This is a genomic window from Bradyrhizobium sp. LTSP885, from assembly GCF_000938305.1.
Taxonomy (GTDB): Bacteria; Pseudomonadota; Alphaproteobacteria; order Rhizobiales; family Xanthobacteraceae; genus Bradyrhizobium.
Genome location: NZ_JYMT01000021.1, coordinates 246,858 through 472,733, shown reverse-complemented (window position 1 = coordinate 472,733; position 225,876 = coordinate 246,858). Strand labels below are relative to the sequence as shown.

212 protein-coding genes, 3 tRNA genes and 1 pseudogene (1 of these 216 cut by a window edge) are annotated in these 225,876 nt (G+C 63.5%); 101 read left to right on the top strand and 115 right to left on the bottom strand.

Translation table 11 applies throughout. The features are described 5' to 3' along the window. The 3 genes from UP09_RS16145 to chpT form a co-directional block, all read right to left on the bottom strand. Window positions 1-453 (bottom strand): chemotaxis protein CheW (locus UP09_RS16145; protein WP_044539230.1); only part of this gene is annotated, 453 nt, incomplete at its 3' end. Window positions 454-465: 12 nt separating this feature from the next. Beyond that, window positions 466-3,198 (bottom strand): hybrid sensor histidine kinase/response regulator, encoded by a 2,733-nt coding sequence (locus UP09_RS16140; protein ID WP_044539145.1) that lies wholly within the window; start codon window positions 3,196-3,198, stop codon window positions 466-468. Between the two features lie 189 nt (window positions 3,199-3,387). Then, window positions 3,388-4,035, bottom strand: coding sequence for a histidine phosphotransferase ChpT (gene chpT / locus UP09_RS16135; protein WP_044539144.1), 648 nt, complete (start codon window positions 4,033-4,035; stop codon window positions 3,388-3,390). Window positions 4,036-4,275: 240 nt separating this feature from the next. On the opposite strand from chpT, the gene cysQ reads away from it, so the two are divergent. Beyond that, window positions 4,276-5,103 (top strand): 3'(2'),5'-bisphosphate nucleotidase CysQ, encoded by an 828-nt coding sequence (gene cysQ / locus UP09_RS16130; RefSeq protein WP_044539143.1) that lies wholly within the window; start codon window positions 4,276-4,278, stop codon window positions 5,101-5,103. An 11-nt stretch (window positions 5,104-5,114) separates the two neighbouring features. Here the strand turns inward: cysQ and UP09_RS16125 are convergent, their stop codons facing one another. Beyond that, window positions 5,115-5,579, bottom strand: a complete 465-nt coding sequence (locus UP09_RS16125; protein ID WP_044539142.1) for a YHS domain-containing (seleno)protein — start codon at window positions 5,577-5,579, stop codon at window positions 5,115-5,117. Between the two features lie 153 nt (window positions 5,580-5,732). On the opposite strand from UP09_RS16125, the gene UP09_RS16120 reads away from it, so the two are divergent. From UP09_RS16120 to UP09_RS16090, 7 genes are all read left to right on the top strand, one after another. Continuing rightward, window positions 5,733-6,338 (top strand): DUF1134 domain-containing protein, encoded by a 606-nt coding sequence (locus UP09_RS16120; protein ID WP_044539141.1) that lies wholly within the window; start codon window positions 5,733-5,735, stop codon window positions 6,336-6,338. 140 nt (window positions 6,339-6,478) lie between these two features. Then, window positions 6,479-7,762, top strand: a complete 1,284-nt coding sequence (locus UP09_RS16115) for a coiled-coil domain-containing protein (protein WP_044539140.1) — start codon at window positions 6,479-6,481, stop codon at window positions 7,760-7,762. Between the two features lie 112 nt (window positions 7,763-7,874). Then, window positions 7,875-7,949, top strand: a tRNA-Val gene (locus tag UP09_RS16110). A 231-nt stretch (window positions 7,950-8,180) separates the two neighbouring features. Then, complete coding sequence (locus tag UP09_RS38135; protein ID WP_044539139.1) at window positions 8,181-9,290, top strand: ABC transporter ATP-binding protein; 1,110 nt, start codon at window positions 8,181-8,183, stop codon at window positions 9,288-9,290. 87 nt (window positions 9,291-9,377) lie between these two features. Then, window positions 9,378-10,424, top strand: a complete 1,047-nt coding sequence (locus tag UP09_RS38130) for an ABC transporter substrate-binding protein (RefSeq protein WP_044539138.1) — start codon at window positions 9,378-9,380, stop codon at window positions 10,422-10,424. A 19-nt stretch (window positions 10,425-10,443) separates the two neighbouring features. Continuing rightward, the gene (locus UP09_RS16095) at window positions 10,444-11,706 is read left to right on the top strand and encodes an ABC transporter permease (protein WP_044539137.1); all 1,263 of its coding nucleotides are present in this window, start codon (window positions 10,444-10,446) and stop codon (window positions 11,704-11,706) included. A gap of 71 nt (window positions 11,707-11,777) precedes the next feature. Then, a complete protein-coding gene (locus UP09_RS16090; protein ID WP_156164634.1) occupies window positions 11,778-12,533 on the top strand; it encodes an ABC transporter permease in 756 nt (251 codons plus the stop codon). Between the two features lie 9 nt (window positions 12,534-12,542). Here the strand turns inward: UP09_RS16090 and UP09_RS16085 are convergent, their stop codons facing one another. Both UP09_RS16085 and UP09_RS16080 read right to left on the bottom strand, forming a co-directional pair. Continuing rightward, the gene (locus UP09_RS16085; RefSeq protein ID WP_044539135.1) at window positions 12,543-14,111 is read right to left on the bottom strand and encodes a GMC family oxidoreductase; all 1,569 of its coding nucleotides are present in this window, start codon (window positions 14,109-14,111) and stop codon (window positions 12,543-12,545) included. Between the two features lie 151 nt (window positions 14,112-14,262). Next, window positions 14,263-14,652: a hypothetical protein gene (locus UP09_RS16080; protein ID WP_044539134.1), complete on the bottom strand. Its 390-nt coding sequence runs from the start codon at window positions 14,650-14,652 to the stop codon at window positions 14,263-14,265. 189 nt (window positions 14,653-14,841) lie between these two features. On the opposite strand from UP09_RS16080, the gene UP09_RS16075 reads away from it, so the two are divergent. Beyond that, window positions 14,842-15,213, top strand: coding sequence for a DUF4118 domain-containing protein (locus tag UP09_RS16075; protein ID WP_044539133.1), 372 nt, complete (start codon window positions 14,842-14,844; stop codon window positions 15,211-15,213). A gap of 62 nt (window positions 15,214-15,275) precedes the next feature. Here the strand turns inward: UP09_RS16075 and UP09_RS37665 are convergent, their stop codons facing one another. Continuing rightward, a complete protein-coding gene (locus tag UP09_RS37665; protein WP_156164624.1) occupies window positions 15,276-15,416 on the bottom strand; it encodes a hypothetical protein in 141 nt (46 codons plus the stop codon). A gap of 169 nt (window positions 15,417-15,585) precedes the next feature. Here UP09_RS37665 and UP09_RS16070 point away from each other — a divergent pair, with 169 nt between their 5' ends. Beyond that, on the top strand, window positions 15,586-15,786 hold the full coding sequence (locus UP09_RS16070; RefSeq protein ID WP_044539132.1) for a hypothetical protein: 201 nt from the start codon (window positions 15,586-15,588) through the stop codon (window positions 15,784-15,786). Between the two features lie 300 nt (window positions 15,787-16,086). Here the strand turns inward: UP09_RS16070 and UP09_RS16065 are convergent, their stop codons facing one another. Next, on the bottom strand, window positions 16,087-16,623 hold the full coding sequence (locus UP09_RS16065; protein ID WP_044539131.1) for a hypothetical protein: 537 nt from the start codon (window positions 16,621-16,623) through the stop codon (window positions 16,087-16,089). Window positions 16,624-16,749: 126 nt separating this feature from the next. Further along, on the bottom strand, window positions 16,750-18,294 hold the full coding sequence (locus UP09_RS16060; RefSeq protein WP_044539130.1) for an acetolactate synthase large subunit: 1,545 nt from the start codon (window positions 18,292-18,294) through the stop codon (window positions 16,750-16,752). A gap of 224 nt (window positions 18,295-18,518) precedes the next feature. Here UP09_RS16060 and UP09_RS16055 point away from each other — a divergent pair, with 224 nt between their 5' ends. Both UP09_RS16055 and UP09_RS16050 read left to right on the top strand, forming a co-directional pair. After that, entirely contained in the window at window positions 18,519-19,091 is a 573-nt protein-coding gene (locus UP09_RS16055) for a L,D-transpeptidase (protein ID WP_044539129.1), read from the top strand. Between the two features lie 81 nt (window positions 19,092-19,172). Then, complete coding sequence (locus UP09_RS16050; RefSeq protein WP_082070148.1) at window positions 19,173-19,985, top strand: DUF2927 domain-containing protein; 813 nt, start codon at window positions 19,173-19,175, stop codon at window positions 19,983-19,985. Between the two features lie 267 nt (window positions 19,986-20,252). On the opposite strand, the gene UP09_RS16045 is transcribed toward UP09_RS16050, so the two are convergent. Beyond that, complete coding sequence (locus UP09_RS16045; protein ID WP_044539127.1) at window positions 20,253-20,447, bottom strand: hypothetical protein; 195 nt, start codon at window positions 20,445-20,447, stop codon at window positions 20,253-20,255. A 230-nt stretch (window positions 20,448-20,677) separates the two neighbouring features. On the opposite strand from UP09_RS16045, the gene UP09_RS16040 reads away from it, so the two are divergent. From UP09_RS16040 to UP09_RS38545, 3 genes are all read left to right on the top strand, one after another. Continuing rightward, window positions 20,678-20,872, top strand: a complete 195-nt coding sequence (locus tag UP09_RS16040) for a hypothetical protein (protein WP_044539229.1) — start codon at window positions 20,678-20,680, stop codon at window positions 20,870-20,872. 420 nt (window positions 20,873-21,292) lie between these two features. Then, the gene (locus UP09_RS16035; RefSeq protein ID WP_044539126.1) at window positions 21,293-21,979 is read left to right on the top strand and encodes a Crp/Fnr family transcriptional regulator; all 687 of its coding nucleotides are present in this window, start codon (window positions 21,293-21,295) and stop codon (window positions 21,977-21,979) included. 44 nt (window positions 21,980-22,023) lie between these two features. After that, a complete protein-coding gene (locus UP09_RS38545) occupies window positions 22,024-22,620 on the top strand; it encodes a hypothetical protein (RefSeq protein ID WP_245301982.1) in 597 nt (198 codons plus the stop codon). Between the two features lie 8 nt (window positions 22,621-22,628). Here the strand turns inward: UP09_RS38545 and UP09_RS16030 are convergent, their stop codons facing one another. Continuing rightward, window positions 22,629-22,865, bottom strand: a complete 237-nt coding sequence (locus tag UP09_RS16030; RefSeq protein ID WP_044539125.1) for a DUF6894 family protein — start codon at window positions 22,863-22,865, stop codon at window positions 22,629-22,631. Window positions 22,866-22,936: 71 nt separating this feature from the next. Here UP09_RS16030 and UP09_RS16025 point away from each other — a divergent pair, with 71 nt between their 5' ends. Next, a complete protein-coding gene (locus UP09_RS16025) occupies window positions 22,937-23,317 on the top strand; it encodes a VOC family protein (RefSeq protein WP_044539124.1) in 381 nt (126 codons plus the stop codon). A gap of 49 nt (window positions 23,318-23,366) precedes the next feature. Here UP09_RS16025 and UP09_RS16020 read toward each other — a convergent pair whose 3' ends face one another. Next, window positions 23,367-24,203 (bottom strand): PhzF family phenazine biosynthesis protein, encoded by an 837-nt coding sequence (locus tag UP09_RS16020; protein WP_044539123.1) that lies wholly within the window; start codon window positions 24,201-24,203, stop codon window positions 23,367-23,369. 201 nt (window positions 24,204-24,404) lie between these two features. Between UP09_RS16020 and UP09_RS16015 the strand changes: the two genes are divergently transcribed. The 3 genes from UP09_RS16015 (at window position 24,405) to UP09_RS16005 (ending at window position 27,506) form a co-directional block, all read left to right on the top strand. After that, window positions 24,405-25,433 carry a MerR family transcriptional regulator gene (locus UP09_RS16015; RefSeq protein ID WP_044539122.1) on the top strand — a complete coding sequence of 343 codons (1,029 nt, stop codon included), beginning with the start codon at window positions 24,405-24,407 and terminating at the stop codon, window positions 25,431-25,433. A gap of 93 nt (window positions 25,434-25,526) precedes the next feature. Beyond that, a complete protein-coding gene (locus UP09_RS16010; protein WP_044539121.1) occupies window positions 25,527-26,522 on the top strand; it encodes a LysR family transcriptional regulator in 996 nt (331 codons plus the stop codon). A 288-nt stretch (window positions 26,523-26,810) separates the two neighbouring features. Continuing rightward, complete coding sequence (locus tag UP09_RS16005) at window positions 26,811-27,506, top strand: Crp/Fnr family transcriptional regulator (protein WP_044539228.1); 696 nt, start codon at window positions 26,811-26,813, stop codon at window positions 27,504-27,506. A 51-nt stretch (window positions 27,507-27,557) separates the two neighbouring features. Here the strand turns inward: UP09_RS16005 and UP09_RS37660 are convergent, their stop codons facing one another. Beyond that, window positions 27,558-27,842 carry a DUF6894 family protein gene (locus UP09_RS37660; protein ID WP_156164623.1) on the bottom strand — a complete coding sequence of 95 codons (285 nt, stop codon included), beginning with the start codon at window positions 27,840-27,842 and terminating at the stop codon, window positions 27,558-27,560. Between the two features lie 249 nt (window positions 27,843-28,091). Between UP09_RS37660 and UP09_RS16000 the strand changes: the two genes are divergently transcribed. Further along, entirely contained in the window at window positions 28,092-28,448 is a 357-nt protein-coding gene (locus UP09_RS16000) for a DUF6665 family protein (RefSeq protein WP_044539120.1), read from the top strand. A 116-nt stretch (window positions 28,449-28,564) separates the two neighbouring features. On the opposite strand, the gene rpsU is transcribed toward UP09_RS16000, so the two are convergent. Then, window positions 28,565-28,855, bottom strand: coding sequence for a 30S ribosomal protein S21 (gene rpsU / locus UP09_RS15995; protein WP_044539119.1), 291 nt, complete (start codon window positions 28,853-28,855; stop codon window positions 28,565-28,567). Window positions 28,856-29,213: 358 nt separating this feature from the next. Between rpsU and UP09_RS15990 the strand changes: the two genes are divergently transcribed. Beyond that, entirely contained in the window at window positions 29,214-29,441 is a 228-nt protein-coding gene (locus UP09_RS15990) for a DUF6894 family protein (protein WP_044539118.1), read from the top strand. A gap of 15 nt (window positions 29,442-29,456) precedes the next feature. Here UP09_RS15990 and UP09_RS15985 read toward each other — a convergent pair whose 3' ends face one another. Then, window positions 29,457-29,933 (bottom strand): MarR family winged helix-turn-helix transcriptional regulator, encoded by a 477-nt coding sequence (locus UP09_RS15985; protein ID WP_044539117.1) that lies wholly within the window; start codon window positions 29,931-29,933, stop codon window positions 29,457-29,459. 96 nt (window positions 29,934-30,029) lie between these two features. On the opposite strand from UP09_RS15985, the gene UP09_RS15980 reads away from it, so the two are divergent. Then, a complete protein-coding gene (locus UP09_RS15980; protein ID WP_044539116.1) occupies window positions 30,030-30,398 on the top strand; it encodes an antibiotic biosynthesis monooxygenase family protein in 369 nt (122 codons plus the stop codon). Between the two features lie 66 nt (window positions 30,399-30,464). Here the strand turns inward: UP09_RS15980 and UP09_RS15975 are convergent, their stop codons facing one another. The 3 genes from UP09_RS15975 to UP09_RS15965 all read right to left on the bottom strand — a co-directional run bounded on the left by UP09_RS15975 (window position 30,465) and on the right by UP09_RS15965 (window position 34,148). Continuing rightward, entirely contained in the window at window positions 30,465-31,577 is a 1,113-nt protein-coding gene (locus UP09_RS15975; RefSeq protein WP_044539115.1) for a M48 family metallopeptidase, read from the bottom strand. A 3-nt stretch (window positions 31,578-31,580) separates the two neighbouring features. Further along, window positions 31,581-32,726: a DUF898 family protein gene (locus UP09_RS15970; RefSeq protein ID WP_156164633.1), complete on the bottom strand. Its 1,146-nt coding sequence runs from the start codon at window positions 32,724-32,726 to the stop codon at window positions 31,581-31,583. A 246-nt stretch (window positions 32,727-32,972) separates the two neighbouring features. Next, window positions 32,973-34,148 (bottom strand): DUF898 family protein, encoded by a 1,176-nt coding sequence (locus UP09_RS15965; RefSeq protein WP_245301996.1) that lies wholly within the window; start codon window positions 34,146-34,148, stop codon window positions 32,973-32,975. Window positions 34,149-34,599: 451 nt separating this feature from the next. Here UP09_RS15965 and UP09_RS15960 point away from each other — a divergent pair, with 451 nt between their 5' ends. The 3 genes from UP09_RS15960 (at window position 34,600) to UP09_RS15950 (ending at window position 37,538) form a co-directional block, all read left to right on the top strand. Next, window positions 34,600-35,871, top strand: a complete 1,272-nt coding sequence (locus tag UP09_RS15960) for a cytochrome P450 (RefSeq protein ID WP_044539113.1) — start codon at window positions 34,600-34,602, stop codon at window positions 35,869-35,871. Between the two features lie 70 nt (window positions 35,872-35,941). After that, window positions 35,942-37,216 carry a cytochrome P450 gene (locus tag UP09_RS15955; RefSeq protein WP_044539112.1) on the top strand — a complete coding sequence of 425 codons (1,275 nt, stop codon included), beginning with the start codon at window positions 35,942-35,944 and terminating at the stop codon, window positions 37,214-37,216. An 88-nt stretch (window positions 37,217-37,304) separates the two neighbouring features. After that, on the top strand, window positions 37,305-37,538 hold the full coding sequence (locus UP09_RS15950; RefSeq protein ID WP_044539110.1) for a DUF768 domain-containing protein: 234 nt from the start codon (window positions 37,305-37,307) through the stop codon (window positions 37,536-37,538). A 115-nt stretch (window positions 37,539-37,653) separates the two neighbouring features. Here UP09_RS15950 and UP09_RS15945 read toward each other — a convergent pair whose 3' ends face one another. Then, complete coding sequence (locus tag UP09_RS15945; protein WP_349643911.1) at window positions 37,654-38,763, bottom strand: aldo/keto reductase; 1,110 nt, start codon at window positions 38,761-38,763, stop codon at window positions 37,654-37,656. Between the two features lie 94 nt (window positions 38,764-38,857). Between UP09_RS15945 and UP09_RS15940 the strand changes: the two genes are divergently transcribed. Beyond that, window positions 38,858-39,418: a thiamine pyrophosphate-binding protein gene (locus UP09_RS15940; protein ID WP_156164622.1), complete on the top strand. Its 561-nt coding sequence runs from the start codon at window positions 38,858-38,860 to the stop codon at window positions 39,416-39,418. Then, window positions 39,418-40,011, top strand: coding sequence for a thiamine pyrophosphate-dependent enzyme (locus tag UP09_RS15935; RefSeq protein ID WP_044539108.1), 594 nt, complete (start codon window positions 39,418-39,420; stop codon window positions 40,009-40,011). Before UP09_RS15940 ends, UP09_RS15935 begins: the two co-directional genes overlap by 1 nt. 13 nt (window positions 40,012-40,024) lie before the next feature. Here the strand turns inward: UP09_RS15935 and UP09_RS15930 are convergent, their stop codons facing one another. Further along, window positions 40,025-40,948, bottom strand: a complete 924-nt coding sequence (locus tag UP09_RS15930; protein WP_044539107.1) for a LysR substrate-binding domain-containing protein — start codon at window positions 40,946-40,948, stop codon at window positions 40,025-40,027. Window positions 40,949-41,133: 185 nt separating this feature from the next. Here UP09_RS15930 and UP09_RS15925 point away from each other — a divergent pair, with 185 nt between their 5' ends. From UP09_RS15925 to mdlC, 4 genes are all read left to right on the top strand, one after another. Continuing rightward, entirely contained in the window at window positions 41,134-42,303 is a 1,170-nt protein-coding gene (locus UP09_RS15925) for an acyl-CoA dehydrogenase family protein (protein ID WP_044539106.1), read from the top strand. A 10-nt stretch (window positions 42,304-42,313) separates the two neighbouring features. Beyond that, window positions 42,314-43,414, top strand: coding sequence for a CaiB/BaiF CoA transferase family protein (locus UP09_RS15920; RefSeq protein ID WP_044539105.1), 1,101 nt, complete (start codon window positions 42,314-42,316; stop codon window positions 43,412-43,414). Between the two features lie 25 nt (window positions 43,415-43,439). Further along, on the top strand, window positions 43,440-44,294 hold the full coding sequence (locus UP09_RS15915) for an HTD2 family dehydratase (protein ID WP_044539104.1): 855 nt from the start codon (window positions 43,440-43,442) through the stop codon (window positions 44,292-44,294). Window positions 44,295-44,437: 143 nt separating this feature from the next. Then, window positions 44,438-46,063 carry a benzoylformate decarboxylase gene (mdlC, locus tag UP09_RS15910; protein WP_044539103.1) on the top strand — a complete coding sequence of 542 codons (1,626 nt, stop codon included), beginning with the start codon at window positions 44,438-44,440 and terminating at the stop codon, window positions 46,061-46,063. 123 nt (window positions 46,064-46,186) lie between these two features. Here mdlC and UP09_RS15905 read toward each other — a convergent pair whose 3' ends face one another. Continuing rightward, entirely contained in the window at window positions 46,187-46,981 is a 795-nt protein-coding gene (locus UP09_RS15905) for an SDR family oxidoreductase (protein ID WP_044539225.1), read from the bottom strand. Between the two features lie 61 nt (window positions 46,982-47,042). Continuing rightward, complete coding sequence (trhA, locus tag UP09_RS15900; protein WP_044539102.1) at window positions 47,043-47,738, bottom strand: PAQR family membrane homeostasis protein TrhA; 696 nt, start codon at window positions 47,736-47,738, stop codon at window positions 47,043-47,045. Window positions 47,739-47,940: 202 nt separating this feature from the next. Between trhA and UP09_RS15895 the strand changes: the two genes are divergently transcribed. Both UP09_RS15895 and UP09_RS15890 read left to right on the top strand, forming a co-directional pair. Beyond that, the gene (locus UP09_RS15895; protein WP_044539101.1) at window positions 47,941-49,404 is read left to right on the top strand and encodes a YcjX family GTP-binding protein; all 1,464 of its coding nucleotides are present in this window, start codon (window positions 47,941-47,943) and stop codon (window positions 49,402-49,404) included. Continuing rightward, on the top strand, window positions 49,401-50,432 hold the full coding sequence (locus tag UP09_RS15890) for a YcjF family protein (protein WP_044539100.1): 1,032 nt from the start codon (window positions 49,401-49,403) through the stop codon (window positions 50,430-50,432). The genes UP09_RS15895 and UP09_RS15890 overlap by 4 nt, the downstream gene beginning before the upstream one ends. Window positions 50,433-50,749: 317 nt before the next feature. Here the strand turns inward: UP09_RS15890 and UP09_RS15885 are convergent, their stop codons facing one another. Next, window positions 50,750-52,309, bottom strand: a complete 1,560-nt coding sequence (locus UP09_RS15885) for a glycosyltransferase family 39 protein (protein WP_044539224.1) — start codon at window positions 52,307-52,309, stop codon at window positions 50,750-50,752. 215 nt (window positions 52,310-52,524) lie between these two features. On the opposite strand from UP09_RS15885, the gene UP09_RS15880 reads away from it, so the two are divergent. From UP09_RS15880 to UP09_RS15870, 3 genes are all read left to right on the top strand, one after another. Continuing rightward, window positions 52,525-54,261, top strand: a complete 1,737-nt coding sequence (locus UP09_RS15880; RefSeq protein ID WP_044539223.1) for an adenylate/guanylate cyclase domain-containing protein — start codon at window positions 52,525-52,527, stop codon at window positions 54,259-54,261. Between the two features lie 103 nt (window positions 54,262-54,364). Then, window positions 54,365-54,673 carry a hypothetical protein gene (locus UP09_RS15875; RefSeq protein WP_502689055.1) on the top strand — a complete coding sequence of 103 codons (309 nt, stop codon included), beginning with the start codon at window positions 54,365-54,367 and terminating at the stop codon, window positions 54,671-54,673. A 306-nt stretch (window positions 54,674-54,979) separates the two neighbouring features. After that, window positions 54,980-55,180: a cold-shock protein gene (locus UP09_RS15870; protein ID WP_044539099.1), complete on the top strand. Its 201-nt coding sequence runs from the start codon at window positions 54,980-54,982 to the stop codon at window positions 55,178-55,180. Between the two features lie 164 nt (window positions 55,181-55,344). On the opposite strand, the gene UP09_RS15865 is transcribed toward UP09_RS15870, so the two are convergent. The 3 genes from UP09_RS15865 to UP09_RS15855 form a co-directional block, all read right to left on the bottom strand. Beyond that, window positions 55,345-57,438 (bottom strand): tetratricopeptide repeat protein, encoded by a 2,094-nt coding sequence (locus UP09_RS15865; protein ID WP_044539098.1) that lies wholly within the window; start codon window positions 57,436-57,438, stop codon window positions 55,345-55,347. 98 nt (window positions 57,439-57,536) lie between these two features. Continuing rightward, the gene (locus tag UP09_RS15860; protein ID WP_044539097.1) at window positions 57,537-58,187 is read right to left on the bottom strand and encodes a hypothetical protein; all 651 of its coding nucleotides are present in this window, start codon (window positions 58,185-58,187) and stop codon (window positions 57,537-57,539) included. A gap of 91 nt (window positions 58,188-58,278) precedes the next feature. After that, window positions 58,279-58,743 (bottom strand): Lrp/AsnC ligand binding domain-containing protein, encoded by a 465-nt coding sequence (locus tag UP09_RS15855; protein WP_044539096.1) that lies wholly within the window; start codon window positions 58,741-58,743, stop codon window positions 58,279-58,281. Between the two features lie 115 nt (window positions 58,744-58,858). On the opposite strand from UP09_RS15855, the gene putA reads away from it, so the two are divergent. Beyond that, window positions 58,859-61,867, top strand: coding sequence for a bifunctional proline dehydrogenase/L-glutamate gamma-semialdehyde dehydrogenase PutA (gene putA / locus UP09_RS15850; protein WP_044539095.1), 3,009 nt, complete (start codon window positions 58,859-58,861; stop codon window positions 61,865-61,867). Window positions 61,868-62,072: 205 nt separating this feature from the next. Further along, on the top strand, window positions 62,073-63,278 hold the full coding sequence (locus UP09_RS15845; protein WP_044539094.1) for a CaiB/BaiF CoA transferase family protein: 1,206 nt from the start codon (window positions 62,073-62,075) through the stop codon (window positions 63,276-63,278). A gap of 171 nt (window positions 63,279-63,449) precedes the next feature. Here UP09_RS15845 and UP09_RS38125 read toward each other — a convergent pair whose 3' ends face one another. The 3 genes from UP09_RS38125 to UP09_RS15835 all read right to left on the bottom strand — a co-directional run bounded on the left by UP09_RS38125 (window position 63,450) and on the right by UP09_RS15835 (window position 66,324). After that, entirely contained in the window at window positions 63,450-63,614 is a 165-nt protein-coding gene (locus UP09_RS38125; RefSeq protein WP_197082677.1) for a hypothetical protein, read from the bottom strand. Between the two features lie 84 nt (window positions 63,615-63,698). After that, a complete protein-coding gene (locus UP09_RS15840; protein ID WP_044539093.1) occupies window positions 63,699-65,243 on the bottom strand; it encodes a hypothetical protein in 1,545 nt (514 codons plus the stop codon). 91 nt (window positions 65,244-65,334) lie between these two features. Further along, complete coding sequence (locus tag UP09_RS15835) at window positions 65,335-66,324, bottom strand: hypothetical protein (RefSeq protein ID WP_044539092.1); 990 nt, start codon at window positions 66,322-66,324, stop codon at window positions 65,335-65,337. A gap of 215 nt (window positions 66,325-66,539) precedes the next feature. On the opposite strand from UP09_RS15835, the gene UP09_RS15830 reads away from it, so the two are divergent. The 4 genes from UP09_RS15830 to UP09_RS15815 all read left to right on the top strand — a co-directional run bounded on the left by UP09_RS15830 (window position 66,540) and on the right by UP09_RS15815 (window position 69,831). After that, complete coding sequence (locus UP09_RS15830; RefSeq protein ID WP_044539091.1) at window positions 66,540-66,914, top strand: Crp/Fnr family transcriptional regulator; 375 nt, start codon at window positions 66,540-66,542, stop codon at window positions 66,912-66,914. Beyond that, entirely contained in the window at window positions 66,911-67,720 is an 810-nt protein-coding gene (locus UP09_RS15825) for an MBL fold metallo-hydrolase (protein WP_044539090.1), read from the top strand. The genes UP09_RS15830 and UP09_RS15825 overlap by 4 nt, the downstream gene beginning before the upstream one ends. Before the next feature lie 79 nt (window positions 67,721-67,799). Then, entirely contained in the window at window positions 67,800-68,414 is a 615-nt protein-coding gene (locus UP09_RS15820) for a glutathione S-transferase family protein (protein WP_044539089.1), read from the top strand. An 82-nt stretch (window positions 68,415-68,496) separates the two neighbouring features. Next, a complete protein-coding gene (locus tag UP09_RS15815) occupies window positions 68,497-69,831 on the top strand; it encodes an MFS transporter (RefSeq protein WP_044539088.1) in 1,335 nt (444 codons plus the stop codon). A 33-nt stretch (window positions 69,832-69,864) separates the two neighbouring features. Here the strand turns inward: UP09_RS15815 and UP09_RS15810 are convergent, their stop codons facing one another. From UP09_RS15810 to UP09_RS15800, 3 genes are read right to left on the bottom strand one after another with little or no spacing between them, the layout of a single operon-like run. After that, window positions 69,865-70,362 (bottom strand): TPM domain-containing protein, encoded by a 498-nt coding sequence (locus tag UP09_RS15810; RefSeq protein WP_044539087.1) that lies wholly within the window; start codon window positions 70,360-70,362, stop codon window positions 69,865-69,867. Between the two features lie 2 nt (window positions 70,363-70,364). Next, window positions 70,365-71,255: a TPM domain-containing protein gene (locus UP09_RS15805; RefSeq protein WP_044539221.1), complete on the bottom strand. Its 891-nt coding sequence runs from the start codon at window positions 71,253-71,255 to the stop codon at window positions 70,365-70,367. 20 nt (window positions 71,256-71,275) lie between these two features. After that, a complete protein-coding gene (locus UP09_RS15800) occupies window positions 71,276-71,884 on the bottom strand; it encodes a LemA family protein (protein WP_044539086.1) in 609 nt (202 codons plus the stop codon). Between the two features lie 157 nt (window positions 71,885-72,041). Between UP09_RS15800 and UP09_RS15795 the strand changes: the two genes are divergently transcribed. The 3 genes from UP09_RS15795 to UP09_RS15785 are packed head-to-tail and all read left to right on the top strand — an operon-like array spanning window position 72,042 to window position 75,260. Beyond that, window positions 72,042-72,899: an enoyl-CoA hydratase gene (locus tag UP09_RS15795; RefSeq protein WP_044539085.1), complete on the top strand. Its 858-nt coding sequence runs from the start codon at window positions 72,042-72,044 to the stop codon at window positions 72,897-72,899. 5 nt (window positions 72,900-72,904) lie between these two features. Further along, window positions 72,905-74,050 carry an acyl-CoA dehydrogenase family protein gene (locus UP09_RS15790; RefSeq protein WP_044539084.1) on the top strand — a complete coding sequence of 382 codons (1,146 nt, stop codon included), beginning with the start codon at window positions 72,905-72,907 and terminating at the stop codon, window positions 74,048-74,050. A gap of 13 nt (window positions 74,051-74,063) precedes the next feature. Further along, window positions 74,064-75,260, top strand: coding sequence for an acyl-CoA dehydrogenase family protein (locus UP09_RS15785; protein WP_044539083.1), 1,197 nt, complete (start codon window positions 74,064-74,066; stop codon window positions 75,258-75,260). Window positions 75,261-75,393: 133 nt separating this feature from the next. On the opposite strand, the gene UP09_RS15780 is transcribed toward UP09_RS15785, so the two are convergent. From UP09_RS15780 to UP09_RS15760, 5 genes are all read right to left on the bottom strand, one after another. Then, window positions 75,394-77,721 (bottom strand): xanthine dehydrogenase family protein molybdopterin-binding subunit, encoded by a 2,328-nt coding sequence (locus UP09_RS15780; RefSeq protein WP_044539082.1) that lies wholly within the window; start codon window positions 77,719-77,721, stop codon window positions 75,394-75,396. Window positions 77,722-77,901: 180 nt separating this feature from the next. Then, entirely contained in the window at window positions 77,902-78,777 is an 876-nt protein-coding gene (locus UP09_RS15775; protein ID WP_044539081.1) for a dihydrodipicolinate synthase family protein, read from the bottom strand. 131 nt (window positions 78,778-78,908) lie between these two features. Further along, complete coding sequence (gene pgm / locus UP09_RS15770) at window positions 78,909-80,549, bottom strand: phosphoglucomutase (alpha-D-glucose-1,6-bisphosphate-dependent) (RefSeq protein WP_044539080.1); 1,641 nt, start codon at window positions 80,547-80,549, stop codon at window positions 78,909-78,911. A gap of 138 nt (window positions 80,550-80,687) precedes the next feature. Further along, window positions 80,688-82,340 carry an acetolactate synthase large subunit gene (locus tag UP09_RS15765; protein ID WP_044539079.1) on the bottom strand — a complete coding sequence of 551 codons (1,653 nt, stop codon included), beginning with the start codon at window positions 82,338-82,340 and terminating at the stop codon, window positions 80,688-80,690. A 78-nt stretch (window positions 82,341-82,418) separates the two neighbouring features. Further along, window positions 82,419-85,085 (bottom strand): M1 family metallopeptidase, encoded by a 2,667-nt coding sequence (locus UP09_RS15760; protein ID WP_044539078.1) that lies wholly within the window; start codon window positions 85,083-85,085, stop codon window positions 82,419-82,421. Between the two features lie 206 nt (window positions 85,086-85,291). Between UP09_RS15760 and UP09_RS15755 the strand changes: the two genes are divergently transcribed. Both UP09_RS15755 and UP09_RS15750 read left to right on the top strand, forming a co-directional pair. Beyond that, window positions 85,292-86,293, top strand: a complete 1,002-nt coding sequence (locus UP09_RS15755) for a glycoside hydrolase family 16 protein (protein WP_044539077.1) — start codon at window positions 85,292-85,294, stop codon at window positions 86,291-86,293. Then, the gene (locus UP09_RS15750) at window positions 86,283-87,737 is read left to right on the top strand and encodes a GH1 family beta-glucosidase (RefSeq protein WP_044539076.1); all 1,455 of its coding nucleotides are present in this window, start codon (window positions 86,283-86,285) and stop codon (window positions 87,735-87,737) included. Before UP09_RS15755 ends, UP09_RS15750 begins: the two co-directional genes overlap by 11 nt. A 12-nt stretch (window positions 87,738-87,749) precedes the next feature. Here UP09_RS15750 and UP09_RS15745 read toward each other — a convergent pair whose 3' ends face one another. Further along, window positions 87,750-88,817, bottom strand: a complete 1,068-nt coding sequence (locus UP09_RS15745) for a maleylacetate reductase (protein ID WP_044539075.1) — start codon at window positions 88,815-88,817, stop codon at window positions 87,750-87,752. Between the two features lie 20 nt (window positions 88,818-88,837). Then, window positions 88,838-89,815, bottom strand: coding sequence for a helix-turn-helix domain-containing protein (locus UP09_RS15740; protein WP_044539074.1), 978 nt, complete (start codon window positions 89,813-89,815; stop codon window positions 88,838-88,840). Between the two features lie 145 nt (window positions 89,816-89,960). Between UP09_RS15740 and UP09_RS15735 the strand changes: the two genes are divergently transcribed. Further along, window positions 89,961-90,686: an alpha/beta hydrolase gene (locus tag UP09_RS15735; RefSeq protein ID WP_044539073.1), complete on the top strand. Its 726-nt coding sequence runs from the start codon at window positions 89,961-89,963 to the stop codon at window positions 90,684-90,686. A 15-nt stretch (window positions 90,687-90,701) separates the two neighbouring features. Here UP09_RS15735 and UP09_RS15730 read toward each other — a convergent pair whose 3' ends face one another. Both UP09_RS15730 and UP09_RS15725 read right to left on the bottom strand, forming a co-directional pair. Beyond that, window positions 90,702-92,195, bottom strand: coding sequence for a flavin-containing monooxygenase (locus tag UP09_RS15730; RefSeq protein WP_044539072.1), 1,494 nt, complete (start codon window positions 92,193-92,195; stop codon window positions 90,702-90,704). A 122-nt stretch (window positions 92,196-92,317) separates the two neighbouring features. Beyond that, on the bottom strand, window positions 92,318-92,767 hold the full coding sequence (locus UP09_RS15725) for a cupin domain-containing protein (protein ID WP_044539071.1): 450 nt from the start codon (window positions 92,765-92,767) through the stop codon (window positions 92,318-92,320). Window positions 92,768-93,034: 267 nt separating this feature from the next. Between UP09_RS15725 and UP09_RS15720 the strand changes: the two genes are divergently transcribed. Continuing rightward, window positions 93,035-94,045 carry an AraC family transcriptional regulator gene (locus UP09_RS15720; RefSeq protein ID WP_044539070.1) on the top strand — a complete coding sequence of 337 codons (1,011 nt, stop codon included), beginning with the start codon at window positions 93,035-93,037 and terminating at the stop codon, window positions 94,043-94,045. A gap of 19 nt (window positions 94,046-94,064) precedes the next feature. Here the strand turns inward: UP09_RS15720 and UP09_RS15715 are convergent, their stop codons facing one another. The 4 genes from UP09_RS15715 to UP09_RS15700 form a co-directional block, all read right to left on the bottom strand. Next, the gene (locus UP09_RS15715; protein WP_044539069.1) at window positions 94,065-94,820 is read right to left on the bottom strand and encodes an enoyl-CoA hydratase-related protein; all 756 of its coding nucleotides are present in this window, start codon (window positions 94,818-94,820) and stop codon (window positions 94,065-94,067) included. 172 nt (window positions 94,821-94,992) lie between these two features. Next, on the bottom strand, window positions 94,993-96,318 hold the full coding sequence (locus UP09_RS15710; RefSeq protein WP_082070158.1) for a TolC family outer membrane protein: 1,326 nt from the start codon (window positions 96,316-96,318) through the stop codon (window positions 94,993-94,995). Between the two features lie 112 nt (window positions 96,319-96,430). Further along, the gene (locus UP09_RS15705; RefSeq protein ID WP_044539068.1) at window positions 96,431-99,589 is read right to left on the bottom strand and encodes an efflux RND transporter permease subunit; all 3,159 of its coding nucleotides are present in this window, start codon (window positions 99,587-99,589) and stop codon (window positions 96,431-96,433) included. A gap of 35 nt (window positions 99,590-99,624) precedes the next feature. Continuing rightward, window positions 99,625-100,854, bottom strand: coding sequence for an efflux RND transporter periplasmic adaptor subunit (locus UP09_RS15700; protein WP_156164620.1), 1,230 nt, complete (start codon window positions 100,852-100,854; stop codon window positions 99,625-99,627). Between the two features lie 503 nt (window positions 100,855-101,357). On the opposite strand from UP09_RS15700, the gene UP09_RS15695 reads away from it, so the two are divergent. From UP09_RS15695 to UP09_RS15675, 5 genes are all read left to right on the top strand, one after another. Then, complete coding sequence (locus UP09_RS15695) at window positions 101,358-101,963, top strand: hypothetical protein (RefSeq protein WP_044539067.1); 606 nt, start codon at window positions 101,358-101,360, stop codon at window positions 101,961-101,963. 315 nt (window positions 101,964-102,278) lie between these two features. Beyond that, window positions 102,279-103,895 carry a DUF4118 domain-containing protein gene (locus tag UP09_RS15690; RefSeq protein ID WP_082070144.1) on the top strand — a complete coding sequence of 539 codons (1,617 nt, stop codon included), beginning with the start codon at window positions 102,279-102,281 and terminating at the stop codon, window positions 103,893-103,895. Further along, entirely contained in the window at window positions 103,888-104,601 is a 714-nt protein-coding gene (locus tag UP09_RS15685) for a response regulator (RefSeq protein ID WP_044539065.1), read from the top strand. Before UP09_RS15690 ends, UP09_RS15685 begins: the two co-directional genes overlap by 8 nt. Before the next feature lie 337 nt (window positions 104,602-104,938). Further along, window positions 104,939-105,805: a S1C family serine protease gene (locus UP09_RS15680; RefSeq protein WP_044539064.1), complete on the top strand. Its 867-nt coding sequence runs from the start codon at window positions 104,939-104,941 to the stop codon at window positions 105,803-105,805. Then, window positions 105,802-106,179 (top strand): response regulator transcription factor, encoded by a 378-nt coding sequence (locus tag UP09_RS15675; RefSeq protein WP_044539063.1) that lies wholly within the window; start codon window positions 105,802-105,804, stop codon window positions 106,177-106,179. Before UP09_RS15680 ends, UP09_RS15675 begins: the two co-directional genes overlap by 4 nt. Before the next feature lie 670 nt (window positions 106,180-106,849). Here UP09_RS15675 and UP09_RS15670 read toward each other — a convergent pair. The 7 genes from UP09_RS15670 to UP09_RS15640 form a co-directional block, all read right to left on the bottom strand. Continuing rightward, window positions 106,850-107,668, bottom strand: coding sequence for a DsbA family protein (locus UP09_RS15670; RefSeq protein WP_052833118.1), 819 nt, complete (start codon window positions 107,666-107,668; stop codon window positions 106,850-106,852). Between the two features lie 41 nt (window positions 107,669-107,709). After that, window positions 107,710-110,304, bottom strand: a complete 2,595-nt coding sequence (locus UP09_RS36360; protein WP_156164619.1) for an SMP-30/gluconolactonase/LRE family protein — start codon at window positions 110,302-110,304, stop codon at window positions 107,710-107,712. A gap of 90 nt (window positions 110,305-110,394) precedes the next feature. After that, window positions 110,395-111,417, bottom strand: coding sequence for a hypothetical protein (locus tag UP09_RS15660; RefSeq protein WP_156164618.1), 1,023 nt, complete (start codon window positions 111,415-111,417; stop codon window positions 110,395-110,397). Window positions 111,418-111,768: 351 nt separating this feature from the next. Beyond that, window positions 111,769-112,497, bottom strand: a complete 729-nt coding sequence (locus tag UP09_RS15655; protein ID WP_044539061.1) for an SDR family oxidoreductase — start codon at window positions 112,495-112,497, stop codon at window positions 111,769-111,771. Window positions 112,498-112,609: 112 nt separating this feature from the next. Next, window positions 112,610-113,404: a COG4705 family protein gene (locus UP09_RS15650; protein WP_044539060.1), complete on the bottom strand. Its 795-nt coding sequence runs from the start codon at window positions 113,402-113,404 to the stop codon at window positions 112,610-112,612. 41 nt (window positions 113,405-113,445) lie between these two features. Beyond that, window positions 113,446-113,850, bottom strand: a complete 405-nt coding sequence (locus UP09_RS15645; protein WP_197082676.1) for a hypothetical protein — start codon at window positions 113,848-113,850, stop codon at window positions 113,446-113,448. Window positions 113,851-113,920: 70 nt separating this feature from the next. Beyond that, complete coding sequence (locus UP09_RS15640) at window positions 113,921-114,670, bottom strand: COG4705 family protein (protein WP_044539058.1); 750 nt, start codon at window positions 114,668-114,670, stop codon at window positions 113,921-113,923. A 196-nt stretch (window positions 114,671-114,866) separates the two neighbouring features. Here UP09_RS15640 and UP09_RS15635 point away from each other — a divergent pair, with 196 nt between their 5' ends. The 3 genes from UP09_RS15635 (at window position 114,867) to UP09_RS15625 (ending at window position 117,632) form a co-directional block, all read left to right on the top strand. Then, window positions 114,867-115,529, top strand: a complete 663-nt coding sequence (locus UP09_RS15635) for a response regulator transcription factor (protein ID WP_044539057.1) — start codon at window positions 114,867-114,869, stop codon at window positions 115,527-115,529. Next, complete coding sequence (locus UP09_RS15630; protein ID WP_044539056.1) at window positions 115,526-116,863, top strand: ATP-binding protein; 1,338 nt, start codon at window positions 115,526-115,528, stop codon at window positions 116,861-116,863. The genes UP09_RS15635 and UP09_RS15630 overlap by 4 nt, the downstream gene beginning before the upstream one ends. Before the next feature lie 109 nt (window positions 116,864-116,972). Then, window positions 116,973-117,632 carry a hypothetical protein gene (locus UP09_RS15625; protein WP_245301974.1) on the top strand — a complete coding sequence of 220 codons (660 nt, stop codon included), beginning with the start codon at window positions 116,973-116,975 and terminating at the stop codon, window positions 117,630-117,632. A gap of 1 nt (window position 117,633) precedes the next feature. Here UP09_RS15625 and UP09_RS15620 read toward each other — a convergent pair whose 3' ends face one another. The 6 genes from UP09_RS15620 to UP09_RS15595 all read right to left on the bottom strand — a co-directional run bounded on the left by UP09_RS15620 (window position 117,634) and on the right by UP09_RS15595 (window position 124,754). Beyond that, window positions 117,634-119,001: a sensor histidine kinase gene (locus tag UP09_RS15620; RefSeq protein WP_044539055.1), complete on the bottom strand. Its 1,368-nt coding sequence runs from the start codon at window positions 118,999-119,001 to the stop codon at window positions 117,634-117,636. Next, the gene (locus UP09_RS15615) at window positions 118,988-119,680 is read right to left on the bottom strand and encodes a response regulator transcription factor (protein ID WP_082070155.1); all 693 of its coding nucleotides are present in this window, start codon (window positions 119,678-119,680) and stop codon (window positions 118,988-118,990) included. Before UP09_RS15615 ends, UP09_RS15620 begins: the two co-directional genes overlap by 14 nt. Before the next feature lie 99 nt (window positions 119,681-119,779). Next, window positions 119,780-120,238 (bottom strand): hypothetical protein, encoded by a 459-nt coding sequence (locus UP09_RS36995; protein ID WP_082070154.1) that lies wholly within the window; start codon window positions 120,236-120,238, stop codon window positions 119,780-119,782. Window positions 120,239-120,384: 146 nt separating this feature from the next. Continuing rightward, window positions 120,385-122,715 carry a Tex family protein gene (locus tag UP09_RS15605; RefSeq protein WP_044539053.1) on the bottom strand — a complete coding sequence of 777 codons (2,331 nt, stop codon included), beginning with the start codon at window positions 122,713-122,715 and terminating at the stop codon, window positions 120,385-120,387. 120 nt (window positions 122,716-122,835) lie between these two features. Beyond that, complete coding sequence (locus UP09_RS15600) at window positions 122,836-123,708, bottom strand: amidohydrolase family protein (protein WP_245301972.1); 873 nt, start codon at window positions 123,706-123,708, stop codon at window positions 122,836-122,838. Continuing rightward, window positions 123,708-124,754, bottom strand: coding sequence for an aldo/keto reductase (locus UP09_RS15595; RefSeq protein WP_044539051.1), 1,047 nt, complete (start codon window positions 124,752-124,754; stop codon window positions 123,708-123,710). The genes UP09_RS15600 and UP09_RS15595 overlap by 1 nt, the downstream gene beginning before the upstream one ends. 229 nt (window positions 124,755-124,983) lie before the next feature. On the opposite strand from UP09_RS15595, the gene UP09_RS15590 reads away from it, so the two are divergent. After that, entirely contained in the window at window positions 124,984-125,865 is an 882-nt protein-coding gene (locus UP09_RS15590) for an NAD(P)-dependent oxidoreductase (protein ID WP_044539049.1), read from the top strand. 29 nt (window positions 125,866-125,894) lie between these two features. Here the strand turns inward: UP09_RS15590 and UP09_RS15585 are convergent, their stop codons facing one another. Next, window positions 125,895-126,386 (bottom strand): MarR family winged helix-turn-helix transcriptional regulator, encoded by a 492-nt coding sequence (locus UP09_RS15585; RefSeq protein WP_197082675.1) that lies wholly within the window; start codon window positions 126,384-126,386, stop codon window positions 125,895-125,897. 148 nt (window positions 126,387-126,534) lie between these two features. Between UP09_RS15585 and UP09_RS36990 the strand changes: the two genes are divergently transcribed. Further along, window positions 126,535-127,089: a cupin domain-containing protein gene (locus UP09_RS36990; RefSeq protein WP_082070143.1), complete on the top strand. Its 555-nt coding sequence runs from the start codon at window positions 126,535-126,537 to the stop codon at window positions 127,087-127,089. Window positions 127,090-127,106: 17 nt separating this feature from the next. On the opposite strand, the gene UP09_RS15575 is transcribed toward UP09_RS36990, so the two are convergent. The 9 genes from UP09_RS15575 to UP09_RS15535 form a co-directional block, all read right to left on the bottom strand. Then, window positions 127,107-127,946: a class I SAM-dependent methyltransferase gene (locus UP09_RS15575; protein WP_044539047.1), complete on the bottom strand. Its 840-nt coding sequence runs from the start codon at window positions 127,944-127,946 to the stop codon at window positions 127,107-127,109. A gap of 32 nt (window positions 127,947-127,978) precedes the next feature. Then, a complete protein-coding gene (locus tag UP09_RS15570; RefSeq protein ID WP_156164616.1) occupies window positions 127,979-129,016 on the bottom strand; it encodes a hypothetical protein in 1,038 nt (345 codons plus the stop codon). Between the two features lie 43 nt (window positions 129,017-129,059). Further along, on the bottom strand, window positions 129,060-130,070 hold the full coding sequence (locus UP09_RS15565) for an OmpA family protein (protein ID WP_197082674.1): 1,011 nt from the start codon (window positions 130,068-130,070) through the stop codon (window positions 129,060-129,062). A 180-nt stretch (window positions 130,071-130,250) separates the two neighbouring features. Further along, window positions 130,251-131,369 carry a branched-chain amino acid ABC transporter substrate-binding protein gene (locus UP09_RS15560; RefSeq protein ID WP_044539044.1) on the bottom strand — a complete coding sequence of 373 codons (1,119 nt, stop codon included), beginning with the start codon at window positions 131,367-131,369 and terminating at the stop codon, window positions 130,251-130,253. A gap of 188 nt (window positions 131,370-131,557) precedes the next feature. Next, the gene (locus UP09_RS15555) at window positions 131,558-132,067 is read right to left on the bottom strand and encodes a hypothetical protein (RefSeq protein WP_156164615.1); all 510 of its coding nucleotides are present in this window, start codon (window positions 132,065-132,067) and stop codon (window positions 131,558-131,560) included. A 15-nt stretch (window positions 132,068-132,082) separates the two neighbouring features. Further along, window positions 132,083-133,096 (bottom strand): DUF4424 domain-containing protein, encoded by a 1,014-nt coding sequence (locus tag UP09_RS15550; RefSeq protein WP_044539042.1) that lies wholly within the window; start codon window positions 133,094-133,096, stop codon window positions 132,083-132,085. A 186-nt stretch (window positions 133,097-133,282) separates the two neighbouring features. Continuing rightward, a complete protein-coding gene (locus UP09_RS38120) occupies window positions 133,283-133,891 on the bottom strand; it encodes a class I SAM-dependent methyltransferase (protein ID WP_210166769.1) in 609 nt (202 codons plus the stop codon). 273 nt (window positions 133,892-134,164) lie between these two features. After that, complete coding sequence (locus UP09_RS15540; protein ID WP_044539040.1) at window positions 134,165-135,160, bottom strand: AraC family transcriptional regulator; 996 nt, start codon at window positions 135,158-135,160, stop codon at window positions 134,165-134,167. Between the two features lie 302 nt (window positions 135,161-135,462). Continuing rightward, entirely contained in the window at window positions 135,463-137,784 is a 2,322-nt protein-coding gene (locus tag UP09_RS15535) for a molybdopterin guanine dinucleotide-containing S/N-oxide reductase (RefSeq protein WP_044539039.1), read from the bottom strand. Between the two features lie 382 nt (window positions 137,785-138,166). Here UP09_RS15535 and UP09_RS15530 point away from each other — a divergent pair, with 382 nt between their 5' ends. From UP09_RS15530 to UP09_RS15520, 3 genes are all read left to right on the top strand, one after another. Then, on the top strand, window positions 138,167-138,841 hold the full coding sequence (locus UP09_RS15530; RefSeq protein WP_044539212.1) for a hypothetical protein: 675 nt from the start codon (window positions 138,167-138,169) through the stop codon (window positions 138,839-138,841). Continuing rightward, window positions 138,838-139,104: an HGGxSTG domain-containing protein gene (locus tag UP09_RS15525; protein ID WP_245301971.1), complete on the top strand. Its 267-nt coding sequence runs from the start codon at window positions 138,838-138,840 to the stop codon at window positions 139,102-139,104. Before UP09_RS15530 ends, UP09_RS15525 begins: the two co-directional genes overlap by 4 nt. Window positions 139,105-139,721: 617 nt before the next feature. Beyond that, entirely contained in the window at window positions 139,722-140,369 is a 648-nt protein-coding gene (locus tag UP09_RS15520; protein WP_044539038.1) for a hypothetical protein, read from the top strand. Between the two features lie 35 nt (window positions 140,370-140,404). Here UP09_RS15520 and UP09_RS15515 read toward each other — a convergent pair whose 3' ends face one another. From UP09_RS15515 to UP09_RS38115, 3 genes are all read right to left on the bottom strand, one after another. Then, a complete protein-coding gene (locus UP09_RS15515) occupies window positions 140,405-140,911 on the bottom strand; it encodes a hypothetical protein (RefSeq protein ID WP_044539037.1) in 507 nt (168 codons plus the stop codon). A 254-nt stretch (window positions 140,912-141,165) separates the two neighbouring features. Next, a complete protein-coding gene (locus UP09_RS15510) occupies window positions 141,166-141,882 on the bottom strand; it encodes a hypothetical protein (protein ID WP_052833108.1) in 717 nt (238 codons plus the stop codon). Window positions 141,883-142,093: 211 nt separating this feature from the next. After that, window positions 142,094-142,354 (bottom strand): hypothetical protein, encoded by a 261-nt coding sequence (locus UP09_RS38115; RefSeq protein ID WP_044539036.1) that lies wholly within the window; start codon window positions 142,352-142,354, stop codon window positions 142,094-142,096. Between the two features lie 322 nt (window positions 142,355-142,676). Here UP09_RS38115 and UP09_RS15500 point away from each other — a divergent pair, with 322 nt between their 5' ends. Both UP09_RS15500 and UP09_RS15495 read left to right on the top strand, forming a co-directional pair. After that, window positions 142,677-142,862: a hypothetical protein gene (locus UP09_RS15500; RefSeq protein ID WP_245301970.1), complete on the top strand. Its 186-nt coding sequence runs from the start codon at window positions 142,677-142,679 to the stop codon at window positions 142,860-142,862. Next, on the top strand, window positions 142,852-143,583 hold the full coding sequence (locus UP09_RS15495; protein WP_044539209.1) for a Fic/DOC family protein: 732 nt from the start codon (window positions 142,852-142,854) through the stop codon (window positions 143,581-143,583). Before UP09_RS15500 ends, UP09_RS15495 begins: the two co-directional genes overlap by 11 nt. Window positions 143,584-143,704: 121 nt before the next feature. On the opposite strand, the gene UP09_RS37640 is transcribed toward UP09_RS15495, so the two are convergent. Both UP09_RS37640 and UP09_RS15490 read right to left on the bottom strand, forming a co-directional pair. Next, window positions 143,705-143,941: a hypothetical protein gene (locus UP09_RS37640; RefSeq protein ID WP_156164614.1), complete on the bottom strand. Its 237-nt coding sequence runs from the start codon at window positions 143,939-143,941 to the stop codon at window positions 143,705-143,707. Window positions 143,942-144,404: 463 nt separating this feature from the next. Continuing rightward, window positions 144,405-144,848, bottom strand: a complete 444-nt coding sequence (locus UP09_RS15490; RefSeq protein WP_156164613.1) for a hypothetical protein — start codon at window positions 144,846-144,848, stop codon at window positions 144,405-144,407. A gap of 273 nt (window positions 144,849-145,121) precedes the next feature. On the opposite strand from UP09_RS15490, the gene UP09_RS15485 reads away from it, so the two are divergent. Further along, on the top strand, window positions 145,122-145,397 hold the full coding sequence (locus UP09_RS15485; protein WP_044539207.1) for a type II toxin-antitoxin system RelE/ParE family toxin: 276 nt from the start codon (window positions 145,122-145,124) through the stop codon (window positions 145,395-145,397). Window positions 145,398-145,444: 47 nt separating this feature from the next. Then, window positions 145,445-145,741 (top strand): HigA family addiction module antitoxin, encoded by a 297-nt coding sequence (locus UP09_RS15480; RefSeq protein WP_044539033.1) that lies wholly within the window; start codon window positions 145,445-145,447, stop codon window positions 145,739-145,741. Between the two features lie 182 nt (window positions 145,742-145,923). Here UP09_RS15480 and UP09_RS15475 read toward each other — a convergent pair whose 3' ends face one another. The 3 genes from UP09_RS15475 to UP09_RS15465 form a co-directional block, all read right to left on the bottom strand. Continuing rightward, on the bottom strand, window positions 145,924-147,063 hold the full coding sequence (locus tag UP09_RS15475) for an alpha/beta hydrolase family protein (protein WP_052833106.1): 1,140 nt from the start codon (window positions 147,061-147,063) through the stop codon (window positions 145,924-145,926). A gap of 611 nt (window positions 147,064-147,674) precedes the next feature. Beyond that, window positions 147,675-148,268 carry a MarR family winged helix-turn-helix transcriptional regulator gene (locus tag UP09_RS15470; protein ID WP_044539032.1) on the bottom strand — a complete coding sequence of 198 codons (594 nt, stop codon included), beginning with the start codon at window positions 148,266-148,268 and terminating at the stop codon, window positions 147,675-147,677. A gap of 343 nt (window positions 148,269-148,611) precedes the next feature. Continuing rightward, window positions 148,612-150,168: a porin gene (locus UP09_RS15465; protein WP_044539031.1), complete on the bottom strand. Its 1,557-nt coding sequence runs from the start codon at window positions 150,166-150,168 to the stop codon at window positions 148,612-148,614. 315 nt (window positions 150,169-150,483) lie between these two features. On the opposite strand from UP09_RS15465, the gene UP09_RS15460 reads away from it, so the two are divergent. Further along, entirely contained in the window at window positions 150,484-150,975 is a 492-nt protein-coding gene (locus UP09_RS15460; RefSeq protein WP_044539030.1) for a MarR family winged helix-turn-helix transcriptional regulator, read from the top strand. A 16-nt stretch (window positions 150,976-150,991) separates the two neighbouring features. Here UP09_RS15460 and UP09_RS15455 read toward each other — a convergent pair whose 3' ends face one another. Continuing rightward, on the bottom strand, window positions 150,992-151,585 hold the full coding sequence (locus UP09_RS15455; RefSeq protein ID WP_044539029.1) for a TetR/AcrR family transcriptional regulator: 594 nt from the start codon (window positions 151,583-151,585) through the stop codon (window positions 150,992-150,994). 90 nt (window positions 151,586-151,675) lie between these two features. Here UP09_RS15455 and UP09_RS15450 point away from each other — a divergent pair, with 90 nt between their 5' ends. Further along, the gene (locus tag UP09_RS15450) at window positions 151,676-152,986 is read left to right on the top strand and encodes an MFS transporter (RefSeq protein ID WP_044539028.1); all 1,311 of its coding nucleotides are present in this window, start codon (window positions 151,676-151,678) and stop codon (window positions 152,984-152,986) included. Between the two features lie 13 nt (window positions 152,987-152,999). On the opposite strand, the pseudogene UP09_RS38540 reads toward UP09_RS15450, so the two are convergent. Together UP09_RS38540 and UP09_RS38535 are read right to left on the bottom strand one after the other, a co-directional pair. After that, a pseudogene (locus UP09_RS38540) lies at window positions 153,000-153,332 on the bottom strand (NAD(P)-dependent oxidoreductase); the annotation flags it as partial. Beyond that, the gene (locus UP09_RS38535) at window positions 153,275-153,640 is read right to left on the bottom strand and encodes a hypothetical protein (RefSeq protein ID WP_245301999.1); all 366 of its coding nucleotides are present in this window, start codon (window positions 153,638-153,640) and stop codon (window positions 153,275-153,277) included. The gene UP09_RS38535 and the pseudogene UP09_RS38540, both read right to left, overlap by 58 nt. On the opposite strand from UP09_RS38535, the gene UP09_RS15435 reads away from it, so the two are divergent. The 7 genes from UP09_RS15435 (at window position 153,639) to UP09_RS15410 (ending at window position 163,263) form a co-directional block, all read left to right on the top strand. Further along, window positions 153,639-155,561, top strand: coding sequence for a VWD domain-containing protein (locus UP09_RS15435; RefSeq protein ID WP_044539025.1), 1,923 nt, complete (start codon window positions 153,639-153,641; stop codon window positions 155,559-155,561). The two genes, UP09_RS38535 and UP09_RS15435, sit on opposite strands and share 2 nt — an antisense overlap. Before the next feature lie 173 nt (window positions 155,562-155,734). Further along, window positions 155,735-155,881, top strand: a complete 147-nt coding sequence (locus UP09_RS37635) for a hypothetical protein (protein ID WP_156164612.1) — start codon at window positions 155,735-155,737, stop codon at window positions 155,879-155,881. Between the two features lie 91 nt (window positions 155,882-155,972). Continuing rightward, on the top strand, window positions 155,973-156,974 hold the full coding sequence (locus tag UP09_RS15430) for a 4-hydroxyproline epimerase (RefSeq protein ID WP_044539205.1): 1,002 nt from the start codon (window positions 155,973-155,975) through the stop codon (window positions 156,972-156,974). Window positions 156,975-157,076: 102 nt separating this feature from the next. Then, on the top strand, window positions 157,077-157,934 hold the full coding sequence (locus UP09_RS15425; protein ID WP_044539204.1) for an urea carboxylase-associated family protein: 858 nt from the start codon (window positions 157,077-157,079) through the stop codon (window positions 157,932-157,934). Between the two features lie 176 nt (window positions 157,935-158,110). Then, the gene (locus UP09_RS15420; protein ID WP_044539024.1) at window positions 158,111-159,121 is read left to right on the top strand and encodes a hypothetical protein; all 1,011 of its coding nucleotides are present in this window, start codon (window positions 158,111-158,113) and stop codon (window positions 159,119-159,121) included. Between the two features lie 486 nt (window positions 159,122-159,607). Continuing rightward, the gene (locus tag UP09_RS15415; RefSeq protein WP_052833105.1) at window positions 159,608-162,283 is read left to right on the top strand and encodes a bifunctional diguanylate cyclase/phosphodiesterase; all 2,676 of its coding nucleotides are present in this window, start codon (window positions 159,608-159,610) and stop codon (window positions 162,281-162,283) included. 53 nt (window positions 162,284-162,336) lie between these two features. Beyond that, complete coding sequence (locus UP09_RS15410) at window positions 162,337-163,263, top strand: amino acid ABC transporter substrate-binding protein (protein ID WP_082070138.1); 927 nt, start codon at window positions 162,337-162,339, stop codon at window positions 163,261-163,263. A 161-nt stretch (window positions 163,264-163,424) separates the two neighbouring features. Here UP09_RS15410 and UP09_RS15405 read toward each other — a convergent pair. After that, window positions 163,425-163,499 (bottom strand) — tRNA-Glu (locus UP09_RS15405). 512 nt (window positions 163,500-164,011) lie between these two features. Between UP09_RS15405 and UP09_RS15400 the strand changes: the two genes are divergently transcribed. From UP09_RS15400 to UP09_RS15390, 3 genes are read left to right on the top strand one after another with little or no spacing between them, the layout of a single operon-like run. Next, window positions 164,012-164,464 carry a (2Fe-2S)-binding protein gene (locus UP09_RS15400; RefSeq protein ID WP_044539023.1) on the top strand — a complete coding sequence of 151 codons (453 nt, stop codon included), beginning with the start codon at window positions 164,012-164,014 and terminating at the stop codon, window positions 164,462-164,464. 1 nt (window position 164,465) lies between these two features. Further along, window positions 164,466-166,793, top strand: a complete 2,328-nt coding sequence (locus tag UP09_RS15395; RefSeq protein ID WP_044539022.1) for a xanthine dehydrogenase family protein molybdopterin-binding subunit — start codon at window positions 164,466-164,468, stop codon at window positions 166,791-166,793. Between the two features lie 55 nt (window positions 166,794-166,848). Continuing rightward, complete coding sequence (locus tag UP09_RS15390; protein WP_044539021.1) at window positions 166,849-167,121, top strand: hypothetical protein; 273 nt, start codon at window positions 166,849-166,851, stop codon at window positions 167,119-167,121. Between the two features lie 60 nt (window positions 167,122-167,181). On the opposite strand, the gene UP09_RS15385 is transcribed toward UP09_RS15390, so the two are convergent. The 3 genes from UP09_RS15385 to UP09_RS15375 form a co-directional block, all read right to left on the bottom strand. Next, a complete protein-coding gene (locus UP09_RS15385; RefSeq protein ID WP_044539020.1) occupies window positions 167,182-168,912 on the bottom strand; it encodes a methanol/ethanol family PQQ-dependent dehydrogenase in 1,731 nt (576 codons plus the stop codon). A gap of 65 nt (window positions 168,913-168,977) precedes the next feature. Next, window positions 168,978-169,628: a QcrA and Rieske domain-containing protein gene (locus UP09_RS15380; protein WP_044539019.1), complete on the bottom strand. Its 651-nt coding sequence runs from the start codon at window positions 169,626-169,628 to the stop codon at window positions 168,978-168,980. Between the two features lie 127 nt (window positions 169,629-169,755). Beyond that, on the bottom strand, window positions 169,756-170,091 hold the full coding sequence (locus UP09_RS15375) for a hypothetical protein (protein ID WP_044539018.1): 336 nt from the start codon (window positions 170,089-170,091) through the stop codon (window positions 169,756-169,758). A gap of 47 nt (window positions 170,092-170,138) precedes the next feature. Between UP09_RS15375 and UP09_RS15370 the strand changes: the two genes are divergently transcribed. Then, a complete protein-coding gene (locus UP09_RS15370) occupies window positions 170,139-171,119 on the top strand; it encodes an RluA family pseudouridine synthase (RefSeq protein WP_044539201.1) in 981 nt (326 codons plus the stop codon). Between the two features lie 216 nt (window positions 171,120-171,335). After that, window positions 171,336-172,232, top strand: coding sequence for an RNA polymerase sigma factor RpoH (gene rpoH, locus UP09_RS15365; RefSeq protein ID WP_044539017.1), 897 nt, complete (start codon window positions 171,336-171,338; stop codon window positions 172,230-172,232). A 155-nt stretch (window positions 172,233-172,387) separates the two neighbouring features. Here the strand turns inward: rpoH and UP09_RS15360 are convergent, their stop codons facing one another. Then, the gene (locus UP09_RS15360; RefSeq protein ID WP_044539016.1) at window positions 172,388-173,248 is read right to left on the bottom strand and encodes a L,D-transpeptidase; all 861 of its coding nucleotides are present in this window, start codon (window positions 173,246-173,248) and stop codon (window positions 172,388-172,390) included. Window positions 173,249-173,643: 395 nt separating this feature from the next. Between UP09_RS15360 and UP09_RS36345 the strand changes: the two genes are divergently transcribed. Both UP09_RS36345 and UP09_RS15350 read left to right on the top strand, forming a co-directional pair. Continuing rightward, a complete protein-coding gene (locus UP09_RS36345; protein ID WP_052833104.1) occupies window positions 173,644-174,732 on the top strand; it encodes a helix-turn-helix domain-containing protein in 1,089 nt (362 codons plus the stop codon). 33 nt (window positions 174,733-174,765) lie between these two features. Continuing rightward, complete coding sequence (locus tag UP09_RS15350; RefSeq protein ID WP_082070136.1) at window positions 174,766-175,911, top strand: acyltransferase family protein; 1,146 nt, start codon at window positions 174,766-174,768, stop codon at window positions 175,909-175,911. A 99-nt stretch (window positions 175,912-176,010) separates the two neighbouring features. On the opposite strand, the gene UP09_RS15345 is transcribed toward UP09_RS15350, so the two are convergent. The 5 genes from UP09_RS15345 to UP09_RS15325 all read right to left on the bottom strand — a co-directional run bounded on the left by UP09_RS15345 (window position 176,011) and on the right by UP09_RS15325 (window position 180,578). After that, window positions 176,011-176,631, bottom strand: coding sequence for a peptidoglycan recognition protein family protein (locus UP09_RS15345; RefSeq protein ID WP_044539014.1), 621 nt, complete (start codon window positions 176,629-176,631; stop codon window positions 176,011-176,013). Window positions 176,632-176,726: 95 nt separating this feature from the next. Then, the gene (locus UP09_RS15340) at window positions 176,727-177,938 is read right to left on the bottom strand and encodes a GGDEF domain-containing protein (protein WP_044539013.1); all 1,212 of its coding nucleotides are present in this window, start codon (window positions 177,936-177,938) and stop codon (window positions 176,727-176,729) included. 630 nt (window positions 177,939-178,568) lie between these two features. Beyond that, window positions 178,569-179,180: a LysE family translocator gene (locus UP09_RS15335; RefSeq protein ID WP_044539012.1), complete on the bottom strand. Its 612-nt coding sequence runs from the start codon at window positions 179,178-179,180 to the stop codon at window positions 178,569-178,571. A gap of 20 nt (window positions 179,181-179,200) precedes the next feature. Then, window positions 179,201-180,094, bottom strand: a complete 894-nt coding sequence (locus UP09_RS15330; protein WP_044539011.1) for a dienelactone hydrolase family protein — start codon at window positions 180,092-180,094, stop codon at window positions 179,201-179,203. Window positions 180,095-180,173: 79 nt separating this feature from the next. Continuing rightward, window positions 180,174-180,578: a response regulator gene (locus UP09_RS15325; protein WP_044539010.1), complete on the bottom strand. Its 405-nt coding sequence runs from the start codon at window positions 180,576-180,578 to the stop codon at window positions 180,174-180,176. 170 nt (window positions 180,579-180,748) lie between these two features. Between UP09_RS15325 and UP09_RS15320 the strand changes: the two genes are divergently transcribed. After that, window positions 180,749-181,609 (top strand): SDR family NAD(P)-dependent oxidoreductase, encoded by an 861-nt coding sequence (locus UP09_RS15320; protein ID WP_044539009.1) that lies wholly within the window; start codon window positions 180,749-180,751, stop codon window positions 181,607-181,609. A 184-nt stretch (window positions 181,610-181,793) separates the two neighbouring features. Here the strand turns inward: UP09_RS15320 and UP09_RS15315 are convergent, their stop codons facing one another. The 4 genes from UP09_RS15315 to UP09_RS15300 all read right to left on the bottom strand — a co-directional run bounded on the left by UP09_RS15315 (window position 181,794) and on the right by UP09_RS15300 (window position 185,139). Continuing rightward, complete coding sequence (locus UP09_RS15315) at window positions 181,794-182,642, bottom strand: FRG domain-containing protein (protein WP_044539008.1); 849 nt, start codon at window positions 182,640-182,642, stop codon at window positions 181,794-181,796. A gap of 192 nt (window positions 182,643-182,834) precedes the next feature. Then, window positions 182,835-183,641 carry a lytic murein transglycosylase gene (locus UP09_RS15310; RefSeq protein WP_044539199.1) on the bottom strand — a complete coding sequence of 269 codons (807 nt, stop codon included), beginning with the start codon at window positions 183,639-183,641 and terminating at the stop codon, window positions 182,835-182,837. Between the two features lie 54 nt (window positions 183,642-183,695). Continuing rightward, window positions 183,696-184,670: a DUF817 domain-containing protein gene (locus UP09_RS15305; protein ID WP_245301967.1), complete on the bottom strand. Its 975-nt coding sequence runs from the start codon at window positions 184,668-184,670 to the stop codon at window positions 183,696-183,698. A 58-nt stretch (window positions 184,671-184,728) separates the two neighbouring features. Then, complete coding sequence (locus tag UP09_RS15300) at window positions 184,729-185,139, bottom strand: ester cyclase (RefSeq protein ID WP_052833103.1); 411 nt, start codon at window positions 185,137-185,139, stop codon at window positions 184,729-184,731. A gap of 395 nt (window positions 185,140-185,534) precedes the next feature. Here UP09_RS15300 and UP09_RS15295 point away from each other — a divergent pair, with 395 nt between their 5' ends. Then, window positions 185,535-185,771: a hypothetical protein gene (locus UP09_RS15295; protein WP_044539007.1), complete on the top strand. Its 237-nt coding sequence runs from the start codon at window positions 185,535-185,537 to the stop codon at window positions 185,769-185,771. 258 nt (window positions 185,772-186,029) lie between these two features. Here the strand turns inward: UP09_RS15295 and rpoD are convergent, their stop codons facing one another. Together rpoD and dnaG are read right to left on the bottom strand one after the other, a co-directional pair. After that, on the bottom strand, window positions 186,030-188,162 hold the full coding sequence (rpoD, locus tag UP09_RS15290) for an RNA polymerase sigma factor RpoD (protein ID WP_044539006.1): 2,133 nt from the start codon (window positions 188,160-188,162) through the stop codon (window positions 186,030-186,032). A gap of 250 nt (window positions 188,163-188,412) precedes the next feature. After that, complete coding sequence (gene dnaG / locus UP09_RS15285; protein WP_044539005.1) at window positions 188,413-190,440, bottom strand: DNA primase; 2,028 nt, start codon at window positions 190,438-190,440, stop codon at window positions 188,413-188,415. Window positions 190,441-190,716: 276 nt separating this feature from the next. Here dnaG and UP09_RS15280 point away from each other — a divergent pair, with 276 nt between their 5' ends. Continuing rightward, entirely contained in the window at window positions 190,717-191,271 is a 555-nt protein-coding gene (locus UP09_RS15280) for a chlorite dismutase family protein (RefSeq protein ID WP_044539004.1), read from the top strand. On the opposite strand, the gene UP09_RS15275 is transcribed toward UP09_RS15280, so the two are convergent. From UP09_RS15275 to UP09_RS15265, 3 genes are read right to left on the bottom strand one after another with little or no spacing between them, the layout of a single operon-like run. After that, window positions 191,268-191,666, bottom strand: coding sequence for a gamma-glutamylcyclotransferase family protein (locus tag UP09_RS15275; protein ID WP_044539003.1), 399 nt, complete (start codon window positions 191,664-191,666; stop codon window positions 191,268-191,270). The two genes, UP09_RS15280 and UP09_RS15275, sit on opposite strands and share 4 nt — an antisense overlap. Window positions 191,667-191,676: 10 nt before the next feature. After that, window positions 191,677-192,489 (bottom strand): transglutaminase-like domain-containing protein, encoded by an 813-nt coding sequence (locus tag UP09_RS15270; protein WP_044539002.1) that lies wholly within the window; start codon window positions 192,487-192,489, stop codon window positions 191,677-191,679. 2 nt (window positions 192,490-192,491) lie between these two features. Beyond that, on the bottom strand, window positions 192,492-193,391 hold the full coding sequence (locus UP09_RS15265; RefSeq protein WP_044539001.1) for a transglutaminase family protein: 900 nt from the start codon (window positions 193,389-193,391) through the stop codon (window positions 192,492-192,494). 103 nt (window positions 193,392-193,494) lie between these two features. On the opposite strand from UP09_RS15265, the gene UP09_RS15260 reads away from it, so the two are divergent. Then, on the top strand, window positions 193,495-194,292 hold the full coding sequence (locus UP09_RS15260) for an N-formylglutamate amidohydrolase (protein WP_044539000.1): 798 nt from the start codon (window positions 193,495-193,497) through the stop codon (window positions 194,290-194,292). Window positions 194,293-194,347: 55 nt separating this feature from the next. Here UP09_RS15260 and UP09_RS15255 read toward each other — a convergent pair whose 3' ends face one another. Together UP09_RS15255 and UP09_RS15250 are read right to left on the bottom strand one after the other, a co-directional pair. Beyond that, on the bottom strand, window positions 194,348-194,719 hold the full coding sequence (locus UP09_RS15255) for a Crp/Fnr family transcriptional regulator (RefSeq protein WP_044538999.1): 372 nt from the start codon (window positions 194,717-194,719) through the stop codon (window positions 194,348-194,350). A 163-nt stretch (window positions 194,720-194,882) separates the two neighbouring features. Continuing rightward, complete coding sequence (locus UP09_RS15250) at window positions 194,883-196,505, bottom strand: inorganic phosphate transporter (protein WP_044538998.1); 1,623 nt, start codon at window positions 196,503-196,505, stop codon at window positions 194,883-194,885. 1,140 nt (window positions 196,506-197,645) lie between these two features. Here UP09_RS15250 and UP09_RS15240 point away from each other — a divergent pair. Further along, on the top strand, window positions 197,646-199,208 hold the full coding sequence (locus UP09_RS15240) for a glycoside hydrolase family 17 protein (RefSeq protein ID WP_082070135.1): 1,563 nt from the start codon (window positions 197,646-197,648) through the stop codon (window positions 199,206-199,208). Between the two features lie 317 nt (window positions 199,209-199,525). Here the strand turns inward: UP09_RS15240 and UP09_RS15230 are convergent, their stop codons facing one another. From UP09_RS15230 to UP09_RS15190, 9 genes are all read right to left on the bottom strand, one after another. After that, window positions 199,526-199,759 (bottom strand): DUF6894 family protein, encoded by a 234-nt coding sequence (locus tag UP09_RS15230; RefSeq protein WP_044538994.1) that lies wholly within the window; start codon window positions 199,757-199,759, stop codon window positions 199,526-199,528. A 159-nt stretch (window positions 199,760-199,918) separates the two neighbouring features. Beyond that, the gene (locus UP09_RS15225; RefSeq protein WP_044538993.1) at window positions 199,919-201,121 is read right to left on the bottom strand and encodes an amidohydrolase family protein; all 1,203 of its coding nucleotides are present in this window, start codon (window positions 201,119-201,121) and stop codon (window positions 199,919-199,921) included. A 198-nt stretch (window positions 201,122-201,319) separates the two neighbouring features. After that, window positions 201,320-202,228, bottom strand: a complete 909-nt coding sequence (locus tag UP09_RS15220) for a branched-chain amino acid--2-keto-4-methylthiobutyrate aminotransferase (protein ID WP_044538992.1) — start codon at window positions 202,226-202,228, stop codon at window positions 201,320-201,322. Between the two features lie 151 nt (window positions 202,229-202,379). After that, window positions 202,380-202,973, bottom strand: coding sequence for a DUF1349 domain-containing protein (locus UP09_RS15215; RefSeq protein ID WP_044538991.1), 594 nt, complete (start codon window positions 202,971-202,973; stop codon window positions 202,380-202,382). A gap of 100 nt (window positions 202,974-203,073) precedes the next feature. Continuing rightward, complete coding sequence (locus UP09_RS15210; protein WP_052833102.1) at window positions 203,074-204,057, bottom strand: DUF3592 domain-containing protein; 984 nt, start codon at window positions 204,055-204,057, stop codon at window positions 203,074-203,076. 85 nt (window positions 204,058-204,142) lie between these two features. Beyond that, window positions 204,143-204,655: a cupin domain-containing protein gene (locus UP09_RS15205; protein WP_044538989.1), complete on the bottom strand. Its 513-nt coding sequence runs from the start codon at window positions 204,653-204,655 to the stop codon at window positions 204,143-204,145. 50 nt (window positions 204,656-204,705) lie between these two features. After that, entirely contained in the window at window positions 204,706-205,323 is a 618-nt protein-coding gene (locus tag UP09_RS15200; protein ID WP_044538988.1) for a LysE family translocator, read from the bottom strand. Window positions 205,324-205,539: 216 nt separating this feature from the next. Then, a complete protein-coding gene (locus tag UP09_RS15195) occupies window positions 205,540-206,118 on the bottom strand; it encodes a hypothetical protein (protein ID WP_245301965.1) in 579 nt (192 codons plus the stop codon). Next, window positions 206,087-207,526: an LVIVD repeat-containing protein gene (locus UP09_RS15190; RefSeq protein WP_044538987.1), complete on the bottom strand. Its 1,440-nt coding sequence runs from the start codon at window positions 207,524-207,526 to the stop codon at window positions 206,087-206,089. Before UP09_RS15190 ends, UP09_RS15195 begins: the two co-directional genes overlap by 32 nt. 188 nt (window positions 207,527-207,714) lie before the next feature. Here UP09_RS15190 and UP09_RS15185 point away from each other — a divergent pair, with 188 nt between their 5' ends. Next, window positions 207,715-207,915, top strand: a complete 201-nt coding sequence (locus tag UP09_RS15185) for a hypothetical protein (protein WP_156164611.1) — start codon at window positions 207,715-207,717, stop codon at window positions 207,913-207,915. 10 nt (window positions 207,916-207,925) lie between these two features. Next, on the top strand, window positions 207,926-208,501 hold the full coding sequence (locus UP09_RS15180; protein WP_044538985.1) for a Fic/DOC family protein: 576 nt from the start codon (window positions 207,926-207,928) through the stop codon (window positions 208,499-208,501). Window position 208,502: 1 nt separating this feature from the next. Here UP09_RS15180 and UP09_RS15175 read toward each other — a convergent pair whose 3' ends face one another. Next, the gene (locus UP09_RS15175; RefSeq protein WP_044538984.1) at window positions 208,503-210,113 is read right to left on the bottom strand and encodes an acyl-CoA synthetase; all 1,611 of its coding nucleotides are present in this window, start codon (window positions 210,111-210,113) and stop codon (window positions 208,503-208,505) included. 151 nt (window positions 210,114-210,264) lie between these two features. Between UP09_RS15175 and UP09_RS15170 the strand changes: the two genes are divergently transcribed. After that, on the top strand, window positions 210,265-211,209 hold the full coding sequence (locus tag UP09_RS15170) for an MBL fold metallo-hydrolase (RefSeq protein ID WP_044538982.1): 945 nt from the start codon (window positions 210,265-210,267) through the stop codon (window positions 211,207-211,209). Between the two features lie 167 nt (window positions 211,210-211,376). Here UP09_RS15170 and UP09_RS15165 read toward each other — a convergent pair whose 3' ends face one another. Further along, on the bottom strand, window positions 211,377-211,832 hold the full coding sequence (locus UP09_RS15165; protein ID WP_044538981.1) for a GatB/YqeY domain-containing protein: 456 nt from the start codon (window positions 211,830-211,832) through the stop codon (window positions 211,377-211,379). A gap of 59 nt (window positions 211,833-211,891) precedes the next feature. After that, window positions 211,892-212,593 (bottom strand): alpha/beta fold hydrolase, encoded by a 702-nt coding sequence (locus UP09_RS15160; protein WP_044538980.1) that lies wholly within the window; start codon window positions 212,591-212,593, stop codon window positions 211,892-211,894. Between the two features lie 161 nt (window positions 212,594-212,754). Here UP09_RS15160 and carA point away from each other — a divergent pair, with 161 nt between their 5' ends. From carA to UP09_RS15140, 4 genes are all read left to right on the top strand, one after another. Next, window positions 212,755-213,948 (top strand): glutamine-hydrolyzing carbamoyl-phosphate synthase small subunit, encoded by a 1,194-nt coding sequence (gene carA / locus UP09_RS15155; protein ID WP_044538979.1) that lies wholly within the window; start codon window positions 212,755-212,757, stop codon window positions 213,946-213,948. A gap of 139 nt (window positions 213,949-214,087) precedes the next feature. Continuing rightward, window positions 214,088-214,576 carry a PaaI family thioesterase gene (locus UP09_RS15150; protein WP_044538978.1) on the top strand — a complete coding sequence of 163 codons (489 nt, stop codon included), beginning with the start codon at window positions 214,088-214,090 and terminating at the stop codon, window positions 214,574-214,576. Window positions 214,577-214,703: 127 nt separating this feature from the next. Beyond that, a complete protein-coding gene (locus UP09_RS15145) occupies window positions 214,704-215,798 on the top strand; it encodes a mandelate racemase/muconate lactonizing enzyme family protein (protein ID WP_052833101.1) in 1,095 nt (364 codons plus the stop codon). Window positions 215,799-215,863: 65 nt separating this feature from the next. Beyond that, on the top strand, window positions 215,864-216,388 hold the full coding sequence (locus UP09_RS15140) for a cupin domain-containing protein (protein WP_044538977.1): 525 nt from the start codon (window positions 215,864-215,866) through the stop codon (window positions 216,386-216,388). 152 nt (window positions 216,389-216,540) lie between these two features. Here the strand turns inward: UP09_RS15140 and UP09_RS15135 are convergent, their stop codons facing one another. Then, complete coding sequence (locus UP09_RS15135; RefSeq protein ID WP_044539194.1) at window positions 216,541-217,080, bottom strand: Dps family protein; 540 nt, start codon at window positions 217,078-217,080, stop codon at window positions 216,541-216,543. A gap of 125 nt (window positions 217,081-217,205) precedes the next feature. Here UP09_RS15135 and UP09_RS15130 point away from each other — a divergent pair, with 125 nt between their 5' ends. Next, window positions 217,206-217,895: a class I SAM-dependent methyltransferase gene (locus tag UP09_RS15130; protein WP_044538975.1), complete on the top strand. Its 690-nt coding sequence runs from the start codon at window positions 217,206-217,208 to the stop codon at window positions 217,893-217,895. A 76-nt stretch (window positions 217,896-217,971) separates the two neighbouring features. Next, window positions 217,972-218,047 (top strand) — tRNA-Ala (locus UP09_RS37630). A 117-nt stretch (window positions 218,048-218,164) separates the two neighbouring features. Here the strand turns inward: UP09_RS37630 and UP09_RS15125 are convergent. Next, window positions 218,165-218,536: an ArsR/SmtB family transcription factor gene (locus UP09_RS15125; RefSeq protein WP_044538974.1), complete on the bottom strand. Its 372-nt coding sequence runs from the start codon at window positions 218,534-218,536 to the stop codon at window positions 218,165-218,167. A gap of 114 nt (window positions 218,537-218,650) precedes the next feature. Between UP09_RS15125 and UP09_RS15120 the strand changes: the two genes are divergently transcribed. The 4 genes from UP09_RS15120 (at window position 218,651) to UP09_RS15105 (ending at window position 224,842) form a co-directional block, all read left to right on the top strand. Next, window positions 218,651-219,823: an MFS transporter gene (locus UP09_RS15120; protein ID WP_044538973.1), complete on the top strand. Its 1,173-nt coding sequence runs from the start codon at window positions 218,651-218,653 to the stop codon at window positions 219,821-219,823. A gap of 160 nt (window positions 219,824-219,983) precedes the next feature. Continuing rightward, window positions 219,984-223,448, top strand: coding sequence for a carbamoyl-phosphate synthase large subunit (gene carB, locus UP09_RS15115; protein ID WP_044538972.1), 3,465 nt, complete (start codon window positions 219,984-219,986; stop codon window positions 223,446-223,448). Between the two features lie 202 nt (window positions 223,449-223,650). Beyond that, window positions 223,651-224,127: a transcription elongation factor GreA gene (greA, locus tag UP09_RS15110; protein ID WP_044539193.1), complete on the top strand. Its 477-nt coding sequence runs from the start codon at window positions 223,651-223,653 to the stop codon at window positions 224,125-224,127. 319 nt (window positions 224,128-224,446) lie between these two features. After that, entirely contained in the window at window positions 224,447-224,842 is a 396-nt protein-coding gene (locus UP09_RS15105) for a DoxX family protein (protein WP_044538971.1), read from the top strand. Window positions 224,843-224,911: 69 nt separating this feature from the next. Here the strand turns inward: UP09_RS15105 and UP09_RS15100 are convergent, their stop codons facing one another. Next, window positions 224,912-225,391 carry an Lrp/AsnC family transcriptional regulator gene (locus UP09_RS15100; RefSeq protein WP_044538970.1) on the bottom strand — a complete coding sequence of 160 codons (480 nt, stop codon included), beginning with the start codon at window positions 225,389-225,391 and terminating at the stop codon, window positions 224,912-224,914. A gap of 279 nt (window positions 225,392-225,670) precedes the next feature. Here UP09_RS15100 and trxB point away from each other — a divergent pair, with 279 nt between their 5' ends. Then, window positions 225,671-225,876: the 5' end (the start) of a thioredoxin-disulfide reductase gene (gene trxB / locus UP09_RS15095; RefSeq protein ID WP_044538969.1), read on the top strand. The gene runs 760 nt beyond the window's last position; only the first 206 of its 966 coding nucleotides appear in the window; it begins with the start codon at window positions 225,671-225,673; its stop codon lies off the right edge, out of view.

Sequence of the window (225,876 nt, the reverse complement as noted above, 5' to 3'; positions counted from 1 at the left end):
GGGCATCAATTCGAGTACGCGATCGACGTCGAGGACGACCATGAGCTGGCCATCGAGGCGGTGGACCCCGCCGGCGAGCTTGGCCATGCGGGGATCGAGGTTGACGGGGTTTTCCTCGCAGCCGTCGTCGGGCAGCCGCAGCACCTCGCCGATCTGGTCGATCAGGAGGCCATAGGATTCCCCGCGCAGGTCGACACCGACCGCCATCGGCGGCTTGCCGTCATCGGCCTTCGGCAGCCCCAGGCGAGCGCGCATGTCGACCACGGTGACGATGCGGCCGCGCAGATTGAGCACACCGGCGATCTCCGCTGACGACAGCGGCACCCGCGTCAGCCGCTCCGGCATGAACACGTCCTGCACCCGCGAGATCGGCAGCCCGAACAGCTGCCCGCCGATCACGGCGGTGACGTATTCGACCATGGCGCCTTCGCTTGTCTCGGTCTTGCTGGTCATCATGACAGTTCCTTAAGCCGCCCGGCGCAGTTCGGCGGTCTGTTCCTTCAGCGCCGCGATCAGGCCGGGACGGTCGAACTTGGCGACATAATCGTGGAAGCCGGCCTGCCGGCCGCGCTCGATCGCCGCCGGCGACACCATCGCCGACAGTGCGATGATCGGCAGCCCGGTCAGATTGTTGTCGGAACGAATGCTCTCGGCGAACTCGAAGCCGTTCATCTCGGGCATCTCGATGTCGGTCAGCACGACGTCGAAGGCCTGCCCCGAACGCAACACGGCAAGCCCCTCCTGCGCGTTCGGCGCGGTCCGCACCTTGTAACCGGCAGCCTTCAGCACCGGCGCCAGCATGTTGCGGAAGAAGGCACTGTCATCGACCAGCAGCACGGATTGCGAGCTTGCCGAGGGGCGCATCTCCTTGCGCGAGAACCAGTCGGCAAACGCCATCGGCAGGAAGTGGCCGACGTCGATCACCTCGGTGGCCTGGCCCTTGATCACGGCCGAGCCGAGGATGCCCTCCTGCGAGCCGGCGACCTCGATGTTGAGCCGCTCCTCGACGATGTCGATGATCTCGTCGACCACCAGCCCCATCGAGCGGCCGTCGTCGGCGAACACCAGGATCGGCTGGGCGCCTTGCGTCTGCACATTGACGCCGGCCATCTGCACCAGCGGCATCAGCTGCTCGCGGTACTGCACCATGTAGCGGCCGTTCGAGAGCTCGATCTTGTCGGTTGCGATCTCCTCCAGCCGGGTGACGAGGCCGAGCGGCACCGCCTTGGGCTGGCTGGAGCCGGCACGGAACACCAGCAGCGAGGTCAGTTGCTCGCCGGACGAGGCATGGGCCGAAGCACTGTCGTCGGCCATGTCATGGGCCGAGGAGCCGGAGGCGCCGAGCGCCTTGGCGATGCCGTTGGGGTCGATGATCATGATCACGGCGCCATCGCCCAGGATGGTGTTGCCGGAGAACATGTCGATGTGGCGCAGCTTCGTGGACATCGGCTTGACCACGATCTCCTCGGTGTGGAACACGCCGTCGACCACGATGCCAAAGGTCTGGCTGCCGACCTGCGTCACCACGATGAAGCCGTTCTCGGGATCGGAGGTCGCGCCGTCGTCGATCTTCAAGAGCTTCTTGAGGTGGATCAGCGGCAACAGCTTGTTGCGCAGCCGCAGGACCGCCGTGTCCTTGATCCGCTCGATGCGGTGCTCGGAGTTGGCCCGCGCCCGCACCAGCTCGACCACGGCCAATTGGGGGATCGCAAAGCGATCACCGCCGGCTTCCACGATCAGGGCCGAGACGATCGCCAGCGTCAGCGGGATCTTGATGGTGACGGAGGCGCCCTCGCCGGCCACGCTCTTGATGTCGATGGTGCCGCCGATCTGGTCGATATTGGTGCGCACCACGTCCATGCCGACGCCGCGGCCGGAGACCGAGGTGATGGCGGCTGCGGTCGAGAAGCCCGGCGCGAAGATGAACTTGTGGATCTGCGCTTCGGTCATCTTGTCCAGTTCAGCCTCGGTGACGAGACCGTTCTGGACTGCCTTGGCCTTGATCCGCTCGGTGTTGAGCCCGCGGCCATTGTCGGCGATGCAGATGATGATGTGGCCGCCCTCGTGATAGGCAGAGAGCCTGATGGTGCCCTGCTCGCCCTTGCCGGCGGCGACCCGCTCGGCCGTGGTCTCCAGGCCATGGTCGGCGGAGTTGCGCACCATGTGCGTCAACGGATCCTTGATCAGGTCGAGCACCTGGCGGTCGAGCTCGGTGTCGGCGCCGTGCATCTCCAGCTCGATCTGCTTGCCGAGTTCGCCGGAGAGATCGCGGACGATGCGGGGCAGCTTCTGCCAGGCGTTACCAATCGGCTGCATCCGCGTCTTCATGACGCCCTCCTGCAGCTCGGCGGTGACGTTCGACAGCCGCTGCAGCGGCACCTTGAACTCGGTGTCCTCGTTGCGCCTTGATATCTCCAGCAGCTGGTTGCGGGTCAGGACCAGCTCGGAGACCATGGTCATGAGGTGCTCGAGGGTGTCGACGTTGACCCGGATCGACTGGTTGGCGATCTTGTCGCCTTCCGGGACGTCGCCCTCGGCGGCAGCCGCCTTGCGGGCCGGCTTCTTCGCGACCTCGGCGGGCTCCGCTGCGGCAACCGCAGCAACCACGGGCGCTGCGGGTTTGGCAACAGGCGCGGGCGCGACCACTTCGGGCGCGGTCTCGCGGAAGGCGCGTTCGAGTTCGTCGAGCGAGACCTCGCCGGGGCGCAACGGGCGCTCCAGGGTCTGCACCACCAGCGTGCCTTCGGGCATCGCCGGTTGCACCGGAGGTGCGGCGACAACAGGAGTTTCTTCAGCAGCTGCAGCAGCAGCCATAGCGGCCATGCCGCGCTCAACCATGGCTTCCAATTGATCGATCAGATCGCGGTCGTCGCCTTCAGGCTCGGCCTCGGTGGCCTCGAGCCCTGCCAAAATCTCCTTGATGCGGTCGATCGAGGACAGGATCAGCGTCACGGCCTCAGCCTTGACCGGCATGCCGTCGCGGAATTTGCCCATCAGGGTCTCGCCGGCATGCGCCAGCGCTTCCAGCCGCGGCAGGCCGAGGAAGCCGCAGGTCCCCTTGATGGTGTGGACCAGGCGGAAGATATTATCGAGAATCTTCGCGTTGTTGGGGTCCTGCTCGAACCGAACCAACTGGTTGTCGACCGTGTCGAGGCTCTCGCCGGTTTCGGTCAAGAACTCCCGCAACAAATCATCCATGAAACTGGCCTCGAACGCGGTGGCGCGCGATATCGCAGCGCCTGACGGAACCGCGCCAGCTTCTCCGCAAACCGTTTAATATTGGTTGAGCAAATGGAAAAGAACGGGATCAACAAAGAGATAAGGCCGCGCGATCGGATCGCGCGGCCTGTGGTAACCGTTGATTAACGATGTTGCCCGCCGCCGCGTTCAGGCCGCGGCGATGATCACCTTGTCGCCCTCGAGCGTGAGCGTCACCTTGAGGCCGCAGGCTTCCGCCAACAGCCGCGTGTAATGCGGCTGCACCGCATGCGCATCGACTGAATTGGACGAAGTCGCGCTGAGCAGGTCGACGATGTTCTGCGGCACGCGGGCATTCAGACCAGCGGCCGTGATGCGGAAATTGATGGCCTCGCCCTCGCCGACCGGATCGATGATGAGCGTGCCGCCACGCGGGATCGTCTGCTGCGCGATGACCAGCATGTTCAGCAGCAGCTTGACGCGATTCTTGGGCAGCAGGAGCCGCGGCAAATTCCAGGTCAGCGTAACCTTGCCGTCCTCGATATGCCCCTTCGCCATGTTCTGCGCGTCGCCAAGATCGATCTGCGCGCCGGCGGAACCAGCCGCGCCGAATGCCAGGCGGCAGAACTGCAGCCGCGCCGAGGCGGTTTTGGCGCTCTTGCGGATCAGGTCGAGGGCGAACTCGCGGTCATCAGGCTTGGGATTGTCGTCAAGGACCTCAAGCCCATTGACGATTGCACCCACCGGGCTGATGAGATCGTGACAGACCCGCGAGCACAACAGCGCCGCAAGTTCGAGCGCATCGGGAGCGGGACCGGGAGACGAAGTGCCAGACATAAATTGTTCCTGGAAAGCCGCACGCCGCGGGAGGGGTGCGAATCACGCATGCCTGTTGGCTTGATACACCGCGCAGACGCATGCTGCCAGCTTGCGGCGGGACTGATAAAGCATGATCCGGAAAAGTGGAAACTGGTTTTTCGAAAAGATCATGCTCAAACAAGGACATGAGATCATGATGCGATGCCTTGTCATCGCATCATGATCTCAGGGAGAGACGAACAGGATATGAGACCGCTCATGAATGAGGCACAATCGCCCACCATCGACTGCGATGCCGCCGCCACGCTGCTCGAACCGCTGACCGAACTGGTGATTCGGGCCGGCGAGGCAATCCTCGCGGTCGACCGTTCCGCGATGAAAGTCGGCGGCAAGGGCGACGGCTCGCCGGTGACGGAGGCCGATCTGGCCGCCGACCACATCATCGTCGAAGGCCTCGCGCGGCTGGCGCCGCGGATATCGCTTTTATCCGAGGAGCGCGTCCATCTGGCAAAGCCGCCCTACAAGGACAGTTTTTTCCTGATCGATCCGCTCGACGGCACCAAGGAGTTCGTCGCCGGACGCGATGAGTTCACGGTCAATGTGGCGCTGGTCACGCATGGCGCACCGCTGCTCGGCATCGTCGCTGCACCCGCGCTCGGTCTGATCTGGCGCGGCATCGTCGGCCAGGGCGCCGAGCGGCTGAGGCTGCGTGACGGCGTGGTCGCAGAGGCGACACCGATCAAGACTCGCCCGTGTCCGCCGCGCGGCGCGCCATGGATGGTTGCGGTCAGCCGCTCGCACGGCGACGAGCGCACCGAAGCCTTCATTGCCGGCCGCGGCGGCGCGATCCGCTCGATGCTGGGTTCTGCGGTCAAATTCGGCCGGGTCGCCGAGGGACAGGTCGATATCTATCCCCGCCTCTCGCCGACCTCCGAATGGGACGTTGCCGCCGGTCATGCGGTCGTCGTCGCGGCCGGCGGCAAGGTGACGGACTCACGCGGCCGTCAGCTGCATTTCGGGCTGGGCCGTGAGGACTTTCTGGTGCCGGAGTTTATCGCCTGGGGCGACCCGGCCGCCGCGTCATGATTTGTTGCGATTTATTGCGCGAGATTCGCCGCGAGTTCCGGCCAGCGCGCCACCGCTTCCTTCAGGAAGCGCGCCGGGTCGGCGGCAAAGGCGTCGCGGCTCTTTTCGCGATTGAAGAGATAGAGCCTGTTGCCGGCAACCACCCAGAACCGCGGATTGCCCGCGCAGGTCACCCCACGCACCAGGTCGGTCGGATCGTAGCCGCCGAACTGCGGACCATAGATATCCGGATGGGAAACGAACGAGGCGCGGTTGCCCTCGTTGCGGAACCGCCAGACCACGCCGCTTTCAGCGGCCTCGAATTCCGGTCGTCCCAGGGAGGCCGCGGCGTCCGTGAAATAGGCGACAGGATCGAACCCCTCGATCGCGAGGCCGGAATATCGGTTCGTCACCACCCGCTCGGTTGTAGAGGCCTGGACCGAGAGAGGCGGCCAGCTAGCCGCCAAAATGCCCGCCAAGAGGCCGAAAAAGGCCATTCCGCGGCACCAACCGTATCTTTCCTGCCGCTCTGCCGTCATAGTTGGTGCCGATAACATCCGAGTCGAGGGGACACTGGGCGCAACCTAGAGCCGTGCGTGTTGGCATCAGGTTAAAGGGCAGCGCCCGGATTTCGATAGCAGGGGTTCTTTATGACTTTCGCATCACGCCTTGCCGCGGTCGCGTTCGCCGCGCTGATGTGCTGGACCGCACAGGCGTCCGCACAGCAGCCCGCGCCGCCGCAGTACCCGCCGCCCCAGCGTGAACCGAGTCCGAGCACATACGGGCCCGAGGAACTGGTCGGCGCCGGACACAAGTTCTTCGGCAACGTCTCGCGCGGATTGGCCTCGGTCATCGAGCGCGCGGTCAGCCAATGGGGCCTGCCCAACGGCTATGTGCTGGGCGAGGAAGGCTCCGGCGCCTTTGTCGCCGGCCTGCGCTACGGCGAAGGCACGCTCTATACCAAGAACGCCGGCGACCTCAGGGTCTACTGGCAGGGACCCTCGGTCGGCTTCGACTGGGGCGGCGACGGCGCGCGCACCATGACGCTGGTCTACAATTTGCCTTCCACAAACGCGATCTATCAGCGCTTCGTCGGCATCGACGGCTCTGCCTATATCGTCGGCGGGTTCGGCATGACCGCTCTGACCGCCAACAACATTGTGCTAGTGCCGATCCGCTCCGGTATCGGCTTGCGGCTCGGCGCCAATGTCGGCTATCTCAAATACACCCCCCGCGCGACCTGGAATCCGTTCTAATCCTCGTCTTTGCGAGTGATCTGCTTCGGCCGACACAGCGCGATCAGCGATTCAGGTTAACGCTGCAATGGGCTGGCCTTGGGCCGGCCCGCCGTGGCATTGTGATTAACAAATTCCTTCTTCCGGTGGAGTAACCCTTCATGATCGAACCGATCATGTACGCGGCGATCGGTTTCCTGATCTCGATGCTGTGCGGCCTGATGATCGTGCCGCTGGTGCATAACCGCGCCGTACGGCTGACGACGCGTCGCATGGAAGCGGCGACCCCGCTCTCGATGGCCGAGATCCAGGCCGACAAGGACCAGCTCCGCGCCGAGTTCGCCATGTCGGCGCGACGGCTCGAGATGAACGTCGACCAGCTCAAGAACAAGACCACGAGCCAGCTCGCCGAGCTCGGCAAGAAGACCGATGCGATCAACCGCATGAAGATCGAGCTTGGCGAGAAGAACGCCGCGATCTTCGCGCTGGAGGCGCGCGAGAAGGCGATCAAGGAGCAGCTTCGCGCCACCGAGGAAGAGTTCGCCGCCAAGACCGGGCTGTTGCGCACCGCCGAGCAGGCGCTGGCCGACAAGCGGACCGAGCTTGGCAAGATCAACGCCGAACTCAACGACCGCTCCATGACGGCCGACAGCCGCCAGGTCGAGCTCGTCGCGGTGCGGACCCAGATCGAGGAGCTGAAGGGCCGCGTCGGCGATGCCGAGAAGGAATTCACGGCGACCCAGGCCCGCCTCGCCCAGGAGCGCAGCCAGTCGGAAACCGCGACGCGCGACCTGACCGATGCGCGTGGCCGGGTCGAAAATCTGAGCCAGCGCGTCACCGATCTCGACCGCCAGCTCATCGTCCAGGTCAAGGAAGCCGAGATGCTCGGCAACCGCGTCAACGACCTCGAAGCGCGGCTTGCCACCCAGGGCAAGCTGCTGGCCGAGCGTGAATACGAGAACAACCAGCTCAGGCAGGCCAACGACACCGCCGAGCGAGCCGCGAAGGAGCTGCGCGAGGAGATCGCCGCGACGAGCGGTGGTAAATCGCCTGCGCTCGAGAAGCTGCGCCAAGAGAAGGCCGCCGCCGAAGAGCAGCTCGGCATCATCAGCGACGAGCGCGCCAAGCTGCAGCGTGACATCAACGCGATCCAGCAGCAGGCCGAAAGCTCCTGGGCGACCGAGCGCATGGAAAACGCGCTGCTGCGCGAGCGCATCAATGATATCGCCGCCGAAGTGGCCAAACTCGCGATCCAGCTCGAGGGGCCGAATTCGGCGATCGAGGCCATGCTGGCGGCTGAACCGACCGTGCCGGCCAAGATCGCCGCCAAGCCCGCCAATGGCGCAGCTGCGGCGACCAGCCCGCCCGAGGGTGGCGGCACCCTGGCCGAGCGGATCCGGGCGCTGCAATCCCACGCCTCCCGCGCCCGACAGCAGGGGGCCTGATATCGGCGCTCGTGACTTGACACCCCACCCCGCCACTTCGTAAATCGCGGGCTCTGACGAAGCGCCTTCTTCGACCGGCCGCCGACCAGCGGCCCTTGGCACGTCAAATCCCGGACGCATAGCTCAGCGGGAGAGCGTTCCCTTCACACGGGAGAGGTCCAAGGTTCGATCCCTTGTGCGTCCACCATTAATACCAATCAAATCAATAGCTTCTTTCGCACGCCGCTTTTGTGGCGACCGGAAATCAAACACCTCAGGCCGAACGCAGCACGAATTGGCGTGCGGTTCCGTGCAAAGTCCAAGGTGCAACGCTGGACGTAGCGCTCGTGCACCGTCATAAAGTCGAAGCCGCATCTTCTGGAAATCCTCGCTGATGCTAATCCCGACCTTGAGCTCATCGACGGGACAGGAGCAAGCCATGGACGGCGGCATGGTCACATCAGCGCCGGCTTTGGTGCGCTTTGCCGGTATTCAGAAGACCTACGACGGCGAACACCTCGTGGTGAAGAACCTCGACCTCGACATCCGAAAGGGCGAGTTCGTCACCCTGCTGGGCCCTTCGGGCTCGGGCAAGACGACCACGCTGATGATGCTTGCTGGCTTTGAGGTTCCGACCCATGGCGAGATCTACCTCGCTGACCGGCCGATCAAGAACACGCCGCCGCACAAGCGCGACATCGGCATGGTGTTCCAGAACTACGCCCTGTTTCCGCACCTGACGATCGAGGAGAACGTCGCCTTCCCGCTGTCCGTCCGCAAGGTCAACAAGGCGGAAGCGCAGGAGCGCGTGCGGACGGCGCTACGCATGATCAAGCTGGAAAACCTGGCACACCGGCGGCCCGGGCAGCTCTCCGGCGGCCAGCAGCAGCGCGTGGCGCTGGCGCGCGCGCTCGTGTTCAACCCGCAGCTCGTGCTGATGGATGAGCCGCTCGGCGCCCTGGACAAGCGCCTGCGGGAGCAAATGCAACTCGAGATCAAGCAACTGCACGAGACAATGGGCATCACCGTCGTCTACGTGACCCACGACCAGAGTGAGGCGCTCACCATGTCGGACCGCATTGCCGTGTTCAACGACGGCATCGTGCAGCAGATCGACAAGCCCAACACACTGTACGAGCACCCGGTGAACAGCTTCGTCGCCAACTTCGTCGGCGAGAACAACGTGCTGGCCGGCACCGTCGAAAACATCGAACAGGGATATTGCCGCGTCGCGCTCGCCTCCGGCGGCTTCGTGATGGCGCAGGCGGTCAACGTGACAGGCGCAGGCGCCGCCACGTCGCTGTCGGTGCGGCCGGAGCGGGTCTCCCTCCTGACGGACGACGAGGCCAGCGACGGGCCGAACCGCCTGCGGGCCACGGTGCATAACACCATCTATCTCGGCGACCACGCACTGGCCGTGCTCGCGGTCGCCGGCAACGAGGAGTTCATGGTCAAGCTTCAGCCGGGCGCGCATGGCGGCCTGAGCCATGGCCAAAGCGTGTCCATCACCTTCCGTCCCGAAGACTGTCTGGCCCTTGATCCCGTATGATCGAACGCTGCAATCGGCCCCCCGAGCGATCGGGCCGGGACGCATCCGCCTCCAAGATGCAACTCGCATGAAGAAGGAACGAAGACGATGCCGAAGCTGAAGATAGCGCTGGGATTCGCCGCGACGTTCACCGCCGGCATTGCGCTGGCCACGGCCGCGCAAGCGCGTGACCTGACCGTCGTGTCGTGGGGCGGTGCATACCAGGATGCCCAGAAGAAGGTTTATTTCGAGCCGTTCAGGAAGGCCGGCAGCCCGATGAACGACGAGTCCTGGGACGGCGGCATCGGCGTGCTGCGCGCCAAGGTGCAGGGCGGAGCCGCGACCTGGGACGTGGTCCAGGTCGAGAGCGACGAACTGGCGGTTGGCTGCGAGGAAGGCCTGTTCGAGAAGATCGATTATTCGAAGATCGGCAGCGAGGCCGCCTATCTGCCGCCGGCAGTCGACCCCTGCGGCATCGGCGCCATCGTGTACGATTTCGTGCTCGGCTACGACAAGGACAAGCTGAAGGACGCGCCGACGAGCTGGGCCGACTTCTTCGACACCAAGAAGTATCCGGGCAAGCGCAGCCTGCGCCAGGGTCCGAAGACCACGCTGGAGATTGCCCTCATCGCCGACGGCGTCGCGCCGAAGGACGTCTACAAGGTGCTGGCCACCGACGAGGGCATCGAGCGCGCCTTCAAGAAGCTGGACACCATCAAGAACGACATTGTCTGGTGGAAGGCTGGTGCCCAGCCGCCGCAGCTGCTCGCGTCCGGCGAAGTGGCGATGACGTCGGTCTACAACGGCCGCATCGATGCCGCCAACAAGAGCGAGAAGAAGAACTTCGGCATGGTGTGGAACGGGGCGCTCTACACCATCGACAGCTGGGTCATCCTGAAGGGCAGCCCGAACAAGGACGCCGCCTACAAGTTCCTGGACTTCGTCGGCAAGGCCGAGAACCAGGCCAAGCTGTCGGAGAACATTGCCTACGGTACCTCAAACAAGGATGCCGCAGCTCACCTGCAGCCGGCCGTTCTGAAGGACCTGCCGACCGCACCTGATAACATCAAGAACGCGGTGGAGATTAACGTCATATTCTGGCTTGAAAACATCGACCGCCTGACCGAGCGCTTCAACAAGTGGGCAGCGAAATAGCGCGCGCAGGGCTCAACCGATGGCGGAAGCGTTCCTGACTGGCACCGATGCGCCGACCGGGGTGCCGCTCAAGCGGCGCCTGAGACGGGCGGAGCGGGCGCGCCAGTTCAAGGCGTTGGCGCTGATCCTGCCGCTGCTTCTGTTCCTGCTGTTCACCTTCCTGGGTCCGATCGCCGGCATGCTCTGGCGCTCGGTCGACGACTGGGAGGTGGGCAAGGTCCTGCCCCACACCGTGGCGGCGCTGGCCGACTGGGACGGCAAGGACGTGCCGGACGAAAAGGCCTACGCGGCGCTGGCTGATGACATCCAGGCCGCGCGTGCCGCCGGCACCATCGCCATCGCATCCAAGCGGCTGAACTACGCGCTGAATGGCTTCCGCACCATCCTGGCCAGCACCGCGCGCAACCTGAAGGCCGCGCCGGAGCCGGGCACGGCCAAGGAGACGCTGGGCAAGATCAATCCGGCGTGGGGCGAACGCGCCACCTGGACGGCGATCAAGGGCGCCAGTGGCCCGATAACCAGCTTCTACCTGCTGGCGGCGCTCGATTTGACCAGGAACGTGGACGGCGCGATCGTCGCGGCCCCGCCGGATCAGGCGATCTACCGCGACCTGTTCGCCCGCACCTTCACCATCAGCTTCGGTGTGACCGTGCTCTGCCTGATCCTGGGCTTCCCGGTCGCCTACCTGCTCGCGGCACTGCCGCCCGGCCGGTCGAACCTGCTGATGATCTTCGTCTTGCTGCCGTTCTGGACGTCGCTGTTGGTCCGGACCTGCGCCTGGATCGTGCTGTTGCAGAAAGAGGGGGTCGTGAACGACAGCTTGCGCTGGCTCGGCATCATCGACGAGCCGTTGCGCCTGATCTACAACCGTTTCGGCGTGGTTGTGGCGATGACCCACGTTCTGCTGCCCTTCATGATCCTGCCGCTGTACAGCAGCATGAAGGCGATCTCGCCGGCTTACATGCGTGCCGCCGCGTCGCTCGGTGCGTCGCCCGTCACCGCCTTCCTGCGGATCTACCTGCCGCAGACGCTGCCGGGCATCGGGGCGGGATGCTTGCTCGTCTTCATCCTGGCGCTCGGCTACTACATCACGCCGGCGCTGGTCGGCGGCGCCCCCGATCAAATGATCAGCTACTTCATCGCCCTCTACACAACCGAAACGGTCAATTGGGGCTTGGCCTCGGCGCTGGGTGCGGTGCTGCTGTTCGCCACCCTGCTGCTGGCCGCCGTCTACGGAAAACTGGTCTCCGGCCAGCAAGTCACGGGAGGCATGAAGAATTGAACGGCGCCCCTTCCCTCCGCACGCCCAGCCAGCGCATCGCATGGACCACGACGATCGTTGCCTCCACGCTGGTGTTCTTCTTCCTGATGGCGCCAATCCTGGCGATCATGCCGTTGTCCTTCAGCTCCGGCTCCTACCTGACCTATCCGCTGCCGGGCCTCTCGTTACGCTGGTACGAGGACTTCATCGGCTCCCCGCGCTGGATGATGTCGCTGAAGAACAGCATGATCATCGGCGTCGCCGCGACCGTGCTCTCCATGGTGCTCGGCACGCTGGCCGCGCTGGGCCTGGCGCAGTGGAAGAGCAAGTTCAAGCCGCTGGTGCTCGCGGTCGTGCTGTCGCCGGTGGTCGTGCCTGGTGTCATCACCGCGGTCGGCTTGTACTTCTTCTTCGCCCCGATCGGGTTGACCGGCAGCTATTTGGGTCTGATCCTGGCCCACACCGCGCTGGCGACGCCCTTTGTGGTGATCCCGGTCAGCGCGACGCTGCAAAGCTTCGACATGAACCTGGCGCGCGCCGCAGCCTCGCTCGGCGCCTCGCCGCTCTACGCCTTCCGCCGGGTGATCCTGCCGCTGATCCTGCCTGGCCTGGCGTCGGGCGCGCTGTTCGCCTTTGCGACCAGCTTCGATGAGGTGATCATCGTGCTGTTCATGGCCGGACCGGAGCAGCGCACCCTGCCCCGCGAAATGTTCAGCGGCATGCGCGAGAACATCAGCCCGACCATCACGGCGGCGGCGGTGATCCTGACCACGGTGTCAGTCATCCTGCTCGCCACCCTGGAAGGCTTGCGCCGGCGTAACGAACGGCTGAAGGGCAACAGCGCCTGATCGGCGTCCTTACCTCGCGCCCTTCAACCGATCCGCCATGCGCTCGGCGATGGCGACCGTGGTCAAATGGGTGTTGGCGCGCGGGACCTCCGGCATGATCGAGGCGTCGATCACGCGCAGCCCCGTGCATCCGATCACCCGGCATTCAGGATCGACGACCGAGCGCGCGTCGTCCGGCGCGCCCATGCGGCAGGTCCCGCTCGCGTGCTGCGCGTCGCTGCACTCGGCAAACAGCCAGTCATCCAGCTCCGCATCGCTGAACGGCTCGTCCATCGAGCGGCCGCTGGCGCCGTAATCGACGCGGTGAGCGATATCGGTCACGGCAGGCTGCAGGCAGATATCGCGGACGCGGCGGACGCCGTCGCGCAGGCGTACCAGATCGCTGGGATCAGACAGCATACGCTCCTCGACATCAGGATCGACCTCGGGGTTGACGGTGGTGATGCGGACGTGGCCTTGGCTGAAGGCCTGATAGACCGAGACCGCGATGCGCCCCAGCGTGACATCAGACATCGATTGCGGCGAGCGGGCGAGATTGCCGGCGATCATGATCATGTCGTTGTCGCCGGCGCCCGCGAGGCCGGACGAGTAGCGCAGGCAGCAATTGGTGTGCCGGTGCATCAGCGTGCTCACCTGGCTGCCGTCGCGCAAATGCAGCAGTGCGCTCACGATCGGATGATCGAGCAGGTTCTCGCCCACCGGCAAGTCCGCGCGAACCGGGATACCGAGCCCCTCCAGCAGGCCTGTGGGCCCGATGCCGGAGCGTTGCAGGATGGCCGGCGAATGGATGGCGCCGGCGCAGAGGATCACCTCCTGCGTCGCGCGGGGCGTATAGGATTGGCCTTTGACGCGGACCCGGACGCCGCTGGCGTGCAGCCGGTTGCCCTCGAAGGCGATGGTGTCGACCAGGGCATGACCGACGATGTGAAGGTTGGCGCGGCCGCGCGCCGGCTCCAGATAGCCGTCATTGGTGGAGATCCGCAGTCCGGCCTCGCTGTTGATGGCGTAGGGCGAGACGCCGGTGCCGGTCGGCGCGTTGTGATCCTCACACCAGCCATAACCGAGGGCGAGCGCGGACGCGCGCAAGGCACGGTCGACATCGCCCCAATCCGGGATCGGCGCGCGATACACCGGGATCGGACCGCGATCGCCGTGATAAAGCGCGTCGGAGAAATTCTTGTCGGTCTCGAGCTTGCAGAAATAGGGCAAAAGCTCGTCCCACGACCATCCCGTGCAGCCCGCTTCCACCCAGCGGTCGATGTCGTCGGGCACGGCGCGGATCGCGATCTGGCCGTTGATTGTCGAGCTGCCGCCCATGGCGCGGCCGCGCCAGAGCAGCAGCGGCTGCTGCCGCTCGGTGCGTCGCGCCAGCAGCTTCGGCCAACGGAAGTCGTCATCACCGATGGCGCGCATCGGGTTCGGGATGCGGATGTGTTCCGGCGTCGTCGCGGTGCGCAGATCTTGCCCGGCCTCGAGCAGCAGCACGCGATGCGCCGGGTCTTCGCTCAATCGCGCCGCCAGCGTCGCTCCGGCGGAACCTCCGCCGATGATGATCGTGTCGTATTCCTGTTCAATCACGTCGGGTCACTTCCACTGCCTGCGCTCGTTCCAAGGAGAAGGTCGTAATGTAGCAAGGTCAGCCAAGGCACCTACGAGCCAATTTGGCCGCAAATACCTGAGATAACATGACTTTTCCGACGACACTATCGCTTGATGAGGTGAGCCAGGCCTACGGATTGTGGTTCACACGGGAGAGGTGATGATGCTGTGTCACTGACGGCGCGGATGGGCGCCGGTTGAGTTCGCCGAGCAGGCCGCGGACGGCGCCGTCGAATTCATCGGGCTTGGCTTTCTGATCGGCCTGCTGCCTGCCGTGCGGCTGCTGCCGGCGTCGGCCGGACAAGTCGTCATTCGCGGCGACGAGAAGGCGCTCGAGATTGATGGCGTCAGTGCGCTCCGCACCGGCAACCAATGGCGCGGGCTCACGCGGTTGCGACGGGGCTGGCGGAAGATCGCCGCGCGCGATCCTGCGCCGGCGGCGCGAGATCATCTCGCGCCAGCCATATCCCGTACCGACCCCGATACCGAAGACGATGACAATGATCAGAAGTCCCAGCATTGTTTTGTCCCACACTCACCCTGCCGCATTGCAATAAGCCGACAATGAAGGCGGAGAGTTGACCGTCGACGCCCGTTTTTGCAGCGCGGTGACCGTGTTGGATCCGCGCCCACCCGCGGAGTCCTACGGTCTTTTATTTGAGGTCCTCCTCGGCTACCTTCCAGGAACTCGGGGGGCCGGGGGAACTGAATGCGCAAGAGCAATGACTACATTTTGAGGTTGCAGCCGTGGTCGTTGTCCACGTTCGTTGCGGCGCTGCTGATAGTGATATTGACCACCGCGATGCAGGAGGTGTTTGCGACCTTCGGCATGCAGCTTTATTTCGCAGGCTTCGTGCCCGCGATCCTGATTGCGGGCCTGCTCGGCGGCGCGCCTGCCGGGGCTTTCGCCACCATCATCACGATCCCGATCGTGATCTGGGCATTCATGCCGCCCTACTTTGAATTCTCCTGGCCGACCGCAGCCGATTACGACAGCATCTCGACCTTCCTGCTGTCGAGCGCGCTCGTGATCTCTTTCTCGCAGCTCTATCGCGAAGCGATCATTATTCTGCGGAAGTGAACCCGCCGACGGGAAGCCGACCCGCCGCCAAGGGCACGGGGACGCTCCAGAGGCGAGTTGCCTCAGATCCCGAACATCCAGACCGCAACGATGGTGGCGAGTGTCGCCACCCCGCTGATGGTCCATCCGGCGGCGTAGAAGGCGTCGTCGGGAGCGGTGTCGAGCATCGCGTCGGTCGTTTCCGTCATCGATCGCCAGCGCATGGCGCGTCTCCTCGGAAATCCTGCCCATCTGCACAACGCCGATCGAAGTTCCCGGTTCCACGCGTTCTGACGACGACCCGCTGATCACGGACACCTGATCAGTGAAAGCGGAACCTGCGACATTCTGTCCCGTTGAGGCGCGCCGGAAAGAAAATGGGAGAACCATCCGATGCGAACACTGATCCTCGCCGTCACTGCCCTCGCCTTTGTGTCGTCCAGCGCATTCGCGCAGGACAAGGCCGCAGCACCCGCTGCACCAAGCAGTGACACGGCAGCCAAGAGCGATACGACCAAGATGGCGCCGAAGAAGGCGAAGAAAGCGGCCAAGAAGTCGAGCACGAAATCCGGCGACGAGGCGACCAAGCAATAAAGAAGAGCCGTCGAACGTTCGACGATCACGCGACAGGCCGCCCGCTGGGCGGCCTCTTTCGGTTCTGGCCCGCGACGTCGCCGGCGAGCGCCGGGCCGTTGAAAAACAGGCTCTTGCATTGAAGTGCGGAAGGGGGAGCGAAAGAGAAGCGGAACCGGTGATCTCACCGCTATTCGATCGTTCTGAAAAATGACCACCAGCCCCTTTAATTGCTCCCCCTGCCGCGCCTTCAGTTGTGGCGCGGAGGCGACGGCGGCGCATGATCCAAACGGGCTATCACGGCAGACGCGCGCATTATCCTTAATGCTGAGCGCCATCGTCCCGCGTCTCCATCAATCCGCTGACGCGCAGCCGCTCGGCAAACCAGAGCGAGGCCGGTCGCGCGATGCCGCCGCCGACATAAACCTCGGATGAGCTCACCTTGTTGCGTCCCAGCGTCACCAGCACGCCGGTGGCGAAGGCGAACCAGACATGCGGGTCGGTCAGCGCCTGTAGCTTGTGTTGATCGTGCTCGACCGGCTGGTGGTTGCTGTCCTTGCGGACTTCGATGGCGAGCAGATTGTTGGGAATATCGCGCTGGTGCACCACGATGTCGGGATAAACAGACTTGCCGAGATGGTCGTCGGTCGAGACAACAGATCCGTGCGGCAGCCGCAACGTGCGTTCGCCGAGCCGGTCGTAGTTGCAATCGACCTGCCAGCCCGAAAACTGCCGCTCGACATAGACCGCGAGACGGTGGGTGAGTGTCCGCTCGCCCAGATCGCGTTCCAGCAGGAAACCCTCCTGCGCGTAGAACTCCTGCAGCGCGGCGATCACCTTGTTCAGTTCGGTCTGCATGACATCTCCGACTGACAGCGCCGCCGCCGCGGCCGTTTTTAGTTGAGCATGATCTCAGCGCAAACGCTTCGCGTTTGTCGCAGGGGAAAACCGGCTTCCACCTTTCCGGATCATGCTCTGAAAATCCTACATCTGCACTTCGATCAGCCGCGGCCCCGGCTCGGCGATGGCGTCCGCCAGCGCCTTGTTGAACTCGTCGGCGGTCGTCACTGCGCGGGCCGGCACGCCCATGCCCTTGGCGAGCGCGACGAAGTCCAGCGTCGGGCGATCGATCTTCAGCATGTCCTGCGCGCGCTTGCCCGGCTCGCCGGCGCCGACGCCATCGAACTCGCCGCGCAGGATCTGATAGATCCGGTTGGCGAACACGATGGTGAGGACGTTGAGCCCTTCGCGCGCCTGCGTCCACAACGACTGGATCGTGTACATCGCACTGCCGTCGCCGACCATGCAGATCACCTTGCGGTCCGGACAGGCCACCGCCGCGCCGGTCGCGACCGGAGTCGAGTAGCCGATCGAGCCGCCCAGATTCTGAATCCAGTCGTGCGGGGCGGCGCCCGCCATCACCGGAAAGAAGCCGCGCCCGGTCGTGATGGATTCGTCGACCAGGATCGCGTTGTCGGGAATCGCCACGGCGATCGCCTGTGCGATCGACGCATGGTTCAAGGCACCGGTCGGCTTGACCAGCTCGACCGCCGCCTGCGGCTTCACATCGGAAGGCTTTGCGCCGAGCGCCGAGGCCAGCGCCTCCAGCGCCGCCACCGAGTTCTCCCCGCTCACGGTCATGCGATGGATATCGCAACCTTCCGGCTTCAGCAGGCTCGGCTTGTTCGGATAGGCGAAGAACGCCACGGGCTCGTTGGCTTCGAGCAGAACGATGTGCCGAAAACCTTTCAGCGCCGCCTGCGCCAGCTCAATCACGTAAGGCACCCGGTCGATCGAAAACCGCCCGCGTCCGCGCGCCATCCTCGGGCTGGCCAGCGGACCCATCACCTTGCAGCCGGTCTTGCCGGCGATCTGCGCCGCCAGCGCCAGCCCCTGCTCGGTCACCGCGCTGCCGGTCATCAGCAGCAATGTCGGTTCGCCGCTGCGCAGCAGCTTTGCGGTATTCTCGACGGCCTGCGGAGAATAGCTCTCACGCTGGGAGTCCACCGGCACCTGCGCCACGCCGTCGGCCTCGTTCCACGCGGTGTCGGCGGGCAGGATCAAGGTCGCAATCTGCGGCGGCGAACCGCTGGCGGCGGCGATCGCGGCGGCGCCGTCCCTGGCGACCGATTTCGCATCCGGCGAGGTGCGCACCCAGGCCGACATCGGCCGTGCCAGGCCCTCGATATCGGAGGTCAGCGGCGCGTTGTATTCGATGTGATAGGTCGCGTGCTGGCCGACGATGTTGACGACGCCGGAATTGGCCTTCTTGGCGTTGTGCAGATTGGCGAGACCATTGGCGAGGCCGGGCCCGAGATGCAGCAGCGTCGAAGCCGGCGTGCCCTTCATGCGGAAATAACCGTCGGCCGCCCCCGTCACCACGCCCTCGAACAGGCCGAGCACGCAACGCATGCCCGGGACCTTGTCCAGCGCGGCGACGAAATGCATCTCCGAGGTGCCCGGATTGGTGAAGCAGACATCGACGCCGCCTGCGACCAACGTCCGCACCAGGCTTTCCGCACCATTCATGCTCTCGCTCCCTTCAGAGATGTTCTTGAGATCGGGCTCAGATCAACCATTGTTCGTCCACTTCGTCAAAGGTTTAGCCGGGCAATGCTGGTATCGCTTACGGTCTGTTGCCTTTTAAACCGTGTTGTCTGAAAGTGCCTGATGTCACGGCTTCGTCGCTTGCGAAAGGCCGGCGATTGTGGCCTCTCTGGTAGATACTTGATGGTTCGCCGAGGACGATAACGATGCGACCGATTGCCCTGATGTTTACCGCGCTCACCTTGCTGGCAGGCGCCGGCCAGGTTCAGGCCGAAGGTTTTGGCGACACCCGCGACATCATGGGCGGTGGACCGAACTTCTTCGGCAGCGGCGCGAGCACGATCCCACGCACCACGGTCAACTACGCGACCGAATATGCCCCCGGCACCATCGTGGTGAACACCGCCGAACGCCGGCTCTATCTGGTGCTGCCGGGCGGCCAGGCGCTGCGCTACGGCATCGGCGTCGGCCGCGACGGTTTCCGCTGGGGCGGAACCCACCGCATCACCGCCAAGAAGGAATGGCCGTCGTGGACGCCGCCGTCGGATATGCTGCGCCGCCGGCCCGATCTGCCGCGCCACATGGCCGGCGGCATCGAGAACCCGCTCGGTGCGCGCGCGATGTATCTCGGCTCGACGCTGTATCGCATCCACGGCTCGAACGAGCCCGAGACGATTGGCCAGGCGGTCTCGTCGGGCTGCTTCCGCATGACCAATGACGACGTCAAGGACCTCTACGATCGCGTCTCGGTCGGCGCCACCGTCGTCGTGAAGAACTGATCGCGTCGATCTCGAGGGGGCGCCAGCGCGACGGCTGATATGGCCTTGCGCTGCTGCAAGCCTTGCGGCAGCGTCGTTCGAATGCGCCGACACCGATCTCAGATCCTGCCTCGTCTCGCCGTGGCGCTTGCTGCTACGCTTGTTGCGACCTTTGTGGATGCCATCGCACCCGCGGTCGCAGCCGAGATTCCGGCGATCGCCGCGCGCCAGCGCACCGAGAAGAAGGTCTTCACCGACAGCGAGATCGTCGACGGCTTCCTGAAGACCGCGTTCGGCGCCGAATATCATCTCGCCGGTCGCGTCGACCGCATCCGCAAATACGACAGCCCGGTGCGCGTATTCGCCGACGGCAACCGCGCCGACCGCAAGGCCCAGCTCGCGAAGGTCGTCGCCGACATCGGCACCAGGATCAAGCATCTCGATATCGCGATGACCGAGGACAGCGAAGCCGCCAATGTGCGGGTCAAGATGGTGCGCGACCACGACCTCAACCGCACCATCGCGACCTTCTACGGCCGCGAGCGCGCCGGGGAGATCCGCTCTTCGCTCGACCCGCAATGCCTGTCCGGCTTCCGCAAGAACGACAGCTACGAGATCGAGCATTCCGACGTGATCCTCACCGTCGACAATGGCGATTTCGTCTTTCTCGACTGCGCCTATGAAGAGCTGCTGCAGTCGCTCGGCCCGATCAACGACACCGCGAGCGTGCCGTGGACCATGTTCAACGACAGCGTCTCGATGGGCTTTTTCGACGTCTACGATCAGTATCTGCTCAATTTGCTCTACGACCCCCGCATCAAGGCCGGCATGACCGTGCAGGAGGTCAAGGCCGTGCTGCCTGATGTGCTCACGGATGTGCGGGCCTGGGTGAAGCAGGTGAATCATCTGGAGTGAGGTGGGTTGTTGGTTTGGGCGTGTCGCGTGCCACCAATTCCACGTCGTCCCGGCCTAGTGCGCAATTGCGCACGGGGGGCCGGGACGACGCTGAATTTGTTGCGCGCTCCAACGTCAAATGCCGTCATTGCGAGGAGCGATAGCGACGAAGCAATCCATCGGCCCGCATACGCCGCACGGCCCGCAGACGCGGGCGATTTCGGTTCGTCTCAGCATGAAAAGGCCCGGCAACGAGCCGGGCCTTCTTCTTATTCCGGGCCTTCTTATTTACTTCTGCTGTTGGCTCTTGGCGTGGGCCTGATCACTTTGCTTGCCTGCGCTCTGAGAATGTTGCTGAGCACTCTTCGACTGCTCCACGCCCTTGGAGTGGTCGCCCTTGCTGTGCTGATCAGCGGCGGCGCGGTGCGACTTTGCCGCAGTTTCGTGAAGTTCGGCGGCCTTGTTGTGTTCGCTATTCGCCATTTTAGGTTCCTTAAGTCCAGCTCCCAGCACGCGACAATACCCCAGACTCCAGGCCGTTCCCGGATGTCACGGAATGGTGTGGGCGGATGCTGGTTGTTCCATTTGAACCGCGAGCCGCTGCCTGTTTTGAACAAGCCTGGTCACCATATGAAACACATCACCGCCCGGCCCTCGGCATCATTCGGTGACAGAGAGTTTTGCGCTCCCGCCTCTTCAAAGGGATCAGCGACATGTCGCAATATCGCGCGCATATCTTCGACTCGGATGGCAGGTTTCAAAGCTCAGTTCCGCTCGAATGCCCGGATGACAAAACAGCCCTTAAGCAGGCAAAGCGAATGGTCGACGGCTATCATGTCGAGCTTTGGCAACAAATCCGAAAGATAACTACGTTCGACCACAAGCCGCAGCGCATATTCCTGGCATGACCGAATTCGTGGAATGGCGGACGGGAACGCACGAATGCGGTTGCGGGGCCAAATACAAAGTCACCGTGACCGAACGACCCACTGGTAGCGTAACCTGTGAGAAGTGCGGTACCCTGATGGATAGTCGAGCCAATCAAAGCTTTTTTGCTTACGCGCGCATGCCGAGGGACGAATAACCCGCCTCAGGCGCAGCTAGCAATGTCGCCAGTCGGCCCGAAGCGGACCGACCGGGCCACTCTAACGATGTCCATTGATTGGGCACACCGGAGGTAGCGGGCGAGGCGTCAAACCGACGTGAATGCCCGGAAGTCGGCGACGAAATCTCACATCCAGACACAGAACGGGTGTATAAGTCGGGAACCGGACATATCGGGGTGCAGCGGCGGTCCCCTTTGCGGTCCCGGTCCGGCTGGAGCACTTATGAAAGAGCCGAAGCACCCTGCCTCCGGTTTCGAGACGTACTTTGCGACACCGGGCGCAGGGAAAGCGACCGTTGGCTTTAAGAAGAACGCCGTCATTTATTCGCAAGGCGACCCGGCGGAATCGATTTTCTATGTTCAGAAGGGGCGAGCCAAGCTCCACGTCGTATCCGAGCACGGCAAAGAAGCCGTCGTGGCTATCATGGAAGCTGGCCAATTTTTCGGCGAGGGATGCCTCAATGGCGATACGGCTCGCGTTGCGACCGCAATATCGCTGGGAGACAGCTCAATAGTCTCGATATCGAAGGATGCCATGCGTGAAGCGCTCAAGAATGAGCCGAGCTTCGCGCAACTTTTCGTCACCTATCTCTTAACTCGGAATAGTCGCGTGGAAGAGGATTTGATCGATCAGTTGTTCAATTCCAGCGAGCGACGGCTTGCGCGTCTTCTGTTGCTTCTCGCCCATTTCGGCAAGGAGGGCGTTCCGCAACCCATCGATATTGAACTCAGTCAGGAAACGTTGGCGGAGATGATCGGGACAACCCGCTCTCGCGTCAGCTTTTTCATGAACAAGTTTCGAAAATTGGGCTTCATCAGCTACAACGGCAAGATTCACGTCCACATGTCGCTATTGAACGCCGTTCTGCACGATAAACCGGCGCTGAGAACCGACGATCCTGTATCTTGACTGAGAGTTCTGCAACGCTCCCGCCCGATTCAAGGCGAAGCATCATGACCACTGACATCCGCACATTCGAATGTCCTGCTTGCGATCACGTCCAGCAGCGCGTGGTCGAGCTTACCGATCAGATTTTAAGGAAAGTGAGCAAAACAGGACAGCGCTGCCGTGCCGGACGTGATCCGTTCGCATCCGAACATCGCGGGCCGCCCCCGCGATGTTTCCCCCAGATGGCCCCGGCGCTGACTTCCCCCCGCCGGGGCCGTTTTGTGCTCGTTGTCCGATCTGAAATTGAAATCATTAACTTTTCAAAAGTGAGCAGAACGGAACAGCATCCGGAACTTCAAAGTTCCATGCTTGCTCCATCACCGGCCCGCTCCGGCACCTACCCGGTGACTGAGAGTTCTGCAGCACTCCCGCCTGTTCCAGGGCGAAGCACCATGTTCCCAAGTTCACGACCACCATGTGCAAAGTGCGAAACAAGGATGATGTTGGCCCGGATTACGCCCGGCCCATCTGGATTTGATATCCGGACGTTCGAATGCCCGGCTTGCGATCACGTCCATCAGATGACGGTCGGGCTGGTCGATCCGATGAAATCCCTCAAGGCGAACGGGTGGCTGCACGGTCAATTGCAAGCGCCGACGTAGTGCCCCCCTTATTGGGCCGGGTTTTCGTATGAGGGCTTGGAATACACGGGGACGTTGCCAATCTCGCGTCCGTCCTCGTTGATGATCGCGATGCGGCGCTCAGGGTCGTCTTCGGGCTTGTCGAGTGAAACGCCTATGGCGAGCACCGCGGCCCTGATGATTGCGTCGGTATCGCCGTCGCAAACAAAGCCTGTTGGATCAAAAAGCCTGTGGCCGTCTTCAACATTGAAAAAGTAGCGGGGCATTGGCAAACCTCCAGTTTGCCAAGTTCCTCCGGCCGGCAATGTTCCGAACGGCCCCACGACAGGAGAGCTAGATGATTGACCACACCGGCATTGGAGTCGCGGACGTCGGACGTTCGGCCGCCTTCTACGACGCCGCCTTGGGGGCGCTGGGCATGCACCGCGTGACACAGATGCCCGATGGTTTGGGAACTGACGGCGTCGGCTACGGCATCGACTATCCGGTTTTTTGGATCGATAGATACCACGCACACTCCGTCAGAAATCATACCGCCTTTGCGGCCAAAACCAGAGCCGAGGTCGATGCATTCCACGCCGCGGCCATCAAGGCAGGCGGAACCGAAAACGGGGCGCCCGGTCTGCGCAAGCCGAGCTACTACGCTGCATTTGTGCTCGATCCGGATGGCAACAACATCGAGGCAGTATTCCGCGGCCTCGATGTTATCGTGAATTGAACAGGCTCGCTGCTGCGGGCGCGAGTTCGTTGTTGGCCCGAACGAGACGTCATGCGTCGTTCATGAGGCGCGCCGTCCCTGATACCCTGATTGAACTGCCCGCAATCCCGCTGATCTCCGCACGGATCAGCGATCGCATTCCCATGTCTTCGCCTTGAACAATATTGATGACGCCCCCGTGCGGCCAACCGATATCGCGCAAGTAGCCGGCAAACGCAGCGGCGGCTGCACCTGTTGCCGGGTCCTCCGATACGCCTCCGACTGCAAACGCATTGCGGACATGGAACAATTGCGGGTTGTCTGCCGTAACAAGCGCGATCGTAATTAGTCCGGCTTTCTCCATGAGATCTCGGCCGCGCTTGAGGTCATAGCTCATGCGAGCAAGCGCGTTGCGCGTTTTCAGGGCCAGGACGACGTGGTCGGCTCCGCCGTGAATCCTTGCGGGCGGAATATTCAAGTCGAGATCGTCGATGGAATAATCGAGAAGTTGCAGCAAATCCGCCTGCAGCAGGGGATCGATGGGTGCGCTACGTGTCGGCGGTGATTGAAGCGCGGCTGCAATTGTTTGGCCGTCGCGGCGGCCGGCGACCGAGATATCCGCGCTATTCAGCCTCAGTTCAAAAGTTTGGTCGCCGCGTTGAAGTGCAAGAGCTGCCCCCAGAGCGATGGTGGCGTGTCCACAAAACGGCACTTCACATAGCGGCGAGAAATACCGAACGCGCCAAGCGCCATCCGCGGGAGCCGCGAAGGCCGTTTCCGAAAACCCGACGTCCGCTGCGATCGCTTGCATCTCCGCGGCAGGCGGCAAATCCTCTCCGATCCAAACCCCGGCAGGATTACCCCCTTGATTGCCGTCCGAAAATGCGGCGATTCGAAGAACCGTCATGCTCGTGATCCTGTTTTCCTGTTCACCTGCTGCCTCAAAATCCTGGCACGAAACGGACCACGTGAGCCAGTCCGACGATGTCCGTTGTTCGCGCTTTCGGACATGGAATCCGTTGTGCGCACGAAAGCGGGCGGAGCGGCTTGACCTGGCCCCTGGGGCCGCCTCCATAGAGGGAGCGGTCAGACGATGCGAGGTGATTCGATGAATGCTGCCGCAAGATTCTTGAGCCCGTCCGAAGCTGCGAGGCAGCTCGGCATATCAGCGAAAGCGCTGCGTCTCTACGAAGAGCGCGGCCTGATCGCACCGGTCCGCACGCCGGCGGGATGGCGCGCTTATGGTTCGGCCGAGATGGCCCGCGGCGCCGAGATCGTCGAGCTGCGCGCGCTCGGCCTCAGCCTCGGTGAAGTGGCGCGGATCCTTCGCGGCGATGCGGACATCCTCGCCCGCGTGCTGGCCGCGCATGAGAGCGCGCTCGAAGAACGCATCCGTCAGTCCGGCGACAGCATCGCAAAAATCCGCCGCCTGCGCGCCGACCTCGGCCGCGGTAAGTTGCCCGCGACGCGCGACATCATCGGCGCAGTCAGGACGCGGCCGGCCGTCAGCGTCGCATTCGATCTGCCGTGGCCTTGGGGCGGCGAGCGCTTCGAGCTGCGCGACATCAGGTTGCTGACTTACATCGTCGGGCCGCTCGGCAGCGGCAAGACGCGGCTCGCGCAGCGTCTCGCGGCAACCCTGCCCGATGCCGCCTTCGTCGGATTGGAGCGCGCTGCAAACGGCGGTGCGGCCGCTCGCGCGCGCCTCGATGCCGAGCCGGCCTTGAAGGCCCGGGTCGACGAGAGCCTGGCCGCGCTCATGGCCGACGGCGCCGCAGAATCACCGGCGCTGATCGCGCTGCTCGCGGCGCTGGAGGCGGATGGCCCCGCGATCCTTGTGGTCGACATGCTGGAACAGGAGCTTGATACGGCGACCCAGGAGGCCCTGATCGCTAGCCTGCGCCGTCGCGGGCCGCGTGCGCGGCCGCTGTTCTTCCTCACCCGCTCCAGCGCAATCCTCGACCTCGATGCTGTCGGTGATGACGAGGCGGTCATCCTGTGTCCCGCCAATCACAGCCCGCCGATCTCCGTCACGCCGGTCCCCGGCGCGCCCGGCTATGAGGCGGTTGCAACGTGCCTCGCCTCGCCGGAGGTTCGCGCACGCACCGAAGGCGTTATCGCGTGGCGGCCGGGTTGACGACAACTGCGGGCTTCGCCCGCTCCAGACCGCGACTTTAACGCACGGTTCCGGACAGATGCGCGGATCGGAAGTGTGTTATAAGCCCGCCTAATGAGCGATCTCCCCCGAACCCAAGCCCTGCGTTGTTTCATCACGGTCGCCCGCGAAGGCACCGTATCGCGCGCCGCATCGGTGCTGAAGCTGACGCAGCCGGCCGTCAGCCTGCAATTGAAGGGACTCGAGGAGAGCACCGGCCTGTTGCTCTTCAACCGCACCCCTGGTGGATTCACGCTCACCGAAGCCGGCGCCACACTGCTGCCGCTGGCGCACAGAGCGGTGGCGGCGGCATCGGATTTCAAGGCGACTGCGGAAGCGCTGAAGGAGGCGCAGCGCGGCACGCTGCGCGTCGGCACCATCCTCGATCCGGAATTCACCAGGCTCGGACCATTCGTGCGCAGCCTCGCCACATCGGCGCAGCGGACCGAGGTGTTCCTGCGCCATGGCGTCAGCGACGACGTGCTCGCGCAGATCGGCAGAGGTGAGCTCGATGTCGGCTATTATGTCGATGCGACGCCGCCGGACCAGCTCGTGCACCGCAGCTTCGCCGAGCGCAGCATCGAGGATGGCTGCTATCAGCTGGCGCCGCTGTTGAGCTACGACTACCGCGTCATCGCGCCGATCGACTGGAGCAATCGGGTGATCGGCAAGGGTTGGGCCGAGCTCGCCCATCTGCCCTGGCTCGCGACACCGGTGCATTCCGGGCACCGGCGGCTGCTCGACGACATCTTCCGACCGCTCGGCCCCTTGCCCAAGCGCATTGCCTATACCGATCAGGAAGAAGCGATGATCGACTTCGTCGAGTCCGGCATCTGCCTCAGCCTCGCGCGCGACATCGTGCTCGCGCCGCGGCTGTCGCGTCCGCATAATTTCGTGGTCGCTGACAAGGTGAAGATCAGTTGCGACCTCAGCTTCGCCTGTCTCGCGACGCGGCGCTACGAGCCTGCGATCGCACAAGCGTTCGCTGCCGCGCGGGCGGTGTGGAATCTCAAGCCGGCGGTTGCGGGAGCCGGGCCGGCGCGATCGCGGAAAGTGGCAAAGAACCCGTAGTCGAGCGGGTGCGTGCTCACACATCTGCAGTGCTGATCGAGGCGCGGTCGCATGTTCGCCTGCGCGACATGCTGCGTTGCGCACCAGTGCAGGATATGCACGCAAGATGGAAGACAACGCAAAAGGTCGCCAGCGATCTGACTCTGGCGCTTTTGCCAAAGCGGACAGAACGAAATAAAGACTCGCAATGTACGGTAGGGCTCTTACTGTGCCGGAATTATCGGATATCCGCTAGGGCACCGATAGCTGAGAGTTCTCCGCGCTCCCGCCTGTCACCGGGAACGCATGATGAAGAACCTTCTGCTGAAGCAGGTCGGCCGAGCCGACTTCGAACGCCTTGAACCCCATTTAAAAACAGCGGCCTTTGCGCAGCATTCGGTGCTGTTCGAGACCGATCAGAAGATCAAGAACGTCTACTTCCCGATCGGTGCGGTTGTGTCACTGGTGGTGACGCTTTCGACCGGTGAAATGGTCGAGGCTGCCATGGTCGGCTCGGATGGCGTTGTCGGGGCATCCGCGGCACTTGACGGCAACATATCGCTCTGCCGCGGAATCGTTCAGCTGGATGGCGACATCATCGTTTGCGATATCGACGCGTTGAAGTCTGCTGCCCTGCAAAGTCCGAACCTGCTTTCGCTGCTGATTCGTCATGAGCAGGCCGTGTATGCCCAGGCTCAACAATCCGCGGCATGCTTCGCCACGCATATGGTCGAGGCCAGGCTGTGCCGTTGGCTTCTGCGCGCCCGGGACCTGTCGGAAGGCGACACACTGAATTTCACGCAAGAATACCTCGCCGAGATGCTGGGCGTCCGGCGCACCAGCGTGACCGTCGTGGCGCACACGCTACAAGCCGCCGGCCTGATCAAATATGCCCGCGGCAAGATTCAGATTCTCGACGCCGACGGTCTGCGGGAGAGCGCGTGCGAATGCTACGGCACGGTCAAGCTGCATTACGAGCGGCTGCTCAACGGACGCCGCGATTAACATCATCGCCTTTGGTTCGCGCTGAGCCGTTCGCCAACTGAAGCGGCCGCCTCAAGCCGGCATCTCCGCCTTGAACGAAAACAGACTGATTACTTTGCCGGTGCCGTCGGTGACTTCAAAGCGCCAGTCCAGACCTGGCTCTATTCGTCCGTACATGTTGCGGATCATGTCGCACGCCGACATTGCGGCTTCATGCCAGAGTTCTTCCGGATCGTTGCTGGCAACGGTTTCCGCCCGGTGCGTTTCGACCCCATTGGCCAAAATTCGAAACCGATACGGAGCAGCGGTAGGATTGGAACCGTGCATTCCTGCCATCACCAGCCAGCGCGGGAGCACAACGCCCCTCAATCACCGGTCGACGCGGTGAGGGGCCGCAATGGTTCACATGTTATCTTATCTCGGATATTCAACACAACCTAAAATGGACCAGATGATTCAATTCAAAGCGGAGACTGAGCACCGAATGCCAAGCTTTGGACAAGCGTCAAGCTTTGGACAGGCGTCAAGACAGGATCCATTGACAACCCGCTGACGAAGCCAGGACAATGGCCGATATCGTAGCGCATGCGACCCAACTGAACTCAGATGTCCCGCGATTTCCGCTTTCATCACACTCCCGTCGACGTTCTCAACTATGAGATCGCCCAGGAGACGGCCTCAGCACTCGGACGGATGGGACGAGCACTGGAAAAGGCACTCGCTGCGCTGCAGGAGTTCGATACCGCTCATCAGCGTTCCGGCGCACCGGCCTCAGTGCAGCAGGCACGACGCGCCCTGGTGATGCAGGCCGGCCACGCGCTCTGGATGTTCGTGGTACAGCGCGAGGCGTGTGGCCTGCGCGACAGCCGCGCCATCATGCGCACCTATCACGTGCCGGGCGAGGTGCAGCAGTGCATGGGGGTGCTTCCCGCCACATCAATGCGGACCGCGAATAACGCCTGAGCTTCGGGCCCGGACGGCGTTCTTCAGCAGCGTCGTCCTAACGGACTTCCGATCGGTGCGCGGATGGCTGGAGACGAGGGACGCCGCGCTGCCTAACGGCAGACGGCGCCCTGAAATCAGACTGACCTGGCCGGGCGTTCGCTGCCGGGGACCGCAGGCAACGGCTGCTTGCGCGCCGGAAGCTCCTTTTTCGGAGGCGCCGGGATCAAGCCTTCCCTGATGGCCTGCTTGCGGGCCAGCTTGCGGGCGCGACGCACCGCTTCGGCTTTCTCGCGCGTCTTCTTTTCCGACGGCTTTTCGTAGGCGCTGCGGCGCTTCATTTCGCGGAAGACGCCCTCGCGCTGCATCTTCTTCTTCAGAACGCGGAGCGCCTGGTCGATATTGTTGTCGCGGACAAGTACCTGCAATCGTTTGCTCCGAGCGGTTGACATAAGGCGAAGTGTTACGCGCTGCCACCGCGCGAGCGCACGACTTCGCTGTTTTTAGTCCGACAATGTCTTTGAAAAAGGGTCGCTACGACCGATCTACAAGGCTCAAGGCCAATCGAACTCCGCCAAGCTATATACTTATTTCGCAGACGCAAGGTGAGTTTCCGCGACCGCACACCATATCTGCGGCCCAGGCCGGTTCAGGACGCCCAAGTTCGGACAAGTTCGGTCTTGAACCGAGCGAGGATATCGGAGTTGATAGGCATCATCGGCTGCGGTTCCACAGGCGTCGGTGGCTGAGAGACAGTGCGCTCCCGCCTGCGACGGTGAGGCTGTCATGACGCGCTACTATTTCGACATCAGAAGCGGGCCAGACCTCTACCCGGATGAACAGGGACTCGAGCTGTCCGATCAGAGCGCGGCCGAGATCGAAGCCGCGCAGTCGCTGGTCGGCCTCGCCAAGGACCTGCCGCCGCTCGACGAGCGGCAGGATGTTGCCATCGAGGTTCGCAACGAGACCGAGGCGCTGTTCAAGGCCGCATTCATCTTTGAGAACAAGCGCTAGGGCCGCGCCAAGCCTTCATGCCGGCTCCTCGCTGTCGTCGTCGCCCTCCAGCTTGGTCCGCAGCGCCACGATCACCCGATGGACCGTTTCCAGGTCCTTGACCGCGAGCCCCTCCGAGAGACCGTTGACCCAGGGGACCTGCAAGGCCATCGCGGCGTCGAGGGCCCGGCCTCCCGTCTCGGTGAGAACCACCAGTTGCGCCCGCCGGTGATGCGGGTTGGTCTCGAAGGCCACCAATCCTTCCCTGTGCAGGTCATTGACGATCCGCTGCACATTCTGGCGGTTGGCGCCGAGATCGCGGGCCAGCCACGCCACCGGCTGCGGGCGTTCCGCCTCCACGATGGCGCCGAGGACCTGCCAGCGGGCGCTGGTCAGCCCGAGCCCGGCCACCAGGCGGTCGCCCGCGGTCAGGAGCCGGCTGTTGAGCCGGAACAGGTCGAGCACGAGGCCGGTCAGGGTGTCGCCGGCCGGCGTTCGTCGGGTCCTGGACATATGTCACCATTATTGAAATTGACATCATGGTGTCAATTATATATGCATAAGCATACCACATTGACATCATACAGCCAAACTGAACGGAGCCCTGTCATGCCGCAGTTGCGCCCCCTCGACCCCGCCTTCCCGATCGAACGCCAGATCGGGATCGAGACCGGCCCTGTCGTGCTGGTGAACCTCTTCACGCTCGAGGCGGCCGACGAGCAGGCCTTCCTGAAAGTCTGGCAGGACGACGCCGCCTTCATGAAGCAGCAACCGGGCTTCATCTCGACCCAATTGCACCGCGCGATCGGCGACAATCCGACCTATCTGAATTATGCGGTCTGGCAGAGCACCGCCGACTTCCGGGCGGCGTTCACGCACCCGGAATTCAGGGCGAAAATCTCCAGCTATCCCGCGTCTGCGGTGGCGTCCCCGCATCTGTTCGAGAAGATCGCGGTGCCCGGCATCTGTGTTGCGTAACAGAGCGTTTTCGAGCGAAGTGGATCCCGGTTCGCGCTGGGAAAACGCGTCAAACAAAGCGCGCGATCAGATCTTCCCGGATCCGCAGATCCCCTTCAGCGCCTGCCATTCGGCAGGCGACAGCAGCGGCGCCCCGGTGATTGCGCCGTCGGCCTTGCTCATGCGCGCGAGGCGGTCCTCGGTCAGCGGATGACTGGAGACGATCGAGAGCCCGTGGCCGCCCTCCTTGCCGGTGACGCGGAATATCAGGTCGCCCATCGGCTTCGCCGGCCGGCCGAGCCTGTGCATGGTCTCGATCGCGAACGTATCGGCATTGGTCTCGGCGTCGCGCGAATAGGACGACGTCACCAGTGTGCGCGAGGTGAAGACCAGCGCGCCGGAACCGGTGATGTCGCCGAACAGCAGTCCAATCAGGAATGAGGTGCCGCCATTGTGGATCAGCTCGCGCATGCTGTCGCGGTGGCGAAGATGGCCGAGCTCGTGGGCCAACACGCCGGCGATCTCGTCGGGGTTTTCGGCCTTCGCCAGCAGTCCGTCGAACAGATAGACCTTGCCGCCGGGCAGCGCGAAGGCATTCGGGATCGGCGTCGCCAGCACGCCCGACTGCACCGAATTGTCGAGCCCGGCGGATTCCCTGAGCGCGCCGACCAGCTTCTCGAACGCGGCTTGTCCCGCGGCATCGTCGCAGCGTTTGGCGTTGAAGATCACCTTGACCTGCGCGTCGGCGACGTCGCCAAGCCGCCGCTCGAAGCTGTCTGGCACCAGCGGCGTCAGCCGGTCGGCGGCGAGCGGCACGCCGAACAGCACCACCAGTACGATCGACACGGCTGCCGCGAGCGACCAGCCGACGATCGCGGCGACGCCGCGGCGGTTCGGAAGATTCTCCTCCAGCTGGCCACAGCGCGCGACGATGTCGGAGCCAAGCTGCGGATCGCGGACCTCGAGCCGCGCCAGCGCCGGCGCAGTCAGGCAGCTCAGCCGCAACAAGCCTGGCGGACTGTCGGCGCGGCGGATGTCGGCATAGGCCCAGCCTGCGAGCATCTCGCCGTCTTCAATGATCTGAAGCGTGTCCGACAGCGTGAGCGCGACGACGCGCCGCTTACTCGACATGCCGTCAAAATAGACGCCTCGCGGCGGAGACGGCGCGGCAGAGGTCGCTTCGCTGGGATCGGTCTCCATGCCCTAGAAGCCCGCGACGTCGAGGCCGTCGGCAAAGCCTTCGCCGAGCGCATTGGCAAGCTCGCCGCGCGCCGTCACGTTGGCCGCCGCCTCGATGTTGTGCACGATCGTCGACGACAGCACCCGGACCCAGAGATCGCGCATCAAATAGACCCGCATCACGACGTTCATCGACAGGGCAAAGGCGAGATAACCGATGCCGGCGAGGACCAGCAACGGAATGCTCTTGGCAAACGCCTCGGTCTTGAAGAACTCCGCGATCGGGGTGGCATCCATGCTCGCCACCAGGAACACGCACAGCGCGAGATAGGCGAGGAACGCGAGGCCGAGCAGCGCGATCCAGCCGATCACCTTCCAATAGAGTCCGATCAGCGCGCTGCGCCGCAGCGTCGATTCCAGCCGCACCTCGCCGAAGCGGATGCCCGACACCCACCAGCGCCATTCGATCGCCTTGTACGCGCCATAGACGAACGGCGCGCCGATCGTCAGATACAGCGCGAACGGCGCCAGCAGCCACAGCCACCAGCCGCGCTTGAAGAACTCCCAGCCGGTTCCTTCGAAAGAGCCCTGCAGATCGCCATAATAGGAATGCCGCATCTTGTAGCGTTCGAGCGCAGCCTCGCGCCACGGCAGCGCGAGGCCGAGCGTGACGCCGACCAGGAGGCCCCACAGCGCGGACTGCAGCGCGTAGATCCAGCCCGAGCCGCTCATCCAGAACCGGACCCCGCGCCACACCGTGCGCGTCAGCCGATAGCGCCGCGCGCGGTAGATCGCAAACTGCCCGAACACATAGAAGAAGGCGACCAGTGGCGTCGACGCGAACGCCTGGCCCTCCTCCGCCTTGAGGCCGGCGAGGAAGTAAGCGAGATAGACCGGCACCAATATCGCGAGCGCGATCAGGAAGCCGATCAGGAGCTCCTTGGCGCGACCGGTATATTCGGCGCCATCGCCGTCGACCAACGTATTCGACCAGAGGTGGCGGCGGATGTCGGTGGCGAGCCAGAACCGGTAGAAGCCGACGGTGACGAGCTCGAGCCCGGCACCGCGGACGATCAGGCGGAAGAACTCGTTGCGATTCCCGGAGAATGCCACCGGCATCGGCGGCGGCTCTGGCGGCGGTTGCGACGGCCCCAACGGGGTCCAGCTCATGTCATTCACGGATCAGCTCCCAAGGGCTGCAATCTCTGGGCTGCAACAATCTCTTCGGATCAAAAGCACAGATTAGTCGCCGCGAGTGTGATCCAGGTTTCACAGAACGTCGAGGCTCCCGGCCCGGCTTTCAGGAGGCTGCCAGGGCTTTGCATTAACGGGGGCTTGCCGGGAATGGGCAAATGAGGGGGGCGGTGGGTCGTTAGAGCAGCTGCGCGCTGGCACTCGTGCCCTGATCACAGGCTGCTAGAATCCGACCACGTCGAGACTGTCGGCGAAGCCTTCGCCGAGTGCGCTTGCAAGATCGCCGCGTGAGGCGACGTTGTCGGCGGCGGCGATGTTGTGAATGCGGGTCGATGCGGCGATCCGTGCCCACAGGTCGCGCATCAAGTAAATTCGCAGCACCACGTTCATCGCAAGGATGAACATCAAATAGCCGGTCGCCGCCACCAGGATCATCGCAACATTTCCCCTGAGGCCGCCACTGACCAGGCTGGCCATGGACAACTTGCCGATGGTTGCGATCGACCAAGCGCCCACGAAAAGGTAAGCGGCAAACATCATGCCTGACAGCAGGAGCCAGCCGATGACCTTCCAGTACAGGCCTGCCAGCGCGCCATATTGCAGCGTCGACGTGAAGCGCACCTGCCCGAAATGAAGTCCCGCGATCCACCAGCGCCACTCGATCGATTTGAAGACCGCGTAGATGAACGGGACGGCCAGCGAGACAACGATGTAGTAGAAGGGAATGGCGTCAATGACGGACTTCGGTAAAGGCGGCCTGTCCGCCAAACGCAGAATATCGTTGAATGATGGAGGACCAAACAAGAGGCACCCCACCAGCAGCCACAACCACCAGCCGCGCTTGAAGAACTCCCAGCCGCGGCCGTCGAAGCCGCCTTGCAATTCGCCATAGTGGCAGTGGCGCATCTTGTAGCGCTCGAGCGCCGCGGCGCGCCACGGCAAGGTCAGTCCGAGCGTGAGGATCGTCAGCACCGTCCACAGCGAGGACCGCGCCGCATAGGCCCAGCCGGAACCGTCCATCCAGAACCGGACGCCGCGCCACACCGTGCGTGTCAGGCGATAGCGTCGCGCCCGGTAGATCGCAAACTGTCCGAACACATAGAAAAAGACGAACAGCGTAATGCTGGCCAGCGCCTTGAGGCGCTCGACCTCGATGCCGATGAGAAAATAGCCGACATAGATCGGCACCATGATCGCGAGCGCGAACAGGAATCCGACCAGCAGCTCCTTGCCACGGCCGGTGTATTCCGCGGCGTCGCCATCCACCTGGGTATTGGTCCAGAGATGCCGCCTGATGTCGGTGGCGAGCCAGAAGCGGTAGAAGCCGACGGTGATGAGTTCAAGCGCGGCGCCACGGGCAACCAGCCCAAGGAAATCGCGGCGCTGGCCGGAGAACATCAGGCCTGGCGCCGTCGGTGATTCAAGAGGCGCGTCGATCGGCGCCCACCACTTTTCGACAGCCGGCGGCTGCGGCCCGTCTGGAATTGGAGGCGGCGAGCCGACCGACACCCACCACTCATTCACGGCAATCAACCCCAGGGCGAAGCTTGGCAATAAAGCCTGAGCGAGCGACATAGCCTAGCGGCTCGCGCCTCTCAAGATGCAGCCGGTGATTGAGCCCGTCTTTTGGCCAAATTAAACGCTGTTTCAAACAGACTTACTCTCGATCCCCGGCCTGTCACTGGGAAACCGTCCGGAACCGGCCCTTCCCCGCGCCACAATGATGCGGTCAAATGCGTGCTGAGGACCCTTTGAGGACCCTTGCGCAAAGCCGCGAATGGGAATGTAATTCGATAAAACATCACCGCGCCGGCCATGCCCCGGCCGAGGGACTATTGAGGAGCCGCCCATGCACGGGACCATCGATCTCGTCAAAGACACCAATCAGGACGCGGCGCGCGAGCGCGCCAATGCGATCCCGCTGTCGGATTACGATCCCGGCCACCCTGAATTGTTCAAGACCGATTCCTTCTGGCCGTATTTCGACCGGCTGCGCCGCGAAGACCCGGTGCACTACTGCAAGGACTCGATGTTCGGGCCGTACTGGTCGATCACCAAATACAACGACATCATGGAAATCGAGACCAACCATTCGGTGTTCTCGTCGGCCGCCTCGCTCGGCGGCATCACCATCCGCGACGTCCCGACCGATCTGCGCCGCGAGAGCTTTATCGCGATGGATCAGCCGCGCCATTCGGCGCAGCGCAAGACCGTGGCGCCGATGTTCACGCCGACACACCTTGACCAACTTGCACTTAATATCCGCACGCGCTCGACCGAATGCCTCGACAATCTGCCGCGCGGTGACGTGTTCGACTGGGTCGACAAGGTCTCGATCGAACTAACCACGCAAATGCTCGCGGTGCTGTTCGACTTTCCCTGGGAAGACCGCCGCAAGCTGACGCGCTGGTCCGACGTCGCGACCACCCTGCCCGGCGTCGGCGGGCTCGTGGCCACGGAGGATGAGCGGCAGGCCGAGCTGATGGAATGCGCCAGCTATTTCGCGCGGCTGTGGAAAGACCGCATCAACCAGCCGCCGAAGAGCGACCTGCTGTCAATGATGGCGCATAGCGACGCCACCCGCGACATGGACCCGAAGAATTTCCTCGGCAATCTGATCCTCTTGATCGTCGGCGGCAACGACACCACGCGCAACACGCTGTCCGGCAGCATCTATGCGCTCGCCAAGCATCCGGACCAGTACCGCAAGCTGAGAGAGAACCCGGCGCTGATCGACAGCTTCGTGCCCGAGGTGATCCGCTGGCAGACGCCGCTCGCCCATATGCGGCGCACGGCATTGGCTGATTTCGAATTCCGCGGCCGCCAGATCAAGAAGGGCGACAAGGTCGTGATGTGGTACGTCTCGGGCAACCGCGACGAGGAGGCGATCGAGCGGCCCTACGAGTTCGACATCGAACGCGCGCGGCCGCGCACCCACATCTCGTTCGGCTTCGGCATCCACCGTTGCGTCGGCTTGCGGCTCGCCGAGCTGCAGCTCAAGATCATCTGGGAAGAGATCCTCAAGCGCTTCGACACCATCGAGGTGGTGAGCGAGCCCGAACGGGTGTATTCCAGCTTCATCAAGGGCTACGAGACGCTGCCGGTGCGCATTGCCGCGTGAGGCGCAAAACTTATCTTCCTCTCCCGCAAGCGGGAGAGGAAGGCCAGAACATTCGCCGGAGCAAAGTTAAATGAACGTCCAGACCGCAATCCGCGCCGACAGGGCCGAGCAGCTACGTCAGGCGCGCGAGGAAGCCTATGCGACGCCGCTCAGGGATTTCCATCCCGGCGCGCCAAAACTATTTCAGAACGACACGCTGTGGCCGTGGTTCGAGCGGCTGCGCAAGGAAGAGCCGGTGCATTACTGCACCAACTCGCCGATCGAACCCTATTGGTCGGTCGTGAAGTACAACGACATCATGCATGTCGACACCAGCCACGGCGTCTTCTCCTCCGACTCGACGCTGGGCGGCATCTCGATCCGCGACGTGCCGCCGGGCTATGACTATCCGAGCTTCATCGCGATGGACCAGCCCAAGCACGCGCATCAGCGCAAGACCGTGTCGCCGATGTTCACGCCTGATCATCTCGACGAACTCGCAAAACTGATCCGGCAACGCTCGGCGAGCGTGCTCGACAATCTGCCGCGCAACGAGACCTTCAACTTCGTCGAGCGCGTCTCGATCGAATTGACCACGCAGATGCTGGCGACGCTGTTCGACTTCCCCTGGGAGGAACGAGGCAAGCTGACACGCTGGTCCGACGTCTCGACCGCGCTACCGAAGAGCGGCATCGTGGACTCACCGGAGCAGCGCCGGCAGGAGATGGACGAGTGCAACGCCACCTTCTCCCGGCTCTGGAACGAGCGCGTCAACGCGCCGCCGAAGAACGATCTGCTGTCGATGATGGCGCATAGCGACGCCACCAGGCACATGGACCCCGACAATCTGATGGGCAACATCATCCTGCTCATCGTCGGCGGCAACGATACCACCCGCAACACCATGAGCGGCTCGGTGCTGGCGCTGCATGAGCATCCCGACCAGTTCGCCAAGCTGAAAGAGAACCCTGCGCTGATCGACACCATGGTGCCCGAGGTGATCCGCTGGCAGACCCCGCTTGCGCATATGCGGCGCACCGCGCTGGTCGATACCGAGGTCGGCGGCAAGACCATCAAGAAGGGCGATCGCGTCGTGATGTGGTACGTCTCGGGTAATCGCGACGACGAGGTGATCGAGCGGCCCGACGAATTCATCATCGACCGCGCCCGCCCGCGCATCCATCTGTCGTTCGGCTTCGGCATCCACCGCTGCGTCGGCATGCGGCTCGCCGAATTGCAGCTCAAGATCGTCTGGCAGGAGATGCTGAAGCGCTTCGACCGCATCGAAGTGGTCGGCGAGCCGAAGCGGGTTTATTCCAGTTTTGTGCGGGGAATCGAATCCTTGCCGGTGCGGATCCCGGGCTGAGTCCCTAAGGCTATCATTGCGAGCCGACGGGGCGCGCGAACGCGCGCCCGATAACAGAGCAGATCAAGCAAGGCTGGGAGTTGACCGGATGAGCGAACGAGTCATCGCGTTTGTAGAGCAATGGGTAACGAATAACGTTCACGCCGGGGCCCCAGCAGAGGGTGAGGATATTCAGGCAAAATCGCTGGCTCAACAATGCCGTGCAGAGGCGCTGGCGGCCGGCATTCCCGCGGCCGAAATTGACGACGAATTCGACGACCTGACGGCCTTCATGTCGGCCCAGATTCAAGAAGCGAATGAACGCGAAGAAGGCCGCAGCTAGAAGGTGGGCTAAAGATCAGGGTTCGATCGCAAAGCCCTGATCGATGCCGGCGCTTTTATCGACCGCACCGCGCAACCATCTGTCGTTCGGCTTCGGCGTCCGCCGAAGCGCACCTTCATTCCAAATCGTCGAAGTCTTCCGGCGCAAGCTTGAGGGCGGCCGCACGCACATTATCCTCCAGGTGATCGATGGATCGCGTGCCGGGGATTGGCAGCATGACAGGTGATTTGGCGAGCAGCCACGCAAGCGATAAGGCTGCGTGCGTGAGACCGCGACGCGAGGCGACCTGCTTGATCTTGAGCGCCTTCAGGCCGCGTTTGCCGCCCAGAGGATACCAGGGCAGAAAAGCAATTCCAAGACGCTCGCACGCGGCGAGTACGTCTTCGCTGGTTCGGTTTCGCAGATTGTACGGGTTCTGAACCGACACGATCGGTGTGATGGAGCGCGCCACTTCGAGCTGCGCAACGGTGACGTTCGAAAGGCCGATTTGGTGGATTTTGCCCGAGCGCCGCAGATCAGCCAGCGCTCCAACCGACTCAGCAAATGGCACATTGGGGTCAGGCGCATGGAGTTGATACAGATCGATGCGCTCCAGCCGCAAGCGCTGCAGGCTGCCTTCAATCGCGCGCCGCAAATGGTCGGGGCGGCCGTTCTCGACCCAGGATCGGCGGTTTGGCCGCACTAGGCCACCTTTCGTGGCAATGACCAAACCCGGAGGGTAGGGATACAACGCCTGCGAGATCATTGTCTCATTCGCCTCGGGGCCGTAGCTATCCGCGGTGTCGATGAAATTCACGCCGAGCTCGACCGCTCGATGCAGAACCCGATTGGTGTGCTCCCGATCCCTTGGTCTTCCCCAGGCCGAATCTCCGCATAGACGCATTGCGCCGAAGCCCAACCGGTTAACTGTCAAGTCGCCAAGGTCAATTGTTCCAGCAAGCGCCGCGCCTTTATATGGAGCCTGATTCACCCGCAACTCCATCTTGTCGAAACCGCAACACTCATGCGCTGCATTCTCGGGAAAAGGTCCGCCTTGGCACTTTTCGAAAGTGTCAGCCTCGGTGCGTAAACTCTTGCGGGCGACGTTGATCGTCAAGCGAGAGACAAGCATAACCGGTGAGCCTTGGGCGGCCTTTACGGTCACATGCGCCGCATCTACACTGGCTGAAATTGCAATTTCTCGCGTGCCTTCGCTCGCAATGACGGGGTTATAAAATTCCGGCATAGCTGCGCGAGCCAGATGCGAAGGGAATAATACGCTCGCCTGGCCTAAGCCCTCGGCATGAGGCCGCGCCAATGCGCGTCCCATCCCCGAGGCCATGATGGACCAGATTGCCGCTCACCAGGACAACGCGACCAGCACCGACTGGCCGGTTGCAATCTACCGCACGCTGAAGGATTTTCGCGTGGCGCAAGTGTCGTATGTCCCTGACGCCGGGCATTCCACGCTGATCAAGCTGTCGCACGCGGATGCCGATATCAAGACCACGGTCCTGACCACCGAGGAGGAAGGCGTCGCGTTGTCCGCGGGCGCCTGGCTCGGCGGCGATCGCGCGGTGCTCTTGATGCAATCGAGCGGCGTCGGCAATTGCGTCAACATGCTGTCGCTAATGGCGAGCTGCCGCTTCCCGTTGCTAACGCTGGTGACAATGCGCGGCGAATGGGCCGAGTTCAATCCCTGGCAGATCCCGATGGGCAAAGCGACGCCGAAGGCGTTCGAAATCATGGGCGCCACCGTGCTGCGGCTGGAGGACCCTGATGATACCGAGGAGGTGATCTCGGCCGCCGCCTCGCTCGCCTATGACGGCGACCAGCAGGTCGCGGTGCTGATCGCGCAGCGGATGATCGGGCGCAAGAAGTGGACGAAGGAGACGCACTGATGTCAGCCCCAACAGGAACTCTCGATCGCCGCGCCACGGTGAAGGCGCTGCTCGCTGAGCGCGGCAACCTGCTCGCGATCTCCGGGCTCGGCTCCTCGACCTACGATCTGTTCGATGCCGGCGATCATGCCGGGAACTTCTATCTCTGGGGCGCGATGGGGGGAGCAGCGATGATCGGGCTTGGCCTGGCGCTGGCGCAACCGAAACGCCCGGTGCTTGTTATCACCGGTGATGGCGAGCAATTGATGGGGATCGGCAGCCTGCTGACGATCGCGACCAAGCAACCCGGCAATCTCTCGATCGCGGTGCTCGACAACGGCCATTTCGGCGAGACCGGGATGCAGCTCAGCCATTCCGGCCTCGGCGCCAAGCTCGAGGTGATCGCGAGTGGCGCGGGCATCGGCTCGGTCAGCGATATCGCGGACATGGCCGGGATCGAAACCTTTCGCAGAGGGTTGCGGGATGTCCATGGTGGCACACAGCTGGCGCGGATCCGCATCGCGTCCGGCGAGGTCGAGCGCGCGCTGCCGCCGCGTGACGGCGTATATCTGAAGAACCGCTTCCGCGGCCATCTCGGCTTCGCGGTGACGTGATGCGCAGACGCGCTCAGGCGAGCTGGATGTCCCAGAGTCCCTCGGCGCGCAGCGCGGCGACCTCGTCGCGCAACAGCTTCGCGATCAGCGTCATCGCGTTGGAGCCGGCATGCTCGACCGGCGAGGCCAGCGTCAGCTCGCGGCGCGGCGCGGGCCGTGCGATCGGCGCGGTCTCGAGCCGGCCGTCCGCGACCTCGGCACGCACCGAGGATGGCGGCAGCAGGGTGTATCCGAGCCCCTCCTCGACCAGGCTGGTCAACACCCGGAACGAATCCGCTTCGAGCTTGACGTCGAGATTGATCTTCTTCTTCGCCGCGGCATGTTCGAGCAGCGCACGGAGACCGTGCGAATGACTGGGCAGCACCAGGCGCTGGCGCATCAGCCAGCCGAACTCGACCTGCTTCTTCTGCTTCAGCCCGCTGCCGCGCGGGCCGACCGCGACGATGCTATCGCGGCCGAGGGTCTGCACCGCCAGATGCAGATCGACCGACGGCCCGTAGATCACGGCCAAATCCATCTCACCGCGATGCAGCCACTCGATCAAATGCCCGCTGTAGCTTTCGACGATGCAGAGCGAGATGCCGGGAAACTGTTCCACCGTGCGCCGCGCCAGCCGCGCCGACAGCACGCAACTCACGGTCGGCACCAGCCCGAGCACCACACGGCCCGACGGCGCGCCGCCGGCGGACTGGATGTCGTCCCTGATCTGGTCGATCTGCCGTACGATACCACTGGTGCGCGCGAGCAAGAGACGGCCGGCATCGGTCAGCACCATGCCGCGACCGTTGCGCGTGAACAGATCGGTGCGCAGCTCGTGCTCGAGCAGCTTGATCTGGCGGCTCAGCGCCGGCTGCGCCACCCGCAACGTATCGGAAGCTTTGCTCAAGCTTCCGAGTTCCGCTACGCAGGCAAACGTCCTAAGCTGGCGGAAATCCATACTTGCCAATCCTGGAAGGCAGGTTCATACGCTATAACAAACGAGCATAGGGGGTTTACCGGGGCCCCACAATGGCGGGCGCTTCGCCCGCCATTAGGGCCTTTATTTGACGCGTTTTCTTCACGCGAACCGGTACCCACTTCGCTCGAAAACGCTCTGGTGCAACCTCTCGACAAGAAGCAACAATGACCGCACACGACCCGCAACAGGACGAGCATTCCGACATCCGCGACGCCGTCGCAAAACTCTGCGCCCAGTTTCCCGGCGAATACTGGCGCAAGCTCGATCGCCAGATGGCCTATCCGAAGGAATTCGTCGATGCGCTGACGGAGGCCGGCTATCTCTCGGTGCTGATCCCCGAGGAATATGGCGGCGCGGGCCTGAAGCTGTCTGCCGCCGCGGCAATCCTGGAAGAGATCCAGCGCGCCGGCTGCAACGGCGGCGGCTGCCACGCCCAGATGTACACAATGGGCACCGTGCTCCGGCACGGCAACGACGCGCAGAAAGCAAAGTATTTGCCGAAGGTCGCGACCGGCGAGTTGCGGCTGCAGGCGTTCGGCGTCACCGAGCCGACCAGCGGCACCGATACGTCATCGCTGAAGACCTTCGCGCGCCGCGACGGCGACCATTACGTCGTCAACGGCCAGAAGATCTGGACCAGCCGCGCCGAATATTCCGACCTGATGATCCTGCTCGCGCGCACCACGCCGAAGGATCAGGCCAAGAAGCGCACGGATGGGCTTTCGGTATTCATCGTCGACATGCGCGAGGCGAAGGGCCACGGGCTGGAGATCCGCCCGATCAGGACTATGATGAACCACGCGACGACCGAAGTGTTCTTCACCGACATGAAGGTGCCGGCGGAGAATCTGATCGGCGAGGAAGGCAAGGGTTTTCGCTACATCCTCTCCGGCATGAATGCCGAACGCATCCTGATCGCCGCCGAATGCATCGGCGATGCCAAATGGTTCATTGCGAAAGCGACCAACTACGCCAAGGAGCGCAGCGTGTTCGGCCGGCCGATCGGCCAGAATCAAGGCATCCAGTTCCCGATTGCAAAAGCCTACGCCGCGATGCGGGCGGCCGAGCTGATGGTGAAGGAAGCCACCCGCAAATATGAAGCCGGACTCGACTGCGGCGCCGAGGCCAACATGGCCAAGATGCTGGCGGCCGATGCGTCCTGGGAAGCGGCCAATGCCTGCGTGCAAACGCATGGCGGGTTCGGCTTCGCGGAGGAGTATGATGTCGAGCGAAAATTCCGCGAGACGCGGCTCTACCAGGTGGCGCCGATCTCGACCAATCTGATTTTGTCGTTCGTGGCCGAGCATGTGCTCGGCATGCCCCGCTCCTACTGAGTTCGCGCCCATGTTGCCGCTTGAGGGATTGATCGTCATCGCCGTCGAACAGGCGGTTGCCGCGCCGTTCTGCTCGTCACGCCTGGCCGATGCCGGCGCCCATGTCATCAAGATCGAGCGCCCCGAGGGCGATTTCGCCCGTGGCTACGACGCCGCGGCGAAGGGACAGAGCAGCTATTTCGTCTGGCTCAACCGCGGCAAGGATTCGGTGGTGATCGATCTGTCCACCAAGGGTGGCCGCGCCACGCTGGAAGAATTGATCGCCAGCGCCGACGTGCTGCTGCAGAACCTCAAGCCCGGCTCGATGGACAAGCTCGGCTTCGCGCGCGAGCGGCTGCGCAAGGACTATCCGAAGCTGATCATGTGCACCATCACCGGCTATGGCGATACCGGACCCTATGCCGACCGCAAGGCCTATGACCTGTTGATCCAGGCCGAGAGCGGCCTTGCCTCGCTCACCGGCGGTCCCGAGGGCGCCTCGCGGGTCGGCATGTCGATCGTCGACGTCGCGACCGGCGCAACCGCGCATGCATCGATCCTCGAAGCGTTGATCGGACGCGGCCGCACCGGGGACGGCGCCGACATCCGGATCTCGATGTTCGACGTGATGGCCGACTGGCTCACCGTGCCGCTGCTCAACGCCGAGGATGGCAAGCCGCCGCAACGCATCGGCCTCGCCCATCCCTCGATCGCACCCTATGGCGTGTTCCGCTCCAAGGATGGCAAGGAGATCCTGATTTCGATCCAGAGCGAGCGCGAGTGGAAGATACTTTGCGCCAAGGTGCTGGGACAGCCGGATTTGCCGAACGATCCGCGTTTCGCCAACATGGTCGAGCGCGTGCGCAACCGCGCCAAGACCGACCAGATCGTCAGCGACAGTTTTGGCAGGCTGACGCGCGACGACTTGCTGGCGAAGCTTGCCGAGGCCGACATCGCGTTTGCCGAGGTCAACACCATGGCCGACCTCGCGATGCATCCGCATCTTCGTCGGATCGAGGTCGACACGCCGAGGGGCAAGGTCAGCTATCCGGCACCGGCCGCGATTGTCATAGGCGAAGACAGACATTACGGCGCGGTGCCTGCCATCGACGAACGCACGAAACGTTCTTAAAGAAACTCCTGCCCGGGTCATTCACATGAGCGACACACTCGACCTCGATCATCTCCGCCAGTGGATCGGCCGCAGCACTGACGCAACCGACGTCGTCACCGCGCATCTGGTGATGGGCCTGCGTGCGACGCTGTTCCAGGAGATCGGCGAGCCGAAGCCGGGCGATGCCGCGCCGTGGACCACGCATTGGTGCCTGGGTCAGCCGGTGTTTCCGATGTCGCAACTCGGCCCTGACGGCCACCCGACCCGCGGCGGCTTCCTGCCGCCGGTGCCGCTGCCGCGCCGGATGTGGGCTGGCGGCGAGTTGGAATTCTTCGATGCCTTGCGTGTCGGCGACGCGCCGAAGCGGACCTCGCGCATATCAGACGTCACCGTGAAGACGGGCTCGACCGGCACGCTGTGCTTCGTCTCGGTCAATCACGAGGTGACGACATCGCGCGGGCTGGCGATTCGCGAGCGGCAGGACATCGTCTATCGCGAGATCACGACCACGCCGTCGGTAGCGCCCACCAAGGCGCCTTCTCCCCCGCCCGTCGCCAAGCATCGCGAGAGCCACATGGCCGATCCGGTGCTGCTGTTTCGCTACTCGGCGCTGACCTTCAACGGCCACCGCATCCATTACGATCGCGATTACGTCACCAAGGTCGAGGGCTATCCGGGCCTGATCTTCCACGGCCCGCTGCAGGCCGCGTTGATCGTCGAATTCGCCGCCAAGCTGCATGGCGGCCAGCCGCCGAAGAGGTTCGTCTACCGCGGCCTGCAGCCACTGTTCGAGGGCAGCGAGTTCTCGGTCAATGCCAGCGACAAGGACGGCGGCCTGGAGCTGTGGACCGCGAACTCCGAGGGACAACCGACCATGAAGGGCACGGCGAGCTGGTGAGACAGTGAGGTCTGAGTAACCGCCTCCGGACGCACGAACGCAAACTTGACTTCACGAAGCAATCCATCAACAGGTGGATTGCTTCGTCGTTTCTGCTGCACGCAATGACGGAGTACCAAGAAACCACCAATGGGAGCCGCCCGATGTCATCCCGCAAGCCCGCCGCCGCCAGCAAATCCGTCACCGTCAAGGACGCCACCTTCGGCCTGTTGCGCGCGTTCGGCATCAAAAAGGTATTCGGCAATCCCGGCTCGACTGAACTGCCGTTCCTGAGCGACTGGCCCGACGACATCGACTATGTGCTCGGCCTGCAGGAGGCCTCCGTCGTTGGCATGGCCGACGGCTATGCGCAGGCCACCCGCAATGCCGGTTTCGTCAATCTGCATTCCGGGGCGGGCGTCGGCAACGCGCTCGGCAATATCTACACCGCGCACCGCAACCAGACGCCGCTCGTCATCACCGCCGGACAGCAGGCGCGCAGCATCCTGCCGCTGCAGGCCTTCCTCTACGCCGAGCGGGCATCGGAGTTTCCGAGACCTTATGTGAAATACAGCGTCGAGCCGGCGCGCGCCGAAGACGTGCCGGCCGCGATCGCGCGTGCCTATTACGTCGCGATGCAGCCGCCCTGCGGCCCGACCTTCGTCTCGGTGCCGATCGATGACTGGAGCCAAGCGACGCAGCCGATCGAGGCGCGCCAGGTCAGCCGCGAGCTCGGTCCGGATACGTCAGCGATGAAGACGCTGGTGGCCGCGCTTGCCGACAGCAAGCATCCGGCCCTCGTCGTCGGTCCCGGTGTCGATCGTGCGGAGGCCGTCGACCTCATGGTCAAGGTGGCCGAGCGGTCGAAAGCGGCAGTCTGGGTCAGCCCGTTCTCGGCGCGCTGCTCATTCCCGGAACGCCACCCGCAATTCGCAGGCTTCCTGCACGCCTCGCCCGGCCAGCTCTCGGACGCGCTGCGCGAGCACGATGTTGTGGTCGTGATCGGCGCGCCGGTGTTCACATTCCATGTCGAGGGTCACGCCGCGATCTTCGACGGCGCGACAGCGATCTTCCAGATCACCGACGATCCGACCGCGGCCGCCGTGACGCCTGCAGGCCACAGCATCGTCGCGACCATGAAGCCGGCACTAACGATGCTGCTCGATCTGCTGCCGGACACGGCGCGCGTGGCACCTGCCGGCCGCACGCTTCCAGCGGCGCCTTCGGCCGCCGATCCAATCCCGGTCGAATACGTTCTGCACGCGCTCGCAACGGCGATGGGGCCGCAGGATGTGCTGGTGGAAGAAGCCCCGTCACACCGGCCCGCGATGCAGAAATTCATGCCGATGCGCGGCCAGGACAGTTTCTACACCATGGCGAGCGGCGGCCTCGGCTACAGCCTGCCCGCATCGGTCGGCATGGCGCTGGGGCGCCGCGAGGGCCGCATTGTCTGCCTGATCGGCGACGGCTCGGCGATGTATTCGATCCAGGCGCTGTGGACCGCTGCCCAGCGCAAGCTGCCGCTGACGGTCGTCATCCTGAACAATTCCGGCTACGGCGCGATGCGCTCGTTCAGCCAGGTGATGCAGGTGCGCAATGTGCCGGGCCTCGACCTGCCCGGCATCGATTTCGTCAAGCTCGCCGAGGGCATGGGCTGCGATGCCACGCGGGTGACGACATCGGCCGAGCTGGCGAGCGCCTACAAGCGCGGCCTGTCGCATCAGGGCGCGAGCCTGATCGAGGTGATGGTGGATTCGGCGGTGCCGCTGCTCTACGCGCCGAAGGGGTGAGGGACAAAGAGCCTTCGTCATTCCGGGATGGTCCGAAGGACCAGACCCGGAATCTCGAGATTCTCAGGCGCGCAATTGCGCGCCATAGTTCGATGCTTTGCATCGCCCCGGAATGACCTGCGGTCACTTCCCGTACGTTTCCCGCATCTTCGCCTGTATCTTGGCCATGCCGCCGATCCAGCGGTCGTAATTCTCGGTCTTGTTGCGCATGTAGCCGAGCACCTGCGGGTGCGGCAGGATCAGGAAAGTCTCCTCGTCGAGACCCTTCAGCACGTCCTGTGCGACCTGCTCCGGGGCAAGGTCGCCGTCGCCGGATTGCGGGCCTTTGGGAATTCCGCGCAGCATGTTGGTGTCGACGCCCTGCGGGCAGAGGATCGAGACCTTGATGTTGTCGGCGCGGTGCGAGATCGCGAGGTTTTCCGCAAAGCCGACCGCCGCATGCTTGGTCGTCGAATAAGCGGGACTGCCGACCTGCGACAACAGGCCCGCGGCCGAGATCGTGTTGAGAAAATAGCCGCCGCCGCGCACCTTCATGCGCGGCACCAGATGCCGCGCCGCATAGACATGCGCCATGACGTGGATCGCCCAGCTCCGCGACCACGGTTCGTCCGAGCTGCCGCCGGCATTCACCGACAGCGGATCGAAGCCGCCGCCGATGCCGGCATTGGAGCAGAACAGCGCGATCGGGCCGAACATGCGCTCGGTCTCGTCGATCACATGCAGGATGTTCTTTTCCTGCCCGACATCGCATTTGAACGCCGCGCCGCCGACCGACGCTGCAACCTTCTCGGCCGCAGCATGATCGAGGTCGACGACCACGACCTTGGACGCGCCGGCGGCGTGGAACGCCTCGCACATGGCCTTGCCGATGCCATTGCCACCGCCGGTGACCACCACGACTTTACCTGCCACCTGCATGGCCATCCTCCCGACATCTTGATCGTTTCGGGAGCATGATATCGTTCGCGTCGTGTGGACGCTAGCTCGCCAGCACGACGTCGAACACGGCCATGTAGTGGCAGGCGGCGCCAAGCAGGACAAAGCTGTGCCAGATCGCGTTCTGGAAGCGCAGCCGTCGCCAGGCATGGAAGATCACACCGAGGCTGTAGAGCACGCCGCCGGCGAGCACGAAGCCGAGCGCCATGGCCGGCAGCACCTTGACCACGGCGTCATAGAGCATGATGCCGCTCCAGCCCATCGCCAGATAAAGCCCGACCGACAGCCGGTCGAACCGGCCAGGATAGACCAGCTTCAGCCAGATGCCGACGATCGCCACGCACCAGACGCCTGCGAGCAGCGCGATGGCGAACCAGCTGTCCTTCACTTCCATGATCAGGGGCGTGTAGGTCGCGGCGATCAACAGATAGATCGCCGAGTGGTCGAAGCGGCGCAGCACCCATTTGGCGCGCGACACCGGCCAGAGATTATAGGTCGCCGACAGCACCAGCATGGCGAGCAGGCCCGCGACATAGACCGACACCACGGCAACGTCGAGCGGGCTGGCATAGACCGCGGTCAGCACGATCAGCGCGGTGGCTGCAATCAGCCCGAAACAGACGCCGACAATGTGCACGACGCCGTCGGCGATCACTTCGGCGCGGTCGTAGTTCCAGAACACGGCGCCGGCCGCATGGATCGAGGTCGAGGCAAACTGCTTCAGGCGGAAGACCGTCATACCGGGGGCTTTCCTCAGTGCCGATAGAACATGGGTATCGCAGGTGCGGCGGTGAGTTCAATCCCGTTGCAATCCCCTTGCAATCCTCTCGCCTGCAAAGGCGCCAGAAGTGTGAAGCTTGATTTTGGCGCGATAATCGCCACCTTGCGGGTGATCGCCTGCCCATTTTTTGGCCCTCCCGCCGGTTTTCCCTCAACGCGCCATGGCCCTCAGCTTTCTAGATATTGTCGAGGAGGCGCGTCTCTCGGCACGCGCGCTGCTCGACTATGGCGAGGGCTTTTTCAACCCGACCGTGCGGCTCGGCGTCACCGGCCTGTCACGCGCCGGCAAGACGGTGTTCATCACGGCACTCATCCACGGGCTGACGCGGGGCGGCCGCTTCCCGGTGTTCGAAGCCTATGCCTCCGGGCGGATCGCCCGCGCGCGCCTGGAGCCGCAGCCCGACGATGCGGTGCCGCGTTTCGCCTATGAAAATCACGTCCGCACCCTGATCGAGGAGCGGCGCTGGCCGAACTCGACCACCGACATCTCCGAGCTCCGGCTCGTGATCGACTACCAGCGACAAAACGGCGCGGACCGCACGCTTACGCTCGACATCGTCGACTATCCCGGCGAGTGGCTGCTCGACCTGCCATTGCTGAACAAGAGCTTTGAGCAATGGTCGGCCGAGAGCCTTGCGCTGTCGCGCGAGCCACTGCGCGCCAAACTCGCCGCGCCCTGGCACGACTATCTCAAGACGTTGCAGCCGGAGGGGCGCGAGAACGAGCAGGCCGCGCTGACCGAGGCAAGGCTGTTCACCGACTATTTGCGTGCCTGCCGCGACGACCGCTTTGCGATGAGCCTGCTGCCGCCCGGCCGCTTCCTGATGCCGGGCAATCTCGCCGATACGCCGGCGCTGACCTTTGCGCCGCTTGACGTGCCGGTGGACGGCAGCGCACCCGAGGGCTCATTGTGGGCGATGATGCGGCGGCGTTACGAGGCCTACAAGGATGTCGTGGTCCGCCCATTCTTCCGCGACCATTTCGCCCGGCTCGATCGCCAGATCGTGCTGGCGGATGCGCTCGCCGCGTTCAATTCGGGACCGGAGGCGCTGCACGATCTCGAGGCCGCGCTGGCCGGCATCCTCGACTGCTTCCGGATCGGCCGCAGCACGATCCTCAACGCGCTGTTCCGGCCGCGCATCGACCGCATCTTGTTCGCGGCAACCAAGGCGGATCACCTGCATCATCAAAGCCACGACCGGCTCGAAGCGGTGCTGCGTCGGATCGTGGCCAAGGCCGCCGAGCGCGCCGAATATGCCGGCGCCGCGATCGACGTGGCCGCGCTCGCCGCCGTGCGCGCCACCCGCGAGGCGCAGGTTGCGCGCGGCCGCGACAGACTGCCGTCGATCCTGGGCACGCCGGCGCCGGGCGAGATCGCCAATGGCGAAACGCTGGACGGCGAGACGGAGGTCGCGACCTTTCCGGGCGATTTGCCCGACAATCCCGAGGAGCTGTTCAGGGGCGAATTCCGCGGCCTCTCCAGCGCCGGCGCCGAGGCGGCCGATTACCGCTTCCTTCGCTTCCGCCCTCCGAAACTGGAACGAAACGGCGATGCCGAGCCGGTGCTGCCTCACATCCGCCTTGACCGCGCCCTCCAGTTCCTGATCGGAGACAAACTGCAATGAACGAGAAGACGCCCCCGCGGCGGCCGGCGACGTTCAAGCTCGGCGATCCCGGCGTGGTCGTGATGGATACCGAGGACACCGGCCGCCTCGCCCGCGGCACGATCCAGATTGTGCCCGAAGCGGAGCCCGCACAACTGCCCGTGCCAGTCGATGTGCCGCTCGTGCCCGTGCGCCGCGGCTTCCGCTGGGGCGCACTGTTCTGGAGCTCGGTCGCAGGCCTCGTGCTGCTCGGCACCGGGCTCGGCGTCATCAATTTGATCGAGGATCTGTTCGCACGCAACGAAGGCCTCGGTGTCCTCGGGCTGGCGTTCGCCGTGATCGCGGCGGTGGCGCTGCTGGTCGTGATCACGCGCGAAGCGGTCGGCCTGGCGCGGCTTGCGACCATCGAGAAGCTGCATCTGCGTGCGGCCGAGGTGCTCGTCAGCGACGACCGCGCGGCGAGCCGGGTGATCGTGGCCGAACTCATGAAGCTCGCGCACCAGACCCCGCGGCTCGCCCGCGCCCGCAGCGCGCTGCAGAGCCACACCGATGACATCATCGATGGCGCCGACATGATCCGCCTCGCCGAGCGCGAATTGATGGCGCCGCTGGATGAGGAAGCGCGGCGGCTGGTGTCGTCGGCGGCGCAGCGCGTCTCCGTCGTCACTGCGGTGAGCCCGCGCGCGATGATCGACGTGCTGTTCGTGTTCGTGGCCTCGTTGCGGATGATCCGGCAATTGGCGCGGCTCTATGGCGGACGGCCCGGCGCGCTCGGCATGGTCAGCCTGATGCGCCACGTGATCGCGCATCTGGCGATCACCGGCGGCATGGCGGCGAGCGACAGCCTGATCCAGCAGATGCTCGGCCACGGCATTGCCGCCAAACTCTCGCAGCGGCTCGGCGAAGGCATTCTCAACGGCCTGTTGACCGCAAGGCTCGGCCTCGCCGCGATCGACGTGACCCGCCCACTGCCGTTCAACGCACTGCCCCGGCCCGCGCTAGCCGATCTCGCGAAGGATCTTTTGCGCAAGCGCGAGGATGAGGACTAGATCTCGGCGGCCGAGCAGGGCCGGAATTATAATTAACGCTTCGTCTATATCCTGCTGATCGTCGCGGAACGGTTTCGCGTACCGCGACCATTGGTGATTTATGCAGATTATCGAAATTACTGATCCAATAGAGGCCCGCCGTTGTCGCTACGCCCAATACCGGGGCGAAAAGGCGCGTTTGACGTTAAATGGGTTGCCGGTCACAGGGATGGTTCGTTCAGTCAAGGAAGACAGGTCCAGCATTCCGATGCGCTGGATCGTCTCGGTCGTACCTAAGGGCGTCGCGGCCTAGCTAGCCGATCAATCCGGAGCCATTGTTACCCTGACGACATCGCGCGCCACGGTCCGGACTTGTCTGAGCCTGATGGCATTCCCACAAGGGGAGAAGGAAGCAGCATCGCCAGCACACGCCAGCGGAAGAACGTCGTGTCCGGCGGCGGCGACAGGTTCGGGGTCCAGCCGCTGATCTTCTCCAGCGAATAGATATCCATCACCATGCCGCGCCAGCTGCGCTCGACGCGTTCGAGCGGCTGGCGTACAGCTGTCGTCTCATTCCACAGCGGCAGAGTGTTCTCCGGCTCACGCCCGACATAAAGGCCGATATGATCCTTGATCATGCTCATGCCGGGATCGGCAAAGCCCTGGAAGCGACCGCGCTCGTTGATTTCGACGACTGGCACACGGCCCTTCAGGAGCCAGCGCAGCATCGCATAGGTGCGATAATCCGTGGTCGCGACCCAGGTCGCGCCGGTGGCCTGCAATTGTGCTTCCACGCGCGCGGCAACCACATCATAGCCGGCCTCGATGCCAACAGGATCGGTGCGGCCGATCAGATTCCACGGCGCCACCGCGGAATAGAGGAAGACGCAGACGACGAACACGATGCCTGATGTCACCGCGGTCCGCGCCCAGAACACGGTGGATTTGACCAACCGGATCGACCAGCCCTCGAACGGCATCCGCGTGACGTTGATCGCAACGGCCGCCAAGCCCGCGGGCCACAGGAACATCGGCCAGGTGTCGCCGACCCGCAAGGTCAGCGACTTCCAGAGAAAGTAGGCGAACGGTACAATCACCGCGGTCGACAGCAGGATCGCGACCGGCTCGCGACCGCGATAGCCGCGCCACGCCATCAGCACCGTGGCGAACAGCGTCACCGGCAACAATACGAAGCCGACCAGGCCAAACTGGATGCCGATGAACTCTCCGACAGTTCGCAGCAGGAAGCCGTGATCGGCGATGGCGCGCACCGCCTGGAAGCGGAACGAGGCCCAATCGTGCTGCGCATTCCAGATCAACACCGGGGAGAATACGGCGATCGCGATCAGAGCGGCGAGATAAGGGTATGGGCTGCGCAGCCAGCGCCACCGCCAGTCCGGCACCAGCGCAAAGGCTGCTACCGCCGGTATCAGCATGATCGCGGTGAATTTCGACAATAGCGACAGCCCGGCAAACAGGCCAGCGGCGAGCCACCAGCGTCCGTCATTGCTTTGCGCTGTCAGCACCAGCGACCACAGCATCGCCACCGCGAACGGGATCAGCGCGGTGTCGGGGGCGACCTTGGCCATCAACAGCCCGTAATAGAGCGCGGCTTCCGGCAGCAGCAGCGCCAGGATGACGGCGCGGACATTATTGCGTGTGACGCGCCGGACGATGTCGGCGAGCAGGAGCTGGGTAACTAGCATGCCCACGACGCCGCTGAAGCGGACACCGAGATTGGTGTCGCCGAAGATCGCGGTGCCGAACCGGATGAACCAGGCGATCATGGGAGGATGGTCGAGGAAAGACAGCACGCTCTCCTTCGACCAGGTCCAGTAATAGGCCTCGTCGGTGCGCAGATCGAGCACGGAGGCATAGACCAGCCGCATCGCGGTCATCGCCGCGATCACAGCCACCACGCCAGCCCAATTGGGCCCGCGCGAACGGGCCGGCTTGACGTTGATGTTATCGGCTGGGGCTATCGTCACGGGGCGCTTTCTGTTCGACTCTTGAGGGGGTGTCAACGTGTGCCGGCACCCGCTATCACCCCGGCACGGTCCGGTGGTGGTGTTCACCGCGGGAATTAATCACTAGATTGCCGATCATGAATCACATGACCTCCCCCTCGCGCGAGCATTTTCAGGAGATGGTCCGCGGCGTCGGCCTGCGGCAGGTGCGCCTGGTCTCGGGCACGATCATATTCGCCTATCTCGTCAGCCACTTCCTCAACCATGCGTTGGGCAACATCTCGACCGAGGCGCTGGCGACCGGTGTCCACTATCACACGATGTTCTGGCGGTTCCTGCCAGTCACGATCCTGTTCTACGGCGCCTGCCTGGTGCACACCGCGCTCGGCATCTATGCGTTGTACCAGCGCCGCGAATTCCGCTGGAAGGCGATCGAGCCGCTGCAGCTCGTGCTCGGCCTGAGCATCCCGATGCTGATCATCTTCCACATCGTCGGAGTGCGGCTCGGCTATTCGCTTTACGGGCATCAAAAGCTCTACCCGCAGGAGCTCTACAATTTCTTCATCGCGTCACCGAACCGGCTGTGGCAGACGCTCGCGGTGATGGTAATCGCCTGGGTGCACGGCTGCATCGGGCTGTACTTCTGGCTGCGGCTGCGTCCGTTCTTCACGCGTGCCGCGCCATGGCTGCTCGCTGCCGCGGTGCTGATCCCGACGCTGGCGATGCTTGGCATCTACCAGGGCGGCCGCGCCATGATCTCCGACTATGACGATCCCGATTGGCGCAAGCAGGAGCTGTCGGTCGAGAAGCTCGGCACGGCGGCCCAAGGCAACATGCTCGAGCGCATCACCGGCGGTCTCACGTTCGGCTATCTCGGCCTGCTCGGCTTCGTCGTTATCGCGCGCGGCGCGCGCGCCTTGCTCGAGCGCCGCGGCGGCATGATCGCACTGTCCTACGGCAACGGACGCACCGTCCGGGTGCCGAAGGGATTGAGCGTGCTGGAGGCGAGCCTGCGCAACAACGTGCCGCATGCCAGCGTCTGCGGCGGCCGCGCGCGCTGCTCGACCTGCCGCATTCGCATCATCGGTGACGCCGCCTCGCTGCCCGAACCCTCGCCGCGCGAGGCCTTCGTGCTGCACCGGGTCGGCAGCGACGATCCATCGATCCGGCTGGCCTGCCAGCTGCGGCCGAATTCCGACCTCTCCTTCTTCCAGCTTTTCCTGCCGCACACGATGTCGGCGGATGGGCATGCCGGAAACCCGACACGGATCGGCCAGGAGCGCTATCTCGTCAGCATGTTCGTCGACATGCGCGGCTCGACGCAACTCGCCGAGAAACGGCTGCCGTTCGATACCGTGTTCATCGTCAACCGTTTCCTTGGCGCGGTGTCGCAGGCGGTGCTGGAATCCGGCGGACGGCCGAACCAGTTCATCGGCGACGGCATGCTGGCGCTGTTCGGGCTGGCTACGGGCCGACAGCAGGCCTGCCGCCAGGCGCTGCGCGCGGCGGCGCTGATCGCAGCCCATGTCGACGAGCTGAACCAGTTCCTCAGCCACGATTTGCATGAGCCGATCCGCTTCGGCATCGGCATCCATGGCGGCGAGGTGATCGTCGGCGACATCGGCTACCGCGACCACATGGTGTTCACCGCGCTCGGCGATGCGGTCAACGTCGCGGCACGGCTGCAGGACATGACCAAGAGCCTGGCCTGCGAAGCCGTGATCTCGGACGAAGTGCGCGTCACCGCGGGACTTGCCGACCACGCATTGCCTGCGCAGGAGGTCGCAATCCGCGGCCGCGATGAACCGATGACCGTGCGCACGGTGAAACAGACACACGTCTTGTCGGCGCTCGTCAGCGACGAGCGTGCAGTTGCGGCCTGACAGGTTCGGCGCCGCTGCCACCGACTGTGATCTGCCGCACACCTGAATGGGCGTTCAGCAACTGAGCTCGAACCCGCGCTCGCGAGGGGGCGACTGACGGACGATGGGTAACACTGCAACCCGCGCCGCGACAGAGCTCAACGCGCATTTGAAGGAGACCACCATGTTCCGCAAAGTCACTCTCGCTCTCGCCACTGCCGCCACCCTCGCCGCCGTCGCACTTACACCGACTGCTGCCTCCGCCAAGCCGTTCGGCTGGGGCGGCGGCTGGGGCGGCGGCGGTTGGCATCATCACTGGGGCCCGGGCTTCGGCGTTGGCGTCGGCTTCGTCGATACCGGCTGCTACGTCACCCGCCTGGTGCCGACGCCCTACGGCTATCGCTATCGCACCGTGAATGTCTGCGCGTACTGATCGAACCTTCCGGCTCGATCGAAACGCCCCGGTCGCCGACGCGGCCGGGGCTTTTCGTTGTTACGCAAGAGCGACCTTCGGAGCCACTTGGCGCCGGAAACCGTCCGATTTTGCGACGCATCAATTGACCACGAAACAGGCAGGTCGGCACCGGAGTCCCGCAAAGCCGGGGGTTTCCGGGCAAAAACACACCATCGTTTGATCTACCCAGCTTTTTGCAAACTGCTATCCTGCTCAGTACGGACAAGCCGGTTTGTGCGGGGATCGGCGGGTCTGATTTCGATTGATTCCGCGGAGACGACTGGAATGCCCAAAGGTACAGTGAAGTGGTTCAACCCGACCAAGGGTTATGGTTTCATCCAGCCCGCATCGGGCGGCAAAGACATTTTCGTGCATATTTCAGCAGTTCAGAAGGCTGGCCTTCAGTCGCTCAATGAAGGCCAGACGGTCGAGTACGACGAGGTTGCAAATCGCGGCAAGAGTTCAGCCGAAAACCTGAAGGTCTAGCGCGTCAGCGCCAGACCCAACGGCGCACTCTCGGACGCCATCCGGGGGTGGGGCCGATCCACCAAACCAGAGAGGGTGACGTTCGGCGGGGCGGGCACAGCGCCTGCGCGCCGTGACGTTGAGTTTTGACGGCCGCACGGAGACGCGCGCGACGTCTGTGAACGTCAGAGGCAGGTACCGCCCTGGCCGGAGCCGCACGGCACTTTCTTCGACAATTCCTGGATCTTGCGCTTGGACTCCGCCTGCGCCAGCACGTCGAACACGCTCGACGGCGCAAGCAGCGTCGCCTTGCGGAAATCGTCGGTCGCCTTGCCGGGGTGGTTAAGCGCCTCGTGCGCCTTGGCACGGGCGAACAGGCTCTCCACGGTTTCCTTCTGCGCGATCGAGCGGTCGAGATCCTCGACCGCCTTGGCGTAGTCGCGCTGCGCCGACCAGGCGATGCCGCGCAGCGTCAACGCGTCGTGATAATCCGGCCGGCTCGCCAGGACGAAATTCAGATCCTTCATGGCGTCGTCGGTCTTCTTCAGACCGAGATAGGCCCGCGCCCGCAGCACGTGCGCGAAAGGATCGGCGGGCACCTTGTCGATAATCTGGCCGAACGCCGCCACGGCGCGGTCGTACTGGGCCGAGGTCAACATCGCAAGCGCCCGGCCGAGCTGCGCCGTCGGGTCGGTGGGGATACGTTCCAGCACGCCGTTGATGTCGACCAGCCCCTCGTCGGTGCGGCCCTTCAACATCAGCGCCAGTCCGCGCCAGGATTTCGCCAGCAGGTTGGTCGGTGAGAGTGCCAGCGCCTGGTCAAAATCCAGCATCGCCTTGTCGGTCTGGTTGAGGCTGACATAGGCGAGTCCACGCTCGGTGAAGGCCAGCGAATCCTTGGCGTTGAGCGCGATCGAATGATCGTAGTCGGCAAGCGCATCCTGCGCCTTGCCGGTGCCTGCCTTGGCCATGCCGCGGCCGAGATAAGCCATCGCATTGTTTGGATCCAGCGCAATGGCGCGCGCCGCGTCGGCCATCGCGTCGTCGAACTGCCGAAGTCCCACCGCGATGATCGCGCGAAAAGCGATCAACGGCGCGTCGTTCGGCTTGAGCTTGAGCAGGTCGTTGATGTCGTTGCGCGCTTCCGCGCGCCGGCCGAGCCCGGTATAGGCCACGACTCGCAGCCGCAGCGCCGGCTCGTTGCGAGGATCGCCTGCCAGCACCTGGCTGAGGGGAACGATAGCGTTCGCATAATTGTGCTGCGCAAGGAACTGCTTGGCCTGGTCGATCTGCTGGTTGGTCGACGCCGTGACCGGCGCGGTCGGCGGGGCTATCGGAGCGGCAGGTGCCGCCTGAACCGGTGCGGCCGGTGACGGCGCGGGCGTGGTCGTGGTGCCGGCCTTGGCCAGTTCGGCCTGCATGGCCACCGCCTGCTGGCGCTGCTGCTGGACCTCCTTGTTGTCGGGAATGAACGACAGCAATTTGTCGAAGTCGGCAATGGCCCGCACGTAATCTCCCTTGGCGCTGTAGAGCTGGGCACGCGCGAAATAGGCGTTGCGCTCGGTCTGCGGCGCCTGCGCGACCGCGCGCGAAAAATCCTCGATCGCGTGATCGACGTCGCCTTTGCGGCGATAGGCCTGACCGCGCCAGTAGAATGCGTTCTGGGTGTTCGGATTGATCGCGAGCGCCGTATTGACGTCGGACAGCGCTGCATCGAGCTGCGCGGCTTCGACATGCGCTCGCGCCCGCCCGACATAGGCAGCAGGGATATCCTGGCGCAACGCGATCGCCTGGTCGAAATCCGCAAGTGCCTCCGTCCAGGCGCGCTGGTCGTTGCGCAGATTGCCGCGCGCCAGGAAGGCGATCGCGTTCTTCGGCTCGAGCTCGATAGCGCGGTCGAAATCGGCACGGGCCTGATCGAGGGTGCCCTTGCGCTGCCGCGCGTAGCCCCGCGCGAGCAACCCCGGCACGAATTGCGGATTCAGTTGCAGCGCGGCCTCGGCATCACCAAGTGCCTGATCGGCTTTCCCGCGGCCGACATAGAAGCGCGAGCGGCCAGCGAGGGCCTTGGTCCGGTCCTCCGCGGAGCGCGCGGCATCGTCGATGATGGTCGAACAGGCCGCCTCGACCTTGTCCTGCGCCGGCCCATTGCAATCCTCGAGGTCGCCGGCGTGCGCCGGCATCGATACCGTGGACAACAGCAGCAGCACGCCAGCCAGAAACAGATGGAGATAAGCGCCGCGCGTCGCGGTATCAAAACAGCTCACGTGTGACTGCATGTCCCGGCCCCGGCACCGATTGAGCGCTTTTTGTATCCCTACAATCAATGCGGGTGCAACGCCACGGCGCGGGCGGCGCGGCAGCGGAATTCAGCAGTTCAATCTTCCGTCACCCATTGGGCGACGGTCATGACGTCAGGCGGCTGCAGATAGCCGCGCGGCCAGAGGTCGACCGCCCATTCCACCTTGGTCGCGCGCTCGACCAGGACAGCGGTGTTGTGCGGCGTCTGCATCAGGTGAAATCCGCGATAATGGGGATCACCGACATCATGAAACCTGAACAGGTTCCACGCCTGCATCACCAGCATCAGGCTGGTGGTGTTGCGGGTGGTGTCCCAGCAATCGTAATTGTGCTTGTCGTCGTTGGCGCGGAAGTCCGCTTTCTCCACGCGCTTGTCGGTGCCGAGGATCGGTCCCATGTGGCGGTCGAGCCAGATCACCGCCTTCTGCACCGCGGCGCGCTCGGCCGCGGCGTTGGCGCGGCCGCCAGCCATGATCCTGCTCAGCGCCGCCTTGTCGCCAGCGGTGAAGTTGAGCATCTCGCGGCGCCGGCAAACGAAGCCGTAGCAGACCGTCATCGTCGTTGCCGATGGTGGATAGATCGTGACCGAGGAATAAAGCTGCGCCTGACCGGCGCTGAGCTCGGCTGCGGCGGCAGTCGTGACCAATGGCAACGACAGAACGATGGCAGCAACTGCGCCAGCGAATGCGGCCCGCCCCGCTCTTATCGGCTGATCGGCGTCTTTCATTGTCACTGCCCCAACTGGCAGCAGAATTAGCGCGGGCGGATCGAGATGCCAATACGCCCGACGCATGGCTGTAGATCACATCACGACGATCTCAGCCGACCGGCAGCGGCGCGTCGCGCTTGACTTCTTCCATCACGGCGTAGGTTCGCGTCTCGCGCACGCCCGGCAACGCCAGCAGGGTTTCGCCGAGGAACCGGCGATAGGCCGTCATGTTGGCGACCCGCGCCTTGACCAGATAGTCGAAGCCGCCGGCCACCATGTGGCACTCCAGCACTTCCGGTGCGGTCTGGACCGCCTTTGCGAACCGCTCGAACACGTCGGGCGTGGTCTTGTCGAGCAACACTTCGACGAACACCAGCAAGCCCAGCCCGAGCAAATGCGGATTGAGCCGTGCGCCATAGCCCTCGACAAAGCCGTCGCGCTGCAGCCGCTTCAGCCGCTCGCCGACCGAAGTGGGCGACAATCCGATGCGCTCCGCCAGCTCGACATTGGCGATCCGGCCATCTCCTTGCAAAATAGAGAGGATTTTGCGGTCTATCTTGTCAATATCTGTCATATATCCGGAATATCTCGAGTTTATCCTTATCTTCTAAGGCAAACCTGCTAATTTGTCTATCGAACTACGGTTCATGAGCGCGTAGGTGTTCCCGTGATTGCAGAAGGAACCGCCAATGCCAGACGCCGATCGCCTCCCGCCCCTGTTCAGCCCACCCTACGCGCCCAATGATGCCGCTATCGCCGCCCGCCTGCTGCAGGATGCCGGGCTAGACGCGGACCGGGAGGTACGGATCGATCGCACCGCGACGCGGCTGATCGAAGCGATCAGGGCCAATGACGATCGGTTCGGCGGGGTCGAGGACATGCTGCGCGAGTTCGCGCTCTCGACCAAGGAGGGGCTGGCGCTGATGGTGCTGGCGGAGGCCCTGCTGCGGGTGCCTGATGCCCGCACCGCCGACCAATTCATCGAGGACAAGCTCGGCCAGGGCGACTTCGTCCATCATGAGACCAAGTCGAGCGCGTTCCTGGTCAACGCATCGGCCTGGGCGCTCGGGATGTCGGCGCGGGTGATCCAGCCTGGCGAGACGCCGCAGGGCACGATCGGACGATTGACCAAGCGGCTCGGCGCGCCGGCGGTGCGCGCAGCGACCCGGCAGGCGATGCGGCTGATGGGCAGCCATTTCGTGCTCGGCGAGACCATCGCGGCGGCATTGGCGCGCGCGCAATCGCGTTCGGACCGCGCCCCGCGCTATTCCTTCGACATGCTCGGCGAGGGCGCCCGCACCGCCGACGACGCCCAGCGCTATTTCGAATCCTACGCCCGCGCGATCGAGGCGATCGGTCACGCGGCCGGCTCGCGTCCCCTGCCCGAACGTCCCGGCATCTCCGTCAAGCTGTCCGCACTGCATCCACGCTTCGAGGCGGTGAGCCGCGCGCGGGTGATGACCGAGTTGGTGCCGCGCCTGGTCGATCTGGCGCGTCGCGCCAAGGCATTCGACCTCAACTTCACCGTCGATGCCGAGGAGGCCGACCGGCTGGAACTGTCGCTCGACGTGCTCGCTGCCGCCTTCGCCGAGCCGTCGCTCGCCGGCTGGAACGGCTTTGGCCTCGCAATCCAGGCCTATCAGAAGCGCGCCGCTGAGGTGATCGATTACGTCGATGCGCTGGCGCGTGGCCTCAACCGGAAAATGATGGTGCGCCTGGTCAAGGGCGCCTATTGGGACACCGAGATCAAGCGCGCGCAGGAGCGCGGCCTCGACGGCTATCCGGTCTTCACCCGCAAGGCGATGACCGATCTGAACTACGTCGCCTGCGCGCGAAAACTGCTCGCGCTGCGGCCGCGGCTGTTTCCGCAATTCGCCACCCACAACGCGCTGACGGTCGCGACCATCCTCGAACTAGCCGACGATGCCACGAGCTTCGAATTCCAGCGCCTGCACGGCATGGGCGAAGCGCTCTATGCGCAACTCAGCGACGACAGGCCGGAGATCGCCTATCGCACCTATGCGCCGGTCGGCAGCCATCGCGACCTGCTCGCCTATCTGGTGCGGCGGCTGCTGGAGAACGGCGCCAACTCCTCCTTCGTCGCGCTCGCAGCCGACGACAAGGTGCCGATCGTAAGCCTCTTGCGCCGCCCCGCCGAGATCATCGGCACTGACGGCAACGCCGGTCATCCCGAGATTCCGCTGCCGGCCGATCTCTATCGGCCGCAGCGCGAGAATTCGCGCGGTATCGAGTTCGGCGACCGCGCCGCGCTCGAGAGGGTTACATCGGCGATTGCCGCCGAGACGGTAACGCCTCACACGGTCACCGCATTCACACTGGACCAGGCCAATGCAGCCGTCGCCGAAGCACGCCGCGGCTTCAAGGCCTGGAACGCAATGCCGGCCGGACGCCGCGCCGACATCCTGGACAAGGCCGCGGACCTGCTGGAGCAGCGTCGCGCGCATTTCATTGCGCTGTTGCAGAGCGAGGGCGGCAAGACGCTCGACGACGCGCTCTCGGAAGTGCGCGAGGCGACTGATTTCTGCCGCTACTACGCGGCACTCGGGCGGAAACTGTTCGGCGCCGGCGATACGATGCCTGGCCCGACGGGCGAGAACAACGTCCTGACGTTGCGCGGTCGCGGCGCTTTCGTCGCGATCTCGCCGTGGAATTTCCCGCTGGCGATCTTTTTGGGCCAGGTCACTGCCGCGCTGATGTCCGGCAACCCGGTGATCGCAAAGCCGGCCGAGCAGACGCCGCTGGTCGCGCTCGAGGCTATCCGGCTACTGCATGAGGCCGGCGTGCCGGCGTCAGCGCTGCACCTCGTCCAGGGCGATGGTGCGATCGGCGCGGCGCTGGTCGCACACAAGCAGGTCTCCGGCGTCGTCTTCACCGGCTCGACGGAGGTTGCGCGCGCGATCAACCGGACGCTGGCGGCCAAGGACGGCCCGATTGTGCCGCTGATCGCGGAGACCGGCGGCATCAATGCGATGATCGTCGACGCGACCGCGCTGCCGGAACAGGTCGCCGACGACGTCGTGATGTCGGCTTTCCGTTCGGCAGGCCAGCGCTGCTCGGCGCTGCGGCTGCTGTTCGTGCAGGACGACGTCGCCGACCGCATGATCGAGATGATCGCGGGTGCGGCGCGCGAATTGAAGCTCGGCGATCCCTCGGATCCGTCCACGCATGTTGGGCCGGTGATCGATGTCGAGGCAAAGCAGCGTCTGGACGCGCATATCGCGCGGATGAAAAAGCAGGCGCGCGTGCATTTCGCCGGCGAGGCGCCGGCCGGAAATTTCGTCGCGCCGCATATCTTCGAACTGTCTGACGCCGCCCAACTCACGGAAGAAGTGTTCGGTCCGATCCTCCATGTGGTGCGCTACCGGGCCGACAAACTCGGCGAGGTTCTGACGGCGATCGAGGCGACCGGATTTGGGCTGACGCTTGGCATCCACTCCCGCATCGACGACACGGTCGAGGACGTGATCGACCGCTTGCAGGTCGGTAACATCTACGTCAACCGCAACATGATCGGCGCCGTGGTCGGCGTGCAGCCGTTCGGCGGCAGCGGCCTCTCCGGCACCGGCCCGAAGGCCGGCGGCCCGCATTACCTCGCGCGCTTCGCCACCGAACAGACGGTGACGATCAATACCGCCGCCGCGGGCGGCAATGCGGCGCTGATGGCGGGGATGGAGTAACGATATCCACCGTCATTCCGGGATGGTGCGCGAGCACCAGACCCGGAATCTCGAGATTCCGGGTTCGATGCTTCGCATCGCCCCGGAATGACGCCGTTGCGCCACACCCCTGACATAGGTCAAATAGCGGCTCGATCGGGATCATCGCACGCGGTAATTCCAGCCACCGGAAAAAGACCAACAAGCGCACGGGAGCGACGGCACGATGGAAAAAGGCATTTTTGACGGGCTCAAGGTCCTGGACTGCGCGAGCTTCATCGCAGCGCCCGCGGCTGCCACCGTGCTGTCCGACTTCGGCGCCGACGTCATCAAGATCGAACCGCCGGGCGCTGGCGATCCCTACCGGAATCTGCCTAACCTGCCGGGTTATCCGGCAAGCGAACACAATTTCGCGTGGATGCTGGAGGCGCGCAACAAGAAGAGCCTGGCGCTCGACCTCACCAAGCCGGATGCGCAACAAGTGCTCTACAAGCTCGTCGCGGAGGCCGACGTCTTCATCACCAACATGCCGCCGCAGGTGCGCGCGAAGCTCGGCATCACCTACGACCATCTCGCCCATCTCAACGACCGGCTGGTCTACGCGTCCTTCACCGGCTACGGCGAAAAGGGCGAAGAGGCCAACAAGCCCGGCTTCGACTCCAACGCCTATTGGGCGCGTTCCGGCCTGATGGACCTGGTGCGTGCCGACGAGGACACCACCCCGGCCCGTTCCGTTGCCGGCATGGGCGATCACCCCTGCGCGATGGCGTTCTATGGCGCGATCGTCACCGCGCTGTTCCAGCGCGAGAAGACCGGCAAGGGCTCGCACGTCTCGACCAATCTGATGGCCAACGGCGTCTGGGCCAATGGCGTGCTGGCGCAGGCCAAGCTGGTTGGCGCCAAGTTCAAGAAACGCAAGCCGCGCCAAGAGGCGCTGAACGCCGTGACCAACCACTACAAGTGCCGGGATGGCCGCTGGGTCATCCTGTCGCTGCTCAACGAGGAGCGGCAATGGCCGACGCTGGCGCGCTGCATGGGCCGCGAGGACCTCGTCACCGATCAACGTTTTGCCACCAAGGCGGACCGCCATGCGCGCTCGATCGAGCTGATCAATATCTTCGACGAGGTGTTTGCAAGCAAGGACCTCGCCGAATGGCGCAAGATCCTCGACGGCAATGGCCTGGTGTTCGGCGTCGTCGGCATCCTCGACGACATCCCGACCGACAAGCAGATGATCGAGAACGAGGTGCTGGTGCGCTTCGAGAACGACACCATGCTGACCGTCAACAGCCCGATCTTCATCGACGGCGCCAAAAAGGTGCAGCCGCGCAAGCCGCCCGAACTCGGCGAGCACTCCGACGAGATTTTGCGGCAGGCCGGCTACGACGAGGCCACGATCCAGAAGCTGCGCGCCTCGGGCGCGGTGGCGTAGTCACGTCAAGCTAATGCTGCCTGTTCTCCCTCGCCCCGCCCTTGCGGGGAGAGGATTGGGGTGAGGGGCTCTCCTCCGCGAGCAATATGCTTCGATAGACCTGTACCCCTCACCCGGATTGCGTCTGCGATGCAATCCGACCTCTCCCCGCAAGCGTGGCGAGGTAAGCGTTCAGCGCTTCAGCCAGGCCCAGACGATGGCGACAACGATGACGCCGATGATGACCGCGACCGCTATCGCCCAGCTACTGACGCGCACGGCGCTCACGGCCTGCCGATCGGCCTCGTTCTCCGCGATCTTACGGTTGCGCTGCTTGTCCTGGTCGGGAGCACTCATCGGCCGGTCTCCGCTCAAGGGCTGTTCAAGTCCTGGTCGCGGCCGGCAGTGTAGCATCAAATGATGACGCCAGAAGCCAACTTGCTACCGGCTTTTGATGAAGCACATGCCCATGCGCGAGGTTTGGCCAGCGACCTGGCAGGCCAGCCCCTCGGCGCAACCCCAGCCGCGAAAGCTGCGGTCGGTCTCGGTTGGCTTTGCGCCCGGCAGGTAACAATGCGCACCCCAGCCGTCGCTATATTCGGTACCGGCGAGCTCGGCGCTGCCGCGCAATTGCGGGCGATTGGAGAAGCCGCGTGAAAAATCCGGCGGCTTGCCGTCGCGGAAGCTTGCGAGGACATCGCGGCGACGGATCTGGTCGGCGAAGAAATGCGGCGAAGCCGGCACCACGGTGGAATTCGACGGCTTTGCCGCCATCCAGTCGACGCCAGGGAAATGAAAGCCGCCGATGCCGCGGGTCTGGTGGCAGCCCGCGCAGGTGACGTCGTTGAGACGCCGCTCGAAGCCGGCGAGCGACTGGATGTTCTGCAGCCGCGTTCCATCGGCTGCGGCCTTTTTCAGTGCCCCGACGACGTCATTCTCCGAGAACACCGCCTTGTCCGTGCCCTTGCCCTGCACCAATCCGAACTCGGGCTGCAGGTCGCTGACGTCGAAGCCGACCGGGGTCGGCGCGACGGCGCTATTGGCGAGGAATTTCTCCGGGATCAAGAGCGTGCCGCGATCGAACTCGGCAAAATGCGCGGGATCGAGCAACCACGCCTTGAAATCGCGCCTCAGCCCCTCATCCGCCAGGATGCGATCGCGATCGATCTGGTTCTCCATCGGGGCTTCAGCGAAGCGCTTCGCCGCGCGGTCATAGTTGAACACCTTCAAAAGATAATCGGTGCGGAAATCGCGCACCGCCGATTTCGGCGCGTGTGCGATCTGCAGATTGGTCTCGATCCGATCGATATTGGCGGGACCGATCAGCTCGAGCGGGCCGTCCTTGCCGAACAGTTTCCCCACCATCGGCGGAGAGTTGCCCGCCGCGAGCCAGCGCCGCGCAATCTCGCGACAGGTGACCGACGCATCGTCGGCATCGCCCCTCGCCTTCAGCACCAGGTTCAGCGTCATCGGCAAGCGCTGCGACACCGCGTTCTCGCCGATCGGCGGCATGTCAGTGCGCGTCAGCCGATAGATCAACCGGATCTCGCCGCAACTTGCCGGCGCCACATAGGCGCGGTCCATCCGGTTGACGATGCCCGACAGCACGAAGCGGACGTCGGGGGACTCGAACAGGCCGCGATCGAACAGCTGGAACGCGTAGCCATCGCCGACACCGATGCTCTCGTTCGGCAGGCTGGCCTTGCGCCTCCCGACATAGCGGTCGAACTCGCGCTCCAGCGCCTCGCGCACCGGAAGCATCGACGGCAATCCGAACAGCTCGCTGTTGGGCAGCGGAAGGCTGACTGAGCGTTCCGGCCACAGCATGCGGCCGAGGTCGAGGCGGCCCTGATCGAGCTCGCGCAGGATCGCGGGATCGATAATCGCCGCTCCGCGTTCGAGCGCACGATCATTGCCGGCGCGTGCGGGCACGGCGCCGCAGATCAGGAGAGACAGGACAAAAAGACATCTCAGCACGCGGTTCATGCCTGCACTAACACCGCGTGGCGAAGCCTATTCAAGAAAAAAGGCGCTTCACACCGCAGTGAAGCGCCTTGGTATTGTCGCGTTTCAGCGATCAGCGCGAAACGATCAGGCCCTTGCTGGTGACGACCACCCAGCGTCCATCCTGCTTGCGGATGGCGTCGACGCGGCCGAGACCGGGGATGGGATCGCCGGCATAGACCTCATAGATGCCGCCGCGGCCCTCGATCAGCGCGCCACCATTGCCGACGTCGCGGAGCGCCCAGCCATCGACCACCGGCAGGCGGGCGACCTCGACTTTGGGTGCACCGGCCGCTGTGGTCGCAGACGGCGTGACCGTGCCTGTGACGTCCCTGGCAGCAGCGGGTGTCAGCGCGGCAACCGGCGCTGCCGGCGGCGTGGCACGGAGCTTGTCGACGGCTTCGCTGAGCTTGGCGAGCCTGGCCATCGGCTCGGCCTGCGACTTCTCGACCTTTTCGAGGCGATCACTGGTCTTGTTGAACTGAACCGTGCCGGCCCTGGCGGTCTGGTCGACACTGGACTTCAGGGCAAGGATTTCGGCATCGATCCGGGCGATCGAGGCGTTGACAGCATCCTTCGTGGTGTCCTGCGCGGCCGCAACGGCCGGAGTGGTGGCGTGACCGAAACCCCCGGTCGCCAGCGCACCGCCGATCGCGCCAGCCACTGTTGCCAGCGCCACCATTGCGGCCATCGCCGCGACACGGCGCATGCCGGATGGCTTGGCGGCCTCCTCGGCGGCCGGCTTCGAAGCGGTCCCCTCATGCTCCCAGGCGCGGTCGCCCGGCGCCATGATCATCAGCTTGCCCGGGGAGCGCGGCTCGTCCTGCTTGCCGGCCTCGACCTCGGGCACGTCCATCTTCGGCAGCTCGACCTTCGGCGCTTCCATTTTGGACGCATCGATTTTGGGGGCGTCCGCCTTCGGCGACGTCTCTTCCTGGTCTGGCGCCAGCCTGACAGCCTCGACATCGGCCGCGGCCGCGGCCGTCAGCGGGTGGTTTTGCGCCGCGATTTCGGCGCCGGTCTCACCGCTGACCGGCTCGCTCTGCTGCTCACTCACGTTCAAAATCTCCAGACTGGGTTGACTTTTTGGTAACTTTTATTGCTTGCGAAATCGTTACTGCACCTGCGACCGGGCTTGGGCTTACCGAAATTTTAGGAACTTTTCCGGGCGGGATTTAGGCAGATGCTGCCCTGCGGCAATCCGCACCGCCTTAGTTTGCGCGCGGCGTTTTCCCGACTAACATGGGCCGACCAACCAGCCAGAAGGCAGGGGCGGCCATGACGATCGAAAAGTGCATCAATGAATTTGATGTCGATGACGTCATTTTTGAGGAGGGCTCGACCGGGCGCGAGCTTTTTGTCGTGCTCGACGGCCAGGTCGACATCGCCAAAATCAATGGCGGAAACAAGACGGTCATCGTCAGCCTCGGCAAGGGCGAATTCTTCGGCGAGATGGCGGTCATCGACGGCTCGTCGCGCTCCGCTACCGCCATCGCCGCCGCGCCTCACACCAGGGTGATGCGGATCAACCACGCCCGCTTCGTCTATCTCGTCAGCCAGCAGCCGGCGTTCGCGCTGATGATCATGGACGCGCTGTCGAAGCGCCTGCGCGCTTCCAACGCCGTCGTCTACCGGGCGGCGGCCAACCCATGAGCGAGCGCCGGCCGAGCCCGTTCAAGACGCTGTTCGACACCGACGTCGCGACGCTGATCCAGGCGGCCGAGGACGTCTACCAGATCCGCTTCAAGAACCGCGCCGCGAACGCCTATCTGGTGCGCGGCAGCAGGCGAACGATCATGATCGACGTCGGCCTGTCGAGCAATTATCCGCACCTCACCGCCTGCCTCGATCATGTCGGGGTGACACCCGACATGATCGACATGGTGGTGCTGAGCCACGAGCATCTCGATCATATCGGGGCCGCCTATCATTTCCACGGCCGCTCCTTTATCGCCGCGCACCGGCTCGCCGCCAACAAGATCATGCTGCGCGACGACTTCTCGATGCTGCGCAAGATGTTCAACGAGCCGAACGTGCCTGTTGATATCGACATCTGGCTCGAGGAAGGCAACCTGATCGACCTCGGCAATTTCCGCCTCAACGTGATGTACACGCCCGGCCACACCTCGGCCTGTATCACGCTGTTCGAGCAGGACCGGGGACTGCTGTTCGCCGCCGACACACTGATGCCCGGCGGCGTGATGGGCGGCGTGTTCGGCTCCGGCTCGATCGCCGACTATATCCAGTCGCTGGAGCGGCTGAAGGGACTGAACGCGAAGATCCTGCTGTCAGGCCACGGCCGGCTGTCCGACACGCCGCAGGACGACGTGCGGATCGCATTGCAGCGCTCGCACGCGCTGCTCGACGACACCGCGCAACTGTTCGACGCGCTCGACGCGCGCTCGAATTTCGAGCCGATCATGCAGTCGGTACGGGACCTCAACAAGCTCGACGATTGACGTTCGTTCTCCATTTGACAAATCCGCGCGCGGCCTGTTCAACAGCATCAACAACACCAAGAAACAGGGAGCGAGGACCATGAAGCTTTACGACTCGATCGGGCCGAACCCGCGCATCGTGCGGATGTTCATGGCGGAAAAGAGCATCGAGATTCCCACGCAAGCCGTCGATCTTCGCAAGGGCGAAAACCGCGAGGAGGCGCATCTGCAGCGCAACCCGCACGGCCAGATGCCGGCGCTCGAGCTCGACGACGGCGGCTATCTCTCCGAGATCACGGCGATCTGCGAATATCTCGAGGAGAAGCACCCTTCGCCCGCGATGATCGGCGCGACGCCGGAAGAGCGCGCCGCGTGCCGGATGTGGACCCGCCGTGTCGACCTCAACATCGCCGAGCCGCTTGCCAATGGCTACCGCTTCGGCGAGGCGCTGAAGTTCTTCGAGAAGCGCATTCCAGTTGCGCCCGAGGCCTCGCCGGGGCTGAAGATGATCGCGGCCAACCGCATCAAATGGCTCAATGACCAGATGGCCGATGGCCGTCAGTATATCTGCGGCCAGCGCTTCACCCTCGCAGACATGCTGCTCTATTGCTGGCTCGATTTCGGCAATCAGGTCGGCCAGCCGCTGGACCAGTCCAACACCAATATCGTAGCGTGGTTCAACCGCGTCGGCGAACGGCCGTCGGTCAAGGCGTAGACGTCTGATCGCCCGACCTTACCACGCCAGGTAACAAGCCCCGGGGCGGAGCCAGCCGTCACCGATAGAGAAGGACAAACGGATGCAAGCCGAAGCCGTGAAAGCTGAAGCTCTGGCGCAGATGCGCCGCCGCGTCGTGATCTCCTCGACGATCGGCAATGCGCTGGAGTGGTTCGACTTCACGGTGTTCGGCCTGTTCGCGGGCATCCTGAGCAAGCTGTTCTTTCCGGCGGATAATCCGAACTCGTCGCTGCTGCTGACCTTCGCCACCTTCGGCATCGCCTTCGCGGCGCGGCCCTTGGGCGGCCTGGTGTTCGGGCTCTACGCCGACAAGCACGGCCGCAAGAAAGCGCTGGTCGTGATGATCTCGCTGATGGCTGTCGGCACCGGTCTGCTCGGCCTGCTGCCGACCTATGGCGCGATCGGCATCGCGGCGCCGCTGCTGTTGCTGCTGGCGCGCCTGATCCAGGGCTTTTCCGCCGGCGGAGAATTCGGCAGCGCCAGCGCCATGCTGATCGAATTCGCGCCGCCCGGCCGGCGCGGCTTTTACGGCGCATTCCAGATGGTCTCGCAAAACCTCGCATTCGCCATCGGTGCTGCCATGGCGATCAGCCTGAATTTCAGTCTCTCCCCGGACGCCTTTGCGAGTTGGGGTTGGCGCGTGCCGTTCATCCTCGGCATCCTGATCGGGCCGACCGGATGGTACCTGCGCCAGCGCTGTGACGAATCTCCCGAATTCCAGGCCTATCTCGCCGAAAAGGCGGCATCCGCGCAGCCGGCGAGGAAGACCACCCTCGGCCAATTGTTCTCCGAATACCCGCGTGAATTGATCGCGTCGTTCTGCCTGATCGCTGCCGGCACGGCGATCAACTACGTCAATGCGATCTTTCTGCCGACCTATGCGGTCGCCGAGCTGAAATTGCCGATACTTAACGCGCAGATGGGGCTGCTATTCCTAAGCCTCGGCAATGCCGCGATCGCGATGGCCTCCGGTGCCCTCTCCGACCGGATCGGCCGCCGCGCGGTGCTCATTCCGTCGCTGATCATCTACGCCGTGTTGTTCTATGTGATGTTGCAGCGGCTTGTCGCCGAGCCGACGACCACGAACCTCTGGCAAATGCAGATCGTGGCCGTGTTCCTTGGCACGTTGGCGGGGCCGATGCCGGCATTCATGACCGAAATCTTCCCGGTCGGCGTGCGCTCCACCGGTGCGTCACTGATGTACAATCTCGCGGTGATGTTGTTCGGCGGGCTTGCACCCTTCATCAACACCTGGCTGGTGCAAACGACCGGCGACAAGGCTGCCCCCGTCTACTACATCTTCTTCGCTGCTGCGGTGGGCCTCGTCGGCTTGTCTGCCTACCGGGCGCGAACATCCGGGGCCGGAACCGCGCCTGCGCCCGCGCTATCGCCGTGAAAAGCAAAAGCGTCCTTCGGGACGCGCATGCAACTAGATCACCACCGGCTTGTCCGGAAGTTCGTTCGAGCCGCCGGCGACGTGCGGGAAGTATTTTGCCAGCTTCCGTGACGCAGCTGCGATGCCCTTGATCACACCTTGCTCGAACTGGCCTGATCTAAAATCCGCTTCCATCGCGCGGCAGATCGCTTCCCAGCCCGCAGCGCCGACCTTCGCGTCGATGCCGCGGTCGGCGACGATCTCGACGTCGCGATCGGCGAGCAGCAGATAGATCAGGACACCGTTGTTGTGATGGGTGTCCCAAATGCGCAAATGCGAGAACACGTCGACGGCCCGCTCCCGCGCCGGCTGGTCGCGGAACAGTGCCGCGCCGTCGAGCGCGCCCTCGACGACGAAACGGATCTGACCGGAATGGGTGGCCTCACCCGCCTTGATCGCCTGCTCGATCGCATCGAGCACGCGTGGCGGAAAATCACGCCGCACCCGCCAACGGTGTTCGAGCAGATGCTTGCCGATACGCTTGATGCCCATATCTACCAGCTCCCCGAAGCGCCGCCGCCACCGAAGCTACCGCCTCCGCCGCTGAAGCCGCCGCGGCTGCTTGAACTGCCGCCGGACCAGGAACCGCCGCTGTAACCACCGCCTGACCAGCCGCCTCCCCTGCCGCGACCGCCCGACGACGGCGCGGTGGCGGCGTCACTGAACATCACGAACACCGATGCGACCAGTCCCGCGAGGATCGCCACGATGGGTGAGCCGATCATGACCCAGGCAATCAGCGTGACCAGACCGCCTGATACGGCCGAGCCGAGCAGCCGGCCCAGCATCCGTCGTATCAGGCCGCCGAACAGCAAAACCGGGATGAGGAGAAACGGATTGAAGATGTCGGACGGATCGAAGGACGCCGACGGCTTCCAATGCGGCGGCTCCGGCACCGGCAGTTGCTCGCCATTGATCAGGCGGATCATCCGGTCGACGCCGGCTGATATGCCGCCGGCGAAATCGCCCTCCTTGAACTTCGGCGCGATATCCTCGCTGATGATGCGGTGGGTGACGACGTCGCTCAGCACGCCCTCAAGGCCGTAGCCGACCTCGATGCGCAGATGGCGGTCATTCTTGCCGACGACGAGCAGCGCGCCGTCGTCGACCTTCTTGCGCCCGATCTTCCAGGCTTCGGCAACGCGAATCGAGAACTGCTCGATGGCCTCATCGCCCGTGGTCGGCACGATCAGCACCGCGACCTGGGCACCCTTGCGCGTCTCCAGATCCTTCAGCTTCCCGTCGAGCGAGGCGATATCGCTCGCGGACAGCGTCCCGGTCTGGTCGACGACGCGGCCGGTCAACTGTGGTACCGCGACCTGGGCCAGCGTCGGGCAAACCAAGCCCAGCAGGAAGGCAAACAGGACGACGCGGACGGCGGTCATCGCAGGCGGACGCACCACCGCTACTTCGACGGCGCCGGCGCCGGATTGAAATCGACCTTCGGCGCAGTCGAAATCTCCTTCTCATTGTCGACCGTGAAGTTGGCCTTCTCCTTGTAGCCGAACACCATCGCGGTCAGATTGTTCGGGAAGGTGCGGATACCGACATTGTAGTCCTGCACCGCCTTGATGTAGCGGTTCCGCGCGACCGTGATGCGGTTCTCGGTGCCTTCGAGCTGCGCCATCAGGTCGTGGAACAACGCGTCCGATTTGAGCTGCGGATAATTTTCGGTCACGACCAGCAACCGCGACAGCGCGCTGGAAAGCTCTCCCTGCGCCTGGGTGAATTTCTGAAACGTGGCCGGGTCGTTGACCAACTCAGGCGTGGCCTGGATGCTGCCGACTTTGGCGCGCGCATTGGTGACGCCGAGCAGCACGTCCTTCTCCTGCTGCGCAAAGCCCTTCACCGAGTTGACCAGGTTGGGCACGAGGTCGGCCCGCCGCTGGTACTGGTTCACCACCTCCGACCAGCTCGACTTGACCTGTTCGTCGTTGGTCTGGATCGCGTTGTAGCCGCAATTGGTCAGGCTCAACGTCGCCAGCGCTGCCAGCACGGTCCAAAGCTTGCGCATGAAAGTCCTCCCGGTGGAATTCTGCGGCACCGTATCAGATCGTCTTCGCCGGGTAATCCCGTGTGGCGGTTTACGCCCGCATTTTTGGCGGCGATAGCCCTTGCTTATCTCTCTTCCCCCCGTTCATCATGCCGAAAAATCGATCCCGGGAGGATCCATGACCTCAGAGCAATTCGAGACTGTTGTTGTCGAGCGGCCGGAGCCTGCGATCGCGCGGATCGTGATGAACCGCCCCGAGGCGCGCAACGCCCAGAACCTGCAGATGACCTATGATCTCAACACCGCCTTCGACCGGGCGGTGCAGGACGACACAGTCAAGGTCATCATCCTCGCCGGCAACGGCCCGCATTTCTCCGCCGGCCACGATCTGCGGCCCGCTGGGAAGAACCAGGCGGGTGTCGATTTCCCGCCTGTCGGAAATTGGGGCGGCTTCGCCGAGCCGAACGCGCATGGCCGCTTCGCGCGCGAGCAGGAGATTTATCTGCAGATCACACGGCACTGGCGCAATCTCGCCAAGCCGACGATCGCGGAGGTGCACGGCAAATGCATCGCCGGCGGGCTGATGCTGGCCTGGGCCTGCGATCTCATCGTTGCCAGCAGTGACGCCGAGTTCTGCGATCCCGTGGTCACGATGGGGGTCTGCGGCGTCGAGTGGTTCGTGCATCCCTGGGAGTTGGGTGCACGCAAGGCCAAGGAGATGTTGTTCACCGCAGACAGCTGGAGCGCCGACGAGGCGCATCGGCTCGGCATGGTCAATCACGTGGTGCCGCGCGGCGACCTCTCCTCCTTCACGCTGGCGCTGGCGCGCAAGATCGCGACCAAGCCCGCCTTCGCGCTGAAGCTGAGCAAGGAAGCGGTCAATCGCACGGTCGACATCATGGGGCAGCCCGCCGCGATCGATCAGGCCTTCGCGTTGCATCAGCTCTGCCATGCACACAATCTTCAGGAATTCGGAATGGTGGTCGACCCCGCCGGTCTGCATCCCTCTGTCAGAAAAAACGCCAACGTAAAGTAGACCAGATGGACCTCACTCCCAGCGACGAGCAGCGCCTGCTGCGCGAAAGTGCCGACCGCTTCGTGGCGGAAACCTTTACAGGCGAGTATCGCAGGAAGGCGGTCAGCGATCCGCTCGGTTTCTCGCCCGCGATCTGGAAGCAGTTCGCCGACCTCGGTTGGCTCGCGCTGCCGATCGGCGAAGCCTATGGCGGGCTCGGCGGTGGCGCGATCGAGATCGGAATTTTGATGGAAGCGTTCGGACGAGGACTGGTGTCCGAACCTTATCTCGCCACCGTCGTGATCGGCGCCGCGCTGGTCGGCCAATGCGGCAGCGAAGCGCAGAAGCAGTCGATCCTGCCCAAGGTAGCAGAAGGCAAGGTCTATCTCGCCTTCGCGCATTCGGAACGCGCAGCACGGTTCGATCTCTCACATGTCGAGACGACGGCCACGAAGACCGCCCACGGCTGGCGATTGAACGGCCACAAGACCGCGGTGCTCGACGGCGTAGCGGCCAACCAGATCATCGTCTCCGCCCGCATCGTCAACGCCAACGGCGTATCAGGCAAGCTCTGCCTGTTCCTGGTGCCCATTGATACGGCCGGTCTCACCTTGCGCGACTACGCGCGGCTCGGCGGCGGGCGCGGCTGCAGCCTCGATCTCAACGACGTGCAGCTTCCGGCCGACGCCCTGCTCGGCGACGGCAGCGATGCGCTGCCTGCGATCGAGGCCGTGGTCGACCGCGCGATGGCCGCGCTCGGCGCCGAAGCCGTCGGCATCATGCAGACGCTGCTCGACACCACGCTCGAATATACCAAGATCCGAAAACAGTTCGGCCGGCCGCTGTCGGCCAACCAGGTGATCCGCCATCGCCTCGCTGACATGGCGATGCAGTGCGACGAGGCGCGCTCGATGGCATTGCGTGCCGCGTTGATGGCCGATGCCGAGCCTGTGGCACGCAGCCGTGCGGCGTCGGGCGCGAAAGCCAAGATCGGCAAATGCGCCCGCTTCATCGCCGAGCAGTCGGTGCAACTGCACGGCGCCATGGGCGTCACCGAGGAGCTCGACATCGGCGCCTATTTCAAGCGGCTGCTCGCGTTCGACACGCTGTTCGGCGGCAGCGCCCATCATTATCGCCGCCACGCCGCCTTGAGCGGCCGTGCGCAGACGTAACGGAGAGCGCCACATGGATCTCACCTTCAACGCCGAGGAACGCGCCTTCGAGCAGGACGTCCGCGACTTCATCGCCGCCAATCTGACGCCGGAGATGAAACGCGCCACCGCGCTCACGCCGTCAGTCTTCTCCGACCCCGATATCGGCATGGCCTGGCAACGTGCGCTGCACAGGAAAGGCTGGGGCGCGCCGGGCTGGCCGGCAGACCATGGTGGTCCGGACTGGACGTCGGCGCAGCGCTGGATCTTCGAAGCCGAATCCGCCCGCGCCGGCGTGCCCAATGTCAACGTGATGGGCGTGAAGATGGTCGGCCCCGTCATCATCGGCTTCGGCTCGCCCGAGCAGAAGAATTTTTATCTGCCGCGAATCCTCTCCGGCGAGGACTATTGGTGCCAGGGTTATTCCGAGCCGGGCTCGGGCTCCGATCTGTCGTCGCTGAAGACCCGCGCGGTGCGCGACGGCGACGACTACATCATCAACGGCACAAAAATCTGGACCACGCATGCGCATCACGCCAACCGCATGTTCGCGCTGGTGCGGACCAATGAGGGCGAACGGCAGCAGGACGGCATCAGCTTTATTCTGATCGACATGAAGAGTCCGGGCATCACCACGCGCCCGATCCTGACCATCGGCGGCGATCACGAGGTGAACCAGGTGTTCTTCGACGACGTCCGCGTTCCCGTGGCCAACCGCGTCGGCGAAGAGGGAAAGGGCTGGACTTACGGTAAATACCTGCTCGAATTCGAGCGCGGCTCCGGCATCGCGTCGGCAAAACTGCGCGACGCGCTGAAGACGATCGCAGACCTTGCGGCATCAGATGTCACCGGCCGCGCCATCGACGATCCCGATATCGCGCTGCGGATGTCGGAGGTCGAGGTCGATATCGATGCGCTTGAGATGACCGAGCTGCGGGTGCTGTCGGCGCTGCAGACCGGGCAGAACCCTGGCGCGGTGTCGTCGCTGATCAAACTGCGGGTCAGCGAAATCCGCCAGGCGGTGACGCGGCTTGGCGTCGACGTGATCGGCAATGACGGACTCGCGGTCGAGCCGTCGCGGCCGTTTTATAGACTGAACCACGAGCCGGTGATCCCTGAGGAATTGCTGCCGGTGGTGCCGGAATATCTCAACGGGCGGGCGTATACGATCTTCGGCGGATCGTCGGAGATCCAGCGCGATATCATCGCGAAGATGGTGTTAGGGCTATAGCTCTCTCCGTCATTCCGGGGCGCGACGAAGTCGCGAGCCCGGAATCCATTTCACCCCGGAACATGCGGCCCGATGGATTCCGGGCTCATCGCTGCGCGATGCCCCGGAATGACGAGTGGAGAGAGCGGAAGCGCTACGCCGCCTGCGCCTTCGCCTCACGGATCGCCTGCCAGATCTTTGACGGCGTCAGCGGCGTGTTCAACTGCGTGATTCCGAGTTCGCTCAGCGCATCCATCACGCCGTTGGTGATGCAGGGTGGGCCGCCGATCGCGCCCGACTCGCCGCAACCCTTTGCGCCGAGTGGATTGGTCTTGCACGGCGCAGAATCATCGAGCGTCACAGTGATCGGCGGGATGTCGTCGGCACGCGGGATGCAATAGTCCTGATAGCTCGCGGTCAGAAGCTGGCCTTCCTCGCTATAGGCTACGCCTTCGTACAGCGCCTGACCGATGCCCTGGGCAACGCCGCCATGCACTTGGCCTGTCACCAGCAGCGGATTGACGGCGACGCCGACGTCGTCGACCGTGGTGTAGCGCACCACCTTGGTGACGCCGGTCTCGGGATCGATCTCGACCTCACAGATGTGAGTGCCGTTCGGCCAGCTCGGCCCGTCGACCTCGCCCTCGCTGTCAACCGAGAGTTTGGCGCCGTCTTCCTTCTTCGCGATCTCGAACAGGCTGATCCGTCGGTCGGTACCGACCACGGTGAGGAAGCCGTCGCGGTACTCGATGTCCTGGACGGACGCTTCCAGCAGGTTGGAGGCCTTGTCGCGCGCCTTGTTGATCATGTCGTTAGAGGAGACCGCGACCGCGGTGCCGCCGACGAACAGCGAGCGCGAGCCGACGCTGCCGAAGCCGGTGGCCAGATCCGTGTCGCCCTGGATCACGTCGATCCGGTCCATCGGAATGCCGAGCGTATCAGAGACCATCTGGGTGTAGGTGGTCGCCAGTCCCTGCCCCATCGCCATGGTGCCGGAATGCAGCACGACGCGGCCTTCGGCGGTGGCGTGCAGCGAGACCTTCTCGGTGTGGGCGCGGCCGCCGGTCCATTCGATGTAGCTGGTGAGGCCGCGGCCATAGAGCAGGCCCTTCTTCTTCGCCGCCTTCTTGCGCGCGGCAAAACCGTTCCAGTCGGCGAGGTCGGAGGCGCGCTCCAGCATGTGCGCGAAGGCGCCGGAATCGTACACCTGGCCGACCGCATTGGTGTAGGGCAGCTGCGCCGGCTTGATGTAGTTCACCTTGCGGAGGGCGCGCGGATCCATCCCGATTTGGCGCGCGGCCGCGTCGAACAAACGCTCGACGATGAAGACCGCTTCAGGCCGCCCCGCGCCGCGATAGGCGCCGACCGGGGCGGTGTTGGTCATCACCGACTTCACCTCGAAATGCACCAACGGCAGGTCGTAGACGCCGGTCTGCACGAACGGCCCAAGCACCAAGGGGATGATGTTCGCCGTGCCGGACGAATAGGCCCCGGTGCCGCCGATCGAGCGCACGCGATAGGCCAGCACGCGGCCCTTGGCGTCGAGCGCGAGTTCGCCGGTTGAGGTGAGATCGCGGCCATGGGTGCCGCCGACGAACTCGTCGGTGCGGTCGCCGCGCCAGCGGATCTTCTTGTTCAGTTTGGTCGCGGCATAGGCGACGATGCCGTCTTCGGGATAGAGGCTGGTCTTTTGGCCGAAGCCGCCGCCGATATCGCCGACCAGCACCCTCACGCTCTCTTTCGGCCGCTTCAGGATGGATTCCGCGAGCAGGTCGCGGGTCGATCCGGGCGTCTGCGACTGCACATGCAGGATCAGCCGCCCGGTTGTCTTCTCGATCTCCGCGATCGTCGAGCGCGGCTCCATCGCCGACGGCACCAGCCGCTGGCTGACCAGGTCGAGCGACACCCTATGGGCGGCGTTGGAGAAGGCCTCCTCGACCTTGGCGGCGTCGCCATAGCTCATCGCGGCCACGATGTTGTCGGGCGCCTCCGGCCAGACCACGGGCGCGCCTGATTTGATCGCCTCGACGGGGTCGACCACCGAGGGCAGCATCTCATAGTCGATCTCGATCGCTTCGGCCGCCGTCTGTGCCAGCACGCGCGACGTCGCGACCACGGCCACCACCCCCTCGCCGGCATAGCGCACCACCTCATGCGCCAGCAGGCGACGCGGCGGCACGCTCATCGGCTTGCCGTCGGGCCGCTTGAAGATCGCGAGCGTCGGCAGCGTGCCGATATCGTCCTTGACTAGGTCGGCACCGGTATAGATCGCCTCGACGCCGGGCATCTCCAGCGCCGCTTTGGCATCGATCGATGTGATGTTGGCGTGGGCATGCGGCGAGCGCAGCACGTGCAGCCAGAGCGCGCCGTCCTCCGGCTTGTCGTCGATGAAATGGCCCTTCCCGGTGAGCAGCCGCTGGTCTTCCAGACGCTTGACCGGCTGGCCCGCACCAAAACGCATATTGCCGGGAAGAATGTTCATCAGTGGGTCCTTGAGATTGCGAGATTTGGCGGGTTTTAGCGGATTTTCGGGGCGTGACAACGCATAGCCGTCATTCCGGGGCGATGCGTTGCATCGAACCCGGAATCTCGAGATTCCGGGTTCGATGCGCGCCCCGGAATGACGAGACTGTGAGCGCCCCATGCAACGCGCAAGCCAACCCTAGCTGAGGTCGCTCAGCGCCGCCTCGACCACCTTGCGCTGCTCGGCCGAGAGCGGCGCCTGCGGCGGCACGGGGTCGCCGACGTCGTAGCCCTGGATCGACAGCCCGGCCTTGATGCAGGCGGCGAGATTGAAGCGGGCAAAGGCCTCGTTGATGCGCCAGAGTTTTCGTTGCAAGACCATCGCCTCATCCCAGCGGGCACGGCGGGCGAGATTGTAGAGCTCGACGCTCTGCCGCGGGATGATGCAGGCCGGGCCTGCCATCCAGCCATGGCCGCCGATCAGCATCACGGCGGCCGGAATATGGGCTGAGGCCGAGAATACTTTGATGCTGTCGCCGCAGCGGTTCATGATCGACAGCAGCCGCCCGGTGTTGGTCGAGGCGTCCTTGATGTAGCCAATGCGCGGATGGGCGGCGAGCCGCGCGATGACGTCGAGCGTGAGGTCGGAGCGCTGGAAATTCGGATTGGTGTAGATCACGACGGGAATGTCGACCGCATCGGCAATGGCGCGGAAATAGGATTCCACCTGTTCATCGCCGACCGGGAAATACGCCTCCATGATCGCGAGGATGCCGTTGGCGCCGCGCTTCTGATAGGCCTTCGCCTGCGCCACGGCATCGGCCGTCGAGGTCGAGGCGACGCCGGCGACCACGGGCACGCGGCCCTGCGCGGCCTCGATCGTCGCCTGCACCACCGTCGCGCGCTGGGCGTTGTTGAGATAGGCGAACTCGCCAGTCGAGCCGAGCGGCGTCAGCCCATGCACGCCGGCCTTGATCAGATCATCGCATAGCCGGCCCAGCACCTCGGTGCGGATATGGCCGGCGGGATCGATCGGGGACACCAGATACGGAAAGACGCCGTGGAAATCAGCCATTTGCGAGCCTCGTGGACGGCGAGACATAGTCGGGATCGTGCGCAAAGGGAAGCGGCGCAAGGAAATGGCCCAGCCAACCGGAGGAGCCCGTCAACAGCACGCGCATGATATCAGCCCAGACCCCCGCGCCTTCAGAACACCTTGGCGATCGCGGCCCGCGCGTCGCCCTGGATCTGCTTCAGATGATCCGGCCCGCGAAAACTTTCGGCGTAGATCTTGTAGACATCCTCGGTACCGGACGGACGCGCGGCGAACCAGCCGGACTCGCTCTCGACCTTGATGCCGCCGAACGGCTGATCGTTGCCCGGCGCCTTGGTCCTGACCGCGCGCACGGGATCGCCGGCAAGCTGCGTCATGCTGAGCTGCTCCGGGCCAAGCGCTTTCAGCGCGCTCTTTTGTTTTGATGTCGCCGCAACATCGATGCGTTCGTAGTAGGGAACGCCGAGTTCGGCGGTCAGGTCTGCGAACAATTCGCTCGGATCGCGGCCGGTTTTTGCGATGATCTCCGCCGCCAGCAGACCGAGGATGATGCCGTCCTTGTCGGTGGTCCAGGCCGAGCCGTCTTGCTTCAGGAACGAAGCGCCCGCGCTCTCCTCGCCGGCAAAACCAAAGCCGCCGCTGCCGAGCCCCTCGACGAACCATTTGAAGCCAACCGGCGTCTCGACCAGCTTGCGGCCCAGCTTCTTGGCAACGCGGTCGATGATCGAGCTGCTCACAATCGTTTTGCCGATCGCTGCACTCCCGCTCCATTGTGGCCGGTGCGCGAACAGATAGGCGATGGCGGTGGCGAGGAAGTGGTTCGGGTTCATCAGCCCGTTAGAGCGGGTCACGATGCCGTGGCGGTCGGCGTCGGTGTCGTTGGCAAAGGCGACGTCGAAGCGGTCGCGCATCCCGATCAGGCTCGCCATCGCATAGGGCGACGAGCAGTCCATCCGGATCTTGCCGTCCCAGTCCGCGGTCATGAAACGGAAAGTCGGATCGACGGCGTTATTGACGACGGTCGCATTGATCCCGTAGCGGGCGATGATCGGTTGCCAGTAATGCACCGCGGCGCCACCGAGCGGATCAATGCCGATCCTGACGCCGGCGGATTTGATCAACGCGAGATCGACGGTATTGCCGAGATCAGCGACGTAAGGTGTGACGTAGTCGTGCAGATGCGTCGTCGCCGCCTTGCGCGCACGATCATACGGCATCCGGGCGACGCCCTTGAGACCGGCCTCGATATAGCGGTTGGCATTCTTCTCGACCACCCCGGTCACGTCGGTGTCAGCGGGCCCGCCATGCGGCGGATTGTATTTGTAGCCGCCGTCCTCGGGCGGATTGTGCGACGGTGTGATGACGACGCCATCCGCAAGCCCGGTGCTGCGCCCCTTATTATGGCTCAAGATCGCGTGCGAGATGACGGGCGTCGGCGTGTAGCCGGCCTGCGCGTCGATCATGATCTCGACGCCGTTGGCGGCAAACACTTCCACCGCGCTCACCAGCGCCGGCTCGGCAAGCGCGTGGGTGTCGATGCCGATGAACAGCGGCCCGGTCAGCCCGGCCTCGCGGCGATAGTCGCAGATCGCCTGCGTGGTAGCGAGGATGTGGTCTTCGTTGAAGGAATTCTTCAACGACGTGCCGCGATGGCCGGAGGTACCGAAGGCGACGCGCTGGGCGGGATCAGTAGCGTCGGGCTTGCCGGCGAAATACGCCGTGACCAGCCGTGGCACATTGGTGAGCGAGGCGGGATCGACGGGTTTGCCGGCGGCGGGATTTGGTGTCGTCACGTGACCTCCCAGAACAGATATCGCCGACCATTAGTACGAACGAGCAATGCCATCGGGTGCTACCATGATGGCTTGGTTCCAATCAAGCCAAGGGCATTTCGTTCCTTATTTCGTTCCTTGACCCGCTGCAGCAAAGCGCTACGACACGTCGATCTGCTTCACCTTCTCGCGGAGCTCGTCGACCAGCACCCGCTTGTTCTCGGTATAATCGATGGGAACCACGACGAGATGCACGCCGCCGCCGGCGAAGGCACGCTCCAGGGTCGGGACGATGGCTTCCGTGCTCTCGATCCGCGAGCCCTTGGCGCCGTAGCTCTCGGCGTATTTGACGAAATCCGGGTTGCCGAAGGTAAGCCCGAAATCGGGAAAATGATCGACGGCCTGCTTCCAGCGGATCATGCCGTAGGCGGAATCCTCCAGGATCAGGATCACGAGATTGAGCTTGAGTCTGACCGCGGTTTCCAGCTCCTGCGAATTCATCATGAAGCCGCCGTCGCCGCAGACCGCGAGCACCCGGTTCTTCGGATAGAGCATCGCCGCCATCATCGCCGACGGCAGGCCGGCGCCCATGGTCGCAAGCGCATTGTCGAGCAGCAGCGAGTTCGCCAGCAGCGTGCGGTAGTTGCGCGCGAACCAGATCTTGTACATGCCGTTGTCGAGCGCGACGATGCCGTCCTCGGGAATGACCTGCCGCACGTCGTGCACGATGCGCTGTGGCGTCGGCGGCCAGCGGCCCTCGGTGGCGCGATCGCCGATCTTCGACAAAATACCTTCGCGCAGACTGACGAGCGCACTGGCGTGCGGGAGCTTTCCTTCGACCCTGTCAGCCAGCAGTTCGAGGCTCGGGCCAACGTCGCCGATGACCTCGCATTGCGGAAAGTAGACCTGCTCGACATTCGCCGCCGTGTAGCCGACATGGACGACCTGCGGTCCCTTCGGACCCATGATGAAGGGCGGCTTTTCGATCGTATCGTGACCGATCGCGATGATGAGGTCGGCGCGGTCGATCGCCTCGTGCACGTAGTCACGCTCGCTCAGCGCGGCGGTGCCCATGTACAGATTGGTGCCGCCGGACACCGTGCCCTTGCCCATCTGTGTCGTGAAGAACGGAATCCTGGTCCGCCGCACGAAGTCGCCGATGCCAGCCGTGCTGCGCGGACGCGACGCCGCAGCGCCGAGCATGATCAGCGGGCGTTGCGCCTTCAGGATCATCTCGGCGGCTCGGTCGAGCGCCGCCGCGTGCGCCACCGGGATCTCGATCGGATGCAGCGGGATCATCGCCAACGGCTCCGCCTCCTCGCGCGCGATATCCTCGGGAAGTTCGAGCAGCACCGGACCAGGCCGCTCCTGCGTCGCGAGCCGGAAGGCGTCGCGGACCAGCGTCGGAATGGTTGCGGCACTGACGATCTGCACCGACAGCTTGGTCAGCGGACGGAAGGTCGAGATGATATCGACGATCTGGAATTTGGCCTGCCGGCTGCTCAGAATGCCCTTCTGGCCGGTGATCATCACCATCGGCATCGCGCCGAGCAGCGCGTAGGCAGCGCCGGTCGTCAGGTTAAGCGCGCCGGGTCCGAGCGTGGTCAGGCAGACGCCGGGTTTTCCGGTCAGGCGGCCATAGGTCGCGGCCATGAAGGCCGCAGGCTGTTCGTGGCGAGTGACGATCAGCTTGATCGAGGATTTGCGCAGACTCTCGACGACGTCGAGATTCTCCTCGCCGGGAACACCGAACACACGCTCCACACCCTCGTTCTCGAGAGCAGCGACCAGCAGATCAGAGCCTTTAACCATCTTAGCCTCGCAGGTGTGATTGCATGCTGCCGGCCGAGCATAGCCGTATCGCACGCCGTCGGGGAGTCCTTCGGGGCATCAAGGCTTGTGCGCTCCGATCCAGGTAGCGACCAGGGGCAGCACGCGCGCCTGGAGATCGCCCGAGATCGCGATCGCTTCCAGCGCCCTTGCCACCGTCAGCCGCCCGCCGCTGGTCGATTGCGCCGGGGCAAAGGCGGCAAGCTCGGCGGCGTGGGCCGGATCGGTGAAATTGGTCATGAAGTTGGGGACGAACTGATCGCGGAAGTTCGGTCCCTGCTTCGCCAGCAGCGCATCATAATTCTTCTGGATGAAATCCCAGGCGAGTTGCGGCTGCTCGCCTGCGGATGCAACCGTGCCGATCATGCCTGACACGATGGTGTCGGGCAACTCGCCGGTCAATGACAGTGACAGCGTCGCCCGTGCCAGTTCGGCGTCGCGGGCGCTGGCGGCGGCAAGATAATAGCGCAGCCGCTCATTGGTGACCGTGCTCTTGCGCGCGAGCGCCAGCAGCGTGTCGTAGGTCGTCCGGTCGGCGGTAACCCCGACGATGTGGGTGACAGCGTCGCGCAACGCGTTCGGCAGCGAGTTGGGATCCACGAGGAAGGCGGCGAACCGCCGCTTGGCCTCGGCGATAACAGCCTCGTCGCCGAGATTGCCAAGCGTCGAGATCAGGCTTGCGCGCAGCAGCGCGGTATCGTCGTCGGCTGAGCCTCCGCCGTCCCATCCGAGCCGGTCGAACACCGGACGCAGCTTCGCGCGCGCATAGGCCTGGATCGCTGGCCGCTCGGCCTGATCGCGAGACAGGCGGTTGAGCGCGGCAAACGATGAGATCACCTGGTCCCATACGGCGCGGTGGTCACCCGCATCGAGCGCGTCGAGCAGCGCGAGATAGGACGATGGCTCGGCGCGGCCGGCCTGCACCAGCGCCCAGCTGTCGGTGACGATGTTGAGCCGGTCGTCGACCGGCATTTGCGCGAGCGCGTTGAGCAGCGCCGCGCGGTTCTTTGGACCGTACTCGACCCGGCAATAGCCGATGTCGCCGAGATTGACCTTGATCGCGTCGCCGCATGCGCCGGCCGGGATGTCGGCGTTGCCCTGCAGCAGGATTTCCGCAAAGGGCTTGCCCTGCGCCGGCCCGACCGCCACCGGGATTTGCCAGCTGTGTGCCGGCAACGGCGCCCCGTTCGCCGGCACAATCGCGAACCGATCCTGCCGCAAGGTCAAGCGCTGCGAGGTTCCGGCGCACTCGGTCTCGGCTACCACCAGCGGCACGCCATCCTGCTCGGTGAAGGATGCGGCCACGCCCGTGATCCGCTTGCCGGCGGCGCTTTCGAGCGCCTGCCAGAGATCGGTGGTGGTTGAGTTGCTGTAGGCATGCGCGGCCATATATTTGCGGATGCCGTCGCGGAACGGCTGCTCGCCGAGATAAGTCTCCAGCATGCGGATCAGCGCCTGGCCCTTGTTGTAGGTAATGGCGTCGAACGCCGTGACCGCCTCGCTGTGATCGGCGATCGGCTGCTGGATCGGATGCGAGGTGCGGCGCGCGTCGAGCGCCATGGCAAACTGCTTGGCGCCATAGCCGTTCAGCCAGTTCTGCCATTGCGGATAGAAACGTTCGGACGCCTTGGTCGACATCCAGCTGGCAAAACCTTCATTGAGCCAGAGATTGTCCCACCACGCCATGGTGACGAGATCACCAAACCACATATGCGCCATCTCATGCGCGATGATGCCGAAGATGCCGCGCCGCGCGGTCTCCGCATTGGTCGCGGGATCGAACAGCAGCCTACTCTCGAAGAAGGTGATGCCGCCCCAATTCTCCATCGCCCCGCCGAACCCGCCGGGCACCGCGATCAGGTCGAGCTTCGGCAGTGGGTACTTCACCCCGAAATAGTCGTTGTAGTAACCGAGCAGCTTCACCGCGCTGTCGAGCGCAAACCGGCCCTGCTCGCTCTTGCCTTCCGTTGTGACGACGCCGACCGTCACGCCATCGGCATCCGCCGTGACACGCTCAAGCTCACCAACGGTAAGCACAAAGAGATAGCTCGACATTTTGGGTGTCGGCACGAAGGCGACCTTCTTGAGATTGTCGGCAGCCGGCTGCTCGTTTGCGACCGGCATGTTGCCGACCGCCATCAGGTTTTTCGGGATCACGACGGTCAGCGCAAAGGACGCCTTGAACGCCGGCTCATCCCAGCACGGAAAGATCCGGCGGGCATCGGCGGGCTCCAGTTTGCTCGAGATCAGCCGCTTCGTGCCGGCCTTGGTCGGATAGTCGACCGCGAACAGGCCGGAGCCGAACTTGTTGATCTGCGCCGTGAAGGCGATGCGAAGCCTGTGCCGGCCCGTCGCGAGCGGCTGCGCAAAGGTCAGCGTCGCGGTTTGCGCGGTGGGATCGGTCACAACCGTCCCACGCTGCGCGCTGTCATCGACGCTGACATCGCCAAACGTCGCGTTGACCGCGTTCAGCGTCACCTGAGCGGTCGGCTCGCGCACCTCGACGTCGACGGTTTCGACACCGGGCAAGGCAAGGCTCGTGAAATCCGGCGTCAGTTCGATCGCATAGCTCACGGGGATGACGGTTTTCGGCAGCTTTCCTGGCGTGCTGTCGAAGGAGAACGTCTGCTCGGCCCACGCGCCGGCGGGCATCGACAGCAGCGCGGCGGCCGCCATGGCAAGACGACACAGAAGCGCCTTTCGGAGGTGGTTTACAGGCTTGTTCATACCGCGCGACTCAAATGAGACTTCGAGGGATTCGAGTTCATCCCGGAAGCGAATGATGCAAACGGCAATCTAGGGGAGAAAACATCGCGATGAAACTGACAACCGCGCGATCTCGCCTTCATTGCTTGTTGCCCGAAAGCGGGATGAGAGGCTAACGTGGAATAGCCCACGTTTGCTGATGTCCTGATACCGTTGATGACCGGCGAATGACAAAAAGATTTCTGATCACGATCGGCCTTGTTGCGGCGTTCGCGCCGGCCTTTGCCGTGGGCGATCCAGACGGATCCCCGCTTGAATTGACCCTGCCCGTGACCACCGACCCCGCGACGATTCAGTGCCGCCAGATCAGGGCGCAGGACGCTACGTCGCTGTCATTCCTGCCCCTGCACCGGACCTTCAACGACGATTTCGACCAGCATCCGCTGGCGAGCGGGCGATGGGTGCCGCATTATGCCGGCGGCGCGGCGTGGCCGGAGGCGCGTTACTGGGGCGGCGACGGTTCCGATTTCAAACGCAAGACCAGCGCCAATGGCGAGCAGCAGATCTATGTCGATCCGCGCTACGCCGGACGCGGCACGGCGCCGCTCGGCCTCGATCCGTTCCATGTCGAGAACGGGGTACTCTCCATCACGGCCAGGCGCACGCCACCCGATCTGAAGGCCGTGCTGTTCAACAACGAATACACCTCGGGCATCCTGACCACCCAGGGCACGTTCGCGCAGAAATACGGCTATTTCGAAATTCGCGCCAAGATCCCGATCGGCACCGGCGTGTGGCCGGCGTTCTGGCTGCTTGCCGACGACGGCGGCTGGCCGCCGGAGATCGACGCCGTGGAAGGGCGCGGCCAGCGGCCCGGCGACCTCGTGATGACGACGCATTGGCGCATCCCTGCGACCGGCAAGATCGAGCACTGCGGCTTCGATTTCACGGTCCCAGGCGCCGAGGCCGACTTTCACAACTATGGTGTGTTGTGGGAGCCGGACCGCCTGATCTACTTCATCGACCGCAAACCAGTATCCGATATCAGCGTTCCCGTCGGCTTCGATGATCCCGTGTACATGATCGTCAATCTCGCAATGGGGTCAAAATTCTTCAACGGCGTTGGCTTCGTCGACGGCGAGTCCCCCGTGACGGTGAATTTCGAGATCGACCGCATCTCCGCCTACCAGATCGACATGACCTTCGCGGGAGCCAGCAATGTCCGATAAATTCTCGCGTCGGCAATTTGCCGGGCTTGCGGGTCTCTCCGCACTCGGCCTGTCGGCGCCTGCCGCGGCGGCGGACGGCGCGCCGAGGCCGGACGGTGCGAGCTTTCCCGCAGGCTTCCTCTGGGGCACCGCGACGTCGTCCTACCAGATCGAGGGCGCGGTCGACGAGGATGGCCGTGGCCGGTCGATCTGGGACACCTTCACCCATACGCCGGGCAAGATCGAGGACGGCAGCACCGGTGACCGCGCCAACGATCACTATCATCGCTACAAGGAGGACGTCGGCCTCATCAAGGATCTCGGCACAAAGGCCTATCGCTTCTCGATCGCCTGGCCGCGGGTGTTTCCCGACGGCACCGGCACGCCGAACCCGAAGGGCCTCGACTTCTACAATCGTCTGATCGACGAACTCCTGGCGAACGGCATTGAGCCTTACGCCACGCTCTATCACTGGGACCTGCCGCAGGCGCTGCAGGATCGCGTCGGCGGCTGGCGATCCGCTGATACATCGAAGGCGTTCGCCGATTACGCGGGCTATGTCGCGGAACGGGTGACCGACCGCGTGAAGAACATCTTCACCGTCAACGAGGTCGGTCGTTTCCTCCCCTTCGGCTATGCTCTCGGCGTCGACGCACCTGGCTTGACGCTGCCACCGGCGGACGTGAACCAGGCGCGCCACCATGTCGCGCTGGCGCACGGCCTTGCGGTGCAGGCGATCCGCGCCAAAGGGCGTTCTGGCACGCGGGTCGGCCCGGCCGAGAACATCACCACCTGCGTTCCCGCGATCAACACGCCGGAGAACATCCGCGCCACCGAGATTGCGACGCGCGAATTCAATTCCGGCTTCCTCGGCGTCGTCCTCGACGGCAAATACACCGACGGCTTCCTGGCCTATGCCGGTGCGGACGCCCCCAAATTCACGGCCGAAGAGCTCAATATCATCTCGGAGCCCAACGATTTCGTCGGACTGAACATCTACGCGCCGCAGCTCTACATCGTCGCGAGCGACCACAAGCCAGGCTGGAAGCCGCTGCCGATGCCTGCCTCGTTCCCGCATATGAATTCGGACTGGCTGCGGATCGCGCCGGAAGTGATCTACTGGGCACCGCGGATCGCCGCGAAAATCTGGAACCTGAAGAGCATCTATATCAGCGAAAACGGAACCTCGAGTGAAGACAAGATCCAACCCGACGGACAGATCTACGATCTCGACCGCATCATGTACCTGCGCAACTATCTCGCCCAGCTGCAGCGCGCCACCGCCGAAGGCGTCCCGGTCCACGGCTATTTCCTGTGGAGCCTGATGGACAATTTCGAATGGATTTATGGCTATGAGAAGCGCTTCGGCCTGTACCGGGTCGACTATGAGACCCAAGCGCGGGTGCCGAAGCTGAGCGCAGCGTTCTATCGCGACGTGATCGCGCGCAACGCGATCGGAGCGTGACGCGCGAGTGCGCTATCCGGCCTGCGGCCGCGCCCCGGACCATGCTCGCGTAAGCAGGTCGTGAATCTCGGCCTGTTCGATCGGCCGCGGATTCCAGTAGGGATTTCTGGTCGCAAGCGCTGCGGCCTTGTCGATGCCGTCTTCGGGCATGCCGATCTCGGCCAGCGAGCGCGGCGCGCCCAGCTTCGCCGACAATTCGAACAGCCCGTCAGCCGCATCCGACGCACCAAGCGCCCTTGCGGCGCGGCCGATAGCATCACGTGCGGCGGGCGTGTTGTAGGCGATGGTGTGCGGCAGCAGCACCGCATGGGTCTCGGCATGCGGCAGGTCGAACAGCGCGCCAACCGTGTGGCAGAGCTTGTGATGCAGCGCCATGCCGACGGTGCCGAGGCAGACGCCGCATAGCCACGCGCCGTAGAGCGCATCCGAACGGGCTTCGAGATCGCGCGGCCGCGCTACGACCTCCGGCAGCGACAACGCGAGTTTTGCAATCGCCTCTTCCGCCATCAGCGCGGTGATCGGATTGCCGTCCCGCGCATACAGGGCCTCAGCGGCGTGCGCGATCGCGTTGAGGCCGGAGATCGCGGAGAATTTTGCCGGCATCGAAAGGGTCAGGTTCACGTCATAGATCACGACCTCGGGCAGGATCTTTGGCGAGGACTGTGTGGTCTTGACGCCGTCGACGGTCTCACCGAGCACCGGCGTCATTTCGGAGCCGGCATAGCTGGTCGGCAGGATCAATTGCGGCAGGTCAGTGCGGAGCGCGATCGCCTTGCTCAGGCCCGTCGCCGCACCGGCACCAATCGCGACCACGCCATCAGGCTTGAGCGCGCGGACTGCCTCCATCGCGCGCTCGGTCACCGTAACAGGCGTATGAACCACCGCGTCGTCGAACAGGCCGGCCAGGCGGCCGCCGGTCAATGACGCGAGATCGCCGAGCTCGGCCTGTTGCCGCCGGCTCGCCAGCGCCAGCGCACGGGTGATGCCAAGACGCGCGAGTTCGTCCGGCAGGCTCGCGATCGTCCCGACCCCGAACACGACGCGCATCGGGCTGACTTGGTAGACGAAAGGCTGCGGCATGATGAGTCCTGAACCGTCGATCAGCCGCGGCGCCAGTCACGCGGCGTGCAGCCGAAGCGCTGCTTGAAGCGCCGTGTGAAGTGCGAGAGGTCGGCAAAGCCCCAATCGAACGCAATATCGCCGATCGCGCGTCCAAACATTGCCCGGCCCTTCAAATCGCGTGCTGCACCGTCGAGGCGGCGATCAATCACGTAACTGGCAAACGTCGTTCCCGCACGCTCGAACAGCTTGTGCACGTAGCGCTCGCTGATGCCCACGGACAAGGCAACGGTCGAAGCGGTCAGGCCGGGCTCGCGCAGCCTGCGATCAACGGTGCGGCGCAACGCAATCCAGGTCGCTTCCACGAGGCCCAGGGCCTCCGCGCCGCGCCGGCTGCCGCGCGACAGGCTCAGTGCCACGAGATCGAGCAGCACGCCGAACAGCCGTGTGCTCTCCTCTTCCGGCATGCTGGCCGCAGCCGAATTGAGCGCCTGGGCCGTCTCTACGATCAGATGGCCGACCAGCGGGTCGTCGGATACCCGCGCCGGCTTGAACTCGAACGACGGCGGCAGGCGATTCCGCAGCAGCTCTGTCGGGACCCAGAACGACGCGACGTGCAGCGACGGCCCGTGACTGTGGCGCAGCGCGAAAAGCCGTTCACTGTCGAATATGCCGACCTGTCCCGGCGACAGGTCGACGCCCCGCCCGTCCTGTTCAATGCGGCAGCGGCCGGCGAGCTTCAGATTGAGGTAGAAGCAGCTGCTGCTTGACGCGGCGATATCGCTCGGTGAGCGATGCACGAGGTGACCGGGAAACGTGACGCGATTGATGGCACCCGCGCCAAGCCCGATCCGTTCGATCCGGGCGGGAAAGCTGGATTTGTCGGTCGGCTCCGGCGTCAACTTCATGAACGCCTGGCAGATCGCTTCCCGGTAGTAGGCGAACTGTTCGGCCGGCCGCACATCCTCGGTATTCCAGGCGAGGCTTCGCGGGCGATCCGGGGAAACAATTTGTTGCATCAGTTCACTCCGAGGCTAGTCCAGTGCGGCCTCAGCCAAGCGCGGTCGGCCCAACAACCGCAATATCCGACAAACAGCTGCATGAACGCCGCACCACACGAGGAAGCGATCGTCGATCTAATCAAACCCGTCGGAGAAGCACAATATGTCGACCTATGTTCTCGTCCATGGCGCCTGGCATACCGGGGCCGAGCTGGAGCCGGTCGCGGCCATCATCCGCAAGGCGGGCCATGTCGTCCACACGCCGACGATCAAGGGCAATCGGCCCGGCGACAAGAAGGATACCGGCCTTGCCGAGGCGATCCAGTCCATCGTGGACTATCTGGCCGAGCACGACCTGAAGGATATCGTGCTGGTCGGCCACAGCTATGGTGGCATGGTCATTACCGGCGTTGCCGACCTCGCCGGCAATCGCATCCGCCGGCTGGTCTACTGGAATGCGTTCGTGCCCGACAATGGCGAGTGCCTCAACGACATGGTGCCGCCGACCTATGTCGGCCTGTTCGACGCGATCCACGCCGAACGCGGTGACGGCTCAGTGGTGCTGCCGTTCCCGATCTGGCGCGAGGCCTTCATCAACGATGCCGACCTCGAGACCGCGCAGCGTGCCTACGACGTGCTCAATCCGCATCCGCTGAAGACCTTCCAGGACAAGATCTCGCTCAAGACCAACCCGGCCGAGATGCCAATCGCGAAGTCCTACGTCAACTGCACCGAGGACACGGCGATGCCGCACGGCCTGCCCTGGCATCCGCGGCTGTCGCAGAAGCTCGGCCTGTTCCGCCTGGTCCAGGTGCCGGGCAGCCATGAATTGTGCTTCTCGAATCCACAACGCCTAGCTCAAGCCTTCCTTGACGCCGGCCGCGACTGACCGGCGGCGGTGGCGCTACGCCACCGCTTTGTAATCAGGCGCCGTCGCAAGGAAGCGGGCATAGGCGTCCGCGTCGGGCGGCGTGAACTTTTCGACGAGCGGGCTGCGGCGGCGTGCCGACGTGCCGATGTCGGCCAGCAGTTCGTCGAAGTGCTTGAAATGGTAGGGCGCGACGCACAGCCCGCCATAAACGCCCGCCGCCGGACGCTCGACACGCTTGAAGCACAGCATCATCGCGATGTTGTGGTTCATCTCGGTGGCGCTCGGCTGCCTTACGAGCTGGCCGTCGGCGTAGCGCACCAGCCAGTTCGCCGCGAGATCGGCGCACAACACCGTGCAGAAGCTCGAATTGAAGCCGACGAAGCCCATGTCGGGCAGATCGGGATTGGCGATCAGGCGATACAGCCGATATTGCCCATCGGGCTCAACCAGCTTCGCACGATCGGTCTCAGACAGGAACGGCACGCCGAGCTTGTAGCCGATCGCGAGCACCGCGATGTCGGCGGCGATCCGCTGGCCGCCGCTCGTGACGATGGTCTCGCCATCATAGTGATCGAACGTGCCGCGCACCGCCTTGATGCGGCCGTCGGCAACCATCGGATAGAAACCGGGGGTCGCGATCGGCACCGAGCAGTTGACGCCGTCCTCGATCCTCTCCTTCGGCACCATGTCGCACTGCTTCAGCTTGAGCTGCAGCTTCAGCATGCTCTCCAGCCCGCGCCAATTCGCCCACACGAACGGTTTTGCAATCGCATGCGCGAGCCGCGACATCGGCCCGATGCCCCAGCTGCGGAACATCTCCTCCTGGGCGCGGATGTACAGGATACGCTTGAAGTTGACGAGGCCGCCGATGAAATAGGGAATCCGCCAGACCGGCTCGCGGTAGACGATGGTGACCTCGCTGGCGCCGGAATTGACGGCGTTCACCGCGATGTCGGTCGCCGATTTTGAGCCGCCGAGCACGACCAGCTTGCGTCCCTTGGCGAGATCAGGATCGCCATATTGCGACGAATGCAGGATCTGGCCGCCCTGCGCCCTGAAGCCGTCCTCGCCCGCCAGCTTCAGCGTCTGCGGCTCGTTGAACTGTCCGGTGCAGACGGCGACGAAATCGAAATCTTCATGGCCAGTGGTGCCGTCCGCGTTGCGCAGCACGAGCGTCCAGCCTGGCTTGCCATCGGCGCGACGGTTCATGGCCTCTACCTTGATGTTGAAGCGGATCGCACCGTCGAGCCCATGATCCCGGGCATAATCGCGCAGATAGGCATGGACCTGCGGACCCTTCGGCCATTCCGGATAGGAATCCGGCATCGCCTTGTCGGTGTAGCGATAGAGCTCTTTCGGGCTCTGGGTCTGGACGTCGGGATAGGCGCGCGCCGGCTCCCAGACCCCGCCGAGATCGCCGCTGCGCTCGATGATCGTGACCTTGTGGCCACGCGTGGCGAAGGCCTTTCCGGCGGCGAGCCCCGACACGCCGGCGCCGATGACGCACACTTGCTTCTGCTTGACCATGAAACCGCTCCGCGATGAGTGAACTGGTCCATTCCCTTAAGCGCACGAATCCCCGTCGTCGCCGGAGGGTTGCTCCGGCGAATTCCATGTCGCGTGCGCGGTTCTGCTTTGGCCGCCCGAGCCTAGTCGTTGGCTTCCGGCGGCAGAAAATCCACCTCGTGCTCGGCGGAAATACGCACGACTTCGGCGGGGTCCTGCAGATTGTGCAGCTTCTCGAACAGCGCTTCGAGCTTCTGCATCGGCGAGACCCAGAACAGCGCCCGCGCCGGCTTGTCCGACTTGTTGAAATAGCCATGCGGGATGCCGCGCGGCAGGCGCACGAGGTCGCCTGCCTTGGCCTGTACCCAGACCCCGTCGAGCTTGAGGTCGAGCACGCCCTCCTGCACCAGGATGAACTCCTCCTGGGTCGGATGGATGTGCACCGGCACGAACTGACCGGGATCGCTGTTGGTCTCGAACGCGAAGGTCGAGTCGGTCACCGCCTTCGGATAATAGACCTGGCCCAAGATACTCCAGGTCTTGCCGCCGTAGCCGGTGCCGTTTTGCGTGATGCCTTTTTCGAGCTTGCCCATGTCAGCCTCTCCAGATTGGATGCGCATTGCGGAGCCCGAACCTGTCGCCGGCCGCGCGGGCTGTCTAGCCGATAAACGAATCCGCAAGCCGGATACGATCATGCTGCGATGCGAAAGGGGGCGGCCGTCCTGGGTGTGCCCAAAGCTGGTGCTCCCGGCTGCGCGCCAATCGGGCAGCTTGCGCAGCGAAACCGCGTTCCCCTTTTCAGAAAGATGCATTAGGCTGCCGATGCTTTAGACCTCAAACAACTCCGGACGGCCGGCGTGATGGCGACGAGCAGCGAGGTTTCGACGAGGGCAAGGCTGGCGGAGTTCGCGCGAGTCTCCACCACGCGCGTCGACGACGCCGCCGAGGCGATCGGACGCATCTTCTGCCCGCACCACCTGACGCCGGTCGAGCGGTCGGAGCGGGATTTCTTCGCCCTTCACAACTGCGCCGACTTCGACGGCTTCTCCGTCAACTACGTTGCCTATGGCGGCTCGGTGTCGATCAACCCCGGCTGCCTCGATCGCTTCTTCCTGCTGCAGATGCCGTTGCACGGCTCCGCTTCGGTGAAAACCGCGGCGCGCGAGGTAACGGCCGGACCGCAACGCATCGCATCGCTGCTGTCGCCGACCATACCGACGGAGATGACATGGCGCGACGATTGCGCGCAACTCATCGTGCTGCTCGACCGCAAGCTGGTGGAGCATCGCGCAGCGGCGCTTGGCGGCTCGGCAGTGCGGCCGGTCGAATTCGATCCGGCCCTCGATCTGACACGTCCGGCCGGGCAAACACTCGCCGCGGGAATCGAACATCTGGTCACGCTTGCCGAACAGGCCGGGCCACAGAAGAAGCTGCCCGCGATCGCAGCGGCCGATTGGCGCGAGGCATTCCTCAGCACGCTGCTCAACGGCCAGCATCACAGCCTGAGCGCCGCCATCGATGTGTTCAACGGGCGCGGCGAAACCCAGCCGGCGGCGCTGAAGCGGGCGCGGGCCTATCTGGAAACGCGCGCAACCGAGCCGCTTGATCTCGCCGAGCTCGCCGATATCGCGGGCACCGGCATCCGCGCGCTGCAGATCGGCTTCCGCCGCCATTTCGGGACCACGATTTCCGAGATGCTGCTGGACATCCGTCTCGCCGAGCTCAACGCGCGTCTCAAGACGGCGCGGCCGGGCGAGCGGATCGTCGATATCGCCTTCGACCTCGGCTTTACCCATCTCAGCCGCATGGCCAGCGCCTATCGCACCAAGTTCGGCGAGAGCCCGCGGGCGACCCTGCGGTGGCTGAGCTAATTGATGGCGGCGACGTCCCTCACCTCTTCTTGCGTGCGAAGAACCCCTGGAACGCAGCGACCGCCTCTGGAGAGCGCATCCGTTCGCCGAAATTGCGGTCCTCCTCGCCGATCCGGCGGACCAGATCCTCGGTCGGCGGCTTGAGCAGCTTTCGGGAGATCGCGACGGCCTCCGCCGGCAACGCGCAGATATCGCGCGCGACCTTCTGCGCCTCGACGACCGCATGTCCGGGCGGAACGACCAGGTTGACGAAGCCGGCCTCGTGGCCGTCGGCGGCGCTCATCGCGCGCCCGAGCACCAGCATCGCGAACGCCCGCTGGTGACCGACCATGCGAGGAACCAGCAGGCTTGTCGCGCCTTCCGGAACCAGGCCATATTGGATGAACGGCGACGAGAACGTCGCCGTGGTGCTGGCGACGACATAGTCGCAATGAAACACCATCGTGGTCCCGATGCCGATCGCGATGCCATCGACGGCCGCGATGATCGGCTTGGTGTTGTTGACGAGCGACTGCAGGAAGATCACCGAGTTGCGCGGCCGGGTCACCTCGTATGTCGCGGCCTGCAGGTAGTCGCCGATGTCGTTGCCCGCCGAGAATACGCCGGAGCGCCCGGTCAGGATCAGGCAGCGGATCGCGGGATCGCGTTGCGCGGAATCGATCGCATCGCTCATCGCGAGATACATGTCCTGGGTCAGCGTATTCTTCTTCTCCGGGCGCCGCATCGTGATGATGCGCACCGCCTCCTGGTCGCTGACGATGATATGCTCGCTCATGGTTCAGCCGAGCTCCCTTGCGACATTACATGTTCTGGCCGGCGCGGCTTTAACCGGCCTTAGTTCTACGAGAACGCCGAGGCGACCAACAATACCATAAGTGCCGCCATGATGGTGAAGAGCCTGAGAGCAGCCAGTTGATCCATCACGTAATCTCCTTTCGGGGTGACTCCTATTGGCCGGATGGCGTGCGGACGCCATGCCAGGCATCGCGCACCTGGTGATAATGAACCTCGGGCAGGTAATCCGGCGTGTTGAGGTTGAGCGTGCGCACGTCGAGCCGCCCGACCGCGCTGAGCAAGGTGTAGGACGCGATGACGCGGTCGCGCTGCGCGAGAATTTGTCGCGAGCGGGCGTTGGTCAGGTCCTGCTGCGCGTTGAGCACGTCGATTGTGGTGCGCTGACCGCCCTGCGCCTCGCGCCGGACACCTTGCAGCGCGACCTCGGCCGCGCGCGTCTCCGACTCTGCCGCCGAGAGCGCCACCTTGGTGCCCTCATTGGATACCCACGCGCTGACCGCGGCGGTGCGCGACTGGTTGCGAACCTGCTCGAGCACCATGCGGCTCTGCGAGGCCAATTCCTTGGCCTGCCGTGTTTGCGACGCGGCCGTGCCGCCGTCATAGATCGGCACATTGATCTGCCCGAGTACGGAGGCCTGGTCGGTGCCGGACGTGCTGAGCGTCGGGTCTGACTGCACCGACCGGCTCGCGCCGGCCTGAACCGCAACGGTCGGCAACAGGGCGCTCTCGGCCACCTTGATCGTGGTCTGGGCAACGTCGATATCGTAGCCCGCTCCGAGGACCGCAGGATGTTCGTGATTGGCGGTCTCGATCGCCGCCGCCATCGATGTCGGCGAGAGCCGGTCGACCGGCGCGGCCGCTGCGAGCCGGGACGGGGCCTCGCCGATCACCTGGGCATAGGTAGCCTTGCTGATGGCGAACGTCACATCAGCGGCGTTGAGATCGGCGAGGCCGCGGTTCAATCTTGCTTCCGCTTGCGCGGTGTCGGTCGGCGTGACGTCGCCGGCGGCGAGCCGCCGCGCGGTCGTGGCCTGGATCTCGCGGAGCACCGCGACATTGGTGCGCTGCGCCTCGAGCAGCGCCTGATTGGCCATCACGTTCATGTACGCGGTGACCGCGTCCAGCAACACGCCTTGCCCGGTGTTGCGCAATGCTTCACGTCCCGACAGCACCTGGAATTCGGCGACGCGAACGCTGTTCGCAGTCTTGAAACCGTTGAACAGCACCTGAGTGACGGTGACGCCGATGGTCCAGGACTTCAACGTAGCGCTCTGGATGGTGTTGTCGGGCAGCGTGTTGCGCACGGCCTGCAGCCCGGCACTGAGGCTGGCCACGATCTGAGGCCGATATCCGGCCAGCGCGATCGGCACGTTTTCGTCAGCACCGCGCTGGCGTGCACGGTCGGCATTGAGCTGCGGATTGGCCTGGTAGGCGAGCACCAGGGCTTCCGTGAGCGTCTCCGCCGCGGCCGGCGTCATCTGCGCGAGCGTCGCTGCGAGGCAGAGCGGCAACCACCCCAGCGAGCCGCGCCTCGTGCCCTCCTTTGAAACCGCCCTACTCACAACCCACCTCGATCATCATCGTCGCCTGTCATTCCGCCGGCGCCAACTGGCCGGCGGCGGCGAGACCTTGCCGGGTACGCCGCGAGAACATCGAAATCAGCGCCGGCAGGGTCACGAGGATCACGATCGGCGCCAGCGTCATGCCGGCCACCACGACGATCGCCAGCGGCTTCTGCACCTGGGAGCCGATGCCGGACGACACCGCCGCGGGCAGAAGCCCGATGCCCGCAACCACGCAGGTCATCAGCACCGGGCGAAGCTGCAGTTCACCGGTGCGCAGGATTGCGGCACCGCGTTCCATGCCCTCGTCGATCAACTGGTTGTATTGCGAGAGGATGATGATTCCGTCCATCACCGAAATGCCGAACAGCGCAATGAACCCGATCGCTGCAGAAACGCTGAAGGGAATTCCGGTCAGCAGCAATCCGAGGATGCCGCCAAGCACCGCCATCGGGATCACGCTCATCGTGAGCGCGGTATCGATCACGGAACCGAAATTGAACCAGATCAGCATCGCGATCAATGCCAGGCTGATCGGGACGACGATCGACAGCCGTTTGATCGCGTCCTGCAGATTGCCGAACTCGCCGACCCATTCGACGCGCGATCCCGGTGGCAACTGCACCTGCGCCGCGACCTTGTCCTGCGCCTCCTGAATCGCGCTGCCGAGATCGCGCTCACGCACCGAGAACTTGATCGGCAGATAGCGCTCCTGCTGCTCGCGATAGATATACGCCGCGCCCGACACCAGCTTGACGGTCGCGACCTCGCTGAGCGGCACCTGCGTGATGCCGTTCGGCCCTTGCGCGCCGATCCGCAGGTTCTGGATCGCCTCCGCGCTGCGGCGGAACTGCGGGGCAAGACGGATGATGATCGGAAAATGGCGGTCGCTACCGGGCTCGTAGAGGTCACCGGCACTGTCGCCGCCGATTGCTGTCTTGATCGTGGTGTTGATGTCGCCGGGCGAGAGCCCGTAGCGCGCCGCCCGCGCGCGATCGATGTCGATCTGCACCGTGGGCTGGCCGAGCGAGGTGAACACCGCCAGGTCGGTGACGCCCTGCACGGTCGACAGCACCGACTTGATCTTGTTGGCGGTATCCGTCAGCGCCTGCAGGTCGTTACCATAGAGCTTGATCGAGTTCTCGCCCTTGACGCCGGACACCGCCTCCGAGACGTTGTCCTGGAGGTATTGCGAGAAGTTGAATTCGACGCCGGGAAACTGTTCCTGCAAATCGGCGAGCAGTTTTGCCGTCAGTTCGTCCTTGCTTTCGCCGTCCGGCCATTCCTTCGCCGGCTTCAGCGGCGCAAAGAATTCCGCGTTGAAGAAGCCCGCGGCGTCGGTGCCGTCGTCGGGGCGGCCGTGCTGCGATACGACCGATTCCACTTCGGAACGGCGCGCGATCAGCTTGCGCATGTCGTTGACATAGGCGTTGCCCGCCTGCAGCGAAATCGTCGGCGGCAAGGTCGCGCGGATCCAGAGATTGCCCTCCTCGAGCTTGGGCAGGAACTCGAGGCCGAGCAGCCGCACCGCAACAGCGGTGATCAGGACCAGCGCTACGCCACCCATCAGCACGATCCGGCGATGCGCCAGCGAGCTCGCCAGCACCGGCATATAGAGACGGTGCAGCAGACGCATCAGGAAGGTCTCGGTCTCCTCGACATGCGCCGGCAGGATGATGGCGCTGAGCGCAGGCGTCACGGTGAAGGTCGCGAGCAGGCCGCCGGCCAGCGCGTAGGCATAGGTCCGCGCCATCGGACCGAAGATGTTGCCTTCGACGCCGCTCAGCGTGAACAGCGGCAGGAATGCCGCGATGATAATCGCCGCGGCAAAGAAGATCGACCGCGACACATCGGCGGCAGCGGTCAGGACCGCGTGATGCTTCATGTCGGCTGCCGTGCTGGCGGAGATCGCGGCCTGCTCGTGCTCGGAGAGATGCACCGTGTGCGACAGCCGCCGGAAGATCGCTTCGACCATGATGACGGTGGCATCGACGATCAGGCCGAAATCGATCGCGCCGACCGACAGCAGGTTGGCGGATTCGCCGCGCAGCACCAGAATGCCGACCGCGAAAAACAGCGCGAACGGTATCGTCGCGCCCACGATGAAGGCGCTGCGGAGATCGCCGAGGAACACCCACTGCAGAAAGACGATCAGCGTGATGCCGACCACCATGTTCTCGAGCACGGTATGGGTCGTGGTCTCGATCAGATCCTTGCGGTCGTAAATGCGTTCGATCCGGACGCCCGGCGGCAGGATCGAGGAGCTATTGATCGAACTGACCAGTTGCTCGACCCGGGAGATCGTCGGTGAACTCTGTTCGCCGCGCCGCATCAGCACGATGCCTTGAACGATGTCGTCGGCCTCGTCCTGGCCGGCAATCCCGAGCCGCGGCTGCTCGCCGACGCTGACGGTCGCGACGTCCTTGACCAGAACGGGCGTGCCGCCGCTTGCGGCAACCATGGTGTTGGCGAGCCCGTCGATCGATCGGATCAGGCCGACACCCCGCACCACCGCGGACTGCGGACCGATATCGATGGTATTGCCGCCGACATTGACGTTGGCATTGCTCACGGCCTGGAGAAGCTGCGGCAAGGTCATGCCGTTGGCCACGAGCTTGTTGAAGTCGACCTGGAGCTCGTAGGTCTTGGTCTTGCCGCCCCAGCCGGTGACGTCGATCACCCCGGGCACGGTGCGGAAGCGGCGCTGCAGCACCCAGTCCTGCAGCGTCTTGAGATCAAGCACCGAATAGTTCGGCGGGCCGACCAGGCGATAGCGATAGATCTCGCCGATCGGGCTGAGCGGCGAGATCTGCGGCTGCGCATTGTTGAGCAGCGGCGGTAGCTGCGACAGCCGGTTCAGCACCTGCTGTTGCGCCTGGTCGTAGGTATAGTCGAACGAGAATTGCAGCTTCACGTCCGACAGGCCGTAAAGCGAGATGGTTCGGATCACCTTCAGGTTCTTGATGCCCGCGACCTGCGTCTCCAGGGGAATCGTGATGTAACGCTCGATTTCCTCGGCCGACAGGCCAGGGCTCTGGGTGACGATATCGACCATCGGCGGCGTGGGGTCGGGATAGGCCTCGATGTTCAATTGCTGGAACGCGACGAGACCGCCGATGAGGACGGCCGCAAACAGCCCCACCATCAGGAACCGACGATTGACTGCGAGAGCGACGAGGCGGTCCATGCGATCCGATCTTTGCGCGTGATGGCGGCTAAAGGCTAACTGCCGGACGCAGCCCGATCGATGAACAGGCTGCCTCGGGTCACGATCTGCTCGCCGGCCTTCAGATTGGTGCGAACCTCGACCAGATTGCCGTTGGTCAGGCCGGTTTCGATCTCACGTAACTCGATCGACTTGTCATCATGCGCAACCCAAAGCCGGACGTGATCACCCTCATAGATCAGCGCCTGCTTCGGCGCGCCGACGGAGGGACGGTTGCCGCCGGCATAGATCGTGACGCTGGCGAACATCTCCGGCTTGAGCTGGCCGTCCCTGTTGTCGAGCGTCGCGCGCACCAGCAAGCGGCGGGTTGCCGGATCAATCGCCGCAGCGACATAGTCGAGCTTGGCCGTGTACGCCTTGCCCGGCAGAGCCAGCACGGTGAACGCCATCTCCTGCCCGACAGCGACATCGGCCGCCTCGCTCTCGCGCACGAAAGCCGTCAACCAAACCGTGGAAAGGTCTCCGATGACGAACACCGGATCGCTGGCGCCGCTGCTGATGAACTGACCCGGACCTACCTTGCGCTGGACGACGGTGCCTCCGATCGGCGAGTAGATCGGCGTATCGGCGCTGATCTGCCTGGTCTGCTCGAACGACGTGATCTGCTCCTCGGACCGGCCGAGGATCCGCAATCGGTTATGCGTCGCTTCGAGCGCGGTCTCGGCCGAACGCAAGTCGTTCTGGGCCGTGGTCAGATCGGCCTGCGCCTGCTGCCAGTCCTTCAGCGGCACGGCCTTGCCGGCATAAAGATCGTTGGCCCGCTTCTCGACGGTCTCGGCCAGCTTCAGCTTCGAGCGGGCGGTGTTGAGTGTACCCAGCGCCGCAACGAAATCGTTCAGCGCCTGCACGGCGTCGGTGGCTTCCACCACGAACAGCGGCTGACCGCGCTCGACAACGTCGCTGGGCTTGACCAGGAGTTTGATGACCCGCCCGGCATAGGGCGAAAAGATCGGCGTCGAGCTCTCTTCGTTGACCGCGACCTTGCCTTCAGTGATGTGCTCGGCACGAAAGACGCGCTCCACCACCGGCTCGACTGACAGCGTCGCCCATTCCGCGGCTGTGGGTATATAGCGCGGCGGCTTCGCGCGGGCCTGGCTCGACACTTCGGATGATTTGGCATGCGGCGCGAATATTCGACCCGCGGCATATAGACCGCCCGCCGCCAGCACCATCGCTGCGACGAGGATCGCCGTACGCCGCCAATTCCTGTTCGCTACAATCATCATAACACTACAATCGTCATAGTATCCGAGACGCACCCACCGCCGACAACGATACGCCCGCTATAAAGAAGCCTCTTCATGATTTTGCCCCAAGCTAATGCAACCGACGCTTCGAGCGCTCGCGCGTGTAAGGCCAGCGTAATCATTCCCGGGGCACCGAGAAAAAGGCGATACGGGTCTCCCCACGCTTTCATTAAGATAAAATATCCGAAGCGATCCTCCTGACGTTAGTTGCGCACATAAGCGTCATTTGCTTACGCACTTGCTCAAGAACCCGGCGAACGGCGTGACGTTTTGTTAAGATCTTGCGACACGCTGCAACAGATTGCAGCGGGCTGTGTCATTTCCGCCATAGCGCGGCAAGCGCTGCGCTCGGAATCGATACGATTGCTATTTTATTGCTATGGAAACCGCCGGATACCTCCATCGAAGATATATGCAGCCATTGGCTAAGCTTGTTGCTGGAGCGAAATCGTTCGCTTCGATGCAACGGAGCATCGCTCGTCGTGGCGAACGTTACGAACTGTGCAAACGATGCGGCCCTCGATGGCGGGATCGACGATATCGATCTCGACTTCCTGCCGGCCAATCTCACGGCGCAGTGCCGCAACCTGATCGAGAGCTATCACGACGTTCACGGCTATGCCTGCCTGCCCGACATGTTGTGGCGCGCCAGGCTCGGGCCCTTCATCGAACGCCATCGCGAATTCCGGCAACGGCTGCGAAAGGCGTCGACGACCCGAAGCGCCAAGAAGTCCCACCAGGGCTTTGTCGAGATCGCGACCGCGATCCTGTCGCTGGAGATATTGGCCAGCAGCTTCGCCGGCTGGAGCGCCCTTTATCCGGACGCCGGCGCAACGGCGCTGTCCATCCTGAAGCGGCAATCCGGCTCTTCGCTGACCCCGCTGATGGACTTCTATCTCTATCCGCCCAAATACATCAGCTCGGCGGCAATCAGCAAACTGACGCCGCCGCGGGCCAACCAGATCGGCGAATCCGGTCTGTACCGGGCGTCGAAGCCGGAGCTCGCAGGGGAAAAACTCGCGCTCGGCTACGTCAACGAGCTGCTGCAGAGATCCGACGACAAATCGCCCCTGCCGCATCTGCGCTGAACCCTCGAACCGATCCGCAAGCCGCCGCGTCGAGCCGCGGCTATTACTTTTATATATCCCGTCCGCTCCAACAACATTGAATCTATATCCGGTTCTGAGGAATGCTCGGGTCGCTGGGTAGTTGGCGACATCGGGGCAATAACGACGATCGGACGTTGAGCATTTGCGCGGACGCGGGCCATTTTGGCGGCGTACCGTTTCGTGTTCGGTACACCTGTCGGATGTTGCCGGGGCGGATTCTGTGCTGGCCCGGAAGGCCAGAGCGAGAATCTTCCGGTGTCTTTCTCTACGAGAGCAAAATACTTGATTGATTCCATGCCTCTGTTTCAACGGCTCGCGGATGCCCGAACGCGCCGCACTGAAACGACACCTGACGCCGTATTGACCGACGAGACGCAATCGTCGTGGGCGATGCGGCTCGACGTGCTGCCTCTCGTGCTGTCGGTCGGCTCGATCCTGCTGATCACGGCACTGCTGTTCGTGCTCGACTCGATGGTCGCGGCCACCCTGATCCCCGTCGCCTATCTGATCCCGATCATCTTCGCAGCCACGCGCTGGGGCATATGGGCGAGCACGTTCGCGTCGCTGGCCGCAATCGCCGCCTCCGATTTCTTCTTCTTCGAACCGGTCTACAGCTTTCGGGTCGACAACCCGCAGGAGGCCGTCGACCTTCTGCTGTTCCTCGTCGTGGCGCTGGCGACCAGCAATCTTGCGTCGCGGCTGCGGCGCGAGACCGAGCTGCTGCGGCGCCGTGAGAGGGAGATCCAGCATCTCTATGGATTCTCGAAGCGGCTGGCCGCCTGCTTCACGGTCTCCGACCTGATCGCCGCCATTCACTATTACCTCTCGCATACGCTCGGCGCGCGCGGGGCGCTGTTCGTCGCCGCCTCGGACGGCCACTTCAAATCGCTGCCGGGATCTGCGATCGCCCCGCCGACAGTGCTGGAGGCCGTGACGGCCATGACGGAGACCGTCGGCGCGACCGGCCGCAGCGTCGTCGATGCACCGTCGCAGAATATCTGGCTGCTGCGCACCATCAGTTCCGAGACGGTGGTCCACGGCGTCATCGCCATCAATGTCGGGCACGGCACCCTCGATGAGATCCGGAGCCGGACCCGGCGCGTCGAGGCGATCCTCGAAGAGGTCACACTGACGCTGCAACGGCTCGATATCGGCAAGGCGATGGACGACGCCCGGCTGCATCTGCAGGCCGAACTGTTGCGCGACGCCTTCCACGGCACGCTCTCGCATGAGCTGCGCTCGCCTCTGGCGGCGATCCGGGGGTCGGTGAGCGTCATGGACTCGATGCAGGCGGTTCGCGATGACGAGCGGCTCCACTCGCTGACGGAAGCGATTTCGGAGGAGGTCGCCCACCTCGACGGCCATATCCGGAACCTCTTGAATGCCACGCGGGTGACCGCCGGCGGGCTGACCCCCCGTCTCGAATGGGCCGATCCGCGCGACATCGTCAATGCCGCGGTGAAGGGCCGCGCCCGGCGCCTTCAGGCGCATCTCCTGGAGATCGCGTTCGAGGACGAACTGCCGCTGCTCAATGTCGATTCCGGCCTGATCGAGGAGGCCTGCGGCCAGCTTTTGGAGAACGCCGCCAAATATTCGCCGTCCGGCTCGACGATCAAGGTCCTGACCCGACACGACCGCGGGCGCGTCATCATATCGATCGTCGACCAGGGCGTCGGCATCACACCGGACGAGCAGCGCCATATCGGCCGCAAATCGTTTCGCAGCGAGCGCCATCAGGCCAGTATCCCGGGCTCCGGGCTCGGCTTCTGGATCGCGTCTACTTTCGTCACGACCCACAGCGGCACCGTCGAAATCGCCAGTCGCGGCCAGGGTCTCGGCACCACGGCATCGATCTTGCTACCTGCCCTTCAATGCGAAACCTCGGAACTGGCCGCCTTCGACGATGAGTAAGCCGAGCAACCTCGTCCTCTTGATCGACGACGAGCCGAAGATCCGGCGTTTCCTGCGCGCGGGCTTCGAGATCCATGGCTTCTCGGTCCTCGAGGCGGAGAATGCCGCCGAGGGACTGAAGATCGCGACGTTCAATTCGCCCGACCTCGTGATTCTCGATCTTGGTCTGCCGGACCTGCACGGCAGCGAGGCACTCGAGCGGCTGCGCTCGTGGTCGAACGTTCCGGTCATCGTGCTCTCCGTCGAAGCCAACGAGGATGAGAAGGTCCGCCTGCTGCAGGCGGGCGCCGACGACTACGTGGTGAAGCCGTTCGGCATGGCCGAGCTTCTCGCGCGCAGCGACGCTGCGTTGCGCCGCTATTTCAAGAGCGCCACCGAGAATCCGGTGGTCGTGGTCGGGCCGCTCGCCGTCGATCTCGCCAGCCGGACCGTCTCGCTCAACGACGCCAGGATCAAGCTGACCCGGAAGGAATACCGCCTGCTGCACATCCTGGCGATGCATGTCGGGCTTGTGGTGACGCACGATCAGCTGCTGAAGGAGATCTGGACCGGCAACCAGCGGGACAACATCCAGTACCTGCGTATCCTGGTGCGCAAGCTCCGCCAGAAGATCGAGGCCGATCCAAACCAGCCGCGTCTGCTGATCACCGAGTCCGGGGTTGGCTACCGGCTGGAGAACCGCCTGGAACCCATCGTGGCGGTCTGAAATACCGACGCCACATCGGGCGCGACCGGCCGGGACAGACATACAAAAATAATATATTTCCATCGCGGAAAGCCTTAGTTTGCCTCGAAAAGGGGCGCGCGGTGCAATTTCTGATACGGCCTTTTCATATCCTCGGCTTCGAGGGCCAGAACTGGATGCTAATCGTGGTCGCCGTCGTGGCCGCCTTCCTGCTGTTCGCCTGGAGGACCCGGGACCGAATCTGACCGATCCACGCCTATTGGCAGTGGTTGCCGGCGCGGAGCCGGACCCTGCCCATTCGGCCAGTTTCCGGACCGCCGGCGGCATCCCAGATTGAGGGAAGCCACAGGAGCTTTCCATGACCGATTCGACCACCCTCTCCGCCCTCTCTTCAGCCCTTGCGGAGGCGGTCGCGCGCGCCGCACCCGCGATCGTCTCCGTGCATTCGCATCGTCTGCGGGCGTCCGGCTTCGTCTGGAAGCCCGGCCTCATCGTCACCGCGGACGAGGCGCTGGCCGACGAAGGCGAGGTCGAAATCCAACTTTCCGACGGCAGCCGGCGGCAGGCGACCGTCGCCGGGCGCGACCACACCACCGACATCGCGCTGCTGCGGATCGACGGAGATATCGCCCCAGTCAAACTGTCGGCAAATATCCCGGCGCTGGGATCGCTTGCGGTTGTCGTCGCGGCTGATAGCGGCGCCCCAACCGCGCGGCTCGGCATGGTCTCGCTGTCGGGCGCGGCCTGGCGCAGCATGCGTGGCGGCGAGATCGACGCACGGGTCGAACTCGACGTGCGGCTGCGGCACAGCCAGCAGGGCGGACTGGCGCTGAATGCCGAAGGAGACGCTTTCGGCATGGCAGTCCTCGGTCCGCGCCGCGTGCTGACGATCCCGACCTCGACCATCGAGCGCGTCGCGGCGCAGCTCGAAAGAAGCGGCCGCATCCCGCGCGGATATCTCGGCCTCGGGATGCAGCCGATCCGCCTCGACGACGGCATCGGCGCGATGGTGATGAATGTCGACAAGGACGGTCCATCGGCCGCCGCCGGCATCCGGCAAGGCGACGTGATCATTGCCGTCAATGATGAGCGGCTGTCCGGCGTGCGGGCGCTGTCGCGGAGCCTGGGCCCGAAGAGCGTCGGCACCGTGGTCGACGTGACGGTCCGTCGTGGTGGTGAGCCGTTGCACGTCAGGGTGACGATCGGCGAAAGGCCGGAGGCGTGAGCGAAGCGACCGCACCCGACGTCGTGATCTCGCTGCAGATCGACGATCCGGTCCTGGCAGACCGGCTGGCGACGCTGCTCGGCGGCGTCGCCGGCCTGCGCCTCGCCGCGCCGGGAGAGCCGGCCGCGGCCGCGATCGTCTCGCGCGATCGGGAGGCCGCGGGCTCGCCTGGCGACTTCGAACTGACGCCGCGCGAGCTCGACGTGCTGGCGCTGCTGGCCGAAGGTGCGTCGAACAAGATGATCGCACGCCGCCTCGGCATCTCCGTCCACACCGCCAAGTTTCATGTCGGCTCGCTGCTCGACAAACTCGACGCCACCGGCCGCACCGACGCCGTCGCGCATGCGGCGCGGCGCGGTGTGATCAATTTGTGAGAGGACAATAGCCAACATCGGTGTCGTCGCCCGGCTTGTCCGGGCGATCCAGTATTCCAGAGACGGCGGTGCTTGAGCCGATGGGCCGCGGCGTACTGGGTCGCCCGGTCCATGTGCGCAATTGCGCACAGGCCGGGCGATGACATCTGTGAATGGGGACGCAGCTTCGCATTCTCGCGGCATGTTTCGCCCGAGTTTTGCTTCTCGTTTCGCCCTCTCTTGAACAGAGGGCGCAGGGAAAGCCGGGTGCCGATTGCACCCATGGGCCCGGTGCAACAAAAAGCACCGGGGTAGGACCACAGGTGTAACCGGAAACAACCCGGCTTTCCCTGCGCGATGGGTTTACGGTTTCCTTCGTGCTCTCCCCGGTGAGCGCTTTGTTGCCACCGTTGTCTCTGGGAAGCGTCAGCTCTCAAAAACTTTCCGCCTGCATTGCAGCGTAAGGACCACACGACTTCGCCGTCCGCCTTATGCGCACTCGTCTGTTGCGCAATCCGCGTCCACCGCATCCCACCGCGCGTTCGTGACGTGCGCTCGCCCCTCGATCGGGTGGGACAGGCAAATCTATATACTGAGTTTGTCTTCGGATAAAGCGAAATATTTTTATCGCGGGGGCTTGGCGGGTTTTGCCGATTTGCCCGTCGGGCTGCTGATGCCCCCGCCAAAGATCTCAGCGCGTTGCAGCGCTGCGTGCCGCGGTGATCTGCCGCTTCAGCTCCGCGATGCCGACGGCGCCATAGACCACCTGTTTGCCGATCACATATCCCGGCGTGCCTGTAATGCCTATGGCGCTGGCGAGCTGCACATCCTCCTTGAAGGTCGCGACGATTTCGTCACTCGCCATGTCCTGCTCGAGACGGGCCATATCGAGCCCCTGGTCCCTGGCCGCCGCGAGCGCCTTCTCCTTGCCCGCTTGTCCCGGGCTGCCGAGCAGCGCTTGATGGAAGGCGACGTATTTTTCGCCGCCGGCATCCTGCATGCGCACCGCGACTGCGACCCGCGCTGCATCCAGCGAGCCCGGCCCGAGGATCGGCAGCTCCTTGAGCACGACCTTCAATTTCGGATCGTCCTTCAGCAGCGTGAGCAAATCGGGCAGCGCCCGCTTGCAGAAGCCGCAACTGTAATCGAAGAACTCGACCAGTGTGACGTCGCCGTCGGGATTGCCGAGCGTCACCTGGTGCGGCGAGGAAAACAGCGCAGCCGCGTTGCTCGCGATGGCGGGGCCGTGATCGGCCAGGACATTGGCGGCAGCGCCCGTCGGCGGCCGACGCTTGAGGATCTCCGCCAGCACTTGCGCGATCGCTTCGGGATGTTTCAGGAAGTAGCTCTTGGCGATTTCACCAATCTCATCCGGATGCGACGCGAGATACTCCTTGATGATCTTTCCGATTTCTTCATTCGCGTCCTGCGCCGATGCCGGATGCGGCGCGAACATGATCAGGCCGCCGGCGATCACCGCTGCAAGCCGGTTTGCGAATTTGCGTCTCATCGATCCCTCCATCGCGCTCGCCGCGAACCCTGGTTGATTTGCTACCATCGCCGGAACGGGCCGGGTCTGCCCATCGGAGGCCCGAACCGTCCGGGTCCGCCAAAGCGCGGCGGGCCGAAAGGAGGTCCGCCCGGATACCCTCCGGGTCCGAAACGCCGTGGCCCAACCGGCACGCAGAACCCGCGCGGCGTCCGCACCATGCCCATCGGGCAAGGTGGCGGCCCCGCTGCCACGCATTCTCCATCGCCGAGCCGGATCGTGCCGCGCGGACAGGCGGGTGAAGGCGCAGCCGGCGGCCTGACGCAGTCGCCGTCGCGATCGCGTATCAAGCCTGCCCCGCAGCCGCCGCGGGCCGGCGGGATCAGCGGAACCACCGGTGAGGACGGAAGACCGGTTCGGCAGGATTTCCCATCGGCGCCGACAAACCGGGCGTTGCAGCACGATCCGTCGGGCATCCTCGTGTACCCCGTGGCGCATCCGACGAGCGGGATCAATTTCTCGCAACTGCCGCGATGCGCCGGATCGAGCGGCCCGTTACAGCACACGCCGCCAGTCGTGACATGCGAGGCCACGCAACACTGGCCGCCGACGGTTGGAATCTTGCCCGGTGCGCAGCACATCGGTGGCTTGATCGGGATCAGGATCTCGCATTGGCTCTTGTTGGGGCCGCTCGGCGTCTGTCCGGCCGGACAGCAAATGCCGGTCGAGGTCAGCTGGCTGGCAAGGCAACAGGATTTTCCGATCGGCACGTAGCCTTTCCCGCAACCGGATGTCGGCGGAGGCGGCGTCGGACAGGTGCCATTGACCAGCGGCGTGCTGCAGCACGCCGGCGCTCCGCCCGCACCGGTATAGACTTGGCCGCTGTTGCAGCAGAAATTGCTCGGCGGAATCGGCGTCTGCCCGGCCTGACAGCTTGAATTCGAGCAGGCTCCGCTGGTGACCGAGATCTGGGCCGGGCTGCAACATACGCCGCCGATCAGGACGTTGGGCCTTGAACAACTGGAGCAGTCCTGCGTGGCGCCGCGGCGCACCTGGCCGGGCGCGCAGCCACCCGGCGGCGTGTTCGGTGGCGGCGGCGGTGGCTTGTTCGGTGGGTTTCCCCCGTCGGGCGGGGAACTGCCAACCGGCGGCGGCGCGCCACCCGGTTGCAGGCCACCGGTGCGGAGGCTCGCACGCATTGCGTCTGAGCACTGCCGCTTGATCGCAACGTCGCCCATATGTCCGCGCGCCGCAGCGTCGGGCGCGACGTCCGGAACGCTGTCGAAATCATCGATGAAGTAGCTGTCGAGCGGCGGCTCGCCGTCGCGATGAGTAGCCCAGGTGCCGTTGCCTTGCAGGCCGTTGATATCAAGCGCGCCGGATTTCGCGAGCTGCGCGGCGAGCGCATCATCGGCCGGATGACGCAGGTCCTCCCCCGTCGTCCACATGAAGCCACCGCATGTCCGCGCGACGAGGTTGCCGAGGCGATCATAATTGTAGCCGATCGCGACGCCGCCATTGCCGTTGCGGAAGCGCTGCGGAAATCCGGTCGCATAGGGATCCGGCGCTTGCTGCCAGACGCGCCGGCCATCCGGCATCGTCCCAGTCACGGCATAGCGCAGCACGCGGCCTATACCGCCGACCGCCAAAGCCTCGAAGTCGAACGCGCCGCTTGGCGCCGGCCGGTCGGCGAGATACATCCGGCCCTGCTCATCGAAGGTGATCCCGGAGATTTCGGTCGGACCCGCGGCGGGCGGCACGACCAGTTCGATCTCAGCGTCATTGCCGAATCCACCGTCCGGACCCAAACTGACCGACCAGATCTGCAGGCCGTCGGCGACTGCGTAGTACAGCCGGTGCTGGTCAACGGCGAGCCCGAAGATGCGCCGCTCCGCGGCCGCGTAGTTCCACGTCGCCGGTTGCGTGCTGTCGAATTGCGGGCTCGCGACATCGACCGCCGGTTGCGGATTCCACGGCAGCTGCGGCAGCCCCTGGGCGGCGCGTCCGGTCACGCCATGGTCGTAACTGCCGAGATTGCCGCCATTCATCGCGAGATGGTGGATCATTCCGCTCTCGCGATCGGCGACATAGAGCGATGGCGCCTCCGGATTGTAGGCAAGGCCGCCAAGTGCGGCGCCGGAATTGCGCCGGCCATCGCGCGCGACATTGGCCAGCAGGCTGACCTTGCCGCTGAGGCCTTCGATCTTCCAGATCGATCCCGGGCCGCCTTGCGGACCCCACAGACCCGGCATGAACGCAGCCTTCGGCGCGCCGCGCGCGACGTGTTCGGCACGGCCGTCCGCTCCCGGTGCTACGATCGGCAGTCCGTAGGCCGAACTTGCCGCGGCGTAGATGTTGGGCGGCGACGCATCGTCGATCGCCACGCCGAACACCTGCCCGATCGCGGCGGCGGGAAACGTGAACAGCTTTGGCGCGCCTACGAGCTGCGCCTTGGCCGGACCGCCCATGGTCTGCAGATCGACGACGCGCAGCGACGGGCCGTTAAGGTCGATGAACGTCTTGCTGTTTGGATTGACGCCGGCGGCGATCTGCACCGGCGGCAAGGCGCCGGAGAAGCCGGTCACCGCGGCGTTGCCGGCGACATAGACCGGAGTCTGTTGTGCCTTCAGGTCAGCAGGACCGATCCATATCGACACCGACAGCAACGCTGCCGCGCACCAGTGTAGTCGGCGAAGGGCCCGGCTTCGGACCGGCACATGCTGTTTGCGCGCCGATGCCATCGCCGCCTACTGAGTGGTCTGGTTCGGCATGCAGGTTCCGTTGGCTGGATTGGGGACCAATCCTGGCCCGCAGCACTGTCCGCACGCCGCAACATTGTTCGGATCGCAACAGACGCCGTCAGGCGTCATCACCTCTCCCGGCTTGGTGCAAGGCGCCACGCATGTGTTGTTGCTGACGCGGATCTGGCCGGCGACAGGACATGGCACGCCGGTGAGCGGGACCGGGCAGATCGAGTGCGTGGGATTGAGGTTGTTGCCACCCGGAGTCGTGGGCTGGCCCCAATCCGGCGGCACCGCCGGCAGGCCGGTCGAGTCGCAGATGCAAACATAGGCCAGCGGCCCCGACGGCTTCAGCGGTTTGGTGCCCGATGGACATTGGCACGTCGCATACCACCAGTTCGAGTTGCCGCTCGGATCGTATTCCCTGACGTTCACGACCGTCATCGGGCTGGGGCAGATGCAATACTGGCCGGGGTTGCAGGTCGTCAGCGCACCGGAGCCGCTGATGCCGGTGATGATGATCCAGCTTCCGTCGGGCTCCTGTTGTTCCTGGACCGGGAAATACCCGTCATTGGGTCCCTCGGTGTTGTACTGAAGGATGTTCTGGCAGGTCTGATACAGTGAGGGGTCGTTCTGCAAATTGTAACATGCCGCCGGCGGTGTGCAGTTGGCCGGAAGCGGCGGCGGCTGCTGGCAGGTCTGGCAGGGATTGCCGAGACCGACGAGCTCCGAAAGGCCGCAGATCAATCCCTGAATGCACGACACGGCTTCGCTGGGCAGTTGGCCGATGCCCTGATACATCGAGCAGGCGCAGGTCGCGAAGTCGATCGGGTTGAGGGGCCCCAACTCGTTCAGCAAGGTTTGTGAGAGCGAGGGCAGCCATGTGTTGACGTTGTTGACGTCGTTGCAGATTTGGTTGGCCAGGCCCTGGTCGGCCTCGAACGCGGCAATCAATCCGGTTGTGAACAACGACGATTCGGAAAACGCGGCCTGGCATTGCGGTGAATCCACCGCGCTTGCGGTATTCACCACCGAATTCACGATGTCCGAAAAGCAGTCCGCCCGCGCCCGGTCGGCAGTGAAAAATGTTGTGGAAGCGAAAATTGCCGCGGTCAAAACTGCCCCGCGCGCGAGGCTGAAGAGCCCGCGCACCCCGTGTGCATTGCGCTCGCCTGCCGCCATGAGACAGCCGTGAGATAGTGTTTCTCGACGTATGCGCTTGACGGTAGAATGCTACATCCGGTTGCGGCCGTCTGCAACGCGAAAGCACGGGCCGCAGCGGAAAGCAACAGTCCGGATCGGATTGCCGCGCGATGGCGGGAAATTGGCTTGGGACGGCTTCTCTGATCGGCGGCATCATGCTTCAGAGATCGAAGTGCTTTAGAGATCGAAATTCGTGGGCAGCATGACGACGTCGCGAATGGTCATGCCGCGGGGCCGGGTCAGCATGAACATCACCACCTCGGCCACTTCGCTTGCCTCCAGCAGGCTTCCCTGCTCCCTGGCCTCCTGCAGCTTCTCGGGCGGCCAGTCTGCGAGCAGCGCGCTGATGACGGGTCCCGGCGAGATCGAGCCGACGCGAATGCCGTGCTTGAAGACCTGGCGTCGCACCGTCTGGACGAAGCAGTTGATCGCCCATTTGGACGACGCATAAACCGGCTCCCATGGCGTCGGAAAATGCGCCGCGAGCGAACTCGTGACGATGATATCGCCGGTCCGGCGCGCGATCATGTGCGGCAGCACGTCGTGCACATTCTTCATCACGACGTTGACATTGAGGTTCAGCATCCGGTCGATCGCGCCAGTATCGGCATCGACCAGGTCGCCGCCGACATAGGTCCCTGCATTGGCATGCAGGATGTCGAGCTGGCCGGCCGTCTCCAGCACCCTCGGCAACAGCGTCGCGCAGTCCTTGGGGTCGAGCAGGTCGATCACCAGCGGGATCACAGCGTCGCCGTGTTTGCTGCAGAGCGCCTTGAGGGCCGCCGCGTCGCGGTCGACCGTCACGACCCGAGCGCCTGCCGCCAACATCGCCTCGGCGCTCGCCAATCCGATGCCCGATTCGGCCCCGGTCACGGCGGCAACCTTGCCTTCCAATTCTCTCGCCATAGACCTTACCTTGCTGGGTCACCACGACATGCGCCGTACTATAGCAAGCGCAAGCGGCGTTGTCGGGGCAAAGGCCTGTCTTCGCCTGACGATCCAGCGGCCGCAACAATTTCTAGCTTGTGGTGCCCGGCTGGGTTTCACCGGGATGCCGTCCTGCACGCTGGGGCAGCAACAGGATGCAGCCAAGGATGAAGGCCGCGATGACAGCCGAGGCAATCGGGCGGCTCAGCGCCAGCCCGCCATGGTCGACCGGCTTGTCGAGGAGATCACCGACGGTCGCGCCAAGCGGTCGGGTCAGGATGAAAGCAGCCCAGAACAAGGTCACCCGCGAGATGTTGGTCCAGACATAGGCCGCGGCGAGGATGGCCAGTCCGGCCGCAAACACCAGCGCGCCGCCTTCGTAGCCAAGGCCCGTCGTGTCCGCCGCCCAATCTCCCAGCGCTGTTCCCAGGGTCTGGGAGAAGGTGATGGCGGCCCAATAGAAGGCCTCGACCCTCGGCCGGGTCACGGTCTCCACCGCAATCGACCCCTCGACAAGATACCAGAAAACCAGCGTCACCAGCAGCAGCGCAAGCAGCAGCGACGAACCTCCGGTATAGCCGATCCCCAAGGAACGGTCGGCAAAATCCGCCATCGTCGTGCCAAACGTCGTCGAGGCAACGACCGTCAGCCAATACAGCAACGGGTGGAAGTGCCTCGCAAGAATCTGCGCCACAACCAGGACGATGAGTGCGGCAAGGAAAATCGCCGTTCCGGTCAGGTAGCCCCAATCCAGGGTCATCGTCACAGAGTCCCCGCCGGTTTCTCCGAGCGTGGTGGCGGCGATCTTGATGATCCAGAAGACGAGGGTGACTTCGGGCACCTTGGTCAAAGTGTCACGCAGATCGTGGGATTTGAAAGCGGTCATGGCATCGCATCATGTTGTTGCGGGGAACGGGCGAGATTGCGTCAGGACTTTCCGGCGGGCTCCATCACCGACAAAAGCGCGCTGACAGCCTGCTTGCATGTGAGGGCGTCCGGCGTTGCCGCACGCAACGCTTCGAGCGCACGGTCGATCGCCTTGTCGACCGTGTGCCAGCCGGCGGCCGCGCGCGGCTTCAGGCCGGCTTCGGCGTCGTCCCACTGCACCTCGAGATCCTTGATCCTGGTTTTGGCGCCGGCCAGATCGCCCTTGTCGATCAACCCGGCGACGTCGACCACGATGGCGCGGAACGGCGAGAGGTCGCCGAGCTTCGAGGACATTGCGGCTTCGGCTGACGGCATGAAGGAGACGCGGCCGTCCGCTTGCCGGTGCGGTTCGCCCGACATGAGGCTCAGCACGCCGATGGTGGACGCCAGGACCAATCGTTTCATGTTCACTCTCCTCATAGCGGCCCGCGCGGCATCGCCCGGGCATCTGGTCAAAAACGGTCGGAAGCAGACATCACTGCGCAGGATCGGCGCCTTCGCTGCGATCGCCCTCGAAGGTCACCCACGCGACGAGCGCGATGATCATGGTCAGGAAGGCAAGGCTGGTATTGATGGTGCCGAGGCCGACCCCGCCGTAATTTTGCGATTGCGACAACAGATCGCCGAGCGACGCGCCAAGCGGCCGGGTGAGAATATAGGCCAGCCAGAAGGTGAGGACCGGATTGGCGCCGAGCGTATGGAAGACCGCGACAAAGGCGATCAGGACGCCGAACACGACGAGGCCGAGCGCAAAGCCGAGGCCGAGCGCTTCGGTTGCCAGGTCTCCCGCGGCCGTACCCAACGCAAAGGTCACAAGGACGGCGGCCCAGTAGAACAGCTCACGGCGCGTGGTTACGATGGTGCGGATCGACAGCGTGCGCTCGACGGCGAACCAGATCGTGAACGTTGCGGCCAATGTGCAGGCAAACACGGCCGTGCTGACGTAAAGGCTGATCTCCAGCCTATCGGTCAGGAGATCTGTGATTTGGGTGCCGACGGTGCTGACCAGGACCACCGTCAGCCAGTAAATCCAGGGAGTGTAGCGCCGGGTGCGCAGCTGCAAGGCCAGCGCGGCAAGCAGCAGGGACGCCATGCACGCCGTCGTCAGGTTTGCCCCGAGACCGACATGGACCGCGAGATAATCGGCACCGGTCTCGCCGACCGTCGTCGAGAGAATCTTGATGGCCCAGAAGATCAGGGTGACCTCCGGAACCTTGTTCAGCATCGGCGATGAGCGGACGGGTGACGTCGTGGACACGGCGTTCTCCTGACAGTCAGATGTTCCCAAGCGACGCCGAGATCATGGCCATAGCCGACTTAGGCGCGACTTAGACTGGTCCGCGACGTCGCCCTAAGTCTGCGCTAAGTCTGGCGCATAAGAGTTGGGCGGCCCGGTTCCGGCCGCGGATGAGGATCCAGGGATGCGCGTTCTGCTGATCGAAGATGACAGGATGATCGGCGCGGCCGTCGAGCAGGCGCTGAAGGACGCAGCCTACGCGGTCGACTGGGTGACCGACGGCAAGACCGCCATCGATACGGCGGAAAGTGAAGCGTATGAGCTTGCGCTGCTCGATCTCGGGCTGCCGAAGGCCGACGGCCGTGAGGTGCTGCGGCGGCTGCGTGCGCTTGACCGCAGGCTGCCCGTCATCATCGTGACCGCGCGCGACAGCATCGACGACCGGATCGAGGGGCTCGATCTCGGTGCCGATGATTATCTGGTCAAGCCCTTCGAGATCCGCGAATTGCTGGCGCGCATGCGCGCCGTGCTCAGGCGCGAGGGCAGCGGCGCCGCCCCGCTTCTGCACAATGGAAAGCTCAGTCTCGACCCGGCGACGCGCGAGGCGTCTTTTGCGGGCGAGAGCGCGCTGCTCACCGCGCGCGAGTTCGCGCTGCTGCAGGCGCTGTTGGCGCGGCCCGGAACGATCCTGGCGCGCAGCGAGCTCGAGCGGCAGATCTATGGTTGGAACGAGGAGGTCGAGAGCAACGCGATCGAGTTCCTGATCCACACCATCCGCAAGAAGCTCGGAGCGACCGCGATCCGCAACGTACGCGGGGTCGGCTGGATGGTGGATCGCACGTCATGATCAGGTCACTGCGCGGCCGCTTGTTCCTCGGGCTGACCGCAATCATCATCCTGACCGGCGCCACCGGCGGCCTGTTGGTCTACCGCTGGGCGTTCCGCGAGGCCGCGGAGCTACAGGACTCGGTCCTGATCCAGCTGGCGAGCCTGGCCCAGAATGGCAGCTTTTCCTCCGGCCGGCCTCTGTTGGGCGTTGAAGAGGACACTGACGTCTGGCTGATCGAGCTCGGAGCGACACCGCGTGGCCCGGCCGACGACCGTCAACTGTTCGGCCTGAAGGATGGCCTGCAGGTCGTCATGCGAAAGGGGCAGCCGATCCGTCTGCTGTTGCGGACGCGACCGGACGGCAGCCGGTTCGCCGTCGCGCAGCCGACCGCGGTTCGCGATGATACGGCACGCGAGATGGCGTTCCGCACGCTGCTGCCGATTTCCGCGCTGATTCCCTGCCTGATGCTGGTCACGGCGATCGTGGTCGCGCACTCGCTGCGGCCGATGGTCCGGCTGGCCGGCAATCTCGACGCAAGGCGCGCCGACGACCTCACTCCGCTGCCGCAGGCCGGCACACCGAGCGAGCTGCACCCCTTCATCCACTCCATCAACGGACTATTGGTGCGAGTAGGCCTGCTGGTGGATCAGCAGCGGCGGTTCGTCGCCGATGCCGCCCATGAATTGCGGACGCCGATCACCGCACTCAGCCTGCAGGCGGAGAACCTCGGATCGGTCGATCTTCCCGAGGAAGCACGCGGCCGCGTTGCCGCGCTCAAGCAGGGCATGCAGCGCACCAAGCATCTGCTTGAGCAATTGCTTGCGCTGGCACGGTATGAGGCGGCGCCGGCCGAGCGAGGCGAGATGCCGTTGATCGCGCTCGACAGTGCCGTCAAGCAAGTCGTCGCCGACCTGCTGCCGCAGGCGCTTGATCGTGGGATCGATCTCGGTTTCCAGCTTGTCGAACCCCACATGGTACGGGGCGAACCAGTGATGCTCGCGACGATGGTGCGCAATCTGCTCGACAACGCGCTGCGCCTGACGCCGCGCGCGGGACGCATCGACATCGGCATCTACAGGCAGGATGAGGCGGCGATCCTGCAGATCGAGGACACCGGCCCCGGCATCGCATCCCCGGACCTGGAGCGAATCTTCGAACCGTTCTTTCGCGGCTCCAGCCCGGAGGGAGACGGAAGCGGTCTCGGCCTGTCGATCGTGAAGCGCGTCGTGGAAGGGCTCGCAGGCGAGATCGCGCTGGAAAACATTACCGGATCTGATCGCTCCGGGCTGCGCGTGACGGTTCGTCTGCCGCTTGCGGCCGATCGGCCAAACGAGGTTTCTGGTGCCGCGTAAGCGCAAGCGGCTTCGGCGGCTGACGTCGCATTGCCGCGCGAACTGGGTCGGCTTGCTGACGTGTGTTGGCCTGGTGCTTTCGCAACCGGCCGTCGCCGGTCCCCCTTACGTGTCCGACGATCCCGAACCGACCGACCCCGGTCATTTCGAGATCTACACTTTCAACACCGGAACAACGACGCACAGTGGCACGGCGGGTGAGAGCGGCATCGATTTCAATTACGGTGCAGCGCCCGACCTGCAACTCACGGCCACTCTGCCTGCGGGCTTTGAGCACATCGCCGGCGGCGGCACCAATATCGGCATGAGCAATGTCGAACTCGCGGCCAAATACCGCTTTCTGCATCAGGATGCGTTCGGCCTCGACGTCAGCATCTTCCCGCGCGTCTTCCTGCCCAGCGGCTCGACCGCGATCGGCGACAACCATGCGTCCGTATTGCTGCCGGTGTGGGTGCAGAAGGACTGGGGCGGCGGATGGTCCGCGTTCGGCGGCGGCGGATGCGTCTTCAGCGACATCCGCGCGGCGGACTTTTGCGAACTGGGTGCGGTCGTCACCTATCAGGTCCTGCCCAAGCTTCAGCTTGGCGCCGAACTTTTTCATCAGACTGCCGATGCACACGGCACACCGGCGACGACCAGCCTCGGCGTCGGCTGGCGGTACGATCTGGACGACAACTATCATCTGCTGGGTTACGTCAGGCGGGGCGTCGAGAATACGAATGAGACTGATCGCTACTCCTGGTACGTGTCCATTCTGTTCACCTTTTGAATCAATGTCCGGGAAAGCAGAGTCTGACCAGCAGTCCTGGCGCGTTGTCGTGCAGCTCAATCCGCGCGCCATGCAGGCTCGCAACCGCGGCAACGAGGCTGAGGCCGAGGCCATTTCCCGGCGTGTAGCGGCTTCGCTCAAGCCGATAGAAGCGCTTGAAGACGTGGTCGTGCTGGTCGGCGGGAATGCCGGGACCGTCATCGGCAACCGCGATCACCGCGCCACCCTCGCCGTTGTCGCAGGTCACGGTCACGCGTCCCCCGGCGCGGCCGTGCTTGATGGCATTGTCGACGAGATTTCCGATCGCGTCGAATAGCAGATCTCGATCGCCGGTCATCAGCACCTCGGGGTCGCCGGCGAGACCGAGACGGGTCGCATCCTGCTCGGCCGCGGCGTCGTAGAGTTCGACCACCTCGCTTGCGATCTCGACGAGGTTGACGGTCCGAAACGCATCCTTGCGGGCGTGGGTCTCGATGGCGGAAATCCGCGTGATCGATGCGAACATGCCGAGCACCGCATCGAGATCGGCAATGGTATCGCCGATCAGCGCCGCGTCGTTATCGCCGTTGCGCGGACCGTGATAGGCTTTCTCCAGCCGCCCGCGCATGCGGGTCAGCGGAGTGCGCAAATCGTGCGCGATGTTGTCGCCGACCTGTTTCACATCCCCCATCAGGGTCTGGATGCGGTCGAGCATCAAATTGAGATTCTCGGCGACACGATCCCATTCGTCACGACTGCCGCGGAGCGGGATGCGCTGGTCGAGGCCGGACAGCATGATGGCGCGGCTGGTCGCATTGATGGATTCGATCCGGCCGACCGTACGCCGCGTCACCCCGATGCTGGCGCCGGCCGCGAGCATGAAGATCAGCACGATAACCGCGATCGCCGCCGCCCTGATCCGCGCGGTGAAGCCATCGAGATCGCTGATGTCGCTGCCGACCAGCAGCCGATCGCCGCGCGCCAACGTCTCGGTCACACCACGCACCAGCGGGTTGGCCGAGGCTGATGACGGCACCGGCGCGCGGAACTCGCTCCATCCCTGCTCCGCGGCGCCGTCCGGCCACTGTGTGAGATTTCCGGCGAGCGCCACAGGTCCGGGCCCGACCAGCAGGTAGATATGATCGGCGAAGCCCTTGTCCGCGACGCGCTGCGCGATCAGCGCGATCAATCCGTCGCGCCCGGACCGCGTATAAACGTCACGCAGGCTCGCTTGCTCGGCCATGATCGTGCGATCGGCGCGGCTGCGCACATAGGAGGCCGTCGACCAGTAGACATAGGCGAAGATCGCCGAGGCGATCAGGCCGAAGGTGCCGATGGCGATCAGCGCCAGGCGGAATGTCGATGATTTGAGGGTCTTAGCCAGGAGCACGGAGACAGTACCCGATGCCGCGGATGGTATGGATCAGCGGATAGGCTTGCTGGTCGTCGACCTTGCGGCGCACGCGGCCGACATAGACATCGATGATGTTCGTCGAGGGATCGAAATGCAGATCCCAGACGTGCTGCAGCAGCATCGCGCGCGACACCACGCGGCCTTCGTTCCGCGCGAGATATTCGAGCAGCTGGAACTCCTTCGGCAGCAGCGGAATCCTGCGGCTGCCGCGGCTCGCCGTCCGCGCGATCAGATCGACCGCGAGATCGCCGACCCGCAAAATGGTCTCCTTGGCGACGGTCTCGCTGCGCCGGCCCAGCGCCTCCAGGCGCGCCAGCAACTCGACGAAGGAGAACGGCTTGACCAGATAGTCGTCGCCGCCGGCGCGCAAGCCCCGCACCCGGTCGTCGACCTCGCCGAGCGCGCTGATGATCAGGAACGGCACCGCGATGCCGTCGTCGCGCATCTGGCGCATCACGGCGATGCCGTCGATGTCAGGAAGCATGCGATCGATCGTAATCACGGCATAATCGCGCGCCGCGCCGTGGCTCAGCGCCTCGCGTCCGTTCGCGGCCAGATCGACGTCATAGCCGCTGCTCGTGAGCTGTTCGACGAGCTGGCCGGCAGTTTCCGGATCGTCCTCGACGACGAGAATGCGGCGGTGGGCTCCGGTTATCATCTTGAACTCTCCGAACACCCCGACGGCCGCCACCAGACTATCCCATTCCGGGGCTGGATGGAAACGCCTGGCGGCGACCGCGACAACGGTGCGGCGTCAGTACCAACCATCCCCGCACGCGTTGACCCACTGCCATCCGTAGGGCGTCACTGTCCGGCGCCAGCAATCGTCGTAGGTGCCGGCATAGTATGGGCCACCGAAGGCAAAGAAGCGGTGGTGGCGGAAGAAGCCGTGATGGTGCAAGCCATGCGCGCCGTGGAATCCGGCGCCGGCAAAGCGCGGTCCGAAGGCCGGTGCGCCCGCGAAACGCGGACCACCGACATGCGCGGCACCGAAATGCCCGCCGCCGACAGCGGCAAAGGCCATCCCGCCGCCGCCACGCATCCCGCCGCCAAAACCGCCGCCGTGCATGCCGCCACCAAAGCCGCCGCCGTGTCCGCCGCCACCACCGCCATGGCCGCCACCACCACCACCTCTGGCGAAAGCCGATGGTGCAAGCGCAATGGTGGCACCGATCGCCGCCGCCATGAGGCAAGTGAAGAGTTTGTTTGTCATCGAAAGAGCCTCCTTCATTGACCTGCGGCGGAAGTCGCATCGCCGCAAGACGAGGAGGATGAGAAGACGCAAACCGGCGACGCACTTCAACTGACAAATGCGCCAGATTCTGACACCGAGTTTAGTTTCAGCGAGCAAGCGTACGCCTACTTGGCGCGGCCGTTCTTCTCGGCGGCACGGCGCAGCGCTTCGGCGAGCGCGCCGCCGCCGGATTGCTCAGTCGGCTTGCGCGGGGCCGATGATGACATTTTGGCCGGCGCACGCGAATTGTCGCGCGACGGCCCGGCGTCCTTCTTCGCTCCGACCTCGTCGTCGAGGCGCAGCGTCAGCGCGATGCGTTTGCGCGCGACCTCGACGTCGAGCACCTTCACCTTGACGATGTCGCCCGGCTTCACCACCTCGCGCGGGTCCTTGATGAAGGTCTTCGACATCGCCGAGATGTGCACGAGGCCATCCTGGTGCACGCCGATGTCGACGAAGGCGCCGAACGCGGCGACGTTGGTCACGGTGCCCTCGAGGATCATGCCCTTCTTCAGATCCTTGACCTCCTCGACGCCCTCCTTGAACACCGCGGCCTTGAACGCCGGGCGCGGATCGCGGCCTGGCTTTTCCAATTCGCGCAGGATGTCGGTCACGGTCGGCAGACCAAAGGTGTCGTCGACGAAGGTCTGCGGCTTGAGCTGGCGCACCACGTCAGCGTTGCCGATCAGCGCCTTGATGTCGCTCTTGGTCGCCTCGAGGATGCGGCGCACCACCGGGTAGGCTTCCGGATGCACGCCTGAGGTATCGAGCGGGTCCTCACCATTGGTGATGCGCAGGAAGCCGGCGCACTGCTCGAACGCCTTCGGACCTAACCGCGGCACCTCCTTCAGCGCCTTGCGCGACTTGAACGGGCCGTTGGTGTCGCGATGCTGCACGATGCTTTGCGCAAGCCCCTGCCCGATGCCCGACACCCGCGCCAGCAGCGGCACCGAGGCGGTGTTGGCATCGACGCCGACCGCATTCACACAATCCTCGACCACGGTATCGAGCGAACGCGCCAGCTTGGCCTCGCCAAGGTCGTGCTGGTACTGGCCGACGCCGATCGCCTTGGGATCGATCTTCACCAGCTCGGCCAGCGGATCCTGCAGGCGCCGTGCGATCGACACCGCGCCGCGGATGGTGACGTCGAGTTCCGGCAACTCCTCCGACGCAAACGCCGAGGCTGAATAGACCGACGCGCCGGCCTCGGAGACCACGATCTTGGTCATCTTCAGATGGGGCAGCCGCTGCACCAGTTCGGTCGCGAGCTTGTCAGTCTCGCGCGAGGCGGTGCCGTTACCGATCGCGATCAGCTCGACCCGATGCTCGACCGCGAGCTTGCCGAGCATCGCCAGCGCTTCGTCCCAGCGCCGCTGCGGCTCGTGCGGAAACACCGCTGTGTGCGCCAGCACCTTGCCGGTCGCATCGACCACGGCGACCTTGACGCCGGTACGGAAGCCGGGATCGAGCCCCATGGTGGCGCGCGCGCCGGCCGGCGCCGCCAGCAGCAGGTCGCGCAGGTTCGAAGCGAATACGCGTACGGCCTCGGTCTCGGCCGCGGTCCACAGCCGCATCCGCAGATCGATGTTGAGATGGATCTGAATTTTTGTGCGCCACGCCCAGCGCACTGTCTCCATCAGCCACTTGTCGCCTTTGCGTCCCTGGTCGGAGACCGCAAAGCGGTTCATGATCCGCAGCTCATAGGCGCCGGGCACGCCGGCCACCGGTGCCTCGGCTTCCGGCTTGATGGTGAGATCGAGGATCTCCTCCTTCTCGCCGCGGAACATGGCCAGGATACGGTGCGAGGGCAATTTCGGCAGCCCCTGGCTGAAATCGAAATAGTCCTTGAACTTCTCGCCTTCGGTCTTCTTGCCCTTGCGCACCGTGGAAATGATCACGCCGTTCGACCACATCATCTCGCGCAAGGCACCGATCAGGTCGGCGTCCTCGGCGAAGCGCTCGACCAGGATCGCGCGCGCGCCATCGAGCGCGGCGGCGACATCGGCGACTTCCTTCTCGGCATTGACGAAGGGGGCGGCGACCTCCTTCGGATCGTTCGTGGGCTGGGTCAGCAGCATCTCTGCCAGCGGCTCGAGGCCAGCCTCCTTGGCGATTTCCGCCTTGGTGCGGCGCTTCGGCTTGTACGGCAGATAGATGTCTTCCAAGCGCCCCTTGCTGTCGGCGGCCATGATCTGGGCTTCGAGTGCGGCATCGAGCTTGCCCTGCTCGCGGATCGATTCGAGGATGGCGGTGCGGCGTAACTCGAGCTCACGCAAATAAGTCAGCCGCTCTTCCAGCGTGCGCAGTTGCGCGTCATCGAGCGCGCCGGTCAATTCCTTGCGGTATCGCGCGATGAACGGGACGGTCGCGCCGCCGTCGAGCAGCGTCACCGTCGCCTCGACCTGCTCGTCGCGAACCCCCAGCTCCTGCGCAATCTTCTGATGGATCTTTGCCACGCTGTTCTCTCTGCAACCTGTCACGCAACCGAACGGCCGGCCGCGGGACGCCGCTTATGGACCATCCTAGCTTGATTCATCAAGGCGCACTGTGGATCAAATTTGGCGTACCGCGCGCGCTTATTTTCGGGATGTTGGCCGTCCGCGGCTTGACAAATAGACACGCGCCGCATTGCCGCCGAAGATCGCGGCCTTGTCGTCCGGTGCCAAGCCGGCCAGCAGAGTCTCGGCGGCCGCGAACCATTTGGCATAGCCGCCGGCGAGATTGACCACCGGCCAGTCGCTGCCCCACAGCATGCGCTGCGGCCCGAATTGCGCAATCACATGATCGACCGCGTCACGCAAATCGCCGACCTGCCAGTCGGGTGCGGCCTCCGTCACCAGGCCCGATAGTTTGCAGACAATGTTGGGCCGCGCCGCGAGGTTCGCGATGTCGTCCTTCCAGGCCGCGATCTCGCCGGTCGCGAGATGCGGCTTGCTGAAATGGTCGAGCACGAATTGCAGGCCGGGATGGCGGTCGACCACCTGTATGAGTCTCGGCAAATGTCGCGGCAGCGTCAGCGCGTCGAACACCAGGCGATGCCGCGCCATGGCATCACACTGCTCGGCCAGCGCGGGGCGCAGCAGCCAGTCGTCATCGGCGATATCCTGCACCATCGGCCGGAGGCCCACGACAAGCGCGCGCGCCGCGATCGCGTCGATCCGCGCCACGGCATCTTCAGCATCGAAATCGATCCAGCCGACCACGCCACGCACGATCTCGGCACGCTCGGCGACGCCTTCGGCGCGCTCGGCGACGTCGAGCATGAAGGCCGTCTCGGCTTCGGTCGGCGCGGCCTGCACCAGGATGGTCCCCTCGATTCCGGCGGCATCGAGATGCGGCATCAGGTCGGCGAGGCCGAAGTCGCGGTAGAGCGGCACGAGATCCGGCGTCAGCCAGCCATAATCGCCGCGCGCCACCGTCCAGACGTGATGATGCGAATCGATCCGCATCACGCCGGCACCGGCGCATCCGCGTCGAGCAGCCGCTCGGCCTTCAGGTCGCGCCACAGCGCTGACGGCACCGGCGACGACAGCGCAGTGACGTTGCGCTCGACCTCCTGCGGCGTCTGCGCGCCCAGCACGAGGCTGCCGACCGCCGGATGGCCCAGCGCGAAATGCAGCGCGGCGGTCGGCAAGGCCACGGCATGCGCACGACAGACGCGCTCGATCTGCGCCACCTTCTGCATGATGTCGGGCGGCGCATCCTTGTAATTGTATTTGGCGCCGGCGACCGCGCCGGTCGCCAGGATGCCGGAGTTGAACACGCCGCCGAGCATCATCCCGATGTTCTGTTGTTGCGCGAGCGGCAGGAACTCGGCCAGCGCCGGCTGCTCCAGCAGCGAATAGCGCCCGGCGAGCAGCATGGTGTCGAACGTTCCGGCCTTGGCGAAACGCACGCACATCTCGGCCTCGTTGACGCCGATCCCGATACCCTTGACGACGCGCTCGGAGCGGAGTTTGTCGAGCGCGACATAAGCTCCCTCCATCGCCTCGCGAAACCGCGCCTCGATCGCATCCGCGCCATGGGTCCAGACGTCGACGTCGTGGATCAGCAAGAGCTCGATCCGGTCGGTACCCAGCCGCAGCAGCGACTGCTCCACCGAACGCATCGTGCCGTCATAGGAATAATCGACCACGGCGCGGTGCGGCGCCCCGCCGACAAAATTCGAGCCGGAGCCGCGTTCGTGGAACGGGTCCATCCAGCGCCCGACCTTGGTGCAGACGACAATCTCGTCGCGCGGCAGGCGGCGAAGCGCGGTGCCGGAGCGGTGCTCGGCCAGGCCATGCCCGTAGAGCGGCGACGAATCCAGCAGGTTGACACCGAGCGCAAACGCCCGCTCCGCCGCAGATATCGCGGTGGCGTCATCCAGCAGCCCGAACAGGTCGCCGAGCGGCGCGGTTCCGAAGCCGAGGACGGAAACATCGAGCCCGGTTCGTCCCAGCCTGCGACGTGGAAGAGCCGGGACCGCTGTCCCGGAGGATTGCTGTGGGTTCATCGCCTGGCGCCTCGTCCGCAATTCTTCTTGCTTGTGCAGAGACTAAAGCCTTTTCCATTCCGATGCCAAGGGCCGCCCAAGGGCCCCTGTCCGCGCGCCAAAAATGATATCGCGGGTCTCATGCGGTGACCGCGGCCGCCCCTGCATCCCGGGACTGGCTGCGCACGACGGGATCGTGCCAGATGGCAACTCAACATAATCGGCAACACAATCATTCAGGGAAGTGCGCATGTCGGAGAAGGTCGCGGTCATCGGAATGGGGCAGATGGGATCAGGGATGGCGGGACGCCTCCGCGAGTCCGGCCTCGACGTCACTGGCTTCGATGTCAGCGCTGAGCAGCGCGCCCGCCTGACCAGGGATGGCTTTCAGATGACGTCGAGCATCGCGGACGCCCTCGCCGGGCGGACGCTGGTGTTGACCAGCCTGCCTGATCCAAAGGCGGTGAACGAAGCCTGGCTTGGCGCCGACGGCATCGTGGCACACGCAGCCCCGGGCACATTGTGCATCGAACTGAGCACCATCGACCCACAGACGATGCGGCAGGTCGGCGCCGCCGCTTCCGCGCGCGGCCTTGCCGTGGTCGATTGCCCGGTCAGCGGCAGCCCCAACGAGGCGCGTGCCGGCAAACTGGTGCTGATCGTCGGTGGCGAGCAGGCCGAGGTGGCGCGCGCCGAACCTGTGCTCAAGCTGCTCGGCGCGGACTGGAAATACACCGGCCCGGTCGGCACCGCGAAGATCGTCAAGATCGTCAACAACATGATGTCGATGGGCAACGTGCTGGTCGCCGCGGAAGCGTTTGCGTTGGGCGTCGCCGCGGGTGTCGAACCGGACAAACTGTACGACGTATTGTCGGTCAGCGGCGGACGTTCCCATCATTTCACCAAGCGCTTTCCGAACGCGCTCAAGGGTGACTTCGCGCCGGGATTCAAGATGGAGCTCGGCGAGAAGGATCTGGCGCTCGGGATCGAGCTCGGGCGCGTGACCCACATGCCGACACCCTCGGCCTCGACCACCCGCGAACTCTATGCGCTCGCACTGGCCGAAGGATTTCGCGGCCAGGACATCGTCGCCCTGCTCGCGATGTACCAGAACTGGGCCAAGCCGGCCTGATCGCAAGAGTACCAGCCGACGTCTCTGATCTATCCGGCCGCCGGCGCTTCGAGTTGGGCGAGCAGCTTTCGCGTTGCCTGCACCAGCTGCTGCCGCTCCCGCGGGTTCAAAACGGCGAGCAGGTCTCGTTCGCGTCCGAGGTGCTCGCCGACAACCGCATCGACCAGTTGCAGCCCGCTCGCCGTGAGCTCGATCCGCAAGCCGCGACGGTCTTCGGGATCGGGCAACCTCCGCAACAGGCCGCGTGACTCAAGTATGTCCAGGCGGGTCGTCATGGTGCCGGTTGCGACCAGCAGCGACGACGCGATCTGCGTGGGGGAGAGCAAATGCGGCGGTCCGGCCCGTCGCAGCGTGAACAGCACATCGGCCTCGCCGACGCTCAGCTGATGTTCGGCCGCGTGAGCGGCAAGGCGTTCCCCGATCAGCCGCGCCACGTGCAGCAAGCGCGCCACCACCGCCATGGCTTCGACATCCTCGAGGTCCGGCCGGACGACACGCCATTGCGACACCAACTGATCCAAATGGTCTTGGTGTTTGTCAGTCATCGCGGCACCGGCTCGAACTCCCTCGAAGTGAATGGCGCCACACAAATACCGCAATAAACCCGTGCAATGAATTACTTTTTACAAAGCTACTTTTTTGCAGATTACTCTCAGTAGAGCTAAAAGAATGACAACATCTCAATCACTTAAGCTCACCCCGCACGAGTCAGTCACGGTCCGCGAGCACAGTCCCGGCCAGCTCGTGGTCGAAGCGGTGTACACCCCGGGCGGACGACCGCCGCCGGCGCATCTGCACCCCGGGCAGGACGAGCGCTTCGAGATTATGGCGGGACAGTTCCGCGTCGACGTCGACGGCGAGGTGCGCGAGCTCGGTCCCGGGGCGATATTCGTGATCCCACGGGGCACGCCCCATAAAATGTGGAGCGTGGGCGACGAGCCCGTGCGCGCCATCTGGACGACAACGCCTGCCGGGCGAACCCACGAGTGGTTCACTGCGCTCGACCGGCTGCAGCGCGAGGGACGCGTAAATCGCGATGGAATGCCGCCGTTGCTCGTGATGGGCATCTATTTGACGGCCTACCGAGATGTGTTCCGCCTCGCCGGCCCGCAATGGCTGCTCCACCCCGTGCTGGCAATTTTGGCGATGATCGGCCGTTTGCGCGGCTACGAGGTGCCGTCGCCCGGCCGCGGCGTCGAGAGCTCCGCTCAAACCGGTCCTTGATCTTCGTCACCGCACGTTCAAACAGAAGCCTTTCGCGACCAGGCTCCGACAAAGGTCGGAAGTGCAAACGCGCCCTTTGATGCGACGACTTCCGCGCGCAGCCGCTCGGCAAAGCTGTCGATGGCAACGTCCTCTTCGGTTGCGACGCCAAGCTTGACGATGTGAGGCAAATTGCTGCGCAATCCACTCGCCATATAGTCGTAGCCATCGAAGTCAGCGCCTCCACCCGCCGGGGCAAACAGGCTCATGCGTGGCTCGCGAAGACCGGCCGAGGCAAAAACGCCGTGCAGGGACAATCCCATTCGATTGTTCAGACCCGCCCGCTGAAACATCTCCTTCACGTAGCCCCACGCCTGCGACAGCAACGGGGACGGCGGAACGGCGATTGGACCGTCGCCCCAGTCGAGGTCCTGAAACGCCACGATACCACCCGGCTTGAGGTGGTCGAGCAATTGTCGAACCATGGCCGAGGGATCCGGCAGATAGATCAGAACGAGCCGGCCGACGATCGCATCGAAATCCCGTTCCAGCTCCATCGCGTTGATGTCGCCGACGCGGAATGAAACCTGACTGAGGCCCAGCGAGCGAGCAGCGCTCGTGGCCTCCGCGACGATGACGGGATTGCTGTCGACGCCAACGACCCGGCCGCGTCCGCCGACCAGGCTTGCCGCAATGAAGGACACGTTCCCGGCGCCGCTTCCGATGTCGAGGACCTTCATGCCATCAGAGAGTCCGGCGTCCTTGAGGAGTTGCCATGTCGAAGCATCGTAGAGCTGCGACTGTCGCTTGAGCCTGTCGGTCTCCGCGGTGGAGCGGCCCATCACGTAGTTCGGATCGTACCCGGACGTGTCTTGCATCGATGCACTCCACCTTCGTTTCACCCACCACATCAGGGCGTGATCTTCCTGAACTTGTCCGTAAGACCGTCGAGATAGCCGACCCAGGTTGCGTTGATCGGCTGATCGTGGACCAGCGCATGAAACCGGATCATGATGCAGATCAGGAACAGCGGCTGGATGAACGCCGAGCGCAATGTCATCGCCAGCAGGGCCGCAACCAGAATGGTGACCACTGCGCCGTAGTCCCGGATCGGGTCCGGCAACACCATCGTCAGAAAGCCGGCGGGGACCAGCAACAGCAGGCACAGCAGGATGCTCAAGCTCCGCTCGACGACAACCATCCAGATCGATGTTGTCAGAATCGGCTTGGCGTTCTGGCAGTAATAGACCAGGCCGTCCTGAACATTTCGCCGGGGATCGTCGCCGCCGCGCGCCAAGTCATAGGACAACACCACCTTGTCCAGATAGCGCGTCGCCGCGGACAGAATGGTGTTGACCAGACCGACAATGGTGCTGACGCCCGGGGTCGGCAGCCATTCGCCGAGCGTATCCAGACCATTGTGAAAGGCTCTCAGGACACCGCGAACAAGCACGCTGATCCCGAACAGCGCCGCAACCTCGCCGAACCTGGCCATGACAATTCGGCGACCATAGGCGAACTGCCCCTCATTGCCGTCACCAATGCGGCCTCGCGTGATCAACTCCGTCAGCACGGCAACATGGCCGCAGGCGATCATGTGCAGCACATAGCGCAGGATGGCTCCCCAGATCCATCCGCCGGCGAGGAGAACGCCAAGCAACCAGCAGACGCCGAACATCGTGGCGACGTGCGCACCAAGCCAGACCGCGCCCCCGACGCCGATCCCGATCCAGACGACGCACGCGACCGCGAACGCCAGCAGGACGCCCCATCGCGCAAGCGCATAGGGCAAGGTCTCCACCAGCAGCCTCAGCGCCGTCGCCAGTCCATGATCGCGGACGAGCAACGGATATGCATGAGATGGTCCCTGGGATTGGTTCCCGGCGCGCCACTCGGCCGAGCCATTGCCGCGTCCGCCGCCGTCATTGGCCACACTCATCTGAGACATTGCCTTCTCTTTCGTTGCCTGACCGATCGGGACCGACACAAACCTATTGCGGGATCAGCTCGACGCGGCGATTCTTGGCGCGGCCCTCGTCGGTGACATTGCTGGCGATCGGCGCGAGCGGACCGGCGCCATGGCCCTTCAGCCGCGCTGCGTTGATCCCGTAGGTCGTGACGAGATCGGCCGCCACGGCGTCGGCGCGCGCCTGCGACAACTGCATGTTGGAATCGAATCCGCCGACATTGTCGGTATGACCGACGAGATAAACCTTGCGCGCGGGATCCTGCTTCAGGAAGGCCGCGATCTCGTCGAGCGCGGGCCGCGAGTCCGGCTTCAGCTGCGACTTGTTGAAATCAAACAGGATGCCGGACAGGATCACCTGGCCTGACGTCTCCAGCCGCTTTGCGATTTCAGTGGCCGAGACCGGGACCATGCCGTTCTTCAGCTCACCGGTCTGAATTGCATCTAGCCGCACCACGACCTGGCCCTTCTCGACCGTGACCGCCGGGTTGTAGCCATCGTCGTATTCCACGATGTAAAGCGCGATGTAGGTCTTCGCTGCGCCGTCTTCCTTCACCGCGGCGAGATAACGCGACTGGTCGGCGCTGTAGCCCACGATCTGGCCGCCCGGCCCCATACTCTCGAAGAAGCTGCCCTGCGACACGCCGAAGGCGGGGCCCTTCGCCTCATAGAGCACGCGATAGCCGGCCGACGGCAGATAGTCCTTGTAGCTGCGGAACACCTCCGCCGTGGACGCACCTTTCGGGACCGTATAGAGCAATTGCGTGAGCCGGCCCTCGAGGTCCTGCTTCGCCTCGATCTCGGCCTCGTTGGTGTGGGAATCGAAACCGGTGATCTTGCCGGTCGGCAGCGTGTCCTCGGCAAAATTCCTCGAATCGCACAGCGCGATCGCGGAATTCTGGAAGCGCATCATGCCATCGAAATCGCGGCAGCCGGCCTTGTCCGCCGCAGCAGCTCGTTGCGCGGTGAAAGCCAGCACCGCTGCGGCGGCAAGCGATGCGGCAGTGTGAACGAATTTGCGTCGATTCGAGATCATCGGGCTATCCGGTTGGTTGCTGGTCATCGTTGAAACGGTGGTCCGGTTGCCTCACGCGACGGGCACCACAGCGCCAACACCTCGGGGCTGGAAGAGGTCGTTGGCGCTGTGAGCCGGCGCGGCCGCGCCCGGGCAGCCGCTGTAACGGTCAGGGAGGAGGACCGATGCCGCGGCGTGCGATTACTGGCTTGCCGGCAGCTCCGCGTAGTTGCCGTCCTTGTCCCGCCGGTACACGACGTAGTCGATGAGGGTGATGTCGCCCTTCGGCGTGTAGGTGATGTTGCCGAGCACGGTGTCCCAGTTTCCGGCCTTGATCGTCGCTGCGACCTTCCTGGCGTCCGTGGTCTTGGCGCGGGCGACCGCCTCGCTCCAGATCTGGAACGCGGCATAGCTGTAGAGCGTGTAGCCGTCGGGATCGATGCCCTTGTCCTTGAACTTCTTGATGATCGCCGCCGCGGCCACCTTCTTGCGCGGATCAGGCGCAAAGGTGAATAGCGAGCCCTCGGCGAGCGGACCTGATATCGCCGCGAACTGCTTGTCGACCAAGGCATCGCCGCCCATCAGCACGGCATTGACCCCCTGGTCGCGCATCTGCCGCAGGATCAATGCGGACTCGGCGTAGTAGCCGCCGACATAGACCAGATCGATCTGTTCCTTCTTGAACCTGGACACCAGCGCGGTGAAGTCCTTGTCGCCCTTGTTGTAGGCTTCATAGAGCTTCTCCTTCACGCCCGCCGCGTTGATGGCGCTGCGGGTCTCGTCGGCGAGGCCTTTGCCGTAGGTCGTCTTGTCGTGGATCACAGCGACGTTCTTGGTCCTGTAGTTCTTGATGATGTAGGCGGCTGCGACCATGCCCTGCTGATCATCCCGGCCGCAGACCCGGAACGTGTTCCACAACCCGCGTTCGGTGAATTGCGGATTGGTCGAGCCTGGGGTGATCTGCAGCACGTTGCCCTCGGCATAGGCGTCGGAGGCGGGAATCGACGCCGACGAACAAAAGTGTCCGGCCACGAAGGGAATCTTCATGCCTGCCATTTTCTGCGCGACCGACACCGCCTGCTTCGGATCGCACGCGTCATCGCCAATTTCCAGCCTCAGCTTCTGGCCGAGCAAGCCACCCTTCGCGTTGATCTCGGCCACGGCCAATTCGGCGCCGTTCTTGAACTGCTGACCGAAGCTCGCCTCCGAACCGGTCATCGGTCCGACCACGGCAACACTGATATCCTCGGCGAGAGCCGCGCCTGATAGCGCGAGGCTCATGCCAAACACGAGAAAGTATCGTTGCAGCGAAAACGTCATCCTGTTCTCCTTGAAGGGTCTCGACCGCCTCAATGCGTGGCGACCGGTGACTCGTTCCGAACGGCACGATCATCCGGCGGCCGCCTTTTAGGCGCGTCGCGGATGCGAGGCTCGGACTGAGGCGACAGTGAATTGGACAAATGCGACATATGCCGACGATTTGAGTCCGTGCAATCGCGCGTGCGCGATTACGGCCGCGTCAATGGCTGGGACTGCTCCGGCTTGACGTCGGCTCCGACCGGTGCCCCCGGCTCGACGGCGCCTTTCAGCTCGACCTCGTAATAGCCGCCGACCTTGATGGCTCCCCATTGCGTCGTAACGGCCAGATTGATCCTCTGCTGCGTCGGCAGATCCGCGTCGGTGTGCCGGCGACCAAAATCACCTTCGGACACAACCTCGATATGGGACAAGTGAACGCCGTCCGCGTTCCAGAAGTCGAAGTTGATGTGCTGTCGCATCGGATTGCCGAACAGCCCCATCTCCTTGAAGGCGAGTTCGACATCGACATGGCCCGGCCCTGCCATGAACGTGTAGTACTGGCCGGGGACATCGTTAGTGATGTCAGCACGATTGACGCCCAAGCCGAGCACCGTCGGATGATGCGGATCGGTGGATTGTGCCGCCGACCGGGCGGCAAACCCGCCGACACACAGAACAAGCACCATCCCGCGCAAGGCAATCGTCCAGGATCGCTTCAAAACCGCCTCCATGCGCTAATTCTGGTTCGGAACGAAGATGACGATCTTCAGATCTCCCGTCGGCGTGAAGTTCGCGTGCCGGACCTCGAAGCGTGTCGGTCCGGTCTTCTTCACGCCTTCGGCGCAGAAACTGACAAGGTTGGTGGCCTCACCCTTGTCGACGGTCAGATGGAACTCGCCGATCGGCGCCGCCCAATTGGCGCCGGTCGAGAGCACATAGGCGATCGACCGTTCGCTAAAGGGCGGATAGGGAAGCTGCCTCGTCGCACGCGCCCGCTCGATGGTGCGGATCAAATCGTCGTCGACGCAATATGCGGCGAGAAAGCCCCGCGCGTCCGGATAATCGCGCCATTTGTCGGCGCCAATGATGGTCTGGACCGAGCCGCCGACGCTCGGACGATAAATCTGCTCGAACGTGATCTCCCGGCCGGCAGGAAAAGTCTGCGTCCAGGTGTAGGCTGAACGCAACGTCCAGGTCGGCACCAGATGGTCCTGCATCGGACCGCCGGTGCCGTAAGTCTCGATGGCACCGACGCCGAGCTTGACCAGTTCCGGCCAATTCGATTTCGGCAACTGGTCGAGGCGCTCACCTGCGGGACCCCTGATCGGCATCAGCGGAATTCCCAGCTTCCGCAACCGAGCCGACTGATCCACGCCGTTCGCCAGCGCGGTCTGCTCGAGGTGCGGCGAGACTGCCTTGCCGTCGACCGTGACGTGGAAATCAAAGATGTTCTCGGGATCATCGGTCGGGATCCCGATATTCTCGTCGCCTTCCTTTCCGACGATGTCGGGCATCGGGAAGGCGATCATGATGGTCTTGTCGGCCGCGGACGTGTTGAAGAATTTGTAGACGATCCGGACCTGCTTCTCCGAAATGAAGAGATCCTCGGCGCGCATCTCGATATCGGCGTCATGCTTGAAGCGAAGACCACCCGTCTCCAGCGCGGCGGAGGTATCGTTCGCCCGCGCGCACCAGGGCATCAAACCGACAAGCAGGACCAGAACAGCGTGTTTCGTCAACCGAGGCATCAACACTAACACTCCTCCTCACCAACGTTGCGCGGCAATCGACGCTATGCACGCCAGAATGCAGAGAGCCGTTGTTCCCGATCGAATGCGGGAAGCAGACATGACCGCAATCCTTCTTCAATAGGTACGCGCAAGGTCGAACAGGTTCGCTGCCCGGTAATCTTTCTCCCGCATGGTGCCTCTGCTCTATTTCGCGACAATCACGACCCATGCCGTATCCGGCCCGGGACGATGGACCTCGACAACTCCGAATCCGGCTTGTTTCAAGGCATTCCTGATGTCGTCGACAGCGCGAAAGCTGAAGATATCCTCGGGATATCCAAGGCGCGCCATCGCCTCGCCCGGCAAGAAGCCGAGCGCAAGCAGGCCATCCTTGCGGAGGACTCGCCTGATCTCCCTCGCGCCTTCCGGCAGTGACCTCCAGAAATAAACCGTGTTGACGCTACAAGCCTTGTGGAACTGCTCGCTCTCGAGCGGCAACGCCTCGACCTCGCCGACGCGGAACTCGGCGCGACCGTCATCGACCATGGTTCGGAATCGGGCCCGCGCCCATTCCACCACGTCCCGTGAGCGATCGACCGCCGTCACGTGGGCGGCACTTTCGAGTAACGGGGCGAGCGTGACACCGCCGCCAAAACCGATCTCGACCACCCGATCCGAAGATCCGGCACCGAGCAATTCCAGCGCAAAGCGATTCATCCGGCCATTGTACCGGTTCATCAGGCCACCAACAAAACGGCCGAAGACGCCGCGTGGGTGAGCGAGATGGCGAGCGATCAAGCGAGGCGGAGCCATGAGTTGTCCTGGGATTTTGCGACGCGCAACCGATCGCACGTGTGACTCGGTCTCCAGCGGGATGCAGGGACGATCACCCGGGAGCTGGCTTCTAAGCGCTTCGGAGGTATGAGGCTCGGACCCATGCGACAGGGACTTGGACATATGCGACATGGGTCCACGATGTGAACCGACGTTGTCTGCGACGCGAGCCGATCGGGCGTGTGACACGGCGCCCATGGCGCGGGTAAACCGATTATCGCTTTATCGCCGAGCCGCGTAAGCTTCGAATGATCAGCGCAAGTTCGCTCGCGCTGCGCTCCGCGGCGCTGTGCGGATCTCCGAAGGCGTCGCGCCGTAATGGCGGCGGAACGTGCGGTTGAAGTAGGACAGATCACCGAAGCCGGATTCGAACGCAATGGTGCCGATGGTGCTGTCGATCCGGCGCGGATCGGTCAGCAGGCGATGCGCGCGCGCCAGGCGCTGGCCAAGCACGAATTCCGAGAACGTCGAGCCGGCGTGTTCGAATAGCCTCTGGACGTGGCGCGGCGTGAGCTTCAGGCGCGCCGCGACGGCCGGAAGTGTCAGCTCGAAGCCGAGATTCTTGCTGATGTCGGCCTTGACCGCGGCGAGCCGCGCGGCCGCCAGCCCGCGGTCCTCGGCAACGACCGTGCCGTCGCGGTTCGCGCCGATGATCAGCGCCGCGAGGTCGGTCAGATGAGTGGCGACGGCAGTAGCCAGCTCCGGTGTCGCAAGCTGGTAGCCGTCGTCCAGCTCCCTGATATAGAACGCAAGCAACCGCATGGCTTCCGTGTTCGCCGGCAACGGACGTATCAGCATGTCTTCGGGATCGCGAACGAGCGATGCGAGCGCCTTGCGAGGCAGCCGGAGGCCGGCGAAGCGGCTTGGCGACGACGGAACGACCATGTTGGCGGCTTCCGCGCTCGACTGCAGCACGGCTTGACCCGGGCTGAGCTCGATGTCCCGGCCGCGCTGAGACGCGCGCGTGTTGCCGCTGGTGATGATCGTCAGAATCAGGTCGTCATTGCCGTCGAGCAGTTCGCGCGGCCTTGCGATCCGCAGGTTGCTGCATGCCCAGGATCCGATGCCGAGCCCAGGCAGCTCGCGCACATTGGCTTCGGCATGGAACGCGTCGTCGGTCAGCGGCTCCGGATCGAGCTTCACGACCATCCGCCCGATCTGCTCCCGGAAAATCGGCAAGCGGTCGCGCTCGCCCCAATCCGCGGTCGAGAACCGGAAATCAATGATATCCGGCGACTGCACTGTCATCGGGTTATCCTCATGGTGGCGGGATTGCCGCTGGGGTGCGGCTGATTTGTGGCGGTCAACCAACGCTTCGTTGCAAACACTTCATCGGATGTGTCTCGCGCAGTTGGTGCAATGTTCAGCGGGAACTCGTAGTCAGCCGACAGCTACCCCGCCGCGGCAAAAACCGTGTGGCAAGTGACGTGAAGATGTGCCCGCAAGACATGGCCGCCATGCTTTTGGAACCGCAGGGGCGCCATCCCGCACGGGTTCCCGCCCTGCGTGGAGCAACGGCGAGGTTTGCACCTCGCCGTCCCCGCTGCACTCTATATCGGATCGAAAGCGCGGATCGGCGGCAGATTGCCGTTGAAGCGCTCCACCTCGACCGTGGTGAGCTGACCGGTGCAGCCCTGCGCGAAGGATGAGGTGCCGATGTCGCGCGTCAGCACATTCGGATTGCCGTGGACACAGAGCGGAGCCTCGTCCTCGGGATCCATCGGGTCGTACCAGGCGCCGGTCGGAAGCTGCACGATCCCCGGCGCGATGCCGTCGGTGACATGCACCGCGGCAAGGCAGGCGCCGCGCGCGTTGAACAGACGGATGATATCGCCATCGGCGATGCCGCGGGCAACAGCGTCACGCGGGTTCATGCGCGCGACCTCACGGCCGCGATGCTTGGCTTGGAGCGAATGTCCGCCGAAGTCGAGCTGGCTGTGGAGCCGCGTGGTTGGCTGGTTCGCGATCAGGAAGAACGGCGAGCCTGGCTCGGGGACATCGGTCTTCTCGAGCCAAACCGGATGCCCCGGACAATCCGCATCGCCATGATCGGCGATCTTCTTGGAGGCAATCTCGATGCGCCCGCTCGGCGTCGGCAGCGGCCGGGCGACCGGGTCCTCGCGAAAGCGGCGCAGCGAGCCGCCGTCGTCGAGATGTTGCGGCACGATCAGGCTGCCGCTTTGCCAGAACTCCTCGAAGCTTGGCGCAGCCAGGCCCTGCGCGGCGAGCGAGGCGCGGGTCGGCTCGTAGAGACGCATCAGCCATTGCCGCGCCGTGCGGCCTTCGGTGAAGGCCTCGCGGGCACCGAGACGCTCGGCGAGATCGGCGAAGATATCATAGTCATCGCGCGCGAGACCGAACGGCTCGGCGATCCGGTGCATCGCGACCATCAGCGGATCGTTGGAGGAATAGCCGATGTCCTCGCGCTCGAGCGTCATGGTCGCGGGCAGGACGATGTCGGCATGGCGGGCCGTGGCGGTCCAGGCGAGCTCATGCACCACCAGCGTGTCGAGTTTGGCGAAGGCCTTGCGCAGGCGGTTGAGGTCCTGGTGATGGTGGAACGGATTTCCGCCCGCCCAGTAGACGAGGCGGATGTCCGGATAGGTGCGCGTCTCGCCATTGTAGCGATAGGTCGTGCCGGGATTGAGCAGCATGTCGGCGATGCGCGCCACCGGAATGAAGTCGGCGACACCGTTGCGTCCCTGCCCGAGCGTCGGCCCCGGCACCGCGTTGACGCGCCGGCCGTAATAGCCGATCGCACCGAGCGAGTAGGCGTAACCGCCGCCGGGAAGGCCGATCTGGCCGAGCGCCGCCGCCAGCACCATGCCCATCCACACCGGCTGCTCGCCATGTTCGGCACGCTGCAGCGAGTGGGAGACGGTGATGAGTGCCCGCCGCCCGGCGAGGCGACGCGCGAGCTTGCGGATGGTGTCGGCGTCGATGCCGCAGATCGATGCGGCCCATTCGGCATCCTTCGGCTGGCCGTCGGCCTCGCCGTCGAGATAGCGCAGGAACACCGGCCAGCCTTCGGTGTAGCGGTCGAGGAAGGCCTGATCGTGCAGACCTTCGCTGACCAGCGAATGGACGATGCCGAGCATCAAGGCCGTGTCGGTCCCGGGCACGGCCGTCATCCATTCGGCGCCGGCCTCCGCGGGCAGATCGTCACGCAGCGGACTGACAAGGATGAACTCGCAGCCGCGCCGGTGCGCCGCCTCCATGGCGCCGCGCTCGATATGTTTGCTGATCGAACCACCGGCCACCATGGAGTTCTTCAACGCCATGCCGCCGAACGCCAGCACGATCTCGCTCTCGGCCGCGATCTGCTCCCACGTGACGTTGCGCTTGGTGATGTCCTCGTAACCCGTCAGGATCTGCGGCAGCAGCACCGATGACGCGCCTGAGGAATAGGAGTTCACCGAGCGCACATAGCCGCCCATCGCGAAGTTGAGGAAACGATGAACCTGGCTTTGGGCGTGATGGAAGCGGCCCGCGCTGGACCAGCCATAGGAGCCACCGAACACCGCACCGGGGCCGCGTGTGTCACGGATCCGCGTCAGCTCACCGGCGAGCAGATCCAGCGCCTGCTCCCAGCTGACCGAGACGAATTCGTCGCGGCCGCGGCGGTCGTCGGGTCCAGCACCGCGTTCGAGCCAGCCGCGACGGATCGCAGGCCGAGCGATGCGCACCTGATGGCGTAACGCGGCGGGGAAGTTGCCGATGATGCCGCTCGGATCGGGATCGCCCGCATACGACCGGACTTCGAGACCGTCCCCGCGGAGGCGCGCCGAGAACACACCCCAATGCGACGTGTGCGGCTTGAAGCCGTCGGACAGGTCGAGGCCGGGATCGGGGGCGCCAATTGTCTCACTCATCGAGTCTTCCTTCATCCGCAGGCCGGCGGCCGGGCCGCGCCTGTCGCAACGCTTGGGTCAATCTTTGGACCAGTATAATGATCCCAGCGGCGATGTCGCCGGGTTCAGGGTTGCCGGAAACGCAGGACGCCACGCGCAAATATCGAAAACAACCCCATGCAAAGTAGCCGGCGGCGGCCGGCGTTCGACAAGGCAACTTGACACGTCGGGCAACTCACCGATATTCTTCCAATATTCCGAAATCGTGCAAACGCCGCCCGCAACCGCGGGCTCGCCGGTCACGATCGCGGCCAAACCCTCACTGACAATTGAAATCGCACCGGCTCGCCGCGGCGAACAATCGCCTGCGCGCGTGGTCCGGCGCATGCCAGGGACACCAGACATGAACACCGCACATGAAATCACCGTGCCGATGACGGCCGCCGCAACCGACCAGACCCAGTCCGCCACAGCCCCGCGCATAAAACTCTCGTCGCGCGGTTTCCGCATCGACCATCCCGATCCGCAGCTCGGCGAACAGCTCATGGCTGATATCCTGGGTGTCGCCGATCGCGACGCGATGGAGGGCATCCTGCGGCAATTGGTGAAGGCCAGCGTGAGCGGCGGGAGGCCCAACGCGGTCAACCTCTCCTTCATGATCTCGATGGTGAAGAGCATTCGCCCGCGGGATGCCGTCGAGGCCATGCTGGTGGCGCAGATGGTTTCGGTTCATGTGATGGCGATGCGATGCGCCCATCACCTCGCGCATGCGAACGACCTCGCCCAGCACGACAGCGCCGCGCGCGCATTGGGCCGGCTCGCCCGCACCTTTCCCGCGCAGATCGATGCGCTCAACCGCTACCGGAGCCAAGGCACACGACCTGGCGAGCCGGCCTTCACCGTGCAGAACGTGAAGGTGGAGGACGGCGGCAACGCCATTGTCGGCAACGTCACCCAGCATGCGAACGTGATCGTATCCGACCAGACCCCGGCACAAGCGGCGCGGAAGCCGCCGAAGACCGCGGGCGCCAGGCGACGGCGCGATTCCGCCGATGCCGAGCGACAAGCCCAGGCGTGAGCGATCACATCAGACAGACCGGCCCGATGCTGGCGAGCCCGCGTTGCGGCGCCAAAACCCGCACCGCGCGCGCGTGCCGCGCGCCGGCGGTGCACGGCAAGACGCGCTGCCGCATGCACGGCGGCGCACCGGGATCCGGCGCGCCAAGGGCCAACCGGAACGCGCGCAAGCACGGCCTGTTCACCGGGGATGCGATCGCCGAGCGAAGGCAGATTCGGGCGTTGTTGGGGGAGGCGCGGAGGCTGCTGGAGGGGATGAAGTGATTAGTTACGGTGACGACGATATTTGAGTGCACTGTCACCGTAGTTCCTGCTGGTCAGCTCGTCCTAAAATAGTTCCATGCCGGATCGGCGGCTTAGGGTCGCAGCGGAAATCGCTAGCGAAGCGGCCCGCCCCATGGTTCTTGTCGCCCGCGGACCAGCGCTGGCTGTAGTCCAATAGCCGCTGTGCACGGCGTGCGGAAAGGAGGAGCAGATGCTGATCAATTTCACGATCAACATCACCATCAACCATAAGGGTTGACGGGACTTGGAGTCGGATAGACCCCATTTAGGTCATTGATTCCTTTAGATACTATTCAGAGAGGCCGTCCTTCGGGCGGCCCTTTCATTTGCGGCCTTACTCATCGTTCTTCATTCGTTCTTATGGCGATCTACCGCCAATTCAGAGCGAACCATGCCAACACTCGACTATCTCCGCTCGGAGATCGAGCGCATGCGCGTGCAGGCTGGCCGCCAGCGCAAGGATATCTTGCCTTCCAACGAGCCGGTATCCCGACCAACTCGGTTGAGGAGCTGCTTCGGCGGTGTTGCGCAGGACGCCGTCATGAGCGATCTGCCTAGAGTAGTCAGCTTACCAATAGAACGAAGGGAGGAGCCAAATGAGTAGCAAAAAGGAAATCGTCCCATGGGGCTCCGCAATTGCTGGCGATGTGCTGAGCGTTTTTCAAGTTCCTGGCGGCGGCTTCCTTGGCAAGCTCGGGGACAAGTATCTAGAGCGGAAGCAGAAAGAAGCCGCCGAAATCTTGATCGACGAGTTGAGAAAAGGGTCAACTGAGCCTGCCGACATTTCCGAGCACGAAGTTGATCCCCTTATCGAAATTATTTATCGCTTCTCCAAGGCCGTTGCTGACGGCGCAGCCCGGAAGAATTTGAAGCTGCTTGCTCAGATAATTGCAGGACTGAAACGTAACAAAGCTTTGGATCCTGATGAATTTCGAAGGTGGGCTTCTATCTTGGAGCAGATGACTAGAGATGAACTGATGCTGATCGGAAAGGCGATTGCCCTCTCGCGAAAGATAAATGAAGCGGGCGATAAGCCATCGTTCGACTTCTTTTCCATCCTCCAGGAGGAAATGAAAGCTGCCGGCTACGGAAAGGAAGTTTCGTCGTTGTATGCGTCGGTAAGCCGAACTGGACTGTTGGTCCCAGTAAGTGCATTTGGCGGCCTAAACTACACTCCGTCACCTTGGCTGGATGAGCTTGGCCGATTGGCGAGCATTGAGGACGTTCTGAAGCCAGAGAGTTGAACGATAGCTAATACGGAGCTTCCACCTTCGGCTTCTTACTCCGGCTGCTCCAATCCTTTTTCGAAGTATATGCGGCGAAACAGATTTATCACCTTCGCTGTGTACGCGGTGATGTTATCAGAAGCATCCTGCAACCGTTCTCGAGTGCTTGTGGCGCTCATCATCTCAAACTTGCCTTCGCCGGTGCGCTCATACATCAGCAACTGAAATTGATGATTCCCTATTCTATCGACTTCGAGATTAGCCCACCCGTGCGCCATGTATTTTCTGATGTCATCAAAATCTGCCAAAGCGTCGCAGACTTCTTCTAGTTCCCCTCTATAGGTCTCGTAACCTTTGAGTTGAGCGATGCGTTTTGTAGCCTTCAGGCGCGCCGCTATCGGATAGGGAAATTTCAGCTCCAGTTTCACGGCGATATCAGCCAGCAGAAACTCGACCTGAGAGTAGGACGTTATGATGCGGCCTCGAAGATAGATGATGTCATCAACCAGCTTCTTCTGCTCGTCTGTGACTTCATCCGAATTGAGAGGCTTGTCGATCATTTCGAGAGGCCCTTAGACCTTCTTGCGTTGGGGGAAGCGCGGAAGATGTTGGAGTGAATGAAGTGATTGACGGATCACGCTCGGATCACCTCTCAGCGCGCATATATTAGTGCAGTGTTACCGTAACCACGGGACATTTTCCAGCACGAGAGCGCGCGCTTCCAGGCGCTCGGCATCGCCCGTGCCGCCGTCAACGGCTACACCTACAGGGACATTCGCGACAAGGGCACCAGGAGCTTGCCAGTCAAGACAGACTAGGATTCGGAAGAGCCCGGATCAATATCAAGCTCGCCTTTGAGTGACAGTTCTACAACGAACGGGATGTCACCAAACGTCTCGCCCATACCCTTGGCAGCCGGGAGATTGGCTACGCTGGGACTGGTGATGCGAGGATCCCCGATTGGACAACGAAAGAGTTCAAGAAAAAAACGGTACGTTGTCCAGTTGCACAGATAACGAACGCTGAATACTGTCGTTGCGCCAGCCACACGGGTAGCCGCGCCGCAGCGAATGCCGTTAGTACCGTAGTTGAGCACAAAGGCAGCGGGAGTAATGCTGAGCAATTTGTTGCATTGGTCGATAAGGCCCTGACGTTTCGAGGCTGACCAATCATAGTCCGCGTCTGCTTTCTTGGCTTGGACCAACACACCCTTCGAGTACCTTTGCGTTGGAGTATCCATCGACACATGGATCAGCATATCGGCGCCGGTACGACTCTCCTCGGCGGCTTTCCCTCTTCGGTGCCGCACTACTGACGCCCCGAGCGTCATACCGCCTAGCTGGGTGTCGTGAAAAAGCGTGTTTAAGCTGCCAACAAACGCTCCGGTCACGTCGTCTTCGTCGTACACGTATTTTCGATTGAAGGTATCTGTCGTGATCTTCGCCGCACGTTCGGCCTGTTTGGCAGCGAGCTTTGTTACTTCCTTGAAAGTAGCTAGCGGTCGCCTTCTAGCGATCGTCCCGATTGGCATTCCCACCCCCGTGGCGTTACAACGTCTCTAGCATCCGTACCATGTGAGGCATGTTACACGCTATACGAGCTTCTCAAAGGCGCTCGCACAGCACGTAATGTCGGGTAATATGGGCGGCTGCTAGGAGCCACGGGTCCGCGTCTAGGACGAAGCTCGACGCAGCCAAGCAGCGTAAGTTCGACGTGTGGCGCGCGAGGCTTTGGACAGCCGATTAGGTATCCAGCATATCCCATTCGTAGCCGAGCACCCACCGGATGACCGACTGCTTCCCCGTTAACATTCCCCATTCGAAGTCTGTGTACGGCCCGAGATTCTTCTTTCCGAACCGCCTCTCAACCTCCTTAGCCGCCTTGACCGCTCCTTTCCAAATATCACTTTGTATCGGACGATATTCGCCGCGCTTTAATGGTGTGTCGGTATCTTCCTTCCTTACGAGCTTGACTTTCCTTTTGCGGATGCTGTCGGCGCGCATTTGATGATGGTCGTACCATCGGGTTACGGTGACATTGCACTAATCTATTTATACGCGCAGGTGAGAAGTCATCCGAGCGTGACCCGCCCGACACGTGTCGAGCCGAAACCGCGATTGAGATCGATCGCAGCGACGACCGATATTTGAGTGCACCGCCATCGCAATTCGAATCGACGACCCAAAAAGCACCCGTCAACTCACTGATTTCAGACGTCTTTTCGTTAATGGAATCTCAGTCAGAAAGTGCTATATTTTCGATATGGATAAGGTAGCCGCCTCCTCGACCGCAGAGCTCATCCGGACCCTTGCCCGGACGTTCCACGTGTCTTATTCTGAGGGTCCAAACGACCGTCTGGCCCATCATATCTCGCGCCTGGCCGGGGATACGGTCGAACTGGACGAGATCGAGCGGTTGCTCATTGGCCTGGTGCGCGCGGAGCGGATTACCCGCCCGGAAATGATCCTTCTTCAGGCCCGCTATCTGCGTGAAGCCAGCCGTGACGTTTGATCCGTTCGGCGACTTCGAAGCGCGCGGATACCTACGCAATATTGCCCAAGAGAAAGATCCCGCGATCGTAAGGAGGCTCGAACATGCCTCCTTCACGACCGGGATAGACGACGCGTTCGCGGCGCTCCAGAAAAAGAGGGTCCTGACCTACGCGGACGTACTGACCACGCACAAGATCCTCTTCGAAGCCATGTATCCGTGGGCCGGGCAGGACCGCCTTCAAACGGCGCCGAACATCGCCGTCAGCCGGGGCGGCGTTTTGTTCGCACATCCCAAGTCCATCCAAAACGCAATCGAGCACGCCCTGAAGCTCGGCAACGATCCCAAGACCATGCGCGAGAAGCCCGGCGAGGTCATGGGCTATCTGGCCCACGGCCATCCCTTTCTGGATGGCAATGGCCGCACGATCATGGTTGTTCACTCCATACTGGCTCAACGCGCCGGCTTCAGCATCGATTGGGCCTCCACCGACAAGACCGCCTACCTTCAAGCGCTCACGAAAGAGCTCGACGACCCTGGCAAAGGCATCCTCGACAAATATCTCGAGCCTTACATCCGCCCGGCGGTGAGCGATCTCAAAGAACACATCGCGGCAGCCAAGGGGCTCGATGGAGGCAGGGGCGAGACGGACACCGTTCGCGGAAGCAACGACGATCCGGCGATACAAGCCGAGTACAAACAGCAGCAGCTCAAACGCGACGCGCAAAGCAAGAGCGCTTGATCATTGGGCCTTTGAGCCAACGAATGTTACTTCGCGCGGCTCGGCTAGATCGACTACACGTGTTGCGGTGACGGTATATATGCGCACATGTGAGCGGTCATCCAGCCGAACGCGCACCGCGCTACGGTTGAGACGACAGCGCCGAATCCGGCAGCGGCGCGAATTGCATGTCTGCGAGCGCAGATCCGGCGTATGCGCTGGCGATCAGGATCATGATCCGGACGACGACGAACATGGTGCCCCCTGTTGTTCTGGTGTTTGTCTCCAGATGCCAGAGACTCCTTGCCAGCCGATGAGGAAAGCTGGTTGCCGGCGTCTTGAGCGGATTGGTGAGCAAAGGGTTATCGGCCGCATTCACCAGGCGGGAACCGTATCGAACGATCGCTCGCTGCACTGAACGCGGTGTTCACCGCCGCGATGGCATCGTCGCCTCAATCAAGAAGGCGCAATCAGCGATGCCCATTTTCAGGACTTTTCTTGCCGCCGTGGCGGCATGACTTGCTTTTCTTTATGTCTACGATGCCTGTTCGCGCATTGCAGGCCCCGCAGCGCTGGTCGCAGCCGAGATCATTGCGCACCGGTGGCCCGCCCCGGACGAATTCCGCTCAGCCGCTTACTTCAGTTCCGGGGCCTCCGTCGACGCGACGCCGGCAGCGCGCGTTAGGGAAACATTTGCGATGTTCATCCCCCGAGACGAAAGGCGCCCGAATGCGACGGTGCAGCCTCTGAAGGCATCAGCCCGGCCGCAGGGATAGCGCCCGGCGGGATCGCCGCGATCGATGTGGGGTGACAGTGTACTTAACTTCCATTCTCACTCCCCCTCATCGGCCGTGAACTCCAATCGGCACGTTGCCCATGACTGCCGCCAAAGCGAGGATCGCGGGCTCATCGCCGCTGGCTGCAAGTTGCAGCTGTATCTCGGCAGCATATGCAGCATGTGTGGTGAGGCACGCTCGCGCCGCCTGGCCGAACGCAGTTCCAACCGCTGCTTTCTGAGCAGCGTTAGCACTCGGCAACAGCCCGATGATAGGCTGGAGAGTTCCCGGATTGGCTACCGCCAGGTCTCTCAAGGCGGCTATCATTCCAGGCCCACCGTTTGGATTGTCCTTCAATATCCGGGCGGGGTCGGCCAAAAATTTACCGATAACGGGCTGATCGATCTGCGCAAGGCAAGCCGCGAAAGCAAAATCCCCCGTCATGCACGTCAGCGCAAATGCAAGAGCCATTGCGACGCCGAGCCGGGATTGAAAACAGCGGCGCTCCATAACAGCCTCCATGAGCTCTGAAAACAATGTCAGGCAGAATCTGTACCAGCTACATACGTGCCGGGATTTGTCCGATCAACCTAAACTCCGGGACGAGTATTGTCGATTAGTTGCCATTGGCACGCCGCTCCAGCACCGAAATCGCCAACAACAGCAGATTGTCGCTTTCCTGGTTCGCCCGCACTCAAATCGGAAGTGCGGCGTCTTGCCACTGGTATCTCATCAGGATACGAAAGCCTTGCAAGACGTATCACGGTAGGATACGTATTGCCCGTGATCAGGACCTTCAAGGGGAAATTTGCCGAGCCGATCCTTCAGGGCCGTATGGTCCCGAAGGGTTTCCCGGCAAATCTCGCCCGGGCAGCCCGCCGAAAACTGATCATGGTGGACTCCGCCGACCTTCTCGAGGCCCTGAACTCGCCCGGCAACCGCCTTGAAGCTCTCAAGCGCGATTTGGCGGGCAAGCACGCGATCCGCATCAATAATCAATGGCGGATCGTGTTCCGGTGGACCGACGCGGGTCCAGAAGACGTGGAGATAGTGGACTAACACTAGCCCGGATCGGCCGAATGCAGCTACTGAACAGGAGATCGCAAATGGCAAAGAAGCTTCCGCCGATCCATCCCGGCGAAATCCTGCGGGAGGAATTTCTCGTTCCGCTCAAGCTGACACCTTACGCAGTCGCGGCCGCGCTGAACGTGCCGCGCACCCGGATCGAACGCATCGCCCGCGAAGAAAAGCCCATTACCGCCGACACCGCGCTAAGGCTCGGCAAGTTTTTCAAGACCGGCGCTGCGTTCTGGATGAACATGCAGGCGCGCTTCGATCTCGAAACGGCCGAAGACGTGCTCGCGCCGCAGATCAAGAAGATCGCGTCTTACGAGGCCGCGTGAGCGCTGCGCAAATCGCGCGTGCCGCGTGTCTTGTACCCGAGGTTACCAGAGTTACGCTGACAGTGTGCTTAATTTCCATTCTCGAAATAGTCCGCGCGCGGCATTGCCGCGCTGGGTGACGCGGTGCGACTCGTCGAGCATGACGCCAACCGAAAGGCAGGGTGCACTTTACCCCCTCCGGCTCAGGACAATCCCGTTCTCAGCCGGAGCCGGTCTTCGAGCCAGTCGAATATCACTTCATTGGCCAGCGTGGGGTTATCAAGATGGCCTTGCATCGCCGCCGTTTCAGCGCGCCGAAACAGGATCAGGCTGGCATCGTGATGAATGTTGCCCAGCTTGTTGCCAAATTCGGTCAGGGCGCCTGGAAGCAGCCAGCCGCCTTCACCCGCGGTGACAAGCAGCGGGCAATCGATGCTCCGTGAGATCGAGTTGCACTCTTCCAGACACCCTGTCTGCTCATGCCCTGCTGCATGTCGGAAAAAGAAACTTCGCTCGTGCGAGTCCCAAATTCCGGCGTCACAGACCGCCGCGGCAAATCGGGCGTCGCTTGCGGCCGCCCGGGCGACCAGGGAGGAGCTCCAGGCGTCCGCCACGATGGCGATCCGGGTGTTATCGACACCGGGCTTCTCTGAAAGAAAGTCCAGGACGCGGCTCATGGCGGTTTCGAATCTTTGGCCGAGTCGTTCCGGCGGCAAGGCCACCTGAGTGCCCAGCAGATCCACCGCGAGAAGCGAGAGCCCGCGCTCGTTGGCGTGACCGGCGTACTTCGCGATCAACTCTTCCTTGTAGGACCCGGGCTCGCCAATGCAGACGATGACCGGCCCGTTGTCGCGGAAGGCTGACGGCAGATAGTAGGCCTGAAGGCATACGTCTTCGGTCCAGGGAATCGAAAGCACCTCGCCGGCGGGAACCCGGCTCTTCAGGAAGTTGGTTGCACATCGCCGCATGCCGTCGACGGCGCATGTCAGCAGATCATCAAGAGACTCAAGAGGCCTTGCGGCCGCGTGAAAGTAGGTCATGGCCCGGAGCCAGTTCCGGCGAGCCGTGATCAGGTTGCCGTTCTGGAACGAAAGTTCGGCTCTCGCCTCGTTCAGCTCAGCGGTTTTGATCCACTCCTCCGACCACGAGCTCTCCGAAGCAAGGTTGATCCTGCTCAACGTCAGCCAGCATTCGGAAACGGTCGCGCCTCCCTCCTGCGCGGCAGCCAGAAGCCGGATGAACTCCGCGGACAGATCCTCGCGATCCGGCCAGCAAGGCCAGCCCTTGTCATCGAACTCGACGCTACTTGACGAGGCGCCTCGCGCCCCACAGCGACCGTGCATATTTCGTCAACTCGTTCGCTTCCCGGAAGAGAAGCTGGTCATGTTATCTTACGGCCAGCCAACGATTTCGCGTGAGCCGGGCCCAGGTCTTTGCCTGCCTGTAGTAGCGATAGCTGCAGCTTGCGGCGGCGACGAGGCCCGGCCATGGCGGGGCAGAGATGCGTTGCGCTCATGCATGTGCGGGTGTGTAGATTGTTGCTGACGCAACCGCCTTCCGTGCGGAAACTCGGCAGCATTCAGGAAAACGCGTTTCTAGATTTTGCTAACCTGGAGTTGGCGCCAGCTTGCTCACAGAATCGCGAGACCGAAGACGTCGGCGGTCACTCGACTGTGACTCAGCGAGAGGGTCAGCGTCGGCAATGTCCCGGCACGGCACGAGGCAACACGCAATGCCACGCAGCCCTTCGATGCAATCGCTTTCGGCAGGCTACCTAACGCGTGTGCTGGATCAGGCGCGCTCAACCGGGATTTGAATCCTCTCGAACATGAAGGATCGTTAATGGTTGCCGCCGACCTCGAGAGCCGGCGCAGCAAGCGGATGGACCCGGGAAGCTCCGGCGTTGCGCAATCTGTTGGCCGCGGTCGCCGGCTCTTCCAACCGCCCGCTTGCGCTATTTGAAGGGGACGATGTCACTGTCCTTGACCAGATAGCTTTGCAGCGCCAGCGCGCGATCGCTGGACCTGATGAATCGCTCGACGAGATCGAGAAAGATCGAGAATTCCGAATCGCTCATGCAATCCAGCCAGACGTCGTTGACCCTTGATTGCATGGGCGCGAGTGAGTCCAAGAGCGCGCAGCCGCATGGTGTGACGGTCAGCCTGGTACGGCGCCGATCACCCAGATCCCCTGCTTTCTCGACCAGTCCAAGTTCGGTCAAATGTTGGATCGCTTTGGCGACACCCGCGCTGGTCAAACGGAGATGCTCTGCGATGGTTACGGGGAAGACATCGCCTCTGCTCTCGAGATGACGGATCGTGGTCAAAATCATGTACTGCATGCCGGCGATGCCGACACGTTCTGCATAACCCTGGATCAGGTCATGGTGGCGCGATGACAAGGAATGCAAGCAGCCCGTCAGGCGCTGGAGCTCCGGGCCGGCTGCTTTCGCAACGCGATCGCCGCGAGGCGCGGCGCGCAACGCCGGCGAGATATTGGCCGTCGCGGGTTTACGGCTGCGGCGTGATTTTGCAGTTGCCTTCGGCATACCGAGCGACGCTTCCTGATCGGGGCCAGTCGCATTTACATGATATAGTCACATAACAAAAATAAATTTCTGTCCATGGTTGATCCGGGCTGCCTTGCGGCGTCGCCATCACCATCCGTGGCCGAACCCAATGAAAAACCTCCGGCAGGGCATTGCCGGAGGTTTTGGAGGTTAGTTCATCAAGACGTTTGAGGTCTCCTCACTGGTGTCGGCGGCAAAGCCAACAGCCGTTTATACATTATCCAATTACATTAGTTAATCACATAATGGAGACTTGTTTCAACAAAAACCCCGACGGTTTTCCCGCCGGGGCTCTGTTAGATCGTGATCAGATCAACCGGTATTACCAGTTGCGCTGAGCGCGGAGCAGCAGGCTGACGCCATCCTGGTCCTTCAGCTGGTACACTGCAGCCGGCTTGCCGATCGAGGCGCTGCCGGGATAGGTGATCGTGCCGGCGTACTTCTGATCCAGATGCTGCCAGGTCAGGTCTGCCGTGAAGGTCAGGTTCTTGACCGGGGTCCACTGGGTCTGAGTACCGAGCTGCGCGATGTTGTAGTCGGGGTTGCAGGAGGTCAGGCCAGCGGTGCCGAAGACAGCGCCGAACGAACCACCCACACCGGTGCCGGTCGGGCCGCAGATGTAGGACTTCGACGTGCTGTTATACATGATGCCGGCGTAGGCACCGTAGATGCTGGTGTTCCAGTAGGGGTTCCAGTTGTGGACGTATGCACCACGCATACCCCAGGTCGAGACCAGCTGCTGCGAGCCACCGGTCACGAACACGCTGTCCGGAGCAACGCCGAGGCCAATGCTCTGGTAAGCGCCAGCCACGCTGGTGCCACCGAACATCTGGGTTGAACCAGCGTACGACAGGTCGTTGATGTTGTAACGGGTTGCACCGTTGGTATAGACACCCTGGATGTTGATGGTGTCGCCAGGTCCGGTCGGGATGTTCTTGATCGACAAGGCCAACGCACCGGCCCAGCCCCACTTGTCGTCCGGATGACCGGTGACTTCGGTGGCGCCGTAGTAGGCCGCGTGGTTGTCATGCGCCACGAACGACGCCTGGAACAGACCCCAGGCCTGGTCGACGCGGAGCGCTGCGATCAGGTCCGGAGCAATCGTGCCGGCATAGTCGCTCGCGCCATAAGCGCCGAGAGTGCCGGTACCGAGCGCACCGAGATTCTGCACGCCGGCCTGGCTGTACGCCGTCCCATCCTGCGCCGACAGAGACAGCGACACGCCGTTGCCGAACTGTGCGGTGTAGGTGAACTGGTTCACACCGGTGACGAAGCCGGCGCCGCCGACGAGACCGTCGAAGTTGTTGCCCGGATAGTTGGTCCACGGAGCCGAGAACTGCGACACCGCCTTGCCCATGGTGAAACCGGCGAACTGGATGAAGGCCAGGTAGACGCCCATTGAACCGCCGGCGACGTTACCAGAACTCGCGTTGTTCGGCGCAGACGACGTGCCGATCGGCGCGTAGACGGTCGAGCCTGCGGCGGCGCCCGCTCCGTAGGAGTCCGACGTCCAGCTGAAGGTCGCATCGAAATAGGTGCGGACCACGCCGTATTCGGTCGCGGTGCGCGTATCGATGTCGAAGTCTTCACGAGAGCGCCAGGTGTAGCCGTTGGTGAAACGGTTCTGGGCGCCGCCGGCGCCAGCGAACGGACCAGAGAAGTCCGAGTTGGTGTTCGCCAGAACGTCGGCACGCAGGTAGCCGCTCAGCTTGATGCAGGTGTCGGTGCCCGGGATGTAGTAGAAGCCGGGACCATACAGCGAGCAAACCTTCACGTACTCAACCGCCTTGGCCTTGACGGGAAGGTCGGCCGCCTGAGCTCCGCTGATCGCAACGAGAGCCGCCGCCGAGCCGAACAAAAGGCCCTTTACCATCTTCATGTTATCCTCCAAGTGATGCCTTGCGCTGTTGGCAAAGCGACAAAAGAACCCCCTCCCGAAAGCCGCTGCCCCGCAGCGATTTTCAAGATTCTAGTGGTCAACTCGGCCACTGCAGGCGTGAGACGGTGGGTGCCCCCCTCCGCCACCGCTCGACTATGCATTAGCCTTTCACATGTTCAACTTATATTAGTTAGTCATTCTATGGTTTGGGCCGCCATGTGTCATTCATGCAACGCCTGGGTGTGAACATTTTCGCCAACCCAGCTTCAAAACGAATTGGATATCTGTGAAGATGACTTTTTCGTAAGGAAGGCCATGACCGAGCGCAAATCGACCGACAAACTGCAGGACGCGGCCGAGCGATTGGCCTGGGAGATCGTGTCGACCAGCACTCGCCTCGACGAATTGCGCGGCATCTGGGCCAAGATGATCGGAATCACCGGTCCTCAATGGATGATCATGATGGTCCTGGCGAACGTCGAGGATCGCGCCGTCGGCCTGCCTGTTGGGGCTGTTTCGAGAGCACTGCGCGTCGATCAGTCGTTTGTGGTGACGCAGTCCAAATTGCTCGAAAAGAAGAACCTTCTGCGCCGAAAAAGCTCGACCGAGGATGCCCGCGTCGTCAACCTGTCGCTGACCGACCACGCCCACAAGCAAATGGCCAATCTGTCATCGCAGCGTAAGGAATTGAACGAGTTCGTCTATGCGGATCTCGATCTCAAGGAGCTGCTCCAACTGACCGGCAAGATGAACACCATCAAGACCCGCCTGGAAAAAGCAATATTGAGGATCTCGGTCGACCTTTAAGGACGGCCATTCCACCTCACGCCTTCACGCTCGCATCGATCAGCAGCTTCGCCACCGCGAACGCCGATTGCGCCGGCCCCTCTTCCGACTGCTGGCCGGTGACGTAGATGCCTTCGATCAGCAACAGCAGGGCGTCGCCGAGCATGGCGGGATGACGCGCGCCCATCGCGGCGGCGAGCTCGCGCAGGCGCTTGCGAAAGACTTTCTTGTGGGCTTCGGCGACCTGCCGCGCAGGATTGTCCCGCGCCGGATATTCCACGGTGGCGTTGCTGAGGCCGCAGCCGCGATAGCCCTTGCACACGGCGCGCGCGGACAGCTCACGAATATAGGCGAGCACGTGCTCACGCGCATCATGATAGGATTTTCCGTTTGGCTTCTCGAAATTCTCCCAGAAGTTCAGGTCGTAGTCGCGCATATAGGCGGCCGCGAGATCGTCCTTGGACGCGAAGCTGCGATAGAGGCTCGGCTTGGTGACGCCGGCCCGGTCGACCACCTCGTCGACGCCGACAGCGCGGATGCCCTCGCGATAGAACAGCTCGCTCGCGGAAGCACGGATCCGGTCGGCGGCCCGCGCCGGACGTCCCACAGACGGTGCGACGGTTTTCTTCATGATGCTCTCCGAATCCTCCCGCGGCACGCTTGACAATGTTACTTACCGGTACGTATACATTCCGCATCGCAATACGTACCGGTAAGTAACATGCCAAATTCCCCACTTCAACCCACCTCCCTACAACCCGCCCCCGTGTCGAGACGCCCGTTCGGCCAGAAATACGCCTTCGTCGTCGTCGCCGTGATCTTCCTGGCGCTGCTGTCCTCGGCGGGCCTGCGCGCCACGCCGGGCGTGCTGATGCTGCCGCTGCAACAGGCCTTCGGCTGGAACGTCGGCGTGATCTCATCGTCGGCTGCGATCGGCATCTTCCTCTATGGCCTCGCGGGTCCGTTCGCCGCGGCCGTCATGCAGCGCTTCGGCATCCGCCGCACGGTGCTGGGCGCGCTCGCGCTGATGTCGGCGTCAACAGGCGCCAGCTATTTCATGACCGCGCCGTGGCAATTGTTCCTGACATGGGGACTGCTCTCCGGCATCGGCTCGGGCGCGGTCGCCAACGTGCTCGGCGCCACCATCGTCAATCGCTGGTTCACCACCAATCGCGGGCTCGTCATGGGGCTGCTGACGGCGAGCACCGCGACCGGCACGCTGATATTCATGCCGGGCCTCGCGGCGCTGGTGGAATGGGGCGGCTGGAAGCCGGTGGTCCTGACGGTGGCCGCGTGCTGCGCGGCGCTGATTCCGCTGGTGTATGTTCTGGTGCCCGAGCGGCCCGCCTCGGTCGGGTTGCGCTCGTTCGGCAGCCCGCACGACGATCATCCCGCGCCGAAGGCTGAGGGCAATCCGTTCACATCAGCGTTCTTAAACCTCGCGCGCGCCGCGAAGACGCGGACGTTCTGGTTCCTGTTCGCCACCTTCTTCATCTGCGGCTTCACCACCAACGGCCTCGTCGGCACCCATCTGATCGCGTTCTGCGGCGACCATGGCATCGTCGAGGTGCAGGCGGCGAGCCTGCTCGCGTTGATGGGATTCTTCGACCTGTTCGGCACCACCTTGTCGGGCTGGCTTACCGACCGTTTCGATCCGCGCAAGTTGCTGTTCCTGTATTACGGACTGCGGGGCCTGTCGCTGATCTACCTGCCCTATTCGGATTTCTCGCTGGTCAGCCTGTCGGTGTTCGCGGTGTTCTATGGTCTCGACTGGATCGCGACCGTGCCGCCGACCGTGCGCATCGCCAACGAAGCGTTCGGCGACAAGAACGCGCCGCTGGTGTTCGGCTGGGTGGTCGCCGGCCATCAGCTCGGCGCCGCCTGCGCCGCGCTGTTCGCCGGCTTCATGCGCTCCGCCCAGGGCGATTATCTGCAGGCCTTCATGATCGCAGGCCTGACCGGCATCCTCGCGGCCGTGCTGTCGCTGATGATCGGCCGGCGGCCAACGCAACCGGTGCTCGCCGCGGCGTGAGGGGGCGCTGGGCCTACATCCTGCACTCATAGAGCAGCCGGGCGCGGATCGTGCCTTCCAGCGCGCGAATATCGGCAAGCACGCGCTGGCTGTCCGCCGCCGAGGCGTCGGCATCGAGCACCACGTAGCCGACATCATTCGCGGTCTCGTAATATTGGGCGGCAAGCGCCTCGAGGTCGACCACCGTGCCGCGGCTGGTGTTGATGAAAAAAGCGCCTTGCTTGATCGCCGCGATCTCATCGCGGCCGATCATCCCGGCCGTGGCCGGCGTCTCCGGCACGTGCAGGCTCACGACGTCGCTCTGCGCGAGTAGCTCGTGCCGCTGCGGCGCGCGGCGTCGATGTCGTTGACGCCCTCGAGCAGCAGGACCCGGATCTTGTCCTTGGCGAGAGAAAGCTGGGGGGAATGACTGGTGGCCACGATCGTGGCATCCTTCAGCTGGTCCAGCGCACAAGTCGCGCATGCGCCGCCTTCTAGCCAATCGCACGGTGGGTTCAAGGCGCTTCCGACACATCGAGAAACAAGACTCACCCATCGATTGTGAGCTGGATAACAACCCTGAATTGCATATTGCAATACCGTTTGCCGTAGGGCGTATTCGCCGGACGGCCTGCGTGCGGCGATAGGGATCTCATACCAAAGGAGATCAATCATGACCCAATCTTGCAACTCGGTTCCGTCGAAGTTCGGCGAGCGGTGGCGCCTTGCCCCGTATCTCGTTGCCCTCTGCGTGGCGATTCCACTCGCCGCCAGCCATGCCCAGACGCCGCAACCGCCAGCCGAACGCCCCCGGCCTCCGGCGGAGCGGCCTGCCGCACCGCCGGAGCGCGTCCGTCCCACGGAAGAGCAGCGCCGGACCTACGAGGAGCGTATGTCGGCAACCCACCCCAACAAGCCCGGCTGCTTCGAGGCGCATTTCCCCGACGAGCAGTGGGTCGAGACCAAGTGCCTGCCGCCGCCGCGCAATCCCAACCCGAAACACGTGGGCGCCAGGCCCAATACTGTCGGAGACGGCACTGACTGGTTTGCGACGGTAACCAGCGGCAACATCTCGCAAGTCACCGGGTCGTTCGACAACGTCTCGGGCGTCGTCGATCTGCTCGGCCCGATCGGCGGCGATACGTCGGTCGTTCATCCGAACGCCTATGCCATGCAGATGAACTCCAACACCTTCACGCCCAGCGTTTGCGGCAGCCTGACGAACTGTGCCTGGGTGCAGTTCATCTTCAGCCAAACGCAGTGCGGTTCGACGCCCTGCGTCTTCATCGAATACTGGCTGCTCAACCACAACAGCAGCTGTCCAAGCACGCCCGCGGGCAGCCCCGCATGGAGTTTCTACAACGGCAGCGTTCCGAACACGGTGCCGGGATGCTTCCTGAACGTCCCCGCTCAGAATTCGTCGGCGGTGCCCTTGTCCGACCTCGGAAGCCTCCGCGTCGTCGGCAAGACCGGGGGCGGCAACGACACGGTCACCGCGTCCGACTCCAGCGGCACGCTCAGTTCGGTCTCCAATCCGAGCATCTCCAATCTGGAGAGCGGATGGACCGGCGTCGAATACAATCTGGTCGGTGATTGCTGTTCCACCGAGACCTTCTTCACCTCGACCACCACCGCTTCGCTGACGCTGCGTGTGGCGACCGTGAACGGAACAACGAACGCGCCGAACTGTGCGTCGACCTTCACGGGCACCACGGCGGAGAGCAACAATCTCAACCTCACCGGGGGCTGCAAGGCCACCGGCGGCGCCAATCCTGCCATCGTCTTCACCGAGTCCGGGGGCGGGGCGTTGCCAGCCGGCGTCAGCGTCGGCGACCCGCATTTGACCACCTTCCACGGCGCTCACTACAATTTCCAGCATTCCGGCGAGTTCATCCTGGCCCAGGCCGACCCTGACTTCCAGGTGCAGGTCCGCCAGATCCTGATCACGCCGCCGACCCAGCCGGCGATCGCGGTCAATACCGGGGCCGCCGTCAAGATGGGCGCGGACAAATTCGTCGTCACCGTTGACGGAACCGAGGTCAACGGCGCCCCTCGCGCGATCGAGGACGGCAATTCGATCGAGCTTGCCGGCGACGTCACCGTCGTGCACCGAGGTTCGGTGTACACCATCTCGCGCCCGATCGGCGACATCGTCCATGTCGACGTGCAAGGCAATCACGTCGACATCACGGTTCAGATCGGCGCCACCAACGCGTCCAGCACCCGTGGCCTTCTCGTCGGCAATCCCGCCGATGAGGCACATCTTCTCGTCGGGCGCGACAACAAGCCCATCAAGGGCCCCGTCACCAAACTCGCGCTGGACAACTTCATCGAGAGCTGGCGCGTGGAGACGAACGAATCGCTATTCAGCGAGAAAGGCCGCCCCACGCCAAGCGGCGCCGTCGCAGCGCTCACCACTGAACAGCTGGACAAGGCGAAAGCCGAGCAGGCCCGCAAGACCTGCGTCGAGAGGGGTGTGAAGGAGACAACGGCACTCGACGATTGCATTCTCGACGTGGCCGTCATGGGCAAGCCCGAACTGGCCGACGCCTTCGTGTTCGCCCCCAAGCCGAAACAGGTCATTCAGTCGCGTTGACCTCACGCACGGACGTGCCCCGACGACCACGATCGTCGGGGCGCGAGCCACTCGGAATAAAACTGCGAACGCCCATCTCATCGAAATCGAGTTATCGATTCGAGCGGCCCTTGCCCACGGACTTTCTCCCGCCCCCAACAGGTAGAGTCGATGCCGTTCGCCTGGTGGCGATCTTGTCCTACCGCGAGGACGACCACACATTCCAGATCATGCGGCAGCCTGACAGCGAAACCTCATCGCCTGGCGTGTCGAGCGCGCCGACCTCGACGCTGACGCCCGATTTCGGGCCGGGCGTGGTACGGCATAGCTTTCGTGACTGACTTGAGGGAACATGGCGTGAGCGGAGTCGGGATCCTGCGTCCCCTGATCGACGACCTGAATGCCCGCGCCGCGCCTCAGAGATTTGGAAAGATGGCAACCCACACATTCGCATGCATCGATGGGCATACTTGCGGCAATCCCGTCCGGCTCGTCTCCGGCGGTGGGCCGCGCCTGGAAGGCGCGAACATGCTCGAGAAGCGCGCTCACTTCCAGCGGGACTACGATTGGATTCGCACTGGCCTGATGTACGAGCCGCGCGGTCACGACATGATGTCGGGCGCGATCCTCTATCCACCGACGCGGCCCGATTGCGACGTCGCAGTGTTGTTCATCGAGACATCTGGCTGTCTGCCGATGTGCGGGCATGGCACCATCGGCACCATCACCATGGGCATTGAGAACGGCCTCATCACGCCACGCGAATCCGGAAAGCTATCGATCGACGCTCCGGCCGGCAAAATCGACATCACCTATCGGCAGGAAGGCCGATTCGTCGAGGAAGTGCGGCTGACAAATATTCCGAGCTTTCTCTACGCGGAGGGACTGACAGTGCAGGTTGACGGTCTCGGCGAGATCGTCGTTGACGTCGCCTATGGCGGCAATTTCTACGCCATCGTCGAGCCGCAGAGGAATTTCCGGGATATCGCCGACCATTCAGCGAGCGAACTGGTGGGGTGGTCGCCGCGCCTTCGCGCCGCGCTCAACGCAAAGTACGCGTTTGTTCATCCCGAGCACCCGGAGATCAATGGTCTCAGCCACATCCAGTGGACCGGCAAGCCGACGAAACCGGAGGCGCATGCCCGCAACGCCGTATTCTATGGCGATAAAGCCATCGACCGCTCGCCGTGCGGCACCGGAACCTCCGCGCGCATGGCGCAACTTGCGGCAAGGGGCAGGCTCAAGGTCGGAGACGACTTCGTGCACGAATCGATCATTGGTTCGCTGTTCAAGGGACGTGTCGAGGCTGCCGCCAGGGCCGCCGGCCGAGATGCCATCGTCCCTTCGATCGCCGGCTGGGCGCGTATGACCGGCTACAATACGATCTTCATCGACGACCGCGATCCTTATGCCCACGGCTTTTCCGTGAGGTAACCGCTCCAGGGCGACATTCCCTGGTGTTACGGTGACAGGGCTGGACCGTTACCGTATTCCAACCAGGCGTCAGGGGCATATCGGTTGGATCAGGAGGTCCTCATGTCAAAATCGTTATCAGTCCCGGCGCCTGCGGATGCCACCGAGAGACGCAGCAAGCGCGCAGTCGTGGTTTATCCGGTCGAGACCCTGCCATCCGCGGATTTCGATGTGTTGAATACCGCGAGGCAAACCCTGAGAAAGGTGAGCGAGGTCATCGTTCCGCCCAGGGACGCACGCAGCTTCACTGTTCCCCGGGGGCACTTCTTTCGAATTGTCAGCATGGAGGGCTCCCAGGTCGGCGACCTCAATCTCTGGAACGCAGACAACTTGTCCGAGCGTTTCTTCAGCGGCAAGACCCGCGCGCTTCACGCAACCCATGTCAGCGTCGGCGATCGGCTGTGGAGCACCCTGCCCACTCTGAGGCCGATGGCCACCATTACTTACGATACCCTAGGCTGGTACGGTTGGGATGATGACGGAGCTGGCGTGCATGACGTCATCGGAACACGCTGCGATCCTTACACGAACCGGCTCCTGAAAGGCGACGACTATCATCATTGCTGCCATTCGAACCTGATGCGCGCACTCTCGGTGGCCAAGGGCATCTCGATGCAAGAGGCCGAGCATCATGTGCATGACGTGCTGAATGTCTTCATGTGCACGGGGTTTACACGGGATACCCACCAGTATTTCATGAAGGCCAGCCCCGTGAGGCCAGGCGATTACATCGAGTTCTTCGCCGAGATCGATCTGTTGGGGGCCTTATCGGCGTGTCCTGGTGGCGATTGCAGCTCGAGCCATTCGAGCGATGCCGCTCTCTGTTATCCACTGAGGGTGGAAGTATGGCAGGCTGATCCGGATAGCCTGGTCAAATGGGTGTATCCGAGCCCAAGTGCTTATGCCGGGACCCACCGATAGCGAGGCCAGCGATCATCTGTTGAATTGCGGTGACAGCACTAAATCACCAAAATAGGCGTTAAGTGCAGTGGACTGCACCCCGTAATTACCGCCCTTATGAATCGACACGATGGCGGGTTACACCTTCGGCTCCAACTAGTCGTACGGGCTGATTTGGCATCGCGGAGACTTTTGATTTGGACTGGTTCGAGAGACTGACGGGCTTCATCGAGACGGACTATGCGTCAACCCGTGCCAAGCTCAAGGTGAGCCGTGGCAAGCTGACTTCGCTGGTCAGCGGCATGAGCTATAGCACCGGTCTCTTGGAGCTAACATCGCTGTCCGACCTTCGAAATCAAATGAGATCGGCCCATACGGAATCCGGTCGACTGCAGGTATCGCTCATCAGCGGTGACGTCAGAGAGATGCACTGGCATCGCGCATTTGCCGGCGCACTCTTTCAGGTTGCTTCCCAGTTCAATCTGTTGGAAATGATCGGGCCGAACAAGACCCCTGAAGACGGCGTGACCATCTATCAACATGATGGGACACAGGGGCCGGCCTGCGCGATGGCCGCTGGCGCGGCTACGATCTACCGAAATTACTTCGCGAAGGTCGGCGGCCGATTGGGTCAAACGAAGGATCGACAGCTTGACGCCTTGGCAGATCTCGGTACGGCGCTCCGCCGACGCCTCGCGCCAGACGTGGGCGAGCTTTGGTCTATGGTGAATGGCTACGCGCTCGCCCATAGTTCAGGTCTGGACGCCATCGACCACGTTCTCGAGTGTAGCAATCCCGACGAAATAGATGAACTGCGCAGCCGTCTGCGTATAGGGCTGCATTGGGATGTCGAGGCAACTGACGCCGGCCGCCCGTTTCCTGTCGTTTCACAAGCCTTCTGCTCGGCGCTGCCCGTGGCCTACAGCCGACATGGCCCGCGGCACTGGGCGCGATTTGCCTGCTTGGTTCTTGAGGCCGCATACGAAGCGACGGTCTGGGCGGCTGCGCTGAATGCACGGCGCAGCGGCTCCAACACTGTTCTGTTGACGAGCCTTGGCGGAGGTGCGTTCGGAAACGACGAGAGCTGGATCGAAGCTGGTTTGGTGCGGGCTCTCAAGCTGGCGTCTGGATTCGACCTTGACGTGAGGCTTGTTAGTTATAGCGCCCCCTCGCCTGCCTTTTTGCGGATCGAGCGAATGTTCTCGTAAAGGCCATCGCACTAGACGGGGGTTGGCGTCTGATCAAGGACCACCAGCGGCTTCAGCCGGAATTGATGACCGGGCATGGCGCGCCATTCAGAATAAAACCGCGAACTCATATACCATTGAAATAGCTATATAATTTTTCTTCGTCTATCGCCGATGCCGTATTGAACGGCCGCTATGCCCTGCAACAGCCCCTTCGGCCGGATTCAGATAGGGGCGGAGGCATCTCAATCGGCGTTCGAATTTTGGACGCCGATCCCCCAGCTTAGGGGCAATCTCGTGCGCCGAATGACAAGCCCCGGGGCGCCTTCGGGCCGCAAGCGCGGCGACAACATCCATTCTTAACCGTGCTGAGGTTCCCGCGCGGCTAATGCATTACCGTTAACGCGATTCGAACCAGCCGGACCGAGAGTTTCCAGGATGTCGACCATCGCTGGAATCATGTCGTGGGCTTTTCGCTTACGTACCGGCCTGTTAGCGAATTCGGCGTTGGAGGGCACAACGCATCCGACGCGCCGGACCGCCTCGACGCGCCCAATTGTCGTCCTCGTGCTATGCGGCGCATTCCTGATCGCGCTGGTGGTTGGCGTGATCGCCCTGATCCTGTCCAACCTGCGTCATCAGGCGATCGAACAAAGCAAACAACAGCTGCTGGCGACCGCAACCGTACTTGCCCGGCAGGCAGCGCGTGACTTCCAGTCGATCGACCTCATCGAGGCCAACCTGATCGAATACATGGAAACGCTCGCGATCGTCTCGGATGAGCTCTACGCCCGCGCCATGGTGGGACGCGGCATCCACCTGATGCTGAAGGACAAGATCAGCGGCTTCCCCCACATCGGAGCGGTTATGCTGGTCGGCGCGGATGGCGAGCTCATCAATTCGTCGCAGGTCTGGCCAACCCCACCACTCAATTTCGCAGGTCAGGACTATTTTGAGGCGCTCAAGGCCAACCCGCGCTTGAGCTCGATGCTCGGCAGACCGGTGCGCGATCGCCAGACCGGCGTCTGGACCATATACTTCGCCCGTAAATTCAGGGGATCAAACGGCGAATTCCTCGGCTTGGTCGTTGGCACGGTCGCATCGCAGTACTTCGAGGACTCCTTTGGAACGCTCTCACGCGGGACCTATGAGTCGACCGCGCTGCTTCGTGACGATGGCGTAGTGCTCGCGCGCTATCCGCATATCGATTCCATCATCGGAAAATCGCTTGTCCGCAGCTTGCCTCACGGGATGACGCAGCGGTCCGGCAGCGGCGTGGCTCAGCAACGCGATGTGGCGGATGATTCCGAGCGGCTGATAGCGGAAGCGCGCCTTCCCAACCTCCCGATCAATCTGACAGCCAGTACGACCGTAGCTGCCGCGCTCGCCGACTGGCGGACCGAGGCCGGGTATCTGATCGGGCTCACCATCGTCCTCGTGGTGGCGATCGGCGGGACCGGCGCCGTCGTCGTACAGTTTTTCCGCAGGCAAAGCATCCAGTTGGACTCGACGCTGAACAATCTGTCGCAAGGCGTCTGCATGTACGACGAACACCGGCGCCTGATCCTGTGCAACGATCGCTATGCCGAGATGTTTCAACTGCCGCACGAGCTCACGACGCCGGGAACCGCGCTACGCGATATCTTCGACCATCAGGTTTCACAGGGCCTGCATCCCGGAAGTGGTCCCGACGAGTACTTCCGCGGCATGATGGCTATCATCACCGCCCGCGAGCCGGCGAGTACTGTGACGGAATTTGCCGACGGGCGGGCGATGGTGGCTGTGTTCCGGCCGGCGCCGGGCGGCGGCTTCGTCACCACCGTAGAGGATATCACCGAGCAAAAGCGCGCCGAGAAACGGATCGCGCACATTGCTCATCACGACTCACTGACCGGTCTGCACAATCGTGCGGCGTTTTCCGACTATCTGGCGACGACCATCGATGAGACCCTGCGCGCGGCCGGGACATTCGCGATCCTCTGCCTCGACCTCGACCGCTTCAAGGAGGTCAACGACCTTTACGGCCATCTGGTCGGCGATGCGCTGCTACGCGAGGTGGCGCGGCGTCTGCAAGCCGTTGCGGAAGGTGCTTTCCTGGCACGCGTCGGCGGCGACGAGTTCATCGTGATCACCGTCGGCGACGCGCAGACCGCGGCCGTGGATCAGCTCGCTCAGCACCTCAAGACCGCGCTGAGCGGCGACATTGAGATCACCGGACGACAACTGCGCATTGGACTGAGCATCGGCATCGCGTCTTGTCCGGTTGATGGGACCGACCCGGCGATCCTTCTCGCCAACGCGGATATGGCGCTCTACCGCGCCAAGGCCGAAGGACGCGATACGATCCGATTCTTCGAGGCCGACATGGCTGCGCAGTTGCGCGATCGGCGCGAATTGCAGCACGATCTGCAATCTGCTCTCGCCAACGACGAACTGCGGCTCGATTATCAACCGCTGGCGAAGAGCGACGGCGAGATCGTGGGCTTTGAAGCGCTGGTCCGCTGGCACCATCCGAGCCGCGGGGTGGTTTCACCCGGAATCTTCATTCCACTCACGGAAGAGAGCGGGCAGATCGTCGCGATGGGTGAATGGATCCTTCGTGCCGCGTGCCGCGAAGCCGCGTCCTGGCCGAACCGGCTGCAGATTTCCGTCAATTTGTCGCCGATGCAGTTTCGCAACGACGACATCGTGCGGCTGGTTCACGAGACTCTGATCGAAACCGGTCTGGACGCCGGCCGACTCGAGTTGGAGATCACGGAAGGCGTTCTGATCGACGATTTCTCCCGCGCGGTGTCGATCCTGCGGCGCCTCAAATCGCTGGGCGTGCGCATCGCACTCGACGATTTTGGCACCGGCTACTCATCGATGTCGTATCTGCAGGCGTTTCCGTTCGACATGATCAAGATCGACCGCAGCTTCATATCGAACCTCGAACGCAGCGCGCAATCGAAGGCCCTGTTGCGTGGTGTCATTGGACTGGCACGCGGGCTCGAGCTTCCAGTGACCGCTGAGGGCGTCGAGACGCGGGCCCAGCTCAATGTGCTCATCAGTGCCGGTTGCGATCTCGTGCAGGGCTTCCTGATCGGAAGACCGGCTTCGATCGATGGCTATGCGGAGGTCGTGGGCCGGCCAGCCAGCCCGGAGCGGCGCGGCCTGCCGGCGAGCCGGACGTTAAAGGCGTAGGACGCCTGATGGATGTTGTGAAGATGAACCGGGGATCCCGGCGAGGAGGCGGAATGACGCGCTTAAAATTGATCCTGGCCGCAACTGCACTGTGCATCGCAGGCGATGCGGCGATCGCTCAGCAGCCGACGGGCACGCTGGAGAAGATCAGGAGTACCGGAATCATCACGCTCGGACATCGTGAATCGTCGATCCCCTTCTCCTATTACGACAAAAACGAGAAGGTCGTGGGCTACGCGGTGGACCTCTGCTACGTCATTGCCGACGCTGTGAAGGCCAACCTCGGCCTGGCAAAGCTCGAGGTCAAGCTAGTGCCAATCACGCCGGCGCTTCGTATTCCCTCGATATTGAGCGAGAAGATCGATCTCGCATGCGACACAATGACCAACAACCTCGAACGGCAAAAGGTCGTGGCATTCTCGTCTACGTATTTCGTCGCCGCCAATCGGTTCGTCTCCAAGGTAGCCGCTCATCTGCGGACCCTGGATGACCTCAAGGGCAAAACGGTGGTGTCGACCATCGCATCAACCAACCTCAAGCAAATCAGTGAGCTTAATGAGCAGCGCCATCTTGGCCTCACCATCCTTGCGGCCAAGGACAATTTCGAGGCATTCCGCATGCTGGAATCCGATCGCGCGGCTGCAGTCGTCATGGACGATATCCTGCTGTACGGCTTGGTGGCCAACTCGGCAGCGCCCGCCGACTACGTCGTGTCGGACGAGGCGCTGTCGGTTGAGCCGTACGGTATCCTGTTGCGGCGCGACGATCCCGCCTTCAAGAAGGTGGCTGACGATGCGCTCGCGGCAATCTATCGCAACGGCGATATCAACAAGCTCTACGCTAAATGGTTTCTCAACCCGATTCCTCCGAACGGAATGAATCTCAATGTCCCGATGAGTGCCGCGCTGAAGCGCGTGCTCGCGAAGCCGTCCGATAGCGGTGACCCAGAGATGTATGCGATGCGAAATACCGCGGAATGATCAGGCAAGTTCGTCGCGCCGGGCGATTCCTCAAGAGATACGGACGGTATTAAGCGTCCGACAGTGACGGCTGCACCGCCAGACTGATCAATAGCCTAGCGTGCCAGTTGGCGTCGGGACCTCACGTCGGTCAACACTGTCGTTCGCAGTTCTGTCGCAAATGGCGCTCCCTAGGGGAATCGAACCCCTGTTTCGGCCTTGAGAGGGCCACGTCCTAACCGCTAGACGAAGGGAGCGTTGGAGGGAAGCCAATAGCCTTGAAATCGGCTCCCTGCAAGATGCCTTGTGCATTGCGGTGGGGGTTTTGTCACCGCATGCTTTACGTCCCAAGGGGCATTTTCGGCGCCAAAATCGACCCCCGTGGGCCTGCCGGGGTCCCGAGCCCCATGCCGCGATCGGCGCGGAGGACAGAGCCGGCCCGGCGTCCGCACATCGCGCAAAGCTCGCACGTGCGTCATGGCACCGTGATCCGCGGCCCCGCTTTTGACAAACCAAAATGCAAAACACCTGGCTGTGAAGTCACGCAGCGTCGACGTCTGATAGCATCGCCGCGTCACCATGCTGCGCCATGCCGGGCGCCGGGAAGCGAGAGGAGTGCCTGGAACAAAGCGCAAGCCTTTGGCGCACGGCAAACTGGCTCACCAACATCTTGGCAAACCAACATCAGCGCGGCCGCCGGACAATGGAAATGTGTTCCGTCCCTCACACCGCCCACCGGTCAACAGCTTAAACAGAGCGAGGACAGACCATGATCAAGCTCAAAATCAACGGCCAGGAACAGAATTGGGATGGCGACCCGGATCTCTCGCTGCTTTGGTATCTCCGCGACGAAGCGGGAATGACCGGCACCAAATTCGGCTGCGGCCAGGCGCTGTGCGGCGCCTGCACCGTGATCGTCGACAAGCAGGCGGTGCGCGCCTGCATCACATCGGTATCAGACGTGGTCGGCCGCGAGGTCACCACCATCGAGGGCCTGCACCCGACCGGCGATCATCCGGTGCAGAAGGCCTGGCGCCAGGTCAATGTTCCGCAGTGCGGCTACTGCCAGGCCGGCCAGATCATGCAGGCGGCGGCGCTGCTGACCGAGAATCCAAAGCCCTCGCACGACCAGATCCGCGAGGCCATGGCGGGCAACATCTGCCGCTGCGGCTGCTACCAGCGGATCGAGAATGCCGTGCATCTCGCTTCGACGGGGGTGTGACATGAACATCCGCACCAACATGCCGACAAACTCTCGCAAGCTTCGCGGCTTCGAGAAGCACATCAAGGTCGAGAACCTTTCGCGCCGCAGCATCCTGAAGGGCCTCGGCATCGCCGGCAGCTTCGTGCTCGCCGCACCCGTGATGTCACGGCCTGCCTTCGCCTATGAAACCGGCGCCGGCAAGATGCCGCATGGCGTCGTGGTCGATCCACGCGTGTTCGTGGCGATCGCGCCCGACGGCATCGTCACCATCCTGGCGCACCGTGCAGAGATGGGAACCGGCGTTCGCACCAGCCTGCCGCTGATCGTTGCCGAGGAAATGGAAGCCGACTGGTCGCGCGTCCGTGTCCAGCAGGCGCATGGCGACGAGGTCAAGTTCGGCAACCAGGATACCGACGGCTCCCGCAGCACGCGGCACTATCTGATCCCGATGCGCCAGATCGGCGCGGCGGCACGCGCGATGCTGGAGGCCGCGGCGGCGAAGAAGTGGGGCGTGCCGGTCACCGAGGTGAAGGCTGAGAAACATGAGGTCGTCCATAGCGCGAGCGGACGCCGCATCGGCTTCGGTGATCTCGCCGCCGACGCCGCCAAGGAGTCGGTGCCTGATATCGCAGGCCTCAAGCTGAAGGACCCGAAGGACTTTCGCTACCTCGGCAAGGGCGAGGTCTCCATCGTCGATCTCCACGACATCACCACCGGCAAGGCGCATTACGGTGCTGATACCCGCCTGCCCGGCCTGAAGTATGCCGTGATCGCGCGTCCGCCCGTCACCGGCGGCAAGCTCAAATCGTTCGACGACAGCGCCGCGATGAAAATCTCCGGTGTCGAGAAGGTGATGGAGGTCAAGGGCTGGCCGTGGCCGTCAAAATTCCAGCCGCTCGGCGGCGTGGCCGTGATCGCGCGCAACACCGGTGCCGCGATCAAGGGCCGCGACGCGCTGAAGATCGTCTGGGACGACGGCGCCAACGGCAAATACGACTCCGCGACCTATCGTGCCTCGCTCGAGGAAGCCGCGCGAAAGCCTGGCCTCGTCGTGCGCAAGGACGGCGATGCCGATGCGGCGCTCAAGACCGCCGACAAGGTTATAACAGGCGAATACTACCTGCCGCATCTCGCCCATGTCAGCATGGAGCCGCCGGTCGCGGTCGCCAACGTTACCGGCGACAAATGCGAGATCTGGGCGCCGGTGCAGAGCGCCGGCGGCACCCGTGAGGACGTCGCCAAGACGCTCGGTATCCCCGAGGACAATGTCACCGTCAACGTGACGCTGCTCGGCGGCGGTTTCGGGCGCAAATCGAAGTGCGATTTCGCGATCGAGGCGGCGCTGCTGTCGAAGGAGCTCGGCGCGCCGGTCAAGGTGCAATGGACGCGTGAGGACGATGTGCATCACGACTTCCTGCACACGGTCTCGGTCGAGCGCATCGAGGCGGGTTTGGACAAGAACGGCAAGGTGATCGCATGGCGGCACCGCAGCGTGGCGCCGACCATCGCGTCCACCTTTGCGGCCGGCGCCAATCATGAAGCGCCGTTCGAGCTCGGCATGGGCCTGATCGACAACCCGTTCGAGATCGCCAATTTGCAGTGCGAGAATCCGGAAGCCGCCGCGTTCACGCGGATCGGCTGGTTCCGCTCGGTGTCGAACATCCCGCGGGCGTTCGCGGTGCAATCGATGGCAGCCGAGATCGCGCATGCGACGGGCCGCGACCAGAAGGACATGCTGCTGGAGCTGATCGGCAGCCCACGGATCGTCAACCTGTCCTCGGTGAAGGATCCATGGAACTATGGCGAGCCCTATGACAGCTACCCGATCGACACCGCGCGGTTGCGCAAGGTGGTCGAACTGGTCGCCGAAAAAGGCGAGTGGGGACGCACTGTGCCAAAGGGCCACGGCCTCGGCATCGCCGTGCATCGCTCGTTCGTCAGCTACATCGCGACCATTGTCGAGGTGGCGGTCGACGAGAAAGGCAAGCTCACCGTGCCGCGGGTCGATACCGCGATCGATTGCGGCACCTATGTCAACCCGGAGCGTATCCAGTCGCAGATCGAAGGTGCTGCGATCATGGGGCTGAGCCTCGCCAAATATGGCGAGATCAGCTTCAAGGACGGCAAGGTGCAGCAGAGCAATTTCGACGACTTCCCGGTGATCCGGATCGACGAATCCCCTGCGGTGACCAACGTCCACATCGTGCCGCCGGGACCCGGCACACCACCGAGCGGCGTCGGCGAGCCCGGCGTGCCGCCGTTCGCACCGGCTTTGATCAACGCGATCTTCGCCGCCACCGGAAAGCGCATCCGCGCGCTTCCGATCGGCAAGCAGCTGGAGACCTGACGGAGGAACGTTAGGCGAAACGGGCCGTTCTCATCGATCTGACAGGAGTAGACCGATGAGAACCCCTTCGACGATGTTTTGGACGCTCGCGGCAACCATGGTCGCGGGCGTCTTTCTTTTCAGCACGCAGGCCGTGTTCGCACAGAGCAATTCGCCGCCGAGCACGACGGCAACGCGCCCCGCGCGGGTGCTGCCCGACCAGACTTCGGTTCCAGGCAACGGCCCGCCATCGACCACCGGACAGGCCACCGGCGAGACCAGCCGTGATCCGACCATCAAGAAGATGAACGACGACGAGAAGCAAAAGGTCGACACCAAAGGCAAATAGGCGCGCAGAAGGCGGCGGACTCCCCATCCGCCGCCTTCCGGTCGCCCCCGATCGTTGCCGTTACTTCTTGTCGAGCGCGAAGACCCAGACGACTCCGCCTTGCGGCACGTTGTTCTCGAAGCCCGCAACCTTGCCGGCCAGTGCATCCTGGATGCGCTGTGCGTCGACACCCCAGCCCGACTGGACCGCGATGTATTGCGTGCCGTCGACTTCGTAGGAGATCGGCATCGCCATGATGCCGGAGTTGGTCTTCTGCTCCCACAACAGCTCGCCGGTCTTGGCGTTGAAGATGCGGAAGTTGCGGTCATTGGTGCCGCCGACCATCACGAGGTCGCCGGCGGTCGCGGTCACCGCGCCGAACAATTGCGAAGTCTTGAAGTCGTGCTGCCAGACCTTCTTGCCGGTGGCCGGATCCCACGCCTGCAACTCGCCGAAGTGATCGGCATTGGGGGCAGGTGTCAGCCCGATGTCTTCCGGCTTGGTGCCGAGCCAGAGCTGGCCGGGAACCAGCGGTTGCTTCTCGCCGGTGAAGCCGCCGCAGAAGTTTTCGTTGGCGGGAACATAGACCAGCTTGGTGTTCTGGCTGTAGGCCGCCGACGGCCAGTCCTTGCCGCCCCATAGCGACGGACAGAACTCGACCCGCTTGCCGAGCACGGGCTTGTGGTCGGGATCGAGGATCGGCCGGCCGGTTTCGGCCTCGATGCCCTTCCAGACATTGGTCTTCACGAACGGCCAGCCGGAGACGTAGTTGATCTTGTCCGGCGTGTTCTCGAGTACCCAGAAGATCGCGTCGCGTCCCGGATGGATCAGGCTCTTGAACGTGCGTCCGTCGCGTTGCAGGTCGACCAGCATCGGCGCATCGACCTCGTCCCAGTCCCAGGAATCGTTCTGGTGATACTGGAAGTGTTTCGTGATCTTGCCGGTCTCGGGATCGAGGCCGATCACCGAACTGGTGTAGAGATTGTCCCCGGCATGCATCGAACCCGGCCACGGCGCGGCGTTGCCGACGCCCCAGAGGACCGTCTTGTTGTCCCTGTCGTAAGTGCCGGTCATCCAGGCCGATCCGCCGCCCGATTTCCAGTCGTCGCCGCTCCAGGTCTCGTGGCCCGGCTCGCCTTCGCCGGGAATGGTGAAGGTGCGCCAGAGCTCTTTGCCGCTGTTGGCGTCGTAGGCGACGACATAGCCACGCACGCCGAACTCACCACCAGAGCCGCCGACGATCACCTTGCCGTCGACCACTAGCGGCATCAGCGTCAAATACTGCCCCTTCTTGTAGTCCTGCACCTTGGTGTCCCAGACCACCTTGCCGGTCTTGGCGTCGAGCGCGACGACATGATCGTCCGTGGTGGCGAGATAGAGCTTGTCCTGCCACAGGCCGACACCGCGGCTGGTCGGATGCAACTGGAACAGATCGTCGGGGAGCTGACGCTTGTAGCGCCAATATTCCTCGCCGCTCTTGGCGTTGAGCGCGATCACCTGCCCCATCGGGGTCGCGACGAACATCACGCCGTTGTTGACGATCGGCGGCGCTTCGTGACCCTCGAGGACGCCGGTGGAGAAGGTCCAGACCGGCTTGAGGCCCTTGACGTTCGAGGTGTTGATCTGGTCGAGCGGACTGTAACCCTGTCCGTCATAGGTCCGGCGATAGAGCATCCAGTTGCCGGGTTCCGGATTTTCGAGACGCTGAGACGTCACCGGACTGTAGTTTTCGATCGGCCCTGCGACCGCACAAGTCGAGACGATGCACGTGAACGCGACACAGCTCGACAATATCAACTGCTTCCTGGTCATGAGATGCTACCTCCCTGTTCTGTTTATTTTTTCAGTTTAGGTCGTGCAGAAATCCCGATGCGGCCTCATCCTCCCTGCTGAACACCCACCTTCCCGATGAAATTTGCTGCGACTGATATCGCGCCGTCGGTGACCGTCAGCGGCAGTGCCGCCAGACGCCGTGGCGCCGGTCCGAATACCACCTGCGCACTCTGCCGCGGATCGTATTCGGAATTGTGACACATGCATTTGAGAACGGTTTTGTCGCCCTGCTCTTGCTTCACCCAGGCCGTGATCGGACATCCGGCGTGCGAGCAGATGACGGAGTAGCAGACGATCCCATCAGGCGCGCGGGCGCGCGTGACGTCGTCGAATTCGCTGGGGTCGAGCTTGACGAGAACGACCTCGTTCAGCCGCGAGCCGTTGCGGATGACGGAGGTTTTCGGGTCCTTCGGCCAGGCACGCAGCGGCGGCCCACCGAGTGTCAGGTCCGCCGCCTTGATGATTTCGCCAGCTCGGTCGCCCTCGGCGCGGACCAGCAGATCGGCTTTTTGCGGCCGCTCACTGGCGCCGGGCTGCTGCTCATCGTCCGCGGCGGCGGGTTCGATCGCCGCAAGACAGGCGCAACCTGCCAGCGCCGTCAGCAGCAGCGCGCGACGTGTCGGGTCTGCGCACGGAACCGCCGGATCGGATTCTCCGGTCGCTTCGATGGAAACGCTGAGGTTGGACTCCGACATGGCTCAAACTGAACGTGCAACTCGGCCTAAATGATGGCGGCGTGCCATCTCGATGCATCAACGCAGGTGCAAAAAATGCTTTGCAGCTTTGGGTTGATCGACGGTCTGGCGTTCGCGACGGCTGCGGTCAGGGTTCGCTGACGAAGGTCAGCCTGCCGACAGGTTTCAGCGTCTTTGCATCAAATGTGCGGATCTCGGTTGCACCGCCTATATCAAGCGTCACCACCAATCGCTCGCCGGCGACGCCGGTCGAGACGATACGGGCGCCCTTCGGCAGCGCAGCAGTGACCTCGGATACGGAAACGGGGCTTCCCTCGCTGCGATAAAGGCGGTAGCCGATGGCGATCAACAAGACGGCCACCGCCAGTGCCGACGTCAGGCCCGCGATCAGCATCATGCGCCGCACCCGTGCGATCAGTGCGGCCTGGTCGGGGGTCGGTTCGGTCACAGCGGTGTCGGTCATCACAAGGCTCTTCTTTGCAACAGGTCTCTTCGAATAACGGTCGGAAGCTGGAGGTCATCGTCGCCGGCGACGAGGCGTCGGCGCGGCTCGACCGCGTGCTGGCACAGCGCACCCCCGAGCTGTCGCGGTCCCGGCTGAAGGCGCTGATCCTCGCCGGTTCCGTGACCGTCAAGGACGCCGCAATCCGCGACCCCGCTTATCATGTCACCAAGGGCGATACGATCATAATCGACGTGCCGGAGGCGGTCGCCGCCGAGCCGCAGGGCGAGGACATCGCGCTCGATATCGTGTTCGAGGACGACGACATCATCGTCATCGACAAGCCGAAGGGCCTCGTCGTGCATCCCGCGGCCGGCCACCCCACGGGAACGCTGGTCAACGCGCTGATCGCCCATTGCGGCTCCAGCCTGTCCGGCATCGGCGGCGTCAAACGGCCGGGCATCGTGCACCGTCTCGACAAGGACACCACGGGCCTGATGGTCGTCGCCAAGAACGACCAGGCCCACCAGTCGCTGACCGCGCAATTCGCCGATCATGGCCGCACCGGCCCGATGGAGCGCGGCTATATGGCATTCGCCTGGGGGGTGCCGAACCGCCCCCACGGCACCGTCGATGCGCCGATCGATCGCCACCCGCATGCCCGCGAGAAGATGGCGGTGCGCCAGGGCGGCCGCGAGGCCATCACCCATTTCGAGCTGCGGCAAAGCTTTGCCGGCCGCGACGGCAAGCCGGTCGCTTCGCTGTTGGCCTGCCAGCTCGAGACCGGGCGAACCCATCAGATCCGGGTCCACCTCGCCCATATCGGCCATCCGCTGTTGGGCGACAGCGTCTACGGCGCCCATTTCAAAACCAAGGCGGGGCAGCTCAGCGCGGAAGGTAAAGAATCACTCACCACCCTCGGCCGGCAGGCCCTTCACGCCTATCTGCTGGCTTTGGAGCACCCCCGGACCGGGGAACTTTTGCGCTGGGAACGGGCTTTGCCGGAGGATTTGCTTCTCCTGCAACGGGCGCTGGCAGCGGCGGTATGACGCACCCCTTTCTGGAAAATCCAGTTATGACAATAGGTTATAACTGCCACACGGGGACGTGACGTCAGCAATCCTTCCCTATTCGCGCCCATTTGGTGTATGTTGCACCTGCGTTGAATATCCAACGCGGAACATCGCAGCACGGCCGGCTTTAACACAGCGGCCGCCTGCCGGGCCCGCCGCTATCGGGGGCCTGAACCACTGGAGGGCGCACGAATGGCCCGTACAGCTACGTTACCGGTTCTCAATGGAGAATCCGGTCTTTCAAGATACCTCGCCGAGATCCGCAAGTTCCCCATGCTGGAACCCCAGCAGGAGTACATGCTCGCCAAGCGTTGGCGCGAGCATGACGATCGCGACGCGGCGCATAAACTCGTCACCAGCCATCTCCGGCTCGTGGCCAAGATCGCCATGGGCTATCGCGGCTACGGCTTGCCGATCTCCGAGGTCGTCTCGGAAGGCAATGTCGGCCTGATGCAGGCGGTGAAGCGATTCGAGCCCGAGAAGGGCTTCCGTCTCGCCACCTACGCCATGTGGTGGATCAAGGCGTCGATACAAGAGTACATCCTGCGTTCCTGGTCGCTCGTGAAAATGGGCACCACCGCGAACCAGAAGAAGCTGTTCTTCAACCTGCGCAAGGCGAAGAGCAAGATCTCCGCGCTGGAAGAGGGCGATCTCCGCCCCGACCAGGTGAAGCTGATTGCCAAGCGCCTCGGCGTGACCGATCAGGACGTGGTCGACATGAATCGCCGCCTCGGCGGTGACGCGTCGCTCAACGCCCCGATCCGCGACGACGGCGAAGCCGGCGAATGGCAGGACTGGCTGGTCGACAACTCGCCCAACGCCGAAGCCGTGATGGCCGAAAGCGAAGAGTTCGATCATCGCCGGCAGGCTCTCAATGGTGCGATCGGCGTGCTCAACCCGCGCGAACGCCGCATCTTCGAGGCGCGGCGCCTGGCGGATGAGCCGATGACGCTGGAAGACCTCGCCGCCGAGTTCGGCGTGTCGCGCGAGCGCGTGCGGCAGATCGAGGTCCGCGCCTTCGAGAAGGTGCAGTCGGCCGTCAAGGGCACGATCGCCCGGCAGGAAGCAGCTTTGGAAGCCGCGCACTAAACGCGCGGCGACCACCAAGTGATACGAAAGCCGGCGGCAACGCCGGCTTTTTGTTTTTGTCTGCAGGATGGGTGGAGCGCAGCGATACCCACCTACGAAGCTGCCTGAACCCACTAATCCGCCTGCAGTTGCAGACGCAGGACAGAGGAATTGAGTCACTCGGCCTCGGCCATCTTCGGTCGAGATGATTGCACCTGCGCGTTGGTTGCCGGCGGCCGGTTCGACGGCGGTGCGCCATCCGGTGATCGGGAGGCAGCGTCGGGCGGCGCTCCCTGCGATGGTCGGCTGGCATCGGCGGCCGGAAGCACGATCACCTTCGCTCCGACTTTCACCCGCTCATAAAGGTCCGTGACGTCCTCATTGGTCAGCCGGATACAGCCGGACGACACCCGCTTCCCGATCGTATCGGGCTTGTTGGTGCCGTGAATTCTATATTCGGTCTCGCCCAGATACATCGCGCGAGCGCCGAGCGGATTGGTGGGACCGCCTGCCATGAACCGCGGCAGATAAGGCTGGCGCGAAAGCATGTCCGCAGGCGGACGCCAATCCGGCCATTCTGTCTTGCGCGCCACGGTCTGTTCACCGGACCATGCGAACCCTTCGCGGCCGACGCCGATGCCGTAGCGCATCGCTTGCTGGTCGTTCAGAACGAGATAGAGGAATGTATTTCCGGTATCGATGACGACGGTGCCTGGCGTCTGGTGGCTGACGTAGTCAACCACCTGCCGAACAAACTTTCCGGGAGCCTCGGTGGCTTTTGGTGTTTCGACCCGAGGCGCCGGGACCGGGATTGGAACCGGAGGCGGCGCTGATGCAAGAACCGGAGGCGGTACATGAGTTGGCGGCGACGGTGCCTGAACCTGGTGCGTGGACGGCTTCCGTATCGGTTGAAGACTCGCCGGGCGCGACAGCAAACCGTACCCTAACGCGGCCGCGGCCACGGCGCCAATTGCGATCCTTCCGACCACCGGCACTGCGAGCGTCCCTGTCTTCCCACGTTTGGCCCGCTTGCCCATATCTTCTCTTCCCCTGATCCCTTGCCTGGAAGAGGTATCCAGCAAGTTTTAACAAGCTTCGAAGCGATTTCGCTTCGGCTGGAAATCGTTTGATGTCGTTAACGCCAGCTCTTGTTCCGCAACGCAAGCGTTGAGAGTCTGTGGGGGTGGAGCCAACGGGTCGCGCGAATGCGCGCCCGATGACAGGCTCCGCGATACCCATCATCCCACCGCGCGGCACAAGGCTGATGGGTTTCGCTTTGCTCTACCCATCCCACGAAGCTGGTTTTTGGCATGATGCTTCGACACGCACCGGACGGTCAGAAGCACATCGATGCACCAATCGGCTTCTCGCAGTGTCTCGAGGCCTTGCATCCGGTTATTGTTCAAGCCAGAAAAGCATTGGAGGTTCGCCAATGCTGCTCGAAACCGGGTTCCGAGGCGGCGCATTGGCGCTGTTCGGCCTACTTGCGATCATTGGTCTTCCTGGCACGCTCCGATCACCGATCGGTCGCGCCACACTGCTGTTCGACCTGTGCGTAATAGCATTCCTCATCGAAACAGCTCCCGGAATACACGAGGGGCTGGTCTGGTGGATCATTCCACTGCGGATTCTCAGCAACTCAATCGCCGGCGTTTTCGTTGCGTGGGCCGAGACAGTCTTTGATGATTCCCAGTCGACGCGATGGCGGTGGGCGGTCTTCGTTGCTCTCCTGCCGCTCGCAGGCGTGGCAACCTTATCCGGCTCAAGCCTGGCGTGGAATGCGACGCATGCTGTGACGCTGATCGTGGTCGTCGTCGAAACCGCGCGGGTACTTGCAGGGCGTAAAGCAGACCTGGTTGAGGGGCGACGACGCTTCAGGATCATTTTCGCCTGCGCTGTGGGTCTGGTAATTCTGGCAACAACGATGCTCGACGCAGCCGGCGTCGGCTGGCTCCCCGGTCTCTCGGCCGTGCTGGGCTTGGCCATAGTCGCCGCTATGATACGTCTGCGTGCTGTCATGCCTGAGGCAACGCTTGAACCGGCGCCGGCCGCGCGAGGGGGCCTTACTATCCCCATCGCGGCAACGGAAATGAGCGCTGAGGAGCGCCAACTGGCGGAGCGGCTGCGGCGGGCGATGGAGCAAGACCGTGCCTACCGCGACTCGGACCTCTCGGTGGATCGACTGGCCGAGCAGTTGGGAGTGCCTGAATATCGTCTCCGGCGAACGATCAACCAGCGCCTCGGCTATCGGAACTTCACTGATTTCGTGAACGAGCACAGGTTGAAGGAGGCGCGGGAGGCGTTGTCTGATCCTGCGCAATCGCGCGTCCCGGTCCTCACCATCGCCCTCGATGCCGGTTGGGGATCGATCGGTCCATTTAATCGCGCCTTCAAGGGTCAAACCGGCCAAACGCCTACTCAGTTCCGCCGTCGCGCACTGGCCGATTCCGCAATCGGCCATATTTTGCCAGAATCGGCCAGGTCGGACGCAACTTCCGGCAAGACCCCGACCTCGGCATAAGGCCTGATCCCGGCGCAAACCGGAGGACAGGTCATGCCTGGAGAGAGGCCGAGCCATCGCCTTTTATATATCGACAACCTGCGTTGGTCAGCGATCAGCATGGTCGTCGTCATGCACGCGGCCGTGACCTACTCGCCTTTTGGCGCGTGGTACTACCGTGAGCATCCCGAACTGGGTATCGGAGCGAAGATTGCCTTCGCTGCCTATCAATCCTTCCAGCACGCGGTGGCAATGGGTTTGCTTTTCGGCATAGCAGGCTTCTTTTCGGCCGGCGCCGTTGCACGCAATGGCGTCCGCAGCTTCATCCGCGAGCGGCTACAAAGACTTGGCCTGCCATTGCTGCTTTATATGACCTTGATCGGTCCGCTGACCGAATATTTCGTCGCAGGGTCGTGGCGGTCGAACCCGCCGCGAACGTTCATCCAGGACTGGTGGCTGCACCTTCGTTCAGGGGAACTACTCGATGGCTCGGGACCCCTATGGTTCTGCCTTGTACTTCTCCTGTTCTCGGCCGCCTACGCCGTGCTGTGCCAGGCGCGCCCGATACAGTTCGCTCCGCGGCATCCGCCTTCGGCCGGGGCCGTGTTAGGTTACGCGGCCCTGATTGCCATCGTGACTTTTCTAGTCGGCGCTACTTTTCCGAACGCGACGACTGTTCTCAACATCGATGTACACGACTTTCCGCAATACCCACTCATGTATGCTGCCGGAATTGCCGCATGGAAAGGTGACTGGTTGCGCCAGATACCATCACGTGTCGGAAGGCGTTGGTTGTGGAATGGCCTTTGGGTTGGTGGTGCGATGTGGATCGTCCTGGTCGCTGCGGGCGGTGCCATGAGCGGCGACGTGTCCGCCTATGGCGGCGGCTGGCACTGGCAGGCTGCCGGCATCGACGCCTGGCGCTCATTCACCTGTCTTGCTCTCTCGTTAGGGGCAATCGTCCTCTACCGAGACCGCTTTGACAGCCAAGGACCCATCGCTCGCTTCCTCACGCGCAATGCGTTTGGCGTCTACGTCTTGCACGCGCCGATCTTAGTCGCGATTACGCGTTTGCTGCACTTTTTACCTGCTTCCATCGGCCTCAAATTCGCGCTCGCCAGTCTGGGCGGCATCCTGGCAAGCTTTCTCATTGTCGGGTTTGTGGCCCAGCGAACACCTGGTTTGCGCGCTGTTCTCTGAACGTCGGCTAATGGGTCAGACGACGATATCCCTGAGGTCGGGTCAGGTTTCCGCTTCGTCCTCGAAAGCGGGCGTCCCGGATTTTAATGAGTACGCGCCCTAATCGCCCCACTCCCGCGCCATCGTCGCCAGCGCGCAGCCCTCGCAATAGCGGGCGTCCTTGAAGTCGATCCAGTTATGGGCATAGACGCGGTCGAGCGGGATACGATAGCGCGCGCGCAGCACCTTCACCAGCACCCGCCACGCGGCGACCTGCGCCTCGGTCGGGCCGCGGGTGACGTCGGGAAAATTGCCGGCGAACTCGACACCGATCGAGGTGTCCTTGTTCACCTGGTGATAGGTCTTGCTGTTGTCGATGTATTTGTTGTCGTTGCGATCGGCGCCGTCGGTGTGGGTCGGAACCAGGTCGTCTGCGACGGCCCAATAGACCGTGCCGTCGGTTTCGACCCAGACCATGACGCCGCGCCGGGTCGGGTTCTTGTGCTGCTCCGCCGCGCCATTGCGCGCCGAGCCGGCCGGGCCCTCGGTCTGGTGCACGATGATGTTGCGCCAGGGGTGGGATTTGGCGACGTCGCCCCAGGGCGACAGCCAGACCATCTTCAGCCCGGGAATCTCGGGCGTTCCTTTCGCGCGCGCCATGCTGGCGAGGTCGGCCGTTTCAGCAAAGGCGGGGGAAGACAGCGCGAACGCGAGGATCGCGGCGAAGAGGCGAAGCGTCATGCGGAGAGATCCGGTGCCGCGACGTCTAGCTTTTGTTGGAGCGTGATCTCGTCGGAAAACCGGTCTCCACTTTTCCGGATCATGCTCTAGCACGCTCACGCGCTCCTGCGCAGCAGCTCGACCATGTCGGGCGCCAGCGCCGGCGCTGATGGCTCGTAGGTCGCGTAGCCGTTCTTGCCGCCCTTCTTGGCGTCGTAGAGCGCGTGGTCGGCGGCGGCGATCAGCCGGTCGGGATGCAGGCCGATCTCGCGGCTCCATTGCGCGACGCCGATCGAGATCGCGATCGGAATGTCGTTGCCGGTGCACTGCTCGGCGTCGGCGCGGACGACTTCCAGCACGCGTCGGGCGATCATTCCGCCCTCGCGCAGCGTCGAGGACGGCAGCACGATGCAGAACTCGTCGCCGCCGGTGCGGGCCAGCATGTCGCCCGGCCGCAGCCGGGTCTGCGCCATCAGGGTGAAATGCTGCAGGCAGGCGTCGCCGGCGGCGTGGCCATGGGTATCGTTGACGGCCTTGAAGCCGTCGAGATCGATCACCAGCAGCGCGAACGTCTCGCCGCTGCGCTCGGAGCGCGCGCATTCCTCGGAGAGCCGCTGCAGCAGATGGCGGCGGTTGCCGACGCCGGTGAGGTCGTCGAGCAGCGCGAGGTCGGCGACCTCGTTGCGCAGCCGGTCTATCGCCATCAGCAGGAAACCGAAATTCAGCGCCATCGACAGGAACACCAGCACCAGGATGACGAGCGACTGGCTGGCATTGAAACGAACGTAAGAGAATTCACCCGGCTGCACCAGGGCGCCGACCAGGCGCAGCCCATAGATGCCGATGATCATGGTGGCAACGATCGCAGCCAGCCGGGCACCCGGGGAGACGCGTCCATTCTCGGGCGCCAGCAACAACTTCACCGCCAGCGCCATCGGCACGACTTGCGCGGCCGTATAGACGACGATGCGCATCGGCATGCTGTCATAGGCGAAGATGAAGATACCGAGGCCGGCGAAGGCGAGAGCGCTGATCAACACGGTCCCGCGCCAGCTCACAGGCCGGCCGTAGAAGCACCTGACACCCATCTCGGCAAGGCAGGCGGCAAGGACCATGAGCGTCCCCGCGACAAGCAGCGGCAGCAGCGAGTCCGTCATGACCACGCGGAGCATTGCGCAGGCGGCGCCGCCGGCCGCGGCGAAAGCAGAGGCCGTCCAGAACCGGGCCGCGCCGAATGTGGGATAGCTGCGCGTCACATAGGCCCAGATCAGGCCGAGCGCGAGAAAATTGACAACGAACACCGTCCAAAGCGTCGGAACGCTCAACATCGCTTTCGTGCGAGCCCTTCGGGCCTCGCCTCCCCTGTTATCGATCCGCCCGCCCTTAGGGCGTTCCTCCGACGACAATCCCCGTTGTCTTGCCGACAAGATGCGGCCGCGCCGCTTAACGGACTCTGACCCGCCGCCCGCCAATCCATGCTGTGGTTTTGAATTGATGAAGACCGCGCACGCGACGTTTGCGCAACGTTAAGCATGACGCGGACGCTCACGCTTTTGCTGATGTCGTGACGAACTTCGCGAAAAGGTACCGAAAATGCATAACAGCTGTGGATAACGTGATGACAGCGGCGTGACAGCACGCGGCAGCAGCCTGCGAATCTGCTGAGTTTGTTATTGAGGATGTTGCGAGGCTGGCCCTCCGCCAAGCATGCCTCGGAGTCGCGTTCAATCCATTTAACCCTGAGAGGATACTATGGCTAAGAAAGCGAAGAAGGCGAAGAAGGCGAAGAAGGCCACCAAGAAGAAGAAGGCCAAGAAGTAAACCGACATCGCCCGGGTAGCGGCTCTTGCCCTGCCCGGGCACCCAGTCCGGAAAATGAGATCTCGAAAGCAGCAGGCGCAAGGCCTGCTTTTTTATTGCCTGCTTTTTATTGCTTGCGTCCTCCGCACGGCGCGCGGTCAGCGCTCCGCAAAGGCGAGCTTGGCGCCGAGCAGGGCAAAGCCGGCGGCAAAGCTGCGCCGCAGCCACGCCATCGCCTTCGGCCGGGTGATGACGCGATCGCGCACCGAGGCCGCGAACAGTCCGTAGATGGCGAACACCGCAAAGGTCATCGCCATGAACACCCCGGACAACTCGGCCATCCGCGCCAGCGGATGGGCCTCGTCGACCGCGATGAACTGCGGCAGGAAGGCCAGGAAGAACATCGACAGTTTCGGGTTGAGGATGTTGATCAGGATGGCGGTGACGATCACCCGCCCGCTCGAGCGCGGCTTGACCTCGGTATCGACCGACAGCGCCCCGCGCTCGCGCAGCGCCTGCCAGGCCATGTAGAGCAGATAGACCACGCCGCACCATTTCAGCGCCGCGAACGCCACCGCGCTGGTGTGCAGGATGGCGGCAAGCCCGAGCATCGCCGCGACCATCTGCGGCACGATCCCGAGCGTGCAGCCGAACGCCGCCGCCACGCTCGCCTTTGAGCCCCGCGTCAGCGCCACCGCCAGCGTGTAGAGCACTCCGGTGCCGGGCGAGGCGACCACGATCAGCGTCGTCAGCAGGAAGGACAGCGTCATCTCAAGATCCCCTGTGTCGTTCAGTCCAGATGTTGCTTCAGATAGTCCAGCACGCGCGGGAACGCATCCTTGCGCGCCTCGGGGTCGGTCCCGATCACCGGAATCGCGCCGTCGCGCATCTGATACTCCGGCAGCTCCTTGCGCGGCAGATTGGGCGCATCGAAGGCGTGCACGGCACCGGGATAGCTCTTCAGCTCGACCGGATTGCCGCGCGCCTTTGCCGCCGCGATGAAGTCGGAACACGGCTTGTAGGGCGTCCAGACATCGGCCTCGCCGATCAGCACCAGCAGCGGCACCTTGGTGGTCCAGCTATCAGGCTCCACGTCCGTGTACGGCTTTGATTGATACTGATCGGCGCAGGCGCCGGGATAGAACGACACCGCGACCCTGAAGTTCTGGACCCCGAAATCCTGCGCCAGCGTGACCGGACGGCCGATGCTCTTGTCGTTGATCGCAAGCAGCGTCACGCCGCCGCCCTGCGACCAGCCCATCAGGGCGATGTGGTCGGCCTTCACGAAGGTCTGTCCCTGCAGATATTGCAGCGCGCCATAGGCATCCTTCGGCCGGTCGCGCCACATCCTGCGGCTGTCGGGCCCGCGCGAGCAGGTCTGGCCCAGGCCGCGCGGCGTCGCGCTGTCGACGATCAGGGTGACATAGCCTTGCACCGCGAGCGCTCGCGCCCAGGCGCGATAGAGGCCGAAGATGCGGCCCTTCTTGTCGTTGAGGCCGGAGCAGCCGTGCATCAGCACCACCGCCGGCCGCGGCGTATCGCCTTCCGGGCGGGTGAGGTGGCCGATCAGGTCGGTCGCGCCGTCGAGCGAAGGGAAATTGACCGTCGTCTGCGCTGTCGCGGCGGAGGCCGCGAACGCTGGGATGACCATAACAAGCGCGATGAGCGACCACAGGCGGGACATCAGCCGGAAATATCACGCCATCAGCGCCCGCGGAAGCGGCGTACCGGCGCCGCCACGACCGCCCGCGCTGACAAGTTCGTTATGAGGATCGGCATCCCCTTCCCTCGTTGAACGCCGAGGCCTTCATCTCGGCAGCGCGAATCACATCCAGCGGCGCCCAGGGCTTGGCCCAGAACGTCGCGCCGTCAGGCAGGCGCTGCCGCAACGGCCGGCCCGAGGTGACGATGACGTCGAGGTTGGGGTTGTATCGCTTGGCCGCATGCGCGAGCTCGACGCCGGTCATGTTGCCGGCCAGTTCGACATCAGTCATCATGAATCCGACCTTGTCGCCGCTATCCTGTAGCACAAGCTCGGCCGCCTCCGCGCTTTCGCAGGTGATGACGTCGAACTCGCTTTCTTCCAGCAGCAGACCGATCATCTCACGCTGCATCGGGTCGTCCTCAACGATCAGCGCCTTGGCGCGAAACGGTTTCGATTGTCCCATCGTCACCTCTCTTTTGTCAGTGCAAATGTCCCTTGGGCAAAGTCACTTGGTAAAGTCACTTGGGTTAAGGCCGAAATCGCTGGATGGTTCGGTTCCAATCTGAGAAAAGCACGGGAACAGGCACTATTCTCTTGTTCCCAAGGAGCTGAACTAATGACCGAGCTGAACCAATGACCGCGATCCGTGGATCCGCCGCCGCCGTGACCGGAGCCGCCAGCGGCATCGGCCGCGCGCTTGCGCTTGAACTGTCGTTGCGCGGCTGCGACCTCGCGCTGGCCGATCGCGACGAGGCCGGCCTGCAGGCGCTCGCCGCCGAAATCGGCAAAACGAGCCAGCGCAAGGTCAGCGTGCACCGCGTCGATGTTAGCGAGCCCACGGAGATCGCGGCGTTCGCGGCAGCCGCCGTGACAGCGCATCCGGCGCTGAACATCGTCATCAACAATGCCGGCGTCGCTCTGCTCGGCCAGTTCGGCGAGATCGAGCAGGCGCAGATGGAGTGGCTGTTCAACATCAATTTCTGGGGTGTGGTGCACGGCACGCGCGCCTTCCTGCCGCAGTTGGCGCTGCAGCGCGAGGCCCATATCGTCAACATCTCCTCGATCTTCGGCATCGTCGCGCCGCCCGGCCAGAGCGCCTATTGCGCGGCCAAATTCGCCGTCCGCGGCTTCTCCGAAAGCCTGCGGCATGAACTGGCGATAACGGGCAGCCCGGTAAAGCTCTCGGTCGTGCATCCCGGCGGCGTCGCCACCAACATCGCGCGCAACTCGCGCACCGGCAGCGGCGTCACCGACAACGCCCGCCGCGTGCAATCGATCGAGCGGTTCGACGCGCTGGCCAGGACCACGCCGACCGCGGCCGCACTGCGCATCATCGCCGGCATCGAAAGGAACCAGCCGCGCATCCTGATCGGCAATGACGCAAGATTCATGGACCTGCTGCAACGCTTCCGTCCCGGCACCTATTGGAAGGTGATGCAGCGGCAGATCGAGAAGGCGACGGCGAAGGTGGCGGCTGCGACCGGCGCCAAATAGCCGGTGTCGTCCCTGCGAAAGCAGGGACCCATAACCACAGGGTTGTGTTGTTGAAGAAGGCCGTGGCTCCAGCATCGCAAAACAATTCGCATTTGCGGTTATGGGTCCCGGGTCAAGCCCGGGACGACACCGAATTTGTTGCGCCACCTGTGCGTCATACCCCGGAATGACAGGAGGAGAGAAATCATCCGCCCAGCTGCTTCTTCACGCCGAGCGCGAGCCGATACAGCGGATCGCTCTTCTCCGACGGATAGAGCGCGGTCTTCGACACTCGCGGAAAATCATTGTTCTTCCAGAACGAGGCCGGCGTGAACGAGAACTTCGCGACCATCCGCCGGCCGAAATCCATCTCGTATGGAAAGTAATTTTCCTTCTGCTCGTAGCCGGCCATGTCAGGGTATTCGCCGAGCAGATAGCCCTCCTGGATATGCGGCCGCACCGCCGAAGGCGGGCAGACGCTGGAGAGACGGACAATCTGCAGGCCGGCTTCGGCGCTCGCGGTGATCGCGCCGCTCAAATTCGGCACGCCCAGCACATAGAGGAAGGCGGTCGCAGTCCCGGCGAGCGAGGCAAAGGAGGCCGCGATTCGGAGCGAATGGGTGACGTCGAGCAGCGGCGTTTCGCAAACCTCGTAATGCTGCAGGATCGACCAGCGCAGGATGCGATGCCGCTTCAGCCGCTCGACGCCGAGCAGCTTTGCCTTGGCATACTCCGCGATCAGGATTGGCTCGGCACGCGCCAGCGCCGCGAACCGCGCAACCAGCGTTGCGCTATCAGGATTGCCACGGCCGCTGCGAAACAGCGTCGGCTTCAGCGACGAGTTGCGCTTGACGTTCCTGAAGTCGGCGCCCTGGCCGCGAAACAGCAGCACATGGTCCCGGTTGAGGAATTGCAGCTCGGCGATCTTGGTGGCGAGCTCGAGGTAGGAGCCGACGCGATGGCCCGGCCCCTGCCTGATAGCCGCGTTCTTCGCGATCTGGCATCCCCTGCGGTCGAAGAACGACCAGATCTTTTCGGTGCCGATCGTTTCCATGGGAGTCCCCGAACTCTCATCCCGTCATTCCGGGGTGCTCGAAGCGAGAACCCGGAATCCATTTCGCAACACGCGATGCGGCCCGATGGATTCCGGGCTCGCCCTTCGAGCACCCCGGAATGACGGCGGAATATGTGGTTCGAGATCCCGGGTTCGCGCTAAGGCGCGCCCCGGGATGACGGCTTAACGCCGTCACCGCCCCATCAACTGATCCGCAAAATACCCGATCGTCTTGCGATAGATCACGGCCCGGTTCCACTCGCGCATCGCCTCGAAATTCGGAGTGCCTTCGCCGTAGGGTGCGCCCATCTTGAAGCCGCTGGTGTGGAGCAGGTTCGCTGTGGACGCCAGCACGTCGGGCACCGAATGGCGCAAATCGACGCGGCCGTCGCCGTCGAAATCGACGCCATACTTGATGTAGGACGACGGCAGGAATTGCGTCTGGCCGATCTCGCCGGCATAAGCGCCGATCATGTCGTTGAGGCGGAGGTCACCACGCTGCAGGATCTTGAGCGCGGCGAGCAATTCACCCTGGAACAGGTCGGTGCGGCGGCAATCGTGCGACATGGTGGCGAGCACGCGAAACACCGGCAGTTTGCCCATGTCGCCCTTGCCGAAATCAGTCTCCAGCCCCCAGATCGCGACCAGGATCTGGCGCGGCACGCCGTACTGCGCCTCGATCTTCGCCAGCAGCGCGGCGTGGCGCTGCAACAGCGCGCGGCCGCCATTGATGCGCCCGGGGCCGACGCGGGTCGAGACATACTGTTCGAAGGTCTTGTTGAAGGTGTAGCGCTGCCGCCGGTCGAAGGCGAGCACGCTGCCATCCTCCGTCACGCCGCCGAGCGCCTGCGAAATCACGTCCTGCGAGATACCGGCGCTGGCGGCTTCCTGCGAGATGGACTGGACGAAGGTGTTGAAATTGCCGCCGCAGCGGGCGGCGTAGGAGGGTGTGGCGAGCAGCAAGGCGCCGATGAGAACTGCCAAACGACACCTGAGCATACAAAATTCCCCCTGCTTCGCGTCGCCGATCATGCCACGGGGGAAACGATGCAGTCAAAGCGTCGGCACCGATGCCCCGACCGGAGCATCCGCAGCATCCCGCCGCCGCAGATCGGCTCGGTCATTACAGACCGCCCGCTCCCTCGGCGCATTGACGAGGCTGACCAGCGTGTAGCTGACGATCAGGAGCAGGAACCAGGAGCCAAGCTTGTCGATTGAGACCATCGACCAGCCGAGCCGCTGCGACGGATAGAGCCAGGTCTTCGTGAAGGTTCCGATGTTCTCGGAGAACCAGATGAACAGCGACACCAGCACCAGCCCGAGCAGCAGCGGCATCGAGCGGTAGACGTGCCAGACCTTGAAATAGATTTTGGTGCGGAAAAACAGGATCGCCGCCGCGGCGAACAGCAGCCAGCGCAGATCGACGATGTAGTGGTGGCTGAAGAAATTGACGTAGATCGCGATGCTGAGCCCGATCAGGCTGAGGCGGCGCGGATGGCCGGTAAAGCGGAAGTCGAACAGCCGCCAGCAGCGGCAGATGTAGCTGCCGATGCAGGAATACATGAAGCCCGAGAACAGCGGCACGCCGCCGATTCGGAAAAAGTTCGGGTCCGGGTAGATCCAGGAGCCGACCGAGGTCTTGAAGATCTCCATCGCGGTGCCGACGAGGTGATAGATCAGGATCACCTTCGCCTCCTCCCAGGTCTCGAGCCGTCCCGCGAGCAACGCGACCTGGACGGCGAGCATGCAGAGAAACAGGAAATCGTAGCGCGCAAGCGGAGCGTTCGCTGGATAGTAGCGCCAGGTGCCGATCATCAGCGCCACCGCGATGCCGCCGAACAGGCAGGCCCAGGCCTGCTTCACGCCGAAGCGCAGGAATTCGTAAAGCGCCAATGTCGAGCGCCGCTGGGCCATGACCAGGCCAAGACGATGCTCGCCGGCGATGAAGCGACGCAGCGGCGGCCAGTTGGCCGCAGCACTCGCGATGGGTTCAGGACGATCGGGCTGTCGCTTCAGGGGGTGATGCACGCCAACGAAAGTGGCGGCGGATCACGGTCGAAGCGGGGCGGAGTTTTGCAGATTTTGCTCAGGTCGTGAGCTGTCGCTCCGCCTCCGCAAAATCGATCTCAGCCCACCGCTCGCAAATCCTGCCGTCGCGGACACGCCAGAACGTCATGCCGCGGAATTCGACGTGCTTGCCGGTCCGCGCGATGCCGCGCCAGGGGCCGCGGTGGATGCCGCGCCAGATGAAGCGGCCGGCGACGATGTCGCGTTCGGCGACCAGGCATTCGGCGACGACGGACAAATTGGCGAAGCTCTCATGCAGCAGCGCCGAATGCGCGCTCACCTCGTCGGCGCTCATCATCTTGCCCGAGGCGTGGTCGAAAAAGTCGGTCGTGAGTTGGGCGCGGATCGCGTCGGGATCCTGGCGGTTGGTCACGGCCTCGCAATGCGCGAGCACCAGCGCCTTGTTGGCGTCGAGGGTGGCGTTGGACATCGGATGATTGCTTCTCAAAATGTGAGTTGCAGAAAAGGCAGGATGCGCCTCATACGCGAATCGCAGGTCGCCGCGCAAGTGACGATGGTCAGAAAGTCAGGGACTTTCGCTGCGGCAAAGTGGAAGGAGCGGCGGGCTTTCGCCGGCCGTTCGGATCGCACCCGATGCGAAACCGGGCTGGGGTGGGACAGGCGCTCCGTCGGTGGCATGCAAGCGACGGCGCACGCCGTCGCGCGACGCGCCCTGGTTGGCCAAGCGCATCGGGCCGCCGCCGCGTCGAGACGGACCGGCCGTTGCCGCTGCCACCTCGCAAGAGCCGGCCGTGCAGAGCAGATCGGCGCCAAAACCCGCGTAATTTGCTTTGACAGCGCCGCCGCTATCGGGGACAAGCCCGCATGCCGAAAAAACCCGGGACCAATCCCAAAGGCGAGTTCGCCTTCTTCAACGTCTTCTATGAAGACGGTTCGCAGCGGTCCAACCGCCGCGTGCCCTCTGAGCTGCTCGGCGGGCTCGACGGCGACGAGCCGGCGCGCGCGTTCATCCACGAGCAGGACCGCGAAATCGCCGAGAAATCCGGCCGCCCGCCGCTCGAAATCAAGAGCCTGGAGCGGGTTGGGGCGAAGAAGAAGTAGCGACGCGGGCGGTTACGCCCTTTGGCTCGTCTACCTAACGCTATCCCGTCGTCATTCCGGGGCGGCGCGTAGCGCCGAGCCCGGAATCCATTCATCCACGAAACCTGCGGCTTAATGGATTCCGGGCTCGCGCTTCGCGCCCCCCGGAATGACGAGGAAATGGCGGTGACCCGCCAAAACAAACGGCGGGCTTTCGCCNNCCCGCCGCACTCGTCTCGATGGATGCCCCGGTCGAGCCCAGGCACGCCGATCCGAGAATCAGTTATCCAAAAAGCTCCGCAGCTTCCGGCTCCTCGACGGGTGCTTCAGCTTGCGCAGCGCCTTGGCTTCGATCTGGCGGATGCGCTCGCGGGTCACCGAGAACTGCTGGCCGACTTCTTCCAGCGTGTGGTCGGTGTTCATGCCGATGCCGAAGCGCATGCGGAGCACGCGCTCTTCGCGCGGGGTCAGCGAGGCCAGCACGCGCGTGGTGGTCTCGCGCAGGTTCGACTGGATCGCGGCGTCGATCGGCAGGATCGCGTTCTTGTCCTCGATGAAGTCGCCGAGGTGAGAATCCTCTTCGTCGCCCACAGGCGTCTCGAGCGACAGCGGCTCTTTTGCGATCTTGAGGACTTTTCGAACTTTCTCCAGCGGCATGCCGAGCTTTTCGGCGAGTTCCTCCGGAGTGGGCTCGCGACCGATCTCGTTCAGCATCTGGCGGCTCGTGCGCACGATCTTGTTGATCGTCTCGATCATGTGCACGGGGATGCGGATGGTGCGGGCCTGGTCGGCGATCGAGCGGGTGATCGCCTGCCGGATCCACCAGGTGGCGTAGGTCGAGAACTTGTAGCCGCGGCGGTATTCGAACTTATCGACCGCCTTCATCAGGCCGATATTGCCTTCCTGGATCAGGTCGAGGAACTGCAGGCCGCGGTTGGTGTACTTCTTGGCGATCGAGATCACGAGACGGAGGTTGGCTTCCACCATCTCCTTCTTGGCCTGGCGGGCTTCGCGCTCGCCCTTCTGCACGCCGTGCACGATCTTGCGGAATTCGCCGATCTCGAGCCCGGTCAGCGCGGCCAGCGACTGGATCTCGTGGCGCAGATCCTTGATGCGGTCCTTCTCGTGATGGACGAAGTTCTTCCAGCCCTTTGCCGAAAGCTTCGAGACACGGTTGAGCCAGCGCGGATCGAGCTCCGAGCCCTGGTAGTTGCGCAGGAAATCCTCGCGCGCGACGCCGTGGCTGTCACCGAGGCGCAAGAGGCGGCCCTCGAACGAGACCAGCTTCTTGTTGATGTCGTAGAGCTGCTCGACCAGCGAATCGATGCGGGCCTGGTTGAGGCGCAGCGACTTCACCTCGACGATGATCTCGTCCTTCAGCTTCTTGTACTTGCGCTCCTGCGAGGGCGACAGCGATTCGCTCTGCAGCTGGTTCGCAATGTCCTGCTCCTGCAGGCGGCGCAGCTTCTTGTACTCGGATGCGATCTTGTCGAAGGTCTCGACCACCTTCGGCTTCAGCTCGGCCTCGATGGCGGCGAGCGACATCTGGTTCTCGAACTCGTCGTCGTCCATGTCGGCTTCGGCGGCGGCCTCGGCCGGATCCTTCTCCTCGCCCTCGGGCGCGGCACCTGGAGGCACGGCGCGGAACGGGGTCGGCGACGGCGGAGCAGCGGGCGGCGCGACATGCGCGGGCGCGGCGGCGTCGGCACCGTTGCCATTGGCCTCGGCAGCTGCACCATCGGCACCGGGACCGGCGATCAGGTTCGGATTGATGCCGCCCTTGGATTCGGGGCCGGCATAGGTCGCTTCGAGATCGATGATGTCGCGAAGGAAGATCTTTCCTTCGTTCAACTCATCGCGCCAGATGATGATAGCCTGGAAGGTCAGCGGGCTTTCGCAGAGGCCCGCGATCATCGCCTCGCGGCCGGCCTCGATGCGCTTGGCAATCGCGATTTCGCCCTCGCGAGAGAGCAATTCCACGGTGCCCATCTCGCGCAGATACATCCGCACGGGATCGTCGGTGCGCTCGCCGGGCTCCGACTTCTTGACCTCGGTGACGGCCTTCTGCGTGACCTCGACGAGCTCGTTGTCGGTCTCGTCGTCGGCGTCGTCCTTGTCGTCCTCGCCCTCGGTGTCCTCGGCCTCGGTGACATTGATGCCCATGTCCGAGAGCATCGACATGATGTCCTCGATCTGTTCGGGCGAGGTGGTGTCGGAGGGCAGCACTTCGTTGAGCTGATCGAAGGTCACGAAGCCGCGCTTCTTGGCCTGCTTGATCATCTTCTTCACCGCGGCATCCGACAGGTCGAGCAACGGCGACGGCGCGTCGGCGGAATCCTTTTCAGGCGTATCCGCTGCCTTGTCGTCTTTTTCCTTGTCCTTAACCTGCAGCGTCTTTGCCTTGGTGGCCATTCACTAAGCTCCCGAAACGCGGTCGTGCAAAATGGCGCCACGCACGCACATCCGCACAAAATCTAGAATTTGCTCTCGACGCACAAAGGGCGGCGCAGATATCGCCACCCCCGTCATCCGTCTCGATGGTTTCCATCTGCAAATAGCCGCGAGGCTATTAAGTTTCGCTTAACCCTGTTTTTGCAGCCAAACCATGGTATTGGCGAGTCTTTTCGCAGGTTTGGTTCACGCCGTCCGCATCATTTTTTCATCAGACACTGCGCTGGAACCGGCCTGACAATTCCCCGAACCCCTCGATCAGGGCCTCGGTCCCATCGGCTTCTGCCATCCGGGCCTGGATATCCTGCAACCATGCCAGATTGGCTTCGCTGGAATCTTCAGCCAAAGCCACTTCCGCGTCCTTCATTTCCCTAAGTAAGGCGTGGGTTTTCTGATGCAAGGCAACGAGTTGGCGCCAGGTCGATAAAACATCCTCGCGCGCCGCGCCGGTTCTTGCGCCCCATACCGCCTGGGTCGTGATCGCTCGCTCAACCCTTTGAAGGACTTGAGAAAATCCGCCAGCCTCGAGGTCGGCGCGCATTTTCTCGGCCTGTTCGTCCTCGTCGGGGGAATGGTGATGGTCGTTGGCAAAGGCCGCGATGATGCCGGCGCGCAGCTTGTGGGCCTCGGGATGGGCCAGTTCGAGGGCGGCCACCTCCTCGAGATGGTCGTGCAAGAGCCAGGGATGGTTGATCAGGGATTCCAGGATCAGGGCCTCGCGGCGGGAGATCGCGCTGCGCTGGCCGCGCATGATCGGGCTGTTGGCAAGCTGGGCGCTCGCCGCCTGGTAGGGACCGCCGGCCAGCCCTGACGCGGTGCTCTTTTGGGCAAAACGGCCGCCCTGGCCGGAGCCGCGGGGGACGAATTGGCGGGGTGATTCGCGGCCAGAGCCGCCCCCGAAATTGCCTCTGTTGTTGCCTCTGTTGTTGCCGCTGTAATTTCCTTGGCCATAACCGCCGCGCCCGCTCTCGGGGGCGAAGGTGCGCTTCAGACGCTCCTGCATATCCTGGCGGTAGTAGCGGCGCAGCACCTCGTCGCGGATGCCGTTGGTCATGTCGCCGATCCGGGCCTCCAGCGCGGCGCGGCGTTCCGGCGTGCTGAAACCACCGCCCTCGATCTCGCGCGACCAGATCATGTCGGCGAGCGGACGCGCCGCACCGATCACCTCCTCGATCGCGCCGCGGCCGCCGGAGCGCGCCAGATCGTCGGGGTCCTGCCCCTCCGGCAGCAGCGCGAAGCGCAGGCTCTTGCCGGGCTTAAGCTGCGGCAGCGCGAGGTCCGCGGCACGATACGCCGCCTTCTGCCCGGCGCGGTCGCCGTCGAAGCAGAGGATCGGCTCGTCCGCCATCTTCCAGAGCAGCGCGAGCTGGTTTTCGGTCAGCGCCGTGCCGAGCGGCGCGACGGCACCGGGGAAACCCGCGGTGACCATCGCGATGACGTCGACATAGCCCTCGACCACGATCAAGGGCGCGCCGTCATGCGCGGCCTGGCGCGCGGTGAAGAGGTTGTAGAGATTGTCGCCCTTGTGAAACAGCGGGGTTTCCGGCGAGTTCAGATATTTGGCCGGAACGTCCTTCTCCAGCGCGCGGCCGCCGAAGGCGATGACGCGGCCGCGGACGTCCGTGATCGGAAACATCACGCGGTCGCGGAAGCGATCGAACGGCACCGGCTTGTCCTCGCCGGACACCAAAAGCCCCGCCTCCACCATGTCTTCGGTGGAAATGCCTTGTGCGCCAAGGTGCTCCTTCAGCGCGAAGCGATCCGTCGGCGCGTAGCCGATGCGGAACTGGAGCTGCGTTGCCGGCGTGATGCTGCGATCGGCCAGATAGCCGCGCGCTTTCGCGCCGTTGCGCGAGGCCAGCGTGTCGGCAAAGAATTTTGCGGCGAGTTCCATCACATCGTGCAGCGTGCGGCGGCGCTGCTCGTGGCGCGCGGCATCGGGGGTCGCCGCCGGCAGCGCCAGGCCCGCCATCGCCGCCAGCCGCTCGACCGCCTCGGGAAACGAGACACCCTCGGTTATCATCAGGAAGTCGAAGATGTTGCCGTTCTTCCCGGACGAGAAGTCGAACCACGCCTGCTTGTGATCGTTGACAAAGAAGGAGGGCGTCTTCTCCTGCTGGAACGGCGACAGGCCCTTATATTCGCGCCCGGCCTTCTTGAGCTTGACGCGCCTGCCCACGACTTCCGAAACCGGAAGCCGGGCACGCAGCTCGTCGAGGAATTCGGGCGTAAAGCGCATGGGGCTCAAGGTCAGCGTGAACCGATCATCGATATAGTGAGGAAACTCTCGGAATATCAAATTTATCTGTCTTCTCCCGGCTATTCACACCCCCGTCATTCCGGGGCGACGCCAATGGGTCCGCGCAACGCGCGGCCCGATGACAGGCTCCGCATCGAGCCCGGAATCCATTCATCCACATCGTTGGTCCATGGATTCCGGGCTCAGCCCTTGCGCGCTGCCCCGGAATGACGGAGACGGCTTGCCCCCTCCCCGGTTCCGCGCTTGGATGGGGCCATGTTCACGACATTCAGAGGCGGGCAGAGCGGCGGCTGGAAGGTGACTTCGGTCGCGCGGGTCAAGGGCGAGACGCTGCAGAAGGTGGCGGCGCTCTCGATCGTTGCGAGCGAGGCGATCGCGCTGCCGCTGTTGCCGTCGCAGACCTCGTGGCGGCTCGCCGGCGTCGCCAGCCATCTGCGCTACACCGAGAAAGCGGAGAGGGAGCAGCTCACCGCCGTGCAGGCCGGGCTCGGCCACAGCGACGCGACGCATGCGGCGCTGATCCCGATCCGGAAGAACGCCGCCTGGTGGGAGCTGACCCAGGAGGAGCGGCGCAAGATTTTTGAGGACAAGTCGCACCATATCGCGGGCACCATGAAATATCTGCCGGCGATCGCCCGCCAGCTCTATCATTCGCGCGACTTGGGCATGTCCTTCGACTTCCTGACCTGGTTCGAATTCGCGCCCGAGCACGCCAGCCTGTTCGAGGAGCTGGTCGGCACGCTGCGCGCCACCGAAGAATGGACCTATGTCGAGCGCGAGGTCGACGTCCGCGTGATCAGGGAAGACTAGTGCTGCAGGAACCGGCCTGACTCGATCAGCGGCAAGTCCGTCGCCGGCCAGTTGTAGATATACGTCCACGCCTTACCCGCGCTGCCGTCGGCAAGCGTGACCGGCAGCATCTCCCTGACATATTCGGTCGGCGGCGCAAAACCTTCGCCGCAGGCTTCATACATGTCGAACTCACGCAGCATTACCTCGGGCGCGCGCAGGCGGAACAATTCACCATGCACGATGTCGGCGGGATCAGCCGAATTGGCGAGGCCCGGATAGTGCTTCACCAGATAGAGCCGGCCGCGGCATTGCGCCTCGCCGAGGAAATCGGCATTGGCGGCAAGCAACTTCGCCATCGGATGGTCGAAGCCGCGCATCAGCGTGCCGTAGACGAACAGAAGATCGGAGATCATGGGAGCAATCCTAGGCCGCCGCCACTTCATCGGTGACGACGACGAATTTCGCCAGCGTCATGCGGCCAAAACTGGTGGTGAGCGCGACGTCAGCGGCGTCGCGGCCGGTGCCCATCAGGATGCGGCCGATCCGCGGGTGATTATGGCGGGCGTCGAAGGTGTACCACTGGCCGGAGAGATAGACCTCGAACCAGCCGGAGAAATCCATCGGCGCGGGATCCGGCGGCACGCCGATGTCGCCGAGATAGCCGGTGCAGTAGCGCGCCGGAATGCCCATGCAGCGGCACAGCGTCAGCGCCAGATGCGCGAAGTCGCGGCAGACGCCGGCGCGCTGCTCGTAGACGTCATGCGCCGACTTCATGTGATGGGCGTGCTCGTAACCGAAGGTGACGTGGTTGTGCACGAACTCCACGATCGCCTGCACCCGCGCCCACCCGGGCGGCGTGGCGCCGAACAGCGACCACGCGATGTCGGTCAGCTTGTCGGTCTCGCAATAGCGGCTCGGCATCAGATAGAGCAGCAAGTCGTCTGGCAATTGCTCGATCGGCACCTGCTGCGCGGCCGGATTGACCACATCAGGCAGACCGGAATCGCGCACCAGCGCCTCGCCGCGGAAGGTGACGTCGCCGGCTGGCGCCACCAGGCGTCCGCAGACATTGCCGAAGCCGTCGCGATAGAAGCCGATCGGCACGCCTGATACGGTGACGATATGCTCGGTGCCGACGATGTCGGCGTAGCGCGACGGATGGATCGACAGCATGATCACCATCGGCGTCGGTTGCGCCGCCGTGTAGGTGATCTCGAAGCCGACCTTGATCTGCATCGTCAGGCGGTCTCCCGCTCCGCGTCCTCGCCGACCGAGACCACGTTGATGTCGACGTCCATGCGCAGGAACGCATCCGCCGGGCCGAGATAGACGCCGTGCAGCGGGACCGCCTGGCGCGGATCGCGCGCCACCGCGACGCGGATCAGGTCGCGGGTGCCGACGATGCCGTTGGTCGGATCGAACTCGATCCAGCCCGCGCTCGGCAGGTAGACCTGCACCCAGGCATGCGTCGAGCCGCCGCCGACATAGCCGTGTGCGCTGTCGCTGGCGCTGGCGAGATAGCCGGAGACGAAGCGCGCGGCGATGCCGAGCCGGCGCAGCGCCTCGATCATGAACAGCGCATAGTCGCGGCAGGTGCCGGACTTGGTCCGTAGCGTGTCGAGCGGATGTTGGGTGCCGTGCTCGAAGCGCTTGCGATATTTGAAGCTCTCGCGAATGCCGTGCGTCATGTCGCTCAGGATATTGAACGTCGGCGTCGGCGACACGACGTCGAGGAAGCGCCGCGCCCAGGCCGACAGCTCGCCGTTCGGATCGCCATATTGCGGCGTGATGAACTGCTGCAGGTCGGGGAGTTCTTCATCGCCATAGAGAAACGGGTAGAAATAGGCGGGTTCGTCCGGCGTCAGCGCGAAGTTATCGGCCGGATTGTGCTCCACCGTCGCCGTCGAGACAAAGGACAGCGCGTCGGCGCGCTCGTCGAAATTCGCGATCGCGACACTGTTGCCGAACACGTCATGGATCCAGCGCAGCAACATCGGCTGCGGATCGATCACGAGCTCGCTGCCGAGCACGCGCAGATCATGGCTGTCGCGCGGGCGCAGCATGATGCGGTGCTCGCCAAACGCCACCGGGCGCTTGTAGCGATAAACGGTCTTGTGATGGATCGTCAGTAGCGGCATCGTCGAACAATCATCGTTATTTCGGACACTCTAATCTATAGGGAATGCTGCTCATTTCCAGACCGGCATGCCGCCTGAATAGGCAAAACTGAGGAAAAGCCCCTTGAATCGCGTCGCTGATCCTTCTTTTCCGCTCGCAAAGACCGACCTTCCGCCGGTTCTCGAACGCAATCCCGCCAGCTCCTCGCCGTTCCTGTTCACCTGCGATCATTATGGCCGGCTGATTCCCGCAGCCCTCGGCGATCTCGGCCTGCCCGAAAGCGAGCTCGTGCGGCACATCGCCTGGGACATCGGCATCGCCGGCGTCGCCACGCTGCTCGCCGACCAGCTCGGCGCGCATCTGGTCGCGCAGCGCTATTCGCGGCTCGTGATCGACTGCAACCGCCCGCCGCATGTCGCAACCTCGATCCCGCTGATCAGCGAAGCCACGACGGTTCCCGGCAACGAAGGCCTGTCGCGCGACGACGCGCAAGCGCGCCGCGCGCAGATCTTTGATCCCTATCATAGCCGCATCGATGAGATCATCGACGCCCGCGCGCAGCTGGGCATGCCGACGGTGCTGGTGTCGCTGCATAGTTTTACGCCCGTCTATGCCGGCATCGCGCGGCCCTGGCACATCGGCACGCTCTATCAACGCGACACGGTGCTGCCGCCGTTGCTCCTGAAACATCTGCGCAACGAGAGCGAACTCGTGGTCGGCGACAACGAGCCCTATGCAGTCAGCGACGAGACCGACTACACGATCCCCGTGCATGGCGAGAGGCGCGGCCTGATGAACTCCGGCATCGAGATCCGCCAGGACCTGATCTCCGACCAGGCCGGCGAGACGGCATGGGCCGATCGGCTGGCGCGGATTCTTGCCGAGATCGAGACGACGCTGCGCAAGGAAGCGTTGATCTAGGCGCCTATCGGAGGATCGGCGGCCATATTCACCTTCCTGGCTTTCGCAGGAAGCGTCAGGCGAAGCCCTTGTTCATCACCCGCAGTCGCTGTGCGAGCGTCCTCATGACCTTGAGCGCGAAATAGGGCGTTTGACTCACGAGGAAGAGAAATTGCTTTTCGGAGATCGGCACAAGCTCGACGTCGGTGATTGCGATGGCAGTCGCGCTCCTTGGCTCGCTGTCGATCAGCGCCATTTCGCCAAAGATGTTGTCAGTCGAAAGCTCGGCGATGGCTCTGTTGCCGACTTGAATGCGAACCTGACCGCTCCTGATGACGAAGAGCTCGTTGGCCGGTTGCCCCTCGCGAAAAATCACGTCGCCTGCTTTTACGCTGCGCGTCTCGACATCATTCCCCGTCAAGACGCTGAAGCTCGCATCGGCCGCCATTTCAACTCCTGTGCCGCGAAGAGCGGATGCTTGAGGTTTCGGGAACGCCCTGGAACCTGGTTGGATCGCCTGCTCCGGTCGATCTCCACATTCATAATTTCGGGCCGGAAGCGATCAACCCATTTCGACGGCCGGGGATCTCGGTGTCGAGGGATGCGATCTGCTAGAACAGATGAGCAAAGACAAAGTACAGCGTGCCCGAAATCAGCATAGCGACCGGCAAGGTCAGCACCCAGGCCATCGCGATATTGCGGATCGTCGACCATTGCAGCCCCGACCCGTTGGCCGTCATGGTGCCTGCGATGCCTGACGATAGAACATGCGTCGTCGACACCGGCAGACCGTAGCCATCCGCCGCTGCAATCGTCGCAGCCGCTGTGATTTCGGCACACGCGCCTTGTGCGTAAGTCAAATGGGTCTTGCCGATTTTCTCGCCGACGGTCACCACGATTCGCTTCCAGCCGACCATCGTGCCGAGGCCAAGTGCAATCGCGACCGCGATCTTGACCCAACTCGGGATGAATTTCGTCGCGCTGTCCAGCGATCCCTTGTAGCGCGCAAGCGTTGCAACGTCGTCGCCGCTGAGCTTGCTCTCGTCACTCTTCATAAGGAGCCGAAGGGTTTCGGAAACCAGGTACATATCGTTGCGCGTATTGCTGACCGTCTCAGCCGGGAACTTTGCGAGCGACCCGTATTGTGCAACCTCGTCGCTGATCTCCCGCATCAGCTTGACCAGTGACGGGTAGGTGCTTTCGTCGAGCTGGCGAAGCGCGATATAATTGGTCACCGCTGGGCGCGCGTTGCCGGTGACGCGGCGGTCGGCGCTTTTGCTCTCGATGACTTTGCCTGCGGCAGCCGAGTTGTTGGCGAACTGCTCGATCTGGCTGGCGGGCATCGCACGATTCAGCGCGTAAGCCGTCGGGACCGTGCCGATCAGAATGAGCATAATAAGGCCCATGCCTTTTTGACCGTCGTTGGACCCGTGGAAAAAACTGACCAGGGTGCAGGTGAGGATCAGGACGCCTCGTATCCACCAGGGAGGGGGCTGGTCGCCCTTTGGCTCGGCAAACAGTGCTGGCGTCGCGCGCAAGAGAGCGCTTTTGAGCGCAAAGAGCAGAATCGCGGCGAGCGCGAAGCCGAACAATGGCGACAGGAGGAGGGCTTTGGCGATGTTGCCGGCCTGGGACCAGTCCACGCCCGAGGTCCCCTCTCGGCCGTGCATCAACGCGTTGGTGATGCCAACGCCCATGATCGATCCGATCAGGGTGTGCGAGCTCGAAGCCGGCAGCCCGAAATACCAGGTGCCCACGTTCCAGATGATCGCCGCGATCAGCAGCGCGAATACCATCGCGAAGCCGGCACTGCTGCCGACCTGAAGGATCAACTCCACCGGCAACAGCGAAACGATGCCAAAGGCGACTGCGCCACTCGACAGAAGAACACCGATGAGATTGAACACGCCCGACCAAACGACGGCGACATGGGCCGGCATCGAGCATGTGTAAATGACGGTCGCGACGGCGTTGGCCGTGTCGTGAAAGCCGTTGACGAATTCGAAGCCGAGCGCGATCAGCAATGCGACGAAGAGCAGCAGGAATGCCAGATACGAGGTCTTCCCTGCGCCGGTGGCACCGACATCCGCGTAGATGCTGTACGCGACGAACAAGAGAGCAGCACCGATCACTCCCAGGTAGATAATACCCGTCAGGGGATGAAAGCCTTTTTCAAGATCCGGGCCTCTCCCGAGAGCAGGCTCGATCGAACCGGGCAACGCGACATCGCTCATAAATTCTCTCTGGGAAATGAAATAGGGGGCTATGGCGTGTGACATTAGGACTACGCTTACATGACAGTGATATGACAGCCATGTGATGGCGCCCGTTTGACGACCGTCGCGGCCACCAAGCGATGCCGCACATCGAACCGGCGGATCCGCGATTCATCAAGCCTAAACAATGGGTTGCGTGCGCAACAGAGGCGCCAGTTGCCGCTAGCCGAGCTGGTAAGCCTGCTACGGCCAACAGAAGAAAGTCAAACATTTGGCTGCACGCGCCGTCACAGCCATTTTGGTACGTCAGTTCGGACAAACTGGCGAAGCCGATCGATCAGCAACGTAGGATTCGGGTCGACGCAGATTGAATGCCGATATCCTAATGCTCTGGATATCCAGCTGCTCTACCCGACCGCTCGCTCAGCGGCCGGCACATTCTCGATGAGGTCACCACCCGTCGCGAGGTGCGCTTCAACGTCGTTGCGGAATCCAACTCGTTCGAGATGCTGCGGGGGTTGGTCTATCGATGTGATCTGGTCTCCTTCCAGATCGAGATCGGTGCACCATCCGCCGATCTGGGCATGGGCCTGGTTGCCTGTCCCATCGACACGCGCGACATCCCCCGCGGGCCGAACTGGTGCTGAGTCAGTTGCGAGTGCGCGGCCTGTCCATCGCAGCGGCGACATTTTCGGAGGTTCTGGCGAAAAGCCTGCACGATTTGGGTACGCGCGCCTCCTCTCGTCATGAGCGATGATCCGTCAGAGCCGAGCGACTTCCGCTTCGGGTCAAACGCCGCAATGGGGATCTACGCGGACCGATGTTCGCTCGGGTGCCGACAACCGACGTCGCCAAAGTTGGGGGTTGTTCGTCCATGTGAGGCGGACGAATCAGAAGTTCGCTTGCATGGCGCATGATGACCGTCAGGGAGGCCATCTCGAAAGACGGCGAAGATTATTTTGACCTGCTCTGCGGTAGAATCATGGTGATCGTCAGAGGTGACTCTCCTCTTGCGGCGCGGACAATCTGGCGGCAATTTTCGCGAGTCGAGTACTTGTTATGGTGGGGTCGGGGTCGCACGCCGGTTGATCGACGATCCCTGCCCTGGAGGACGCAACTATTTCGCTTCGCACGCCTCTGGCGCTTCTCCTGATATCCCTGGGCACGATCGCAGCGGTGTGGTGGTGGCTGGCCACCCCCATCAATTTGGTCCGCGCACCGATCGACCCGAATGCCAAGCTGCAATGCATCGCGTACGCGCCGTTTCGCGCTCACCAGACGTCCGAGTCGCCGGCGACGCAAGTGTCGCGGGAACAGATCGCGGAAGATCTCGCCCAGCTTGCCAAGATAACCGATTGCATCCGTACCTATGCGACCGATCTGGGTCTCGATCAGATCCCCGAGCTTGCGGCCAAGGTGGGGCTGAAAGTCATTCAGGGAATTTGGCTCGGAGGGGACCCGCAGAAGAACGCCATACAAATATCGACGGGCATACGCCTCGCCCAGCAATATCCGGGAACCATCATCGCGCTTGGGGTCGGCAACGAGGTCATGTTGCACCGGGCAATGACTGCTTCCGACCTTGCCGCCATCATTCGCTCGGTCAAGGCGCAGGTGACCGTCCCCGTCACCTATTCCGACGTCTGGGAGTTCTGGCTGCGCTACCGCGAACTTCAAGACGTCGTCGATTTCATCACCATTCATATCCACCCATATTGGGAGAATGACCCGGTCCCGGCGAAATTCGCCGCCGCTCACGTCGACGCCATCCGCATGCGGATGGCGTCGACATTTCCGGGCAAGGAAGTCCTGATTGGAGAAACGGGTTGGCCGAGCGAGGGGCGGATGCGCCGGTCGGCGCTACCGTCGCGGATCAATCAGGCCCGGGTAATCTCGGAGATCCTCGATCGTGCCCAGCGCGAGAATTTCCGCGTCATCCTGTTCGAGGCCTATGATGAATCGTGGAAGCAAGAGCTCGAGGGCACGGTCGGCGGATCCTGGGGCCTGTTCGATTCCGTGCAGCGCATGCTGAAATATCCGCCCGGCATCCCCGTCAGCAATTATCCGCTCTGGAAGCTGCAAATGAGCGGCGGAATGGCGTTGGCGATCCTGGTCTTCGGCGCGGCATGGCAGACCTTGCGCCGCAAGCCCCGGCAGCCCCGGCTGGTTTCATGGTGTGCGGTCGGAATATCGGCAACCACAGCCGGAATCCTGTTTGGGGTGGCCGCCCAGAAGATGTTCTATGAAAGTTACAGCGCGGGCAGCTGGCTTCTGTGGGGCGCGCTTCTGGTGGCGGCAACTGCTTCACCGGTGTTCGGCGCCAGCGCCCTGGTGTCGGGGCGCGCGCCGCCGACATTTCTGGAATTGCTGGGGCCGAAGGACGACCGGAGCCCATCACTGCTGACGCTCCTGCACGGACTGGTCTGGATCGTCGCCATCGTGATCACCACGCAGACCGCGGTCGGCTTTGTGTTTGACCCGCGCGAAAAGGATTTTCCTTTCGCGGCCCTCACCATGGTGGCGGTTCCTTTTGCGGCCATGGCGCTGCTCAACCGGCCGAAGAAGGGAATCCGCCCGATGGCGGAATCGATATTTGCCGGAGTGTTTCTGGTGGCAGCCATCTATGCGGGACTTAGCGAAGGGACGGACAACTGGCAGTCGCTGTGGACTTGTGCTGCCTATATCCTGCTTGCGGTTACGCTGTGGCGGGCGCGGGCTTGAGAAAATGCTCGCTCGGGTGCTGATAACCGACGTAACCAAGTTTTGGGCATCAGTCTTCGGCATCAGTCTTGGGCGTCGTCCGGACGGCCGCTTCCGGACTTAAATGCGCGCGGTCATCACGTCGCCGTCGAAAGCCGAGCGGCTGACGACATGGAATGCTTCGCATGCCATTTGGGGCCGGGCCCGCGCATGTAGTGGAGTTCGGGCCGGTAGCGATCGCGAAAGCACTTGATCAAATTCTGCCAACCCGTCGCGATCGCGTTCAAGCCGTGGCGAAAGGGCAGCAATGACGGCCGCTCCGATGCCATGGCACCCTCTCAGTGCGGCTTGCCGAGAACGGATGCAAAGGAGAGGACAACGATCTCGTCGCCGGCCTCGTCGCTGACATGCATGGTCCAGTCGCGCCAATCTTCCAGGCTGATCGTTGCGACGAGCGACCGCATCATGCAGGTAGCCGCCTCGCACGCCTCGGCGAGGCTGGTGGCGGAGCTGCCGCGGCGATCCATCAACACCCCTCGTGTGTTGGCGCAATGGAGATAGACCTGGGCCATGTTCGCGTTCTCCGCCTGAGCAGGCTCGACCCTGCATGATGGAGCATACGCGGCCGCAGCAGGGTCACCCGTGATCCAGCTCACACAAGCGCGTGGCCTGGCAGGCTCGCCGCGCGGCTGGCAGGCTCGCGAGACCGCAAGGCGGCGCGTCGATACGGACTATGATGCTCGCTTGGTCACGCGCCCGTCGCGCGCGACCAGCGTCCCCGCCTTGTAGACGGATCGTCCTTGCGGCGGACCAACGACGGCTTCGGGAACATGCGCCGCGTTCAACGTCACGAAATCCGCCTTTGCGCCCACGGAGAGGCCGTAGCCTTCGAGCCGCAATGCCTTTGCGCCTGCTCCCGTGACCATGTCGAAGGCGACCCGCAATTCCTCGTCCGTATAAAAGCCCGAGCGGTAACCGAGCGTCGTCGCGCGATTGAGCATGTCGCCATCTCCGTAGGGCCACCAGGAATCGCGGATGTTGTCGTTGCCGCTGAACACGGTGACGCCGGCCTGCCTGAGGGCGGCAATTGGAGGAAACGGCCGGCTGCCCGGCGCGTTGGTCATGATGGCCACGCCGGAACGCGCCAGCACATCCGCGACTTTCCCGAGCACGTCCGGCGTCACATCGCCGAGCGAATAGGCGTGGCTGACCGCCACATGGCCTTCCATGCCGAGCGCGCGGGTTCTAGCGGCGATCTGCTCGATCTCGAACACGCCGAGTGTGCCGTGGTCGTGCAGATGAATGTCGACGTCGACGCCGCGCTTCTCGGCGACGCCAAACACGACGTCGAGATGCCGCTCGACGTCGCGGTCGAAGCTTGCGGGATCGAGGCCGCCGACCAGATCAGCACCGATCCCGATCGCCTCATCCAGCAACTCCGGCGTGCCCGGGCTCTTCAGGATTCCGCTCTGGGGAAACGCGACGAGCTGAATGTCGATCAGGCCCCTGTATTCCTCGCGAACCCCGAGGATGGTCTCGAGCGATTTGAGGCCGACGGAGCCGTCGACCATCACATGGCTGCGCATCTGCGTGGTGCCGTGCGCGATGCAGAGGTCGAGCTGGTTTCTGGCCCGCACGTCCATCGGCGCGGCCTCGGCCATGTTCTGCGCCTGGAATGCGACCCGCTCATGCACGTCAAAGCCGTTGGTGCACGGCCTGTGCGGCCGCCACACGTCGCCATAGAAGCTGGTGTCGAGGTGGATGTGACCTTCGACAAATCCGGGCACGACGAGTGCGCCGCCGAGGTCGATGGTCCCTGGCGCCACAATGCGATCGTCCAGGCCTGTAATGGCGGTGATGCGCCCATCGCTCACCGCCATCGCATGAAGCGCACCGTCGTCTAGTCGCGCATTGATGAAGTTCTTGTCAGCCATCTGTTGTCTCCATTCCCGGACACGTTCGCCCGGCGGACGACCGCGCAAACAGCGCGCACCGCCGCTTGGCTGAACGCCCCTCGCCGTTCCAGGCTTGCCAGTCTAGCAGCCTCGCGAGACATCACAGTAGTGGCCGCCCGTCAGCCGAGATCGTGCAGATCCTTGCCCAGCGGCGGCTGGGCTCAAGCGTGCAATGGCTCAAACCGCGTAATTCACGTCTGTGCGGTAGGCACTTTCGCGATGATTGCGCCAATAGAGGTCCTTTATTCTCTCGAAGACAGGCCCCGGCCGGTCATTGCCCAAGATCGTTTGATTGACGCGCACCACCGGAACGATGCCTCCCGCGGTACTCGTCAGGAATATTTCGTCCGCAGCTTCGATGGCTTCGCGGGGAATCGGCTCTATCGAGGCCTCGTATCCGAGCGCCTTGCAAAATTCGAGCACGGAACGGCGCGTGATGCCTTGAAGACTACCGCGGTCTGACGTGCGAACCTTGCCGTCCTTGACGATGAAGACGTTGAAACCCGGGCCCTCGGTGACGAGCCCACTCTCATCGCACAGTACGGCCGTATCAAAATCGCGGTCGTGCGCTTCCATAAGTCCACTGGTCAGATCGTTCCATTGATAGTTCTTCACGGTCGGATCCACCGCACGGTCCGACACACGAGGAACGGACGATATCCAGAGCCGAACCCCGCGCTCCTTAACCTCCTTTGGAACGATATCGACCCATGCAATAGCGTAGGCCAGGAAATGATTTTCGCAGTCGGACGGACGACGGGAACCCGCGATGCGCGGGAGGCCGCGCAGGGTCACCATCGCAACGTAAGCATCATTCAGGCGCGACATCGCCACGCAGCGATGCAGGATTCGCTCCATCTCTTCACGCGACTCGGTTGGTTTCATGCGGCGGGCACGCATCGATCGCTCGAACCGATCGAGATGATCCGCAAGACGAAAGAAAGCTCCGTCGGACACGTGGACGACATCGTAGACAACGTCGGATCGCGTGAAGGCCCAATCCAGCGGCGAGATCGACGCCTTGGCGACCGGCACAAACGCACCGCGGACGTATGCCGTCCCCTTGCTGAAATCATCATCGGACATGAGTTTGCACCTGCGCTTTCGAGAGATTTATTCCCTTCAAATTCTACGGGAAGCTCATGAATGACAATAGCGTGACTCTGTCCTGTCTAGTATTCCAGACAAACGCTTTCTTGCCGGATTTCATCGCGCTTTAGGGAGCTGCGGCCACCCCTTAGCCGAGATCGTGCAGATCCTTCCCCAGCGGCGGCGTCAGGCGAAACGACGAGAAGACGACCTTCAGTCCGGCCCGCTCGGGCGTGCAGGCCATCGGCCCGACGAGGTAGGAGCTTGCCTTTGGGAACGGCGCCAGCCGCATCAGCGGCCAGAGCTTGCCATCGGCTGAGGCCTGCAAGCGCAGCACGCCGCTCGCGACGGTCGCGCGTAGCCAGAACTCGCTGGCGTCGTGCCCATAATGTGCGGTCGCCCAGTCCGACCGCCCGTCGGTCAGAACGCTGCCAAGCATAGCATGGCCGTCCGAGAATTCGATCCCGGCCTTGACCCAATGCTGCGCGTCGAGGCGCACCATAATGCCCGCCTGGTCGTACAGCGCGCGAAAATCGCCCTGGACGCGCAGCTCGGCGGTGAATGCCTCATCGGTCCGGAAGCCGAGGAAATGTCCGCTGTCGCGGTTGAAGCCGTAGTGGGTCTCGCGCCAAAAGTCGCTGGCCTTGTCGGTGACGATCTCGAGGCTGTCGCCCTGCGACGACCATCGTTCCGGTTCGTTCAGCCATACACCATCGTCTCTGCGCAAGATCGGAGTATTCATGTTGACCTCGGTTAGCCGTTTCAGGCCGGTCCTATGCCAACATAGCTTCTCAATTGAGGCACGGCTGCACGAACATCCAAGGAGCTCGGTCCTGAACTGACTACCCGCCGCGGGTCGCGGCAAACACGGCGGCCGCTACGAACAGCGCCGAGATCGCCCACAGCACAAAGGCAAACCGGCCGTCGCCGCTGGCGTCGAGCGCGGCTTCCGCGGGATTGGCGGGATTGACGTGCACCTCGACGGCCGCGCCATCCGGATAGCGCGACAGCAGGCGCTTCAGCATCCTGTCCGAGGCCGAGGCCGAGCCGGCTCCGACGCGGGCGCATTCGTTAGTATAGCTGACGTTCTGGTAGGCGTAGCTGTAGGACACGCGCCTGCCGAACATCTCGGTCCCGCGCCCGCCGCCTTCAGACGCGGCGCCGCGATACTCCTCCATGTCGGACACATGGATCGTACCCGGCATCACCGGCCAGTGACTGGCCGCCGAGGCCTGCCGGCGCACGGCAAACCCGAACAGCGCGACGACGAAACCGAACGCGCCGAGACCGATCACCATCCCCGAAAGATCGGGGCGCGCCATATGGCACGAGAGAAGCTCGTACAATCTGTTGAAGCCGAAGGCCGAACCGAACACGATCGCGAGGACGATTGCGCTGCCGATGCCGAGACAGCCCCACAGGCCCTTCGGCAACTCGCGCTCCAGCACCGCCTGGTCGGGATGCCGGGGATTGTAATAGACGGTCACGATGCTGCCGGCCGGGTATTTCGCCAACGTCTCGGCGACCTCCGAATTGCCGCGGTCCTCGCCGATGCTGACGCGGTTGCCGCGCAGCTTCCTGCCGTTCGCCGTGTATTCGTAGACGACGTTGGCGAAGTTGCGCTGCTCGAGCCGCTCGCCATCCTCGCGATCATCGTCGGGAACCTTGACCTCGCGCAGTTCGACGGTCGACGTCACGACGCAGCCGGCAGTCTGCGGCCAGCCCTTGGCCTCGCGCGCCTGCCAGGTCTTGACGACGGCCGCAATCAGGATCAGCCCGAGCGGCGCGAGCAGCATCGCATAGACAAGCCAAGGCAGGTTAGGCACGGATCGGTTCCCTTCAGCGGTGGCAGCGCCCGGTTGGACGCGCTACCTCGATTAAGGGTTCAACAGGCCGTCGATTTGTTCAGTATCAGACCAGCAGTTCGGTGCGGTACCTGGCCGCGAGCGCCTTGGCGCGCTGGATCCGCTCGGCCCGCTCGGCCGGGCTCAGCTTCGGCGGCGGCGCCGTGCGGCTGTCAACGAGATCGCCGACGGCCATGAAGAACTCCTCCTGCCCTGCCGGCGTGCACATGCAAAGCATGCGCAAGGGCTTGTCCGATGTGTTCTTGAAGGCGTGGGGGGCGTTGGCCGGAATGTTCACGGTTGAGCCTGCGCTCGCATGATGCACCTTGCCGCGAAAGGTCAGCTCGATCTCTCCCTCCAGGATTGTGAACATCTCCTCGAAATCGTGACGGTGCGGTGGCGGTCCGCCGCCGGGCGGGACCAGCATGTCGATCAGGCTATAGCGGCCGCCAGTATCCTCCCCGCTGACGAGGATCGTATAGGTGCCGCCCGCAACTGAGACGTGGCGCGCTGCCGGATCATCCGGGTTGGCGAGCGTGAGCCTGCGGGTCGCGTCGTCCGGCGGGATTGCTGTGGCCATTCGGTGTGTCCTTTTTGAACGCTGTCAGACGTCAGACCGCTCTGCCCGGTTTACCGCGCCCGGGTCAGCGCCAGCCAGATGCCTCCGCCGATCATGAAGCCGCCGGAGATGCGCGACATCAGCCGCGTCCGCTCCCTGGAGAAGAATTTTCGGGCGCGCCCGGCGAGCAACGCGTAGGCCCCGTCGGTCATCGCGGCGGTTGCCATGAAGGTAATGCCGAGCAGTGCGACCTGGGGAATGTGCGGCTTGTCCATGTCCATGAACTGCGGAATGAAGGCGCCGAAGAACACCAGCACCTTCGGGTTCGACAGCAGCACCAGAAAACCCTGCAGGAAGAAGCCACCGCGCGGCGGCGGCGGCGCCTCATCGGTACTGAGGCCCTCGACCGGCGAGCGGATCAGCTTGATGCCGAGCCAGACCAGATAGGCGGCACCGGCAAAGCGCACCCAGTCGAACCAGTAACCCATGGTCGACATCAGCGAGGTCAGGCCGACCGCGACGATGGCGATCACGATTCCGAGCCCGACCTGGGCACCCAGCACATTGATCAGCGCCGAGCGCGTGCCGTAGCGCAGGCCGTTGGCGATCACCATCGTGACGATCGGACCAGGCAACAGCGCCAGCGCAATGCAGGCGGCGACGAAGGCGAAATAGGCTTGCAGGGACATGGGGGGCTCTTTTGTTTGCTCTTGGCATTATGCACGCGAGGGACGCAGATGGAAGCGCCGGACTGCTCCCTCGCCCCGCCCTTGCGGGGAGAGGGTGGGGTGAGGGGCTCTCTCCGCGAGGTGGTGCGAGTAGATAGACCTGTACCCCCTCACCCGGATCGCAAGAGCGATCCGACCTCTCCCCGCAAGCGGGGCGAGGTAAAAAAGCACGCGCGTTCAGCGCACCTCCATTGCGCTCCGAATCCATTTCTTCGTCTCATATGTCGCCAGGAACTCCAACGTCACCCGCTGCACCCGCGTCGCATCGCCCCTGCCCTGCGCAGCCGCCACCAAGAGATCGCAGCGGTGCGACAGCGCGATGCCGATCGCGGTGCGCTTCCCCTCGGGCATTTCGATGTCATACGCCCGCACGCGCCCACGCATGTCGGCGACATCAACGACGTCACCCGCCTTCAGCGGTACAAACCGCGCGCTGATCATGTCGATATCGGCGACGCGGTCGACCTCGTCGTCATCGGCGACGCCGCTTCCGCAATTGCAGAAGCCGAGCTTGGGCCGGACGTAAACTTCGACGCCTTCGCAATCCGTCGTGCCGCAGCGAAACGCGCGGCCCGCCGGCCAGCCGTCGCGCGGGAACAGCCAGGCAATCTCGCGCCACGCGCCGGCGCGTGGCGGCGCCATCTCGTAGGCAGCGACGGCCGAGAAGCCACCGAGCGCCAGACACATCGCCGCAATGACGGGCCACGAGCGCATCATCGCGGCCTCATGGCAGGCCAGCGACGGCGCGCGCGTCACCGGTCAACTCAAGGATATGCAGGCCGGTGTTGGCGCGGTCGACCGCGTAGATGTAGCCGCGCGCGTCGGTTTCCAGGTTGTTGGTCTGGATCGCGACCTTGCAGCGGTCCTTGCCGTCGATGGTGACGCAGCGCTTGTCGGTCGCCGCCGTGATCGATGGAATGAAATAGCCGACTTCCCTGGGGTGATAGGGATCGCGGATATCGAGCGCGCGGACGCCGGCATTGAAGAAGGCGATGAAGGCCATCTTCTTGTAGTAGACCGGCGCCATGCTCTCGTTCGACGAATGCGAACCGAACCGGCCGCCGCGCTCGCAGAATGAGCCCGAGGCCTCCGGCACGGTGTAGCTCGAAATCATCATCGGCCGCGCCTCCGTCGTGACGTCGGCGAACCACACCATCTGCCGCGCCTCGCCGCATTCGTTCTGGATCGCCTCGTCGACGATCATCACGATGTCACGCGTACCGCCGTCCTTGTCATGCGCAAACTCCGCGATTCTCATGCCCAGCATCGGAAACGTCGTGTGCGCGCCGTTCATCGCCGACATCGGCATCCGCGCGATCTCGGGGAATTTCAGATTGTCGGGCGTCGGCTCCTTCGGCCCGTTCAAGAGCTTGTCGCGATCGACGATCTGCAGGAAGCCGCCCTTGTCGGTGCCGTAGCCGAAATAGACCCGGTTGCCCTTCACGCCGGTCGAGATCGGCCCGTGCAGTTCGGTCGGCACCGCGCCGGTCGCGCCCGGCTCCTGCCCGGGCAGGCCGAAATCTCGGATCTTCGCCGGATGCGCCGGATCGGAGAGATCATAGATCTGCGTCATGCGCCGGGTGCGCCAGTCCGGCGCGCCCGACACCAGGAAGGCGATGCCGGTGTCGCATTCCCAGAAACTCTTGTGGGTGTCCTTCAGGCCACCGAGCCGCGTCACCAGCACGGGGTCGGCGGGATCGGCGACGTTCCAGATCTCATGCGCCTCGCTGCCGAAGGTGCGCAGCATGTAGACCGCGTTGCGATCGCCCTTCGGCAAATCCTTGCCGTCGCAGATCCGCACCATCTGCGCGCCGCCGGATTCATATTTGCCTTCCTGACCCGGAATGTGCCGCAGATATTTCGGGTGCGCGGGATCGGTGACGTCGACGATCGAGGTGCCGTTCGGCTCGGCGTTGCCGGTCATCGGATTGACAGGATCGGGAATGTCGTCGGTGCCGCCGTGATGGCCGATATAGGCGATCCAGCTGTTACCCTGGTGATGAATGGTCGGCTGATAGGCGCTGCGCGCTTGCAGGTCGTTAGTTCCGACCAGCTTCATGTTGGAGGCTTCGGGCGGGTCGCCGATCCTCTGCTGGGCGCTCGCTCCGCACGCGAACAGAACAAACACAATCGTGCAGCAAACCGCCGAAACGCGACCACCCATGCGCATCACCCCGAATTCCCAGACCAATCTGCGTTGGCTGCAGGGGACGTTAGCATGGCGACATCAGCGCCAAAACACACGTTGGCGAGATTTCTCAGGCCAAGCCGAGGAGTTGAGGATTGCGATGCCGACGTAGATACGGACACGAGGACGTGCACCACGGAGTGAATCGTGTTATGATGGCAACCATGGCGAAGAAGGCTACCGGGACTACAGGCAGCAAGGCTGGTAAGTTCGTTATCGGCCGCGCCGGCTTTGCAAAGATAAGCGCGGTCGAGGGCATCCGCTTGACCGCGCCTATGAAGAAACGCGCCGACGACGCCCGGTCAAAGGGGCTTACCGCGGAAGAATACCGGATGACCATTATTCGCAGCCACCGCAAGGCCTGAGCGGCCGCGAATGTATGATGCTGTAAACGACCCCTATACTTACGAGAACTCGACCGTCCTGGTGAACAGGCTAGACCTGCGTGGCCAGGACGAGCTTGATGCCTTTGAGGCTGAGATATCAAGTGCTCGCGCAGAAGACCCGCTGCCAGAGGGCTTGCTGGACTTTAGCCATTACAAGGCTATCCATCATCACCTGTTCCAGGATGTCTATGAGTGGGCAGGTCAGGTCCGTACCGTTCGGATATCGAAGGGCGGCAATCCATTCTGCTTCCCGGAGAATATCGAGGGCCAAGCAGTCAAACTGTTTAGCGACTTGAGTCGGGACAATTATCTGCAGCGTCTCGGCACGTCTGACTTCTCGGTCAGGGCTGCGCACTTTCTGGCGGAACTAAATGCCATTCACGCCTTTCGTGAGGGCAATGGCAGGTCACAGCTCGCATTCTTTGCGCTGCTGGCCGACCGCGCCGGACATCCTCTCACGCTCGACAAACTCGACCCTGAAGCGATGTTGGCTGCCATGATTGCGAGTTTTGATGGAGACGAACAGCCGCTAGTCAAGATGATACAGTATCTGCTGGGTGAATAGGCTACCCCAACGCCCGTAGTTCGCGCCGCAGCACTTTGCCAGTCGCCGTCATCGGCAGGCTGTCCACGAACTGCACGACGCGCGGGTATTCATGGGCGGCGAGTTGCACTTTCACGAACTCCTGGATCTCGCGCGCCAGCGCGTCATCAGGCGCAAAACCTGGGCGCAGCACGATCCAGGCCTTGATCGATTCGGTCCTGATAGGATCGGGAATGCCGACCACGGCTGACATCGCGACCGCCGGGTGCTTCATCAGCGTGTGCTCGATCTCGGACGGGCCGACGCGATAGCCGGCCGTCGTGATCACATCGTCCTCGCGGCTGACGTACCAGAAATAGCCGTCCTCATCCTGCACGCCGAGATCGCCGGTCAGCAGGAATTCGCCGGCATATTTCTTCGCGGTCGCCTCCGGATTGCGCCAGTATTCAATCATGGTGCAGGGACACGGCTGGCGCACGCCGATGATGCCGCGCTGTCCCCGCGGCAGTTCCTCGCCTCTGTCGTTGACGATGCGGACGTCGAAGCCCGGCGTGGCGCGGCCCATCGAGCCCGGGCGGATCGGAAACAGATTCGAGTTGCTGCCGATCACGAGATTGCATTCGGTCTGGCCGAACACCTCATGGGCATCGATGCCGAAGGTGTCGCGCACCCACCCCAGCAACTCGCCGCCGAGCGACTCGCCGCCGGTGAAGATGCTGCGCAGCTTGACGCCGGGGTTTGTGACATCAGCCTGCCGCATCAGCTTCAGCGCAGTCGGCGGCAGGAACACGTTGCGGATACCGAGATCGGCCATCATCTGCATCGCCGCCTGCGGTTCGAATTTGCGCGCGCGGTGCCCGACCAGCGGGATGCCGTGATACCAGAACGCGAACAGGCCGTTGATCAGGCCACCGATCCAGGCCCAATCCGCCGGTGTCCACATCAAATCGCCGGGACGCGGCAGGAAATTGTGGCACATCTCGACATTGGGCAGATGGCCGAGCACGACGCGATGCGCATGCAGCGCGCCTTTTGGGTTACCTGTGGTGCCCGAGGTGTAGATGATCAGGCCAGGATCATCGGCCGAGGTGTCGACCGTGGCGAAGTCCGGCGAGGCCGATTTGATCGCGCCCCAGAATGACTTTGTGCCCGCGGGTGTGCGATCGCCGACGACGTAGACGGCCTTCAGCTCGGGCAGCCGGTCGCGGATTTTTGCGATCTTCACCCAGCCGGCCTCGTCGGTGACGATGGCCTTGGCTTCCGAGTTCGACAGGCGAAATTCGAGCGCATCCTCGCCGAACAGCGCGAACAGCGGGATCGAGATCATCGCCGAGCGGAACGCGGCGAGATGCGCGACCGGCAGTTCGAGCGACTGCGACAGAAACACCGCGACGCGGTCGCCGCGGACCAGGCCGTCGGCATCAAGCACATTGGCGAAACGGCGCGAGGCGTCCGCGACCTCGTCGAACGTGGTGCGCGTGGTGCCGCCGTCCTCGTCGACGTAAACCAGCGCCAAGCGGCCGGTGCCGTCGGCGTAACGGTCGCAGCAGGCGGATGCGATATTGAAGCGCTCAGGGACATCCCAGCGGAAGTTGCGGGTGAGTTCGTCGTAGGTTGCGGCTTCAGTCAGCATGGCTGCCAGCGTGGTTGGACATCGGAGACTTGACCTTACCCGAACCAAAGATTTTTCGAGAGGCGCTTTGCGATCACCTCACGTTCAGCTATCCCAAGGCACGTCATACGACACAAGGGAGACAAGACAAGCCATGATGGGGGATCGTTTCATGCCGCAAATGACGCGCCGCAACATCCTTCGCGCCGGTGCGACGCTGGCGGCAGTCGCGCCGTTTCTGCCGGCATCGGCGGCCGATGAGGCCGCAAAGCCGAAATCGCGCCTGATCCTGCTCGGCACCGCCGGCGGACCGACACCGAAACCCAATCGCGCGGCGCCCGCGCAGGTCATCGTCGTCAACAACACGTCCTATGTGATCGACTGCGGCAACGGCGTCGCCCGTCAGATGATCCTGGCGAAGCTCAAGCTGGCGTCGATCCGCAGCGTGTTCCTGACGCATCACCATTCCGATCACAACGCCGACTACGGCAATTTGCTGCTGCTGGCCTGGGCGACCGATCTCGCCAAACGCGTCGACACCTACGGGCCGCCGCCGCTGGCGGAGATGACCCGGCAATTTCTCGCCCTGAACGACTATGACATCCGCACCCGCATGACCGATGAGGGGCGCCCGCCGCTTAAGGACCTGATCGTTCCGCATGAGATCAGCGCCGACGGCCTCGTCATGCAGGACGACAACGTCAAGGTGACCGCGGCGCTGGTCGAGCATCCACCGGTGGCGCCCGCGTTCGCCTACCGCTTCGATTGCCCCGACCGCTCGATCGTGATTTCGGGCGACACCAGGCCATCGCAAAACCTGGTCAAGCTCGCGCAGGGCGCCGATGTTCTGGTCCACGAAGTCATGCACCTGCCCTCGCTCGAGCAACTGATCGCGACCGAGCCGAACGCCAAGACACTGCGCGAACATCTGCTGGCGAGCCACACCACGACCGAGCAGGTCGGCCGCATCGCCACCGAGGCAGGGGTCAAGACGCTGGTGCTGTCGCACTTCGTCCCCGGCGGCTATCCCTTTCTCAAGGACGAGGTCTGGTTCGACGCGGTGCGGCCGTTCTTTTCAGGAAATCTCGTCGTCGGCCACGACTTGCTGGAGCTGTAGTTTCAACTTCCCTGCATGAATGCACTCTGCCGTCGTCCCTGCGTAGCCCGGATGGAGCCAACGGGTCGCGCGAACGCGCGCCCGATGACAGGCTCCGCGTAATCCGGGGACCACGCCGCGTGGACGGACTTACCCGGATTGCGCTTCGCTCCATCCGGGCTACGGCATCAGCCCGCGAGCGCGGCCTTCACCAGGCCGCTGGCCTTGCCGAAATCCATTTGCCCGGCGTATTTCGCGCGCAGCACGCCGATGACCTTGCCCATGTCCTTCATGCCGGCAGCGCCGGTCTCGGTGACGGCAGAAGCGATCGCGGCCTTGACCTCGTCGTCGGACATCTGTTTCGGCAGGTAGGCGGAGATCACCGCGATCTCTTCGCGCTCCTGGGCGGCAAGCTCGGCGCGGCCGCCCTTGTCGTAGAGCTCGACCGATTCCTGGCGCTGCTTGATCATCTTCTGCAGCACGCCGAGCAGGTCGGCGTCGGAGAGCGGCGGCTTGCCCTGCCCGCGCGCGTCGATATCGGCGTTCTTGATGGTCGAATTGACCATGCGCAGCGTGGAGAGCTTGCGCTCCTCCTTCGCCCTCATCGCATCCTTGACCGCATTGTTGATGTCGTCGCGCAGCATTGTGATGTCCTTAAACCGAGTAATCCCCTCATGTAGGATGTTCGCAATAGCAGAACAACCTAGTTTCGGAGCCAGTCGGCCAGCGCATCCGCGCAGGCTTCGGGCTGCTCGGGCTGCGGCAAATGTCCGCAATTCGGCAGGATCACGAGCTTGGCGCCGGGGATGCCGTTGGCCATCTCCGATGACAGCGCATTCGGGATGGTGTTGTCCTCATCGCCCGTCAGCACCAGCGTCGGACATCGGATCCAGGCCAGCGTCGGCCGCGAGTCCGGCCGGCTCATCACCGCCATCTGCTGGCGGATGAAGGCCTCCGCGCCGACATCCGCGCCCATGTCGTAAACCAGCTGCCGCAAGCTTGCATCCGCGAGCCGCGACGGATGCACGAAGCCGGGGAAGAGCTCGTCGAGCACGCCGCGATAATCGCCGCCCCTGGCGCGCTCGATCATGCCGCGGCGGCGCGTGCTGGCCTCCGGCGTATCCGGGCGCGCCTGGGTGTTGATCAGCGCCAGTTTTGCGACCCGCTCCGGCGCCTGGCGCATGATCTCGAAGGCGATGTAGCCGCCCATCGAGTGCCCGGCGAGCGCGAAGCGCGGCGGCGCCTCGGCGAGGATCCGGCGGGCGATCGCGCCCATATTGTCGTCGCGGATGTGGTTGGCGACCGTAACCGGCCCGAACCGCCACAGCGCCGGGATCACGGGGGCAAAAATCCGGGGTGACGAGACGAGGCCCGGGACGAGCAGGATCGGCATCGAATTGTCCATGCGAAGGCTCCGAACCGGGTCATTTTCGGCAAGCAAACGGCCGCCGAGGGGAACTTTAGATTAAAAGGCCGTTCGGGCCTGTCAAATCGACGGGCAATGCGGTGTGAATCGACGCCCTTTCGCTTTGACGCCGCAGGGTGCGGCGACTATTTAAAGGGCTCATGACAACCCCCGTAAACGCTCCCGCCTGGCCGGACCACAAACCGACCGCGCTCCTTGTGCTCGCCGATGGCACCGTGCTGGAAGGCTTCGGCCTCGGCGCGGAGGGCCAAGCCGTTGGCGAGGTCTGCTTCAACACCGCGATGACCGGCTATGAGGAGATCCTCACCGATCCCTCCTATGCCGGGCAGATCATCACCTTCACCTTCCCGCATATCGGCAATGTCGGCACCAACGACGAAGATATCGAGACGGTGAACCTGGCCGCGACGCCGGGCGCGCGCGGCGTGATCCTGCGCACGGCAATCACGGACCCCTCGAATTACCGCGCCACGCGCCATCTCGACCAGTGGCTGAAGACGCGCGGCATCATCGGCCTCTCCGGCATCGACACCCGCGCGCTGACCGCGCTGATCCGCTCCAAGGGCATGCCGAACGCCGTGATCGCCCACGCGAAGAACGGCGAGTTCGATCTGCACGGGCTGAAGGAAGAGGCGCGCGAATGGCCCGGCCTCGAGGGCATGGATCTGGTGCCGATGGTCACGTCCGCCCAGCGCTTCACCTGGGACGAGACGCCGTGGGTCTGGCAGCAGGGCTTTGGCCGGCAGACCGCGCCTGAGTTCAACGTGGTCGCGGTCGACTATGGCATCAAGCGCAACATCCTGCGCCTGCTCGCCGGCGTCGGCTGCAAGGTGACCGTGGTGCCGGCGACGACCTCGGCCGAGGACATCCTGGCGATGAAGCCGGACGGTGTGTTCCTGTCGAACGGCCCCGGCGATCCGGCCGCGACCGGCAAATATGCCGTGCCCGTGATCCAGCAGGTCATCAACTCAGGCACGCCGACCTTCGGCATCTGCCTCGGCCACCAGATGCTGGGCCTGGCCGTCGGCGCCAAGACCATGAAGATGCATCAGGGGCATCACGGCGCCAACCATCCGGTCAAGGACGAGACCACCGGCAAGGTCGAGATCACCTCGATGAATCACGGCTTCGCCGTCGACCAGACGACGCTGCCGAAGGGTGCGACGCAGACCCATATCTCGCTGTTCGACGGCTCCAATTGCGGCATCGCGCTCGAGGGCAGACCGGTGTTCTCGGTGCAATACCACCCCGAGGCCTCACCCGGCCCGCGCGACTCGCATTACCTGTTCCAGCGCTTCGCCGATCTGATGCGGCAGAAGAAGAGCGCGGCGTAGGCCACAGCCGTCATTGCGAGGAGCGCATGCGACGAAGCAATCCACCTTACTCCCGGAGGAATGGATTGCTTCGCGGAGCCTGTCATCGGGCGGCGCTTCGCGCCGACCCGTTAGCTCGCAATGACGGAGATCTTTCCCAATGACTAATCCACAGCCCGAATACGGCGTGACCTCGATAGAGGTAATGGCGTCGATGTCGGGGCTCGATTTCGTGCGCGGAATCTTCGCCCGCAGCCTGCCCGAGCCGCCGATCATGGAGAACGTCGAGCCGTTCGACTGCACGGCGGAGGCAGGCCTCGTGGTGATCCACAGCGTGCCCGGCTTGCGCCACTACAATCCGATCGGCTCGGTGCATGGCGGCTACGCCGCGATACTTTTGGATTCCGCGATGGGGCTCGCGGTGCAGACCATGCTGCCTGCGGGAAGCGGCTACACCACGCTGGAATTCAAGATCTCCTTCATCCGCGGCATGAGCAAGGACACCGGCACCATCCGCACCGAGGGCCGCGTGCTCAACGCCGGCCGCCGCGCCGCGACCGCGGAAGCCCGCATCACCGACGGCAAGGGCAAGCTGATCGCACATGCGACCACGACCTGCCTGGTGTTCGAGATTCCCAAAAACGCCTGAAGACAATCGAGTCCCCGCGCATTGGAGCCATGACGGACGGCGCTGGATTGGCGCCGGCGTTATGTGATTGACTTTCCCGGTCCGAGATCAGTCAAACATGGTCCGGCCAGCGAAGGGAAAACGCCCGATGACCAGCCCCGACATGACCATCCGCGACGTCAGAGTGACGATGCTGCGGCTGCCCTGGGCCGACGATCCCTGGCTGAAAGGCGCAGCGCTGGGGGCGACGCGCGACATTCTCATCTGCGAGGTCGAGACCGCGGGCGGCATCACCGGCATGGGCTATCTGTTCATATTCCGCCCGGGGATGAAGTCGATCGCGGCCTGTCTCGACGAGTGCATCATCCCGCGCGTCAAGGGCAAGGACGCCACCGCGATCGAGGCGATCTGGCGCGATCTGTGGACGGCGACGATGACCTATGGCCGCGGCGGCATCGCCGCGATGGCGATGTCGGCGCTCGACATCGCACTGTGGGATGCGGTCGGCAAGCGCGCCGGCCTGCCGCTGCACCGGCTGTGGGGACATTATCGCTCGCAAATCCCAATCTATGGCTCCGGCTGCTTCCGCGGCGCCGGCGGCGATGGAATGATCGAGAAGGCGCTGCATTTCGTGAAGCAGGGCTACAAGGCGATCAAGATGCAGGTCGCCCATGTCCACACCCCCGCGCAAGACCTCGACAATGTGCGCCGCATGCGCGAGGCGCTCGGGCCCGACATCGACATCATGATCGACGTCAATATGGGCTGGAGCGCCGATGTCGCGATCGAGATGGGACGCAAGTTCGAGAAGTACGATATCTACTGGCTGGAGGAGCCGGTGCCGGCCGATGATTTCGCCGGCTATCAGCGCATCGCTGCGGCGCTGGACATGCGAATCGTCGGCGGCGAGACTCATTTCACGCGGTACGATCTGCGGCCGTTCTTCCTCAATCCCTGCCTGCCGATCCTGCAGCCCGACCCGATGCGCGGCGGCATGACGGATCTGCGCAAGATCGCGGCGCTTGCGGACACCTTCGGTATCACTATCGCGCCGCATCTGTTTCCCGAGTTGAACGTGCATCTGCTGGCTTCGATCCCGAACGGCATCTGGTGCGAGAACATGGCATTGATCGACGATCTCTGGGTCGATCCGCCCGAGATCGCCAACGGCATGATCACGGCGCCGGAGCGGCCGGGACACGGGCTCAGGTTCAAGGAAGAAGTGCTGAAGTTCAAAATCTAGCGGGACAGAACGCTGGGGGTAGCGGCCGGTTTGATCCACACGTGGTTTTTCATGAGGAGACTCTCATGTCCGTCGTCAGCGAAAAAATCGAGCCGGTCCCGATCGTCTTCGAAGATGACGGCCTCGTGCCGAACAACCCGATGCCGTTCCTGGTTTACAAGGGCGCGGTTGCGCTCGATCACAGCCATCCCGAAGCGACGATTGAAGGATTGTTCGGTGCCAATGGCTGGGGCGCGATGTGGCGAAACGGCGTCTACGATTTCCTGCACTATCATGCGACCGTGCACGAAGTGCTCGGCGTTGCGCGCGGACACGCCCGCGTGCGCTTCGGCGGCGATCGCGGCCGTGAGCTCAAGATTTCAGCCGGCGACGTCGCGATCCTGCCCGCCGGCACCGGGCATCAATGCCTTTCGGCCAGCCCCGACTTCTCCGTGGTCGGCGCCTATCCGCCGGGACCGCCGATGGACCTGCAGCGGCCGACAGTGGAAAGCCATGCGAAGGCGTTGAAGACGATCCCGCTGATCGCGATCCCTGCGACCGATCCGGTGATGGGCAAGGATGGGCCGCTGGTGCGGCTGTGGAGGCGGTGACTCTTCCCTTCTCCCCTTGTGGGAGAAGGTGGCTCGCATCGACAGATGCGAGACGGATGAGGGGTCTCTGTCCGCGGAGAGAACCCCTCACCCGGCTTCATCTCGCTGCGCTCGATTGCGCCACCCTCTCCCACAAGGGGAGAGGGTGAATTTCAGGCCGCGTTGCTGCCTTCCTGGCGGCTTGCTTCGAACAGGAACCAGGTGCGGCGCTCGGTCTCGTCGATGAAGGTCTCGAGCAGGCCGGCAGTGCCGGAATCCTCGTGATCGTCGGCGAGCTTGTGCGCCTTGCGCATCGCGGCTGCCATCTGCTTGTTGTCTTCCATCAACTCGCGCAGCATCTCGCCGGGCGGCACATAGTCCTCGTTATTGTCCTGGATGGTCTGATGCTTGGCGATCTGGCCGATCGACTTCAGCGTCGCGCCGCCGAGCTTGCGCACCCGCTCGGCGAGCTGGTCGGTGGTGGCGAAGATCGCATCCGACTGCTCGTCCAGCATCAGATGATAGTCGTGGAAATGCCGGCCGCTGACGTGCCAGTGGAAATTCTTGGTCTTCAGGTAGAGCGCGAAGGCATCCGCCAGAAGCGTGTTGAGCGAGGCCGAGATCTTGTTCACCGCAGCCTGCGGCAGGTCGCTCGGCGTATCGAGATCGGCAGAAATTTTGTCAGTCTTGTCGTCAGTCTTGGCTTTGCTCACGATGGACCTTCCTGTTAGGAACCGGACATTCGGCGCATTGAACATTCGCCGCCGGACCGCTAACGCATCAGCCACCTGCCTGTTCCTGTATCAGGAACCCTGTTTCTTGCCGGAATTGCCCTGAGATGGATGACTGGATCGACTATTACGATTCCACGCATACGATTTATGCGAGCAAACTGCACCGCGACCTGCATTTTGAGGTCATCGCGCGCGACATCGTCGGCTACATCGCCTCGCCCGACGCCGTGGTGCTGGACTATGCCTGCGGTGAGGCGCTCTCAGCAGTGAAGGTCGCGGAGGCCTGCGGAAAGCTCTATCTGGCCGAGCCCGCGCCCGGCGTCCGCGGCCGGCTGATCGCGCGCTTTGCCCCCAACATCACGATCCGCGTGCGCTCGCTCGACGATCTCAGGACAATGGACGAGAACTCGGTCGATCTCGTCGTGATGAACTCGGTCGCGCAATACATGACATCCGCGGAACTGGACTCCGCCTTCGACGTGATCCACCGCCTGCTGAGGCCCACGGGCCGCTTCGTGCTCGGCGACATCCTGCGCCCCGAGGTCGGGATGATCAGCGACGTGCTGGCGCTGCTGCGCTTCGCCGCGACCCACGGCTTCCTGCGCGACGCGCTGATCGGGCTGGTCTCGACCGCGCTGTCCGACTACCGGCACTTGCGCAACAAGGTCGGCCTGCAGCGCTACGGCGAGGACGAGATGATCGCAAAGCTCGGCGCCGCCGGCTTTAGCGCCACGCGCGCCACGCGCAACATCGGGCACAATCCGTGGCGAATGACGTTCGTGGCGCAGCACTGATTGGAAGCCAACGAAGCGTTAAGGTTAACCAAAGGTAAACGTGGCCGCCGCTGAAATAATCAGCAATGATCCACTCGGCCCGGTGGCGGAAGCGTCGACGCGGGAGCAGTGCATTGCTCTTTATCCTGGTTCAAATCCAGGCCGGGCCTCCAGCCTTCTCGCTTCGCGAGCTTCGGCTTGGCAAGCCTATCGTAGCGAAGGCTGCCGCGGCGTAGCCCGAAGGGCGAAGCCGGGCTAAGGCAAGCCTCCCCGTTCAATCCCTCGCCGCGTCAATCCGCGTCCGCGATTTCGCATTCCGGCAGAAGCTGCAACCGTCCGGCATCGCGCGCGGCGGATTTGATCACTGCATCGATCAGACCGGGAAAGCGCGCGTCCATGTCTTCGCGGCGCAGCTTCATCAGCCGGTTGGTGCCGACGATGCGCGTTTGCATCAACCCGGAGTCGCGCAGCTTTGCGAAGTGATAGGCCAGATTCGACTTGCCGCTGAGCTCGTTGAAATCGCCGCAGCACAACTCGGTCCCGCCACGTTCGTGCTGAGCCAAATGGTAGACGATCGCCAGCCGGATCGGATCGCTCAGGCAATCCAGCACAACCGGCAATTCCATCTGGTCGCGGGTCGGATGTCGCAGGGGTCTCGCCATGGTTCACCCTTACCGATTCGAGGCAGCCGGTGCAATGTTCAATATTTGTTGAACTAATTGACAAAGGCCGGAACAAAGTCAATTGTTCAACAAACATTGAACAAAGGGGCGATCATGAGCGTGCTCTGGCTGGCCGTGGCGGCATTTGCGATTGGAACAGAGGCCTTTGTCATTGCAGGGCTTTTGCCTGTCATCGCAGCGGATCTGCAGGTCTCCGCGGGGGCTGCCGGTCAGTTGGTGACGGTCTACGCCCTCACCTATGCGGTCGGTTCGCCGATCCTTGCGGTTGCCTTCAACAATCTCGACCGGCGGACATTGCTGGCGCTTGCGCTCACCGTCTTCATCGCCGCCAATCTGCTGGCCGCGATGGCGACGACGTTCGTGCTGCTGCTGGCGTCGCGCATGCTGATGGCCGTTGGCGCCGGGCTGTGCATGCCCACTGCGCTGGCGGTGTCCGTCGCGGTCGCGACCCCCGAGCGACGTGGTCGCGCGATTGCGCTTGTGACCTCCGGACTGACGGTCGCAACCGTCCTCGGCGTCCCGTTCGGGACCCTCGTCGGCAATCATCTCGGCTGGCGCGCCACATTCGTCATGGTCGCCGGCCTCGGCGCGGTGGCGCTGCTCGGCCTGCTGTTCGGCCTGCCCCGCGGGCTGCCGCGCACGACCGCGACGATCAGCCAGCGGATCGCCGTCGCCCGGCGCGGTGCCGTGCTGCAGGCACTTGCCATCACAATTCTCTGGGCCGTTGGCGGGTTCACCATGTTCACCTATCTCTCGGTGCCCTTGCGCGAGCTTGGTTTCGGTCCCACCGAGATCAGCCTGGCATTGCTGGTTTTCGGTTCTGCCGCAGCGATCGGGAATCTGCTCGGCGGCTCGCTCGCCGATCGCATCGGACCGATTCCGACCGCAACCCTCGGACTGATCGGGATGATCCTGGCCCTGACCCTGCAATCGGCCGCGCTGAAGTTTGCGCCGCCGGAACTGGCTCGGCCGATCGTCCTCGCCCTGCTCTTCTGCCAGGGTCTTTCAGGCTGGGCCTTCTACACGGCACAGATCGCGAGCATTGTGCGAATCGAGCCTGATGTCGCGACGATCGCGCTGTCGCTGAATGCCTCTGCGATGTATCTCGGCTTCGCGATCGGCGGGATCACCGGCGCCATCGTGCTGTCGTTCCTGGGCCCCAGCGACCTTGGCTGGGCGGGCGGCCTCAGCGTCGCCGCCGCGCTCGCGGCGCTCTTGGTTCGCGGACGGCAGACGCAGCTAAAACCGCTCAAAATTGCCGGTTGATTGGGCCTTTTTGGGGGTTACGCGGGTGCGGAAACTGGTCTAAAGACCACCCGCGCGCGAGGGATCGCGCTTCCGGCGCTACAAGCTGTAGCGCAGGGCACGAGGGACGCGCGGGACGCGCGCCCTTTTTTTGTGCCCAAATTCCAGTCCGCGAGAGCTGATGCCCAAAAGAACCGACATCTCCACCATCCTGATCATCGGCGCCGGTCCCATCGTGATCGGCCAGGCCTGCGAGTTCGACTATTCGGGCACCCAGGCGGTGAAGACGCTGAGGGAAGAGGGCTATCGGATCGTCCTGGTCAATTCCAACCCGGCGACGATCATGACCGATCCGGAGCTGGCGGACGCGACCTATATCGAGCCGATTACGCCCGAAATCGTCGCCAAGATCATCGAGAAGGAACGCCACGTCATTCCGGGCGGCTTCGCGCTGCTGCCGACCATGGGCGGCCAGACCGCGCTGAACTGCGCGCTGAGCCTGCGCCGCCAGGGCACCCTCGAAAAGTTCGATGTCGAGATGATCGGCGCCACCGCCGACGCCATCGACAAGGCCGAGGATCGCCAGCTGTTCCGCGAGGCCATGACCAAGATTGGGCTGGAGACGCCAAAGTCGCGGCTCGCCAACGCGTCGGCCCTGAAGAAATCCTTTCGCGACAAGTACCAGGCCGAGCGCGAGAAGGCGTCCGGCGCGGCGCTGGACGAACTCGAGCGGCAGTGGACGCTGGGGGAGAGCGACCGTCGCAAGCGCTACCAGGAATATGCGCTCGGCCAGGCGCTGATGGCGCTGTCCGAGATCGGGCTGCCCGCGATCATCCGCCCCTCCTTCACGATGGGCGGCACCGGCGGTGGCATTGCCTATAACAAGGAAGAATTCCTCGACATCATCGAACGCGGTCTCGACGCGTCGCCGACCAACGAAGTGCTGATCGAAGAATCCGTGCTCGGCTGGAAAGAGTTCGAGATGGAGGTGGTGCGCGACAAGAAGGACAATTGCATCATCGTCTGCTCGATCGAGAACTTCGATCCGATGGGCGTGCACACCGGCGATTCCATCACTGTAGCGCCGGCGCTGACGCTGACCGACAAGGAATACCAGATCATGCGCGACGCCTCGCTGGCGGTGCTGCGCGAGATCGGCGTCGAGACCGGCGGCTCCAACGTGCAGTTCGGCGTCAATCCGGAAGACGGCCGCATGGTCGTGATCGAGATGAACCCGCGGGTGTCGCGCTCCTCCGCGCTGGCCTCGAAGGCCACCGGCTTTCCGATTGCCAAAGTCGCGGCCAAGCTCGCGGTCGGCTACACGCTGGACGAGATCGCCAACGACATCACCGGCGGCGCAACACCGGCCTCGTTCGAGCCGACGATCGATTACGTCGTCACCAAGATACCCCGTTTTGCGTTCGAGAAATTCCCCGGCGCCTCCCACACGCTGACGACGTCGATGAAGTCGGTCGGCGAGGTGATGGCGATCGGCCGCACCTTCCAGGAAAGCCTGCAGAAGGCGCTGCGCGGGCTGGAGACCGGACTGACCGGTCTCGACGAGATCGAAATCGACGGGCTCGGCCGCGGCGACGACAAGAACGCCATCCGCGCCGCCTTGGGCACGCCGACGCCGAACCGCCTGCTGCAGGTCGCGCAGGCGATGCGGCTCGGTTGGACCAACGAGGAGATCTTCAATTCCTGCAAGATCGACCCGTGGTTCCTGGCCGAGATGCGCGGCATCGTCGAGATGGAGGACAAGGTCCGCAACCACGGTCTGCCGCCGAACGCGTTCGGGATGCGGACTTTGAAGGCGATGGGCTTTTCCGACGCGCGGCTTGCTGTCATCACGCAGACCACCGAGGCCGAGGTCACCGCCAAGCGTCATGCGCTCGACGTGCGCCCCGCGTTCAAGCGCATTGACACCTGCGCCGCGGAATTCGCCTCGCCCACCGCCTACATGTACTCGACCTATGAGCGGCCGTTCGCAGGCGAACTCGCCGACGAGAGCCAGCCGTCGGACCGCAAGAAGGTGATCATCCTCGGCGGCGGACCGAACCGCATCGGCCAGGGCATCGAGTTCGACTATTGCTGCTGCCACGCCTGCTTCGCGCTGGCCGATGCCGGCTACGAGACCATCATGGTCAACTGCAATCCGGAGACGGTGTCGACCGATTACGACACCGCCGACCGCCTCTACTTCGAGCCGCTCACAGGTGAGGACGTGCTGGAGATCATCGCCACCGAACGCAAGAACGGCACGCTGCATGGCGTGATCGTGCAGTTCGGCGGCCAGACCCCGCTGAAGCTGGCGCGCTTGCTGGAAGCCGCCGAAGTGCCGATCCTCGGCACCTCGCCCGACGCCATCGACCTCGCCGAAGACCGCGACCGCTTCAAGCGCGTTCTCGACAAGCTCCGTCTCAAGCAGCCGAAGAACGGCATCGCCTATTCGGTCGAACAGGCACGCCTGGTGGCCGCCGATCTCGATTTGCCGCTGGTGGTGCGTCCGTCCTATGTGCTCGGCGGTCGCGCGATGCAGATCATCCGCGAGGAGAACCAGCTCAACGACTATCTGCTCGGAACGCTGCCCGAACTGGTGCCCGCCGACGTCAGGGCGCGCTATCCCAACGACAAGACCGGGCAGATCAACACCGTGCTCGGCAAAAACCCGCTGCTGTTCGACCGCTATCTGTCCGACGCTACTGAAATCGACGTCGACTGCCTCTGCGACGGCAAGGACACCTTCATCGTCGGCATCATGGAGCACATCGAGGAAGCCGGCATCCATTCCGGCGACTCGGCCTGCTCGCTGCCGCCGCACTCGCTCGATGCCAAGATGATCGAGGAGCTGGAGCGGCAGACCCGCGAGCTCGCGCTCGGCCTCGACGTGGTCGGCCTGATGAACGTGCAATACGCCATCAAGGACGGCGAGATCTACGTGCTCGAAGTCAATCCGCGCGCATCGCGCACGGTACCGTTCGTCGCCAAGGTGGTCGGCACGCCGGTCGCCAAGATCGCGGCGCGGATCATGGCCGGCGAGAAGCTCGCCGATTTCAAGCTGAAGAAGAAAAAGCTCAACCATGTCGGCGTCAAGGAATCGGTATTCCCGTTCGCGCGCTTCCCCGGCGTCGACACCGTGCTCGGACCGGAGATGCGTTCGACCGGCGAAGTGATGGGCATCGACCGCTCGTTCGAAGTCGCATTCGCGAAGAGCCAGCTCGGCGGCGGTACGCGCGTGCCGCGCCAGGGCACGGTGTTCGTCTCGGTGCGTGAGAGCGACAAGGACCGCATCGCCGATGCCGTGCGGCTGTTGCACGGGCTCGGCTTCAAAGTGATGGCAACGTCAGGGACCCAGCGTTTCCTGGCCGATCACGGCGTGCCGACCGAGAAGGTGAACAAGGTCCTGGAGGGCCGTCCGCACATCGTCGACGCGATCACCAATGGCGACGTCCAACTGGTCTTCAATACCACCGAGGGCCCACAGGCGCTGGCCGACAGCCGTTCGCTGCGGCGGGCTGCCCTCTTGCATAAAGTGCCATATTACACCACTCTTTCAGGCGCGGTGGCGGCCGCGCAGGGGATCCGCGCCTACCGGGACGGGGACCTTGAGGTCCGCACGCTTCAGAGTTACTTTTCCGAGAGCTGACCGCCGCCCGGGCCGAACGTCCGAAACGGTCAGCAATTAGCCTGACGGCTGGAACTCACCGCGCGATTGGATGTTGTCACGGCCCTTAGCGGGGCCGAAAATCACTGGGCTTCCGGGCTGCCCTTTTTGGCCCCGATCCTGCGTTAGCTGAACTCGATGTCCCGTGCGCCCTGGATTCGCGCACGGGCAAAGGACGAAGATGATGGTGGAAAAGGTTCCGATGACCGCAGGTGGATACACCGGACTGACGAACGAGCTGAAGAAGCGGCAGTCGGAAGACCGTCCGCGCATCATCGAACATATCGCGGAGGCGCGCTCGCATGGCGACCTCTCGGAGAACGCCGAGTATCACGCCGCCAAGGAAGAGCAGTCGCACAATGAAGGCCGAATCGCCGAGCTGGAGGACAAGCTCGCGCGTGCCGACATCATCGACATCTCGAAGCTCTCCGGCGACACCATCATGTTCGGCGCCACCGTGACGCTGGTCGACGAGGACACCGAAAAGAAGGCGGTGTGGCAGCTCGTCGGCGAGGTCGAGGCCGACGCCAAGAAGGGCCGGATCTCCATTACCTCGCCATTGGCGCGCGCGCTAATCGGCAAGAAGCAGGGCGCCACGGTTGAAGTGATGGCGCCAGGCGGCGCCAAGGCCTACGAAATCACCAAGGTCGAGTGGCGATAGATTTATTCTACGATTTGCTGCGAAGAAGCCGCGTCTTGCACGCGGCTTTTTTGTTGCGCCAATTCTTGTTGCGCCAAGACAACACGGTATCGCCTCATGCGCTCCCTGACGGGATTGTGAATTGGCCGCGGAGCACCGCCTATCCTAGTGAGGCGGGGTGATATGATTATGCACCATAACTAAGTTACCCGAAGGAAACCGCATGCCACACCTCATGCAATGATCCATCGGGAGCGGTGTTGACATCATATGGCGGAGACACACACCGTGTATCCGTTCAATTCCACGTTCCAGCATGTCAAACAGGGGGACAATGACAATGGACCAGACGCTTTCCAAATATCAGCCGATCGCGCTGAGCCTTTTCCGATTCATCACCGGGTTGATGCTGTTTCAGTACGGCATCGCGAAGCTGTTCAAGTTTCCGCCGGTACCGATGTTCGAAAAGGTCGAACTGTTCTCGCTCTACGGCGCGGCAGGCAGCATCGAACTCATCATAGGCGGACTGCTCCTCGTCGGCCTCTTTACGCGTCTCGCCGCCTTTATCCTGTCGGGAGAAATGGCGTTCGCCTACTTCATAAGTCACTTCCCGAAGAACTTCTACCCGGTCATCAACGGCGGCACTGCAGCAATCCTGCTCTGCTTTGCCTGCCTCTATTTGGTGACGTCGGGCGGAGGTCCGATCAGCCTCGATGCGCTGCTGCGGAAGAAATAATTCAAGCCAGAGTTCGTCTTGAACGAAGCGATCCAGGGCCATCGGCGCTGGATCGCTTTTTCATTTCCGTCAGCCCGCCACTTTGAGATCCAGCGGCACGGCGGCCTCGTATTTCGAATTGTGCAGCACCAGCGATGTCCGGACATTGCGCACATGCGGCGCGGCGGTCAGGTGGGTGACGAAATCCTGGAACGTTGCCATGTCGGGCGCGACGCATTTCAGGATGAAGTCGACCTCGCCCGACAGCATCCAGCATTCCCGCACCAAGGGCTCGGCGCGCACGAAATTCTCGAACGCGCGCAGATCGGCGTCGGCCTGGCTCGACAAATGGACGGCGGCGAACACCGTCACGTCGAAGCCGAGACGGCGTGGATCGAGCATGCCGCGGTATCCCTGGATGTAGCCTTCCTCCTCCAGCGTCCTGACCCGGCGCAGGCAGGGCGGCGGCGAGATCCCGACGCGTTTGGCCAGTTCCACGTTGGTGATTCGGCCGTCGGCCTGGATTTCGGCGAGAATTTTGAGGTCGATTTCGTCAAGGTTCTTCGACACGCGACTACGATTCCCTGAAGGCTTGGACGTTTGGCAGGTCTGCTGGCAACTGTCTTAGCGCAGGCTGCGCACTTTGCGCAATTTTATTGCGCGTGCAGCGCACGATTTCGCGAATTTGATTTCAGTTCCGGGGAAAAATCGCTGGTTTGGATTGCAATTCTTGCATAGCTACCCAGATATCATAGACTGGATTTGGCACTTTTAGCGCCGCCGCGACCCCTTTCCGGGCGCTTTCCGCTCAAGTCCTGACCAAAATCCCCAGCACAGAGGGATCTGCCAATGCCCGCGCCTATCCATGCCAAGGTCGTCATCATCGGGTCCGGTCCTGCCGGTTACACCGCGGCGATCTACGCAGCGCGCGCGATGCTCGAGCCGGTGCTGATTCAGGGCATCCAGCCGGGCGGGCAGCTCACCATCACCACCGACGTTGAAAACTATCCCGGCTTCGCCGATGTGATCCAGGGCCCCTGGCTGATGGAGCAGAT

Bases quoted from the DNA above. Each gene is read 5' to 3' on its own strand.
- UP09_RS16015 (WP_044539122.1), top strand. From the start codon at position 24,405: ATGAATGCTGCCGCAAGATTCTTGAGCCCGTCCGAAGCTGCGAGGCAG.
- UP09_RS15810 (WP_044539087.1), bottom strand. From the start codon at position 70,362: ATGGGCATCAAGCGTATCGGCAAGCATCTGCTCGAACACCGTTGGCGG.
- UP09_RS15800 (WP_044539086.1), bottom strand. From the start codon at position 71,884: ATGCGCAAGCTTTGGACCGTGCTGGCAGCGCTGGCGACGTTGAGCCTG.
- UP09_RS15925 (WP_044539106.1), top strand. From the start codon at position 41,134: ATGACCGCACACGACCCGCAACAGGACGAGCATTCCGACATCCGCGAC.
- UP09_RS38535 (WP_245301999.1), bottom strand. From the start codon at position 153,640: ATGATTGATCTCCTTTGGTATGAGATCCCTATCGCCGCACGCAGGCCG.
- UP09_RS15815 (WP_044539088.1), top strand. From the start codon at position 68,497: ATGCAAGCCGAAGCCGTGAAAGCTGAAGCTCTGGCGCAGATGCGCCGC.
- UP09_RS15520 (WP_044539038.1), top strand. From the start codon at position 139,722: ATGAGTAGCAAAAAGGAAATCGTCCCATGGGGCTCCGCAATTGCTGGC.
- UP09_RS15775 (WP_044539081.1), bottom strand. From the start codon at position 78,777: ATGGCTGATTTCCACGGCGTCTTTCCGTATCTGGTGTCCCCGATCGAT.
- UP09_RS15490 (WP_156164613.1), bottom strand. From the start codon at position 144,848: ATGGAGCGCCGCTGTTTTCAATCCCGGCTCGGCGTCGCAATGGCTCTT.
- UP09_RS15730 (WP_044539072.1), bottom strand. From the start codon at position 92,195: ATGGTCAAGCAGAAGCAAGTGTGCGTCATCGGCGCCGGCGTGTCGGGG.
- UP09_RS15250 (WP_044538998.1), bottom strand. From the start codon at position 196,505: ATGAGCGATGTCGCGTTGCCCGGTTCGATCGAGCCTGCTCTCGGGAGA.
- UP09_RS15840 (WP_044539093.1), bottom strand. From the start codon at position 65,243: ATGAACCGCGTGCTGAGATGTCTTTTTGTCCTGTCTCTCCTGATCTGC.
- UP09_RS15550 (WP_044539042.1), bottom strand. From the start codon at position 133,096: ATGCCTCGGTTGACGAAACACGCTGTTCTGGTCCTGCTTGTCGGTTTG.
- UP09_RS15125 (WP_044538974.1), bottom strand. From the start codon at position 218,536: ATGGCGAGACCCCTGCGACATCCGACCCGCGACCAGATGGAATTGCCG.
- dnaG (WP_044539005.1), bottom strand. From the start codon at position 190,440: ATGCGCTTTACGCCCGAATTCCTCGACGAGCTGCGTGCCCGGCTTCCG.
- UP09_RS16070 (WP_044539132.1), top strand. From the start codon at position 15,586: ATGCGAACACTGATCCTCGCCGTCACTGCCCTCGCCTTTGTGTCGTCC.
- UP09_RS15970 (WP_156164633.1), bottom strand. From the start codon at position 32,726: ATGAGCTGGACCCCGTTGGGGCCGTCGCAACCGCCGCCAGAGCCGCCG.
- UP09_RS15280 (WP_044539004.1), top strand. From the start codon at position 190,717: ATGTTCACGACATTCAGAGGCGGGCAGAGCGGCGGCTGGAAGGTGACT.
- UP09_RS38130 (WP_044539138.1), top strand. From the start codon at position 9,378: ATGCCGAAGCTGAAGATAGCGCTGGGATTCGCCGCGACGTTCACCGCC.
- UP09_RS15600 (WP_245301972.1), bottom strand. From the start codon at position 123,708: ATGCGGATCGATTCGCATCATCACGTCTGGACGGTGGCGCGCGGCGAT.
- UP09_RS15650 (WP_044539060.1), bottom strand. From the start codon at position 113,404: ATGACCGCTTTCAAATCCCACGATCTGCGTGACACTTTGACCAAGGTG.
- UP09_RS15400 (WP_044539023.1), top strand. From the start codon at position 164,012: ATGATCAAGCTCAAAATCAACGGCCAGGAACAGAATTGGGATGGCGAC.
- UP09_RS15590 (WP_044539049.1), top strand. From the start codon at position 124,984: ATGTCGGAGAAGGTCGCGGTCATCGGAATGGGGCAGATGGGATCAGGG.
- UP09_RS15470 (WP_044539032.1), bottom strand. From the start codon at position 148,268: ATGCCGAAGGCAACTGCAAAATCACGCCGCAGCCGTAAACCCGCGACG.
- UP09_RS15265 (WP_044539001.1), bottom strand. From the start codon at position 193,391: ATGCCGCTACTGACGATCCATCACAAGACCGTTTATCGCTACAAGCGC.
- UP09_RS15480 (WP_044539033.1), top strand. From the start codon at position 145,445: ATGGCAAAGAAGCTTCCGCCGATCCATCCCGGCGAAATCCTGCGGGAG.
- UP09_RS16000 (WP_044539120.1), top strand. From the start codon at position 28,092: ATGTCCCGCGATTTCCGCTTTCATCACACTCCCGTCGACGTTCTCAAC.
- UP09_RS15760 (WP_044539078.1), bottom strand. From the start codon at position 85,085: ATGAACAAGCCTGTAAACCACCTCCGAAAGGCGCTTCTGTGTCGTCTT.
- UP09_RS15105 (WP_044538971.1), top strand. From the start codon at position 224,447: ATGGACCAGACGCTTTCCAAATATCAGCCGATCGCGCTGAGCCTTTTC.
- greA (WP_044539193.1), top strand. From the start codon at position 223,651: ATGGTGGAAAAGGTTCCGATGACCGCAGGTGGATACACCGGACTGACG.
- UP09_RS15530 (WP_044539212.1), top strand. From the start codon at position 138,167: ATGAACACCGCACATGAAATCACCGTGCCGATGACGGCCGCCGCAACC.
- UP09_RS15870 (WP_044539099.1), top strand. From the start codon at position 54,980: ATGCCCAAAGGTACAGTGAAGTGGTTCAACCCGACCAAGGGTTATGGT.
- UP09_RS15745 (WP_044539075.1), bottom strand. From the start codon at position 88,817: ATGCCGCAGCCTTTCGTCTACCAAGTCAGCCCGATGCGCGTCGTGTTC.
- UP09_RS15905 (WP_044539225.1), bottom strand. From the start codon at position 46,981: ATGCAGGTGGCAGGTAAAGTCGTGGTGGTCACCGGCGGTGGCAATGGC.
- UP09_RS15720 (WP_044539070.1), top strand. From the start codon at position 93,035: ATGGCGACGAGCAGCGAGGTTTCGACGAGGGCAAGGCTGGCGGAGTTC.
- UP09_RS15450 (WP_044539028.1), top strand. From the start codon at position 151,676: ATGCCAAATTCCCCACTTCAACCCACCTCCCTACAACCCGCCCCCGTG.
- UP09_RS15670 (WP_052833118.1), bottom strand. From the start codon at position 107,668: ATGAGACGCAAATTCGCAAACCGGCTTGCAGCGGTGATCGCCGGCGGC.
- UP09_RS16120 (WP_044539141.1), top strand. From the start codon at position 5,733: ATGACTTTCGCATCACGCCTTGCCGCGGTCGCGTTCGCCGCGCTGATG.
- UP09_RS16020 (WP_044539123.1), bottom strand. From the start codon at position 24,203: ATGACGGTTCTTCGAATCGCCGCATTTTCGGACGGCAATCAAGGGGGT.
- UP09_RS15975 (WP_044539115.1), bottom strand. From the start codon at position 31,577: ATGGAGACCGATCCCAGCGAAGCGACCTCTGCCGCGCCGTCTCCGCCG.
- UP09_RS15790 (WP_044539084.1), top strand. From the start codon at position 72,905: ATGGACCTCACTCCCAGCGACGAGCAGCGCCTGCTGCGCGAAAGTGCC.
- UP09_RS15330 (WP_044539011.1), bottom strand. From the start codon at position 180,094: ATGTCCCGCCTGTGGTCGCTCATCGCGCTTGTTATGGTCATCCCAGCG.
- UP09_RS15855 (WP_044539096.1), bottom strand. From the start codon at position 58,743: ATGACAGATATTGACAAGATAGACCGCAAAATCCTCTCTATTTTGCAA.
- UP09_RS15165 (WP_044538981.1), bottom strand. From the start codon at position 211,832: ATGCTGCGCGACGACATCAACAATGCGGTCAAGGATGCGATGAGGGCG.
- UP09_RS15465 (WP_044539031.1), bottom strand. From the start codon at position 150,168: ATGAAGATGGTAAAGGGCCTTTTGTTCGGCTCGGCGGCGGCTCTCGTT.
- UP09_RS15685 (WP_044539065.1), top strand. From the start codon at position 103,888: ATGAGTAAGCCGAGCAACCTCGTCCTCTTGATCGACGACGAGCCGAAG.
- UP09_RS15385 (WP_044539020.1), bottom strand. From the start codon at position 168,912: ATGACCAGGAAGCAGTTGATATTGTCGAGCTGTGTCGCGTTCACGTGC.
- UP09_RS16055 (WP_044539129.1), top strand. From the start codon at position 18,519: ATGCGACCGATTGCCCTGATGTTTACCGCGCTCACCTTGCTGGCAGGC.
- UP09_RS15740 (WP_044539074.1), bottom strand. From the start codon at position 89,815: ATGCAACAAATTGTTTCCCCGGATCGCCCGCGAAGCCTCGCCTGGAAT.
- UP09_RS15565 (WP_197082674.1), bottom strand. From the start codon at position 130,070: ATGATCTCGAATCGACGCAAATTCGTTCACACTGCCGCATCGCTTGCC.
- UP09_RS16035 (WP_044539126.1), top strand. From the start codon at position 21,293: ATGAAAGAGCCGAAGCACCCTGCCTCCGGTTTCGAGACGTACTTTGCG.
- UP09_RS15120 (WP_044538973.1), top strand. From the start codon at position 218,651: ATGAGCGTGCTCTGGCTGGCCGTGGCGGCATTTGCGATTGGAACAGAG.
- UP09_RS15170 (WP_044538982.1), top strand. From the start codon at position 210,265: ATGCCGCAAATGACGCGCCGCAACATCCTTCGCGCCGGTGCGACGCTG.
- UP09_RS15825 (WP_044539090.1), top strand. From the start codon at position 66,911: ATGAGCGAGCGCCGGCCGAGCCCGTTCAAGACGCTGTTCGACACCGAC.
- UP09_RS15950 (WP_044539110.1), top strand. From the start codon at position 37,305: ATGAGCGAACGAGTCATCGCGTTTGTAGAGCAATGGGTAACGAATAAC.
- UP09_RS15690 (WP_082070144.1), top strand. From the start codon at position 102,279: ATGCCTCTGTTTCAACGGCTCGCGGATGCCCGAACGCGCCGCACTGAA.
- UP09_RS15895 (WP_044539101.1), top strand. From the start codon at position 47,941: ATGGCCCTCAGCTTTCTAGATATTGTCGAGGAGGCGCGTCTCTCGGCA.
- UP09_RS15300 (WP_052833103.1), bottom strand. From the start codon at position 185,139: ATGTCCAACGCCACCCTCGACGCCAACAAGGCGCTGGTGCTCGCGCAT.
- UP09_RS15785 (WP_044539083.1), top strand. From the start codon at position 74,064: ATGGATCTCACCTTCAACGCCGAGGAACGCGCCTTCGAGCAGGACGTC.
- UP09_RS15205 (WP_044538989.1), bottom strand. From the start codon at position 204,655: ATGGCCACAGCAATCCCGCCGGACGACGCGACCCGCAGGCTCACGCTC.
- UP09_RS15985 (WP_044539117.1), bottom strand. From the start codon at position 29,933: ATGTCCAGGACCCGACGAACGCCGGCCGGCGACACCCTGACCGGCCTC.
- UP09_RS15540 (WP_044539040.1), bottom strand. From the start codon at position 135,160: ATGACAGTGCAGTCGCCGGATATCATTGATTTCCGGTTCTCGACCGCG.
- UP09_RS15130 (WP_044538975.1), top strand. From the start codon at position 217,206: ATGGATGACTGGATCGACTATTACGATTCCACGCATACGATTTATGCG.
- UP09_RS16065 (WP_044539131.1), bottom strand. From the start codon at position 16,623: ATGCAGACCGAACTGAACAAGGTGATCGCCGCGCTGCAGGAGTTCTAC.
- UP09_RS15680 (WP_044539064.1), top strand. From the start codon at position 104,939: ATGACCGATTCGACCACCCTCTCCGCCCTCTCTTCAGCCCTTGCGGAG.
- UP09_RS15375 (WP_044539018.1), bottom strand. From the start codon at position 170,091: ATGACCGACACCGCTGTGACCGAACCGACCCCCGACCAGGCCGCACTG.
- UP09_RS15920 (WP_044539105.1), top strand. From the start codon at position 42,314: ATGTTGCCGCTTGAGGGATTGATCGTCATCGCCGTCGAACAGGCGGTT.
- UP09_RS15175 (WP_044538984.1), bottom strand. From the start codon at position 210,113: ATGCTGACTGAAGCCGCAACCTACGACGAACTCACCCGCAACTTCCGC.
- UP09_RS15140 (WP_044538977.1), top strand. From the start codon at position 215,864: ATGTCCGTCGTCAGCGAAAAAATCGAGCCGGTCCCGATCGTCTTCGAA.
- UP09_RS15390 (WP_044539021.1), top strand. From the start codon at position 166,849: ATGAGAACCCCTTCGACGATGTTTTGGACGCTCGCGGCAACCATGGTC.
- UP09_RS38120 (WP_210166769.1), bottom strand. From the start codon at position 133,891: ATGGCTCCGCCTCGCTTGATCGCTCGCCATCTCGCTCACCCACGCGGC.
- UP09_RS15275 (WP_044539003.1), bottom strand. From the start codon at position 191,666: ATGATCTCCGATCTTCTGTTCGTCTACGGCACGCTGATGCGCGGCTTC.
- UP09_RS15230 (WP_044538994.1), bottom strand. From the start codon at position 199,759: ATGGCCCAGGTCTATCTCCATTGCGCCAACACACGAGGGGTGTTGATG.
- trhA (WP_044539102.1), bottom strand. From the start codon at position 47,738: ATGACGGTCTTCCGCCTGAAGCAGTTTGCCTCGACCTCGATCCATGCG.
- UP09_RS15200 (WP_044538988.1), bottom strand. From the start codon at position 205,323: ATGTCCCTGCAAGCCTATTTCGCCTTCGTCGCCGCCTGCATTGCGCTG.
- UP09_RS15510 (WP_052833108.1), bottom strand. From the start codon at position 141,882: ATGCCAATCGGGACGATCGCTAGAAGGCGACCGCTAGCTACTTTCAAG.
- UP09_RS15320 (WP_044539009.1), top strand. From the start codon at position 180,749: ATGACCGCGATCCGTGGATCCGCCGCCGCCGTGACCGGAGCCGCCAGC.
- UP09_RS15980 (WP_044539116.1), top strand. From the start codon at position 30,030: ATGCCGCAGTTGCGCCCCCTCGACCCCGCCTTCCCGATCGAACGCCAG.
- UP09_RS15880 (WP_044539223.1), top strand. From the start codon at position 52,525: ATGACCTCCCCCTCGCGCGAGCATTTTCAGGAGATGGTCCGCGGCGTC.
- UP09_RS15755 (WP_044539077.1), top strand. From the start codon at position 85,292: ATGACAAAAAGATTTCTGATCACGATCGGCCTTGTTGCGGCGTTCGCG.
- UP09_RS15655 (WP_044539061.1), bottom strand. From the start codon at position 112,497: ATGGCGAGAGAATTGGAAGGCAAGGTTGCCGCCGTGACCGGGGCCGAA.
- UP09_RS16125 (WP_044539142.1), bottom strand. From the start codon at position 5,579: ATGGCCTTTTTCGGCCTCTTGGCGGGCATTTTGGCGGCTAGCTGGCCG.
- UP09_RS15180 (WP_044538985.1), top strand. From the start codon at position 207,926: ATGTATGATGCTGTAAACGACCCCTATACTTACGAGAACTCGACCGTC.
- UP09_RS16030 (WP_044539125.1), bottom strand. From the start codon at position 22,865: ATGCCCCGCTACTTTTTCAATGTTGAAGACGGCCACAGGCTTTTTGAT.
- UP09_RS15595 (WP_044539051.1), bottom strand. From the start codon at position 124,754: ATGAACCCACAGCAATCCTCCGGGACAGCGGTCCCGGCTCTTCCACGT.
- UP09_RS15575 (WP_044539047.1), bottom strand. From the start codon at position 127,946: ATGCAAGACACGTCCGGGTACGATCCGAACTACGTGATGGGCCGCTCC.
- UP09_RS16095 (WP_044539137.1), top strand. From the start codon at position 10,444: ATGGCGGAAGCGTTCCTGACTGGCACCGATGCGCCGACCGGGGTGCCG.
- UP09_RS15145 (WP_052833101.1), top strand. From the start codon at position 214,704: ATGACCAGCCCCGACATGACCATCCGCGACGTCAGAGTGACGATGCTG.
- UP09_RS15160 (WP_044538980.1), bottom strand. From the start codon at position 212,593: ATGGACAATTCGATGCCGATCCTGCTCGTCCCGGGCCTCGTCTCGTCA.
- UP09_RS16140 (WP_044539145.1), bottom strand. From the start codon at position 3,198: ATGGATGATTTGTTGCGGGAGTTCTTGACCGAAACCGGCGAGAGCCTC.
- UP09_RS36345 (WP_052833104.1), top strand. From the start codon at position 173,644: ATGCTGCTCGAAACCGGGTTCCGAGGCGGCGCATTGGCGCTGTTCGGC.
- mdlC (WP_044539103.1), top strand. From the start codon at position 44,438: ATGTCATCCCGCAAGCCCGCCGCCGCCAGCAAATCCGTCACCGTCAAG.
- carB (WP_044538972.1), top strand. From the start codon at position 219,984: ATGCCCAAAAGAACCGACATCTCCACCATCCTGATCATCGGCGCCGGT.
- UP09_RS15705 (WP_044539068.1), bottom strand. From the start codon at position 99,589: ATGGACCGCCTCGTCGCTCTCGCAGTCAATCGTCGGTTCCTGATGGTG.
- UP09_RS36990 (WP_082070143.1), top strand. From the start codon at position 126,535: ATGACAACATCTCAATCACTTAAGCTCACCCCGCACGAGTCAGTCACG.
- UP09_RS15335 (WP_044539012.1), bottom strand. From the start codon at position 179,180: ATGACGCTGTCCTTCCTGCTGACGACGCTGATCGTGGTCGCCTCGCCC.
- UP09_RS15515 (WP_044539037.1), bottom strand. From the start codon at position 140,911: ATGATCGACAAGCCTCTCAATTCGGATGAAGTCACAGACGAGCAGAAG.
- UP09_RS38545 (WP_245301982.1), top strand. From the start codon at position 22,024: ATGACCACTGACATCCGCACATTCGAATGTCCTGCTTGCGATCACGTC.
- UP09_RS15630 (WP_044539056.1), top strand. From the start codon at position 115,526: ATGATCAGGTCACTGCGCGGCCGCTTGTTCCTCGGGCTGACCGCAATC.
- UP09_RS15535 (WP_044539039.1), bottom strand. From the start codon at position 137,784: ATGAGTGAGACAATTGGCGCCCCCGATCCCGGCCTCGACCTGTCCGAC.
- UP09_RS15750 (WP_044539076.1), top strand. From the start codon at position 86,283: ATGTCCGATAAATTCTCGCGTCGGCAATTTGCCGGGCTTGCGGGTCTC.
- UP09_RS15150 (WP_044538978.1), top strand. From the start codon at position 214,088: ATGACTAATCCACAGCCCGAATACGGCGTGACCTCGATAGAGGTAATG.
- UP09_RS15380 (WP_044539019.1), bottom strand. From the start codon at position 169,628: ATGTCGGAGTCCAACCTCAGCGTTTCCATCGAAGCGACCGGAGAATCC.
- cysQ (WP_044539143.1), top strand. From the start codon at position 4,276: ATGAATGAGGCACAATCGCCCACCATCGACTGCGATGCCGCCGCCACG.
- UP09_RS15710 (WP_082070158.1), bottom strand. From the start codon at position 96,318: ATGACGCCGGCCGCGGCGGAGACGCTCACGGAAGCCCTGGTGCTCGCC.
- UP09_RS15460 (WP_044539030.1), top strand. From the start codon at position 150,484: ATGACCGAGCGCAAATCGACCGACAAACTGCAGGACGCGGCCGAGCGA.
- UP09_RS16010 (WP_044539121.1), top strand. From the start codon at position 25,527: ATGAGCGATCTCCCCCGAACCCAAGCCCTGCGTTGTTTCATCACGGTC.
- UP09_RS15715 (WP_044539069.1), bottom strand. From the start codon at position 94,820: ATGAGCGAGCATATCATCGTCAGCGACCAGGAGGCGGTGCGCATCATC.
- UP09_RS15780 (WP_044539082.1), bottom strand. From the start codon at position 77,721: ATGAACATTCTTCCCGGCAATATGCGTTTTGGTGCGGGCCAGCCGGTC.
- UP09_RS15185 (WP_156164611.1), top strand. From the start codon at position 207,715: ATGGCGAAGAAGGCTACCGGGACTACAGGCAGCAAGGCTGGTAAGTTC.
- UP09_RS16115 (WP_044539140.1), top strand. From the start codon at position 6,479: ATGATCGAACCGATCATGTACGCGGCGATCGGTTTCCTGATCTCGATG.
- UP09_RS15410 (WP_082070138.1), top strand. From the start codon at position 162,337: ATGACGCGCTTAAAATTGATCCTGGCCGCAACTGCACTGTGCATCGCA.
- UP09_RS15640 (WP_044539058.1), bottom strand. From the start codon at position 114,670: ATGCTGAACAAGGTTCCGGAGGTCACCCTGATCTTCTGGGCCATCAAG.
- UP09_RS15860 (WP_044539097.1), bottom strand. From the start codon at position 58,187: ATGAAAGACGCCGATCAGCCGATAAGAGCGGGGCGGGCCGCATTCGCT.
- UP09_RS16050 (WP_082070148.1), top strand. From the start codon at position 19,173: ATGCGCCGACACCGATCTCAGATCCTGCCTCGTCTCGCCGTGGCGCTT.
- UP09_RS15225 (WP_044538993.1), bottom strand. From the start codon at position 201,121: ATGGCTGACAAGAACTTCATCAATGCGCGACTAGACGACGGTGCGCTT.
- UP09_RS16040 (WP_044539229.1), top strand. From the start codon at position 20,678: ATGTCGCAATATCGCGCGCATATCTTCGACTCGGATGGCAGGTTTCAA.
- UP09_RS15965 (WP_245301996.1), bottom strand. From the start codon at position 34,148: ATGTTCTCCGGCCAGCGCCGCGATTTCCTTGGGCTGGTTGCCCGTGGC.
- chpT (WP_044539144.1), bottom strand. From the start codon at position 4,035: ATGTCTGGCACTTCGTCTCCCGGTCCCGCTCCCGATGCGCTCGAACTT.
- carA (WP_044538979.1), top strand. From the start codon at position 212,755: ATGACAACCCCCGTAAACGCTCCCGCCTGGCCGGACCACAAACCGACC.
- UP09_RS15915 (WP_044539104.1), top strand. From the start codon at position 43,440: ATGAGCGACACACTCGACCTCGATCATCTCCGCCAGTGGATCGGCCGC.
- UP09_RS15360 (WP_044539016.1), bottom strand. From the start codon at position 173,248: ATGGGCAAGCGGGCCAAACGTGGGAAGACAGGGACGCTCGCAGTGCCG.
- UP09_RS15255 (WP_044538999.1), bottom strand. From the start codon at position 194,719: ATGGCGGCCGATGCGAGCTTCAGCGTCTTGACGGGGAATGATGTCGAG.
- UP09_RS15700 (WP_156164620.1), bottom strand. From the start codon at position 100,854: ATGATGATTGTAGCGAACAGGAATTGGCGGCGTACGGCGATCCTCGTC.
- UP09_RS15395 (WP_044539022.1), top strand. From the start codon at position 164,466: ATGAACATCCGCACCAACATGCCGACAAACTCTCGCAAGCTTCGCGGC.
- UP09_RS16005 (WP_044539228.1), top strand. From the start codon at position 26,811: ATGAAGAACCTTCTGCTGAAGCAGGTCGGCCGAGCCGACTTCGAACGC.
- UP09_RS15735 (WP_044539073.1), top strand. From the start codon at position 89,961: ATGTCGACCTATGTTCTCGTCCATGGCGCCTGGCATACCGGGGCCGAG.
- UP09_RS15635 (WP_044539057.1), top strand. From the start codon at position 114,867: ATGCGCGTTCTGCTGATCGAAGATGACAGGATGATCGGCGCGGCCGTC.
- UP09_RS15940 (WP_156164622.1), top strand. From the start codon at position 38,858: ATGATGGACCAGATTGCCGCTCACCAGGACAACGCGACCAGCACCGAC.
- UP09_RS16045 (WP_044539127.1), bottom strand. From the start codon at position 20,447: ATGGCGAATAGCGAACACAACAAGGCCGCCGAACTTCACGAAACTGCG.
- UP09_RS15845 (WP_044539094.1), top strand. From the start codon at position 62,073: ATGGAAAAAGGCATTTTTGACGGGCTCAAGGTCCTGGACTGCGCGAGC.
- UP09_RS15350 (WP_082070136.1), top strand. From the start codon at position 174,766: ATGCCTGGAGAGAGGCCGAGCCATCGCCTTTTATATATCGACAACCTG.
- UP09_RS38125 (WP_197082677.1), bottom strand. From the start codon at position 63,614: ATGAGTGCTCCCGACCAGGACAAGCAGCGCAACCGTAAGATCGCGGAG.
- UP09_RS16080 (WP_044539134.1), bottom strand. From the start codon at position 14,652: ATGCTGGGACTTCTGATCATTGTCATCGTCTTCGGTATCGGGGTCGGT.
- UP09_RS16025 (WP_044539124.1), top strand. From the start codon at position 22,937: ATGATTGACCACACCGGCATTGGAGTCGCGGACGTCGGACGTTCGGCC.
- UP09_RS38115 (WP_044539036.1), bottom strand. From the start codon at position 142,354: ATGCGCGCCGACAGCATCCGCAAAAGGAAAGTCAAGCTCGTAAGGAAG.
- UP09_RS15455 (WP_044539029.1), bottom strand. From the start codon at position 151,585: ATGAAGAAAACCGTCGCACCGTCTGTGGGACGTCCGGCGCGGGCCGCC.
- UP09_RS15935 (WP_044539108.1), top strand. From the start codon at position 39,418: ATGTCAGCCCCAACAGGAACTCTCGATCGCCGCGCCACGGTGAAGGCG.
- UP09_RS15875 (WP_502689055.1), top strand. From the start codon at position 54,365: ATGGGTAACACTGCAACCCGCGCCGCGACAGAGCTCAACGCGCATTTG.
- UP09_RS15190 (WP_044538987.1), bottom strand. From the start codon at position 207,526: ATGGGTGGTCGCGTTTCGGCGGTTTGCTGCACGATTGTGTTTGTTCTG.
- UP09_RS37665 (WP_156164624.1), bottom strand. From the start codon at position 15,416: ATGCGCTGGCGATCGATGACGGAAACGACCGACGCGATGCTCGACACC.
- UP09_RS15315 (WP_044539008.1), bottom strand. From the start codon at position 182,642: ATGGAAACGATCGGCACCGAAAAGATCTGGTCGTTCTTCGACCGCAGG.
- UP09_RS15960 (WP_044539113.1), top strand. From the start codon at position 34,600: ATGCACGGGACCATCGATCTCGTCAAAGACACCAATCAGGACGCGGCG.
- UP09_RS15430 (WP_044539205.1), top strand. From the start codon at position 155,973: ATGGCAACCCACACATTCGCATGCATCGATGGGCATACTTGCGGCAAT.
- UP09_RS15475 (WP_052833106.1), bottom strand. From the start codon at position 147,063: ATGCACGGTCGCTGTGGGGCGCGAGGCGCCTCGTCAAGTAGCGTCGAG.
- UP09_RS15435 (WP_044539025.1), top strand. From the start codon at position 153,639: ATGACCCAATCTTGCAACTCGGTTCCGTCGAAGTTCGGCGAGCGGTGG.
- rpoD (WP_044539006.1), bottom strand. From the start codon at position 188,162: ATGGCCACCAAGGCAAAGACGCTGCAGGTTAAGGACAAGGAAAAAGAC.
- UP09_RS15885 (WP_044539224.1), bottom strand. From the start codon at position 52,309: ATGACCGCGATGCGGCTGGTCTATGCCTCCGTGCTCGATCTGCGCACC.
- UP09_RS15765 (WP_044539079.1), bottom strand. From the start codon at position 82,340: ATGGTTAAAGGCTCTGATCTGCTGGTCGCTGCTCTCGAGAACGAGGGT.
- UP09_RS15930 (WP_044539107.1), bottom strand. From the start codon at position 40,948: ATGGATTTCCGCCAGCTTAGGACGTTTGCCTGCGTAGCGGAACTCGGA.
- UP09_RS16075 (WP_044539133.1), top strand. From the start codon at position 14,842: ATGCGCAAGAGCAATGACTACATTTTGAGGTTGCAGCCGTGGTCGTTG.
- UP09_RS15295 (WP_044539007.1), top strand. From the start codon at position 185,535: ATGCCGAAAAAACCCGGGACCAATCCCAAAGGCGAGTTCGCCTTCTTC.
- UP09_RS15345 (WP_044539014.1), bottom strand. From the start codon at position 176,631: ATGACGCTTCGCCTCTTCGCCGCGATCCTCGCGTTCGCGCTGTCTTCC.
- UP09_RS15890 (WP_044539100.1), top strand. From the start codon at position 49,401: ATGAACGAGAAGACGCCCCCGCGGCGGCCGGCGACGTTCAAGCTCGGC.
- UP09_RS15325 (WP_044539010.1), bottom strand. From the start codon at position 180,578: ATGGGACAATCGAAACCGTTTCGCGCCAAGGCGCTGATCGTTGAGGAC.
- UP09_RS15805 (WP_044539221.1), bottom strand. From the start codon at position 71,255: ATGACCGCCGTCCGCGTCGTCCTGTTTGCCTTCCTGCTGGGCTTGGTT.
- UP09_RS15570 (WP_156164616.1), bottom strand. From the start codon at position 129,016: ATGTCTCAGATGAGTGTGGCCAATGACGGCGGCGGACGCGGCAATGGC.
- UP09_RS15310 (WP_044539199.1), bottom strand. From the start codon at position 183,641: ATGCTCAGGTGTCGTTTGGCAGTTCTCATCGGCGCCTTGCTGCTCGCC.
- UP09_RS15865 (WP_044539098.1), bottom strand. From the start codon at position 57,438: ATGCAGTCACACGTGAGCTGTTTTGATACCGCGACGCGCGGCGCTTAT.
- UP09_RS15340 (WP_044539013.1), bottom strand. From the start codon at position 177,938: ATGTTGAGCGTTCCGACGCTTTGGACGGTGTTCGTTGTCAATTTTCTC.
- UP09_RS15215 (WP_044538991.1), bottom strand. From the start codon at position 202,973: ATGAATACTCCGATCTTGCGCAGAGACGATGGTGTATGGCTGAACGAA.
- UP09_RS15990 (WP_044539118.1), top strand. From the start codon at position 29,214: ATGACGCGCTACTATTTCGACATCAGAAGCGGGCCAGACCTCTACCCG.
- UP09_RS15945 (WP_349643911.1), bottom strand. From the start codon at position 38,763: ATGCCGGAATTTTATAACCCCGTCATTGCGAGCGAAGGCACGCGAGAA.
- UP09_RS38135 (WP_044539139.1), top strand. From the start codon at position 8,181: ATGGACGGCGGCATGGTCACATCAGCGCCGGCTTTGGTGCGCTTTGCC.
- UP09_RS15830 (WP_044539091.1), top strand. From the start codon at position 66,540: ATGACGATCGAAAAGTGCATCAATGAATTTGATGTCGATGACGTCATT.
- UP09_RS15220 (WP_044538992.1), bottom strand. From the start codon at position 202,228: ATGTCCGATGATGATTTCAGCAAGGGGACGGCATACGTCCGCGGTGCG.
- putA (WP_044539095.1), top strand. From the start codon at position 58,859: ATGCCAGACGCCGATCGCCTCCCGCCCCTGTTCAGCCCACCCTACGCG.
- UP09_RS15425 (WP_044539204.1), top strand. From the start codon at position 157,077: ATGTCAAAATCGTTATCAGTCCCGGCGCCTGCGGATGCCACCGAGAGA.
- UP09_RS16060 (WP_044539130.1), bottom strand. From the start codon at position 18,294: ATGAATGGTGCGGAAAGCCTGGTGCGGACGTTGGTCGCAGGCGGCGTC.
- UP09_RS15270 (WP_044539002.1), bottom strand. From the start codon at position 192,489: ATGCAGATCAAGGTCGGCTTCGAGATCACCTACACGGCGGCGCAACCG.
- UP09_RS15820 (WP_044539089.1), top strand. From the start codon at position 67,800: ATGAAGCTTTACGACTCGATCGGGCCGAACCCGCGCATCGTGCGGATG.
- UP09_RS15645 (WP_197082676.1), bottom strand. From the start codon at position 113,850: ATGAAACGATTGGTCCTGGCGTCCACCATCGGCGTGCTGAGCCTCATG.
- UP09_RS15725 (WP_044539071.1), bottom strand. From the start codon at position 92,767: ATGGGCAAGCTCGAAAAAGGCATCACGCAAAACGGCACCGGCTACGGC.
- UP09_RS15795 (WP_044539085.1), top strand. From the start codon at position 72,042: ATGACCTCAGAGCAATTCGAGACTGTTGTTGTCGAGCGGCCGGAGCCT.
- UP09_RS36995 (WP_082070154.1), bottom strand. From the start codon at position 120,238: ATGACAAACAAACTCTTCACTTGCCTCATGGCGGCGGCGATCGGTGCC.
- UP09_RS15955 (WP_044539112.1), top strand. From the start codon at position 35,942: ATGAACGTCCAGACCGCAATCCGCGCCGACAGGGCCGAGCAGCTACGT.
- UP09_RS15560 (WP_044539044.1), bottom strand. From the start codon at position 131,369: ATGACGTTTTCGCTGCAACGATACTTTCTCGTGTTTGGCATGAGCCTC.
- rpoH (WP_044539017.1), top strand. From the start codon at position 171,336: ATGGCCCGTACAGCTACGTTACCGGTTCTCAATGGAGAATCCGGTCTT.